210 protein-coding genes, 3 tRNA genes and 2 pseudogenes (1 of these 215 only partly in view) are annotated in these 229,984 nt (G+C 70.7%); 93 read left to right on the top strand and 122 right to left on the bottom strand.

Annotated elements, in window-relative coordinates; all coding sequences use genetic code 11:
- From ftsW to FFT09_RS15335, 5 genes are all read right to left on the bottom strand, one after another.
- On the bottom strand, positions 1-950 hold the 5' portion of the coding sequence (gene ftsW / locus FFT09_RS15355) for a putative lipid II flippase FtsW (protein ID WP_051473448.1). It extends 499 nt beyond the left edge of the window; 950 of the gene's 1,449 nt are visible here — the first part of the coding sequence; the start codon lies at positions 948-950; its stop codon lies beyond the left edge, outside the window.
- A 50-nt stretch (positions 951-1,000) separates the two neighbouring features.
- Entirely contained in the window at positions 1,001-2,380 is a 1,380-nt protein-coding gene (gene murD / locus FFT09_RS15350) for a UDP-N-acetylmuramoyl-L-alanine--D-glutamate ligase (RefSeq protein ID WP_138383076.1), read from the bottom strand.
- 8 nt (positions 2,381-2,388) lie between these two features.
- Positions 2,389-3,474, bottom strand: coding sequence for a phospho-N-acetylmuramoyl-pentapeptide-transferase (gene mraY, locus FFT09_RS15345; protein ID WP_024877145.1), 1,086 nt, complete (start codon positions 3,472-3,474; stop codon positions 2,389-2,391).
- A 70-nt stretch (positions 3,475-3,544) separates the two neighbouring features.
- Positions 3,545-5,008 (bottom strand): UDP-N-acetylmuramoyl-tripeptide--D-alanyl-D-alanine ligase, encoded by a 1,464-nt coding sequence (locus FFT09_RS15340; protein WP_081191205.1) that lies wholly within the window; start codon positions 5,006-5,008, stop codon positions 3,545-3,547.
- Positions 5,005-6,600: a UDP-N-acetylmuramoyl-L-alanyl-D-glutamate--2,6-diaminopimelate ligase gene (locus FFT09_RS15335; protein WP_208544442.1), complete on the bottom strand. Its 1,596-nt coding sequence runs from the start codon at positions 6,598-6,600 to the stop codon at positions 5,005-5,007. The genes FFT09_RS15340 and FFT09_RS15335 overlap by 4 nt, the downstream gene beginning before the upstream one ends.
- A gap of 172 nt (positions 6,601-6,772) precedes the next feature.
- On the opposite strand from FFT09_RS15335, the gene FFT09_RS15330 reads away from it, so the two are divergent.
- Positions 6,773-7,942, top strand: coding sequence for a hypothetical protein (locus tag FFT09_RS15330; protein ID WP_138383075.1), 1,170 nt, complete (start codon positions 6,773-6,775; stop codon positions 7,940-7,942).
- On the opposite strand, the gene FFT09_RS15325 is transcribed toward FFT09_RS15330, so the two are convergent.
- Genes FFT09_RS15325 through FFT09_RS15315 form a run of 3 tightly spaced genes read right to left on the bottom strand, consistent with a single transcriptional unit; the run spans position 7,915 to position 12,769 of the window.
- Positions 7,915-10,707, bottom strand: a complete 2,793-nt coding sequence (locus tag FFT09_RS15325; RefSeq protein WP_138383074.1) for a bifunctional acetate--CoA ligase family protein/GNAT family N-acetyltransferase — start codon at positions 10,705-10,707, stop codon at positions 7,915-7,917. The two genes, FFT09_RS15330 and FFT09_RS15325, sit on opposite strands and share 28 nt — an antisense overlap.
- Before the next feature lie 14 nt (positions 10,708-10,721).
- Positions 10,722-11,903 (bottom strand): acetoin utilization protein AcuC, encoded by a 1,182-nt coding sequence (locus FFT09_RS15320; protein WP_081191207.1) that lies wholly within the window; start codon positions 11,901-11,903, stop codon positions 10,722-10,724.
- An 11-nt stretch (positions 11,904-11,914) separates the two neighbouring features.
- A complete protein-coding gene (locus FFT09_RS15315) occupies positions 11,915-12,769 on the bottom strand; it encodes a sulfurtransferase (RefSeq protein WP_138383073.1) in 855 nt (284 codons plus the stop codon).
- A gap of 120 nt (positions 12,770-12,889) precedes the next feature.
- Here FFT09_RS15315 and FFT09_RS15310 point away from each other — a divergent pair, with 120 nt between their 5' ends.
- The 3 genes from FFT09_RS15310 to galE all read left to right on the top strand — a co-directional run bounded on the left by FFT09_RS15310 (position 12,890) and on the right by galE (position 15,947).
- On the top strand, positions 12,890-13,585 hold the full coding sequence (locus tag FFT09_RS15310) for an iron-dependent transcriptional repressor DtxR (RefSeq protein ID WP_024877152.1): 696 nt from the start codon (positions 12,890-12,892) through the stop codon (positions 13,583-13,585).
- Between the two features lie 53 nt (positions 13,586-13,638).
- Complete coding sequence (gene galK, locus FFT09_RS15305) at positions 13,639-14,844, top strand: galactokinase (protein WP_138383072.1); 1,206 nt, start codon at positions 13,639-13,641, stop codon at positions 14,842-14,844.
- Between the two features lie 107 nt (positions 14,845-14,951).
- Positions 14,952-15,947: a UDP-glucose 4-epimerase GalE gene (gene galE, locus FFT09_RS15300; protein ID WP_024877154.1), complete on the top strand. Its 996-nt coding sequence runs from the start codon at positions 14,952-14,954 to the stop codon at positions 15,945-15,947.
- Between the two features lie 22 nt (positions 15,948-15,969).
- Here galE and FFT09_RS15295 read toward each other — a convergent pair whose 3' ends face one another.
- Together FFT09_RS15295 and FFT09_RS15290 are read right to left on the bottom strand one after the other, a co-directional pair.
- Complete coding sequence (locus FFT09_RS15295; protein ID WP_138383071.1) at positions 15,970-17,061, bottom strand: DUF4192 domain-containing protein; 1,092 nt, start codon at positions 17,059-17,061, stop codon at positions 15,970-15,972.
- A gap of 131 nt (positions 17,062-17,192) precedes the next feature.
- Positions 17,193-18,941: a Xaa-Pro dipeptidyl-peptidase gene (locus tag FFT09_RS15290; RefSeq protein WP_244231373.1), complete on the bottom strand. Its 1,749-nt coding sequence runs from the start codon at positions 18,939-18,941 to the stop codon at positions 17,193-17,195.
- 283 nt (positions 18,942-19,224) lie between these two features.
- Between FFT09_RS15290 and FFT09_RS15285 the strand changes: the two genes are divergently transcribed.
- Positions 19,225-21,285, top strand: a complete 2,061-nt coding sequence (locus FFT09_RS15285; protein ID WP_138383069.1) for a prolyl oligopeptidase family serine peptidase — start codon at positions 19,225-19,227, stop codon at positions 21,283-21,285.
- Here FFT09_RS15285 and FFT09_RS15280 read toward each other — a convergent pair.
- The gene (locus FFT09_RS15280) at positions 21,282-22,478 is read right to left on the bottom strand and encodes an MFS transporter (protein ID WP_138383068.1); all 1,197 of its coding nucleotides are present in this window, start codon (positions 22,476-22,478) and stop codon (positions 21,282-21,284) included. The genes FFT09_RS15285 and FFT09_RS15280 overlap by 4 nt on opposite strands.
- 127 nt (positions 22,479-22,605) lie before the next feature.
- On the opposite strand from FFT09_RS15280, the gene FFT09_RS15275 reads away from it, so the two are divergent.
- Entirely contained in the window at positions 22,606-23,253 is a 648-nt protein-coding gene (locus tag FFT09_RS15275) for a dihydrofolate reductase family protein (RefSeq protein ID WP_138383067.1), read from the top strand.
- 88 nt (positions 23,254-23,341) lie between these two features.
- Here the strand turns inward: FFT09_RS15275 and FFT09_RS15270 are convergent, their stop codons facing one another.
- Positions 23,342-26,203, bottom strand: a complete 2,862-nt coding sequence (locus tag FFT09_RS15270; RefSeq protein WP_138383066.1) for a vitamin B12-dependent ribonucleotide reductase — start codon at positions 26,201-26,203, stop codon at positions 23,342-23,344.
- A 55-nt stretch (positions 26,204-26,258) separates the two neighbouring features.
- Positions 26,259-26,747, bottom strand: a complete 489-nt coding sequence (gene nrdR, locus FFT09_RS15265; protein WP_024877160.1) for a transcriptional regulator NrdR — start codon at positions 26,745-26,747, stop codon at positions 26,259-26,261.
- An 851-nt stretch (positions 26,748-27,598) separates the two neighbouring features.
- Here nrdR and lexA point away from each other — a divergent pair.
- Positions 27,599-28,369, top strand: a complete 771-nt coding sequence (gene lexA / locus FFT09_RS15260; RefSeq protein ID WP_024877161.1) for a transcriptional repressor LexA — start codon at positions 27,599-27,601, stop codon at positions 28,367-28,369.
- 35 nt (positions 28,370-28,404) lie between these two features.
- On the opposite strand, the gene FFT09_RS15255 is transcribed toward lexA, so the two are convergent.
- From FFT09_RS15255 to FFT09_RS15245, 3 genes are read right to left on the bottom strand one after another with little or no spacing between them, the layout of a single operon-like run.
- Positions 28,405-29,415, bottom strand: coding sequence for a hypothetical protein (locus FFT09_RS15255; RefSeq protein ID WP_208544423.1), 1,011 nt, complete (start codon positions 29,413-29,415; stop codon positions 28,405-28,407).
- A 23-nt stretch (positions 29,416-29,438) separates the two neighbouring features.
- Positions 29,439-30,893, bottom strand: a complete 1,455-nt coding sequence (gene hflX / locus FFT09_RS15250) for a GTPase HflX (RefSeq protein WP_138383065.1) — start codon at positions 30,891-30,893, stop codon at positions 29,439-29,441.
- A 42-nt stretch (positions 30,894-30,935) separates the two neighbouring features.
- Positions 30,936-31,436: an ArsR/SmtB family transcription factor gene (locus tag FFT09_RS15245; protein ID WP_024877164.1), complete on the bottom strand. Its 501-nt coding sequence runs from the start codon at positions 31,434-31,436 to the stop codon at positions 30,936-30,938.
- A gap of 76 nt (positions 31,437-31,512) precedes the next feature.
- On the opposite strand from FFT09_RS15245, the gene FFT09_RS15240 reads away from it, so the two are divergent.
- Positions 31,513-32,778, top strand: a complete 1,266-nt coding sequence (locus FFT09_RS15240; RefSeq protein ID WP_081191218.1) for an MFS transporter — start codon at positions 31,513-31,515, stop codon at positions 32,776-32,778.
- Here the strand turns inward: FFT09_RS15240 and dapF are convergent.
- Genes dapF through FFT09_RS15225 form a run of 3 tightly spaced genes read right to left on the bottom strand, consistent with a single transcriptional unit; the run spans position 32,767 to position 35,228 of the window.
- Positions 32,767-33,594, bottom strand: a complete 828-nt coding sequence (gene dapF / locus FFT09_RS15235; RefSeq protein ID WP_138383064.1) for a diaminopimelate epimerase — start codon at positions 33,592-33,594, stop codon at positions 32,767-32,769. The two genes, FFT09_RS15240 and dapF, sit on opposite strands and share 12 nt — an antisense overlap.
- Before the next feature lie 9 nt (positions 33,595-33,603).
- Positions 33,604-34,518, bottom strand: coding sequence for a tRNA (adenosine(37)-N6)-dimethylallyltransferase MiaA (gene miaA / locus FFT09_RS15230; protein WP_024877167.1), 915 nt, complete (start codon positions 34,516-34,518; stop codon positions 33,604-33,606).
- Positions 34,515-35,228 carry a class III extradiol ring-cleavage dioxygenase family protein gene (locus FFT09_RS15225; protein WP_081191220.1) on the bottom strand — a complete coding sequence of 238 codons (714 nt, stop codon included), beginning with the start codon at positions 35,226-35,228 and terminating at the stop codon, positions 34,515-34,517. The genes miaA and FFT09_RS15225 overlap by 4 nt, the downstream gene beginning before the upstream one ends.
- Positions 35,229-35,402: 174 nt before the next feature.
- On the opposite strand from FFT09_RS15225, the gene FFT09_RS15220 reads away from it, so the two are divergent.
- Positions 35,403-36,818 (top strand): DUF349 domain-containing protein, encoded by a 1,416-nt coding sequence (locus FFT09_RS15220; protein ID WP_138383063.1) that lies wholly within the window; start codon positions 35,403-35,405, stop codon positions 36,816-36,818.
- A 54-nt stretch (positions 36,819-36,872) separates the two neighbouring features.
- On the opposite strand, the gene FFT09_RS15215 is transcribed toward FFT09_RS15220, so the two are convergent.
- Together FFT09_RS15215 and miaB are read right to left on the bottom strand one after the other, a co-directional pair.
- Positions 36,873-37,370, bottom strand: coding sequence for an Rv2732c family membrane protein (locus FFT09_RS15215; protein ID WP_208544422.1), 498 nt, complete (start codon positions 37,368-37,370; stop codon positions 36,873-36,875).
- Positions 37,367-38,848, bottom strand: coding sequence for a tRNA (N6-isopentenyl adenosine(37)-C2)-methylthiotransferase MiaB (gene miaB / locus FFT09_RS15210; RefSeq protein ID WP_081191222.1), 1,482 nt, complete (start codon positions 38,846-38,848; stop codon positions 37,367-37,369). The genes FFT09_RS15215 and miaB overlap by 4 nt, the downstream gene beginning before the upstream one ends.
- A 253-nt stretch (positions 38,849-39,101) precedes the next feature.
- Between miaB and FFT09_RS15205 the strand changes: the two genes are divergently transcribed.
- The 4 genes from FFT09_RS15205 to FFT09_RS15190 all read left to right on the top strand — a co-directional run bounded on the left by FFT09_RS15205 (position 39,102) and on the right by FFT09_RS15190 (position 42,399).
- Positions 39,102-39,830, top strand: a complete 729-nt coding sequence (locus tag FFT09_RS15205) for an amino acid ABC transporter ATP-binding protein (RefSeq protein ID WP_176218279.1) — start codon at positions 39,102-39,104, stop codon at positions 39,828-39,830.
- 53 nt (positions 39,831-39,883) lie between these two features.
- On the top strand, positions 39,884-40,801 hold the full coding sequence (locus tag FFT09_RS15200) for a glutamate ABC transporter substrate-binding protein (protein ID WP_024877173.1): 918 nt from the start codon (positions 39,884-39,886) through the stop codon (positions 40,799-40,801).
- A gap of 93 nt (positions 40,802-40,894) precedes the next feature.
- Positions 40,895-41,542, top strand: coding sequence for an amino acid ABC transporter permease (locus FFT09_RS15195; protein ID WP_024877174.1), 648 nt, complete (start codon positions 40,895-40,897; stop codon positions 41,540-41,542).
- A complete protein-coding gene (locus tag FFT09_RS15190; RefSeq protein ID WP_081191224.1) occupies positions 41,539-42,399 on the top strand; it encodes an amino acid ABC transporter permease in 861 nt (286 codons plus the stop codon). The genes FFT09_RS15195 and FFT09_RS15190 overlap by 4 nt, the downstream gene beginning before the upstream one ends.
- A 58-nt stretch (positions 42,400-42,457) precedes the next feature.
- On the opposite strand, the gene FFT09_RS15185 is transcribed toward FFT09_RS15190, so the two are convergent.
- Genes FFT09_RS15185 through FFT09_RS15170 form a run of 4 tightly spaced genes read right to left on the bottom strand, consistent with a single transcriptional unit; the run spans position 42,458 to position 46,297 of the window.
- The gene (locus FFT09_RS15185; protein ID WP_024877176.1) at positions 42,458-43,213 is read right to left on the bottom strand and encodes a succinate dehydrogenase/fumarate reductase iron-sulfur subunit; all 756 of its coding nucleotides are present in this window, start codon (positions 43,211-43,213) and stop codon (positions 42,458-42,460) included.
- A gap of 1 nt (position 43,214) precedes the next feature.
- A complete protein-coding gene (locus FFT09_RS15180; protein ID WP_138383062.1) occupies positions 43,215-45,131 on the bottom strand; it encodes a fumarate reductase/succinate dehydrogenase flavoprotein subunit in 1,917 nt (638 codons plus the stop codon).
- A 34-nt stretch (positions 45,132-45,165) separates the two neighbouring features.
- Entirely contained in the window at positions 45,166-46,020 is an 855-nt protein-coding gene (locus FFT09_RS15175) for a hypothetical protein (RefSeq protein ID WP_081191226.1), read from the bottom strand.
- A complete protein-coding gene (locus FFT09_RS15170; RefSeq protein ID WP_024877179.1) occupies positions 46,007-46,297 on the bottom strand; it encodes a hypothetical protein in 291 nt (96 codons plus the stop codon). Before FFT09_RS15170 ends, FFT09_RS15175 begins: the two co-directional genes overlap by 14 nt.
- 278 nt (positions 46,298-46,575) lie before the next feature.
- On the opposite strand from FFT09_RS15170, the gene edd reads away from it, so the two are divergent.
- Genes edd through FFT09_RS15155 form a run of 3 tightly spaced genes read left to right on the top strand, consistent with a single transcriptional unit; the run spans position 46,576 to position 50,567 of the window.
- The gene (gene edd, locus FFT09_RS15165) at positions 46,576-48,444 is read left to right on the top strand and encodes a phosphogluconate dehydratase (RefSeq protein ID WP_138383061.1); all 1,869 of its coding nucleotides are present in this window, start codon (positions 46,576-46,578) and stop codon (positions 48,442-48,444) included.
- Positions 48,441-49,076: a bifunctional 4-hydroxy-2-oxoglutarate aldolase/2-dehydro-3-deoxy-phosphogluconate aldolase gene (eda, locus tag FFT09_RS15160; protein WP_024877181.1), complete on the top strand. Its 636-nt coding sequence runs from the start codon at positions 48,441-48,443 to the stop codon at positions 49,074-49,076. Before edd ends, eda begins: the two co-directional genes overlap by 4 nt.
- Before the next feature lie 48 nt (positions 49,077-49,124).
- Positions 49,125-50,567: a lipase maturation factor family protein gene (locus FFT09_RS15155; RefSeq protein WP_138383060.1), complete on the top strand. Its 1,443-nt coding sequence runs from the start codon at positions 49,125-49,127 to the stop codon at positions 50,565-50,567.
- 75 nt (positions 50,568-50,642) lie between these two features.
- On the opposite strand, the gene FFT09_RS15150 is transcribed toward FFT09_RS15155, so the two are convergent.
- From FFT09_RS15150 to FFT09_RS15140, 3 genes are all read right to left on the bottom strand, one after another.
- On the bottom strand, positions 50,643-51,158 hold the full coding sequence (locus FFT09_RS15150) for a regulatory protein RecX (RefSeq protein WP_024877183.1): 516 nt from the start codon (positions 51,156-51,158) through the stop codon (positions 50,643-50,645).
- Between the two features lie 14 nt (positions 51,159-51,172).
- Complete coding sequence (gene recA, locus FFT09_RS15145) at positions 51,173-52,210, bottom strand: recombinase RecA (RefSeq protein WP_024877184.1); 1,038 nt, start codon at positions 52,208-52,210, stop codon at positions 51,173-51,175.
- A 203-nt stretch (positions 52,211-52,413) separates the two neighbouring features.
- Complete coding sequence (locus FFT09_RS15140) at positions 52,414-52,608, bottom strand: DUF3046 domain-containing protein (protein ID WP_138383059.1); 195 nt, start codon at positions 52,606-52,608, stop codon at positions 52,414-52,416.
- A gap of 41 nt (positions 52,609-52,649) precedes the next feature.
- Here FFT09_RS15140 and FFT09_RS23445 point away from each other — a divergent pair, with 41 nt between their 5' ends.
- On the top strand, positions 52,650-52,772 hold the full coding sequence (locus tag FFT09_RS23445) for a hypothetical protein (protein ID WP_275528141.1): 123 nt from the start codon (positions 52,650-52,652) through the stop codon (positions 52,770-52,772).
- A gap of 7 nt (positions 52,773-52,779) precedes the next feature.
- On the opposite strand, the gene FFT09_RS15135 is transcribed toward FFT09_RS23445, so the two are convergent.
- Positions 52,780-54,750 carry an Hsp70 family protein gene (locus FFT09_RS15135; RefSeq protein ID WP_138383058.1) on the bottom strand — a complete coding sequence of 657 codons (1,971 nt, stop codon included), beginning with the start codon at positions 54,748-54,750 and terminating at the stop codon, positions 52,780-52,782.
- 131 nt (positions 54,751-54,881) lie between these two features.
- Here FFT09_RS15135 and FFT09_RS15130 point away from each other — a divergent pair, with 131 nt between their 5' ends.
- The 3 genes from FFT09_RS15130 (at position 54,882) to FFT09_RS23065 (ending at position 60,953) form a co-directional block, all read left to right on the top strand.
- Positions 54,882-59,510: an ATP-dependent helicase gene (locus tag FFT09_RS15130; RefSeq protein WP_244231372.1), complete on the top strand. Its 4,629-nt coding sequence runs from the start codon at positions 54,882-54,884 to the stop codon at positions 59,508-59,510.
- A 74-nt stretch (positions 59,511-59,584) separates the two neighbouring features.
- Positions 59,585-60,085 (top strand): peptide deformylase, encoded by a 501-nt coding sequence (gene def, locus FFT09_RS15125; RefSeq protein WP_138383056.1) that lies wholly within the window; start codon positions 59,585-59,587, stop codon positions 60,083-60,085.
- A gap of 139 nt (positions 60,086-60,224) precedes the next feature.
- Positions 60,225-60,953: a VldE C-terminal domain-containing protein gene (locus FFT09_RS23065; protein WP_208544420.1), complete on the top strand. Its 729-nt coding sequence runs from the start codon at positions 60,225-60,227 to the stop codon at positions 60,951-60,953.
- Positions 60,954-60,957: 4 nt separating this feature from the next.
- On the opposite strand, the gene FFT09_RS15115 is transcribed toward FFT09_RS23065, so the two are convergent.
- On the bottom strand, positions 60,958-61,725 hold the full coding sequence (locus FFT09_RS15115) for a maleylpyruvate isomerase family mycothiol-dependent enzyme (protein WP_081191233.1): 768 nt from the start codon (positions 61,723-61,725) through the stop codon (positions 60,958-60,960).
- Positions 61,726-62,301 carry an SAV_6107 family HEPN domain-containing protein gene (locus FFT09_RS15110; protein WP_167305384.1) on the bottom strand — a complete coding sequence of 192 codons (576 nt, stop codon included), beginning with the start codon at positions 62,299-62,301 and terminating at the stop codon, positions 61,726-61,728.
- Between the two features lie 262 nt (positions 62,302-62,563).
- On the opposite strand from FFT09_RS15110, the gene FFT09_RS15105 reads away from it, so the two are divergent.
- A complete protein-coding gene (locus tag FFT09_RS15105; RefSeq protein ID WP_138383055.1) occupies positions 62,564-63,118 on the top strand; it encodes a YbaK/EbsC family protein in 555 nt (184 codons plus the stop codon).
- Positions 63,115-63,681 (top strand): GNAT family N-acetyltransferase, encoded by a 567-nt coding sequence (locus FFT09_RS15100; RefSeq protein ID WP_081191236.1) that lies wholly within the window; start codon positions 63,115-63,117, stop codon positions 63,679-63,681. Before FFT09_RS15105 ends, FFT09_RS15100 begins: the two co-directional genes overlap by 4 nt.
- Here FFT09_RS15100 and FFT09_RS15095 read toward each other — a convergent pair.
- Together FFT09_RS15095 and FFT09_RS15090 are read right to left on the bottom strand one after the other, a co-directional pair.
- Positions 63,674-64,138 carry a DUF3237 domain-containing protein gene (locus FFT09_RS15095; protein WP_138383054.1) on the bottom strand — a complete coding sequence of 155 codons (465 nt, stop codon included), beginning with the start codon at positions 64,136-64,138 and terminating at the stop codon, positions 63,674-63,676. The genes FFT09_RS15100 and FFT09_RS15095 overlap by 8 nt on opposite strands.
- A 9-nt stretch (positions 64,139-64,147) precedes the next feature.
- Entirely contained in the window at positions 64,148-65,110 is a 963-nt protein-coding gene (locus FFT09_RS15090; RefSeq protein ID WP_081191237.1) for a DMT family transporter, read from the bottom strand.
- Positions 65,111-65,373: 263 nt separating this feature from the next.
- On the opposite strand from FFT09_RS15090, the gene FFT09_RS15085 reads away from it, so the two are divergent.
- On the top strand, positions 65,374-66,741 hold the full coding sequence (locus FFT09_RS15085; protein ID WP_176218244.1) for a sodium:proton exchanger: 1,368 nt from the start codon (positions 65,374-65,376) through the stop codon (positions 66,739-66,741).
- A 16-nt stretch (positions 66,742-66,757) separates the two neighbouring features.
- Here the strand turns inward: FFT09_RS15085 and FFT09_RS15080 are convergent, their stop codons facing one another.
- Complete coding sequence (locus tag FFT09_RS15080; protein ID WP_138383053.1) at positions 66,758-68,431, bottom strand: DUF885 domain-containing protein; 1,674 nt, start codon at positions 68,429-68,431, stop codon at positions 66,758-66,760.
- A gap of 67 nt (positions 68,432-68,498) precedes the next feature.
- Between FFT09_RS15080 and FFT09_RS15075 the strand changes: the two genes are divergently transcribed.
- The 5 genes from FFT09_RS15075 (at position 68,499) to FFT09_RS15055 (ending at position 75,881) form a co-directional block, all read left to right on the top strand.
- Entirely contained in the window at positions 68,499-69,584 is a 1,086-nt protein-coding gene (locus tag FFT09_RS15075; RefSeq protein ID WP_138383052.1) for a polyprenyl synthetase family protein, read from the top strand.
- A 44-nt stretch (positions 69,585-69,628) separates the two neighbouring features.
- Positions 69,629-71,143: a phytoene desaturase family protein gene (gene crtI / locus FFT09_RS15070; RefSeq protein ID WP_081191240.1), complete on the top strand. Its 1,515-nt coding sequence runs from the start codon at positions 69,629-69,631 to the stop codon at positions 71,141-71,143.
- Entirely contained in the window at positions 71,140-71,928 is a 789-nt protein-coding gene (locus FFT09_RS15065) for an LLM class F420-dependent oxidoreductase (RefSeq protein WP_081191241.1), read from the top strand. The genes crtI and FFT09_RS15065 overlap by 4 nt, the downstream gene beginning before the upstream one ends.
- Positions 71,929-71,996: 68 nt before the next feature.
- Positions 71,997-74,807 carry an AAA family ATPase gene (locus FFT09_RS15060; RefSeq protein WP_138383051.1) on the top strand — a complete coding sequence of 937 codons (2,811 nt, stop codon included), beginning with the start codon at positions 71,997-71,999 and terminating at the stop codon, positions 74,805-74,807.
- Between the two features lie 198 nt (positions 74,808-75,005).
- The gene (locus FFT09_RS15055; RefSeq protein ID WP_081191243.1) at positions 75,006-75,881 is read left to right on the top strand and encodes a poly(ethylene terephthalate) hydrolase family protein; all 876 of its coding nucleotides are present in this window, start codon (positions 75,006-75,008) and stop codon (positions 75,879-75,881) included.
- Between the two features lie 102 nt (positions 75,882-75,983).
- Here FFT09_RS15055 and FFT09_RS15050 read toward each other — a convergent pair whose 3' ends face one another.
- Positions 75,984-76,352 carry an Rv2175c family DNA-binding protein gene (locus FFT09_RS15050; RefSeq protein WP_081191244.1) on the bottom strand — a complete coding sequence of 123 codons (369 nt, stop codon included), beginning with the start codon at positions 76,350-76,352 and terminating at the stop codon, positions 75,984-75,986.
- Between the two features lie 114 nt (positions 76,353-76,466).
- Here FFT09_RS15050 and pknB point away from each other — a divergent pair, with 114 nt between their 5' ends.
- Together pknB and FFT09_RS15040 are read left to right on the top strand one after the other, a co-directional pair.
- Entirely contained in the window at positions 76,467-78,422 is a 1,956-nt protein-coding gene (gene pknB / locus FFT09_RS15045; protein ID WP_138383050.1) for a Stk1 family PASTA domain-containing Ser/Thr kinase, read from the top strand.
- 136 nt (positions 78,423-78,558) lie between these two features.
- Positions 78,559-79,935: a wax ester/triacylglycerol synthase family O-acyltransferase gene (locus tag FFT09_RS15040; protein ID WP_138383049.1), complete on the top strand. Its 1,377-nt coding sequence runs from the start codon at positions 78,559-78,561 to the stop codon at positions 79,933-79,935.
- A gap of 13 nt (positions 79,936-79,948) precedes the next feature.
- Here the strand turns inward: FFT09_RS15040 and FFT09_RS15035 are convergent, their stop codons facing one another.
- From FFT09_RS15035 to gltB, 3 genes are all read right to left on the bottom strand, one after another.
- A complete protein-coding gene (locus tag FFT09_RS15035; protein ID WP_024877206.1) occupies positions 79,949-81,352 on the bottom strand; it encodes a class II 3-deoxy-7-phosphoheptulonate synthase in 1,404 nt (467 codons plus the stop codon).
- 46 nt (positions 81,353-81,398) lie between these two features.
- Positions 81,399-82,907: a glutamate synthase subunit beta gene (locus FFT09_RS15030; protein WP_081192213.1), complete on the bottom strand. Its 1,509-nt coding sequence runs from the start codon at positions 82,905-82,907 to the stop codon at positions 81,399-81,401.
- Positions 82,908-83,044: 137 nt separating this feature from the next.
- On the bottom strand, positions 83,045-87,610 hold the full coding sequence (gene gltB, locus FFT09_RS15025) for a glutamate synthase large subunit (protein WP_138383048.1): 4,566 nt from the start codon (positions 87,608-87,610) through the stop codon (positions 83,045-83,047).
- A 446-nt stretch (positions 87,611-88,056) separates the two neighbouring features.
- Here gltB and FFT09_RS15020 point away from each other — a divergent pair, with 446 nt between their 5' ends.
- Genes FFT09_RS15020 through FFT09_RS15010 form a run of 3 tightly spaced genes read left to right on the top strand, consistent with a single transcriptional unit; the run spans position 88,057 to position 90,886 of the window.
- Positions 88,057-88,995, top strand: coding sequence for an ABC transporter substrate-binding protein (locus FFT09_RS15020; protein WP_138383227.1), 939 nt, complete (start codon positions 88,057-88,059; stop codon positions 88,993-88,995).
- Between the two features lie 2 nt (positions 88,996-88,997).
- Positions 88,998-90,050: a FecCD family ABC transporter permease gene (locus FFT09_RS15015; protein ID WP_138383047.1), complete on the top strand. Its 1,053-nt coding sequence runs from the start codon at positions 88,998-89,000 to the stop codon at positions 90,048-90,050.
- Positions 90,047-90,886, top strand: a complete 840-nt coding sequence (locus FFT09_RS15010; protein WP_138383046.1) for an ABC transporter ATP-binding protein — start codon at positions 90,047-90,049, stop codon at positions 90,884-90,886. The genes FFT09_RS15015 and FFT09_RS15010 overlap by 4 nt, the downstream gene beginning before the upstream one ends.
- Here the strand turns inward: FFT09_RS15010 and lgt are convergent.
- The 8 genes from lgt to hisF all read right to left on the bottom strand — a co-directional run bounded on the left by lgt (position 90,841) and on the right by hisF (position 98,323).
- On the bottom strand, positions 90,841-91,917 hold the full coding sequence (gene lgt, locus FFT09_RS15005) for a prolipoprotein diacylglyceryl transferase (protein ID WP_138383045.1): 1,077 nt from the start codon (positions 91,915-91,917) through the stop codon (positions 90,841-90,843). The genes FFT09_RS15010 and lgt overlap by 46 nt on opposite strands.
- Positions 91,918-92,018: 101 nt before the next feature.
- Positions 92,019-92,804: a tryptophan synthase subunit alpha gene (gene trpA / locus FFT09_RS15000; protein ID WP_138383044.1), complete on the bottom strand. Its 786-nt coding sequence runs from the start codon at positions 92,802-92,804 to the stop codon at positions 92,019-92,021.
- Complete coding sequence (trpB, locus tag FFT09_RS14995) at positions 92,801-94,012, bottom strand: tryptophan synthase subunit beta (protein ID WP_081192217.1); 1,212 nt, start codon at positions 94,010-94,012, stop codon at positions 92,801-92,803. The genes trpA and trpB overlap by 4 nt, the downstream gene beginning before the upstream one ends.
- 5 nt (positions 94,013-94,017) lie before the next feature.
- The gene (trpC, locus tag FFT09_RS14990) at positions 94,018-94,827 is read right to left on the bottom strand and encodes an indole-3-glycerol phosphate synthase TrpC (protein ID WP_024877215.1); all 810 of its coding nucleotides are present in this window, start codon (positions 94,825-94,827) and stop codon (positions 94,018-94,020) included.
- A gap of 157 nt (positions 94,828-94,984) precedes the next feature.
- On the bottom strand, positions 94,985-95,575 hold the full coding sequence (locus FFT09_RS14985) for a Trp biosynthesis-associated membrane protein (protein ID WP_138383043.1): 591 nt from the start codon (positions 95,573-95,575) through the stop codon (positions 94,985-94,987).
- Positions 95,568-97,121: an anthranilate synthase component I gene (locus tag FFT09_RS14980; protein WP_138383042.1), complete on the bottom strand. Its 1,554-nt coding sequence runs from the start codon at positions 97,119-97,121 to the stop codon at positions 95,568-95,570. Before FFT09_RS14980 ends, FFT09_RS14985 begins: the two co-directional genes overlap by 8 nt.
- A 69-nt stretch (positions 97,122-97,190) precedes the next feature.
- Positions 97,191-97,553, bottom strand: coding sequence for a phosphoribosyl-AMP cyclohydrolase (gene hisI / locus FFT09_RS14975; protein ID WP_138383041.1), 363 nt, complete (start codon positions 97,551-97,553; stop codon positions 97,191-97,193).
- Positions 97,550-98,323 (bottom strand): imidazole glycerol phosphate synthase subunit HisF, encoded by a 774-nt coding sequence (hisF, locus tag FFT09_RS14970; RefSeq protein WP_024877219.1) that lies wholly within the window; start codon positions 98,321-98,323, stop codon positions 97,550-97,552. The genes hisI and hisF overlap by 4 nt, the downstream gene beginning before the upstream one ends.
- Before the next feature lie 126 nt (positions 98,324-98,449).
- Between hisF and FFT09_RS14965 the strand changes: the two genes are divergently transcribed.
- On the top strand, positions 98,450-100,264 hold the full coding sequence (locus tag FFT09_RS14965) for a hypothetical protein (protein WP_138383040.1): 1,815 nt from the start codon (positions 98,450-98,452) through the stop codon (positions 100,262-100,264).
- A 64-nt stretch (positions 100,265-100,328) separates the two neighbouring features.
- Here FFT09_RS14965 and priA read toward each other — a convergent pair whose 3' ends face one another.
- The 5 genes from priA to FFT09_RS14940 form a co-directional block, all read right to left on the bottom strand.
- Positions 100,329-101,063, bottom strand: a complete 735-nt coding sequence (priA, locus tag FFT09_RS14960; RefSeq protein ID WP_138383039.1) for a bifunctional 1-(5-phosphoribosyl)-5-((5-phosphoribosylamino)methylideneamino)imidazole-4-carboxamide isomerase/phosphoribosylanthranilate isomerase PriA — start codon at positions 101,061-101,063, stop codon at positions 100,329-100,331.
- Positions 101,064-101,098: 35 nt separating this feature from the next.
- Positions 101,099-101,728 carry an imidazole glycerol phosphate synthase subunit HisH gene (gene hisH, locus FFT09_RS14955; protein ID WP_081191257.1) on the bottom strand — a complete coding sequence of 210 codons (630 nt, stop codon included), beginning with the start codon at positions 101,726-101,728 and terminating at the stop codon, positions 101,099-101,101.
- A gap of 9 nt (positions 101,729-101,737) precedes the next feature.
- On the bottom strand, positions 101,738-102,922 hold the full coding sequence (locus tag FFT09_RS14950; RefSeq protein WP_244231370.1) for an MFS transporter: 1,185 nt from the start codon (positions 102,920-102,922) through the stop codon (positions 101,738-101,740).
- A 65-nt stretch (positions 102,923-102,987) separates the two neighbouring features.
- Positions 102,988-104,004, bottom strand: coding sequence for a PHP domain-containing protein (locus tag FFT09_RS14945; RefSeq protein ID WP_138383038.1), 1,017 nt, complete (start codon positions 104,002-104,004; stop codon positions 102,988-102,990).
- Between the two features lie 3 nt (positions 104,005-104,007).
- The gene (locus FFT09_RS14940; RefSeq protein ID WP_138383037.1) at positions 104,008-104,508 is read right to left on the bottom strand and encodes a metallophosphoesterase family protein; all 501 of its coding nucleotides are present in this window, start codon (positions 104,506-104,508) and stop codon (positions 104,008-104,010) included.
- A gap of 290 nt (positions 104,509-104,798) precedes the next feature.
- Here FFT09_RS14940 and FFT09_RS14935 point away from each other — a divergent pair, with 290 nt between their 5' ends.
- Together FFT09_RS14935 and FFT09_RS14930 are read left to right on the top strand one after the other, a co-directional pair.
- Positions 104,799-106,739: a VanW family protein gene (locus tag FFT09_RS14935; RefSeq protein WP_081191259.1), complete on the top strand. Its 1,941-nt coding sequence runs from the start codon at positions 104,799-104,801 to the stop codon at positions 106,737-106,739.
- Between the two features lie 85 nt (positions 106,740-106,824).
- Positions 106,825-107,019, top strand: a complete 195-nt coding sequence (locus FFT09_RS14930; RefSeq protein ID WP_081191260.1) for a DUF5302 domain-containing protein — start codon at positions 106,825-106,827, stop codon at positions 107,017-107,019.
- 85 nt (positions 107,020-107,104) lie between these two features.
- On the opposite strand, the gene FFT09_RS14925 is transcribed toward FFT09_RS14930, so the two are convergent.
- The 6 genes from FFT09_RS14925 to FFT09_RS14900 form a co-directional block, all read right to left on the bottom strand.
- A complete protein-coding gene (locus tag FFT09_RS14925; protein WP_138383036.1) occupies positions 107,105-108,190 on the bottom strand; it encodes a Glu/Leu/Phe/Val family dehydrogenase in 1,086 nt (361 codons plus the stop codon).
- 167 nt (positions 108,191-108,357) lie between these two features.
- Complete coding sequence (locus tag FFT09_RS14920) at positions 108,358-109,020, bottom strand: enoyl-CoA hydratase-related protein (protein WP_138383035.1); 663 nt, start codon at positions 109,018-109,020, stop codon at positions 108,358-108,360.
- On the bottom strand, positions 108,939-109,934 hold the full coding sequence (locus FFT09_RS14915; RefSeq protein ID WP_138383034.1) for a lysophospholipid acyltransferase family protein: 996 nt from the start codon (positions 109,932-109,934) through the stop codon (positions 108,939-108,941). The genes FFT09_RS14920 and FFT09_RS14915 overlap by 82 nt, the downstream gene beginning before the upstream one ends.
- A complete protein-coding gene (locus FFT09_RS14910; RefSeq protein WP_081191265.1) occupies positions 109,931-110,710 on the bottom strand; it encodes a GNAT family N-acetyltransferase in 780 nt (259 codons plus the stop codon). The genes FFT09_RS14915 and FFT09_RS14910 overlap by 4 nt, the downstream gene beginning before the upstream one ends.
- Before the next feature lie 105 nt (positions 110,711-110,815).
- Positions 110,816-111,775, bottom strand: coding sequence for an electron transfer flavoprotein subunit alpha/FixB family protein (locus tag FFT09_RS14905; protein ID WP_138383033.1), 960 nt, complete (start codon positions 111,773-111,775; stop codon positions 110,816-110,818).
- Between the two features lie 33 nt (positions 111,776-111,808).
- Entirely contained in the window at positions 111,809-112,594 is a 786-nt protein-coding gene (locus tag FFT09_RS14900; RefSeq protein ID WP_138383032.1) for an electron transfer flavoprotein subunit beta/FixA family protein, read from the bottom strand.
- A gap of 227 nt (positions 112,595-112,821) precedes the next feature.
- Between FFT09_RS14900 and FFT09_RS14895 the strand changes: the two genes are divergently transcribed.
- On the top strand, positions 112,822-113,661 hold the full coding sequence (locus tag FFT09_RS14895) for a DegV family protein (RefSeq protein ID WP_081191267.1): 840 nt from the start codon (positions 112,822-112,824) through the stop codon (positions 113,659-113,661).
- 15 nt (positions 113,662-113,676) lie between these two features.
- Here the strand turns inward: FFT09_RS14895 and FFT09_RS14890 are convergent, their stop codons facing one another.
- The gene (locus tag FFT09_RS14890) at positions 113,677-114,171 is read right to left on the bottom strand and encodes an SgcJ/EcaC family oxidoreductase (RefSeq protein ID WP_081191268.1); all 495 of its coding nucleotides are present in this window, start codon (positions 114,169-114,171) and stop codon (positions 113,677-113,679) included.
- A gap of 209 nt (positions 114,172-114,380) precedes the next feature.
- Between FFT09_RS14890 and FFT09_RS14885 the strand changes: the two genes are divergently transcribed.
- Both FFT09_RS14885 and FFT09_RS14880 read left to right on the top strand, forming a co-directional pair.
- A complete protein-coding gene (locus FFT09_RS14885; RefSeq protein WP_138383031.1) occupies positions 114,381-115,157 on the top strand; it encodes a class I SAM-dependent methyltransferase in 777 nt (258 codons plus the stop codon).
- Complete coding sequence (locus tag FFT09_RS14880) at positions 115,154-116,692, top strand: 1,4-alpha-glucan branching protein domain-containing protein (protein ID WP_138383030.1); 1,539 nt, start codon at positions 115,154-115,156, stop codon at positions 116,690-116,692. Before FFT09_RS14885 ends, FFT09_RS14880 begins: the two co-directional genes overlap by 4 nt.
- Here the strand turns inward: FFT09_RS14880 and FFT09_RS14875 are convergent.
- Positions 116,667-118,412 carry a glycoside hydrolase family 2 protein gene (locus FFT09_RS14875; protein ID WP_138383029.1) on the bottom strand — a complete coding sequence of 582 codons (1,746 nt, stop codon included), beginning with the start codon at positions 118,410-118,412 and terminating at the stop codon, positions 116,667-116,669. The genes FFT09_RS14880 and FFT09_RS14875 overlap by 26 nt on opposite strands.
- 70 nt (positions 118,413-118,482) lie before the next feature.
- Between FFT09_RS14875 and FFT09_RS14870 the strand changes: the two genes are divergently transcribed.
- Positions 118,483-119,736 carry a glycosyltransferase family 4 protein gene (locus tag FFT09_RS14870; protein WP_081191272.1) on the top strand — a complete coding sequence of 418 codons (1,254 nt, stop codon included), beginning with the start codon at positions 118,483-118,485 and terminating at the stop codon, positions 119,734-119,736.
- Between the two features lie 44 nt (positions 119,737-119,780).
- Here the strand turns inward: FFT09_RS14870 and FFT09_RS14865 are convergent, their stop codons facing one another.
- The 3 genes from FFT09_RS14865 to aceA all read right to left on the bottom strand — a co-directional run bounded on the left by FFT09_RS14865 (position 119,781) and on the right by aceA (position 123,251).
- A complete protein-coding gene (locus FFT09_RS14865) occupies positions 119,781-120,176 on the bottom strand; it encodes a DUF5313 family protein (RefSeq protein WP_081191273.1) in 396 nt (131 codons plus the stop codon).
- A 114-nt stretch (positions 120,177-120,290) separates the two neighbouring features.
- Positions 120,291-121,892, bottom strand: a complete 1,602-nt coding sequence (aceB, locus tag FFT09_RS14860) for a malate synthase A (protein ID WP_138383028.1) — start codon at positions 121,890-121,892, stop codon at positions 120,291-120,293.
- A gap of 60 nt (positions 121,893-121,952) precedes the next feature.
- Positions 121,953-123,251 (bottom strand): isocitrate lyase, encoded by a 1,299-nt coding sequence (gene aceA / locus FFT09_RS14855; RefSeq protein WP_138383027.1) that lies wholly within the window; start codon positions 123,249-123,251, stop codon positions 121,953-121,955.
- 217 nt (positions 123,252-123,468) lie between these two features.
- Here aceA and FFT09_RS14850 point away from each other — a divergent pair, with 217 nt between their 5' ends.
- On the top strand, positions 123,469-124,896 hold the full coding sequence (locus FFT09_RS14850) for a short-chain fatty acyl-CoA regulator family protein (protein WP_024877246.1): 1,428 nt from the start codon (positions 123,469-123,471) through the stop codon (positions 124,894-124,896).
- A 181-nt stretch (positions 124,897-125,077) separates the two neighbouring features.
- Here FFT09_RS14850 and FFT09_RS14845 read toward each other — a convergent pair whose 3' ends face one another.
- A complete protein-coding gene (locus FFT09_RS14845) occupies positions 125,078-125,833 on the bottom strand; it encodes an acyltransferase (RefSeq protein ID WP_081191276.1) in 756 nt (251 codons plus the stop codon).
- Positions 125,834-125,884: 51 nt separating this feature from the next.
- On the opposite strand from FFT09_RS14845, the gene FFT09_RS14840 reads away from it, so the two are divergent.
- From FFT09_RS14840 to FFT09_RS14825, 4 genes are all read left to right on the top strand, one after another.
- Positions 125,885-126,847, top strand: a complete 963-nt coding sequence (locus FFT09_RS14840; RefSeq protein ID WP_138383026.1) for a nucleoside hydrolase — start codon at positions 125,885-125,887, stop codon at positions 126,845-126,847.
- An 87-nt stretch (positions 126,848-126,934) separates the two neighbouring features.
- Positions 126,935-128,086: a C40 family peptidase gene (locus FFT09_RS14835; RefSeq protein ID WP_081191278.1), complete on the top strand. Its 1,152-nt coding sequence runs from the start codon at positions 126,935-126,937 to the stop codon at positions 128,084-128,086.
- Between the two features lie 165 nt (positions 128,087-128,251).
- Positions 128,252-129,073 carry a hypothetical protein gene (locus FFT09_RS14830; protein ID WP_138383025.1) on the top strand — a complete coding sequence of 274 codons (822 nt, stop codon included), beginning with the start codon at positions 128,252-128,254 and terminating at the stop codon, positions 129,071-129,073.
- Positions 129,070-129,318 (top strand): hypothetical protein, encoded by a 249-nt coding sequence (locus tag FFT09_RS14825; protein ID WP_138383024.1) that lies wholly within the window; start codon positions 129,070-129,072, stop codon positions 129,316-129,318. Before FFT09_RS14830 ends, FFT09_RS14825 begins: the two co-directional genes overlap by 4 nt.
- A 76-nt stretch (positions 129,319-129,394) precedes the next feature.
- On the opposite strand, the gene FFT09_RS14820 is transcribed toward FFT09_RS14825, so the two are convergent.
- A complete protein-coding gene (locus tag FFT09_RS14820; protein WP_244231369.1) occupies positions 129,395-130,912 on the bottom strand; it encodes an alpha/beta hydrolase in 1,518 nt (505 codons plus the stop codon).
- A 198-nt stretch (positions 130,913-131,110) separates the two neighbouring features.
- On the opposite strand from FFT09_RS14820, the gene FFT09_RS14815 reads away from it, so the two are divergent.
- Entirely contained in the window at positions 131,111-132,292 is a 1,182-nt protein-coding gene (locus FFT09_RS14815; protein ID WP_138383023.1) for a sensor histidine kinase, read from the top strand.
- Entirely contained in the window at positions 132,293-132,970 is a 678-nt protein-coding gene (locus FFT09_RS14810) for a response regulator (protein WP_138383022.1), read from the top strand.
- Positions 132,971-132,979: 9 nt separating this feature from the next.
- Here FFT09_RS14810 and FFT09_RS14805 read toward each other — a convergent pair whose 3' ends face one another.
- Entirely contained in the window at positions 132,980-133,465 is a 486-nt protein-coding gene (locus FFT09_RS14805; RefSeq protein WP_138383021.1) for a carboxymuconolactone decarboxylase family protein, read from the bottom strand.
- Positions 133,466-133,574: 109 nt separating this feature from the next.
- On the opposite strand from FFT09_RS14805, the gene FFT09_RS14800 reads away from it, so the two are divergent.
- Positions 133,575-134,216 carry a LysE family translocator gene (locus FFT09_RS14800; RefSeq protein ID WP_138383020.1) on the top strand — a complete coding sequence of 214 codons (642 nt, stop codon included), beginning with the start codon at positions 133,575-133,577 and terminating at the stop codon, positions 134,214-134,216.
- Between the two features lie 38 nt (positions 134,217-134,254).
- Here FFT09_RS14800 and FFT09_RS23325 read toward each other — a convergent pair.
- Positions 134,255-134,571: pseudogene (locus FFT09_RS23325) on the bottom strand (helix-turn-helix domain-containing protein); the annotation flags it as partial.
- A 2-nt stretch (positions 134,572-134,573) separates the two neighbouring features.
- Positions 134,574-135,770, bottom strand: a complete 1,197-nt coding sequence (locus FFT09_RS14790) for an MFS transporter (protein ID WP_244231368.1) — start codon at positions 135,768-135,770, stop codon at positions 134,574-134,576.
- A 102-nt stretch (positions 135,771-135,872) separates the two neighbouring features.
- On the opposite strand from FFT09_RS14790, the gene FFT09_RS14785 reads away from it, so the two are divergent.
- Positions 135,873-136,331, top strand: coding sequence for a winged helix-turn-helix transcriptional regulator (locus FFT09_RS14785; protein ID WP_167305382.1), 459 nt, complete (start codon positions 135,873-135,875; stop codon positions 136,329-136,331).
- 60 nt (positions 136,332-136,391) lie between these two features.
- On the opposite strand, the gene FFT09_RS14780 is transcribed toward FFT09_RS14785, so the two are convergent.
- Positions 136,392-136,817 carry a MarR family winged helix-turn-helix transcriptional regulator gene (locus FFT09_RS14780; RefSeq protein ID WP_244231367.1) on the bottom strand — a complete coding sequence of 142 codons (426 nt, stop codon included), beginning with the start codon at positions 136,815-136,817 and terminating at the stop codon, positions 136,392-136,394.
- A 63-nt stretch (positions 136,818-136,880) separates the two neighbouring features.
- Positions 136,881-137,099, bottom strand: a complete 219-nt coding sequence (locus tag FFT09_RS14775) for a DUF2277 domain-containing protein (RefSeq protein ID WP_081191287.1) — start codon at positions 137,097-137,099, stop codon at positions 136,881-136,883.
- Positions 137,100-137,189: 90 nt separating this feature from the next.
- Here FFT09_RS14775 and FFT09_RS14770 point away from each other — a divergent pair, with 90 nt between their 5' ends.
- Positions 137,190-137,735: a hypothetical protein gene (locus FFT09_RS14770; RefSeq protein WP_138383019.1), complete on the top strand. Its 546-nt coding sequence runs from the start codon at positions 137,190-137,192 to the stop codon at positions 137,733-137,735.
- Here the strand turns inward: FFT09_RS14770 and FFT09_RS14765 are convergent.
- Entirely contained in the window at positions 137,732-138,574 is an 843-nt protein-coding gene (locus tag FFT09_RS14765; protein ID WP_138383018.1) for a helix-turn-helix domain-containing GNAT family N-acetyltransferase, read from the bottom strand. The two genes, FFT09_RS14770 and FFT09_RS14765, sit on opposite strands and share 4 nt — an antisense overlap.
- Positions 138,575-138,689: 115 nt before the next feature.
- On the opposite strand from FFT09_RS14765, the gene FFT09_RS14760 reads away from it, so the two are divergent.
- Both FFT09_RS14760 and FFT09_RS14755 read left to right on the top strand, forming a co-directional pair.
- Positions 138,690-139,658: a daunorubicin resistance protein DrrA family ABC transporter ATP-binding protein gene (locus FFT09_RS14760; protein WP_024877265.1), complete on the top strand. Its 969-nt coding sequence runs from the start codon at positions 138,690-138,692 to the stop codon at positions 139,656-139,658.
- Positions 139,655-140,497: an ABC transporter permease gene (locus tag FFT09_RS14755; protein ID WP_081191290.1), complete on the top strand. Its 843-nt coding sequence runs from the start codon at positions 139,655-139,657 to the stop codon at positions 140,495-140,497. The genes FFT09_RS14760 and FFT09_RS14755 overlap by 4 nt, the downstream gene beginning before the upstream one ends.
- Here the strand turns inward: FFT09_RS14755 and FFT09_RS14750 are convergent.
- The 6 genes from FFT09_RS14750 to glgP all read right to left on the bottom strand — a co-directional run bounded on the left by FFT09_RS14750 (position 140,475) and on the right by glgP (position 150,189).
- Positions 140,475-143,660 (bottom strand): AfsR/SARP family transcriptional regulator, encoded by a 3,186-nt coding sequence (locus FFT09_RS14750; protein WP_138383017.1) that lies wholly within the window; start codon positions 143,658-143,660, stop codon positions 140,475-140,477. The two genes, FFT09_RS14755 and FFT09_RS14750, sit on opposite strands and share 23 nt — an antisense overlap.
- Positions 143,661-143,737: 77 nt before the next feature.
- A complete protein-coding gene (locus FFT09_RS14745; RefSeq protein ID WP_081191291.1) occupies positions 143,738-144,925 on the bottom strand; it encodes a THUMP-like domain-containing protein in 1,188 nt (395 codons plus the stop codon).
- Positions 144,926-145,903, bottom strand: coding sequence for a class I SAM-dependent methyltransferase (locus FFT09_RS14740; protein WP_024877269.1), 978 nt, complete (start codon positions 145,901-145,903; stop codon positions 144,926-144,928).
- A gap of 1 nt (position 145,904) precedes the next feature.
- Positions 145,905-146,684: an enoyl-CoA hydratase/isomerase family protein gene (locus FFT09_RS14735; protein ID WP_081191292.1), complete on the bottom strand. Its 780-nt coding sequence runs from the start codon at positions 146,682-146,684 to the stop codon at positions 145,905-145,907.
- A gap of 62 nt (positions 146,685-146,746) precedes the next feature.
- Positions 146,747-147,568, bottom strand: coding sequence for an ABC transporter ATP-binding protein (locus FFT09_RS14730; RefSeq protein WP_051473446.1), 822 nt, complete (start codon positions 147,566-147,568; stop codon positions 146,747-146,749).
- 56 nt (positions 147,569-147,624) lie between these two features.
- Complete coding sequence (gene glgP / locus FFT09_RS14725; RefSeq protein WP_081191293.1) at positions 147,625-150,189, bottom strand: alpha-glucan family phosphorylase; 2,565 nt, start codon at positions 150,187-150,189, stop codon at positions 147,625-147,627.
- Positions 150,190-150,319: 130 nt separating this feature from the next.
- Here glgP and FFT09_RS14720 point away from each other — a divergent pair, with 130 nt between their 5' ends.
- Positions 150,320-151,774 carry a neutral zinc metallopeptidase gene (locus FFT09_RS14720; RefSeq protein WP_081191294.1) on the top strand — a complete coding sequence of 485 codons (1,455 nt, stop codon included), beginning with the start codon at positions 150,320-150,322 and terminating at the stop codon, positions 151,772-151,774.
- A gap of 82 nt (positions 151,775-151,856) precedes the next feature.
- On the opposite strand, the gene trxA is transcribed toward FFT09_RS14720, so the two are convergent.
- The 5 genes and pseudogenes from trxA to FFT09_RS14695 form a co-directional block, all read right to left on the bottom strand.
- On the bottom strand, positions 151,857-152,816 hold the full coding sequence (gene trxA / locus FFT09_RS14715) for a thioredoxin (protein WP_138383016.1): 960 nt from the start codon (positions 152,814-152,816) through the stop codon (positions 151,857-151,859).
- A gap of 91 nt (positions 152,817-152,907) precedes the next feature.
- A pseudogene (locus FFT09_RS14710) lies at positions 152,908-153,030 on the bottom strand (thiamine-binding protein); the annotation flags it as partial.
- Between the two features lie 34 nt (positions 153,031-153,064).
- Complete coding sequence (locus tag FFT09_RS14705) at positions 153,065-153,484, bottom strand: Imm1 family immunity protein (protein ID WP_081191296.1); 420 nt, start codon at positions 153,482-153,484, stop codon at positions 153,065-153,067.
- On the bottom strand, positions 153,481-154,212 hold the full coding sequence (locus FFT09_RS14700; protein WP_081191297.1) for a DddA-like double-stranded DNA deaminase toxin: 732 nt from the start codon (positions 154,210-154,212) through the stop codon (positions 153,481-153,483). The genes FFT09_RS14705 and FFT09_RS14700 overlap by 4 nt, the downstream gene beginning before the upstream one ends.
- A 151-nt stretch (positions 154,213-154,363) precedes the next feature.
- Positions 154,364-154,681: a thiamine-binding protein gene (locus tag FFT09_RS14695; RefSeq protein WP_081191298.1), complete on the bottom strand. Its 318-nt coding sequence runs from the start codon at positions 154,679-154,681 to the stop codon at positions 154,364-154,366.
- A gap of 68 nt (positions 154,682-154,749) precedes the next feature.
- Here FFT09_RS14695 and FFT09_RS14690 point away from each other — a divergent pair, with 68 nt between their 5' ends.
- Positions 154,750-155,250, top strand: coding sequence for a MarR family winged helix-turn-helix transcriptional regulator (locus FFT09_RS14690; RefSeq protein ID WP_024877276.1), 501 nt, complete (start codon positions 154,750-154,752; stop codon positions 155,248-155,250).
- Positions 155,251-155,262: 12 nt separating this feature from the next.
- Here FFT09_RS14690 and FFT09_RS14685 read toward each other — a convergent pair whose 3' ends face one another.
- The 3 genes from FFT09_RS14685 to FFT09_RS14675 all read right to left on the bottom strand — a co-directional run bounded on the left by FFT09_RS14685 (position 155,263) and on the right by FFT09_RS14675 (position 157,838).
- On the bottom strand, positions 155,263-155,625 hold the full coding sequence (locus FFT09_RS14685; protein ID WP_024877277.1) for a DUF3817 domain-containing protein: 363 nt from the start codon (positions 155,623-155,625) through the stop codon (positions 155,263-155,265).
- 177 nt (positions 155,626-155,802) lie between these two features.
- Positions 155,803-156,816, bottom strand: a complete 1,014-nt coding sequence (locus tag FFT09_RS14680; protein ID WP_138383222.1) for an ABC transporter permease — start codon at positions 156,814-156,816, stop codon at positions 155,803-155,805.
- Positions 156,817-156,926: 110 nt separating this feature from the next.
- Positions 156,927-157,838: an ABC transporter ATP-binding protein gene (locus FFT09_RS14675; protein WP_138383015.1), complete on the bottom strand. Its 912-nt coding sequence runs from the start codon at positions 157,836-157,838 to the stop codon at positions 156,927-156,929.
- Positions 157,839-157,942: 104 nt separating this feature from the next.
- Here FFT09_RS14675 and FFT09_RS14670 point away from each other — a divergent pair, with 104 nt between their 5' ends.
- Positions 157,943-158,983, top strand: coding sequence for a class I mannose-6-phosphate isomerase (locus tag FFT09_RS14670; protein WP_138383014.1), 1,041 nt, complete (start codon positions 157,943-157,945; stop codon positions 158,981-158,983).
- 6 nt (positions 158,984-158,989) lie between these two features.
- On the opposite strand, the gene FFT09_RS14665 is transcribed toward FFT09_RS14670, so the two are convergent.
- Both FFT09_RS14665 and FFT09_RS14660 read right to left on the bottom strand, forming a co-directional pair.
- On the bottom strand, positions 158,990-159,754 hold the full coding sequence (locus FFT09_RS14665; protein ID WP_081191301.1) for an isocitrate lyase/PEP mutase family protein: 765 nt from the start codon (positions 159,752-159,754) through the stop codon (positions 158,990-158,992).
- Positions 159,755-159,832: 78 nt separating this feature from the next.
- Positions 159,833-161,011: an acetyl-CoA C-acetyltransferase gene (locus tag FFT09_RS14660; protein WP_138383013.1), complete on the bottom strand. Its 1,179-nt coding sequence runs from the start codon at positions 161,009-161,011 to the stop codon at positions 159,833-159,835.
- A gap of 155 nt (positions 161,012-161,166) precedes the next feature.
- Here FFT09_RS14660 and mce point away from each other — a divergent pair, with 155 nt between their 5' ends.
- Positions 161,167-161,613 carry a methylmalonyl-CoA epimerase gene (mce, locus tag FFT09_RS14655; protein WP_138383012.1) on the top strand — a complete coding sequence of 149 codons (447 nt, stop codon included), beginning with the start codon at positions 161,167-161,169 and terminating at the stop codon, positions 161,611-161,613.
- A 17-nt stretch (positions 161,614-161,630) separates the two neighbouring features.
- On the opposite strand, the gene FFT09_RS14650 is transcribed toward mce, so the two are convergent.
- Positions 161,631-162,248 carry a TetR/AcrR family transcriptional regulator gene (locus tag FFT09_RS14650; protein ID WP_081191302.1) on the bottom strand — a complete coding sequence of 206 codons (618 nt, stop codon included), beginning with the start codon at positions 162,246-162,248 and terminating at the stop codon, positions 161,631-161,633.
- Between the two features lie 143 nt (positions 162,249-162,391).
- On the bottom strand, positions 162,392-162,772 hold the full coding sequence (locus tag FFT09_RS14645; protein WP_081191303.1) for an SPW repeat protein: 381 nt from the start codon (positions 162,770-162,772) through the stop codon (positions 162,392-162,394).
- 150 nt (positions 162,773-162,922) lie between these two features.
- Here FFT09_RS14645 and FFT09_RS14640 point away from each other — a divergent pair, with 150 nt between their 5' ends.
- Both FFT09_RS14640 and FFT09_RS14635 read left to right on the top strand, forming a co-directional pair.
- Positions 162,923-164,077 carry a chromosome segregation protein gene (locus FFT09_RS14640; RefSeq protein ID WP_138383011.1) on the top strand — a complete coding sequence of 385 codons (1,155 nt, stop codon included), beginning with the start codon at positions 162,923-162,925 and terminating at the stop codon, positions 164,075-164,077.
- A gap of 76 nt (positions 164,078-164,153) precedes the next feature.
- Positions 164,154-164,603, top strand: a complete 450-nt coding sequence (locus tag FFT09_RS14635) for a universal stress protein (protein WP_081191305.1) — start codon at positions 164,154-164,156, stop codon at positions 164,601-164,603.
- A gap of 5 nt (positions 164,604-164,608) precedes the next feature.
- Here the strand turns inward: FFT09_RS14635 and FFT09_RS14630 are convergent, their stop codons facing one another.
- The 4 genes from FFT09_RS14630 to FFT09_RS14615 form a co-directional block, all read right to left on the bottom strand.
- A complete protein-coding gene (locus tag FFT09_RS14630) occupies positions 164,609-166,321 on the bottom strand; it encodes a DEAD/DEAH box helicase (RefSeq protein WP_138383010.1) in 1,713 nt (570 codons plus the stop codon).
- A gap of 249 nt (positions 166,322-166,570) precedes the next feature.
- Positions 166,571-167,812 carry an aldehyde dehydrogenase family protein gene (locus FFT09_RS14625; RefSeq protein WP_081191307.1) on the bottom strand — a complete coding sequence of 414 codons (1,242 nt, stop codon included), beginning with the start codon at positions 167,810-167,812 and terminating at the stop codon, positions 166,571-166,573.
- 91 nt (positions 167,813-167,903) lie between these two features.
- Entirely contained in the window at positions 167,904-168,644 is a 741-nt protein-coding gene (locus tag FFT09_RS14620) for a M50 family metallopeptidase (protein ID WP_037335739.1), read from the bottom strand.
- Positions 168,645-168,723: 79 nt separating this feature from the next.
- Positions 168,724-169,629: a DNA-3-methyladenine glycosylase family protein gene (locus FFT09_RS14615; protein WP_244231366.1), complete on the bottom strand. Its 906-nt coding sequence runs from the start codon at positions 169,627-169,629 to the stop codon at positions 168,724-168,726.
- 458 nt (positions 169,630-170,087) lie between these two features.
- Here FFT09_RS14615 and FFT09_RS14610 point away from each other — a divergent pair, with 458 nt between their 5' ends.
- The 6 genes from FFT09_RS14610 to FFT09_RS14585 all read left to right on the top strand — a co-directional run bounded on the left by FFT09_RS14610 (position 170,088) and on the right by FFT09_RS14585 (position 174,495).
- Positions 170,088-170,906 carry a ribosomal RNA small subunit methyltransferase A gene (locus FFT09_RS14610; RefSeq protein WP_081191308.1) on the top strand — a complete coding sequence of 273 codons (819 nt, stop codon included), beginning with the start codon at positions 170,088-170,090 and terminating at the stop codon, positions 170,904-170,906.
- Positions 170,907-170,965: 59 nt separating this feature from the next.
- Positions 170,966-171,574, top strand: coding sequence for an oligoribonuclease (orn, locus tag FFT09_RS14605; protein WP_024877293.1), 609 nt, complete (start codon positions 170,966-170,968; stop codon positions 171,572-171,574).
- 71 nt (positions 171,575-171,645) lie between these two features.
- Positions 171,646-171,721: transfer RNA gene (locus FFT09_RS14600), tRNA-His, on the top strand.
- Between the two features lie 168 nt (positions 171,722-171,889).
- Entirely contained in the window at positions 171,890-172,759 is an 870-nt protein-coding gene (locus FFT09_RS14595; RefSeq protein WP_138383008.1) for a 3-hydroxybutyryl-CoA dehydrogenase, read from the top strand.
- Between the two features lies 1 nt (position 172,760).
- On the top strand, positions 172,761-173,906 hold the full coding sequence (locus FFT09_RS14590) for an acyl-CoA dehydrogenase family protein (protein WP_138383007.1): 1,146 nt from the start codon (positions 172,761-172,763) through the stop codon (positions 173,904-173,906).
- A gap of 154 nt (positions 173,907-174,060) precedes the next feature.
- The gene (locus FFT09_RS14585) at positions 174,061-174,495 is read left to right on the top strand and encodes an ester cyclase (protein ID WP_081191311.1); all 435 of its coding nucleotides are present in this window, start codon (positions 174,061-174,063) and stop codon (positions 174,493-174,495) included.
- A 40-nt stretch (positions 174,496-174,535) separates the two neighbouring features.
- Here the strand turns inward: FFT09_RS14585 and FFT09_RS14580 are convergent, their stop codons facing one another.
- Entirely contained in the window at positions 174,536-175,687 is a 1,152-nt protein-coding gene (locus FFT09_RS14580; protein WP_244231365.1) for a L,D-transpeptidase, read from the bottom strand.
- A gap of 232 nt (positions 175,688-175,919) precedes the next feature.
- On the opposite strand from FFT09_RS14580, the gene FFT09_RS14575 reads away from it, so the two are divergent.
- A tRNA-Lys gene (locus FFT09_RS14575) sits at positions 175,920-175,992 on the top strand.
- A 79-nt stretch (positions 175,993-176,071) separates the two neighbouring features.
- Here the strand turns inward: FFT09_RS14575 and FFT09_RS14570 are convergent.
- From FFT09_RS14570 to FFT09_RS14525, 11 genes are all read right to left on the bottom strand, one after another.
- Positions 176,072-177,241, bottom strand: coding sequence for a tyrosine-type recombinase/integrase (locus tag FFT09_RS14570; protein WP_138383005.1), 1,170 nt, complete (start codon positions 177,239-177,241; stop codon positions 176,072-176,074).
- On the bottom strand, positions 177,241-177,417 hold the full coding sequence (locus FFT09_RS14565) for a helix-turn-helix transcriptional regulator (protein WP_138383004.1): 177 nt from the start codon (positions 177,415-177,417) through the stop codon (positions 177,241-177,243). Before FFT09_RS14565 ends, FFT09_RS14570 begins: the two co-directional genes overlap by 1 nt.
- Entirely contained in the window at positions 177,414-178,745 is a 1,332-nt protein-coding gene (locus FFT09_RS14560) for a replication initiator (RefSeq protein ID WP_138383003.1), read from the bottom strand. Before FFT09_RS14560 ends, FFT09_RS14565 begins: the two co-directional genes overlap by 4 nt.
- Positions 178,746-178,846: 101 nt before the next feature.
- Entirely contained in the window at positions 178,847-179,773 is a 927-nt protein-coding gene (locus FFT09_RS14555) for a hypothetical protein (RefSeq protein WP_138383002.1), read from the bottom strand.
- 33 nt (positions 179,774-179,806) lie between these two features.
- The gene (locus tag FFT09_RS14550) at positions 179,807-180,043 is read right to left on the bottom strand and encodes a hypothetical protein (protein WP_138383001.1); all 237 of its coding nucleotides are present in this window, start codon (positions 180,041-180,043) and stop codon (positions 179,807-179,809) included.
- 21 nt (positions 180,044-180,064) lie between these two features.
- Complete coding sequence (locus tag FFT09_RS14545; RefSeq protein WP_138383000.1) at positions 180,065-180,292, bottom strand: hypothetical protein; 228 nt, start codon at positions 180,290-180,292, stop codon at positions 180,065-180,067.
- Complete coding sequence (locus FFT09_RS14540; protein ID WP_138382999.1) at positions 180,292-181,659, bottom strand: FtsK/SpoIIIE domain-containing protein; 1,368 nt, start codon at positions 181,657-181,659, stop codon at positions 180,292-180,294. The genes FFT09_RS14545 and FFT09_RS14540 overlap by 1 nt, the downstream gene beginning before the upstream one ends.
- A gap of 97 nt (positions 181,660-181,756) precedes the next feature.
- A complete protein-coding gene (locus tag FFT09_RS14535; protein WP_138382998.1) occupies positions 181,757-181,942 on the bottom strand; it encodes a hypothetical protein in 186 nt (61 codons plus the stop codon).
- A gap of 3 nt (positions 181,943-181,945) precedes the next feature.
- Entirely contained in the window at positions 181,946-182,218 is a 273-nt protein-coding gene (locus FFT09_RS14530) for a hypothetical protein (protein ID WP_341869014.1), read from the bottom strand.
- 20 nt (positions 182,219-182,238) lie between these two features.
- Positions 182,239-182,379, bottom strand: a complete 141-nt coding sequence (locus tag FFT09_RS22945) for a hypothetical protein (RefSeq protein ID WP_167305381.1) — start codon at positions 182,377-182,379, stop codon at positions 182,239-182,241.
- Positions 182,380-182,730: 351 nt separating this feature from the next.
- The gene (locus FFT09_RS14525; RefSeq protein WP_138382996.1) at positions 182,731-183,069 is read right to left on the bottom strand and encodes a hypothetical protein; all 339 of its coding nucleotides are present in this window, start codon (positions 183,067-183,069) and stop codon (positions 182,731-182,733) included.
- Positions 183,070-183,183: 114 nt separating this feature from the next.
- Between FFT09_RS14525 and FFT09_RS14520 the strand changes: the two genes are divergently transcribed.
- Together FFT09_RS14520 and FFT09_RS14515 are read left to right on the top strand one after the other, a co-directional pair.
- Complete coding sequence (locus FFT09_RS14520) at positions 183,184-183,540, top strand: GntR family transcriptional regulator (RefSeq protein ID WP_138382995.1); 357 nt, start codon at positions 183,184-183,186, stop codon at positions 183,538-183,540.
- 120 nt (positions 183,541-183,660) lie between these two features.
- On the top strand, positions 183,661-184,779 hold the full coding sequence (locus FFT09_RS14515; RefSeq protein WP_138382994.1) for an NsdA family TPR-like regulatory protein: 1,119 nt from the start codon (positions 183,661-183,663) through the stop codon (positions 184,777-184,779).
- Here the strand turns inward: FFT09_RS14515 and FFT09_RS14510 are convergent.
- Positions 184,774-185,409, bottom strand: a complete 636-nt coding sequence (locus tag FFT09_RS14510) for an NUDIX hydrolase (RefSeq protein WP_341869013.1) — start codon at positions 185,407-185,409, stop codon at positions 184,774-184,776. The two genes, FFT09_RS14515 and FFT09_RS14510, sit on opposite strands and share 6 nt — an antisense overlap.
- Before the next feature lie 278 nt (positions 185,410-185,687).
- Here FFT09_RS14510 and FFT09_RS14505 point away from each other — a divergent pair, with 278 nt between their 5' ends.
- Positions 185,688-186,845, top strand: a complete 1,158-nt coding sequence (locus FFT09_RS14505) for a hypothetical protein (RefSeq protein WP_138382993.1) — start codon at positions 185,688-185,690, stop codon at positions 186,843-186,845.
- Positions 186,846-187,145: 300 nt separating this feature from the next.
- On the opposite strand, the gene FFT09_RS14500 is transcribed toward FFT09_RS14505, so the two are convergent.
- Positions 187,146-188,627 carry an alpha/beta hydrolase gene (locus FFT09_RS14500; RefSeq protein ID WP_138382992.1) on the bottom strand — a complete coding sequence of 494 codons (1,482 nt, stop codon included), beginning with the start codon at positions 188,625-188,627 and terminating at the stop codon, positions 187,146-187,148.
- Between the two features lie 173 nt (positions 188,628-188,800).
- Entirely contained in the window at positions 188,801-190,099 is a 1,299-nt protein-coding gene (locus FFT09_RS14495; RefSeq protein ID WP_138383219.1) for an aspartate aminotransferase family protein, read from the bottom strand.
- Between the two features lie 84 nt (positions 190,100-190,183).
- On the opposite strand from FFT09_RS14495, the gene FFT09_RS14490 reads away from it, so the two are divergent.
- Together FFT09_RS14490 and FFT09_RS14485 are read left to right on the top strand one after the other, a co-directional pair.
- Positions 190,184-191,107, top strand: coding sequence for a LysR family transcriptional regulator (locus tag FFT09_RS14490; RefSeq protein WP_138382991.1), 924 nt, complete (start codon positions 190,184-190,186; stop codon positions 191,105-191,107).
- A 387-nt stretch (positions 191,108-191,494) separates the two neighbouring features.
- Positions 191,495-192,163: a thermonuclease family protein gene (locus tag FFT09_RS14485; RefSeq protein ID WP_167305380.1), complete on the top strand. Its 669-nt coding sequence runs from the start codon at positions 191,495-191,497 to the stop codon at positions 192,161-192,163.
- A gap of 76 nt (positions 192,164-192,239) precedes the next feature.
- Here FFT09_RS14485 and FFT09_RS14480 read toward each other — a convergent pair whose 3' ends face one another.
- On the bottom strand, positions 192,240-193,226 hold the full coding sequence (locus FFT09_RS14480) for an NAD(P)H-dependent flavin oxidoreductase (protein ID WP_138382989.1): 987 nt from the start codon (positions 193,224-193,226) through the stop codon (positions 192,240-192,242).
- Between the two features lie 217 nt (positions 193,227-193,443).
- Between FFT09_RS14480 and FFT09_RS14475 the strand changes: the two genes are divergently transcribed.
- Positions 193,444-194,256 (top strand): hypothetical protein, encoded by an 813-nt coding sequence (locus FFT09_RS14475; protein ID WP_138382988.1) that lies wholly within the window; start codon positions 193,444-193,446, stop codon positions 194,254-194,256.
- 279 nt (positions 194,257-194,535) lie between these two features.
- The gene (locus FFT09_RS14470; protein ID WP_138383218.1) at positions 194,536-195,336 is read left to right on the top strand and encodes a pentapeptide repeat-containing protein; all 801 of its coding nucleotides are present in this window, start codon (positions 194,536-194,538) and stop codon (positions 195,334-195,336) included.
- A gap of 9 nt (positions 195,337-195,345) precedes the next feature.
- Here FFT09_RS14470 and FFT09_RS14465 read toward each other — a convergent pair whose 3' ends face one another.
- On the bottom strand, positions 195,346-195,546 hold the full coding sequence (locus tag FFT09_RS14465) for a PspC domain-containing protein (protein WP_081191318.1): 201 nt from the start codon (positions 195,544-195,546) through the stop codon (positions 195,346-195,348).
- A gap of 130 nt (positions 195,547-195,676) precedes the next feature.
- Between FFT09_RS14465 and FFT09_RS14460 the strand changes: the two genes are divergently transcribed.
- The gene (locus tag FFT09_RS14460; protein ID WP_081191319.1) at positions 195,677-196,426 is read left to right on the top strand and encodes an SDR family NAD(P)-dependent oxidoreductase; all 750 of its coding nucleotides are present in this window, start codon (positions 195,677-195,679) and stop codon (positions 196,424-196,426) included.
- Between the two features lie 36 nt (positions 196,427-196,462).
- On the opposite strand, the gene FFT09_RS14455 is transcribed toward FFT09_RS14460, so the two are convergent.
- From FFT09_RS14455 to FFT09_RS14445, 3 genes are read right to left on the bottom strand one after another with little or no spacing between them, the layout of a single operon-like run.
- Positions 196,463-197,047 carry a class I SAM-dependent methyltransferase gene (locus FFT09_RS14455; RefSeq protein WP_138382987.1) on the bottom strand — a complete coding sequence of 195 codons (585 nt, stop codon included), beginning with the start codon at positions 197,045-197,047 and terminating at the stop codon, positions 196,463-196,465.
- Positions 197,037-198,230, bottom strand: coding sequence for a hypothetical protein (locus FFT09_RS14450; RefSeq protein WP_244231364.1), 1,194 nt, complete (start codon positions 198,228-198,230; stop codon positions 197,037-197,039). The genes FFT09_RS14455 and FFT09_RS14450 overlap by 11 nt, the downstream gene beginning before the upstream one ends.
- A 9-nt stretch (positions 198,231-198,239) precedes the next feature.
- Positions 198,240-199,616 carry an MFS transporter gene (locus FFT09_RS14445; RefSeq protein WP_138382986.1) on the bottom strand — a complete coding sequence of 459 codons (1,377 nt, stop codon included), beginning with the start codon at positions 199,614-199,616 and terminating at the stop codon, positions 198,240-198,242.
- A gap of 62 nt (positions 199,617-199,678) precedes the next feature.
- On the opposite strand from FFT09_RS14445, the gene FFT09_RS14440 reads away from it, so the two are divergent.
- The gene (locus FFT09_RS14440; RefSeq protein ID WP_138382985.1) at positions 199,679-200,308 is read left to right on the top strand and encodes a TetR/AcrR family transcriptional regulator; all 630 of its coding nucleotides are present in this window, start codon (positions 199,679-199,681) and stop codon (positions 200,306-200,308) included.
- Between the two features lie 74 nt (positions 200,309-200,382).
- Here FFT09_RS14440 and FFT09_RS14435 read toward each other — a convergent pair whose 3' ends face one another.
- The gene (locus FFT09_RS14435) at positions 200,383-201,711 is read right to left on the bottom strand and encodes a protein kinase domain-containing protein (protein ID WP_138382984.1); all 1,329 of its coding nucleotides are present in this window, start codon (positions 201,709-201,711) and stop codon (positions 200,383-200,385) included.
- A gap of 125 nt (positions 201,712-201,836) precedes the next feature.
- On the opposite strand from FFT09_RS14435, the gene FFT09_RS14430 reads away from it, so the two are divergent.
- A complete protein-coding gene (locus FFT09_RS14430; protein WP_081191325.1) occupies positions 201,837-202,796 on the top strand; it encodes a sensor histidine kinase in 960 nt (319 codons plus the stop codon).
- A gap of 22 nt (positions 202,797-202,818) precedes the next feature.
- On the opposite strand, the gene FFT09_RS14425 is transcribed toward FFT09_RS14430, so the two are convergent.
- Complete coding sequence (locus FFT09_RS14425; protein ID WP_024877312.1) at positions 202,819-203,535, bottom strand: GAF and ANTAR domain-containing protein; 717 nt, start codon at positions 203,533-203,535, stop codon at positions 202,819-202,821.
- A 64-nt stretch (positions 203,536-203,599) separates the two neighbouring features.
- Entirely contained in the window at positions 203,600-204,244 is a 645-nt protein-coding gene (locus FFT09_RS14420) for an endonuclease (RefSeq protein WP_138382983.1), read from the bottom strand.
- Between the two features lie 126 nt (positions 204,245-204,370).
- Here FFT09_RS14420 and FFT09_RS14415 point away from each other — a divergent pair, with 126 nt between their 5' ends.
- A complete protein-coding gene (locus tag FFT09_RS14415) occupies positions 204,371-206,221 on the top strand; it encodes an AMP-dependent synthetase/ligase (protein WP_138382982.1) in 1,851 nt (616 codons plus the stop codon).
- A gap of 9 nt (positions 206,222-206,230) precedes the next feature.
- Here the strand turns inward: FFT09_RS14415 and FFT09_RS14410 are convergent, their stop codons facing one another.
- The gene (locus FFT09_RS14410; protein WP_081191328.1) at positions 206,231-207,154 is read right to left on the bottom strand and encodes an SDR family NAD(P)-dependent oxidoreductase; all 924 of its coding nucleotides are present in this window, start codon (positions 207,152-207,154) and stop codon (positions 206,231-206,233) included.
- Positions 207,155-207,519: 365 nt separating this feature from the next.
- Between FFT09_RS14410 and FFT09_RS14405 the strand changes: the two genes are divergently transcribed.
- The 5 genes from FFT09_RS14405 to FFT09_RS14385 all read left to right on the top strand — a co-directional run bounded on the left by FFT09_RS14405 (position 207,520) and on the right by FFT09_RS14385 (position 215,375).
- Positions 207,520-208,692, top strand: coding sequence for an MFS transporter (locus FFT09_RS14405; protein ID WP_081191329.1), 1,173 nt, complete (start codon positions 207,520-207,522; stop codon positions 208,690-208,692).
- Positions 208,693-209,426: 734 nt separating this feature from the next.
- The gene (locus FFT09_RS14400) at positions 209,427-210,614 is read left to right on the top strand and encodes a GGDEF domain-containing protein (RefSeq protein ID WP_138383216.1); all 1,188 of its coding nucleotides are present in this window, start codon (positions 209,427-209,429) and stop codon (positions 210,612-210,614) included.
- An 87-nt stretch (positions 210,615-210,701) separates the two neighbouring features.
- Positions 210,702-212,900 carry a phospholipase A2 gene (locus FFT09_RS14395; protein ID WP_138382981.1) on the top strand — a complete coding sequence of 733 codons (2,199 nt, stop codon included), beginning with the start codon at positions 210,702-210,704 and terminating at the stop codon, positions 212,898-212,900.
- Positions 212,901-213,333: 433 nt separating this feature from the next.
- Positions 213,334-214,767, top strand: coding sequence for an LCP family protein (locus FFT09_RS14390; protein WP_138383215.1), 1,434 nt, complete (start codon positions 213,334-213,336; stop codon positions 214,765-214,767).
- 140 nt (positions 214,768-214,907) lie between these two features.
- A complete protein-coding gene (locus FFT09_RS14385; protein WP_081191332.1) occupies positions 214,908-215,375 on the top strand; it encodes a helix-turn-helix domain-containing protein in 468 nt (155 codons plus the stop codon).
- Here the strand turns inward: FFT09_RS14385 and FFT09_RS14380 are convergent.
- On the bottom strand, positions 215,338-216,864 hold the full coding sequence (locus tag FFT09_RS14380) for a flavin-containing monooxygenase (RefSeq protein ID WP_138382980.1): 1,527 nt from the start codon (positions 216,862-216,864) through the stop codon (positions 215,338-215,340). The two genes, FFT09_RS14385 and FFT09_RS14380, sit on opposite strands and share 38 nt — an antisense overlap.
- An 80-nt stretch (positions 216,865-216,944) precedes the next feature.
- Between FFT09_RS14380 and FFT09_RS14375 the strand changes: the two genes are divergently transcribed.
- From FFT09_RS14375 to FFT09_RS14360, 4 genes are all read left to right on the top strand, one after another.
- Entirely contained in the window at positions 216,945-217,562 is a 618-nt protein-coding gene (locus FFT09_RS14375; protein ID WP_176218247.1) for a TetR/AcrR family transcriptional regulator, read from the top strand.
- 177 nt (positions 217,563-217,739) lie between these two features.
- Entirely contained in the window at positions 217,740-218,252 is a 513-nt protein-coding gene (locus tag FFT09_RS14370) for a hypothetical protein (RefSeq protein WP_425273058.1), read from the top strand.
- A gap of 109 nt (positions 218,253-218,361) precedes the next feature.
- A complete protein-coding gene (locus FFT09_RS14365; protein ID WP_138382979.1) occupies positions 218,362-219,312 on the top strand; it encodes a hypothetical protein in 951 nt (316 codons plus the stop codon).
- Entirely contained in the window at positions 219,309-219,734 is a 426-nt protein-coding gene (locus FFT09_RS14360; protein WP_138382978.1) for a GntR family transcriptional regulator, read from the top strand. Before FFT09_RS14365 ends, FFT09_RS14360 begins: the two co-directional genes overlap by 4 nt.
- A gap of 38 nt (positions 219,735-219,772) precedes the next feature.
- Here FFT09_RS14360 and FFT09_RS14355 read toward each other — a convergent pair whose 3' ends face one another.
- Positions 219,773-219,994, bottom strand: a complete 222-nt coding sequence (locus tag FFT09_RS14355) for a DUF3618 domain-containing protein (RefSeq protein WP_024877327.1) — start codon at positions 219,992-219,994, stop codon at positions 219,773-219,775.
- 155 nt (positions 219,995-220,149) lie between these two features.
- Between FFT09_RS14355 and FFT09_RS14350 the strand changes: the two genes are divergently transcribed.
- The 5 genes from FFT09_RS14350 (at position 220,150) to FFT09_RS14330 (ending at position 223,675) form a co-directional block, all read left to right on the top strand.
- Positions 220,150-220,226 (top strand) — tRNA-Leu (locus tag FFT09_RS14350).
- 376 nt (positions 220,227-220,602) lie between these two features.
- Positions 220,603-220,839 carry a hypothetical protein gene (locus FFT09_RS14345; protein ID WP_081191336.1) on the top strand — a complete coding sequence of 79 codons (237 nt, stop codon included), beginning with the start codon at positions 220,603-220,605 and terminating at the stop codon, positions 220,837-220,839.
- Entirely contained in the window at positions 220,836-221,069 is a 234-nt protein-coding gene (locus FFT09_RS14340) for a hypothetical protein (RefSeq protein ID WP_081191337.1), read from the top strand. The genes FFT09_RS14345 and FFT09_RS14340 overlap by 4 nt, the downstream gene beginning before the upstream one ends.
- A 173-nt stretch (positions 221,070-221,242) precedes the next feature.
- Positions 221,243-221,923, top strand: coding sequence for a universal stress protein (locus FFT09_RS14335; RefSeq protein ID WP_081191338.1), 681 nt, complete (start codon positions 221,243-221,245; stop codon positions 221,921-221,923).
- Between the two features lie 78 nt (positions 221,924-222,001).
- The gene (locus FFT09_RS14330; protein ID WP_244231363.1) at positions 222,002-223,675 is read left to right on the top strand and encodes a cation:proton antiporter; all 1,674 of its coding nucleotides are present in this window, start codon (positions 222,002-222,004) and stop codon (positions 223,673-223,675) included.
- On the opposite strand, the gene FFT09_RS14325 is transcribed toward FFT09_RS14330, so the two are convergent.
- The 4 genes from FFT09_RS14325 to FFT09_RS14310 form a co-directional block, all read right to left on the bottom strand.
- Positions 223,666-224,208 (bottom strand): M23 family metallopeptidase, encoded by a 543-nt coding sequence (locus FFT09_RS14325; RefSeq protein ID WP_138382977.1) that lies wholly within the window; start codon positions 224,206-224,208, stop codon positions 223,666-223,668. The two genes, FFT09_RS14330 and FFT09_RS14325, sit on opposite strands and share 10 nt — an antisense overlap.
- A gap of 158 nt (positions 224,209-224,366) precedes the next feature.
- On the bottom strand, positions 224,367-226,451 hold the full coding sequence (locus FFT09_RS23440; protein ID WP_138382976.1) for a hypothetical protein: 2,085 nt from the start codon (positions 226,449-226,451) through the stop codon (positions 224,367-224,369).
- Between the two features lie 35 nt (positions 226,452-226,486).
- The gene (locus FFT09_RS14315) at positions 226,487-226,909 is read right to left on the bottom strand and encodes a hypothetical protein (RefSeq protein ID WP_244231360.1); all 423 of its coding nucleotides are present in this window, start codon (positions 226,907-226,909) and stop codon (positions 226,487-226,489) included.
- A gap of 15 nt (positions 226,910-226,924) precedes the next feature.
- On the bottom strand, positions 226,925-227,731 hold the full coding sequence (locus FFT09_RS14310) for an ESX secretion-associated protein EspG (protein WP_244231359.1): 807 nt from the start codon (positions 227,729-227,731) through the stop codon (positions 226,925-226,927).
- Positions 227,732-228,025: 294 nt separating this feature from the next.
- Here FFT09_RS14310 and FFT09_RS14305 point away from each other — a divergent pair, with 294 nt between their 5' ends.
- From FFT09_RS14305 to FFT09_RS22935, 3 genes are all read left to right on the top strand, one after another.
- Entirely contained in the window at positions 228,026-228,652 is a 627-nt protein-coding gene (locus FFT09_RS14305; protein ID WP_341869012.1) for a YbaB/EbfC family nucleoid-associated protein, read from the top strand.
- Positions 228,649-228,957 carry a type VII secretion target gene (locus FFT09_RS14300; protein WP_138382974.1) on the top strand — a complete coding sequence of 103 codons (309 nt, stop codon included), beginning with the start codon at positions 228,649-228,651 and terminating at the stop codon, positions 228,955-228,957. Before FFT09_RS14305 ends, FFT09_RS14300 begins: the two co-directional genes overlap by 4 nt.
- A partial coding sequence (locus FFT09_RS22935; RefSeq protein ID WP_167305379.1) for a WXG100 family type VII secretion target occupies positions 228,954-229,984 on the top strand: 1,031 nt, incomplete at its 3' end. The genes FFT09_RS14300 and FFT09_RS22935, both read left to right, overlap by 4 nt.

Raw genomic sequence — 229,984 nt, 5'->3', positions numbered from 1 at the left:
CAGAGCAGACCGAAGAGGCCCAACACCACGAGGCACCCGACGAGGCCCAGTTCCTCGCCGATGAGCGCGAAGATGAAGTCGTGCTGCACGTTGGGCAGGTACATCCATTTGGACTGCCCCTGGCCCAGACCCTTGCCGAGCAGTCCCCCGTCGGCGAGGGCGTACAGCGCCTGGTTCGCCTGCATTCCCGTGCCCAGCGGATCGGCGTCGGGGTTGAGGAACGACGTCACACGTTCGAGCCGGTAGGGCTCCACCAGCGCGAGCACGACCGCACCGATCACCGCACCGGCGATGATCATCGCGAACAGCCGTTTCGGCGCTCCGGCGAACCACAGCAGCGCCAGGAGCACCACAGCGAGGGTGATGGTGCCACCGAGGTCGGGCTGCGCCATCACCAGCGCGAACATCACCAGCGCGGCGGGAACCACGGGCACCAGCAAGTGGCGCCACTGGTGCAGCACCTCGTACTTCACCACGAGGATGTGCGCCCCCCACAGCGCCAGCGCCACCTTCGCGAGTTCCACGGGCTGCAACGACAGCGGCCCCACCACGAACCAGCCCTGCGAGCCGTTCCGGTGGGCACCCAGCGGCGTCAGCACGAGAGCGAGCATGCCCAGCGACAGGACCATCGCCGTGGCCGACAACGTGCGGACCCTGGCGAGGGGTACGCGAACGCACAGCCAGAACGCGACCGCACCGACGGCGATGAACACCAGGTGCCGCTGGAACAGCGCGTAGACACTGCTGCCGCCGTCCGGGTCGAACGACGCCACCGACGAGGCCGAGAGCACCATGACGATGCCCAGCGCTCCGAGCGTGCCGCACAGCGCGAGGATCAGGTGAAAGTCCGCGAGCGGGCGCGACAGCCACGCGGTGAGCGCGGTGCGGGTCACCACAGGGCGGCGTTGCGACCGGGCTCGGGGCCGCCGATCCGGAGTACGCCCCCCGATCCGGCGACGCCAGTCGACCGGGTCGTCGCCGCGGTCGGCGCCGGCCGCGGTCACCGCGATAGCCCGCCGACCGCCGCCGCGAACGCCTCGCCCCGCTCGGCGTAGTCGCGGAACAGGTCCATCGACGCCGCAGCGGGCGCGAGCAGGACCGAGTCGCCAGGGCGCGCCAGTGCGCGCGCCGCCGTCACCGCCGCAGTCATGGGCTCATCGTCGCCCGAAGACACCCGGTGGACCAGCACATCCGGCGCGTGTCGCGCCAGCGCCTCGGCGAAGCGGCCCGCGTCGGTGCCGAGCAGCACGACGCCACGCAGCCGGTCCGCCACGGCGGCGACCAGCTCGTCGACCGACGCGCCCTTGAGCAGCCCGCCCGCGATCCACACCACGCTGGGGTGCGCCAGCAGCGACCCCGCCGCCGCGTGCGGGTTGGTGGCCTTGGAATCGTCGACGTAACGCACACCGTCGATCTCCGAGACCTCGACCGCCCGGTGGGCACCCGGCCGGAAGCGCCGCAGCCCCTCGGCGACCGCGCCGGGCTCGACCCCGACCGCGCGCACCAGTGCGGCCGCGGCCAGCGCGTTGGCGACCCCGGGCGGGCCACCGGGGCGGACATCGGCGAGGGTGGCGAGTTCGTCGGCCGACCGCGCGGGCTCCGCCACGAAGGCGCGGTCCACCAGCAGCTCCTCCACCACGCCCAGCTCGCCGGCCCCGGGACTGCCGAGCCGGAAGCCGACCCGGCGCGCGGTCCCGGGCGCGTACTCGCCGGCCAGCGTGCGGGACCACGGATCGTCGAGGTTGGCCACGACGGTGGCCGACCCGCGGTGGATCGTGCCCTTGGCCGCCGCGTACGCGGCGATGCCGCCGTGCCAGTCGAGATGGTCCTCGGCCACGTTGAGCACCACCGACGCGGCAGGCGCCAGCGTGCTCGACCAGTGCAGCTGGAAACTCGACAGCTCCACCGCGAGTGTGGAGTGTCCCGCGAGCACCGCGTCGAGCACGGCGAAACCCACGTTGCCGCAGGCCACGGCGTCCACTCCGGCGGCACGCAGCATCGACTCCACCATGCCCACCGTGGTGGTCTTGCCGTTGGTTCCCGTCACCGCCAGCCACGTCGGCGGATCGGGGCGCGCCGCGCCGACCCGCCAGGCCAGCTCGACATCCCCGATCACCTCGACGCCCGCGTCGGCCGCGGCGGCCAGCAACGGCGCCGACGGCCGCCAGCCCGGACTGGTCACGACCAGGTCCGTCCCCTCCGGCGGCGCGGCCAGGCCGGGGACGAGCCGCACCCCGGCGAGTTCCGACAGCGCGCCGAGCCGGGTCGCGTCGGCATCGGTCACCGTCACCCGCGCGCCCATACCGGAGAGCGCGGCGGCCACCGAGCGGCCGGTGACTCCGGCACCGGCCACGCAGACGTCGGCCCCGGCGAGATCCATGATTCGGCTCACCCTCCTCCGAGACCCAGCTGTTCGCTGTAGAACAGGCCGAGACCGAACATGCAGCAGATGGCCGCCAGCAACCAGAACCGGATGATGACGGTGGTTTCCGCCCAGCCTGCCAACTCGAAGTGGTGATGGAACGGCGCCATGCGGAACAACCGCTTCCGGGTGGTCCGGAACACGGCGATCTGCAACACGACCGAGATCATCTCGACGACGAAGAGACCGCCGATGACGATCGCCAGCAACTCCGTGCGGGTCGTCATCGACAGACCCGCGACGAGTCCACCGAGCGCGAGGGAGCCCGTGTCACCCATGAAGATTTTCGCGGGTGCGGCGTTCCACCACAGAAAGCCCACGCAGGCACCGGTCGCCGCCGCCGCGACGACGGCGAGGTCGAGCGGGTCGCGGACGTTGTAGCACGCGGGCTGGAACGCCTCGACGCAGCTCAGCCTGGCCTGCCAGAACGAGATCACCACGTACGTCGCCAGCACCATCGCGCCCGCGCCACCCGCGAGTCCGTCGAGACCGTCGGTGAAGTTCACCGCGTTCGACCACGCCGACACCAGCAGGTAGCAGAACAGGACGAAGATCGGCACCGGCAGCAGGATCAGCTCGATGTCCCTGGCGTACGACAGGTTCTGCGACGCGGGAGTCAGCCCGTTGTCGTCGGGGAACTGCAGCACCAGGATGGCGAACGCGACGGCGACCAGGAGCTGGCCCACCAGCTTGGCCGTCTTGTTCAGCCCGAGATTCCGCTGCTTACGGATCTTGATGAAGTCGTCGAGGAACCCGACGATGCCCAGCCCCACGGACAGGAACAGCACGAGCAGGCCCGAGACCGTGGGACCGTCATTGCTGGTGCCGCGCCAGAAGTCGACGAGGTGGGCGACGAAGTAGCCCACCACCATCGCCACGATGATGGCGACCCCGCCCATGGTCGGTGTGCCGCGTTTCGACCGGTGCCCTTCGGGGCCTTCCTCCCTGATCTCCTGCCCGAAACCCTGTTTCGAGAAGAACCGGATCAGGTACGGCGTGAGCAGGATGGAGACGCCCAGCCCCACGGAGGCCGCGATCAAGATGCTGATCACGCTGGAATCCTCCCGAGCCGTGTGCCGCGATCGTCGTCGCCTGTGCCGTCATGCGGTGAGTCGTATCGCCTCACGCGCCTCCGTCCTCCTTCACCAGCGCGTCGGCCACCCGCCACAACTCGGCGGCCTTCGATGCCTTGACAAGAACCACGTCGTCGGGCCGCACGTGCGCGCGCAGCAGCGCGACGGCGGCGTCCGTGTCCGGTACCAGGACCGACTCCTCTCCCCATGAACCTTCGTGGCTCGCGCCGTGGTGCATGGCGGCAGCCTGCTCGCCCACCACGACGAGCCGGCTGACGTTCAGCCGGACGGCGAGCCGACCGATGTCGTCGTGCGCGGACACGCTATCGGCACCGAGTTCGCCCATGACACCGAGGACCGCCCAAGATCGTCGTTGCGCGGTCATGGAGGCCAGAGTCTTCAACGCGGCCCGCATCGACTCCGGGTTCGCGTTGTAGGAGTCGTTGAGAATCGTGACGCCGTCCTGGCGGGTGGTGACCTCCATCCTCCGCCCCGACCGGCGCGTCGCCGTGCCCAGCCGACCGGCGACGTCGGCCAGCGGAGTGCCCACCTCCAGCGCGACGGCCGCGGCGGTCAGCGCGTTGCCGACGTGGTGCTCACCGACGAGCCGCAACGTCACCTCGGCACGCTCGCCTCCGGCCACCAGGTCGAACGTCGCGTGCGCGTGCTCGTCGAGCCGCACGTTCTCCGCGCGCACGTCGGCCGTGGGCCCCTCGCCGACACCGACCACGCGCGCGCTGGTCCGCTCGGCCATCGCCGCCACGAGCGGGTCGTCCACGTTGAGGATGGCGACACCGTCCGGCGGCAGCGCCTCGACGAGTTCCCCCTTCGTCCGCGCGATGCCCTCGCGCGAGCCGAACTCGCCGACATGGGCACTGCCGACGTTGAGCACCGCGCCGATGCGGGGCGGTGCGACGGAGGCCAGCTGCGCGATGTGCCCCGGCCCGCGCGCCGACAGCTCCAGCACGAGATGCCGGGTGCGCGCGTCGGCGCGCAGGGCCGTCCACGGGTGGCCGAGCTCGTTGTTGAACGACCCCGGCGGCGCGACGGTGGGGCCGAGCGGTTCCAGCACCTGCGCGATCAGGTCCTTGGTCGAGGTCTTGCCGGACGAGCCCGTCACGCCCACCACCGTCAAGCCGGTCTCCGACAGGCGGGTCACGACATGCCGCGCCAGCGCGGCGAGCGCGGCGAGGACGGCGGCTCCGGAGCCGTCGGTGTCACCCGTGAGCGCCACCGAGCGGGCGTGTGCCTCGCCCTCCGGGAGTGGTGGCACGATCACCGACGGCGCCGGCACCTCGCGGGCCGCGAGCACTCCCGCCGCTCCGGCGTCCATCGCGGTGGCCGCGAAGTCGTGCCCGTCGGCCCGCTCGCCCGGGAGGGCGACGAACAGCCCGCCCCGGGTGAGCGCGCGCGAGTCGAACTCCACGGTCCCGGTGACCCGCTCGTGCCCCTCAGCGCGGTGCAGCCGCCCGCCCACGATTCCGGCGATCTCATCCAGCGTGAGTTCGATCATTGCGGCTCACCCAGCCTCTCCCGGATCGCGGCTTCCAGTTCGTCCCGGTCCGAGAACGGGTGGACGACACCCGCGACCTCCTGCCCGGTCTCGTGCCCCTTGCCCGCCACGAGCACCACGTCGCCCGCCTCGGCGTGGGCGACCGCGGCGGAGATGGCCTCACGACGGTCCCCGATCTCCCGGACCTCGCAGCCCTCGGACGGACCGACGGCACGCGCCCCCGCGAGCATGGCCTCCCGGATCACCGCCGGGTCCTCGCTGCGCGGGTTGTCGTCCGTGACGATCACCAGGTCGCTGCCCCGCACCGCGGCCTCGCCCATCATCGGGCGCTTGGCGGTGTCCCGGTCGCCACCGCAGCCCAGGACCGTGATGATCCGGCCTTCCGTGCGCGCCCGCAGTGCCGCGAGCGCCTGCGTCACGGCCGCGGGCTTGTGCGCGTAGTCGACGACCGCCGTGAACGGCTGACCCAGATAGACCCGCTCCATCCGGCCGGGCACCTCGACCGAGGCGAGACCGGCCACGATGTCGTCGAGGCCGACACCCACGGTGTCGAGCACGGCGGCGGCCAGCACCGCGTTGGCGACGTTGAACTCACCGGGCAACGGCAGCGTCGCCTTCGCGGCGCGCCCGTCCGGCGCGTGCAGCGTGAACGACTGCTCGCCCGTGGGCGTGAGCGCGATGTCGTCGGCACGCCAGGCCGCGTCGCTGTCGGTCTCGGTGGACACGGTGACCGTCTGCGGGGTCACCAGTGCCTGCCCCCACGCGCTGTCGAGCACGACGACCTCGTGGGTGGAGCGACCGTCGAACAGCAACGACTTGGCGGCGAAGTAGTCCTCCATGTCGCGGTGGAAATCGAGGTGGTCCTGCGACAGGTTCGTGAAGGCACCCACGGTGAAGCGGGTGCCGTTGACCCGTCCCAGCGCGAGCGCGTGGCTGGAGACCTCCATCGCCACGTGCGTGACCCCGCGTTCCACCATCGCGGCGAACAACGCCTGCAGATCCGGCGCCTCGGGGGTCGTGAACGCGCTCGCCAGCCGCTCGGTGCCGATGCGCGTCTCGACCGTGCCGATGAGTCCGGTGTGGTGCCCGGCAGCGCGCAGGCCCGACTCCACGAGGTAACTGGTCGTGGTCTTGCCCGACGTGCCGGTGATGCCCAGCACGGACAGCGTCAGCGACGGCTCGCCGTAGACCCAGGCCGCCACCGCACCGAGTACCCCGCGCGGGTCGGAGTGCACGATCACCGGCAGGCCGGAGTCCCGCACCGCGGGCCGCTCGGCCCCGTCCTCGTCGGTCAGGACGGCGACGGCGCCCGCGGCCACGGCGTCGGCGGCGAAGTCGGCGCCGTGCGCCCGGGCACCGGGCAGCGCGGCGAACAGGTCACCCGGGAGCACCTGCTGCGCCCGCAGGGTCGCACCGGTGACGACCACGGAGTCGGCGGTCACGGGGTCCGCGATCAGCCGCGCGTCCGCCCGCGCCACCAGCGTCGTCAGGGGCACCGGTTCGATCAGGTTCGGCCGGGGCGGTGCGACCGCCGCCCTCGGAGGGTCGTCCTGGCGTGACCGTCCCCGCGCGCGCGCCTCGTCGTTGTTCACAGACACGCCGGAAGGTTACCCAGCAGGCCAGCGCAGCGCTGAGCCGCCCGCTCGCCCGGGTGCCTACCTTCACGACCTGCCACTGGTCCGATCCGGGGATTGTGCCAGAGCGGGACGACAACTTTCCACCAACTGCTCGTGAACTCGGTCGATGTTCCCCTACCGTCGGTTCATGAGCCGACGTGGAACCGCCTCCGCACTGCTGGCCCTCGCCGCCGCGCTCACCACCGTCACCACGGTGCAGGCCCCGGCGGCGACCGCCGATCCGACGACACTTCCGGCCGAGCACTTCCGCCTGGCGGAGGGCCCGTACAACCCGACGATCTCGCTTCTCGACGACCTCCTGCCCACCGTGTCGTTCGGCAGCGTGCTCGACAGCGCGAACCGGTCGGCGACGAGTTGCTCACCCGGCGCCGAGCACCAGGTCACCGCGTTCTGCTGGAACTCAGGGGACAACGGCACGGCCGACTGGTACCCCCAGGGCATCAGCTCGACGGCCGACGCCTACGGCAGCGGTACCTACGAAGGCGAGACCGCACTGTTCGTGAGTTGGTACTACCGGCACAGCGATCCCGACAAGGGCGCCCGTGTGTCCTTTGTCGACTACTCGGACCCGGCCGCACCGGCCTACCGGCACGTGCTCCTCGTCGAGCCGTACGTCAACGGATCCGGGCAACCCGACTACCGGCCCGTCCCGGTCCACGCGGGCGGCATCTTCGCCTACGGGCACCTCCTCTACGTCGCCGACACCTGGGGCGGCTTCCGGGCGTTCGACCTGCGTCACCTCTGGCAGGTCTCGACCGGCGACAAGAGCCGGATCGGCAGGCAGGCGGACGGCAGCTACCACGCCTTCAACTACCGCTACGTGCTGCCGCAGGCCCACACCTTCACGGCATCCACCACCGACGGGACGGCACGCCTGCGCTTCTCGGCCGCCTCGCTCGACCGCACGAGCACCCCCGACAGCGTGGTGGTGCCCGAGTACGACGCCGATGGAACGGGCACCCGCGTGGTCCGCTTCCCCATCGACTACACCGACCGCAAGTTCCGCGAATCGGCCGACGGCTACACCCACGCCACCGAGGCGTACCGGGTCGACATCAACAGCATGCAGGGAGCCACGGCGATCGACGACACGTTCTACGTCTCGGCCAGCGCCGGGTCGGGCAGCCGGGGTTCGCTGCACACGTTCACGGCGACGAGCGGCCCCACCCGGCACGCGGGCGCGCAGCCGGTCGGGCCCGAGGACCTGTCCTACTGGGGCCCGAGTGACCAGCTGTGGGGGCTGACCGAGTATCCGGACCGGCGCTCCGTTTACGCCGTCGACCCGTCGGGATTCTGACCACCGGCCTCCCCGCGCGGAGTGCCGATCTGCCGCAGCCGTCGCGGTCCGGTGTCGGGCCGCGACGGGGACGGCCCCAGCACGACGCGCGCGTTCGTGACGAAGGCGCCCTCCGGTGAGGCCAGCACCGGGTCCAGTGCCAGCGACCGCACCTCGGGATGGTCCTCGGCCAGCGCGGCCACCCTCAGGACGAGGTCCTGCAACGCGGCGAGATCGGCGGGCTCGTCGCCCCGGTAACCCGTCAGCAGCGGCGCCGTCCTCGGCTCCCGCACGAGCGTCGCCGCGTCCACGTCCGTCACCGGCACCGCCCGGAACGCCTGGTCACCGAGCAGCGTGCTCACGACACCGGACAACCCGAACGACACGAGCGTGCCGAACGACGGGTCGTCCTGCAGCCCGATCGCGCACGACACCCCCTTCGGCGCCATCCGCTGCACGTACACGTCATCGAGCCCGGAGACCTCCCGCAGTCCCCGGTAGCCCACCCGCACCGAGTCCGCCGACGACAGGTCGAGCCGCACGCCCGCGAGATCGGGCCGGTCGCGCAACGTGTCGTCGAACGCCTTGAGCGTCACGGGGTAGCCCAGCTCGGCCGCGGCCGCCACCGCGTCGTCCTCGCCCGACACCACGCGGAACGCCACCACGCGGATGCCGTAGCAGTCGAGCAACCGCACCATGTCGTCCACCGGCACGACCACGGTGTCGTCGCCGGCCAGGTCGCGCACGATCTCCTGCGCCCGCTCCGGGTGCAGGTCTCCGGGGCGCGCCAGCGCTCCCTGCGTCCTGCGCCGCCACTCGGCGTAGCGCGCCACCCGCGCCAGTGCGTTCACGGCACGTTCCGGACTCGGGTACGACGGGATCGAACCGAACTCCACCGTGCCGCCGTCGTCGGTGACGGCCAGTTCGGCCGGCACGCCCTCGGCCGCGAGAAAGGTGGACACGATCGGCTTCTCCGGCGCCGCCGGAGCCAGTTGCGCCGCGCGCACCGTCTCGCGCAACGCTCTCGCGTAGGCCGTGCCCGGGGTGGCCACCGGCGGAACGAAGACCACCACGAGCGCGTCCACTTCGGGCGAGGACAGCGCCTGTCCCACGGCTGAGGCGAACGCGTCCGGCGACGCCTGTGAGCCCACGTCGACCGGTTCGGCACCGAGGCTCAGGCCCTGAGCGCGTGCGGTGTCGGCGGCGAGCAACGCGATCGCCGACGAGTTGCCGACGATGCCGATCCGCGAGCCCGAGGGCAACGGCTGGTTCGCGAACACGAGCGCCGTGTCGAACAACTGCGCCAGCGTGTCGACCCGCACCACACCGGCCTGCTCGAACAGGGCCTGCACGCTGGACTCGTCGATCTCGGTGGAGGTCGCCGCCAGCTGGGGTCGCACCGCGTGCCTTCCCGACTTCACCGCCACCACCGGCTTGCTGCGCGCGAGGCGCCGGGCGAGCCGGGCGAACTTGCGCGGGTTGCCGAACGACTCCAGATACAGCAGCACCACGTCGGTGCGGGGGTCGGTCTCCCAGTACTGCAGCAGGTCGTTGCCGGAGACGTCGGCACGGTTGCCAGCCGACACGAACGTGGACAGCCCCAGGCCCCTGGCCTCCGCGTCGGCGAGGATCGCGATGCCCAGCGCGCCCGACTGGCAGAAGAAACCCGTGCGCCCCCGCCCGGGCAGCTTCGGCGCCAGCGTGGCGTTCAGCCGCACGGCCGGATCGGTGTTCAACACGCCGAGCGCGTTCGGGCCGACCACCCGCATCCCGTGAGCCCTGGCTTCACCCACCAGCCGCAGTTCGGCGTGCAGCCCGTGCGGACCCGCCTCCGCGAACCCGGCAGAGACGATCACCAGGGTCTGCACACCCTTCGCGAGCGCTCCGTCGAGCACTGCCTCCACCTGGTCCGCGGGCACCGACACCACGGCCAGATCGACCGGGTCCGGGATGTCCAGCACCGAGGGGTACGCACGCACGCCGCGCACCGCGACGTGCTCGGGATTGACGGGGTACACCGGTCCCGCGAAGTCCGCGGCCAGCAAGTTCGACAGGACCGCGTAGCCGATCTTGGTGGAGTCGGTGGAGGCACCGATCACCGCCACCGACCGGGGGTGCAGCAGGTTGTGGACGCTGCGCGCCTCGGCCGCCTGCTCCCGAGCCCGCGCCACGGCGAGCGACTCCTCCGTGGGATCGATGTCGAACTCCAGGTGCAGCAGCCCCTCCTCGAAGGCCCGGCTCACCTGGTAGCCGGCGTCCCGGAACACCCGCGTCATGGCGGCGTTCTCGGCCAGCACCTCCGCCACGAACCGGCGCAACCCGCACTCCGACGCCGCCGCCGCGAGATGCTCCAGCAGGATCGAACCGAGACCCCGGCCCTGGTGCGCGTCGTCCACCACGAACGCGACCTCCGCCGACGACTCGGACAGGCGCTCGTACCGCCCCACCGCGACGATGTCGTCGCCGAGCAACGTCACGAAGGCCACCCGGTCGTGGTGATCGACCGTCGTGAAACGCCGCAGGTCACGGGCCGGGATGCGCGGATAGGCGCCGAAGTACCGCAGGTACCGCGTGCGCTCGGACAGGCGCGCGTGCAGCGCCACGATCCGGTCGGCGTCGGTGGGCACGATCGGACGCAGATGCACCGGCCGCCCGTCGGCCAGCACGACGTCCGCCTCCCAGTGCCGGGGATAGTCGAAGGGATCGCGCCCGTCGCCGTCCCCGCGGGTGGCCTCTGGCGTCTCCCCGGACCGTTCACTCCGGCGTTCGTCCCCGGACTCGGCCATCGGCTCCACCCACCTCAGTCCCTCGGATCGTCCGGGTCCAGTCCGTGCAGCGGGAACACGGCCCGGCGCGTGTCCCGCACGGCGACGTCCACCGGATCGTCCAGTCCGTCACCCCACCGCGCGAAGCCGGGACCGGCCGCTCCCGCGCCGTCGGTCATGCGCACCGGCAGCTCCGCGTTCGGCGCGAGCGAACGGACGTGGTCGGCCCAGTCGCGCGGCAACGCCGTCTCCGGCGCCACGTCGCGATCCAACACCGTGGCCAGCAGATGTGTCCACGACCGCGGCACGACCCTGATCAACTGGTAACCGCCGCCGCCCACAGCCAGCCACCTGCCCTCGGCGTGGGTGTCGGCCCACTCCCGCAACGTCCGGTAGATCTCCCGGTGCCCGTCCACCGACAACGCGAGATCGGCCAGCGGGTCCTCGTCGTGCGAGTCGACCCCGCACTGGGTCACGAGAACCTGCGGGCGGAACTCCGCCAGCAGCGACGGCACCACCGCGTGGAACGCCCGCAACCATCCCGAGTCGCCGGTCGCGGGCGGCAGCGGCAGGTTCACCGCGCTGCCCTGGGCCTGCCCCTCACCGATCTCCGCCGAGTACCCGGTGCCGGGAAAGAGGGTGAACGGGTGCTGGTGCAGCGACACCGTGAGCACGCGCGGGTCGTCGTAGAAGGCCGCCTGCACCCCGTCACCGTGATGCACGTCGGTGTCGACGTAGGCGATGCGGTCGAAACCGTGATCCAGCAGCCACGAGATCGCGACCGCGCAGTCGTTGTACACGCAGAACCCCGACGCCGCGTCCCGCCGCGCGTGGTGCAGGCCCCCCGCGATATTCACCGCGCGGTCCGCCCTGCCCTCCGCGATACAACGCGCGCCCAGCAGTGTCGACCCGACCACCAGCGACGACGCCTCGTGCATACCGGTGAACACGGGGTTGTCGGGCGGGCCGAGACCGTGCCCGACGTCCCAGCCCACCATCGGCGCCTGTTTGACCGCGGCCAGGTACTCGGCGGTGTGCGCGCGGAACAGATCCTCTTCCGCGACCGGCTCGGGCACGAGCAGCGGCACGTCGTCCAGCACCCCGAGCGCGGTGGCCAGCCGGACCGTCAGGTCGAGGCGCACGGGATTGAACGGATGGTCCTCGCCCAGGTTGTAGGCGAGCACTGCGGGATCCCACACCACGGCCGAACTCGACATGACTCGAGAGCCTAGAGCGTGGCCGGGCCGGGAGCGGGCCCGGTGGCGGCGGGACGGTCCGGGTCCGCGACCCAGTTCGACCACGAGCCCGCGTAGAGCGCGGCCGGGCGGTCGCGGCCCGAGACCTCCAGCGCGAGCACCACCGAGCACGCCGTGACGCCGGAACCGCAGTACACCCCGACCTCGGCCTGCTCACCCACGCCGAGCGCATCGAAATGCCGCGCGAGTTCCGTACCGGAGCGCCACCGGCCGTCGTCACCGGTGTGCGCCGCGAACGGCGCGTTGCGGGCACCGGGGACGTGCCCGGCCCTCGGATCGACCGGCTCGGACTCCCCGGTGTAACGCTGCGGCGCCCGCGCGTCGAGCAGCACACCGCCACGAGCCGTGCGCGCCGCGCCGTCGGCGTCCAGCACCGGCATCGCACCCGGCTCCACCACCACGTCGCCGTGCCGGGGCCGCGGGATGACCGTGCTGACCGCGCGCCGCTCCGCCGTCCAGGCAGCGAACCCACCGTCGAGCACCGCCACCCGGCGATGCCCGGCCCACCTCAGCAACCACCACGCGCGGGCCGCCACGGATCCGTCACCGTCGTCGTAGGCGACCACCACGCTCCCGGTACTCACTCCCGCCGAGCGCAGGGCGTGTTGCAGTGTCGCGGGGTCGGGCAGCGGATGCCGCCCCGCGGCACCCGGTTCACCGGCCAGGTCGTGCTCGACATCCAGGAATACGGCTCCGGGCACGTGCCCTTGTTCGTAGGAGGAACGTCCCGGCGGCCCGTTCAGCCGCCAGCGCACGTCGAGCACCGTCGGCGGGTGCTCGGTGTCCAGCAGTTCGGCCAGATCGGCGGTCGAGAGAAGCGGTCTCATGTGGCCATCCTGCCCGCGCAGCGGCATCACGGGCGGGATGGCGCGCGGGAATGCCTGATCGCCTGCCTTCGACGTCGGTACCAGCCACTACCATGATTAGGGCGAACAAAGGGGACAGGCGTGAACGATCTCATCGACACAACCGAGATGTACTTGCGCACCATCTACGAGCTCGAGGAGGAGGGGGTCGTACCGCTTCGCGCTCGTATCGCGGAGCGGTTGCATCAGAGCGGCCCCACCGTGAGCCAGACGGTGGCGCGCATGGAACGGGACGGTCTGGTGGTGGTGGCCGACGACCGGCACCTGCAGCTGACCGACCACGGCCGCGAGCTGGCTGTCGCGGTCATGCGGAAGCACCGGCTCGCCGAGCGACTGCTCGTCGACGTCATCGGGCTGGAGTGGGAGCACGTCCACAACGAGGCGTGCCGCTGGGAACACGTGATGAGCGAAGCGGTCGAACGCAAGCTCGTCGCGCTGCTCAACAACCCGACCACCTCGCCCTACGGCAACCCGATCCCGGGTCTCGACAAGCTGGACGCGGGTGAGCCCGCTCCACCCGCCGAGGCCGACCTGGTGCGGTTGGACGATGTGGCCAAATCGGGCGGCGGCCAGGTGGAGATCCGCCGGATCGCCGAGCACGTCCAGCTCGACGAGGACCTCATGGGCGAGCTGCGCTCGGTCGGGATCGTACCGGGTCGCCGCGTGAAGATCGGCAAGATCGTCAGTGGTGATCCGACGGTCGAGGTCTTCGACGAGGCCTCCTCCGCGCGTATCCCGACGACGGCACTGCACGCCGTGCTGGCCCAGACGCGGTAACACGCGGACGCTCCCGGACCCGTACGCGGACCGGGCTCTGTCGAAAGGCACCGGTGAACAACACCGCGCCCCCGGAAACGAGCGACGCCGCGCGCCTGGCCGCGGCGTCGTTCCGTGCCGTGCACGGCGAGGCACCGGAAGGAGTGTGGGCCGCCCCCGGCCGCGTCAACCTCGTCGGCGAGCACACCGACTACAGCGGTGGGTACGTCCTGCCGTTCGCGCTGCCCCACCGCACCGCTGTCGCGGCCCGGTTCCGCGACGACACCACACTCACCGTCGCGACGCTCGGCTCCGACCGCCGCATCCAGCACGCCCCGCCAATGCGGGTGCCGGACCTCACCCCCGGCACGCCGACCGGATGGGCCGCGTACGTAGCCGGTGTCGCGTGGGTGCTGCGCGAGCTGGGTATGTCCCGCGGAGCCGACCTCGTGCTCGCGGGTGACGTTCCGACCGGTGCCGGGCTGTCCTCGTCCGCCGCGCTGGAGTGCGCGACCGCGCTGGCGTTGCTCGCGGGCAACGGGCACGGGGACCCGGACGACGACGAGCGCGCCACCATCGCGGGGTGGGCGCAACGGGCGGAGAACGAGTTCGTCGGTGTCCCCACCGGTGTGCTGGACCAGACAGCCTCCCTGTGCTGCGTCGGTGGCCACGTCTTGTTCCTCGACACCGGGTCCGGCCGACGGGAGCAGGTGCCCTTCGACGCGGCCGCCACCGGTCTCACGGTGCTCGTCATCGACACCCGGGCCCGCCACCGCCACAGTGAGTCCGGTTATGCCGACCGGCGGCGGTCGATCGACCACGCCATGCGGCTGCTCGGCACCGGTTCACTCGGCGAGTTCGACCGCCCCCGTCTCCCGGACGTACTGGCGGCGCTGCCGGAGGAGTCCCGCCCGCTCGTCCGGCACGTGGTGACCGAGAACGCCAGGGTACTGAGCGTGGTCCGCCTGTTACGTCAAGGGCGCTACGCCGACATCGGCAGTGCCCTCGACGCCTCCCACGACAGCCTCAGGGACGACTTCCGGGTGTCCTCCCCCGAACTCGACCTCGCAGTCGATCTTGTACGCTCTGCCGGAGCGCTGGGCGCCCGCATGACCGGTGGAGGTTTCGGCGGTTCCGCGATCGCCCTCGTGCCCGACGATGCGCGCGCCTCGGTGGAGTCCGCGTTACGCCGGGGATTTCGCGACGCGCGGCTCCGCCCGCCCCGCCTCTTTCCCGCGGTGCCGTCCCCGGGTGCGGGACGCTGCGCCGCGACCCCCTGAGACTGTCGCGGCCCCGGACCCCGCCCTCCGCGGAGGGCGGGACGGGGTGCACACTGTCGCCTCGTAGAACCGAACCGTTCTTCCCGTTCGAGAAAGGGCCCGCACGAATGCCCAGCGACACCACGACGTCGAGCACGCCCATGAAACTGGTCGTCACCGGCGGCGCAGGCTATATCGGCAGCGTGTGTACGGCACGGCTTCTCGAAGCGGGACACGAGGTCACGGTCATCGACGATCTGTCGACCGGCCACGCCGACGCCGTTCCCGAGGGGGCCCGGTTCGTCCAGGGCGACGCCGCGGAGGTCGCGAGCACACTGCTGGCCGAGGGCTTCGACGGCGTGCTGCACTTCGCCGCGAAGAGCCTGGTCGGGGAGTCGATGCAGGACCCCGGCACCTACTGGCGCGGCAACGTACTCACCTCCCTACGGCTTCTGGACGCGATGCGGACGCACGGCGTGCCCCGGCTGGTGTTCTCGTCCACCGCGGCCACCTACGGCGAACCGGAGGTCTCGCCGATTCCCGAGACGGCGGCCACGGACCCGACCAACACCTACGGCGCGACGAAGCTGGCCATCGACCACGCGATCACAAGCTACGCGCGTGCCCACGGGCTCGCCGCCGTGAGCCTGCGGTACTTCAACGTCGCCGGTGCCTACGGCGAACTCGGTGAGCGGCACACCACCGAGACGCACCTGGTCCCGCTGATCTTGCAGGTCCCGACCGGGCACCGTGACCAGGTCCAGATCTACGGCGACGACTACCCGACCGACGACGGGACCGCCGTGCGTGACTACATCCACGTGGTGGACCTCGCGGACGCGCACCTGCTCGCGCTGGCTCATGCCACCCCGGGTGAGCACGAGATCTTCAACCTCGGCAACGGCACCGGGTTCTCGGTGCGACAGGTGATCGAGGCGTGCCGCGAGGTCACGGGTCACGCGATCCCCGCAGCGGTCGCACAGCGCCGTGCCGGCGACCCCGCGGTGCTGGTGGCGGCCAGCGACAAGGCGCAGCAACGCCTCGGCTGGAAGCCGCAGCACACCGAACTGCGGGGCATCGTGGCCGACGCCTGGGAGTTCACCCAGCAGCGGCAGGCCCGGTAGGGCGCTCCGGGCTGAGCGGGCCCTAGTTCGCGGACTGCTCCGGCGTCCCGGCCTCCCCGTGCTCCCAGATGGGCTCCACGTCGCACGTCCTGGCGAGGCCGGCGATGGTCTCGGGTGGCAACCCGTGGTCGAGTGCCTGGCTCAGCAGTTGTGCCAGCAGGTGCTCGGGGTCCGACTCGCGCGCCACCTCCAGTGCCATACCGGCGAACGCACCCTCCCCTCGTACGTAGGCCGAATACGCGAGCAGAGTCGCGGGCTGAGCACGCTCGGGGGCAGGTGTGTGCCGGGTGAGACGCAGCCACAGCCGTTCCGCGACGAGCGCGAGCGCCCCGCCTGCGGGCAACGCCGTCGCCAGGCACGCGTCCCGCACCGAGGGCACCGCGAGGGCGGCGGCGAGTTCGACCACCTCGGTGTCCGACACGGTGAACGTGCCGTCCCGGGTGCGCGCGAGCGCCGTGCGTATCGCCGCCCGGCCACGCCGGAACGCGGCTTCGTCGTCCTGCCGACCGTGCGCTGCCCTGCGGCGCAGCAGCGCGGTCCGGCGCGTGAGCACCTCCGGGTCCACCGGGTCGAGCTGGCGCGCCATGGCCGCCCGGCTGGCGTGAGTGACGAGCCCGGCATGGGTGGTGATGGCGGCCATGACCGTGCCCTGGGGATCCGGTAGGTGCCCCGAACAGCAGGCATCCTCGTAGCACCGCCAGGGTGCCCCCGCGCGAATCTCGGGCGCCCAGAGCGCGTGGACCAACGGGAGGCCGCAGCGCGCGAAGACCTCACCGACCGCGGCCACCGCGGACCCCGAGGGCGGCACGGACGCCCCCGGACGCCGCCGTCCCACGACCGCCGCCGTCACGGCGACCGAGTCCTGCGCCACCGGATCCAGTAGTCGTTGTGCCAGTGCCACCTCACCGCCGGGCTCGGGGAGATCGGCCCTGACGACGTTGCCGATGCGCTTGCCGCCCTCACCGCGATGCCCGATGAGGATCAGGGATTCGACGGGTTCGAACCCGAGCAGGTGCGGAAGCGCCGCGAGGAGCTCGCCGGGATCACGCAGGTCGACGGTGCTGCCGGTGTCGTCGTCGGTCGAGGTGAAGTCCGTCGTGGAGGAAGAAGTCATGGCTCCACGATGGACGGGACCGGCTGTGGGGTGGGGGCGGGAAGGGAATCTGTGGACGGGCCGAGCGCGATGTGGACAACCGAGGTCCCGAGCACACCGAGTTGTCGTACCGGTGTGCTAGGGACTCGCGCTCACCGGTGCGAGAACGCCTGCCACATCGACGCCGTGCCGCCGACCACCGGAACCGTCACCGTCGACCGGGTCACCTCGAGCCCGATTCCGGTACCGGGACCGGGCCGCAGCGTGAAGTCGTGATCGCTGGAGAGCAGAACGAACTCCAGCCGGTGTCCCTCGGCCAGCACGTAGTCCTGAGGCTGGAGGTCGAATGACAGCCAGTACGGCACTCCCGGCCGCAGCGGCTGCGTCCGGTCGTCGCGGTGGCGGTTCTGCGGGTCGGCCCATCCCCGGGTGATCACGTGGGAGGAACCGTCCGGGGCGCGGTCGACGAGCACACCCGTGACGTTGGCGGCGGGCCGGTCGAACTTGAGCCGCAGCCGCACCGACGGCGTGCCACTCAGCCGGACGTCCGTGCGCGCGGCCTCGGTGCCGTAGGACAGCCGGTGTGACGACGACGCCGCGTCCGCCAGTTCCTCCACGGTCTTCGTGGCGTCATCGCTGAGCCACTCGAACGTGGGCCGGCCCCGCTCGGGCCGCAGGCCGAGGCCACCACGGTCGCCGCCGCCCTCACCCAGGCGCAGGGTCGAGTCGGCCGTGCCCGGAGCGGGCCAGTCGGCCTCCTCGGTCCAGGACCCGTCCTCGCGCTGGATCGTGGCCCGGGGTTCGGTCTCGACACCGTTGTCGACGTCGTACAGGTAGTGGCTGAACCACCGGTTCAGGGTGGTGAGCCACTCGTCCCGGCGCAGCGAGTACGGGTCGGCGTGGCCCGACTGGTGCAGCCAGATCTTGCGTTCGACCCCGTGCTCGGCCAGTGCGCCGTACCACTCGGCCACCTGGCTGACGGTGACGTTCCAGTCGGACAGCCCGTGGACGGCGAGCACCGAGGCCTCGATCCGGGGGACGTCGTCGAGGTAGTTGCGCTCGTCCCAGAACTCGCTGTAGTCCCCGGTGAGGCGGTCCTGCTCCGCGGCGAGGTCGTCGATGACCGGTCGGCAGATCTCCGCGTCCTCGCGTGTGTAGACGTACTCGGCGAGCACGTCCGCGTCCTCGCCCTGGTAGCCGCCGGGAGCGACCACGGCACCGTTCTCCCGGTAGTAGTCGTACCAGCTTGAGATCGCCGCGATCGGCACGATGGTCTCCAGGCCCTCCACGCCCGTGGTGGCGACCGCGTTGGGCAGTGTGCCGTTGTACGACACGCCCATCATCGCGGTGCGCCCGGTCGACCAGTCGGCGGTGCGCGGCTGGCCGTCGGCGTCCCGGCCGGTCGCGCGCCCGTTCAACCAGTCGACCACGGACGCCGCGCCGAGCGTCTCGTTCTCCCCTCCCGTGGTGGGACATCCCGTGGACCGTCCCGTGCCGAGCGACTCGGCGTAGACGACGGCGAAGCCGCGGGCGAGGAAGTAGTCCTGGTAACGCCACGTGATCTCGGCGGCAGGCCCGCCGGGTACGTACAGCTCCCGGTCCACGTCGTGATTGGTGATCGGGTTGCCGCCCGCGAAATACGGGCTCGCCTGGTAGACGACCGGAACCCGCAGGCCGTGGTCCGTGGCACGGGGGCGCACGATCTCGGCGTGGACCACGTCCTCCGTCCCGTCGTGGTCGCTGTCCACCCCGGCGCCGACCCACACGTGCTCGCGGATCACGTCCTCGGGGTCGAACACGGGCTGCGCCTGCCCGTCGGAGAAGACCGGCTCGGGCACCGGGTCGGCGCCCGCCGTCACCGCGGCGAGCGGCAGCGCCACCACGAGGGCGGACAGGATCATCGACACACGCTTGAGCCTCACGAAGCCCCCAGATCGGACGGCGGCGACCAGAATGGTGTTGACCATTGCCGGGGCCGTGCCGCCTGTCAAGCAGAGATCGACACGATCCGACTATCGTTGGCTTCGGGCCCACCGGGAGCATGACCGCCCTCACCACTCCGGGTGAGCCGCGCGACTCCTTCGGGTCGCGCGCTCGCCGTCGGGTCACCGCGGGTGTGCTTCCGTGGGCGACCACCCGATGTCACCCGGTCGGGGTCCCTGGCTCGGCTGGCAGACTGGCGGCATGAACGAGCTTGACCCGGACGCGGTGGACGATCCGCACCGCTGGCTGGAGGACGTCACCGGAGAGAACGCGCTCGACTGGGTGCGGGGGCACAACGCCGAGGCGGTGCGCCGGTACGGCGAGGGCGAGCAGTTCACGGCGTTGCGGGACGAGCTGCGCGACGTGCTCGACGCCGACACGCGCATCCCCTACGTCCGCCGCCGCGGCGAGTACCTCTACAACTTCTGGCGCGACGCCGCCCACCCGCGCGGGTTGTGGCGGCGTACGACCGTGGACTCCTACGGCACCGACGCCCCGGAATGGGACGTCCTGCTCGACGTGGACGCGTTGGCCGAGCACGAGTCCGAGAACTGGGTCTGGCAGGGTGCGACCGTGCTGCGGCCCGGCTTCCGGCGCTGCCTCGTCGAGCTGTCGCGGGGCGGCGCCGACGCCACGGTGGTCCGGGAGTACGACCTCGAACGGCGCGAGTTCGTCACCGACGGGTTCACGCTGCCCGAGGCGAAGAGTTCGGTGTGCTGGATCGACGAGGACCGGATCTTCGTGGGCACCGACTTCGGTGAGGGCTCGCTGACCAGCTCGGGATATCCACGGCTGGTCAAGGAGTGGCGACGGGGCACCCCGCTCCCGGAGGCCGCCCTGGTGTTCGAGGGCAAACCGGACGACGTGGCCGTGCAGGCGACGCACGACCCCACCTCGGGCTTCGAGCGCGACACCGTCCGCAGGGCACTCGACTTCTACCGGTCCGAGCTGCACCTGCGCACCGAGAGCGGGTTCGTGCGCATCGAGGTCCCCGACGACGCGGTGGCGTCCCTGCACCGGGAATGGCTGCTCGTGCGGACCCGCAGCCCGTGGCTGGTCGGCGGCACCCGGTACCCGGCCGGTGCGCTGCTGGCGACGACGCTGTCGGAGTTCCTGGACGGCGAGCGGTCGATGACCGTGCTCTTCGAACCGGACGCGCACACCTCGCTCGACTACTACGCCTGGACCCGCCACCACCTGCTCGTCGGCACGCTCGCGGACGTGAGCACCACGCTGCGGGTCCTGACCCCCGGCGCCGACGGCTGGCGCTGCGAGCCGTTGCCGACCACGCGGGCGGGCGCCGTGGACCTGGTCGCCACGGACCCGCACGACAGCGACGAGTTCTTCGTCGAGGCCAGCGGGTACACCGAGCCGCCCGCACTGCTGCGCGGCGAGGTCGGGGCCGGTGCGCCGGTGCCCGTGAAGCGGACCCCGGCCTTCTTCGACGCCTCCGGGCTTGACGTGAGCCAGCACTTCGCGACCTCGGACGACGGGACCCGCATCCCGTACTTCGTGGTCGGGCCACGCGAACGAACGGGCCCAGCCCCGACACTGCTGACGGGATACGGCGGCTTCGAGGTGTCGCTGACCCCGTCGTACAGCGGAGTCGTCGGGCGAGGCTGGCTCGCCCGCGGCGGGACCTACGTGGTGGCCAACCTGCGGGGCGGCGGCGAGTACGGCCCCGAGTGGCACAGTCAGGTGGTCAAGACCAACCGGTTGAAGGTGTACGAGGACTTCGCCGCGGTCGCGCGCGACCTGGTGCGGCGGGGGGAGACGACGCCGGAAGCGCTGGGGGTCCAGGGCGGGAGCAACGGCGGCCTGCTGACCGGCGTGATGCTCACCCGGTACCCGGATCTCGTCGGTGCGGTGGTGAGCCAGGTGCCGTTGCTCGACATGCGCCGCTATCACAACCTGCTCGCGGGTGCGTCGTGGATGGCCGAGTACGGCGATCCGGACGACCCCGGCGAGTGGGAGTACCTGCGCCGCTACTCGCCTTACCACAACGTTCGCCGTGACCGCGCGTACCCGCCCACGTTGTTCGTGACGTCCACTCGCGACGATCGGGTGCATCCCGCGCACGCCAGGAAGATGATGGCGCTGATGCACGGTGACGGCCACGACGTCGCGTACTACGAGAACATCGAGGGCGGGCACGGCGCGGCTGCGGACAACGCGCAACTGGCGTTCAAGTGGGCACTGGTCTTCGCGTTCCTCTGGCAGCGGCTCGACGCCGGTGGCGCGAACGGCGGCTCGGGCGGCTAGCTTTCTGCCACGCAGAGCATGTCCGGTGCCGTGGTGGGCGGCGCGGCGGGGTCGGCGCGCCGCCCGCGTCGCAGCAGCTCGGGCAACACGGTGGCGATTCCGGCCAGTGCCAGCACGGCGCCGAGCCACAGCGGTCCGCGCAGGCCGACCGAGTCGATGGCGAGGCCGCCCGCGAACGAGCCGATCATCACTCCGAACGTGATGAACGATCCGTGGACGGTGTTGACCAGCGGACCGGCGTTGCCGGCCCGGTGGACCCGGGTCGCCATCGCGGGATTCATGGTGACGCCGACGAGCCCGATGCCGATCATGGCAGCCACCGCGAGCGGACCGACGTCGGCGTAGAGGGCGAAGCCGGTCAGAAAGACGGCGTTCAGCGCCAGTCCAGCCGCCAGGACCGCGACGTCGTGGCGATCGGCCAGCCGCCCCACCACGAAGTTCCTGACGACCGTGGCCGCGCCGTACGCGATGAGCAACAGCGGCACCGTGCCGCTGGCGAAGCCGGTGATGTCGGTCAGGATCGGGGTGAAGTAGCTGAACGCGGCGAAGGTGGCCCCGATCACCAGCGTGCTGGTGGCCAACGCCAGCCACAGAGCGCGACGCCGGAACACGTCGAGCTGATCGCCGAAGCGCTCGGCGCCTGCCGCCGCCAGGCGCGGCAGCCCGATGGCGGTGGCCACGGCCGCGACGGCGGCGAGCAGGGTGACGGCCCAGAACGCCGCTCGCCACCCGAATCGCTCTCCCACCACGGTGGACATCGGGAGCCCGAGAAGGGTGCCGAGCATGAGCCCGTTCATCACCACCGCGACGGCCCTGCCCCGCACCTCCGGCCGGGTCAGGCGTGCGGCGAGGGACACGGAGAGGCCGAAGAACGCCTGCGCCGCCGCGCCGGTGACGACGCGGGCCAGAAGCATCAGCGCGTAGTTCGGCGACAGTGCGGCGAGTACGTTGCCCGCCCCGAACACACCGAACAGAGCCATGAGTGCCGTCTTGGGCGGTACCCGCGACAGCACCGCCGTGAGCACCGGCCCGCCGAGGGCCATGGCAGCGGCGAACGCGGTGATCAGGTAGCCGGCCTGGGACACGGACACACCAAGCCCGACGGCCACGGGTGAGAGCAGACCAGCGACAGCGAACTCGCTGGTCACCATCGTGAAGATGCCTAACGAGAGCACGTAGACGGCACGAGGCACCGCGTTCCTCCATATTTTGTATCGATCAGTACATAATGAAGGAAGCGTAGCAGGAGCCACTGGACAACCACGGGAGCCTGTGATCTACCTTGTGGTTTATCAACCAATCAGTTACTAAGGAGGCGGCATGGGCCAACGCATCGTCGTGGACATCTCGATCTCACTCGATGGTTACGTCACCGCGCCGGGAGCCGACCTGCGCCACGGTGTCGGCCCTGCGGGTGAGGTTCTGCACCACTGGGCACGCGACGGCGCCACCGACCGCGACCACGCCGTCATCGACGCCGCCACCGCGCGCACGGGCTCCGTCGTCATGGGACGGCGAACGTTCGAGTTCGTGGACGGTCCGCACGGCTGGGACCACAACGTCGGCTACGGTGCCGAACGGGAGCCGGACCAAGCACCGCCGGTGTTCGTTGTCACGGGTTCGGTACCCGGCACCGTGCGGCTGCGCGACCGCTTCACCTTCGTCACCGAAGGGCTCGCAGCGGCCCTGGAACGGGCCCGCGACGCGGCGGGTGAGCGCGATGTGGTGATCATGGGCGGCGGGGCCACCGCCAGGAGCGCGCTTCTCGACGGACTCGCGGACACGCTCACCGTGCACCTCGTGCCCGCCATCCTCGGCGGAGGCACCCCGCTCTTTCCCGCGAGTGGCGAGCGGCCACCGAGCCCGCTGACCCTGACCAGGACGGACTCGGTCTCCACCCCAAACGCCGATCACCTCACCTACCGCGTCCACCGGACCGGCGGAACCTCGTCGACGCGGCAGGACTGAGGATCACCCTGCGGGAGTGTCCCGAAAGGGTTCGCCACCGGGAAGCGGTGGTGTGGCGGCAGAGTTCCCGCCGCCACACCACCGGCCCTCAGCTACACCCGGAGGTGGCTCCGCAGCCCTCGCACGCATAGCACGACCCGGCGGGACGCATCTTCGTGCCACACGTCATGCACAGCGGCGCGTCGGCCGCCTTGCCGAGCTGCAACTCCACCAGCTCGGTGGTGGTGTGCGCCTCCCGGTTCGACTCGCTCGGCGACTCCCCCGAGCCGGTTCCCTCCACAGCGGGGCGGTCGGCCGGTGCGACGCTGCTACGCAGCGCGTCCAGGTCCACATTGTCCTCGGACCCGCTGCCGTAGTCGGCCTCCACCTGGGCGGAGCGCTCGTCGGCGGTGAAGATGCCGAGCTGTGAACGCTTCTCGTAGGGCAGGTAGTCCAGCGCGAGCCTGCGGAACAGGTAGTCGAGCACGCTGCTGGCCATCCGAACGTCGGGATCGTCGGTCATACCCGCAGGCTCGAACCGCAGGTTCTGGAACTTCTGCACGTAGAACTCGAGCGGGATGCCGTACTGCAAGCCCACCGAGATCGACATGGAGAACGCGTCCATGACCCCGGCCAGGGTCGAGCCCTGCTTGCCGAGCTTCACGAAGATCTCGCCGAGCCCGTCGTCCGGATACGACCCCGCCGTCAGGTAACCCTCGGCACCGCCCACGGTGAACGAGACCGTCTGGCTCGGCCGCTTCTTCGGCAGGCGCTTGCGCACGGGCCGGTACTCGACGACCGGTTCCGGCGCCGCTTCCGACGTGGCCTTCTCCTTCTTGCCCGTCGACAGCGGCTGGCCGACCTTGCAGTTGTCGCGATAGATCGCGAGGGCCTTGAGACCCAGCTTCCAACCCTGGAAGTAGATCTCCTCCACGTCCTCGACCGACGCGGATTCGGGCATGTTGACCGTCTTCGAGATCGCGCCGGAGAGGAACGGCTGCACCGCGGCCATCATGCGCACGTGGCCCATCGGTGCGATCGAGCGCTCACCCACCGCGCAGTCGAACACCTCGTAGTGTTCGGGCCGCAGGCCGGGCGCGTCCACGACGTGTCCGTGCTCGGCGATGTAGTCGACGATCGCCTCCACCTGCTCCTCCTGGTAGCCCAGGGAGCGCAGAGCGCGGGGCACGGCGTTGTTCACGATCTGCATCGACCCGCCGCCAACGAGCTTCTTGAACTTCACCAGCGAGAAGTCCGGCTCGATCCCGGTGGTGTCGCAGTCCATCATGAAGCCGATGGTGCCGGTGGGTGCCAGCACACTGGCCTGCGCGTTGCGCCAGCCGCTCCGCGTGCCGATCTCGTTGCCACGCTCCCACTCACGGGTCGCCAGGGACCGCACCGCCGCGTCGTTGGTGTGGTAGGTCCGCACCAGTTCGTTCGCGGCCGCGTGCTTGCGCATCACCCGCTTGTGGGCCTCCGCGTTGCGGGCGTAACCCTCGTACGGGCCCACGACCCCGGCCAGCTCCGCCGAGCGGCGGTACGACACCGCCGTCATCAGCGACGTGATGGACGCGGCCAGCGCCCGACCACCCTCGGAGTCGTAGGCGTGCCCGGTGGCCATCAGCAGTGCGCCGAGGTTGGCGTAACCGATGCCGAGCTGGCGGAACTTCCGTGTGGTGTCGGCGATCGGCTCGGTCGGGAAGTCGGCGAAGCAGATCGAGATGTCCATCGCGGTGATGACCAGCTCGACCGCCTTGACGAACAGCTCACCGTCGAACGAGCCGTCCGCCCGAAGGAACTTCAGCAGGTTCAGCGACGCGAGGTTGCAGCTGGAGTTGTCCAGGTGCATGTACTCCGAGCACGGGTTCGACGCCGAGATGCGTCCCGACTCGGGGCAGGTGTGCCAGTCGTTGATGGTGTCGTCGTACTGCAGGCCAGGGTCGGCGCACTCCCACGCGGCCGTGGCCATCTTGCGGAACAGCGACTTCGCGTCGACGCGGTCGATGACCTCGCCCGACGTCCGCGACCGCAGACCGTGCTGCCCCGACGTCTCGACCGCCTGCATGAACTCATCGGAGACCCGCACCGAGTTGTTCGCGTTCTGGTACTGCACCGACGAGATGTCACCGCCGCCGAGGTCCATGTCGAACCCGCCGTCGCGAAGCACCCGAATCTTGTGCTCCTCCTTGGCCTTGGTCTCGATGAACTCGCCCACGTCGGGGTGATCGACGTCGAGCACCACCATCTTGGCGGCACGGCGGGTCGCGCCGCCGGACTTGATCGTGCCGGCCGAGGCGTCGGCACCGCGCATGAACGACACCGGACCCGAGGCCGTGCCACCCGACGAAAGCAGCTCCCGCGACGAGCGGATCCGCGAGAGGTTGAGACCGGCGCCGGACCCGCCCTTGAAGATCAGTCCCTCCTCGCGGTACCAGTTCAGGATCGACTCCATCGTGTCGTCGACCGACAGGATGAAGCACGCGCTGACCTGCTGTTTGGAGCTGGTGCCCACGTTGAACCACACCGGTGAGTTGAAGCTGAACACCTGGTTGAGCAACATCCAGGTCAGCTCGTGCTCGAAGACCCGGGCGTCCTCGGCGTCGGTGAAGTAGCCGTGCTCCGTGCCCGCCTTGACGTAGGTCCCGACAACGCGGTCGATGAGCTGCCGCAGGCTGCTCTCCCGTTCCGGGCTGCCCACGGCACCGCGGAAGTACTTGCTCGTGACGATGTTGGTCGCGTTCACCGACCAGGGCTCGGGGAACTCGACGCCACGCTGCTCGAAGTTCACCGTCCCGTCACGCCAGTTGGTCATGACGACGTCACGCTTCTCCCACCGCACCTCGTCGTAGGGATGCACGCCCTCGGTGGTGTAGACGCGCCGCACACGCATCCCCTTGCGTGAGGTCGAGCCGCCGCGCTTCCTGCTCGACTTCGACGAGGATTCCGCGCCGACCCCCACGGTTTCAGTCATGACTCCCACTCCCGCGTTCACACTGGTGACGGCTTGACACGCCGTACACGCTGACTCAGTCGCTGTGGTCCTGCCGGGCCCGTGTCACCGACGACTCGGCGATCACCTCGCGCAGGTTCTTGATCTCGGTCTCGAAGTCATCGATCGAGGAGAACGACCGGTACACGCTGGCGAACCTGAGGTACGCCACCGTGTCGAGTTCCCTGAGCGGACCGAGGATGGCGAGTCCCACCTCGTGGCTCGGAATCTCGGCGACACCGGTCGCCTTGATCGACTCCTCGACACGCTGTGCCAACTGCTGTAGCGCGTCGTCGTCGACGGGCCGCCCCTGGCAGGCGCGCCGCACACCCCGAACCACTTTGTCCCGGCTGAACTGCTCGGTCACTCCGGACCGCTTGACGACCGCGAGCACCATCGTCTCGGACGTGGTGAACCGGCGCCCGCAGGCCGAGCACGACCGGCGCCGCCGGATGGCCTGACCCTCGTCGATCTCGCGGGAGTCGACGACGCGGGAGTCGGCATGCCGACAGAACGGACACCGCACCGGTCGACCACCTCCCAGACCTCATCTTGACACCCGCGCCACCACGACCGGACACCGCCGGACTCGCAGACCGCACGTCGAGGAAACTCGCCTCAGAGTCGAGGATACCCCAACTTATGGACCAATCACAGCCATGTAACTACTACATGTGGGGGCGACTCTAGAAGGCGCCGCACCCCCACGCAAGCGCGGCCCCCACCCCACACGGGTGACAACCGACATAGCCGGAGCCCGGCACGAGACACGGCGGGATGGATGCCGCACAGCCTACGGCGCACGCCATTCCGCCCGCCCGCGGCCACCCGCGAACCCGGGAACGATCAGCCGGCGGCACCGGGCACCCCGGCCGCCCCGGGCGAGACGGGAACGGCCGACGCGAGCCCCAGCAGCACCAGACCCGCACCGACGACCATCGCGGCCACCGCGAGTGCCATCACCAGCAGCCACAGCCATTCGGGACAGCGGGCGCCTCGGCACGGACCTCGTTCGAGACCGGCAGACCTCCGCGCCGGCCACGTTCCGACCGGTGACGCGGCGGCCCGGGTCGGCGGTCGGCGCGGACCCCGTGAACCGGCCACCGAGGGAGGCCGGGCCGGAACCGGACGACCGAGGGGCACGTGAGGGGAAGACCGCCTGTCGACCATCGCCACGACAACCACACTCCCGAAGATCGAACACCAGTTCTATCGAACGCCCGTGCGAATATGTACCACCGATGTGAGCGAAAATCGAGCATCAGCGGCGTGTTCTCGAACAAACGTTTGAAATCCCCGCCGAAGCGGGCTAGCGTCGCGTGTGGAAGTGCAGACGGCACGACAACGGTCGGGCTCTTGACTGGGAGGCGTTACGCGGTGGCACGCAATACGACGGACGGCGGCACGGTGACCGAGTTCCCGCCGACGGGCAGTAACAGCGCCGACCGCGACGAGAGCCTGACTCCCCGCCAGCGGAAAGTTCTGGACGTCATCCGTCAGTGGGTGGATCAGTACGGTTACCCGCCCAGTGTCCGCGAAATCGGTGAGGCGGTCGGTCTCACGTCGACATCGTCGGTGTCGCACCAATTGAAGGCGTTGCAGCGAAAGGGCTATTTGCGGCGCGACGCGAACCGCCCGCGTGCCGTGGGTGTACTCGCCTTCGACTCGGGACGCGGAGCGGGTGACCCCGCCGGTTCGGCCGCGGACACACCGGCCGAACCGAGCGCGGCAACAGTGCCGGGCCTGTCGTCGGCGCAGGTCGCCGAACTCCCCGCACCCGCGCTGGTGCCACTCGTCGGGCGGATCGCGGCTGGCGGGCCGGTTCTCGCCGAGGAATCGATCGAGGACGTCTACCCGCTGCCCCGGGACATCGTCGGCGAGGGCGAGGTGTTTCTGCTCAGCGTCGCCGGTGATTCGATGATCGACGCGGCGATCACCGACGGAGACTGGGTCGTGGTGCGCCAGCAGCCCGATGCCGAGAACGGCGACATCGTGGCCGCGATGATCGAGGGCGAGGCCACGGTGAAAACGTTCAAACGCAAGGACGACCACATCTGGTTGATGCCGCACAACGAGGCGTACGAACCAATCCCCGGCGACGACGCCACCATACTCGGAAAGGTCGTCGCGGTTCTCCGCAGACTCTGACGACCGTATTGGGGTGCCCTTCGCCGCGCTGACGCTCAGCGGCGTCGGCGACGAATCCCGGTTATCACCACGACCACGACCACGGCAGCGACGGCCAGCCCGGGCAGGACTCCGAAACCGTCGTCCTCCGGCTCCTCGGGAGGGTTCGGCGCTGCGGCATCACCGCCGGTGTCGTCCTCGTGGCGGGCCACCAGCCCGGCCGCGGCCGGTACGACCCTGAGCGGTTCGTCGACCCCTTCACCGGCGGTCAGCAGGGCACCGTCACCGGTGAAGGCAATGGCCTCCCCCTGCGGCTCGTCCGGCAGTGGCACGCGCACCGGTTCCTGCCGCAGGGCCTCGGCGATGTCGTGTCCCACCACCGGGTACAGGTACGCGTCGGTGTAGGTGCGCAACGCCACCACGCCTCCGTCGGCCGACAGTGCGGCTCCGGTGACCGTCACCGTGCCCACCACGCCCGCCGGGCCGCCCTGCGTATCCGTCGGAGTCAGGGGCACGGTGCCGACCCGCTCCAGCGGGGTCGGGCCCGGCTCACGCAGCGGCGCGGCCGGCCGGTACACCCCCGCGTTTCCGAGCACGTTCTTCGTCACGATGTAGGGCGTGCCGTCACCTGCCATGATCAATGCCTCGGCGTCCTGGGCGCCGTCGGGATAGGTCAGCCGGTACAGCTGGGAGGTGCCGTCACGGGCGAGTGCGTGCAGGGCCACGGTCTCGCGCCGGCGGAGGTTGTCCCCGGTGTCCCCGAGCCACAGGGTGCCGTCCGGCCCGAGCGCGAGATCCTCGACGTCGTACGGGTCGGTCGGGGCGGTGAGCACGTCGCGCGTCTCGCAGTCGTTACCGAGGACGACGACCTCCACGCGGGTTCCGCCGTCGTTCACCGCATACACACCGTGGTCGTCGACCGCGAGCCCGGACAGTTCGGCGAGCGCCGGGTCACCGATCGTGCATCGGGTCTCGGGACGCGGTATCTCGGTGTCCGCGCGCACCGGCACGGGAGCCATGACCAGCGCCAGCGCGGTGACGCCCGCGCGGAGTCCGAGTGTGCGCACTCCGCTACGGTAGCGTCACCACGTCACGCCCTGGCGCCGTCGGCGACATAGTCCGCCAGCGCTGCGGCCAGGTCGGCATGCACCCGGGCGCGCAGCCGGGTTCCCTCGGGGCGGTGTTCCTCGGCCAGCACCTCGCCGTCGGCGTGGACCCTGGCCACGAGTTCACCGCGCGTGTAGGGCACCACGACATCCACCTCAGCCTCCGGGCGCGGAAGCCGCTCGGCGATCTCGGCCACGAGCGAGTCGATGCCCTGCCCGCTGTGGGCCGACACCACGACCGCCTCCGGCAGCAGGTGACGCAACCGCGCGAGGGCGACGTCACTCGCCTCGTCGGCCTTGTTCACCACGACCAGCTCGGGCGGGAGCGGGGCGTCGCGCTTCTGTCCGATCTCGGCGAGGACCTCGCGCACCGCGGAGACCTGGTCCTCCGGCGCGGGGGCCGCGCCGTCGACCACGTGCAGCAGCAGATCGGCGTCGGCCGCCTCGTCGAGTGTCGAACGGAACGCGTCCACCAGCTGGTGCGGCAGGTGACGCACGAAGCCGACCGTGTCGGTCATCGTGTACGCCCTGCCGTCCGTGGTCTCCGCCCGCCGGGTGGTCGGATCGAGGGTGGCGAACAGCGCGTCCTCGACCAGCACTCCGGCGCCGGTCACGGCGTTGAGCAGGCTCGACTTGCCTGCGTTGGTGTAGCCGACGAGCGCCACACTCGGAACCTCGTTGGCGACTCGGCGTCCACGCTTGGTCTCGCGGATGGTGTCCATCGCCGCGATGTCCTTGCGCAGCTTCGCGAGGCGCTTGTTGATCCGCCTGCGATCGGTCTCCAGCTTGGTCTCACCGGGACCACGCAGCCCCACGCCACCGTTCGCTCCGCCCGCGCGGCCACCGGCCTGCCGGGACAGCGACTGACCCCACCCGCGCAGGCGCGGGATGAGGTACTGCAACTGGGCCAGCTCGACCTGCGCCTTGCCTTCGCGTGACCGGGCGTGCTGGGCGAAGATGTCGAGGATCAGCGCCGTGCGGTCGATGACCTTGACGTGGAGCTTCTCCTCCAGTTGCCGCAACTGGCCCGGGGAGAGTTCACCGTCGCAGACCACCGTGTCGGCGCCCGTCGCGGCCACGATGTCGGCCAGCTCGCGCACCTTGCCCGACCCGATGTAGGTGGCGGGGTCGGGCCGCGACCGGCGCTGCACCACGCCTTCGAGCACCTCGGACCCGGCCGTCTCGGCCAGCCGCGCCAGCTCGGCCAGCGACTCCTCCGACTGGGCCGCGGTGCCCTGGACCCACACGCCCGCGAGGACGACCTTCTCCAGCCGCAGCCGCCGGTACTCGACCTCGGTGATGTCGGCGAGTTCGGTGGACAGCCCGGCGACCCGCCGCAGCGAGGCACGGTCGGACAGTTCCAGCTCGCCCTGCGAGAGCTGCACGTCGTCGGTCCCGGCGTCCGGGGCCTCGGGGGCACTGTGTGTCAGTTCTGTCATCGTCTCCCTATCGTCCCACGGTCCGTGGGAAAGAACGACCCTTCACCTGCTCGGATACAGGGCCACGTACAGCGCGGTCCGGTCGGCCCCGTCCTCGACCCGCTCGCGGCTGAACTCCTCGAGCAGATCCTCCAGCCGCTGCCGGAACTCGGCCAGGCGGTCATCGCGGACCTGCGCCACCAGCCGCCACTGGTCGACTGTCGCCGGGTCGGCCCCGGCCAGTTCGGCGAGGAACGCCTCCAGCATCGCCTCGCTCACGTCCGGATCGTGTGCGGTGTCCAGTCTCCATGACAATCCGGTGGAGCGATACGGAATTTCCTTCGCTCCCCTGGTTCCGCGCCGCGCGGGCTGGGCGGCGAGGAAGCCGGTGTCGACGAGCTTGCGGACGTGATGCAGCGTCGTGGCCGGATCCCGGCCGAGCCGCTGCGCCAGCTCCTTGTTCGTGAGCGCCGTCGCATAGGTCAACCGGATGATCCGCAGACGTATTCCCGAGGCGAGCGCCCGTGCCTCGGCTTCGGTCGCTCTCCGCTTTCGGTTCACCACTGCCGAATCACCACCGGCACACTGTACGCGAGCACAGTGATTGACACTTTCCAATCACTCCGGCAGTCTTCCCGGCATGACTGGGGACACGCTGTGGCGACACCGGGACTTCCGGCTGTTCTGGGCCGGTGACACGGCGAGCCAGTTCGGCACGTTCGTGGGACGGACACTGCTTCCGCTGCTGGCCGCCACCGCGCTGGCCGCCACGCCGCTGCAAATGGGGCTGCTCACGGCCGCGGAGAACGCGGCCTTCCTGTTGCTGGGGCTGCCGGCGGGAGTGTGGGTGGACCGGCTGCGGCGCAGGCCGCTGATGATCGGTGCCGACCTGTTCCGGGGCCTGCTGTTGCTCAGCGTTCCGCTCGCGTGGTGGCTCGACGTGCTGACGCTGGCCCACCTGGTGGTGGTCGCGGCGCTGGTCGGTGTCGGCACCGTGTTCTTCGACCTCTCCTACCAGTCGTACCTGCCGTCGCTGGTGGGCCGGGAGAAGCTACTGGAGGGCAACGCGAAACTGCAGGTCAGTCAGTCGGTGGCCAACGTGGCCGGCCCCGGTCTGGGTGGCACTCTCGCCGGGCTGGTGGGAGCGGCGGGCGCGATGGTGACGGTCGGCGCGAGCTATCTGGCCTCCGCCTGGTTGCTGTGGCGCGTCCGGGCCGGGGAACCACCTCCGCCGTCGCACGGGACGGCCCGGCTGCGTGCCCAGGTCGCCGAGGGGCTGCGGTTCGTGTTCGAGAACCCCGCCCTGCGCGCCGTCACACTGTGCACCGCGTCCGGAAACCTGATGGGCGGCATGTTCACCGCCGTGGAGATCCTGTTCCTCACCCGCGACGTGGGGCTGTCGGCGGGCGCCGTCGGCTGGGTGCTGGCCTGTCACGGCGTGGGCGGACTGCTCGGCGCGGTGACCGCCGGCCGCAGCGTGGCACGGCTCGGGCTGCTCCGTGCCATCTGGCTCGTCCCGCTGGTGACCTGGCCCGCCCAGCTTCTCGTGCCGTTGACCGCGCCCGGATGGCGGGTCGGGCTCGCGGCCGCGGCGTTCGTCGCGGTCGGCTACGGCGTGGTGGTCTACAACGTCGCTCAGGTCAGCTACCGCCAGGCGGTGTGCCCCGACCGTCTACTCGGGCGCATGAACGCGAGCGTGCGGTTCGTGGTGTGGGGCGTTCTCCCCCTCGGCAGCCTGCTCGGCGGAGTGCTCGGGGAGTGGCTCGGGGTGCGCGCCACGGTCTGGCTCACAGCGGCCGGGCTCGCGCTCTCGGGCCTGTGGGTGCTGCTGTCACCGTTGCGGCGGACGCCGGAGCGCGTTCGGCCGGTCGCACACCCCGGTCAGGAGGCCGCCTCAGGTGAGTGAGTCCCACCAAACGCCCTCGAGTTCACCCCGCGCGACAAAGACGGCCGGGCCCGTGAGCGTCGCGCCGCCGTCCGAGCCCACCGTCACCGCAACGCGACCACCGGGAATCTCCACAGCGGACTCACCGCTGTCGTCGCCGCGCAGGTGCAGCGTGGCCGCCACCGCCGCGACCGTGCCCGTCCCACAGGCGCGCGTCTCCCCCACGCCCCGCTCGTGGACCCGCATCCGCAGCAGCTCGGGCCCGAGCAGGTTGACGAACTCGATGTTCACGCCCTCCGGGAACACCTCACTGTCGTACCGCGGCGGTTCCCGCAGATCGAGCGCGCGGACGTCGTCGTCGAGTACCGAGACGAGGTGCGGGTTGCCGACGTCGACGGCCACACCGGAGACCTGCCTGCCGTCGACCACCGCCACGGAGGTGCCCGTGACCGTGGGCCGTCCCATCCCGACCGTGACCGAGAGATCGTCGTGAACGCGGACCGGCCGGTCTCCCGCCCTGCTGCCCACCGCGAACTCGGGACCGGCCTCCAGCCCGGACTCCACCAGGTAGCGCGCGAAGACCCGGACACCGTTGCCGCACATCTCGGCGATGGAGCCGTCCGCGTTGCGGTAGTCCATGAACCACTCGGCGGCCGAGTCGGCGTCCAGGGCGGCGGAGCGCACGACCCGCAACACACCGTCGGCTCCCAGTCCCCGCTGCCGGTCGCACAGCGCCGCGACCCGCCGCGGGGTCAGCTCCAGCGACCCGGCGGGGTCCGGCAGCAGGACGAAGTCGTTCTGCGTGCCGTGCCCCTTGAGGAACTCGATCCCAGCCATGGGACCAGCTTACGAGGACAGCCGGGACAGCACGGCGGCGACCGGATCGGGTGCCCCACCGTCGAGCCAGCGGATCCGGTCGTCACGCCGGAACCAGGAACGCTGCCTGCGCACGAACCGTCGCGTGGCCACGACCGTCGCCGACGCCGCGGCGGCCAGGTCGCCGTCACCGGCGAGGGCGTCGAGCACCTGCCGGTAGCCGAGAGCGCGGGAGGCCGTCCTTCCCTCACGCAGTCCCCGCTGTTCCAGTCGCCGTACCTCGTCGACGAGTCCGGCGGCGAACATGTGCTCGACCCTGCGCTCGACACGCTCGTCGAGTTCGGCCACCGGCCGGTCCACTCCGACGAGCACCGTGCCGTAGCGCGGGGCCCCGGGTCGGGGCAGGTTCGCCGAGAACGGTTCCCCCGTGAGCCGGATGACCTCCAGCGCCCGGACGACCCTCCGGGTGTCGGTGGGCAGGATCGTGCCCGCGGCGGCCGGGTCCAGGCCGGCGAGACGCCGGTGCAGCGACGCCGTGCCGTGGACCCGCGCCTGCTGCTCCAGCTCACCCCGCACCTCGGGGTCGGTGCCGGGGAAGCGGAGGTCGTCGACGATCGCCTGCACGTAGAGACCCGAGCCGCCGACGATCACGGGGACCTTGCCGCGAGCCAGCAGCGACTCGATCGTCGCGCGGGCGTGGATCTGGTAGTCGGCCACCGAGGCTGTCTCCGTGACGTCGAGGACGTCGAGCAGGTGGTGCGGCACGCCGTGGCGTTCGTGCTCGGTGGCCTTCGCGGTGCCGATGTCCATGCCCCGGTACAGCTGCATGGCGTCGGCGTTGACCACCTCGCCGTCCAGGGCGAGCGCGAGCGCGACACCCAGCGCGGTCTTGCCGGTCGCCGTGGGCCCCACGACGGCCACGGGTGCGGTGACGGACGCGCTCACGAGCGTGTCCAGGTGGCGACGTGGTAGGCGACGCCGAACGGTGCCGCCGAGTACGTGACCTCGCCTCGCCAGCCCGGCTCGGCGCGCGCCAGTCCCGCGAGCACCTGCCAGGCCGCACGTCCGTCCGCCTGCAGCTCGGCCGCGAGTTCCGGCGACAGGGCGAGCAGCCCGTCGGTGTCGGCCCCGGCCAGCGCGGCCCGCACCCCGGCATCGAAGGTCTCCGCGCGGGAGTCGGGCCAGCCGGGAGGCGCGGCGGGATGGCGGGTGGATCCGTCCCCGAGTACCAGTAGTGCCCGCTCGTCCGCCGTGGCCAGCGCCTGCCCCAGTTCCGCGCACTCGGCCACCGCCGCGTGCCGAGGGACGATCTCCACGCGGACCGACTCGGCACCGGCCTGCTCCCGCAACCATCCGGCGACGAGCGCGCTCAGCGGGAGGTCGGCCGGGGCCGTGCCCTGCCGCGGCGGCCGGGTCGCGGACAGCGACACGGCGACGTCGACGCCGTAGCCACGGAAACCGCCGCGCGACACGGAGTCCACGGTCTCCCGGTGCTCACCGACGCCGACGGCCAGCCAGCGCCCGCTGACCCGAGCCAGGGCGCGGGCCGCCGCCACGGCCGCCTCACGGACGGCGGCCGTGCGCACCGCCGCGCCCGCCACCAGCTCGGGCACGAGTAACGGTGGCTGAGGCACCACGACGGCACACGCGATCACGCGTTCCGAGGTTACCGGCCGCGGCACGAGAGGTACCTATCGAGGCATGGAGTACCCAGAAGCGGTGTTACCTGTTTGAATGCGGCCTACAGACCCGTACCGCAACACCCGGCCCCGCCCGCAGCGGGGCGCCCGCGACGACACCGCGGGCCGGACAGCGAGAAGGAGCCGGCCATGGCCGAGCAGAACACCACACCCGGCGGACCCGCAGTGCCCACGGAGCCCACTGAGCCCACTGAGCCCACTGAGCCCACTGAGGCCACGAATTCCACGGATCTCACGGGGCCCAGGGACACGCCCGCGGACGTCCCCACGCCACACCAGGTGCCTCACCCGTCCGGCGGTACGCACGCACCCGCTGTACCGGTGGCCGAGTCGCACCCGTCGCGGTGGGGGCGGGTCGACGACGACGGCACCGTCTACGTTCGCACGGCCGACGGTGAACGGAAGGTCGGCGTGTGGCAGGCGGGCTCGGCCGACGAGGGCCTCATGCACTACGCGCGGCGGTTCGACGACCTGCGCACCGAGGTGGAGCTGCTGCAGAGCAGGCTCGCGTCCGGAGCAGGCGATCCGAAGCAGGCCCTGTCCACCGCGACGCACCTGCGCGACACACTGCCGGAAGCCGCCGTGGTCGGTGATCTCGACGCCCTGCGCACACGGCTCGATCACGTGGTCGCCCACGCCGAGTCGGCGCTGGAGCGCGGGAAGCAGGAGCGCGAGCGCGCCAGGGCCGCCGCCGTCGCACGCAAGCAGGAACTCGCGGCGGAAGCCGAGGAGATCGCCACCTCCTCCACCCAGTGGAAGGCCGCAGGGGACCGGCTCAAGGCGATCCTGGACGAGTGGAAGACCGTCAAGGGCGTCGACCGCAAGACCGACGACGAGCTGTGGAAGCGGTTCTCCAAGGCCAGGGAGTCGTTCAGCCGCCGCCGTGGCTCCCACTTCGCCGAACTCGACAAGCAGCGTGCCGCCGCCAAGCAACGGAAAGAGGAGCTGATCGAGGAGGCGGAGTCGCTGTCCGACTCCACCGACTGGGGCCCGACGGCAGGACGTTACAAGGACCTGATGGCCGAGTGGAAAGCCGCGGGCCGCGCACCGAAGGACGCCGACGACGCCCTCTGGCAACGGTTCAGGGCCGCGCAGGACACGTTCTTCTCGCGCCGTTCGGCGGCCTTCTCGGAACGCGACGCCGAGTTCGCCGAGAACGCGGCCCGCAAGGAGGAGCTGCTCACCGAGGCCGAGAAGATCGATCCGTCGGCCAACCTCGACGCCGCGAAATCCCAGCTGCGCCGCATCCAGGCCAGCTGGGACGAGATCGGCAAGGTCCCGAGGGAACGCATGCGCGAACTGGACGGCCGGTTGAAGGCCGTGCAGGACCGGGTGCGCTCGGCCGAGGACGCCCGCTGGCGACGGACGGACCCGGAGGCCGAGGCCAGGGCGGCCCAGTTCCGCGAACGGGTGGAGCAGTTCGAGTCCCAGGCCGAGAAGGCCAGGGCCGCGGGCGACGACCGCAGGGCCAAGAAAGCCGAGGAGCAGGCCGCCCAGTGGCGCGAGTGGCTGCGCACCGCAGAAGAAGCGGTGGCCAACCGCTGACCTTCCGGGCCTGCTGACGGGTCGGGGTGGGGAGTCACGGCGGGCTCCCCACCCTCACGAACGCGACCAGGCCAGCTTCATCCACTGGAACGCCAGCAACGCCATCGCGGCGGCGGCCACGACGAGACCGATCCCCGGCCCCTCCCCCGGCACCCCGCTGATTCCGGACGACTGCTGCGACCACACGGCGAGGATGCCGTCGACGAACGCGAACCAACCGCCGATCGCGCACACCCACGTGAGCCACCACCGGCGGGTCGCCAGCGCGAGCGCCGAGCCCAGCACTCCGAATCCGATGGACGTCGCGGCGAACAGCTGCGGGATCACCCCCGCCTCGCCGAGCAGCGCCTGCCATCCCGCGTGGCCGTCCACCCAGGGCAGCACCAGCCCCACCAGCAACGCGAACACGATCAGCGCGATGACGAAGCCGCGCCGGCCGAACTCGACGGTTTTCACCGCCCTGCCGAGGGTGGCATCGACATCGGCGGCCAGCTCGCCGAGCTCCGGGTCACCGCGGTCCGTGTCGCGCCCGGGGTCGCGGTCGTCGGTCATCGGGAGCACCCTTCGGAGTCGGCGCCCACGGCCACGGGCGGACGGCCGAAGGAGGGCAACCCCAGTCCGACGCCCTGCGTTCTGGGCCGCTGGCCCGCCGCCACGTTGTCGCCCGCCCTGGTGCGGCGGTGCGATCGCACGTCACCGTCGGCCACCAGATGGTGGGGCGCGGCGTAGGTGACCGTGGTCTCGACGATGTCGCCGGGCCGGATCTCGCCGTCGACCGCGGTCCCGGTCGGGGTGAAGTGCACCAGCCGCCCGTCCCGCGCCCGGCCACTCATCCGGTGGGTCTCGGCGTCCTTGCGGCCCTCCCCCGCGGCGACCAGCAGCTCGACGGTCCGGCCGACCTGCGCCCGGTTCTCCTGCCACGCGATGTCGTTCTGCAGCGCGACGAGCCGGTCGTAGCGCTCCTGCACGACCGCCTTCGGGATCTGGTCGTCGAGTTCGGCGGCGGGGGTACCGGGCCGGGGTGAGTACTGGAAGGTGAAGGCGCTGGAGAACCGGGCGCGGCGCACGACGTCGAGGGTCTGCTGGAAGTCCTCCTCGGTCTCCCCGGGAAAGCCCACGATGATGTCGGTGGTGATGGCCGCGTCGGGCATGGCCTCCCGGACCTTGTCCACGATGGACAGGAAACGCGACGAGCGGTACGAGCGGCGCATGGCCTTGAGTACCCGGTCGGAGCCGGACTGCAACGGCATGTGCAGCTGGTGGCACACCGTCGGCGTCTCGGCCATCGCGTCGATCACGTCCTCGGTGAAGGCCGCGGGGTGCGGCGAGGTGAACCGCACCCTCTCCAGGCCCTCGACCGCCCCACACGAGCGCAGCAGCTTGCCGAACGCGTGCCGGTCGCCGAACTCGACGCCGTAGGAGTTCACGTTCTGCCCCAGCAGGGTCACTTCGAGCACGCCCTCGGCGACCAGGGCCTCCACCTCGGCCAGTACGTCCCCGGGACGGCGGTCGCGCTCCTTGCCCCGCAACGACGGCACGATGCAGAACGTGCACGTGTTGTTACAGCCCACCGAGATCGACACCCAGCCCGAGTAGGCGGACTCGCGACGCGCGGGCAGCGTCGACGGGAACGTCTCCAGCGACTCCAGGATCTCCACCTGGGCCTCGGCGTTGTGCCGGGCGCGTTCCAGCAGTACGGGAAGGGCCGCCAGGTTGTGCGTGCCGAACACCACGTCGACCCAGGGGGCCCGCTTGACGATCTCGCCCCTGTCCTTCTGCGCGAGGCACCCGCCGACCGCGATCTGCATTCCCGGCCTCGCGGTCTTGCTGGCACGCAGGTGACCGAGGTGCCCGTACAGTTTGTTGTCGGCGTTCTCGCGCACCGCACAGGTGTTGAGCACGACCAGATCCGGGTCCTCACCGTCGGTGGCGAGGGCGTATCCGGCGTCCTCCAGTTGCCCGGCGAGACGCTCGGAGTCGTGCACGTTCATCTGGCACCCGAAGGTGCGGATGGCGAATGTTCGGGTCACGTCTGCCAGGGTAGGTCAACGGCGTTTGGCCACCTCAACACGGCCGCGAGCCTCGGTCTGGTTAGAGTTCGGTAACGCCAGGGCGGGGGTGGACCCGTTCCGCCGCCACCAACACTTAAGGTTGCTCCTTGATTCGAAGCCCACGCCGGATTGCCCCGAAGGTGTTAAATCCGGGTGTTGCCCGTGACAACCCGCAACCCGCGGCTTGCCGTGTGATGGAGGTCAGATGAGCACCGCGACGCCCACACCGCCGATGATCAAGGCGGCGGCGGTGAACAAGCACTTCGGCGACCTGCACGTGCTCAAGGACATCGACTTCGAGGTGCCGTCGGGACAGGTGGTGGTCGTCCTCGGTCCGTCGGGCTCAGGCAAGTCGACGCTGTGCCGCGCCATCAACCGGCTCGAGCCGATCGACTCAGGCGAAATCTCCATCGACGGCAAACCCCTGCCCGCCGAGGGCAAGGCACTCGCGGCCCTGCGTGCCGACGTCGGCATGGTGTTCCAGCAGTTCAACCTCTTCGCTCACAAGACGATCGTCGAGAACGTCACGCTCGGACCCACGAAGGTCCGCAAGACGGGTGCCGACGAGGCCAAAACGACGGCGATGGAGTTGCTGGAGCGCGTGGGCATCGCCAACCAGGCGCAGAAGTACCCGGCGCAGCTGTCCGGTGGTCAGCAGCAGCGTGCGGCGATCGCCCGCGCTCTCGCGATGCGCCCCAAGGTGATGCTGTTCGACGAGCCGACCTCCGCCCTCGACCCCGAGATGGTGCAGGAAGTGCTCGACACCATGACCGAACTCGCCGACGACGGTATGACGATGCTCGTGGTGACCCACGAAATGGGCTTCGCCCGCAGGGCCGCCCACCGCGTCGTGTTCATGTCCGACGGAGAGATCGTCGAGGACTCCACGCCGGATGCGTTCTTCACCGCTCCCCGTTCCGAGCGGGCGAAGGACTTCCTCGGCAAGATCCTCACTCACTGACCACCACGTCGTGGCGGCGTCCGCCGCCCCAACCGGAAACAGGAGAGGTGCACATGAAGATCCGCACCCTAACGGTGGGACTGCTGGCCGCGGGCCTCGCGCTCACCGCATGCGGTAAGGAAGGAGCGCCGTCCGACGCCGGCGGCTCCGGCAACGAGGAGGGCGACGCCCCCGCCCTGAGCTACGAGGTGGCCTCCGACGTCACCGTCGAGGGCTCCCCCACCTTCGAGAAGATGCAGCAGACCGGCAACGTGGTCATGGGCGTCAAGGAGGACCAGCCCAACCTCGGCTACAAGGACCCGAGGACCGGTGAGTACAGCGGCTTCGACGTCGAGATCGGTCGCCTCATCTCGGCCGAGCTCGGCTTCGACCCCGAGTCGATCGAGTACAAGGCCGTGCCGTCGGCGGGCCGCGAGCAGGCGCTGATCAACGGTGACGTGGACTACTACGTGGGCACGTACACGATCAACGACAAGCGCAAGCAGCAGGTCAGCTTCGCGGGTCCGTACTTCGTCGCCGGGCAGGGCCTGCTGGTCGCCGCCGACGACAACGAGATCAACGGCAAGGACGACCTGGCAGGCAAGGCGGTCTGCTCGGTGAGCGGCTCCACCCCGATCCAGCGGGTGCGGGACGAGGGTCTGCACCAGCCCGGTGGCGACATCGTCGAGCTGCAGACCTACTCGCAGTGCGTGTCCGAGCTGCTCAACGGCCAGGTGGACGCCGTCACGACCGACGACGCCATCCTGCTCGGCTACGCCGCGCAGTCCCCGGACGAGCTGAAGGTCGTCGGCGAGTCGTTCTCGGACGAGCCCTACGGTGTGGGCCTGCCCAAGGAGGACGACGCCCTGCGCGAGAAGGTCAACGACATCCTCCAGGAAGCCATGGACGACGGCACCTGGCAGGAGATCTACGACGCCACGCTCGGCAAGTCGGGCAACGAGGCCGAGATGCCGGAGATCGACCGCTACTGACGCCGATGTGGCCCTCGGTGGTGACGCACTCCGTCGCCGCCGAGGGCCGCGTATGTCGGCAGCCCCACCAGTCCCCGCACCACCGAGGGAAACATGGACGTACTGCTGGACAACCTCGACCTGTACGGGCCGGGTTTTCTCAACACGATCAAACTGTTCGTCTTCTCGGCGATCGGCGCGCTGGTGCTGGGCACCATCCTGGCGATGCTGCGCGTGAGCCCGGTGCCGATCCTGCGTGCCGCGGGCGCCGCGTACGTGACGTTGTTCCGGAACACACCGCTGACCCTGCTGTTCTTCTTTTTCGTGTTCGCCTTCCCGCTGCTCGATGTCGTCGAGCTGTCGTACTTCTCGGCGGCCGTCGTGGCGCTGACGGTGTACACGGCGGCGTTCGTGTGCGAGGTCGTGCGGTCGGGCATCAACACGGTGCCCGTCGGCCAGGCCGAGGCGGCCCGCGCGGTCGGGCTCACGTTCGGTCAGACGCTGGGTCAGGTCGTGCTGCCGCAGGCGGCACGCTCGGTGGTGCCGCCCATGATGAGCACCATGATCGCGCTGCTGAAGAACACCACCATCGCGGCGGGCTTCTCGGTGGTCGAGGCCGGTGCCATCCAGAACTACCTGTCCGAGCGCGGTTACAGCGTCATGATCGGGCTGCTCTGGGTCGCGCTCGGCTTCGTTCTCCTCATCACTCCGCTGACCCTGCTGCAACGTAGCCTCGAGAAGCGCTGGAGCGTGGCCCGATGACCGCCGTCCTGTTCGACGTCCCGGGACCGAAGTCGCGAGTCCGGCACCGCCTGTACGCGGTGGGCGGTGTGCTCGCCCTGGTCGGGATCGTCTCGTACGTCATCTACCAGTTCGCCGACGCCGGCCAGTTCGACGCCGACATCTGGGAATGGGCCCTCTACGAGCAGGTCCAGCTCGAAGTGGTGGACGCGCTGGTGAACACGCTGCGCGCGTTCGGTGCCGGTGCGGTGCTCGCCCTGGCCTTCGGCGCGATCTTCGCGGCGGGCAGGCTGTCCGACCACGCGGCGATCCGGGTTCCCGCCACGCTCATCGTGGAGTTCTTCCGCGCCGTCCCGCTCGTCGTGATGATCTTCTTCTTCCACTACGGGCTGGCGCTCGGCGAGCCGTTCTACTCCGTGGTGCTGGGCCTGACGCTGTACAACGGCTCGGTGCTGGCCGAGGTGTTCCGCGCAGGCATCCTCTCGCTGCCGAAGGGACAGAGCGAGGCCGCCTACGCGATCGGCATGCGCAAGACCCAGGTCATGCGGCTCGTGCTGCTGCCCCAGGCGCTGCGGGCGATGCTGCCCGCCATCATCAGCCAGCTCGTGGTGCTGTTGAAGGACACGGCTCTGGGCTTCCTCATCACCTACGAGGAGCTGCTCCGCTACGCCCGCTACCTCGGCGGCAGCCTGGAGTTCGGCCGCCCGCTGATCCCGATCACGATCGTGGTCGGTGCGATGTACATCCTCATGTGCCTGGCGCTGACCGGCTTCGCGAAGTGGCTGGAATCGCGCAACCGGCGCAGCAAGAAGTCGCTGGCCGTGGACGTGACGGCCGAGACCGAGGAAGGCGTGCTCACCGACGGCAAGCCTGCCTGAGCCGACGACGCCACGAGGCCGCCACGTTCCTCCGGGAAGTGGCGGCCTCGTCGTCGGATCAGTCGCGGTTTCGGCGGAACAGCTTGTTGCCCAGCCACACCACCGGGTCGTAGCGGCGATCGGCGACGCGCTCCTTCATCGGGATCAGCGCGTTGTCGGTGATGTGGATGTTCTCGGGACAGACCTCCGTGCAGCACTTCGTGATGTTGCAGTACCCGAGGCCGTGTTCCGTCTGTGCCTCCTGGGTCCGGTCGGCCGCGTCGAGCGGATGCATCTCCAGCTCGGCGATGCGCATGAGGTGCCGGGGTCCGGCGAACGCGGTCTTGTTCTCCTCGTGGTCGCGGATCACGTGGCAGACGTTCTGGCAGAGGAAGCACTCGATGCACTTGCGGAACTCCTGCGAGCGTTCCACGTCGACCTGGTGCATGCGGTACTCGCCGGGCGCCAGGTCGTCCGGAGGCGTGAACGCCGGGATCTCGCGTGCCTTGACGTAGTTGTAGGACACGTCGGTGACCAGGTCGCGCACCACGGGGAAGGTCCGCATCGGTGTCACCGTGATGACTTCGTCGCGGCCGAACACCGACATCCGGGTCATGCACAGCAGTCGCGGCCTGCCGTTCACCTCGGCCGAGCAGGACCCGCACTTGCCCGCCTTACAGTTCCACCGCACCGCCAGGTCCGGAGCCTGCGTGGCCTGGAGCCGGTGGATCAGATCGAGAACCACCTCGCCCTCGTTGGCCTCCACGGTGTAGTCGCGCAGCTCCCCCGCGCCGTCGTCTCCGCGCCACACCCGCAGCGTCGCCTCGTAGCCCATGTCAGGCCGTCCTTTCCGGATGGTCGGCCAGTTCGTCGTCGGTGTAGTACTTCTCCAGCTCGGTCAGCTCGAACAGCGAGAACAGGTCGTCGCGCATCGGGACCTGCTCCTTCGCCGTGACCTCCACCCTCGGGACCGGGGCCTCGCGGTCGTCGGCCGAGCACACGAGCAGCGTGTTGCGCCAGCGCGAGTCCAACCGGGGATGGTCGTCGCGGGTGTGCCCGCCCCGGCTCTCGGTCCGCCGCAGCGCCGCCCGCGCCACACACTCGCTGACGATCAGCATGTTGCGCAGGTCCAGAGCCAGGTGCCAGCCCGGGTTGTACTGACGATGTCCCTCCACGGCGACACCGCGAATCCGTTCGCGGATCGCGTCGAGCCGTTCCAGCGCGGTCTCGATCTCCGGGGCGGTGCGGATGATGCCGACCAGTTCGTTCATGCACTGCTGGAGCTCGGTCTGGAGGGTGTACGGGTTCTCGGCCCGCAGCCCGTCGCGCGGCGGGTCGAACGGGGCGAGCGCCGCCCTCGCGGCGACCGCCACATCCACTTCGGACACCGATGGCCTGCTGTCGAGCGAGTCGACGTAGTCCGCGGCCCCGAGCCCCGCCCTGCGCCCGAAGACCAGCAGGTCCGACAGCGAGTTGCCGCCGAGCCGGTTGGACCCGTGCATGCCGCCGGAACACTCACCCGCCGCGAACAGACCGGGCACGCCGGACGACGCCGTGTCGGGGTCGACCTCGATCCCGCCCATGACGTAGTGGCAGGTGGGCCCGACCTCCATCGGCTCGGCCGTGATGTCGACGTCGGCGAGTTCGCGGAACTGGTGGTACATCGACGGCAGCCTGCGCCGGATCTCCTCGGACGACATCCGGCTGGCGATGTCGAGGAACACGCCGCCGTGCGGGGAGCCCCGGCCCTCCTTGACCTCCGTGTTGATCGCCCGGGCCACCTCGTCCCTCGGCAGCAGGTCCGGCGTGCGGCGGTTGTTGTCCGGGTCCTCGTACCAGCGGTCGGCCTCCTCCTCCGTCTCCGCGTACTGACCCTTGAAGACGTCGGGAACGTAGCGGAACATGAACCGCTCGCCTTCGGAATTGCGCAGCACTCCGCCGTCGCCCCGAACACCCTCGGTGACGAGGATGCCCTTCACACTCGGTGGCCAGACCATCCCGGTGGGGTGGAACTGCACGAACTCCATGTTGATCAGGTCGGCGCCCGCCCGCAGCGCGAGTGCGTGCCCGTCTCCGGTGTACTCCCAGGAGTTCGACGTCACCGTGAAGGACTTGCCGATGCCGCCCGTGGCCAGCACCACCGCGGGCGACTCGAACAGCACGAACCGCCCTGACTCCCGCCAGTACCCGAACGCACCCGCGACAGCGCCGTCCTGTGTCAGCAGCTCCGTGATCGTGCATTCGCCGAACACCTTGAGCTTCGCCTCGTAGTCCCCGTGCGCGGCGAAGTCCTGCTGTTGCAGTGACACGATCTTCTGCTGCATCGTGCGGATGAGTTCGAGGCCCGTGCGGTCGCCGACGTGCGCCAGCCGTGGATAGGTGTGACCACCGAAGTTGCGCTGGCTGATCCGCCCGTCGGCCGTGCGGTCGAAGAGCGCGCCGTACGTCTCCAGCTCCCACACCCGTTCGGGCGCCTCCCTGGCGTGCAGTTCCGCCATGCGCCAGTTGTTGAGGAACTTCCCGCCACGCATGGTGTCGCGGAAATGCACCTGCCAGCCGTCGTTCGGGTTCGCGTTACCCATCGAGGCCGCACACCCGCCCTCGGCCATGACGGTGTGCGCCTTGCCGAACAGTGACTTGCACACCACCGCGACGGACAGCCCACGCTGCCGCGCCTCGATCACGGCTCGCAGTCCGGCCCCACCGGCACCGATCACCACCACGTCGTAGCTGTGCCGTTCGACCTCGGTCATGAAAAGTTGGCCACCTTCAGTTGTGTCGTCCGAGTCAGTTGACGATGCGCAGGTCGGTGATCGTGCCCGTGGACACCAGCCAGACGTAGAGATCCGTGAGCACCAGCGTGCCCAGCGTGATCCACGCGAACTGCATGTGGCGGACGTTGAGTTTGCTGACCTGCGTCCAGATTCGGTACCGGATCGGGTTCTTCGAGAAGTGCTTCAGCCTGCCCCCGGTGACGTGCCTGCAGGAGTGGCACGACAGCGTGTAGCACCAGAGGAAGAACACGTTGACCAGCAACACGATGTTGCCGAGCCCGATCCCGACACCGCGCTCGCCCCCGAAGGCCAGTACCGCGTCGTAGGTGTTGATCACCGTGATGAGGACGGCGGCGTAGAAGAAGTAGCGATGCGCGTTCTGCACGATCAGCGGCAGCCGCGTCTCCCCGGTGTACCGCGCGTGCGGCTCGGCGACCCCACAGGCAGGGGGCGCGAACCACACCGAGCGGTAGTAGGCCTTGCGGTAGTAGTAGCAGGTGAGCCGGAAGCCCAGCAGGAACGGCAACGACAGGAACGCGAGCGGGATGAACCCCGGCAGTTCGCCGATCGGTGTGCCGAAGTGGCTCGACCCCGGTACGCACGACTCACTCAGGCATGGCGAGTAGAACGGCGTGAGGTAGTGGTTCTCCGCGTCCCAGTACCCCTCGCGCATGAACGAGCGCACGGTCGCGTACACCACGAACGTGGCGAGCCCCAGCGTGGTGAGCAGGGGAGGCACCCACCACCGGTCGGTCCGCAGCGTGCGCCTGTCCAGCGCCACCCGCGTGCGCGCGGGGCCGCTGCCCGGCGCCGCGCGGTCGCCGGGTTCCGTGGTCTCGCCCCGATCCGTGTGGTCAGTGCTGGTCACGTTGGTAGCCACCCACGCCCTCGTCGTCGGCGCCCTTCCACAGCGCGGGGTCGTACGGCGTGTCGGGAATCTTGACGACATCCACGGCACCCGCCGCGCCCTGGGGCGGCACCGGGGGCGCGTCCGCGAGGTCGCCGGCGTCGATGTCCAACCGGTCGACGTCGTTGACGATCCTGCGCACGGCAGGCGCCTCGCCGTAGCGTGCCCGCAACGCTCCAACACACTGTCTGAGCTGGCCGATCGCCCGGCGCAGCTCCGTCATTTCGGCACTGGACATGCTCACCCTCCGAGTTCGTTGGCCCGAGTCCGACGCCGGTACGGCCGACTCTGCCTTGGACCTGCGGATGTGACAAGTAGCACACCCCGACCGTTTGACGTGACCAAGATCACTCACACGGCGGGTCTGGATCGATTTTGTTGCACCGGACCTGGGCTGTATCGTGCCAGTTGTCACAGTGTCGCGACGTCAACGCCGCCGTCTCGCGCCCCCACTCGCCTACTGTGCGTAGTTGGCTGCGAGTGGGTCCACCCGTGTAGCGACCGGAGAACCCGCCGTTGAGCCTCCTTCATCCCGTCATCGCCGACGTCACCGCCCGCATCGCCGACCGCAGCGCCGAGAGCCGCCGGGCCTACCTCGACCGCGTCGCCGACGCCGCAGGCGAAGGCCCCACCCGGGCCGGGCTGGGCTGCAGCAACCTCGCCCACGGCTTCGCCGCCTGCTCGGGTCCGGATCTGCGCGTCGTCCGCGAGGCCCGCAAGCCGGGCATCGCGATCGTGTCGGCCTACAACGACCTGCTCTCCGCGCACCAGCCGCTGGCCGAGTTCCCGGAGTGGATCAAGAGCGCGGCCAGGGACGCGGGTGGCGTGGCCCAGTTCGCGGGCGGCGTGCCCGCCATGTGTGACGGCATCACCCAGGGCCGCTCCGGGATGGAGCTCTCGCTGTTCAGCCGCGACGTCATCGCGATGGCCACAGGAGTCGCGCTCTCGCACGAGATGTTCGACGGCACACTCCTGCTCGGGGTCTGCGACAAGATCGTGCCGGGGCTGCTCATCGGCTCACTCGCGTTCGGACACCTGCCCGCCATGCTCGTTCCGGCGGGACCGATGCCGTCCGGGCTGCCCAACAAGGAGAAGGCACGTATCCGGCAGCTCTTCGCCGAAGGCAAGGCCACCCGCGAGGACCTGCTGGACGCCGAGGCCGCCTCGTACCACTCCCCCGGCACCTGCACGTTCTACGGCACCGCGAACTCGAACCAGCTCGTGGTCGAGATGATGGGCCTGCACCTGCCCGGCGCCACGTTCGTCCATCCCGGGACACCGCTGCGCAGGGCGCTCACCGAACACGCCGCACGCCGCATCGTCGAGATCTCACACGGCGAGCAGTACACGCCGCTCGCCCGCGTCATCGACGAGCGCACGATCGTCAACGGGCTCGTCGGCCTGCTCGCCACGGGCGGCTCCGCCAACCACACGCTGCACCTCGTCGCCGTGGCCGCCGCAGCAGGCATCACGCTGACCTGGGACGACTTCGCCGAACTGTCGGCGGCCGTGCCACTGCTCGCCCACGTGTATCCCAACGGCAGCGCCGACATCAACCACTTCCACGCCGCCGGAGGCGTGCAGGTGCTCGTCGGCACCCTGCTCGACGCGGGACTGCTGCACCCCGACGTCGAGACGGTCGCCGGCAGGGGGCTCGACCGCTACCGCCAGGAGCCCGTGCTCGACGACGGTGAGCTGACCTGGCGCGACGTGCCCACCCGCAGCCTCGACGACACCGTGCTGCGTACCGCCGACAACCCGCTCGCGCCCGAGGGCGGGCTGCGCATGGTGTCCGGCAACCTCGGTCGCGGGGTCATCAAGGTCTCGGCCGTCACGCCCGACAACCGCGCCGTGCGCGCCCCCGCCCGCGTGTTCGCCACCCAGGACGAGTTCACCGCCGCCTTCCGCGCGGGCGAACTCGACCGCGACGTCGTGGTGGTCGTGCGCCACCACGGGCCGAAGGCCAAGGGAATGCCCGAACTGCACGCGCTGATCCCCGCACTCTGCGTCCTCATGGACCGCGGTCACCGCGTCGCGCTCGTCACCGACGGCCGGATGTCCGGCGCCTCGGGCAAGGTCCCCGCCGCCATCCACGTCACCCCCGAATCCGCCTCGGGCGGGCCGCTCGCGCTGGTCGAGGACGGCGACATCATCCGGCTCGACGCCGAGGCCGGTGAACTGGACCTGCTCGTGGACGCCACCACGCTGGCCGCACGGACACCGGCGACCGCACCGCCCGACGACGCCTGGTACGGCAACGGCAGGGAACTCTTCGCCACGCTGCGCGGCGCCGTGGGCCCGGCCGATCTCGGCGCGAGCGTCTTCGCTACTCCGGCGAGCACCGAACCCGACACCACCCCGGCCGAGGCGAGGGAACGCGCATGAACGCCCCCGACCTGCTCACGATCTCCCCGGTCATGCCGGTGGTGGTGCTGCACGACGCCGATCAGGCCGTACCCGTGGCCGAAGCACTCGCCGCCGGGGGCATCCGCGTGGTGGAGCTGACCCTGCGCACCGACGCCGCACTCGACGCGATCCGCCGGGTCGCCACCGAGGTCCCCGACGTGGTCGTCGGCGCGGGCACCGTCGTCACCCCCGCACAGGCACGGGAGGCAGCCGACGCGGGAGCGGCCTTCCTCGTCACGCCCGGCACCACCGACACACTGCTCGACGCCGCCGAGGGCACCGGTCTGCCGCTACTGCCGGGTGTCGCGACCGTCTCCGAAGCCCTCCGGCTCACCGAACGCGGGCTCGACACCCTCAAGTTCTTTCCCGCCGAGGCCAGCGGTGGCGCCGCCGCGCTGGCGGCCATCGGGGGGCCGTTGCCGCACCTCCGCTTCTGCCCCACCGGCGGAATCACCGCGGCCGGCGCGGGCGACTACCTCGCCCTGCCCAACGTCGGCTGCGTCGGCGGCTCCTGGCTCACCCCCCGGGACGCGCTCGCCACGCACGACTACGCGCGCATTGAGACACTGGCGAAGGAAGCCTCCACGCTGAGGCGGACACCGGCGACCTAGGCACGACGCGGCGGGCCCGCCACCCGTCGGGGAGGGCGCGCTGACGGGATGTCGTGGGACTGGCTCATCGCCGACGACTACTGGTCGTCGCGGCTGCTGTTCCAGCGCCTGCTGGCCGCCCTCTACCTGGTGGCCTTCGCCAGCGCGCTGAACCAGTTCCGCGTCCTGCTCGGGCAGCGCGGATTGTTGCCCGTGCCCGAATTCGTGCGCCGGGTACCGCTACGTCGCTCGCCCAGCCTGTTCCACCTGCACTACTCCGACCGGTCCTTCCGCGCACTCGCCTGGACCGGCATCGCGGTGTCGGGCGCGCTGCTCGTCGGCGTCGCCGACCTGCTGCCCGTGTGGGGATGCCTCCTGCTGTGGGCGCTGCCCTGGGTGCTGTACCTGTCGATCGTCAACGTCGGGCAGGTCTGGTACTCGTTCGGGTGGGAGTCGCTGCTGCTGGAAACGGGCTTTCTGGCGATCTTTCTGGGCCCGGCCCACACCGGCGTGCCGCTGCTGCCCCTGCTGCTCCTGCTGTGGGTCCTGTTCCGGGTCGAGTTCGGCGCGGGACTGATCAAGTTGCGGGGCGACCGGTGCTGGCGCGATCTCACATGCCTGTACTACCACCACGAGACCCAGCCGATGCCCGGACCGTGGAGCTGGCACTTCCACCACCTGCCGCGCTGGGCACACCGCGTCGAGGCGGGCGCGAACCACGTGGCGCAACTGGTGGTGCCGTTCGTGCTCTTCGCACCGCAACCGGCCGCGAGCGTGGCGGCGGGCGTCGTCATCGTGACGCAGGGCTGGCTCTTGCTCAGCGGCAACTTCGCCTGGCTGAACGCCCTCACCATGACACTGGCCGTCCCCGCGCTCGACGGAGCGCTGCTCGGGGTGCCGCCGCCGACCGACCTCGCCGCGCCGCCCACCTGGTACCATGCGGTCGTACTCGCGGTGACGGTGCTGATCGTGGTGCTGAGCTACTGGCCCGTCCGCAACCTGCTCGGACGTGGGCAGCTCATGAACTTCAGCTTCAACCCCCTCCATCTGGCCAACACCTACGGCGCGTTCGGCACGGTGACCCGGGACCGGTACGAGGTGATCGTCGAGGGCACCGATGCGGACGCCGTCGGCGCTGACACGGTGTGGCACGAGTTCGAGTTCAAGGGCAAGCCCGGCGACCCGTACCGCAGACCACCCCAGGTCGCGCCGTACCACCTGCGTCTGGACTGGCTGCTCTGGTTCGTGGCCCTTTCACCCCGCTACGGCGGGCGCTGGCTGCCCGCACTGGTGACCCGGCTGCTCACCGGCGACCCCGAGGTGCGCGCGCTGCTCCGGCACGACCCGTTCGCCGGAGCCGCCCCCACCCATGTGCGGGCACGGCTGTTCCACTATCGCTTCACGACTCGCGCCGAACGGGCCTCGACCCGTGCCTGGTGGGTGCGGGAACCGGTCGGCACCGTCGTCCGGGTGTGTCATCTGGGTACCGACGGCACTCCGGTACCCGGTTAACCCGTCCCGGCGGCACGTGAACTGCGGACACGACTACACAACTTGCGGACACGGCTACGCAGGCTGCGGACACGGTTACTCCGCTTCGTCCAGCAGGGTGGATTCCGCGCCCGCGTCGCGCAGTTCGTCGCGGACCACCCGGTAGGACAGGCCCTGCGAGTAGCCCTTGCGGGCGAGCAGGCCCAGCAGCCGGCGGGTGGCCTTCTGCTCGTCGACGTCGGTCATGGTGCGAAGCTTCTTGCGCACCAGCTCCCGCGCGCGAGCCTCCTCCGACTCCGGATCGACCTCGCTCGCGGCCTCGGCCGCGATCTCGGGATCGACTCCCTTGCGGGTCAGCTCCGACACCAGCGCGCGGCGGGCCAGTCCCCGGTAGGCGTGGCGGGAGCGAACCCACGACTCGGCGAAGGCCGCGTCGTCCACGAGGCCCGAGTCGTCCAGCTTGCCGAGCAGCTGCTCGCTGAGATCGTCGTCGAAACCCTTGCGCCGCAGCGCCTGCCGGAGTTCGTCCTTGCTCCGGGGACGGGCGGCCAGGAGGTCGAAGCAGACCTCCTTGGCCTTCTTCCACGCCTCGTCCGGCGGCAGCTCGGACATCGAGCCGCGCACGGTCAGAAGTCGACGGGGGCGGGTGCGCCGTCCTCGGCTTCCTGTGCCCCGATGCCGAGCTTCTCCTTGATCTTCTTCTCGATCTCGTTGCCGACGTCGGGGTTCTCGCGCAGGAACCGCCGCGCGTTCTCCTTGCCCTGGCCGAGCTGGTCGCCCTCGTAGGTGTACCAGGCACCCGACTTGCGCACGATGCCCTGATCCACACCCATGTCGATCAGCGAACCCTCGCGGGAGACACCCACGCCGTAGAGGATGTCGAACTCGGCCTGCTTGAACGGCGGCGCGACCTTGTTCTTCACGACCTTCACGCGCGTCCGGTTGCCGACCGGCTCGCCACCGTCCTTCAACGTCTCGATCCGGCGCACGTCGAGCCGCACCGAGGCGTAGAACTTCAGTGCCTTACCACCCGTCGTCGTCTCGGGCGACCCGAACATCACGCCGACTTTCTCGCGGAGCTGGTTGATGAAGATCGCCGTGGTGCCCGAGTTGTGCAGAGCACCGGTGATTTTGCGCAGCGCCTGGCTCATCAACCGTGCCTGGAGACCGACGTGGGAGTCACCCATCTCGCCCTCGATCTCGGCCCTGGGCACGAGTGCCGCGACCGAGTCGATCACCAGGATGTCGAGTGCGCCGGAGCGGATCAGCATGTCCGCGATCTCCAGCGCCTGCTCACCGGTGTCCGGCTGGGACACCAGCAGCGCGTCGGTGTCGACGCCGAGAGTCTTGGCGTACTCGGGGTCGAGCGCGTGCTCGGCGTCGATGAAGGCCGCGATCCCGCCCGCTTTCTGGGCGTTGGCCACCGCGTGCAGGGCCACCGTGGTCTTACCGGACGACTCCGGACCGTAGACCTCCACCACCCTGCCGCGGGGCAGCCCGCCGATACCCAGGGCGATGTCCAGCGCGATGGCACCCGTCGGGATGACTTCGACCGGCGGCCTGCTGTCCTCGCCGAGCCGCATGACCGACCCCTTGCCGAACTGCTTGTCGATCTGGGCAAGGGCCAGGTCGAGCGCTTTGCCCTTGTCCGGTGCTGCGGGCATGGATTCCACCTCATTGGCTGTTGGTATCGGACTGGTACCGAGTCCGTGGAAGGTCTGTTGTTGAGTCCGACGTTACGGGCCGGGTCCGACAGTCCGCGGCTCCACCGGCGCGGTTGTCCACAGGTGGGCGCGATTGTGGACAACACGATAGCCGAACACGTGTTCGAGGTCGACGCGACACTCCGGCCGGCCCCGCCCTTCGCTCAGCGGCGCTCGGCCGGCACCTCGAACTCCGCGCACACCGCCCGCCAGATCTCCTTGGCGGAGATCCCGTCCGCCAGCGCCTGCTCGACCGTGCGACCGCCCAGCCCGCCGAACACGTGGTCGGCGGCCAGCATCTCCGCCCGCGTCGTGCCGAACTCCTCGGCCATCAGCCGCCGGAACACCGTGACTCGCATCGGCACCAGCGTAGCCCCCGCGTACCCCGTAGGGTGAGCACATGGTGCTCGCCCAGGGCTTCTCCGACCTCGAGTCCACCGCGCTGACGCTGGCCTCCATCGCCGTGGTCGGCAGCGCGGTCATCGTGCTGATCATCAGCCTCCTGCGCAACCGCAGGAAGTGAGCCGGGCTCACCCGCCGGGCTGCACGGTGCGCTCGAAGTAGTCGGCCATCTCGTCGGGCGGGGTGACCTCGCCCTCGCCGGTGACGTTGACCTGGTAGACGAACCCCGCCAGCGGTCGGTCGTCGACCGTGAACACGACCACCGAGGAATTGCGGCCCGCGGAGGCGGCGTAGCGACCGGCCAGGCCGTTGCCCTCCCAGGCCGCCTGCACCTGGTCCCCGCCGCCCGTGCGGCTCAGCAGGCCGTCGGTGTACTGCTCGATGGCGTCGCGGGAGGCGGCGTGCAGATAGGTGATCTGCGCGCCCGGCAGACCGGGTGCCGAGCAGGTCACCGTGGTGCCCAGGTCCGCCTCGTTGGCGGCGGCCGCCGCCCCCGTACCGGTTCCCGGCGCGCAGCTGTTGCCGTCCGGCACGGTACCGGCGAGCTGGCGCAGACATCCGGTGAAGCCCTGCTGGTCCGGCGTGCCGGGCGAGGCGCACTGCTGTGCGGTGTGCGTGGTGGCCGATCCCGACGGCCAGAACACGAACGCCGCCACCCCGCCGAGCAGCACCACGGCCGCGACCGAGGCCACGAGCCACGCGGTGCGGCCCCGCTTCCCGCCGCCTCCAGACGACCGTGCGGGCACCGAGGGGAACTGGGCGGTGGGCGCACTCTCCCCCGCCATGCCGGAGGCGGGCGTCGCGGCTCCGGCTGGGTAGGACGGCGCCCCGGGGTGTGCGTACTGGTGGGCGGGCGCCGTCTGCTGGGCCTGCGGTACCTGTGATGGCTGTGTTGGCTGTGTTGGCTGTGGTGGCTGCCCGGCCGGGTAGGTGGCCTGGGTGGGGCCGACGACGCCCGACGGCGGCGAGAACGGGCCCGCGGCCGGGGCCGCCACGTCACCGTCGACCTGCTGCGTTCGCATGGTGAGCCCGTCGGGGCCCACATGGTGCGCGCCGAACGCCACCGCGGTCTCGGGCTGGTCGAGGCTGGACGGCACGACGCCGAGTTTCTCGGCCAGCAGACTCCCCACGAGCGGGAGTCTGCTGGACCCTCCGACGAGGTAGATCCCGGCGAGCTGTGCCGGGTTCAGACCCGCGGAGCGGACGGTGCGGGCGAGCAGCTCGACGCTGCGCAGCATCGCGGGGCGCACGAGCGCCTCCAGCTCGGCCCTGGTGACGAGCACGTCGGCGAACGGCTCGGGCATCGGGACCTCGGTCTGCGGCAGGCGGGAAAGCGCCTCCTTGGCCGCCTTCACGTCCTCCTGCAGCGCGCGGCGGGCCCTCCGGTCGGCGGTGGACTCGGGTCGCAGCAGGCGTTGCCAGCGCTGCGGGTCACTGTGGGAGACCTCCCTGCCCACGTGGACCAGCAGCGCCTGGTCGACGTCGAGCCCGCCGAGATCGGGAAGGCCGTCCTCGGCGAGCACCGTGAACCCGTTCTGGGTGGCGCCGAGGACGGCGACGTCGAACGTGCCCGCGCCCAGGTCGTAGACGGCCAGCGTCTGGCCCGGAGCGAGGGTCTTGCCCGGGAAGGAGGCGAAATGGGCGGCGGCGGCCACGGGTTCGGGAACCAGCGTGACGGCGTTGCCCATCCCGGCGAGGCGGGCCGCCGACAGCACGACGTTGCGGCGCACGGGCCCCCACTGGGCCGGATGGGTGAGGCGTACCTCCTCGGGCGGTGCGCCGCCGAGCTGGCGCACGGTCTCGTCGAGCACGCGGCGCAGGACGGCCGCCAGCGCCTCGTTGACGGGTACGACGTCGGTGCCGAGCAGCAGGGTCTGCTCGTCGACGCGACGTTTCGGGTTGGGCTCGAAGCGGGTCGGGTCGAGCCGCGCCCTGCGTTCGGCATCCCTGCCGACGACGAGGCCGCCCCCCTCCTCGGCGAACACCGCCGAGGGCATCGTGGCCGAGCCGTCGACGTCGATGACTCTGGGTTGCCTTCCGTGTGCCGAGAGTACGGCGACGGTGTTGGACGTACCGAGATCGACGGACAGAGTCCCCACCAGTTCTCCCTTGTCGAGTTCCCGAGAAGCCGCGGTGATGCTTTCACGTCGGCCGCCGCCGTGAGGACGCACCCGCCGGGTCACATCCGGCACCGGGCCGGAACGTCGGTGCCGCGCGCATCATGGAGAGCGTGCCCGAGGACGCGAACACCGACGTGCTGCGACTGTTCTCCCCCGCGACCCGGGACTGGTTCGCGGGGGCCTTCGCCGAGCCGACCGCCGCCCAGTCGGGAGCCTGGCAGGCGGCGCGAGCGGGCGAGGACGCGCTGGTCATCGCACCCACCGGGTCGGGCAAGACCCTGGCGGCGTTCCTGTGGGCGCTCGACCGGCTGGCGACGGCGCCCGCGCCGGAACGGGGGCGGCGCTGCCGCGTGCTCTACGTCTCCCCGCTCAAGGCGCTCGCGGTCGACGTCCAGCGCAACCTCCGGGCTCCGCTGGCGGGGATCTCGCAGGCATCGCGCAGGCTGGGCCAGGAGGCGCCGGACATCACGGTGGGCTCCCGCACGGGTGACACGAGCGCGGCGGAGCGCAGGTCGTTCGCGCGCACGCCGCCGGACATCCTGGTGACCACCCCGGAGTCGCTGTTTCTGGTGCTCACCTCCGCCGCGCGGGAGTCGCTGCGCGGGGTCGAGACGGTGATCGTCGACGAGGTCCACGCGGTCGCGGGCGGCAAGCGGGGCGCGCACCTCGCGCTGTCGCTCGAACGGCTCGACGACCTGCTCGACACTCCCGCCCAGCGCATCGGCCTCTCGGCGACGGTGCGGCCGGTGGACGAGGTGAGCACGTTCCTGTCCGGGGGCAGGCCCGTGACGGTCGTGCAACCCGCGTCGCCGAAGTCCGTCGAGGTGCGGGTGGAGGTGCCGGTCGAGGACATGGCCGACCTCGACCAGCGGCCGTCGGCACCGGAACCGGCCCCGCTGCCCAGCGAGGCCGATCCGGGCGAGGACATCGCGGCGACACCCCGCAGGGCGTCGATCTGGCCCGCCGTGGAGGAGCGGGTACTCGACCTGGTGAACGCCCACCGCTCCACCATCGTGTTCGCGAATTCGCGCCGGCTCGCGGAGCGGCTGACGGCGAGGCTGAACGAACTGGCGGCCGAGCGGGCGGAAGCGGAGACAACGCGGGAGCAGTACGCGTTCCCCGCCGAGGCGGTCGCGCAGTCCGGGGTCACCGCACCGGTGGCCGAGACGGCCCCTGTGGTCGCGCGGGCACACCACGGTTCGATGTCGCGCGAGCAGCGGACCCACGTCGAGGAGCAGTTGAAGTCGGGGGCGCTGCCGTGCGTGGTGGCGACGTCCTCGCTGGAGCTGGGCATCGACATGGGTGCGGTCGACCTGGTGATCCAGGTGGAGGCGCCGCCCACGGTGGCGTCGGGGCTGCAACGCGTCGGCAGGGCCGGACACCACGTGGGAGCGGTGTCGACGGGCGTGATGTTCCCGAAGTTCCGTGGCGATCTCGTGTCGTGTGCGGTCGTGGCCGAACGCATGGCCGAGGGGGCCATCGAGGCGTTGCGCTACCCGCGCAACCCGCTGGACGTGCTGGCGCAGCACCTGGTGGCGATGGTGGCGATCGAACCCCGCACGGTGGAGGAGGTGGCGGCCACGGTGCGCCGGGCGGCACCGTTCGCGGCACTTCCGGACGACGCGCTGCACGCGGTGCTCGACATGCTCGCCGGACGCTATCCGAGTGAGGAGTTCGGCGAGCTGCGCCCGCGGATCACGTGGGACCGGGTGACGGGAACGTTGGAGGGCAGGCCCGGCGCGCAGCGGCTCGCGGTCACCTCGGGCGGCACGATCCCCGATCGCGGGTTGTTCACGGTGACCACCCCGGGTGACGGCGAACGACCGGGCTCCCGGGTGGGTGAGCTGGACGAGGAGATGGTCTACGAGTCCCGGGTCGGCGACACGGTGTTGCTGGGCACGTCGTCGTGGCGGATCACCGACATCACCCACGACCGGGTCGTGGTGGTCCCCGCACCGGGCCAGCCCGCGCGGATGCCGTTCTGGCGCGGTGACGCTCCGGGCAGGCCGTTGGAGCTCGGCCGGGCGCTCGGCCGGTTCCTGCGTTCCCTGGCGACCTCCGACCGCGAGGCCGCGACGCGCAGGGCCGCCGAGGCGGGGCTCGACGACTGGGCCTGCGAGAACCTGCTCGCCTACCTGGCCGAGCAGCGCGAAGCGACCCGCCATGTGCCGAGTGACCGCACCGTGCTGCTGGAACGGTTCCGCGACGAGCTGGGCGACTGGCGGGTGGTGGTCCACTCACCGTTCGGCGCGCAGGTGAACGCGCCGTGGGCGCTGGCCGTGGCGGCACGGCTGCGCGACGGCAGGGGCGTCGACGCGCAGGTGGCGCACTCCGACGACGGGATCGTGCTGCGGCTGCCCGACGCGCTGGACGACGAGGGCCAGGAGGTGGTGATCGGAGTCGAGGACGTGGTGCTCGACCCCGACGAGGTGGAGTCGCTGATCGCCACGGAGGTGAGTGGGTCGGCCCTGTTCGCGGCCCGCTTCCGGGAGTGCGCGGCGCGGTCCCTGCTGCTGCCACGCCGCGACCCCCGCCGCAGGACACCGCTGTGGCAGCAACGGCAGCGGGCGTCCCAACTGCTCGGCGTCGCGGCGAAGTACGAGCGGTTTCCCGTGGTGCTGGAAGCCATGCGGGAGTGCCTGCGCGACGTCTACGACGTGGGCGGGCTGCGGGAGTTGATGTCCGACATCGCGGCGCGGTCGGTGCGGGTCGTGGAGGTGCGCACGCCCTCGGCCTCACCCTTCGCGCGGAGTCTGCTGTTCGGCTACGTCGGCATGTTCCTCTACGAGACGGACGCGCCACTGGCCGAGCGGCGCGCGGCGGCGTTGTCGCTGGACTCGACGCTGCTGGCGGAGCTGCTGGGCACGGAGGCGATCCGGGAGCTGCTGGACGCCGACGTCATCGCCGAGGTGGAGCGCTCGTTGCAGCGGCTCGACCCCGAACGGCATGCGCGGGGTCCTGAGGACACGGCGGACCTGCTGCGCTTTCTCGGCGATCTCTCGGCGGAGGAGGCGGCGGCCCGGGGTGTCCTGCCCGAGTGGCTGGACCGGCTGGTGGCACAGCGGCGCGCGATCGAGGTGCGGATCGCGGGTGAAAAGCGGTATCTGGCGATCGAGGACGCGGGCCGGGTCCGGGACGCGCTCGGGGTGGCGTTGCCCGTCGGGGTTCCCGAGGCGTTCACCGAGCCGGTCGCCGACCCTCTTGGCGATCTGCTGATGCGGTTCGCGCGGACGCGGGGACCGTTTCCGGCGCGGCATGCCGCCGTCCGGTTCGGGCTGGGTCCCGCGGTGGTGACCGGAGTGCTCGACCGGCTGACGAGCAGCGGCACGCTGGTGCGCGGCGAACTCCGGCCGCAGGCCGACGATCCGGGGCCGGAGTACTGCGACGCGGCGGTGCTGCGGCGCCTGCGGCGCGCGTCGCTGGCGCGGTTGCGCGCCGAGGTGGAGCCCGTGGAGAAGGCCGCGCTGGGCCGGTTCCTGCCGAGCTGGCACGGGGCGGGTGCCCGGCCGCGCCGTCACTCCGCGCCGACCGCGGACGACGTGCTGGCTGTGGTGGATCAGCTCGCGGGGGCACCGTTGCCCGCCAGCGCGCTGGAGTCGCTGGTGCTGCCGAGCAGGCTGCCGGGCTACTACCCCGCGCTGCTCGACGAGCTGACGGTGGCGGGTGAGGTGACGTGGTGCGGCTGCGGCTCGTTGTCCGGGGGTGACGGCTGGGTGGCGCTGGCCCCGACGGACGTGGCCGACCTGCTGCTGCCGGACGTGGAGGACACCGCGTCGCACGGGCCGCTGCACCGGGCAATCGTGTCCACTCTGGACAGCGGCGGCCTGTTCTTCCGGCAGCTGGTCGACCGGGTGTCGGTCCTGCTGGACGAGCCCTGCACCGACGCGGACGTCGTCGCCGCGCTGTGGGACGTGGTCTGGGCCGGACTGGTGTCGGGTGACACTCTGGCGCCGCTGCGGGCGCAGGTCACGGGGCGGGGCGCGGCGCACCGGCCACGCCGCTCGGCACCACGGGGCCGCTACGCGCGGCTGCGGGCGGGACGTCCCACCATGCCGAGTCGCTCGGGCCCGCCGACGGTGGCGGGGCGCTGGGGCCTGACCCCGTCCCGCGAGTCCGACCCGACGCGGCGCGCGCACGCACGCACGGAGTCGTTTCTGGAGCGGCACGGTGTGCTGACCCGGGGGGCGCTGGAGACCGAGCGGGTCAGCGGCGGGTTCTCCGGGATCTACAAGGTGCTGCGTGGCATGGAGGACTCGGGGCAGGTCGTGCGTGGCTACGTGGTGGAGGGGCTGGGCGCCGCCCAGTTCGCGGCGCGGGGCGCGGTCGACCGGCTGCGCGCGGTGTCGGAGGCGGGCGGCTGGCGGGCCGAGGGCGCGGCGGTGGTGCTGGCGGCGGCGGACCCGGCACAGCCCTACGGTGCCGCGTTGCCCTGGCCCGAGGTGGTGGGGGACACCCGGCACCGGCCCGCGAGGAAGGCCGGCGCGCTCACCGTCCTGGTGGACGGCTCACCCGCGCTCTACGTCGAGCGGGGTGGCCGGTCGCTGTTGTCGTTCACCACCCACGAGGCCGCTCTGCGGGCGGGCGCCGAGGCGTTGTCGGGTGCGGTCCGCGACGGCTGGCTCGGCCAGTTGCGGGTGCAGCGCGCCGACGGGGAGCAGGTGCTGACGTCGGAGCTGGCGACCGTCCTGCGCGAGGCCGGGTTCCGCGCCACGCCCAAGGGGTTGCGGCTGCGGGCGTGAGCCGGGCCGCGGAACGCGACGTGGCTAAGCTCGGCTCGGCTCGGCTCGGCGCACGCTCAGGGAGGAACACGATCATGGCCATGCGGGAGTTGCGGTACTTCGGCGACCCGGTGCTGAAGTCACCCACGGACCCGGTGACGACGTTCGGCGCCTCCACTCGCGCGCTGGTGGAGGACCTGCTCGACACGGTGGCCGCGCCCGGCAGGGCGGGGCTCGCGGCGCCGCAGATCGGTGTCGGGGTGCGCGCGTTCAGCTACGACGTGGCCGGAGAGCGCGGCTACGTGCTGAACCCGGAGATCGTCGAGACCTCCGATGAGCGCGAGGAGATCATGGAAGGCTGCCTGTCGGTCCCGGAGCTGTCGTTTCCGACCGAGCGGGCGGTGCGGGCGACGGTCAAGGGTGTGGACCTGCGCAACGAGCCGGTCACGGTGTCGGGCAGCGGACTGCTGGCGCAGTGCCTGCAGCACGAGGTCGACCACCTCGACGGCCTGCTGTATCTCGACCGGCTCACTCCGCAACGGCGCAAACAGGCACTGCGTGCCGCCAGGAGCACGGACTGGTTCTGGTCCCGATAGGACAGTCACTGTAACGACACGCCTCAACACGCTGATCGTTACCACTCTGTGTCCATCCCCACTCTCTCGTGACTTCGCCGTTGCCGGTTCTTAATCTGACCGGCGCCGCGATCACGGGAGAGCACGGGAGTACAGGGACATGGCAGGTCGACATCGAGCCGCACGCCATCGCCGACGCGCGGCGGGGTGGATCCGCCCGGCAGCGCTGGGCACGGTGGCCGCCGGAGCACTGGCGCTCACGGTCTACACCACCACCGGACTGGTCCAGGACGAGGACACGATGCCCGCCGCGCTGGCCGTCTCGTCCGACGCCACCAGGACGACGCCGAGCAGCGCGCCCACCAGCACCGCGACCTCCACCACGGCCACTTCGGCCACCTCGGAGCGTACGACCTCACCGGAACCGACCCCGTCCACCACCCCGGAACCCGAGCCGCCGGAACCGGAGCCCACGGAGGAGCCCGAGCCCACCACCGAGGAGCCCGCCGAACCACCCGCGCCCGAGCCCGCGCCGTGCGCCACGGACCTCGAGGGCACCGAGCCACACGTGGCGCAGGTCGGCCACCATGTGCTGGACCGGTTCGCCGTCGACTCCGTCGGCGGACGCGCCAGCCGGGCCAACGCCAGCGATCATCCCGCCGGACTGGCGCTGGACTTCATGGTCGACCCGGAGTCGGGCGACGCGATCGCCGAGTACCTGATCGCGAACCAGGATGACTTCGGCATCACCTACGTCATCTGGGAACAACGCATCAACAGCGGCAGTGGATGGTCGGTGATGGAGGACAGGGGCAGTCCCACGGCCAACCACCTCGACCACGTCCACGTGTCCTTCGCGGCGGGCGCCGACGTGACGGTCTCGTGCTGAGGCGCTACCGCGTGGCCAGGCGCAGCAGCGCCCACAACTGCCCGACGGCGTCCTCGTCCCCCGAGACGGAGACCGCGCCGGGCCCCTGCCGTCCCCACAACCACAGGAACACGCGAGCGGGTTCCCCTGACACCACCGCGTCCACCGGGTCGTCGCTTCCCCCGGCGGTGACGCGCCGCACGACGGTGCCCTCCGGTGTCATGTCCGCGACCCACCGGCCCGCACCGGCCGCCACACCCACCGAACCGCGCCGCGTGCCGCTGACGCCGAGCATCGGCAGCCGGTGACCGCACCACAGCCGCAGCACCTCGTCGATGCCGTCGAGTGCGATGTCGGGCGGGATCTCCGCCGAGGCGAGCCCCGCCGCCTGCTCGGCGTCGATCCGGTGCACGGTCGTCTCGTGCGCCATCCGCCTGCACCAGAACCCGACGGTGGGGTCGGCGTCCCACCACGTGGCAGCGCGGTCGGAGGCGTCCCGGCGGGCGAGCGTGCGCCGCAGCAGGTCGGCACTCTCGCGCAGGTAGCCGCGCACGGTCTGCCCCGGCGCAGGGTCACGCTGCCACCGGCGCGGGCTCTGCCCCTCGGTGAGCCAGTGATCCGCCGCCCGGTGAACGCTGCCCACATGGCGCACCACCTCGCTGAGTGTCCAACCCGGACACGTCGGCACGGCGGTGACCGGCGGTGCGGCACGCGCGGCCTCCGCCAGCAACTCCACCTCGTAGCCGATCACGTCAAGCAGCCTGCCGTGGTCGACGACGCTCGCTCCGGCCATTCAGCGCCTCCGCCGACGCGGGGCCCTGGACCGTGCCCCGCAGCCCGGTGTCCCGGGATCGCGGTGCTCACCGTGGACGACGCGGTGTCCCAGCACCACGAACTCGCCCGCTCTGGCCCGCAGCTCGTCGGCCAGCGCGGTGTCGATCCGGCGCGTGATACCCGCCTGTGCGGCCGCGTGGGTGGCCGAGTGCGCGGCGAAGTACTCGACCCACTCGCCCAGTTCGGGCGCGGTCGACGCCAGCAACCGCCACGCGCTCTCGGGCTTGGCCGCGCGACGGTGGGGCCTTCCCCGCACCACGAGTACGGCCGCGGCGGCACGCAGGGCGGCCAGGTACGACGCCTCGAACCGCGCGGCGGGCGCGGCCTCCCGACCGGCCTCGGCCAGGCCACGCCGTGCCTGCGCGAGCAGCGACACCGCGTCGGGCGGCGCGGGCGGCCGTGGCTCGAACAGCGGCGCGGCCGAGGCCACCCGATCACCGGATGCCGCGCCGGCGGCGCGGGACGGCGTCGGCCACACCGCCTCGTGGCGCGGCGCGAATCCCCGCGCGAATCCCCGCGCGAATTCCACCGTCATCGCTGCACCTCTCCTTCCATCGCGGCGGCCGGTGGGTGTCCGGTGAGCGGTGCTTCCCCCACCGCCGTTCCGGACACCCGAGGGTCGCCCGCCGAGCGCACCCCGTCAGCGACCCGCCGGACATGAAGCCCGGCCCCCGACCACCGCAGTGTCGAACGTGTGTTCGAACAAGTCCAGGCTAGCCCGCCTCCGCCGCTCGTTCAACCCCGGAACCGGGCGAGCTGCGTCGCACGCCCGGCGCAGGCGTGATCTCATGAGCGGTATGAGCGACACACCCGGCAGCTCTCCCACGCTCGAACACCCGTCCGTCGCGAAGGTGGCCGCCGCCCTCACCGCGGCGGGACAGCCGCACAGCGCCGGGCGCATCCAGTACCTGCCCCACGCCGTCCGCACCGCGGCCGAGGCCGCGGCCGCGCTGGAGATCGCGGTGGGAGCCATCGCGAACAGCCTCGTCTTCCGCATGACGACGACGGACGGCGCGCACGCACCGCTGCTGGTGCTGACCTCGGGCGCGCACCGCGCCGACACCGCCGTCCTCGCCGCGCTCACCGGCGCGCGCAACGTCGGCAGGGCCTCCCCGGAGTTCGTCCGGCAGCACACCGGGCAGGTCATCGGCGGCGTCGCACCGGTGGGTCACCCCGCCCCGATCACCACCGTGGTCGACGTGGCACTGAGCGACCACGAGACGGTGTGGGCCGCCGCAGGGCACCCGCACACCCTGTTCCCGACCACGGCCGCCGACCTGGTGGCGGCGACCGGCGGGATCGCCGCCACGGTGTCGAGCGCCGGTACGACCGGGAAAGCCGTCCCCCGATGACCGCCACCTCGGCAGGCCACCGCCGCGTCGCCCGGCTCACGGGCGAGGAGTTCCGGGCGTTGCTGCCCGACGCCCTGTCGGTCTACGTGGCGGCCATGAACTACCCGCCCCACACGGCACAGCAGCGGGCACCGATGTGGCTCACCCACGTGCTGCGCACGGGCTGGCGCAGTGTGGCCGCCTTCGACGCGGACGACACCCTCGTCGGCGTGGCGTACGGGTACCGGGGCAGCCCGGGCCAGTGGTGGTACGAGCAGGTGCGCCGGGGCGTGCTGGACCGCGAGGGCCAGGACACCGCCGAAGCCTGGCTCACCGACTACTTCGAGCTTACGGAGATCCACGTGCGCCCCGACCACCACGGGCGCGGTCTGGGCGAGGCACTGCTGCGCACCCTGCTGGACGGCGTCGACGAGCGTCACGTGCTGTTGTCCACGCCCGAGGGCCCGACGCGCGCCTGGAAGCTCTACCGCAGGCTGGGCTTCACCGACGTGCTGCGCGACTACCGGTTCGCGGGTGATCCACGGCCGTTCGCGGTGCTGGGCCGGACGTTGCCCCTCACCTGAGGGCGTACAGGTCGTAGACGACGGCGTCGGCGAACCGCGCCGCGCTCGCCACGAACACCGTGCGGTTGAGCCACGAGTACCGCTCGTCCCCGGTCTCCAGCCGGACCCCGATGCGGAAGTAGTACTCACGCGGGTCCACCGGCTCGCCGCCGAACAGGCGCCGGAGCACGTCCTCGGGACCGTGCCGCACGCCCGACGTGGCGAGATACACCAGCGCGCCGTCGTGCGTGCGCGCGGTGTACCTCGTGTCGATCGTGGTGCTGCCGTCGTCGTGGACGAGCTGCCAGTCGGCACCGCCGGAAAGGATCTCACCGCTCAGCCGGTCACCGTCGATGCGACCACCGGTGATGGGCACGACCCGCCGCACCCCGCCGTGGATGGGCCCGACCGTCAGGATCTCGTCGAGTTCCACACTCACGCGGGCCAGGCGGTCGAGTCCGAGTTCCGGTATGTCCACGGCGCGACACTAACCAGGCACGGGTTCCCGATCAACATCCCGGGCCCCGGTTGCCGGGCGCAGGGAACCGACTGCCACGGCGGCCACGAGCAGCGCGGCACCGCACCAGCCGACGACTCCGAGGTCGTCACCCAGCAGCACCGCCGCCAGCACCGCGGCCGTCAGCGGCTCCAGCAGCGCCGCCAGCGCGGCCACGACCGGACGGGAACCGCCGAGCCCGTGGAAGTAGGCGGCGTACGCCAGCGCCGTCGGCACGGCACCGAGGTACAGCGCGGTCGCCAGCACGTCCGGACCGGCCTCGAACAGCCGTCCCACTACCTCACCCGGCATCCACACGGCCAACGGCACCAGCAGCGCGCCGCCCACGAGGCAGCCGAACGCCGTCGTGCGCAACGGGTCCAGCCCGGCCACCGGCCTGCGGTTCACCAGGGTCAGGGCCGCGAATCCCGCACCGGAGGTGAGCGCGCAGGCCACCCCGCCGACGAGCTGCCCGCCGCCGGTCACGTCGCCGGGCGACCAGGTGAGCAGCCCCAGTCCCAGCACGGCGCAGGCGATCGCCATCGTGGTGACCGTGCCGGGCAGCCGCCGGTCGACGATCGCGACAGCCACGGCCACGAACACGGGCACGCTGCCGATGGTGGTCATGGTCGCGACACTGACCGAGGTAAGAGCCACCGCCCCGAAATAGCAGGCCTGGAAGACCGCCAGCAGCGCCCCGGCGGCCAGCAGGCGACGCGCCGCCTCGCCGGTGCGGGGCAGCGTTCGTAGCGCTCGCAGACGGCCCGTGCAGGCCAGCAGGAGCAGCGCGAACGCGCCGCCGAGAAGTAACCGGTACACCGCCACCGCGGACGACGACACCCCGGCACGGTCGGAGAGCACGGCACCGGCGAGGCCACCGGTGCCCCAGAGCACCCCGGCGGTGATCAGGCTGAGGGAGGCCGCGCGCGGGCGCGCGGCGGGGATCGAAGACATGGGACAGGCGCTCCATCGTCGGAAGTCGAAGAGGTCACGACAGACGACACGGGGCACGTCGGACCCACCGACGGCGGCAGGTCGGCACAGCGGCGACACGGCAACGGCCGCAACCGCTGCCGGTGAGCGTCGGATCGCCCCGCGTCAGGAGCGCGGGGGCGGGGTGGCGAGAAACACCGGATGCACGGCGCGATGCTATCCCGGGGGGCCAATACCGGGACAGCCCAGTCGGCCGTTGTTTTGATCACTCGGGGGTGGGGAACATGGTGCGGGTGCCGGACCATCCTGATCATTTGCCGCCCTACCTGCCGATCGCGGGACTCGTGACGGTGCCCGGGCTCTACATCGGGGCCGCCGACTACCTCGGTCTTGCCGCTCCGGCTCTCGCCGCACCGCTGGCCGCGCTGGTCTACGGCATCGCGATCGTGGGCGCGGCGTTCATCCTGTCCTGGGCCGCTGAGGCGGCGCAGGTGGACATCAACGGCGGGCTCGCACTCGCGCTGCTGGCGTTTCTCGCCGTCCTGCCGGAGTACGCGGTGGACTTCGTATTCACCATGAACGCCGGGCAGATCAACGCCGAACAGGGCCACTGCATGGCACAGGCCGACGGCGCCAACCCGTGCTCGCTGGCGCTGGCGAACATGACCGGTGCGAACCGGATCCTCGTGGGCGTCGGCTGGCCGCTGGTGGTGCTGGTCGCGACCATCGCCGTGCTGCGGGCGCGCCGCCGCGGCGGTGGGCAGAGCGCGTCAACGCACCTGGGCTGGGTCAAGCTGCCCCGGCGGATGTCGGTGGAGGTCTTCTTCCTCGGGGCGGCCACCGTGTACTCGCTGCACTTCCCGCTGCGGGACTCGCTGACCCTCGTGGACGCCGCCGTGCTGGTGTCGCTGTTCGTGGCGTACGCGTGGCGGCTGTCCAAGGCACCGGTGGAGGAGCCGGAACTCACGGGCACCTCGGGCTGGATCGGATCGCGGCCGAAGTCGGCCCGCCGCTGGCTCTACGGCGGCATGTTCGCCTTCGCCGCCGTGGTGATCCTCGCGACGGCGGAACACTTCGCGCACAACCTCGTCGACACGGGCACCGATCTCGGTATCGACCACTTCCTGCTCGTGCAGTGGGTGGCGCCGCTGGCCAGCGAATCGCCGGAACTGATCGTGGCATGCCTGTTCGCGTGGAAGCTGCACGCCAGCTCGTCGCTGGGGACGCTGATCTCCAGCAAGGTGAACCAGTGGACGCTGCTGGTGGGCACCATCCCGATCGTCTTCGCGATCTCCAGCGGCTCCTTCGACGGGCTGCCGATCGACCTGCACCAGCGCTTCGAGCTGATGATCACGGCGGCGCAGTCGCTGTTCGCGGTGTCGATCCTGGTGTCGCTGACCATGACGGCCCGCTGGGCGACGACACTGCTCGTGCTGTTCCTCATCCAGTTCGTCACGAGCATCGTGCTGCCCACGGAGACCGACCGCATCATCATCGCGGTGCTCAGCGCGATCTACGTCCTGCTGTCGCTGGTGCTGCTCACCCGCCGGTTCCGCGACGCGAGGCGAGTGGTCCGCGACGGGCTCGCCACCCCGTTCGACGTGCTCCAGCGGGCGGACGAGCAGGAGGCCGTCCGCCTCACCCGGGAGTGAAGCGGACGGCCACCGGTCACGAGGCCGCGAGCTGGTCCCGCAGGGTGTCGAGTCCCATGCCGCCCATGCGCAGCGCGCTGGTGTGGAACGCCTTGAGGTCGAACGCGTCGCCCTGGCGTCGGCGCGTCTCCTCACGCGCCTGCAGCCACAGCCGCTCGCCCAGCTTGTAGGCCGGGGCCTGACCCGGCCAGCCGAGGTAGCGGTCGATCTCGTCGTACACGTGGTCGGCGTCGGTGATCGTGCGGGTCAGCATGAACTCCAACCCGAGCTCGGGGGTCCAGCGCTCGCCTTCGTGGAAGCCGGTGCCACGCGGGATCTCCAGCTCCAGGTGCATCCCGGTGTCCACGATGACGCGGGCGGCCCGGAACAGGTGGGCGTCGAGCATCCCGAGCAGGTTGCCGTCGTCGGAGAGGAAGCCGAGGTCCTGCATGAGCCGCTCCGCGTAGAGCGCCCAGCCCTCGGCGTGGCCCGAGGTCATCGCGAGGATGCGCTGGAACCGGTTCAGTGACCGCTCGGCCACCGAGGTGGCGATCTGGAGGTGGTGGCCGGGAGCGCCCTCGTGGTAGACGGTGCTGACCTCACGCCAGGTGATGAACTCGTCCTTGCCCTGGGGCACCGACCACCACATGCGGCCCGGCCTGCTGAAGTCCTCGTTCGGGCCGGTGTAGTAGGCGCCCACCGGCCCGCCGGGCGGGGCGATGCGGCACTCCAGGTTCATGATCTCGTCGGAGATCTCGAAGTGCGATCCGCGCAGCGCACTCAGCGCGTCGTCGGACAAACGCTGCATCCACTCCTGGAACTCGTCCTGGCCGCGCACGTGGTAGCGCTGGTCGGCGTCGAGCACCTCGGCGGCCTCCGCGATGGTCGCGCCCGCCTTGATGCGGTCGGCGACCTCCCTGGCCTCGCGCTCGATGCGGGAGAACTCCTCCCAGCCCCACTCGTAGGCCTCACGCGGGTCGACGTCGGCACCGAGGAAGTACCGCGACCACGGCCGGTAGACCTCCTCGCCGAGTGCGTCCTTCGAGGGCGCCTCGGGGGCGAGTTCGGCCCGCAGGAACCCGGCCAGCTCGGCGTAGGACTCCTGTGCCCGCTGCGCCGCGTGCCGCAGGTCGCCCCGCAGCGACTCCGGCAGGTCCCCGACCGCCTCGGCACCGTCGACGAAGCGTTCGAAGTAGCCGGTGCCGCCGCTGAGTCCCGCCCACACCTCGGCCTGCTCCGCGACCTTGGTGAGCTGCCGCAACGCGGGGGCCCTGCCCTTCTCCGCCGCCGCCAGCAGCGAGGCGCGCACCCCGTCGAACGCGGCGGGAACCTGAGTCAGCCGGGCCGCGATCGTCTCCCAGTCCCGTGTCGTCGCGGTGGGCATGAGGTCGAACACCATGCGCACGTCCTGCGGCGGACTCGCGATCGTGTTGAGCGCCGCCTCCTGGAGCCCGGTCTCGTGGACTTCAAGCTCGCTGCCCACGCGCTCCACGAACACGGCCTTGGCGAGCCGCTCGCTGTCGTCGGCGGGCTCGGCTGCCGACATGTCGCGCAGGGCCGAGCGCAGCAGCGCCTCCCTGGCCGCGTGTCCTTCCGGGGAGTAGTCGGTGAGCTGATCGTCGTGCTTGTCCGTGCCGATCACTGTCGCCAGGACGGGGTGGGCCGCGGCGAAGTCGTCGACGAACCGGTCGGAGATCTCGTGGACGTTCATGGCAGCACGCTACCGCGCGCCCGAGACGGGCGAGCACCGCTTTTCTCTCGCCTGCGACGATGGAGCCATGCCCGACTTCGACACCGACCTGCCGTCCGAGATCGACCGTGTTCTCACCGACTTCCTGCGGCGGGCGGGGATTCCGATCCGTCAGGTCGAGCCCACGTTCGGTCCGGCGGTCGACGCCCTGAGCGACTTCGTGCTCGGGGGCGGGAAGCGGCTGCGCCCGACCTTCGCGTGGTGGGGCTGGCGCGGCGCGGGCGGCGATCCCCGCTCGGCCGAGGCGGAGGGCGTGCTGCGGGCGGTGGCGAGTCTGGAGCTGATTCAGGCGTGCGCGCTCATCCACGACGACGTCATCGACTCCTCCGACTCGCGCCGGGGGTCCCCGACCGTGCACGTGGCGTTCGCCGAGCATCACGCGCAGCGCCGCTGGCTCGGCTCGCCGGAGGCGTTCGGGCAGGCCGCCGCCGTGCTGATCGGCGATCTGGCGCTGGCCTGGGCCGAGGACATGTTCGCCGAGTCGGGCCTCGCGCCCACCACGCTCGCCGGAGCGCGGCCCGCGTGGCGCGCCATGCGCACAGAAGTCCTCGCCGGCCAGTACCTCGACGTCCACACCCAGGCCACCGGCGACGCCTCCGCCGAGGCGGCGCTGCGGGTCGACCGGCTCAAGACCGCCGCGTACACCGTGCAGCGGCCGCTGCACCTGGGCGCCGCCCTCGCCGGGGCCGCACCGGAACTGATCGACGCCCTGCTGGACTTCGGCGGCGACCTCGGTGTGGCGTTCCAGCTGCGGGACGACCTGCTCGGGGTGTTCGGCGATCCTTCGGTGACGGGCAAGCCCGCCGGGGACGACCTGCGCGAGGGCAAGCGCACGCTGCTGCTGGCGCTGGGACTGACGTACGCGGAGGAGCAGGGCCGCGACGGTGAGCGCAAGGTGATCGCCGACGCGGTCGGTGATCACCGGCTGACCGGCGCGGAGGTCGACGACGTCCGCGCCGCGCTGGTGGACGTCGGCGCGGTCGCGGAGGTCGAGCGCCGGATCGAGGAGCTGACCGGCACGGCACTGGCTTCACTGCGCAGGGCGGCGCTCGCGGAACCGGCCGAAGCCCGGCTTACGGAACTCGCCGACCGGGCAACCCGCAGAACGTCCTGACGCTCTGCGGCCGCCGCGGAGCGTCCCGAGCGAGAGGGAGTGCCGTGGACCGCGAGACGAGTGAGCACGCCGACGTCGTGGTGGTGGGCGCGGGCCTGGCCGGGCTGTCCGCGACGCTGCACCTGCTGGGCGCGGGTCGCAGCGTGACGGTGCTGGAACGGGACTCCGAGCCCGGTGGGCGGGTGGCCGACCGGGTGTTGCACGGACACCGCATCGACCTGGGCGCGAGCGTGTTCACGATGCCCGAGTTGCTCGACGAGGCGTTCGCCGCCGTCGGCGAGACCACGGCGGATCGGGTGACACTCGTCCGGCTCGACCCCGCCTACCGCGCGCACTTCGCCGACGGCAGCACCATCGCCCTGCACACCGACGCCGAGGCCATGGAGGCCGAGATCCGCGCGGTGGCCGGAGCCGCCGACGCGGAGGGTTACCGGAGACTGCGCCACTGGCTGAGCGAGCTCTACGCCGCGCAACGCGACACGTTCATCGGCGCGAACTTCGACTCGGTGCGCGACCTCGCCCGGCCCGAACTGGCCCGGCTCGCGGCACTCGGCGGCTTCGGGAGGCTGGGCGCGAAGACGGCCCGGTTCCTGCGCGACGAACGCTTGCGCAGGCTGTTCACGTTCCAGTCGCTCTACGCCGGGCTGGACCCGATGCGGGCGCTCGCGGCCTACGGCGTGATCGCCTACATGGACACCGTCGCCGGGGTGTACTACCCGAAGGGTGGCATGGGACAGCTCGCCCGGGGGATGACGGCCGCGGCGCGCTCGGCGGGAGCGACGGTGCGGCTGGGCACGGCGGCGACGCGGCTGGAGCGGACCACCGACGGCCGCGTGCGCGCCGTCCACACCGAAACGGGCGACCGCATCAGCTGTGGGGCCGTCGTGCTGGCGACCGAACTCCACACCGCCTACGCGCTGCTGGGCCGGACCCCGCGACGGCCGGTGCGGGCGCGGTACTCGCCGTCCGCCGTGGTGCTGTACGGGCACACCGCGCACCGCAGGCCCGAGCTCGACCACCACAGCCTGTTCTTCGGGGAAGCCTGGCGGGAGACGTTCACCGAAGTGGTGCGCCGGGGCCGGTTGATGAGCGATCCGTCGCTGCTGGTGACCCGCCCCACGGCCACCGACCCGGACCTGGCCCCGCCCGGCCGCGACATCGTCACCGTGCTTGCCCCCGCTCCGAACCTGCGCACCTCCCGCGTGGACTGGCCGCGCGTCACCGCCGCCTACCGCGACGAGTTGCTGTGCACGCTGGAGACCCGGGGCGTGACCGGACTCGGCGACGACCTGACACTCGAGCGGGTCGCGACGCCGCTCACCTGGGCCGCCGAAGGGCTGGGCGCGGGCACCCCGTTCTCCCTCGCGCACACACTGGGCCAGACCGGGCCGTTCCGGCCCGCGAACCGGGTCCGGGGCGCGGCGGGCGTCGTCCTCGCGGGCTGCGGCACGACCCCGGGTGTGGGTATTCCCCCGGTGCTGGTGTCGGGCAGGCTCGCCGCGGAACGGGTGCTCGCCGACCGCGCGAGCCGGCGAGCCCCACTACTGTCGGCACCATGACGACCCACACGACACGGCCCTTCCGGATCGGCCTTCAGATCCAGCCGCAACACGCCGACTACGACCGCATTCGCCGTGCCGCGGCGGAGGCCGAGGACATGGGCGTGGACATCCTGTTCAACTGGGACCACTTCTACCCGTTGAGCGGCGATCCCGAGGGCAAGCACTTCGAGTGCTGGACCATGCTCGGTGCCTGGGCCGAGGCCACCTCCCGGGTGGAGATCGGCGCGCTGGTCACCTGCAACAGCTACCGCAATCCCGAACTGCTGGCCGACATGGCGCGCACCGTGGACCACATCAGCGACGGCAGGCTGATCCTGGGCATCGGCGCGGGCTGGTTCCAGAAGGACTACGACGAGTACGGCTACGAGTTCGGCACGGCCGGTGGCAGGCTCGCCGACCTCGCCGACGCACTGCCCCGCATCGAGAAGCGGTTCGCGGCGCTGAATCCGGCGCCCACCCGCAAGATCCCGATGCTGATCGGCGGCGGTGGCGAGAGGAAGACGCTGCGGCTCGTGGCGCGGCACGGCGACATCTGGCACGGCTTCGGTGACGTCGAGGTGGCCGCCCGCAAGGTGGAGGTGCTCGACGGGCACTGCGCCGACGTGGGCCGCGATCCCGCCGAGATCGAGCGCTCGGTCGGCGTGTCCGGCTCGCCCGCCGATTCCGCCGACCAGCTGGCCGAACTCGGCATCACGCTGTTCACGGTGAGCACGGGCGGCCCGGACTACGACCTCAGCACACTGCGCGAGTGGCTGGCGTGGCGGGACAGCCGCAACGGCTGACCCGGCTGATCGGTGGGAATCCGAGCTCACGTCTTCCCGCACGGTGATCAAGGCGTAACACTGTCGAGATGCTCGCCGTGTGGGATGACACGCCCGCCCGCGCCCGGCCGGTGCGCGGACGGGACCGTGAACTCGCGACCCTGACCGAGCTGCTCGCGGTCGCCGCCCGGGGCCGCGGCGCCGGGATCGTCGTCGCCGGGGCACCCGGTTCGGGCAAGTCGGCCCTGCTCGATGCCCTCAGCGACCGGGCCGACGGTGCCCTGGTGCTGCGGGCCGAAGGCAGCGCCGCCGAGTCCGGGGTTGCCTACGCGGGACTGGAACAGCTCCTGCGCCCGCTGACGGAGCTGGCGGCGCTGCTGCCGCCGGACCGCGCGCAGGCGTTGCGCCCGGTCTGGGGCCTGCCCGCCGCCAGCGGTATCAGCGGCGACAGCGGTGTGAGTGGTGTGAGCGGCGCGCCGCTCGCGGTGCCGTCGGCCGTCGCGGCGCTGCTCGGTGCCGCCGCGCGGACGCGACCCGTCCTGTGCTGCGTCGACGCGGCCCACCTGCTCGACGACCCCTCGCTGGCCGCGCTCACGTTCGCCGCCCGTCGAGCCGGGCGCGCGGGCATGGTCCTCGTGCTGGCCGTGGAGAGCGCGGGCTCCCCTGCCGGACCCGCGCCGTGGACCGGACTGCCGCAGCTGCGGCTCGGCGGGCTGAGCGACGAGCACGCCAGGACCCTGCTGCACGACCGGCTCGGCTCGGCGCTGCCTCACGATCTCGCCGACACACTGGTGGACATCGCCGACGGCAACCCGCTGGCGCTGGTGGAACTCGCCGAGAGCCTCACACCCGATCACCTCTGTGGCCGGGCGAGCCCACCCGAGGCACCGCCGGCCGACGGCAGGCTCTGCCGCGCCCTCGCCGCCCGCGTGCGGGCGCTGTCCCCCGCCGCGCGTGACGTGGTGGCGATCGCCGCCGTAGCGGGCGACCTCGACAGCGGGCCCGCCCATCGGGCTGTCGCGCGCGACGACGGGTCGGCGCTGGCCGAGGCGGCCCGCCACGGTCTCGTCACGTCCCAGACGGACGCCGTGCGCCTCGCCCCCGACGTCGTGTCCTCGGCAGTCCGAACGGTCCTGCCGCCCCGCGACCTCACCAGGGCGCACCAACGGCTGGCTGCGGAGGCCGAGCGGGCGGGCGATCGCGACCGGGCCGTGTGGCACCGGGCGGCGACCGCCACCGCCCCCTCACCCGAGCTGGTGCGCGAGCTCGACGCCGTGGCAAGCCGGGCACGCGCGGCCGCCGCCCATGCCACGGCCGCCGCGGCGGGTGAGCGCGCCGCGGTGCTCTCGCCCCGGCCCGGCGAGCGCGCCCGGCGGCTCGTGGCCGCCGCCGCCGACCACTGGGCCTCGGGCCGTCCCCAGCGCGCCAGAACGGCACTGCGCACGGCAGTTCCGCTCGCCGACCGGGCACTCGGAGCCCGCATTAGCCGCCTGGCCGGGGAGATCGAGCTGCGGCGCGGGGATCCGACGGTGGCCGCCACCGAACTCGTGTCCACGGCCCGGATGCTGGCTCCCACCCACGGCGAACTCGCCGCCACCGCACTGATGCTGGCGGGCGAAGCCAGTTTCGTGGCGGGTGACAACGCCCGGTACTGCCACACCGCACGCGACGCGGCGGCCCTGTGCGGACCCGAATCGTGGCCGGTCGCCAGGGTCGTGCAGGAACACTTCACCGCGATGTCGGCCACGTTCCTCGGCAGGCACCGCGACGCGGCAGGCCCCCTGCGGCACCTGGTCCGGCTCGGCGAGGACACCCCCGACGCGACCGCGAAGACGCTGGCCAGCCAGGCAGCGTTCACGCTGGGCGACGCCGAACGTTCCCGCGACCTGGCCCTCGGCGCCGCCGTCGCGGCCCGCGCCCGCGGTGACGAGTCGGGGGTGCCGTGGGCGCTGGTGTACGCGGCGCTGTCGGCGCTGCTGTCCGGGCAGCTCGCCACGGCGACGACGGCGGCGCTGGAAGGACTCCAGGTGGCGCGCTCACTCGGCCAGTCCAACTCGGCCGTCGACCACGTCACCGTCCTCGCCATGCTCGCCGCGTTGCAGGGCGACCAGGACACCGCACTCGCCCGCCTGCGCACGGCGCAGTCGGAACTCGTCGAACGCGGGCTGGGCAGACCGAGCGCGCTCGCGGCGTGGGCGGCCGCCTGTGTCGACCTCGCACACGACCGGCCCGCCGAGGCGTTCGACCGGTTTCGCACCATGGCCGTCGGCCGGTCCCGCCACTGCGTGCCGCTGCGGGTCATGGCGGTCCCGCACTTCGTCGAGGCGGCGGCGCGCTGCGGCGAACGGGACACCGCGCGGCGGGCCCTGGAGACCTTCGAGGGCTGGGCCGCGACCACCGGAGGCACCGCCCGGGTCGCACTGGCACACCGTTGCCACGCGCTGCTGGCCGAGGACGACGGCGAAGCCAGGGCGCGGTTCACCGAGGCGGTCACCCTGCACCGGGAGGCCGACTCGCCCTACGACCTGGCCGTCACCCAACTGCTGTACGCCTCGCACCTGCGCCGCTCCCGCAGCCCGGGCCAGGCCAGGGACGTGCTGCGCGAGGCGGTACACCTGTTCGACGATCTGGGCGCGACGCACTGGGTGGAACGCGCCTCGCGCGAGCTGCGCGCCTGCGGCCATCCCGGCCGGGGCAGGGTGGCAGCGCCGCGCCGGGGAGCGAGTGGGTTGAGCCCTCAGCAGGAACGCATCGCCCAGCTGGTGGCCGAGGGCGCCACCAACAAGGAGATCGCGGCCCGCCTGTTCATCAGCCACCGCACGGTGGACCACCACCTGCGCAACATCTTCGCCAAGCTCGACGTGCGCTCCCGTGTCGAGCTCGCCGCGCACTTCCACTGACCGCGCCCCACGCCACCAACACCTACCGATCGGTAGCAACTGGTGATTTCACCGATGCCCCATCCGTCGCTCCGGGGCCAGAATCACCACGGTTCGTTTTCGGGCGAACACCGGTGGCAACGACGCCGCCGAAGTGAGGACTCGACGCAAAGGAGCGACGCAGTGCGAATCCGGAGCATCACCGGCCCCCGAGGCCGAATGGCGCGGGCGGCAGGCGCGATGACCGCGGCCCTCGCCGTCGCGGGCGGTCTGCTGGGAGCGGGCGTGGCGGGCGCGGACGTCACCCCAGCGCAGGAGAACCCCTACGAGCGCGGGCCCGACCCGTCGGAGGACAGCATCGAGGCGATCCGCGGATCGTTCTCGGTCGACGAGGAGCGAGTGTCGTCACTCGTCTCCGGGTTCGACGGCGGCACCATCTACTACCCCACCGACACCAGCGAGGGCACCTTCGGCGGCGTCGCCATCGCTCCCGGCTACACCGCCGACCAGGGCAGCATGGAGTGGTACGGCGAGCGGCTGGCCTCGCAGGGCTTCGTGGTGTTCACCATCGACACCAACACCCGGTTCGACCAGCCCGGCCAGCGTGGTGACCAGCTGCTGGCCGCGCTCGACTACCTCGTCGAGGACAGCGACCGCGACGTGCGGGAGGTTCTCGACGGGGACCGGCTCGCGGTGATGGGGCACTCGATGGGAGGCGGCGGCTCGCTGGAGGCCACGGCGGACCGGCCCTCGCTCAAGGCGTCGATCCCGCTCACCCCGTGGAATCTGGACAAGACCTGGGGCGAGGTCTCCGTCCCGACACTGATCATCGGTGCCGAGAACGACTCGATCGCGTCGGTGCGGACCCACTCGGAGCCGTTCTACGAGAGCCTGCCGGACTCCTTGGAGAAGGCGTACCTCGAACTGCGCGGCGCCTCGCACTTCGCTCCGAACATCTCGAACACCACGATCGCGAAGTACTCGATCTCGTGGCTCAAGCGGTTCGTGGACGAGGACACCCGCTACAGCCAGTTCCTGTGCCCGAACCCCAGCGAGTACGCCATCGAGGAGTACCGCTCGACCTGCCCGTACTGACGGGTGACCGGCGGTCACCGATGAGGTGACCGGATGCGGTGCGCGGCCACGCCTTCGCGGGTCGCGCACCGCGTCGTGCGGTGGCGGGGCAGTCCACGCCGATCAGAACGCCATCGCCTGCGCGCGCCGCTTGACCTCCGTTCCGTGGCTGGTCCGCAGCGCGTTGATCGGAGTGACCCCCGGCAGGGTGTCGTCCTCCGAGTACAGCCACCGCAGCATCTCGGTACGGCTGAAGCCCGCGTCCGAGAGCACGGTGATGGTCCCGGGCAGTCCCTTGATCACGCCGTTGGGGCCGAGGAACTCGGCCGGGATCGACAGTTCGCCACGCCTGCGCACCGCGATCAGGTGCCCTTCACGCAGAAGTTGGCGGACCTTGTTCTCCGACTGACCGAGCGTGTTCGCCACCTCCGCCACGGTCAGCACGGCGATGTCCGGGTCAAGTACGTCATCAGCGACTGGAATCGCACTCACGGTCTCCACCTTGCCATAATCGAGGGCGTCCGAGAGCAGGCCCGTTCACCTCACCACCCCCGCGAGGTGCGCGCCGCTCTCCCCACCCCGGCCCCGACCGTAGGATCGACCGCTGTGACACGCACGGAAACCAGCTTCACCGGCGCCCTCCTCGACCGGCGCTACCGCGTCGGGGACCTCCTCGCGAGGGGTGGCATGTCGGCGGTCTATCGCGGGGTCGACACCCGGCTGGACCGGCCGGTGGCCGTCAAGATCATGGACGCGCGGTTCGCCGGCGACCGGTCGTTCGTCGAACGCTTCGAGCGGGAGGCCAGGTCCGCGGCCAGGCTGCACCATCCGCACGTCGTCGCGGTTCACGACCAGGGGTTCGACACGTCGGCTGGCCCCGAGAACCCCACGGCATTCCTCGTGATGGAACTGGTCGCCGGTGGCACCCTGCGCGATCTGCTGGACCAGCGGGGCAGGCTCGACGCCGGGCTGGCCGTCACCATCACCCAGCAGGTGCTGTCGGCGCTCACCGCCGCCCACGCCGCCGGACTGGTCCACCGGGACGTCAAGCCGGAGAACGTGCTGCTCGGACGCGGCGCCGACGGCGACGGTGTCGTCAAGGTGGCTGACTTCGGCCTGGTACGCGCCGCGGCGGGGGCGGGCACCACCAGTACGAGCCTCATCCTCGGAACCGTCGGGTACCTGTCACCCGAGCAGGTCACCACCGGCGCGGCGGACCCGCGCTCCGACGTCTACTCCACCGGGATCCTGCTCTACGAGATGCTGACCGGGCAGGTCCCCTACCAGGGCGACACCGCGCTGTCCGTGGCCTATCGCCACGTCAACGACGACGTGCCCCCGCCGAGCGAGCAGGCCCCCGACGTACCACCCGCGCTCGACCAACTGGTGCTGCGCGCCACCCGGCGCGATCCCGAGGCCCGGCCCGGAGGGGCCGAGGCGTTCCTCGCCGAACTCGGCCGGGTGGCGACCGAACTGGAACTGCGGCGGTCGGCCATCCCGGTCGTCACCCGGCCCGCCACCGACAGCGCGCCCGAGACCGATTCCGAACTGACCGTGCCCGCGATGCCCGCGGTCACCGGCTCCGTCGCGGGCCCCCGGGGCACGCAGGCGCTGCCCCGGCACGCCACGGACCCGCAGGCCGAACCGCGCGACGAGACCGCGGGTTCCGGGGCCGTCGCGCGGCGGCGCGCGCCCGTGGCCGTGCTGGCGCTCGTGGCACTGCTGCTCCTGGGCGGCATCGGCACCGGGGTGTGGTGGTTCTCGTCCGGCCGCTACGTGGACGTCCCGCCGGTCGACGGCCTGAGCCGCGCGGAGGCGGAGACCACCCTGCGGCAGGCGGGGCTGACTCCCGTCGTCACCGAGGAGCGCCACAACACCACCCCGTCCGGCACGGTGATCCGCAGCGATCCCGCCGGGGGCTCGCGCGCACTGCAGGACGACGAGGTGAGCGTCGTGATCTCCCTGGGCAAACCGGTGGTGCCGGACGTGCGCGCCGGTGCCTCGGTGCCGGAGGCCGAACGCGCCGTCCGGAACGTTCAACTGGAGCCCAGGCTGAACCCCGAGGCCGACGAGTACAGCGAGTCGGTACCCGAGGGCGACGTGGTCACCCTGCGACCGAAACCGGGCAGTCAGGCCAACGTCGGCGACGCGGTGACCGTCGTGCGATCCAAGGGACCACCGCCGACACCCGTGCCCGACCTCACCGGGCAGCCGAGGGACCAGGCGTTCCAGGCGTTGCGGAACGCGGGCTTCGAACCGTACGAGGCGGGCGAGGAGTTCTCCGGAAACGCACCGGCCGGGCACGTGGTGCGCACCGAGCCCGAGGGCGGCAGCACCGTCGAGCAGGGCAATCGGGTGGGTGTCATCCTCTCGAACGCGGTGGAGGTGCCGTCGGTGGTCGGCCGTCGCACCGAACAGGCCGTGTCGATCCTGCGGGAGGCGGGCTTCGAGGTGTCGGGCGACGACTCGCGCGGGCCCATCAGCTTCGTGGTGCGGCAGGACCCGGACAGGGGCTCGCTCGTCGAACCCGGTTCGACGGTCAACCTGTCGGTGATCCCCTGATCGCGCGGTCCTGACCCGCCTGTCTCGCCCACCGCGCCGACGTGGCCGACCATGGGTTGTGGTGCGGCGGTTTCCGCACTGTCCCAGCCGGCGACGGCAGTGAACCACGTCACCGACTTCTGTGAGAGAGGCGCCGATGCCAGCCGACCGGCTCAGCGCACTGGACATCGCCTTCCTGTGTATCGACGACCCGTCGACACCCATGCACATGGGTGCCGTCGGGGTGTTCGCCACGCGGCGATGTCCCGGTGGGGAGCGGATCGCCTCGCTCGTCGCGGAGCGCGCCCGTGCGCTGCCACGCCTGCGCCTGCGGGTGCGAACCGAACTCACGGGTGGCGCGCACTGGTACAGCGATCCGGACTTCGACCCGGCCTGCCACGTCGGCACCCACGATCTCGGTGCCGACGGTGCCGTTCCCGACGGTGCCCTGCGTGCCGACCCACTCACCCAGCACGCGGCACGGTGGTTGTCCACCCCACTGGACACGCGGGCTCCGCTGTGGAACGCGCAGGTGGTGACGGGACTGCCCGAGGGCGGATTCGCACTGCTGGTGAAGCTGCACCACGCGCTGTGCGACGGCGCGGGAGCCGCCGAACTCGCGCTCGGCCTGCTCGACGACACCACCGCGCCCCGTGCGGTGGCCCCGCCTGCCTGCTCGCGGGACGGCGCCACCGAGCCGGGCCCCGACAGTGGCGTGGCACCACTCCTGCGGACGTGGTGGGACGGCACCCGCTCCACCGTCGAGCGCGTGGTCGGAACCGCCGCCGAGTCGGCGCACATCGCGGGCTCGCTGTTGCGCGCCGTCCGGCCGTATCCGCTGTCGCCGACCCTGACCACGGACTCGGCCCGCCGAGGGCTCGGGCTGGTCCGGCTCGACCTCGACGACGTCCGGCGCGTGCGCAAGGCCCACGGCGGCACCACCAACGACGTCGTGCTGGCGGTGCTCGCCGGAGCGCTGCGCGAGTGGTTGCGCCACCGCAACCGGGGTGCCGATCCGCGCGAGCTCCGCGCACTCGTCCCCGTGAGCACCCGGCGGCGTCGCGGTGCCGAGGCGGGCGGCAACGCACTGTCCGCCTACCTCTGCGAGTTGCCCGTCGGCACCGAGGACCCGCTGGAGCGACTGCACGCGGTCAGCCGGGACATGGACGGCCACAAGCGGGCCGGGACCCGGCGGGGTGCGGGCGCGCTCCCCGTGCTCGCCGAGCGGATCCCGGGCGCGGTCCACCGGCTGGCCACACGCACCGTCGCGCACACCGCCCCGGCGCTGTTCGACACCGTGGTCACCGCCGTGCCGCTGCCCGGTGTGCCGCTGTCGCTGGCCGGTGCCCCGCTGCGCGAGGCCTACCCGGTGGTCCCGCTCGCGCCGCACCAGTCCGTGGGCTTCGCCGTCTCCACGTACCGGGGCGGAGTCCACGTGGGCCTGCACCTCGGTGGCGACGCCGTGGACGACGCGGGAGCGCTGGCCGACGCCGTCACCAAGTCGATGGCGGCGTTGCGCCAGCTCTGCCCGTAAACAGGGCCCGTGATCAGGCGCGCAGCATCTCCGCCACGAGGAACGCCAGTTCCAGCGACTGCTGGGTGTTCAGCCTCGGGTCGCACGCCGTCTCGTACCGGCCCGACAGGTCGAGGTCGGAGATGTCCTGCGCCCCGCCCAGGCACTCCGTCACGTCCTCGCCGGTCAGCTCGATGTGGATGCCGCCGGGGTAGCTGCCCAGCTTGCGGTGGACCTCGAAGAAGCCCTGCACCTCGTCGACGATGCGGTCGAAGTGGCGCGTCTTGTAGCCGTTGGACGACTCGTGGGTGTTGCCGTGCATCGGGTCGCACTGCCAGATCACCTTGTGACCCGAGCTCTCGACCTTCTCGACGATCGCGGGCAGTACCTCACGCACCTTGCCGTTGCCCATCCGCGAGATCATGGTGAGCCTGCCCGGCTCGTTGCGCGGGTCGAGGCGCTCGACGTACTCCAGCGCCTGCTCGGGCGTCGTGGTCGGCCCGATCTTGACGCCGATCGGGTTGGACACGAGCTCGGCGAAGGCCAGGTGCGCGCCGTCGAGTTGCCGGGTGCGCTCCCCGATCCAGAGGAAGTGCGACGACAGGTTGTACAGCGACGGCGCGTCGTCGGCAGGGTCGTCGAGCCGCAGCATCGCCCGTTCGTAGTCGAGCAGCAACGCCTCGTGGCTCGCGAAGATCTCCGTGGTGTGCAGGGAGTTGTCGCTCACCCCGCAGGCACCCATGAACCGCAGCCCCCGGTCGATCTCCGAAGCCAGCGCCTCGTAGCGCTCCCCGGCGGGCGAGGTGCGCACGAAGTCCTTGTTCCAGTCGTGGACCTTGGTCAGATCCCCCATGCCCGCGCCGGTCAGCGCCCGCACGAGGTTCATCGCCGCGCCCGCGTTGGCGTACGCGCGGATCAGGCGGCCCGGGTCGGGCACCCGCAGCTGCGGGTCGGGCACCAGCGAGTTCACGATGTCGCCCCGGTACACGGGCAGGCCGAGCGCATCGGTGCTGTTGGAGCGCGGCTTCGCGTACTGACCCGCGATGCGCCCCACCTTCACCACCGGCAGGCTCGCCCCGTACGTGAGCACCACCGCCATCTGCAGCAGGGTGCGCAGGTTCGCCCGGATGTGGGGTTCGGTGTTGGACTCGAAGGTCTCGGCGCAGTCACCACCCTGGAGCAGGAACGCCTCACCGCGTGCGACCATGGCGAGCCGCTCGCGCAGCCGGTCCACCTCGGCGGGGACGGTGATCGGGGGCACGCTCTCCAGCACCGTCCTGACCCGCGACAGCGCGTCGGCGTCGGGCCAGTCCGGTTGCTGGGCCGCGGGCCGGGACAGCGCGTCGTCCAAGCGCTTGCGCATCTCGGCGGGCAACGGGGGCAGCGAGGGCAGGGCGTCGATGGGGACGTCAACAGTCCAGTTCACGGCATCCAGCATACGAACTCCCGCACCCTTGTCGTGTCCGGCCTGAAAGATCCGTTTGTCATACCGCCGCCAACGGCAACGCGGTCGGATGCACCGGCGCGGGCAGGTCGGACGTGCCCATCAGGTGTTCGTCCACGGCGCGCGCCACCGAGCGGCCCTCAGCGATGGCCCACACCACCAGCGAGGCGCCCCGGTGGGCGTCACCACACACGAACACGCCGGGAGCCCGCGTCTGCCAGTCCTGCCCGCAGGACACCGTGCCACGCCCGCTCAGCGTGATGCCCAGGCCGTCCAGCAACGGCATGGGCTCCACTCCCTCGAACCCGATCGCCAGCAGCACCAGGTCGGCGGGGATGCGCTCCGTTTCCTCGCCGGTCGCAGCGACCTCGCGGCGCCCCGTCTCCGGGTCCCGGCGCACCTCCACCGGATGCAGCTCGATCTCGCGCACGTGGCCCTCGTCGTCGCCGACGAACCGCCGCACCGCGACCGCGAACCGGCGCTGCCCGGCCTCCTCGTGCGCCGGGTAGGTCCGCAGCACGTACGGCCACGTCGGCCACGGTGAGCGTTCGTCGTCGCGGCGCTCCGGTGGCTGCGGGTACCGGTCGAGCTGGGTCACCGACAGCGCGCCCTGGCGGGTGGCGGTGCCGTAGCAGTCCGCTCCCGTGTCGCCGCCACCGATCACCACGACGTGCTTGCCGTGCGCGTCCACCTCGGGCGGACCGTCACCCTCACAGGACCGGTTTGCCGGAACGAGATGTTCCATCGCGAGGTGGACACCGTCGAGATCCCGCCCGGGGGTGCCGGAGTCGTCCCGCCCGCGCAGAGCCCCGACAGCCAGCACCACCGCGTCGAACCGCTCCCGGAGCTCCCCCACGGTGACGTCGACCCCGACCTCGCAGCCCGTGACGAACGACGTGCCCTCGCGGCGCAACTGCCCGAGCCTGCGATCGAGCACCCGCTTCTCCATCTTGAACTCGGGAATGCCGTAGCGCAGCAACCCACCGAGCCGGTCGTCACGCTCGAACACCGTCACGTCGTGGCCCGCCCGCGTCAACTGCTGGGCCGCCGCCAGACCGGCGGGACCCGAACCCACGACCGCCACCGTGCGGCCCGTGGCCACCGCGGCCTGCTGCGGCGGTGCGTAACCGGACTCCCAGGCGTGGTCGGCGATCGTCTCCTCGACCCGCTTGATGCTGACCGCGCCGCCCGAGGACGGTGAGATCGCCAGCACACACGCCGACTCGCACGGAGCCGGACAGAGCTTGCCGGTGAACTCGGGGAAGTTGTTCGTCGCGTGCAGCCGCTCGGCCGCACGCTCCCAGTCCCCCCGCCGCACCAGATCGTTCCATTCCGGGATCAGGTTGCCCAGCGGGCATCCGGCCGTGCCGGAGTGACAGAACGGCACCCCGCAGTCCATGCAGCGCGCCGCCTGCGTGCGCACCGCGTCGTCGCGCTCCTCGGGCTCGACGTCGGCATAGACCTCGCGCCAGTCGCGCACACGGTCGTGGCGAGGTCGCTTCGGCGGTTCCGCACGGTCGTACCGCAGGAAACCCTTCGGATCAGCCACGTACCGCCTCCAGAGATTCGCGGGACACCCGCACCCGGTCGGCACACGCAACTGCCCCACCATGCTCAGCCACGTGCTGCCTCCGAATCCCGCGGGACACCCGCACCCGGTCGGCACACGCGACTGCTCCACCATGCTCAGCCACGTGCCGCCTCCATGATCGCTTCCTCGACATTCCTCCCCCGCGCCCGAGCCGCCTTCGTCGCCTCCAGCACGCGGCGGTAGTCCGTCGGCATCACCACGGTGAAACCGGCCGACCGGCGCCGCCAGTCCCCGAGCAGGGACGCGGCCACCGTCGACTTGGTGTGTTCGAGATGCCGCTCGACGACGTCCCTGAGCCAGGCCAGCTCCTGCTCGTCCGGCGCGAGCAGGTCCACCATCGCCGTGTTGACCTGGCGCTCGTCGAGGTCGAGCACGTAGGCGACACCGCCCGACATGCCCGCGGCCAGATTGCGACCCGTCCGGCCGAGCACGACCGCGCGCCCGCCGGTCATGTACTCGAAGGCGTGGTCACCGACCCCTTCGGCGACGAGCAGCGCACCCGAGTTCCGCACGCCGAACCGCTCACCGACCTGGCCCCGCAGGAACACCTCACCCGAGGTGGCGCCGTAGGCGATGGTGTTGCCCGCGATCACCTGGTCCTCGGCCGCGAACGCGGCCTCCGCGCCGGGCCGTACGACGATCCGGCCGCCGGAGAGCCCCTTGGCGACGTAGTCGTTGGCGTCGCCGACGAGGTCCAGCGTCACTCCCGCCGGGAGGAAGGCACCCAGTGACTGCCCCGCCGACCCGGTCAGAGCCACGCTGACCGTGTCATCCGGGAGCCCGCCGCTGCCGAAGCGGCGGGTGACCTCCGCGCCCAGCAGGGTGCCGACCGTCCGGTTGACGTTGCGCACCGGCAGTTCCACGCGAACCGGCCGCGCGTCCTCCAGCGCCGCACCCGCGAGCTGGATCAGCGTGCGGTCCAGCGCCTGATCGAGCCCGTGGTCCTGCTCGCGTACCTTGCGGCGCTCGCCGGCGAACTCCGAGGGCACGCTGAAGACCGGCGAGAGGTCGAGGCCCTGGGCCTTCCAGTGCGTCACCGCCTCGTCGACGTCGAGCACCTCGGCCCTGCCGACGGCCTCGTCCAGCGAACGGAACCCGAGCGCCGCGAGGTACTCCCGCACCTCCTGCGCCACGAACCGGAAGAAGTTGATGACGTGCTCGGCCTGGCCCGTGTAGCGCTCGCGCAGGTCAGGGCTCTGCGTCGCCACTCCCACCGGGCAGGTGTCCAGGTGGCAGACGCGCATCATCACGCAGCCCGCCACCACCAGCGGCGCGGTCGCGAAGCCGTACTCCTCGGCGCCGAGCAGTGCCGCGACGATCACGTCCCGTCCCGTCTTGAAGCCGCCGTCGGCCTGCACGGTGATCCGGTCCCGCAGGTTGTTGAGCAGCAGTGTCTGCTGCGTTTCGGCCAGCCCGATCTCCCACGGGGTTCCCGCGTGCTTGAGGGAGTTCATCGGCGAGGCGCCCGTACCGCCGTCGTGGCCCGAGATCAGCACCACGTCGGCGTGGGCCTTCGACACTCCGGCCGCGACCGTGCCGACGCCGAGCGAACTCACCAGCTTGACGTGGACACGCGCCCGTTCGTTGGCGTTCTTCAGGTCGTGGATCAGCTGCGCCAGATCCTCGATGGAGTAGATGTCGTGGTGGGGCGGCGGTGAGATCAGCCCCACTCCCGGGGTGGAGTGCCGGGTGGTGGCAATCCACGGATACACCTTGTTGGGCGGCAACTGCCCGCCCTCGCCGGGCTTGGCTCCCTGCGCCATCTTGATCTGGATGTCGTCGGCGCTGACGAGGTACTCGCTGGTCACCCCGAACCGGCCACTCGCGACCTGCTTCACGGCACTGCGCCGCAACGGGTCGTGCAACCGCTCCGGGTCCTCACCGCCCTCGCCGGAGTTGGACCGGCCGCCGAGGGTGTTCATCGCGATGGCCAGCGTCTGGTGCGCCTCCATCGACAGCGAACCGTAGGACATGCCCCCGGTGTTGAACCGGCGGCAGATCGACTCGACCGACTCCACCTCGTCGATCGGCACGGGCTCGCGAACTCCCTCGCGGAAGGAGAACATCCCGCGCAGCACCCCGCCCTCGCGGTTGAGCCGGTTCACCTCGTCGACGTAGCTCCGGTACGCCTCCTCCCGCCGGGACCGGCCCGCGTGCTGGAGCAGGAACACGGTCTCGGGGGTGAACAGGTGCAGCTCACCCTCTCGCCGGTAGGCGTACTCGCCGCCGCTGTCGAGGCCGCGGTGGGCGAACTCCGTCGGGTTGTCGGGGTAGGCGTGCCGGTGGCGCAGCGCCACCTCCTCCGCGAGGACGTCGAGTCCGACACCGCCCAGCTTCGACACCGTGCCGGTGAAGTACTCGTCCAGTACCTGCTGCGACAGGCCGAGTGCCTCGAAGACCTGGGCGCCGGTGTACGCGCCCACCGTGGAGATGCCCATCTTGGACATGATCTTGAGGACGCCCTTGTTGAGCGCGGCGACGTAGTTGCGCACGGCGGCTCTCGGCTCGATGTCCGTGATCGCGCCCTGAGCCACGAGGTCCTCCAGCGACTCGAAGGCCAGGTACGGGTTCACCGCCGCCGCGCCGTACCCGAGCAGCAGCGCGACGTGGTGGACCTCGCGGGCGTCCCCCGACTCCACGACGAGCGCGACCCGCAACCGTTCCTTGGTGCGCACTAGATGGTGGTGGACGGCCGCGACCAGCAGCAGCGAGGGAATCGGCGCCATCCGATGATCGGAGTCGCGGTCCGACAGCACGAGAATGCGCGCTCCGGCGGCGATCGCCTCCGACGCCTCGCGCCGCACACGGGCGACGGCATCGGCCAGCGCCGCTCCGCCACCCTCGACATCGTACAGTCCGGAAAGGATAGTACAGGCGAATCCGGGGAGGTCGCCGTCGTCGTTGACGTGGATGAGCTTGGCCAGCTCGTCGTTGTCGATGACCGGCGAGGACAGCTGGATGTGCCTGCACGAGGCCGGCCCGGGTGCCAGCAGGTTCTGTTCGGGCCCCATCACGCGGCTCATCGACGTCACCAGCTCCTCGCGGATGGCGTCGAGCGGTGGATTGGTCACCTGAGCGAACCCCTGCTTGAAGTACTCGTACAGCAGCCGGGAACGCTGGGAGAGCACGGCCACGGGCGTGTCCGAGCCCATCGAGCTCACCGGTTCGGCACCGCTTGTCGCCATGGGGCCGAGCAGGATCTTCAACTCCTCCTCGGTGTAGCCGAAGGCGATCTGCCTGCGCGTCACGGCGGCATGGGACTGGGTGATGTGGTCGCGGTCGGGCAGGTCGCCGAGCGAGAGCAGTCCCGCGTGGACCCAGTCGCCGTACGGGGCCTGGGCCGCCAGGTCCGACTTGATCTCGTCGTCGTCGACGACCCTGCCCGCCTCGGTGTCCACGCAGAACATGCGCCCCGGATTCAGCCTGCCCTTGGCGACCACCTGCTCCGGCGGCACGTCCAGCACACCGCTCTCGCTGGCGAACACCACGCGGTCGTCGTCCGTGTGCCACCAGCGCGCGGGCCGCAGGCCGTTGCGGTCGAGCACCGCGCCGACCAGCGAGCCGTCGGTGAACGTGACGCAGGCGGGGCCGTCCCACGGTTCCATCAGGCTGGCGTGGAACCGGTAGAACGCCCGGCGGCGCTCGTCCATCGTGCCGTGGTTCTCCCACGCCTCCGGGATCATCATGAGCACCGCGTGGGGCAGGCTCCGGCCACCGAGGTGCAACAGCTCCAGCACCTCGTCGAAGGACGCCGAGTCGGAGCTCTCCGGCGAGCACACGGGGAACAACCGGCTCAGATCACCGGGCAGGAGGTCCGACTCCAGCAGCGCCTCCCTGGCCCGCATCCGGTTCCGGTTGCCCCGCACGGTGTTGATCTCCCCGTTGTGGGCGACGAACCGGAACGGGTGCGCCAGCGGCCACGACGGAAAGGTGTTGGTCGAGAACCGGCTGTGTACGAGCGCGATGGCACTCACCAGCCGCTCGTCGGCCAGGTCAGGGAAGAACAGGGGCAGCTGCACCGGCGTCAGCATTCCCTTGTACACCAGCGTGCGCGACGACAGCGACGGGAAGTACACGCCGCACCCGGCGGCCTCGCTCTCGTGCTCGGCCCGCTTGCGCAGGCAGTACGCGAGCCGGTCGAGGTCGATGCCCGCACGGCGCCGTCCCTCGGCGTCCGGGGGGTCGGCCACGAACAGCATCGCGCAGTGCGGCATCACCGACCGGGCCGTGGGGCCGACGTCCGCCGCGTCGGCGTCGGTGGGCACCTCACGCCAGCCCAGCACGGCGAGCCCCTCCTCGACCGCGATGCGTTCCACCAACTCGACCGCGCGCCGCCGCGAGGCGTTCTCGCTGGGCAGGAACGCGATTCCGGCCGCGTAGCGGTGCCGGCCCCGCTCGTCCGGCTCCGGCAGCGGTACTCCCGCCTCCGCTCGCAGCAGCTCGTCCGGCAGTTGCAGCAGGAGGCCCGCACCGTCGCCGCTCGTCGGCTCGGCGCCGGCCGCTCCACGGTGGTCGAGATTCGTCAGCGCGGTGAGACCGTCGGTGACGATGCTGTGCGACCGCAGTCCCCGGACGTGAGCGACCATGGCCACTCCGCAGGAGTCCGTCTCGGCGGCAGGGTCGTAGCAGCCCTGCCGCTCGGGGATCGCGGAGAAGATCAAAGGGACCTCCTGCGTCGTCGTCGTGCTGTGTTCGTGCTGGGCACGGGACGACAATGGCCCGTCAACGAGCGCGACTTTAACACCTGGGAAACATCCTGGACATGGGCCGAAGCGCCCATTCACCGCACGGAAGCGTCACGATCCGCGCGCCGGACTTTCATCGAATTCAGTCTCCGAGTTTACGTGACGACCGGGCTGGTACTGTCACTCCGACGTGCGCGGGAGCGAAGTCCGGTGAGATTCCGGCGCTGTGCCGCAACTGTGAGGGACCCGCTGTGACACCCCGCCCCTCTCCGGACACGGAGAGTGCGCGAGGCGCGGGCCCGAGCCAGGTCGCCTCGCCGTTCACGTGACGCCCTTACCACCTCCGGCGCAGAGGTGCGGCGTCCGCGACCGCACCACGGTCTCGGCGCGGCCCCCCGCGCCGGCCGATGAGTCGAGGTTTCATCGTGCGTGTCAGACGGTTGCTGTTCCTGCCGCTGTTGCTCGTCCTGCCGCTCACCGCCTGCGCGGAACGCGAGGACGACCCGGCCCCCGAAGCGGCGGGCAGCGGGGACTTCCCCGTGGAACTGAGCCCCGAGGGCGCGCCCTCGGTGACGCTGGAGCAGCGCCCCGAGCGCATCGTGTCGCTGTCCCCGTCCACCACCGAGACGCTGTACGCGGTGGGAGCGGGCGATCAGGTGGTCGCGGTCGACGAGATGTCCACCGCGCCCGAGCAGGCTCCGCGCACGGACCTGTCCGGGCTGACTCCCGACCCGGAGCGGATCGCGAGCCACGACCCCGACCTGGTGATCGTGGAGTCCGACACCGACGGCAAGCTCACCGAGTCGCTCGCGGGCACCGGCACGGCGACCCTCGTCCTGCCCGCGCCACAGTCGCTGGACGCGATGTACACGCAGTTCGAGCTCGTCGGAACGGCCACCGGGCACCGGCAGAACGGCGCCGACCTGGCCGAACAGACGCGCTCCGAGATCGAGAAACTGGTCGCCGACACCGGCGACGCGGGCACGGAGCTGAGCTACTACCACGAGCTGGACCCCAGCTTCTACAGCGTCACCTCGGCCACCTTCATCGGGCAGGTCTACGACCTGTTCGGGCTCACCAACATCGCCGACCAGGGTGACCCCAGCGCCCAGGGTGGCTACCCGCAGCTGTCCGCCGAGCGCGTCCTCGAGGCCGACCCCGATCTGGTGTTCCTCGCGGACACGCGGTGCTGCGGGCAGGACGCCGAGACGGTCGCGCAGCGGCCGGGCTGGGACACGCTCACCGCGGTGCGAGAGGACGGGATCGTGGAGCTGGACGACGACACGGCCTCGCGCTGGGCACCACGGATCACCGACTTCGTGGACACCGTGGCCGAGTCCGTCACGCGGGCCGCGGCCTGACCGTGCTCCGTTCGGTACGGCGCCGCCCCCGGCCGGCCACCACCCGGTTGCGGATACGCACGGTGCTGGCTGCCCTGGCCGGGTTGGTGCTGGTCTGCGGGTTCGCCGTCGTGGTGGGCTCCGGAGAGCTGGGCTGGCAGCGGGTCGTGGGCGAGATCGTCGCGCAGGTCACCGGCACCACCTCCCCGCTGTCGGAACGGGAGGCGGCCATCGTCTGGGAGCTGCGGGCTCCGAGGGTGCTGCTCGCCGGCATCGTCGGTGCGGCGCTGGCCGGGGCGGGCGCCGCGTTCCAGGGCGTGTTCCGCAACCCGCTCGCCGACCCGTACCTGCTGGGTGCGGCGGCCGGGGCCGGGATGGCCGCGACGCTGGTCATGGTGCTCGCGCCCGCGGTGACGAGCTGGCTGGTGGGGCCGGTCCCGCTCGCCGCGTTCGCGGGCGCGCTGGGCGGCGTGGGGCTGAGCTGGCTGCTCGGCCGATCGGCCGGCCACGGCACCGGCACCCTGCTGCTGGCCGGAGTCGCCGTGACGGCGTTCCTCACGGCCATCCAGACGTTCGTGCAGCAGTGGAACACCGACACGATCAAGCAGGTGTACACGTGGACACTCGGCGGCCTCAACGTCACCGGGTGGTCCGACGTGTGGCTGGCCCTGCCCTACGTCGCGGTCGCGGCGGTGGTGTTGTGTTCCTGCGCGCGCCTGCTCGACGTGCTCGCGCTCGGCGACGCCGAGGCAGCGTCGCTGGGACTGCGCCCAGGGCTGCTGCGGTTCGTGCTGCTGGGTGCCGCGTCGCTGGCCACCGCGGCGGCCGTGGCGGTGAGCGGGCTGATCGGCTTCGTGGGCATCGTGGTCCCGCACGTGGTGCGACTGCTCGCCGGGGCGAGCTACCGCGTCATCGTGCCGCTCTCGCTGCTCGGCGGCGCCGCGTTTCTCATCCTGGCCGACTACGTGGCCCGCACCGCGATGCCCGGTGAACTGCCGCTGGGCGTGGTCACCGCCTTCGCGGGCGCACCGTTCTTCGCCCTCGTCCTGCGCACCACGAAGGGACGGACCCCATGACCGCGTTGAGGCTGGCCGAGGTCAGCGTGTACTACGGCGACACCGGCGACACCCCGGTGGTGCGCGACGTCTCCACGACACTGGCTCCCGGCAGCTGGCTGGCGATCGTCGGCCCCAACGGCGCGGGCAAGTCCACGCTGTTGAAGGCCATCGCGGGCATCGTCGGCCACACCGGCCGGATCGAACTCGACGGCACCTCCACCGCAACGCTCACCCGCAGGCAGCGCGCCACGCAGCTCGGCTACGCGGCACAGAACCCGGTGCTACCGGACAGACTCACCGTCACCGACTACGTGCTGCTGGGCCGCACGCCGCACCTGAGCCCGCTGGGCAGGGAGGGCGAGGCCGACCACCGAGTCGTACGGGACACGCTGCACCGGCTGGATCTGGCAGACCTGGCCGGGCGCAGGCTCGACACCCTCTCCGGAGGCGAACAGCAGCGGGCGGTCCTCGCGCGGGTGCTGGCCCAGCGCACCCGCGTGCTGCTGCTGGACGAGCCCACCACGGGCCTGGACGTCGGCCACGCACAGGTCCTGCTCGAACGACTCGACCGGCTGCGCACCGAGGACGGCACCACCGTGGTGACCACGCTGCACGACCTGACGTTCGCCGCGCAGTACGCCGACACACTGCTGTTGCTTGACGGTGGCGAGGTGGTCGTGACGGGCCCGGGCCGGGAGGTCCTGACCCCGGACCGGCTACGGCGCCACTACGCGGCCGAGGTGGAGGTGCTCACCACCTCGGCGGGGCATCCGGTCGTGGCGCCCGTGCGCTCCGAGCGCGACCGCACTCACGACTCGCCGCGTCGCGAGCCCTCCGCGTCGGCGCCGGACTGATCCGCGTCGCGATCGGCTCGCGTCTCGGCCTCGGTCCGCTCCGCCGCCGGAACCGGAGCGGTGGAGTCCCGGTCGTCGCCCTCGGTGGTATCGGTGGTGCCGCTGGTGTCGGTGGTGTCGGCGTCCCGGTGCTCGCCCGAGTCGTCGTCGGGCTCGGTGGCGAGCGTCTCCGGGACCTCCCTCGGCCCCCGGCGAGCCGCGAGCACGAAGTAGACCACCGCACCGGCGAACACGAACATCGACGTCCACACGTTCACCCGCAGGCCGAGGATCTCGTTGGCCTGGTCGGTGCGCATCAGCTCGATCCAGAACCGGCCCGCCGTGTATCCGGCGACGTACAACGCGAACACGCGGCCGTGACCGAGCCGGAACCGGCGGTCCGCCCACACGAGCAGGAGCGCGACGCCGAGGCACCACAGCATCTCGTAGAGGAACGTCGGGTGCACCACCTGCACCGGCATGTCGGTGACCGCCACACCGTTCAGGGGGTCCGGGGCGCCGGTGGCGGGGTCGACCCGCTCGTAGATCTCCAGTCCCCACGGCAGGTCGGTCGGACCGCCGTACAGCTCCTGGTTGAAGTAGTTGCCCAGCCGTCCGATGGCCTGCGCGACCAGGATGCCGGGAGCGATCGCGTCGGCGACCGCGGGCAGCGGGATGCCCCTGCGACGGCAGGCGATCCAGGCGCCGACGCCGCCCAGCGCGATGGCACCCCAGATGCCGAGGCCGCCCTCCCAGATGTAGAGCGCCCGGATCGGGTCCCTGCCCTCACCGAAGTACAGCTGGTTGTCGGTGATGACGTGGTACAGCCTGCCGCCGACCAGCCCGAACGGGACCGCGAACACCGCGATGTCGATGATCGTGCCCTTCGAGCCGCCGCGCCGCACCCAGCGCCGCTCACCCCACCAGATGGCGAGCACGATCCCCGCGATGATGCACAGGGCGTAGGCGCGCAGGTCCAGTGGCCCGAGCTGCCAGACTCCGCGGTCCGGGCTCGGAATGTTCGCGACGAAGAGAGCCGAGGCGGTGTTCACCCCGTCACCGTAGCGCGCCGTGCCCGGGCTGATGCAGTGAAGGCCACCTTCGCTGCATCAGACGCAGTGAGGGTGGCCTTCGCGGCACCCCGCGCAGGTGATCAGTGCTGGGGGCGCCGGACTCCCTCGGCGAGTTCGGCGGTGAGCGAGCCCAGCGCGTCGGGGCCGTCGCCCGCCTTGGCCACGAGTGCCGAGCCGACGATGACGGCGTCCGCGAAACCCGCGACCTCCGCCGCCTGGTCGGCCGACCGCACTCCGAGACCCACACCCACCGGGAGGTCGGTGTGCTGCCGGGTGCGCCGCACCAGCTCGGCGGCGTTCGTGCCCACCGACTCCCTCGCGCCGGTGACACCCATCACCGCCGTGGCGTAGACGAAGCCCGTCGTGGCCTTCGTGGTCAACGCGATGCGCTCGTCGGACGACGACGGCGCCACCAGGAAGATCCGGTCGAGCCCGTGTTCGCTCGCGGCGGTCAGCCACTCCCCGCCCTCGTCCGGCGTCAGATCCGGCGTGATGAGCCCGAGGCCGCCTGCCGAGGCCAGATCGCGCGCGAACGCGTCCACGCCGTAGTGGTACACGGGGTTGTAGTAGGTCATCACCACGGCCCTGCCGCCCCGGGCCGCGACCGACTCCACCACCTCGAACAGGTGCTTGAGCCGGAAGCCGTTGCGCAGTGCGGCGTCGGCGGCGCCCTGGATGGTCGGCCCGTCCATCACGGGGTCGGAGTACGGAACCCCGATCTCCACCAGGTCGGCCCCGGCGTCGATCGTCGCGCCGAGCAACGTCTTCGACGCGGCCACGGTGGGATAGCCCGCGGGCAGATACGCCACCAGCGCGGCGCGCCGCTGCTGCCGGGTCGTCTCGAACAGCAGGCCGAGCGTGCTCACACGTCCTCCACGAGCTCGAAGTACCGGGCGGCGGTGTCCACGTCCTTGTCGCCCCTGCCCGAGAGGCTGACCAGCAGCAGCGCCTCCGGCCCGAGCTCCCGGCCGAGCCGCATCGCACCGGCCAGCGCGTGGGCCGACTCGATCGCGGGAATGATGCCCTCGGTCTTCGACAGCAGCTGGAACGCGTCCATCGCCTCCGCGTCGGTGACGGCACGGTACTCGGCGCGTCCGCTGTCCTTGAGCCACGAGTGCTCAGGGCCGACGCCGGGATAGTCCAGTCCCGCCGAGATCGAGTACGCCTCGGTGGTCTGGCCGTCCTCGTCCTGCAACAGGTAGGACAGCGCACCGTGCAACGTGCCTGGCGTTCCCTCGGTGAGCGTGGCTCCGTGCTCACCGGAGTCGAGGCCCTTGCCTCCGGGTTCGAGCCCGACCAGCCGCACGTCCGGGTCGTCGAGGAACCCGTGGAAGATGCCGATGGCGTTCGAGCCGCCACCCACACACGCGGCCACGGCGTCGGGCAGCCTGCCCGTGGCCTCGAGGATCTGGGCACGGGCCTCGTCGCCGATGACCCGGTGGAAGTTGCGCACCATCAACGGGAACGGGTGCGCACCGGCCGCCGTACCCAGCAGGTAGTGCGTGCTGTCCACATTGGTCACCCAGTCGCGCAGGGCCTCGTTGATGGCGTCCTTCAGTGTGCGCGACCCGGTGCTCACCGGCACCACCTCGGCCCCGAGCAGCCGCATCCGGGCGACGTTGAGCGCCTGCCGCTGGGTGTCGACCTCACCCATGTAGACCACGCACTCGAGGTCGAGCAGCGCGCACGCCGTGGCCGTGGCCACGCCGTGCTGACCGGCTCCGGTCTCCGCGATGACGCGGGTCTTGCCCATCCGCCGGGTGAGCAGCGCCTGCCCCAGCACGTTGTTGATCTTGTGAGAACCGGTGTGGTTGAGGTCCTCCCGCTTGAGGAACACCCGCGCACCGCCCGCGTGCTCGGCGAACCGGGGCGCCTCCGTGAGCAGCGACGGCCTGCCCGCGTAGCCCGAGAGCAGCTTGCCGAACTCCTGCGTGAACGCGGGGTCGGTCCGCGCCTTGTCGTACTCGGCCGCCAGCTCGTCCAGGGCGCCCATCAGCGCCTCGGGCAGATACCGGCCGCCGTACGGACCGAAGTGACCCCGCTCGTCCGGGTCGTGGGAGCCGTGCTCGGGCATGGCACTCACCTGCTCGGCCTCGGGCACGCCGGGTGCGATCCCGCCGTCACGAGCTTGACCAGCGACCCCTTGGGATCGCCGCTGGCGACCAGCCCCTCACCGACCAGGACCGCGTCGGCCCCGTGCCCCGCGTAGGCCATCAGGTCACCGGGGCCGCGCACGCCGGACTCCGCGATCTTGTACGTGTCCATCGGCAGGCCGGGGGCCAGCCTGCTGAAGACGTCCCGGTCCACTTCGAGCGTGTGGAGGTTGCGGGCGTTGATGCCGATCACCGACGCACCCGCTTCCAGCGCCCGGTCGGCCTCTTCGGCGTTGTGCACCTCCACCAGCGCGGTCATGCCCAGCGACTCGACCCGGTCCAGCAGCGCCACGAGCGCGTTCTGCTCCAGTGCGGCCACGATCAGCAGCACGACGTCGGCACCGTGCAACCGCGCCTCGTGGACCTGGTACGGGCTCACGACGAAGTCCTTGCGCAGCAACGGAACATCCACCGCCGCACGCACCGCGTCGAGGTCGGCCAGCGAACCGCCGAAGCGGCGACGCTCGGTGAGCACGCTGATGACTCGCGCTCCGGCGTCCTCGTAGTCCTTCGCGAGCGCCGCCGGATCGGGGATGGCCGCGAGGTCACCCTTGGAGGGGCTGCGCCGCTTCACCTCCGCGATCACGGCGATCCCGGACTCGCGCAGGGCCGACATGGCATCCCGGGGATCGGGTGCCGCCGCCGCGCGGCGTTTCAGTTCGTCGAACGGCAGTGCCGCCTCGCGCTCCGCGAGATCGGCCCGAACGTCTGCGATGATGTCGTCCAGAACGCTCACCGGGCGGCCCCACCGAGAGTCACGACACCTGTTGGTTCACTCGCAAGGTGGCTCACAAAAACCTTCCCCTTCCCGCCGGTTCGATGCTAACCCGCGTGCTGCCACGCATCGGCCTCGGGTCGTGTTTCGCCTTGTCCGCCACGCATAAACACCGGCGTCAACGATCGCGTTCCGTCGGGTCCTTCCCCTCGGACAGGGCCTTCCACAGGTCGGCGTCGGGATCCGGCGCCGCCGCGCGCCTCCGCTCGTCACCCGGTGCGGAGTATTTCGCACCCATGCGGGGCATCCGGTGCCCGCGCCAGGCGAGCAGCACCCCCGCCGAGGCCAGCAGCGCCGCGCTCGCGAGCGCGGCGGCGGGCCCCCACCAGGTCCGCGACGGCGAGCCGGGCAGGGTGTCGTACCCGGGGGCGCGCACGGCGGGCGCGGCCTCGTACGCCTCGTAGGCCGAGCCGCCGAGGACCAGCACCGTCACCCACACGGCGGCAGCGGCGAGGGCCACGCCCAGCAGTCTGCGCGCGACTCCACGCAGGGCCAGTGCGGCGGCGACGGCGGCCAGCGCGAGCAGCGCCAGCGGTCCGGGCCACGGCACCAGGTCACCGCCGGTCAGGCTCTCGCGCAGCTCACCCTCGTAACCGCTGCCGGGCGGCAGGTCCAGCCACGTCAGCGACGACGCCGCCCAGAGCCCCGCCGCGGCGAGCACGAGCAACGCCACCACGATCCACAGTGGACGCCGTTCGGAGTCAGCCACCGGGCTCGGCCGCCTTCACCGCGGCCATGCTGCCCGCCGCCGCCACGGCCGACAGCACGGTCCTCGCCTTGTTGAGCGACTCGTTGTCCTCGTAGTCGGCGTCGGAGTCGGCCACCACACCGCCACCGGCCTGCACGTAGGCCACCCCGTCGCGCATCAGCGCGGTGCGGATGGCGATGGCGGTGTCGGCGTCGCCCGCGAAGTCGAGGTAGCCGACGATGCCGCCGTAGAGCCCCCGCCGGACGGGCTCCAGTTCCTCGATCAGCTCCATCGCCCTCACCTTCGGCGCACCCGACAGCGTGCCCGCAGGGAAGCAGGCCAGCACCGCGTCGAACGCCGTGGCCCCCTCCGCCAGCTCCCCCGTCACGGTCGACACCAGGTGCATCACATGGCTGTAGCGCTCGACGGTGAAGAAGTCGACGACGCGCACACTGCCCGGACGGCAGACCCTGCCCAGGTCGTTGCGGCCGAGGTCCACGAGCATGAGGTGCTCGGCGCGTTCCTTCTCGTCCGCGAGCAGGTCCTTGGCGAGCTGGGCGTCCTCCTCCGGGTCGAGGCCCCGCCAGCGGGTTCCCGCGATGGGGTGCGTCGTCGCCCGCCCGTCACGCACCGTCACCAGCGACTCGGGACTGGACCCGACGATGTCGAACCCGTCCAGCCGCAACAGGTACATGTACGGGCTGGGGTTCGACGTGCGCAGCACCCGGTACACGTCCAGCGCGTCGGCACCCGTGGCCATCTCGAAGCGCTGCGAGGGCACCACCTGGAACGCCTCGCCCGCGTGGATGGCCTCCACCGCGCGGCGCACCGCCGCGTGGAAGTCGTCCTTGCTGCGCTGCCGGGCGAACTCGGGCGCGGGCCGGTCGAACACGGCGTTGGTGGCGGGGGCCGGCGCCGACAGCCGCTCGGCCATGACGTCGAGCCGGGCCATCGCGTCGTCGTAGGCCGCGTCCACCCGCTCCGGCGAGTCGTCCCAGTTCACCGCGTTGGCGATCAACGTGACGGTGCCCTCGTGGTGGTCGTAGGCGGCGAGGTCCGTCGCCAGCAGCATCGTCAGCTCGGGGATGTCGAGGTCCCGTTCCGCCAGTTCGGGCAGGCGCTCGATCCAGCGCACGGCGTCGTAGCCGACGTAGCCGACCAGACCGCCGGTCAGCGGCGGCAGGCCCGGCAGCGGCTCGGTGTGCAGCACGGACAACGTCTCCCGCAGCACGCTCAGCGGGTCGCCCTCGGTGGGAAGGCCCGCGATCGGCGTACCGGTCCACACGGCACGGCCGTCGCGCACGGTGAGCGCCGCCGGGCTGTTGACCCCGATGAACGACCAGCGCGACCAGGACTGCCCGTTCTCGGCCGACTCCAGCAGGAACGTGCCGGGCCGGTCACCCGCCAGCTTGCGGTACAGCGCCACCGGCGTGTCCGCGTCGGCGAGCAACCGCCGCACCACGGGAATCACGCGGCGATCGCCTGCGAGCGCCCTGAAGTCGTCTCGACCCGGGCTGACCTCGCCCAGTCCGCGGGTTCCGGCAGGGGAAGTCTGGGCAGTCACCATGCCCCTCATTGTGCCGAGCACGGGACGTCCCGGTGTCGGCGGGCTTGTCACCGCCCTCGACGGGCGTTCTCACCCGTCAGCGGGGTCGGCCAGCAACAGCCGCTCGTCCGTGTCGAAGCACGTGGTGGTGCCGGTGTGGCAGGCGGGCCCGGTCTGCTCCACGCGCACGAGCAGCGTGTCGGCGTCGCAGTCGAGCCGGACCTCGCGGACGTACTGCGTGTGCCCCGAGGTCTCGCCCTTGACCCACAGCCTGCCCTTGCTGCGGGAGAAGTAGGTCGCCCGCCGGGTCGTCAGCGTGCGGTGCAGCGCCTCGTCGTCCATCCACGCCACCATGAGCACCGCCGACGTCGTGTGCTCCACGACCACCGCGCACACCAGGCCGTCGGCATTGCGCTTGAGCCTGCGCGCGAGATCGGGGTCGAGCGCGCTCACCGGACCTCCACCCCGTCGTGGCGCAACGCCGCCTTGACGTCCCCGATCGTGAGTTCACCGAAGTGGAAGACGCTCGCGGCCAGCACCGCGTCGGCACCGGCCCGCACCGCGGGCGGAAAGTGCTCCACCGCACCCGCCCCGCCGCTCGCGATCAGGGGAACCCGGACGGCCGCGCGCACCAGTTCGAGCAGGCGCAGGTCGAAGCCCTCCTTGGTGCCGTCGGCGTCCATGGAGTTCAGCAGGATCTCGCCCACGCCGAGTTCCTCCCCGCGCGCCGCCCACTCGACGGCGTCGATGCCGGTGCCCCGGCGACCACCGTGGGTGGTGACCTCGAAGCCGGACGGGGTCGGGCTGCCTCCCTCGGGCACCCGCCGCGCATCGACCGACAGGACCACGCACTGTGCCCCGAACCGTCGGGACGCCTCGCCGAGCAGCTCCGGCCTGGCCACGGCCGCGGTGTTGATGCTCACCTTGTCGGCCCCCGCGCGCAGGAGCCGGTCCACGTCGTCCGTGCTGCGCACGCCGCCGCCCACGGTGAGCGGGATGAACACCTGCTCCGCGGTGCGGCGTACGACGTCGTAGGTCGTCTCCCGGTCACCCGACGACGCCGTGACGTCGAGGAAGGTCAGCTCGTCCGCGCCCTCACCGTCGTAGCGGTGGGCGAGTTCCACGGGATCGCCCGCGTCGCGCAGGCCCGCGAAGTTGACGCCCTTGACCACGCGGCCCGCGTCGACGTCGAGACAGGGGATCACTCTCACCGCGACGGACATGCGCTCAGCCTAACCGGGCGCGGGGCGGGTTCGGCCGGGCGAGGCCACGCACGCGCACCGCCCCGGTCGGTCACGCCCCGTGTGGCCCGAACGTGCGGCGACGAGACGGCTCTCTACAGTGTTGACATGACACTCGCCTCGGCGCGGAAGGCGCGATCCGCCCCTGAGCCGCAGTCGGCCGAGGGCGCGGACCCACCACGGGGGGACTCACGGCGCGGCAGGCTCGCCGCCCTCGCGCCTGCCGCCTCGGTGGCCGTCGGAACGGCACTGATCGGGCTGCACGCGTCGCTCTACGGACACTGGCTCATCGACGACTCCGCCATCACCTTCGCCTACGCGCGCAGTGTCACGGAGGGGCTCGGACCGGTCGTCCAGCCCGGAGCCGCCGCAGTCGAGGGGTACTCGAACCCGACCTGGTTGCTGCTGCTGATGCTCGGCAGGGTGGTGGGGCTGTTCGACCACGGCATGATCTTCGGTGTCCCGGACTACGTGCTCTTCCCCAAGGCGCTGGCACTGCTCTGCTGCGCCGGCATCCTGGCTCTGAGCTACGTCGCGGCGCGCCGGGTGTTCGCCAGGGCATGGGTGGTACCCCTCGCGCTCGGCGCCGTGCTCGCCGCCGTTCCCTCGTTCGTGATCTGGAGCTTCTCGGGGCTGGAGAACCCGCTGTACGGGCTGGTGCTCACCGCGCAGGCCGTGCTGTTGTTCCGCGCCGTGCTGGACAACCGGCTGCTCACCACGAAGATCGCCGTAGGCGCGGGTGTGCTGGCCGCGCTGGCGGCACTGACCCGCCCCGAGGGGCTGATCTACGCGGGCACGTATCCACTGCTGTTGCTCACCCAGGTGCGACGGACGACGTGGCTGCCCAGCCTTCGCCGCTGCGTCGAGTCGACGCTGGCCTTCGCCGTGCCCGTGGGCGGGTACTTTCTCTGGCGCTTCATGACGTTCGGCCAGTGGCTGTCCAGCCCGTCGATCGCGAAGGCGCAGGACCTGCCCACGGTCAGCGACCTGACCCGGCCCGGCGAGCTGGTCAGCTACGCGGGCGCCTTGGCGGTGCTGCTGGTGGTCGCCGTGCTCGCGGTGGCCCTCTCCAGGGCGCCGTGGTGGCGGCCCGGGCTGCTCGCGGTGCTGGTGCCACTCGGGCTCGCGGTGCTCGCCTACGCGGTGCTGGAACCCGACTGGATGGAGCAGTACCGCTTCGCGACCCCGATCTGGGTGCTCGGGTCGCTCGCGGCGGTCCTCGCGGTGGTCGAGGTGCTGCGCACGGCGAGCGTGCGCGCCCGCGCGTGGCTGGTGACGGCGCTGGTCGCGGCGCTGCTGCCGACCTCGGCCGCGTTCGCCGAGTCGTCCGAGGAGTTCCAGGCGCAGCCCAACATCACCGCCTGCTACGTCGCCGACCGCTTCGGGCGGGTGTTCAACGGCTACGCCGACGTCCTCGGCCTTGAGGAGGCGTCGTTGCTGCTGCCCGACCTCGGTGGGGCGGCCATGACCAGCAGGCTCACGCTGATCGACATGGCGGGCCTGACCCACGCGGGCTTCGCGGAGATGGCGCGAGACGGAGATCGCCGGGCGCAGGTGGACTACGTCTACGGGCAGGCCAAGCCGACGTTCGTCCACGTGCGTGAGCCGTGGAGCAGTGGCACGGGCCTGGGCTGGGACCCGAGGCTCAAACGCGACTACTACCCCATCCACTTCGACGTCTACCAGGGCGCGCCACACGGCGACTGGGTACGCAAGTCGGTGGTGCGCACACCGGAACTGCTCGCCGAGGTGCGCGACTACGCCGACCGCGAGGCGGCCTGGGTGGAGGACCGGGCGGGGGTGTCCCCGCTGCGCGAATGCGGCCCCACTCTGCGGCCGGGCCAGACCGGCCTGTCGGAACCGCCCCCGGGCGACCAGCGCAGTGACCAGCTTCCCGCGCGCCCGGAGGCCGCCGCCCGCTGACGGGTGGTGCCGCGAAGGCCACCTTCACCGCGTCCCGTGCGGCGAGGGTGGCCTTCGCGGCACCTCAGCCCGAGACGGCGGCCAGCGCCTGGGGCAGCGTGAACGCTCCCGCGTACAGGGCTTTGCCGACGATCGCGCCCTCCACGCCGTCGCGCTCCAGCGTCGCCAGTGCCCGCAGGTCGTCGAGGCTCGACACGCCGCCCGAGGCGATCACGGCGGCGTCGGTCCGCACCGTGACCTCCCGCAGCAAGTCGACGTTCGGGCCCCGCAGCGTGCCGTCCTTGCTGACGTCGGTGACCACGTAACGCTCGGCGCCGTCCCGGTCGAGCCGTTCCAGCGTCTCCCACAGCCCGCCACCGTCACGAGTCCAGCCGCGAGCGGCGAGGCGGTGGCCGTCCTCGGTGATGCGCACGTCGAGCCCGATGGCGACGCGGTCACCGTGGGTGGAGACCACCCGCGCGCTCCACTCGGGGTCCTCCAGCGCGGCCGTGCCGAGGTTCACCCGGCGCGCGCCGGTGGCGAGCGCGGCGGCCAGCGACTCGTCGTCCCGGATGCCGCCGGACAGTTCCACGTCGACGTCGAGCTTGCCGACGACCTCGGCCAGCAGGTCACGGTTCGAGCCCTTGCCGAACGCGGCGTCGAGGTCCACCAGATGGATCCACTCGGCGCCGTCGCGCTGCCACGACATCGCCGCCTCCAGCGGCGATCCGTAGGAGGTCTCGGTGCCCGCCTCGCCCTGTACCAGCCGTACGGCCTGCCCGTCGGCCACGTCCACGGCCGGAAGAAGTGTGAAACTCACCGGCCCACTATAGGAAGCCGGGGACTCACAGCAGCTCAGAGGGTCCGAACCCAGTTGCGCAGGAGGTGCGCACCCGCGTCACCGGACTTCTCCGGGTGGAACTGCGTGGCCCACAGCGGGCCGTTCTCGACGGCGGCGACGAAGTCCTCGCCGTGGTGTGCGGTCGTCACCAGCGGGTCCGCGCCGGGCAGTTCGGAGCGCAGCTGCCAGCGCCGCACGGCGTAGGTGTGCACGAAGTAGAACCGCGTGTCGCCGGGCAGGCCCGCGAACAGCTGTGAGTCCTCGGGCGCGCTGACCGTGTTCCACCCCATGTGGGGCAGCACGTCGGCGTCGAGCCGCTCCACGGTGCCGGGCCACTGACCGACGCCCTTGGCCTCGGCCCCGTGCTCGACGCCGCGTTCGAACAGGACCTGCATGCCGACGCAGATGCCCAGCACCGGCCTTCCCCCCGCGAGCCGCATGTCGATCACGCGGTCGCCGCCCACGGAGAGCAACCCGTCGACGCAGGTGGCGAAGGCCCCCACTCCGGGCACGACGAGGCCGTCGGCCTCCAGCGCCGCCCGATGGTCCGCGGTGACCTGCACATCGGCGCCGGTGCGCAGCAGGGCGCGTTCGGCGGAACGGAGGTTGCCGGAACCGTAGTCAAGGATGACGACTGAAGCCACGCGCCCAGCCTAACCGCTGCCCGCGACCGCGCGGCCCGCCTTCCACGCCACCGGGAGCAGCGCCAGCGCCGCCACACCCAGCATTCCGAACGCGGCGCCCGCGGTGGTCGCGGAGATCACCGCGCCGACCGCGACGGCTCCCAGCCCCTGCCCGGCGTCGAAGGCGACGTTCCACGCGACGCTGGCCTGCGCCGCGGGGGTGCGAGCGAACATCACGACCAGGGCGTCGTTCTGGACGACCCCGAAACCGGCGCCGAAGAGGGCCACCGCCACCACCACGACCACGTCGAGGCCGTCGCGCTCGGCGAGGAAGGCGAACACCAGCAGCCCGATCGCCCCGGCCGCGAGCGCGGGCAGCAGCATCCGTCCGGGTCCCGCGATCCGGTCACCGAAGTGGCCCGCGATCCAGCGGGCGAGCATCGCCGCCGCCGGGGCCACGAGCAGCGCCACGGCCGCCACGGTGGGGGACAGCACGATCGGCAGGAACGTCGCCAGCGCGCCGTAGCCGGTGGAGACGGCGAGCATCGGCAGCCAGGGCCGCCAGGTGGCCGACACCACCTCGGCGATGCCGCCCAGCCCCTCGCCGGGCTCGGCCGTGCGCTGGTGTGTCCGGGGCAGCCCGAGCAACGGCACGATCGCCAGCACCGGGAGCACCGTCGCGAGCACGAAGACGGGACCGAACCCCCAGTTCTCCGCGATGGCCGTTCCGGCGGGAAGGCCGATGAGCTGCGGCACACCGACCGCCAGGCCGTAGAGACCCGAGCCACGGCCCAGCGCACCCTTCGGCAGCAGTTCCGCGATGAGGGCGCTGCCGCACACGGTGTTGAGCCCGAAGCCGAGGCCGCGGACGAACGACAGCGCGAGGATCGCCCCGGGTGACGGGAACACCGCCAGCAGCGCCGAGGGCAGCCCGATCAGCGCCGCGCCCAGCACGAGTCCCGCCCGGTAGCCGTACCGGCGCACGAAGGCGGGGACGCCCACCTGGGCGAGCACGGTGCTGGCCATGAAGATCCCGGTCGCCGCGCCCGCCGTGAACGCGCCCGCTCCCTGCCGTACCGCCCACAACGGCACCACAGGGAGCAGTAGTGAGAATCCGGAGAACGTGCCCGCCGAGGCGAGCAGCATCAGGACGAAGGAGCGGTGGCGCAGCGGCGAGACCGGCTCGGCGGCACCGTCGGAACCGGAACGGGGCAAGGACACCACCCCATTTCTAGTACGCCCGTACCTTTCCTGTCGACCGGCCTGCCCGCGTGGAGATCTCAGTCACCGTGCGCCCACGCGAGCAGGCGCTCGGCGGGCAGTGTGTTGACGACGTCCTCGGCACGCACCCCGCACTCCAGCGCGCGGGCGCACCCGTAGGACTGCCAGCCCAGCTGCCCGGGCGCGTGCGCGTCGGTGTCGATGGCGAACCGGCATCCCAGTTCCCGCGCGCGGGACAGCAACCGGCGCGGCGGGTCGAGCCGTTCGGGCCGCGAGTTGATCTCCACGGCGACGTCGTGCTCCCGGCACGCGGTGAACACGGCGTCGGCGTCGAACTCCGACTCGGGTCTCCCCCGGCCCGTCACCAGGCGCCCCGTGCAGTGGCCGAGGACGTCGACCCTCGGGTTCGACACGGCGGCCACCATGCGCTCGGTCATCCGCCGCCGTTCCATCCTCAGGTGCGAGTGCACGCTCGCCACCACGATGTCGAGCTCGTTGAGCAGCTCCGGCTCCTGGTCGAGACCGCCGTCCTCCAGGATGTCCACCTCGATGCCCGTGAGCACCCGGAACGATGTGCCGTCGCGCTCGTAGGACGCGTTGAGGCCCGCGACCACGTCGAGTTGCTCACGCAGCCGGTCGGCGCTCAGTCCGCGAGCGACCGTCAGCCGGGGCGAGTGGTCGGTGAGCACGAGGTACTCGTGCCCGAGTGCCCGGGCGGCCTCGGCCATCTCCTCGATCGGACTGCCGCCGTCGGACCAGTCCGAGTGCGAATGGCAGTCGCCCCGCAGCGCGGTGAGCAGCGCACCACCGTCCGGAAGGTTCTCCGCGCCGCCCGCGACCTCGGTGAGGTACGCGGGCTCGCGCCCCGCGAGAACCTCCGCGATGACCCCCGCCGTGGTCTTGCCGATGCCGCTCAGCTCGGTCAGGGTGCCGTCCGCGGCCCGGCGTTCGAGCTCGGCGCGGCTGAGGTCGTCCACCACGCCCGCCGCCCTGCGAAACGCACGGACCCGGTAGGTCGGCGCGCCCGCGCGTTCGAGGTGCAGGGCGATCTGCCGCAGGACTCCGACGGGGTTCACCACTCACCTCCGGGGCAGCGCGTGCAGGCGGAGGTCGTGCAGGCGCGCGGCGGCCACCTCCATCGTGAGGTAGGTCGCGGCCGGTTGCCTGCGCCGGTCGGTCGGCGAACCGGGATTGAGCAACCGCAGCCCGTTCTCCGTCTCCGAGTCCCACGGGATGTGACTGTGACCGAAGATCAGTAGGTCGGTGTCGGGAAAGAGCCGGCCACAGCGCCGTTCGCGGCCCCGGGCCTGCCCTGTCTCGTGGACGACGGCCACGTGGAGACCGTCCAGCTCCACGCGGGCCACCTCGGGCAACCGCCGCCGCAGCGCCGGGCCGTCGTTGTTGCCGTGGACCGCGACGAGCCGCCCCGCCACGGCCTCAATCCGGTCGAGCAGCCTCTCCCCGACCCAGTCACCCGCGTGGATCGTCACGTCGGCCTCGGCGATCTCCCGCCACACGGGCGCGGGGAGGTCGCGTGCCCGGTCGGGCACGTGGGTGTCGGACAGGACCAGCACGCGCACAAAAGCCTCCCTGCGGTGCGTTTCCGGCATTTGGTTCAGCTCGACGGCGCCGGAAGCGATCTCCGGCCGGATACCCGGCGCACGGCGATCGCAATGAAATCAAACTGGTACCTCACCCACCGCGCGTCAATTCCGGCCCCCCACGGGCATTTGGACCGACAGCCACCGCCATGACCTGCGACGATGCGACCTTGGTCACTCGAGGGGGGTTCGTGGCACGGCGACGGCGGCCACCCGTATCTTGGCCTGCGGAGTCCTGGCCTGTCGACGCCGGACGTGGAGGGGTTGCCTTGCAGCAGGATCGCCAGTGGCCCGAATCGCACAGCGACCAGACGGACATACTTCCGCGAGTCACTGAGCAACAGGGTCCGCCGGACCCGAACGCCACCGCACGCACTCAGTATTTCGGCGCACAGGATGCGCCTACTGAACAGTACGACGCGGCGACGCAGCAGTTCGCACCCGCGGGAGCCTTCGGTGGTGCCGGTGGAAACCCACCACCAGGTCCTCCGAACGGACCACAGGACTCCGCCGGGCAGCCTCGCTGGCGCAGGCCCGCGATCGTCGCCGCGGCCGTGTTCGGCTTCCTCGTCCTGCTGTACGGATTCGACCTGCTGGTGACCAACGGTGACATTCCCCGCGGCGTGAGCGTGGCGGGCGTCGAGGTCGGCGGCATGAGCCACTCGGAGGCCGAGGACGAGCTGCGCGAACAGATCGAGCCGAGGCTCAACGAGCCCGTCGCGTACACGGCGGGCGAGGTGTCGGGCGAGCTCGACCCCAAGCAGGCGGGCCTCGCGCTCGACTGGAACGCGACGCTGGAGCAGGCGGGCGACCAGCCGCTCAATCCGTTCACCCGGATCGGCTCGTTCTTCAGCACGACCGAGCTGGGCGTGGTCACCCAGGCCGAGCCGAACCAGTTCGACAACGCCATGAAGGCACTGCGCAAGGACATCGACCAGGAGCCGGTCGAGGGCAACATCGCCTTCGAGAACGCGCAGGCCAAGCCGGTCGAGCCGAAGCAGGGTCAGCAGCTGGAGGGCGACCAGGCCCGCGACACGATCCTCACCCACTGGGCGTCGGGCGAGCAGCTCTCGCTGCCGGTCGCGTCGACCCCGGTGACGGTGCCGATGGAAGAGGTGCAGCGGACGCTGCGCGAGGTGGCTCAGCCCGCCATGTCCGGGCCCGTCGTGGTCCGCGGCGAGGGCGCCGACGGCACGCTCGAACCGGCGGAGATCGCCGAGGGCCTGTCGTTCGAGGCCAAGAACGGCTCGCTGGTCCCCAAGATCGATCAGAAGAAGATCATCGCGGGAGTCGAGCCCGAGCTCGCCGAGACGGAGCAGAAGGGCAAGGACGCCACGATCGTCTTCGAGGGTGGCAAGCCGGCGGTGCAGCCGTCCGAGGACGGCAACCAGATCAAGTGGGACGAGACGCTGAAGCCGCTGCTCGACGTGCTCAAGCAGCCCGAAGGCCGGGAGCTGACCGCGACCTACGAGAAGCAGCCCGCCGAGATCACCACCGAGGAGGCCGAGGGGCTGGGCATCAAGGAGGTCATCGGCGAGTTCCGCACGGAGAACTTCGCCGCCGACTCCGGTGTCAACATCCGCGTCGTGGCCGAGGAAGTCAACGGGGCCATCGTGAAGCCAGGTGAGACGTTCAGCCTCAACCAGCACACCGGCCCCCGCACCAAGGAACAGGGCTACGTCGAGGCCGGCATCATCAAGGACGGCGCTCCGGGCAAGGCCGTCGGCGGCGGGATCTCCCAGTTCGCCACCACGCTGTACAACGCGTACTACTTCGCGGGCATGAAGGACGCGGGTCACCAAGAGCACAGCTACTACATCAGCCGGTACCCCGAGGGCCGCGAGGCCACGGTGTTCCAGAACCCCGACGGCTCCAGCGTGATCGACCTGGCGTTCACCAACGACAGCGAGCACGGGGTGGCGATCCAGACGGAGTGGACGCCGTCGAGCATCACGGTGCGGCTGTGGGGCACCAAGCGCTACGAGGTCGAGTCCGTGACCGGCGACCGCTCGAATCCGGTTCCGCCGCAGCCGAAGGACGGTCCCGACGAGAACTGCCAGCCGAGCGACGGCGCCCCGGGCTTCACCGTGACCGACACGCGCGTGATCAAGGACGCCTCGACGGGCCAGGAAGTGCGCCGCGAGGAGCGGACCGTCAAGTACAACCCGCAGCCGAAGATCGTCTGCAAGGACAAGAAGAAGGACGACTGAGGGCAGTCGTAATTCGGTGGCCTCCGCGAGTCGCGCCTGCCACGCTGGATGGTGTCAGCGCCCGCACGACTCGCGGAGGTTTCCCATGTCAGACCCGACATCAGAGCAGCGAGGCGAGGGCGAGCAGGACGACGCCGTGAAGCGCCGGTTCCGCGAGGCGCTCGCCCGCAAGCAGGCCAACGCCAAGAAGGGCGAGTCCCACGCCGACCGGGGCGCCACCGCCGCGCACCCGCACGGCCCGCTCTCGCACAAGCGGGACTTCCGCCGCAAGAGCGGCTGAGTTCGCGCAGTCAGGAACCGTTCGCACGAGATAGGACAGCGGGCGTGCACTCGAATGTGCACGCCCGCTGTCGCGAAGCATCGACTTACCGCACGGACGTCGGCCCCACGATCGACCGCAGTCGGGACACCTCGGCCATGCGCCGCTCGGCGAGCCGGTCGGCCGCGGTCACGGGCGGCACGCCCTCGTCCTCGGCCAGGGCATACACGCGCTTCGTCGTCGCGAACAGGTCGCTGACCTTGCGCTTGGCGCGCTCGAAGTCGAAACCGCGCAGCTCGTCGCTGACCTGGATGACTCCGCCGGAGTTGACCAGGTAGTCGGGAGCGAAGAGGATGCCCCGCTCGTCCAGCAACTTCTCCACGCCGGGGTGGGCGAGCTGGTTGTTCGCGGCACCGCACACGATCTCGGCGCGCAACCTCGCCACCATGTCGTCGTCGAGTGCCCCGCCCAGCGCGCACGGAGCGTAGATGTCGAGATCGGCGGTCTCCAGTTCGGCTGTGCTCGCCACAGCGGTCACCGAGGGATGCGCCGCACGCACCCGGTCGATCGCGGCGTCGGCGACGTCGGTGACGACCACCTCCGCGCCCGCTTCGACCAGGTGACCCACCAGGATGCGCCCGACCTTGCCGACACCCGCGACGCCGACGCGCCTGCCGCGCAAGTCGGTGCTGCCCCACCGGTGCTCGGCCGAGGCCAGCATGCCCTGGAAGACCCCGAACGCGGTGAGCACGGACGAGTCCCCGGCGCCGCCCTCGTCGGGAGAGCGCCCGGTGACGAACCGGCTCTCCCTGGCGACCACGTCCATGTCGGCCACGTAGGTGCCCACGTCACAGGCGGTGATGTAGCGCCCACCGAGCGATTCGACGAACCGGCCGTACGCGCGCAGCAGCGGCTCGCTCTTGACGGTCGCGGGATCGCCGATGATGACGGCCTTGCCGCCGCCGAGATCCAGCCCGGCGAGCGCGTTCTTGTAGGACATGCCCTGCGACAGCGCCAGCACGTCCTCCAGCGCGTCCTGCTCCGATGCGTACGGATAGAAGCGGGTTCCGCCCAGTGAGGGGCCCAGCGCGGTGCTGTGTATCGCGATGATCGCTTTGAGCCCCGTCTGCTGGTCCTGGCAGTAGACCACCTGTTCGTGGCCGCTTTCGCGGCCGAATACACCCTCGGTCACGGTCGTGACTCCCTTGTCGTTGCCGTTCGCGCGGCTTGTGACTCGCGCGGTGCCGGTGTTCGGTTGTGGGCGCGACGCGGGGAAAGGTCGTTTCCGGCGGCCGACGCCGCCTGCGAATCTAGCCCACTGCCGACCCCTCGGGAAACGGCCACGACGGGGACACGCTCTCAGGACGTCGGCATCTCCAGCGCGGCGACGGCGGCGGTGAACATCGTCGACTTGATGGCGCCGAGGGTGCCCCGGTCCTTGCCTGCCAGCTCGCGCACCCGCGCGGTGGCCACCTCCACCAGGTCGTCCGCCGGAGCCACGGCGTCCACCAGGCCGAGCTCGACCGCCTCGGGACCGCCGAAGCGGCGCCCCGTGGTCATCGAGGCCACCGCTGCCGCCGGCGTCAGTTTGTCCTGGATGAGCGCGGCCATTCCCGGCGTGAACGGGATGTTGATGTCGGCCTCCGGGAAGCAGAAGAAGCCCCGGTCGGTCCGCATCACGCGGAAGTCGTGGGCCATCGCGAGCATGGCGCCCGCGCCGAAGGCGTGCCCGTTGACGGCGGCCACCGTGGGGACCGGCAGCGTAAGCATGCGTCCGAGCAGCGCGTGGACCTCGCCAACGTACTGCTGGGTGCGCTCGGCGTTGGCCGACAGCCAGGCCAGGTCCAGCCCGTTGGAGTAGAACTTTCCGAGACCGGTGGTGACCAGCGCCGAAGGGCCGTCGTGCTCGCAGACGGTGTCCAGCATCGTGTGGACACTCGTCAGCCACTCCGGAGAGAACCGGTTCTCGTCGTCTCCGAATTCGAGCACGAACACGGGGTCGTGGTGGTGCAGCGCGGGCACGGCGGTCCTTCCTCCAGTGACAGGGAACTGGCGCCGACACTAACAGAGCGCTTACTCACCTGATCCCGCTCGGGCGCCGTGCTCACCAGCGTCGTGGTGCCCAGCGCGGCCTGCACCGAAGCCTGCGCCAGCGCGGCCAGCTCACCGCGATCGGCGGCCCTGCCCGGCGCGATCTCCGGGCACACGAACACCTCCAGCACCAGCCCGCGCAGGCGCACCGTCCGGCGCACCGACTCCACCAGCGACTCCGTACCCACGAAGGCGGGCCGTGTGGTCTCGCGTCCCGACGCCAGGCGATAGCGCAGCGCGACCGGCCGCACGGGCACACCCGCGTCGATCGCGGCCTGGAAGAAGGCGGGCCGGAAGCGGCCCGACGCGGACCCGCACCAGGTGGTGCCCTCCGGTGTCACCGAGAGCAACGCACCCGAGCGCAACACCCGCGACACGTCGGCGACCGCGGCCGGCAACGTGGACGGGCGGTCGCGGTCGAGGAACACGCTGCCGGACCGGGCCACCAGCGGGCCCAGCACCGGCCAGCTGGCGATCTCGCGCTTCGCGAGCGCCCGCATCGGGCGCACCGCGCTCAGGCCCACGATGTCGAGCCACGAGATGTGGTTGGACACCACCAGCGCTCCCCTGCCCGCACCGTCGAGGTCGCCGCGCACGACGAGCCGGACCCCACACGCGGCGAGTAACGCCCGGAAGACGGTTCGCGCCACGCGGTCGCGCCACGAGCCGCGCAGCACCGCCACCGACCCGGCGACGAGCAGGACGCCCAGGAGAACCGCCACGAGCGCCACCGTGCGAGCCGCCCGCACGGGCAGCGCGACGTCGGTCTCGTGCGACGTCAGGCACGCGGGGCCGCACGGGGAGACCGGCCGCCAGTGCGGAGCCGAGGTCGGCTCGGCGCTCACGCCGCATCGCCCAGGAAGAACCGGAGGTACCGCGCGTCGATGCGCTGCACGTCCAGCAGGACGAGGAAGTCGGCGACGTCGAACTCCGGGTCGTGCGCGGGCGGCCCGCACACCAGCGCGCCGAGCCGCAGGTAGCCCCGCAGCAGCGGAGGCACGGCGGGGCGCGGGAACGCACCCGGCTCGACGCCGTCGACACCGCGCCAGGGGCTCAACGGCCGGACCCGGCGCTGAGCGGGTGCGTAGTGACGGGTGCGCACGGTGTCCCACACGGCGGCGGCCCTGGCCCCACCGTCGGACAGGGGCACCGACGCGCATCCGGTCAGATAGCGGTGCCCGGACAGCATCATGTACCGCGCGATGCCCGTCCACACCAGACCGATCACGGCGCCGGACCGGTGGTCGGGATGGACGCACGACCGGCCCGTCTCCACGAGCGAGGGCCGTAGCGCGTCGAACGCGGAGGTGTCGAACTCCGAGTCGCAGTAGAGGCCACCCGCCTCGGCTGCGAGGGAGGGCGGCAGCATCCGGTAGGTGCCCACGACCTCGCCGGTGGCGTCGTGGCGCACGACGAGGTGGTCGCAGTACTCGTCGAAGTGGTCGACGTCGAGGCCGGGTTCGCGGGTTCGCAGGCGGGCGTTCAACTCACCCGCGAACACGTGGTGGCGGAGTCGCTGGGCCGCGCGCACCTCGGCGCCGTCCCGCGCGACGAGCAGGGAGTATCGGGAGGTTTCGGTACTCGTCCGGTCGGTGCTGGCCAGAAGCTGTGACCGCGTCATGGCAGTCGATGGTCACGGCGGCGGACGACGGCCGAGGATGCCCGCCGTGACTCCCGGGTGCATATCCGGTGAACTCACTGGATATGCACCCGGGACGGGCGGCGATCAGCCCTTGCGCTTGGCGACCTCGTCGGTGAGTTGCGGCGCGACCGCGAACAGGTCGCCCACCACACCGAAGTCGGCGATCTCGAAGATCGGCGCCTCGGCGTCCTTGTTCACCGCGACGATGGTCTTCGACGTCTGCATGCCCGCGCGGTGCTGGATGGCACCGGAGATGCCGAGCGCGACGTAGAGCTGCGGGGACACGGTCTTGCCGGTCTGGCCGACCTGGAACTGGGCCGGGTAGTAGCCGGAGTCCACCGCGGCGCGGGAGGCGCCCACCGCCGCGCCGAGCGAGTCGGCGAGCTTCTCCACGACGTCGAACTTCTCCGCCGAACCGACACCACGGCCACCGGAGACGACGATCGACGCCTCGGTCAGCTCGGGGCGGTCGCCGCCGACGACCGGGTCGACGCCGGTGACCTTCGCCGAGGTGGCGGGGTCCACGGCGGGCAGCGACACGGTCTCCTCCGCCGCCGCGCCCTCGGCCTGCTCGGCCTCGACGGCGCCCGGACGCACGGAGACCACCGGAACGCCACGGGTGGACTTCGCCTTCACCGAGAACGCCCCACCGAAGATCGACTGGTCGACGGTGCCATCGGCGTTCACGCCCACGGCGTCGACGAGCCAGCCGGAGCCGGTCCGCACGGCCAGCCGCCCGGACACCTCCTTGCCCTCCGAGCTGGCGGCGACGAGCACCGCGGCGGGCGGCGCCTGCTCCACGAGCGCGGCCAGCGCGTCCACCTTGGGCGTCACCAGGTACGAGGCGGCGTCGTCGGACTCCGCCACGTACACCTTCGCGGCGCCGTAGGCGGCCAGCGACTCCTTGGCCTTCGCCGCGGTGCCGGGCGAGCCGACCACGACGGCCGACGGCTCGCCGAGCGCGCGGGCCGCCGTCAGCAGTTCGTAGGTGACCTTCTTGACCTCACCGTCGACGTGGTCGACGAGGACGAGTACTTCAGCCATGAGTTCGTTTCCTTGTCTGTCGTCGTGCGGCGGTCAGATGAGCTTCTGCGACACCAGGTACTCGGCGACCTTGGCTCCGCCGTCACCCTCGTCGCCGACCTTCTGCCCCGCGGTCCTCGGCGGCTTGGGAGCCGCCTCCACCACGACGGACGAGGCGTTCGCGAGGCCGACCTCACCCGCGTCGACGCCGAGGTCCGCGACCGTGAGCGTGTTCACGGGCTTCTTCTTGGCGGCCATGATGCCCTTGAACGACGGGTAGCGCGGCTCGTTGATCTTCTCGGTCACGCTGATCACGGCGGGCAGGTTGGCCTGGAGGTGAGTGATGCCGTCCTCCGTCTCCCGGTCGACCGTGATGGCGCCGCCCTCGACGCTCACCTGGCGGGCGTGGGTGAGCTGCGGCATCCCGAGCAGCTCGGCCAGCACGGCGGGGACGGCACCGCCCCGGCCGTCGGACGCCTCGTTGCCCGCGATGACCAGGTCGACGTTCTCCACCGTGCGCACGGCGGCGGCCAGCACCTTGGCGGTGGCGATCAGGTCCGATCCGCGCAGGGCCTCGTCGGAGACGTGGACGGCCTTGTCGGCGCCCATGGACAGCGCCTTGCGGATCGCGTCGGTGGCGCGGTCGGGACCGACACACAGGACGGTCACCTCGCCCTCGCCCGCTTCCTTGATCTTGAGCGCCTCCTCGACGGCGCGCTCGTTGATCTCGTCGATCACCGCGTCGGCGGACTCGCGGTCAAGGGTGTGGTCGTTCTCGTTGAGCTTTCGCTCCGAGTAGGTGTCAGGCACCTGCTTGACCAGGACAACGATGTTGGTCATGGGTCTCCTTCGGCGCACACGCAAGGCGTTACTGGCCGGTAGATTACGGCGTTTCCCACACGCTACGCCTGCCGAGGTGACCGCGTTCACCCGGATTCCCCATTAACCAGGACGATCGTCCCATTACTTGGCCCGACGCGCCCGTGAACACGGAACGAAACGACCATTGAGCCGAAAGTCGCAATGCGCTGCTTCTAATGGGTGCGCGAAGGGGTTAACCTGCCGACGTGCCAGTAGCAGTGATCACCGACTCGACCGCCTGCCTGCCCGAACAAGTGGCCGCACAGTGGGGTGTCACGACCGTTCAGCTGCAGATCCGGGCGAACGGCAGGGTCGACGACGAAAACCGGTTCGAGCGGACCGAACTCGTCGAGACGTTGCGCGCGGGAAACACCGTGAGCACCAGCCCACCCGATCCCGGCGCGTTCTTCTGGACCTACCAGGACGCGGTGAGCGCCGGTGCCGACGCGATCGTCAGCCTGCACATCTCGCGCAAACTGTCGGCGACCGCGGACGCCGCCCGCGAGGCCGCCCAACAGGTACGGGTGCCCGTGTACGTGCTGGACAGCACGACCACCAGCATGAGCCTCGGATTCGCGGCACTGTCCGCCGCGCGCGCCGCCGCGGCAGGAGCGGGACCGCAGCGGGTCATGCAGATCGCCGACCGCCGCTACCGCGCCAGCAGTGAGCTGCTGTACGTCGACACCCTGGAGTACCTGCGCCGGGGAGGGCGCATCGGAGCCGCCTCGGCGCTGCTCGGCAGCGCGATGGCGATCAAGCCGCTGCTGACGGTGCGGGACGGCGAAGTGGCACCACTGAGCAAGGTCCCGGGCAGCAAACGGGCGATCGCGAAGCTCACCGACCTGGCGGTAGCACGGGCGGGTGAGCGACCCGTGGACATCGCCGTTGCGTGCGTGACGCCGTCCGATCGTGAACTAACGGTGGTGCAGCGGCTCAGGGAACGTGTTCCCCGGCTCAACGACATCATGCTCGTCCACGCCAGCACGGTGATCACCGCGCACGTCGGCCCGGGCGCGCTCGGCATCACCGTCGCGCCCGTGCCCTGAGCGCTACGCCGGTACTCACCCCGCGGCGAGGGTCTCGGGGTCGAGCACCTTGGTGTTCTGAGCCGCCCCGATACGCCACGCGCCCTCGTCCTTGACCAGCACGTACAGCGGCGTTCCCGGCACCGCGTCCGGGTGCTCGGCCACCAGCGCCGCGGGGTCATCGTGGTCGAGGAACACGTCAGCCAGCGGCTTACCATCCCGCGTCACCGGCCGCTGCCGGATCTTGACCGCGGCGACGTCGGGGCGCAGGAACAGGATGGACTCGGCCTCGTAGGTCGCGGTCACGTCATGGTCGATCGTGCCGGGCAGCACAGCACGGGTGAAGGGCCCGATCTCGTCGAGCCCGCTCAGTTGCCTACCGTGCGCGGTGGTCCAGATCGTGTCCGGCCGGAACGCGGCCAGGAACGCGTCGGGCAGCGCGTTCTGCTGGGCGTGCTGCACGCCCGCCACGAGATCGACGATGGCGTCGACGTCCTCCTGCGGGACCGGGACACCGGCGATGCGGGGCATGGCAATCTCCTGGGGTGAGGTGGGCCCTGCCGAGGTCTCGGCCGGGATTGCTTCCACTCTCCAATCTCCAGTGCGCTGGAGGTCAACTCCCCGGCTCGCACAGGTTCTCGCGACCGTGCCCGCCCGCGTCGGCTACCGTGCCACGGGGTGCCGTGAGCGGTCGTTCACGGCATGGCGGACCACTCGACGAGCGGCAGGAGAACGCGCCTGTGTCACGGGTCATCGCGCAGCGGGCCATCGCGCTGCACCTCACCGGCGAGCGCACGGTGCCGGACGTCGCCGAGGAGAACTACTGGTTCCGCAGGCACGAGGCCGCCTACCTCGCGCTGGAGCCGTTCTGCCGGGACGCCGTGGTGCTGGAGGCAGGCTGCGGTGAGGGCTACGGCGCCGCGCTGCTGGCCCGCTCCGCCGATCGGGTGATCGCGCTCGACTACGACGCACCGACGACCAGCCACGTGGCGCGGCGGTACTCCGCGCCACACGCGGTGCGGGGGAACCTGGCGTTCCTGCCGCTGCGGACCGCGTCGGTCGACGTGATCGCCAACCTCCAGGTCATCGAGCACCTGTGGGACCAGGAGGCGTTTCTCGCCGAATGCCGCCGGGTGCTGCGTCCCGGCGGGCGGCTGCTGGTGACCACGCCGAACCGGTTGACCTTCACGCCGGACTCCGACACGCCACTCAATCCGTTTCACACCAGGGAACTCGCTCCGTCCGAACTCGACACTCTGCTCCACGGCGCGGGCTTCGCCGTGGAGAGCCTGCGCGGCCTCCGGCACGGCACCGCGCTGGCGGTGCTGGACCGCCGCCATGGTGGCTCGCTGATCGACGCGCAGCTCGCGGTGGTGCTGGGCAGCCTGCCGGGGCAGGCCGAGTGGCCACCGGAGTTGCTCGCCGACATCGAGTCGATCACCGCTGAGGACTTCGATCTCCACGACGACCACCTCGACGCGACCCTGGACCTCGTGGCCGTGGCGGTGCGACCGTGACCGGGGCGACGGCGGGGACGGAGACCGAGGGCACCTTCTGCCTGGTGCTGCACAGCCATCTGCCGTGGCTGCCGCACCACGGCAGGTGGCCCGTCGGCGAGGAGTGGCTGTACCAGGCGTGGGCGCACTCGTACGTGCCGGTGGTCGACCTGTTGCGGCGCTTCGCCGACGAGGGCCGCCACGACGTGCTGACGCTCGGCGTCACCCCGGTGCTGGCCGCCCAGCTCGACGATCCCTACACGCTGCGCGCGTTCCACGACTGGCTCGGAGACTGGACCCTGCGCGCGCAGCACGCGGCGGGGCTGTGGCGGGGAAACGACCTGCTGTCCGACCTCGCCGCCGCGGAACACCGTGCGGCGCACCACGTGCTCGCCGAGGCGGAGACCCACTGGCGGCACGGGTTCTCCCCGGTACTGCGGTCCCTGGTGGACTCGGGCGTGGTGGAGCTGCTGGGCGGTCCGGCCGCCCACCCCTTTCAGCCGCTGCTCGACCCGGCGGTGCGCTCGTTCGCCCTGCGCACCGGCCTGACCGACACGGCACTGCGGATCGGTCACCGCCCCGAAGGGATCTGGGCCCCCGAGTGCGGTTACGCGCCCGGCATGGAGCACGGCTACGCCGACGCGGGTGTCGCGCGCTTCCTCGTCGACGGGCCGTCGCTGCGCGGTGACACCGCCACCGCCCGCACCGTGGGGTCCTCCGACGTCGTGTGCTTCGGCCGCGACCTCGACGTGACGTACCGGGTGTGGTCGCCGAAGGCCGGATATCCGGGACACGACGCCTACCGCGACTTCCACACGTGGGACCACGAGGTCGGCCTCAAACCGTCGCGGGTGACGGGAAAGCACATCGCGCCGCCCGACAAGGCACCGTACGATCCGGCGCTGGCCGCCGACGCCCTGCGGCTGCACGTCAAGGACTTCGTCGAGACGGTCGTCCGCAGGCTGCGGTCGCTGCGGGAGCGCGACGGCCGCCCGGGGCTCGTCGTGGCCGCCTACGACACCGAACTGTTCGGCCACTGGTGGCACGAAGGTCCACAGTGGCTCGAAGCGGTGCTGCGCGCCCTGCCGGAAGCCGGAGTCAGGGTGACGACGTTGCGCGGTGCGCTCAACGCGGGCCACCTCGGCGGTCCCGTCGAGCTGCCCGCCTCGTCCTGGGGTTCGGGCAAGGACTGGCGGGTCTGGGACGGCGAGCAGGTCGCCGACCTGGTGGAGACGAACGCCGCGCTGCAACGACGGCTACTTCGCCTCGGCCATCCCGGGGGCGCGCGCGACGCGGTGGCCGACCAGGCCGTGACCGAGGCGATGCTGGCCCTGTCGAGCGACTGGGCGTTCATGGTGACGAAGGACTCGGCGGCCGACTACGCACGTCGCCGCGCGCACGACCACGTCGAGCGCTTCGACCGGCTGGCCGCCGCGCTGCACGACGGCCGGACCGGCGACGCGACGGCACTGGCCGGGGCCTACCGCGGCACCGACCGGCCGTTCGGGCACCTCGACGCCCGCGACCTGCTCACTCGGGCGAGCCCGCGGCGGTGACGGCCCGGTTGCGCTCGGCCACCTCGACGACCGCGACCTTCGTCACCCTGCGGTCGTAGGTGAGCAGTCCGTTCACCTCGTTCTCCACATCGGTGAGCTGGGTGTACACGGCGCCGGAGAGCCCCGCACGCGCCAGCGTCTCCAGTTCCTCGCTCAGTTCGACGTAGCGCGCGGTGAGCCGGTCGCGGTCGGCGGCCATCTCGTACGCCATCGGCTCGCCCGGCCAGACGTGTCCCTCGACGACGAGACCGACCCCGCCGAACTCGCCGTCGACGACAGCCCGGCCGCCGGTCACCTCGGGCTGGCCGGGGCCGACGTAGGTGTGGTCGTCGTAGACGTCGCCCGCGCCCGTGTCGGGATGCGAGTGGCAGCAGTTCACGCCGCTGGCGGCCACCACGAGTCTGGTCGGGTCGGCGGCCTTGACCTCCGCGGTGATCCGCGCCGTGTCGTACTCGCCCCATCCCTCGTTGAACACCACCCACAGCGCCAGTGACGGGACGTTGCGCAGCTGGTGGAGCATGTCCCGCAACTCGGCCTCGAACCGGCGGCGCGCGGTGGCCACCGGGGCGGGCTGCGGGCCCGGAGGGTTGTCCAGCACGACCGGCAGCGACGGCATGTCTTGCCACACGAGCAGTCCCAGCCGGTCGGCCCAGTGGTACCAGCGCAGTGGTTCCACCTTCACGTGTTTGCGGACGCTGTTGAAGCCGAGTGCCTTGGTGCGTTCCAGGTCGTAGCGCAGCGCCTCGTCGGTGGGAGCGGTGTAGCCGCCGTCGGGCCAGTAACCCTGATCGAGCGGCGCGTTCAAGAACACGGGCCGGTCGTTGAGCAGGATGCGCGGCGGACCGTCCCCGTCGGCACGCAGGCCGACGGTGCGCAGCGCGACATAGCTCGCCACCTCGTCGAGCACCGCCCCGTCGGGGTCGAGCACGCGCACGGCGAGGTCGTAGAGGTGCGGGTCGTCGGGACTCCACGGGCGCGGATCGGGCACCTCGACCCGCAACGGCGTGCCCGCCCGGCCGCGGATGGCCGCGACCTGCTCGCCGCCTGTCGTGACCGAGACGTCCACGCGCGCGTCCGTGTCGTGGCCGAGCCCGGCGACGTGGGCGGTGACGTCGGCGCCACGCAGGTCCACCGCGAGGTCGAGGTCGGTCACATGCACCGTGGGCACGGCTTCGAGCCACACGGTCTGCCAGATTCCCGAGCAGCCGGTGTAGAGGATGCCGCCGGGCTGGTTGGCCTGCTTGCCGACGGGAAACGTGCCACGGTTGCCCTCGTCGTCGGCCCTGACCAGAATCTCCTGGTCCGCGTCGGGCCGCAGCACGTCGGTGATGTCCACACTGAACGCGGTGTAGCCGCCCTCGTGCCGGGCCAGCCGCTGGTGGTTCACCCACACGGTGGCGATCTGGTCCACGGCACCGAAGTGCAGCAGGACCCTGCCGTCGCGCCAGTCCGACGGCACGTCCACGGTCCGCCGGTACCACATGGCCTCGTCGCGGCGGCCGATTCCCGACAGCCGCGACTCCGGTGCGTAAGGCACGAGAATGCGCTCACCACGGCGAACGGTGCCTTCGGCGTCGCGGCCCACGTAGTCCCAGAGGCCGTTGAGGGTGCGCCAGCGGGGGCGGGTGAGCTGCGGGCGGGGGTGTTCGGGCAGGGCGTTGTCCGGGTTCACCTGGTAGGTCCACGGCGTGTACGGCAGCGAGGTCACGTGTCCGCTCATCGACTCCGATGCTGGCACAGGTGGGGGACTGGGCGCCCCCCACAGCGCAACCGGTGAGTAACCTCGCCGTATGCGCGTGCTGATGCTGTCGTGGGAGTACCCGCCGGTGGTGGTCGGGGGGCTCGCCCGGCACGTCCACGCGCTGGCCCGGCACCTGGCGAGCGCGGGGCACGAGGTCGTGGTGCTCTGCCGCCACGCCGCGGGCACCGACGCGGAAACCCATCCCACCACCGACGAGGTCGTCGACGGGGTGCGCCTCATCCGGGTCGCCGAGGACCCACTGCACGTGACGTTCGAACGCGACCTGGTGGCGTGGACGCTCGCGATGGGGCACGCGATGGTCCGCGCCGGAACCGAGCTGTTCCGGGCCTGGCGCCCCGAGGTCGTACACGCGCACGACTGGCTCGTCACCCACCCGGCCATCGCACTGGCCGAGGCGGCGCGCGCACCGCTGGTGGGCACCATCCACGCCACAGAGGCGGGACGGCACTCGGGCTGGCTGTCGCACCCGTTGAACCAGCAGATTCACTCGGCGGAGTGGTGGCTGGCCAACCGGGTCGACGCGCTGATCACCTGTTCGGAGGCGATGCGCCGCGAGGTGGCGCACCTGTTCGAGGTGCCCTGCGAGGCCGTCACGGTCATCCACAACGGCATCGAGGAACGCACCTGGCGGGTGGCGGACGCCCAGGTCGCGCGGGCACGCACGCGGCACGGCGGCCACGACGCCCCGCTGCTGCTGTACTTCGGCAGGCTGGAGTGGGAGAAGGGCGTGCAGGACCTGCTGGCGGCGCTGCCGCTGATCCGCCACAGTCATCCCGGCACACGTTTGGTGGTCGCGGGAGCGGGGCGCCATCGCGACGAGCTCGTGGACCAGACCGCCCGGCTGTCGCTGGACGGTGCGGTGGACTTCGTGGGCCACCTGCCCGACACCGAACTGCGTGCGGTGCTGTCGGCGGCCGACGCCGTGGTCCTGCCCAGCCGCTACGAACCGTTCGGCATCGTCGCGCTCGAAGCCGCCGCCGCGAAAGCCCCCCTCGTGGCGTCCACGGCGGGCGGCCTCGCCGAACTCGTCGTGGACGGCCAGACCGGGCTCGCGTTCCCACCCGGTGACGTCGACGGCATCGTGCGCACGGTGAACGCGGTGCTCGCGGACGGCGACGCGGCGTCCCACCGGGCGCGCGCCGCCCGGTCACGGCTGGCCACCGACTTCGACTGGACGCGGATCGCCGAGGAGACCGTGCGCGTGTACCGCAGGACACGGCCCGCGCCGCCGCACACCCCGGGGCGACCCAAGATCGCCACGGGCAACGCGTTCGAGCCCTGAGGCCCGCTGAGAACACCGGCCTTTACGGCTCTACCCCGCACCATTCATTCGGTCCCCGCGCGGTAGCGCGCCACGTAGCGCGCCCGCACGTCGGCTTCGGCCTCCGCCCTCGCGGCCTGCCGGGTCGCCCTCGCGGTGCCGTGCGGGAAGCCGTGCTTGACGACCCGGTGCTCGCACGCCTCGTCGGCGTAGGCGAACGAGTAGAAGTAGCCCACCAGCGCGGCCATCAGGCAGAGCAGCAGCCGCAGCCACAACGGCCCCGGAAGCAGCAGCCACACCACCGTGAGCGGACCCACCAGCACCGTGCTGCGCCCGGCGTGCCGCCACAGGTACCACCGGCTCGACACGTCGTGCAGCACCCACTGCCGGAACTCGGACGGCAGCCTGCCGCCCGCGGCGTACCAGAGCCACTGGATCGGATTGGGTCGTCGACGTGCCACCGCTCCACCGTAGGACGCGCGGACAACACCGCGGAGGCCGGATGACGTGGGTTCCGGCCTCCGCGGTGGGCGACCTCCACGGCGCTGGTCCGGCAGCCGGGCGGTCCGCTCGGGTCAGGACGTGGTCAGGTACCGGGCGTAGGCACCCGTGGTGAGGAAGCTGGGCAGCTTCTCCCCCAGCGCCGTCTCGACGAAGATCTCCCGGGCGTCGGCGAGACGGTTGCCGTCGCCGACCTCGGCCCGGGAAGCCTCGAACTCCTCGTCCAGCCATTCCACGACGCGCTCTCGCGTGATGGCCGTGCCGTCGGGCAACTTCGTCCCGTGGCGGAGCCACTGCCACACCTGGCAGCGCGCGATCTCCGCCGTGGCGGCGTCCTCCATCAGGCCGAACAGGGCCGCCGCCCCGGTGCCCCGCAGCCACGAGTCGACGTAGCGCAACGCCACCGAGATGTTCGAGCGAACGCCCTGCTCGGTCACCTCGCCACCGGCGCCGGCCACATCGAGCAGGTCCTGCGCCGTCACCGTGACGTCCTCCCGCAGCTTGCCGAGCTGGTTCGGCCAGCCGCCGAGCACCTCGTCGAACACCTCGCGGCACACCGGCACCAGACCGGGGTGGGCGACCCACGAACCGTCGAAACCGTCGCCCGCCTCGCGCTGCTTGTCCTCGCGCACCTTCTCCAGCGCCGTCGCGTTCACCTCCGGATCACGGCTCGGGATGAACGCCGCCATCCCACCGATCGCGTGGGCGCCGCGCCGGTGGCACGTGCGGACCAGCAGTTCGGTGTAAGCGCGCATGAACGGCACCGTCATCGTCACCTGCGCCCGGTCCGGCAGCACGAAGTCCGCACCGTGGGAGGCGAAGGTCTTGATGAGGCTGAAGATGTAGTCCCACCGGCCCGCGTTCAGCCCGGCGGCATGCTCACGCAGCTCGTAGAGGATCTCGTCCATCTCGAACGCCGCCGTGATCGTCTCGATCAGCACCGTGGCCCGGATGGTGCCCCTCGGGATTCCGAGCTCGTCCTGCGCGAACCGGAACACGTCGTTCCACAGCCGCGCCTCGTGGTGGCTCTCCAGCTTCGGCAGGTAGAAGTACGGCCCGCTGCCCCTGGCCAGCAACTGGCGTGCGTTGTGGAACAGGTACAGGCCGAAGTCGACGAGACTGGCCGACACGGGACGACCGTCGATACGAATGTGCTTCTCCACCAGGTGCCAGCCACGCGGCCGCGCCACGATCGTGGCGGGCTCGTCGCCGATCGCGTACCGCTTGCCCCGGTCGGTGAAGTCGATGTCGCGCCGGATCGCGTCGTAGAGGTTGCGCTGCCCCGCGACCACGTTGTGCCACGTGGGCGCGGTGGCGTCCTCGAAATCCGCGAGCCAGACCTTCGCGCCCGAGTTCAGCGCGTTGACCGTCATCTTGCGGTCGGTCGGGCCGGTGATCTCCACCCGCCGGTCCTCCAGACCGGGCGCGGGCGGGGCCACCTGCCACGACTCGTCGGCGCGGATGCCCCGGGTCTCGGGCAGGAACCCGAGCGACTCCTCACCGGAGTCCAGCCGCTCCCGGCGCCTGCGCCGGGCGTCGAGCAACTCCCTGCGCCTGCCCGCGAAGGCGTCGTCCAGCTTCGCCACGAACTCCAGCGCCGCCGGAGGCAGGATCTCGTCGGTCCGGTCGAGTGCGGGACCGGTCACCTGGAGCCGGTCGATTCGCGTGTCAGCCATGTCTCGTCCCCTTCGAGCCGTACGGGTGGCACGGCCGGTCGCGCCGACCGTGCCACCTCCTCAGAACTGGGCCTCTTCGGTGGAGCCCGTCAGCGCCGTCGTGGAGCTCTCCGGGTTCAGCGCTGTGCTCACCTGGTCGAACCAGCCGGTGCCCACCTCGCGCTGGTGCTTGGTGGCGGTGTAGCCGCGCTCCTCGGCGGCGAACTCGCGCTCCTGGAGATCGACGTAGGCCGACATGCCGTCGGAGGCGTACCCGTGCGCGAGGTCGAACATCGAGTAGTTCAGGGCGTGGAAGCCCGCGAGCGTGATGAACTGGAACTTGTAGCCCATCTGCCCCAGCTCACGCTGGAACTTGGCGATCGTGGCGTCGTCCAGGTGCTTGCGCCAGTTGAACGACGGCGAGCAGTTGTAGGCCAGCATCTGGTTCGGGTGCTTCTCCTTGATCGCCTCGGCGAACTTGCGCGCGACGGCGAGGTCCGGCGTGGAGGTCTCCATCCACAGCAGGTCGGCGTACTCGGCGTAGGCGAGGCCGCGCTCGATGCACGGCTCGATGCCGTTACGCACCTCGTAGAAGCCCTCGGACGTCCGGTTGCCGGTCAGGAACTGGCGGTCACGCTCGTCGACGTCGCTGGTGAGCAGCGTGGCCGCCTGAGCGTCGGTGCGGGCGACCACGAGCGACGGGACGTTCAGCACGTCGGAGGCGAGCCGCGCGGCGTTGAGCGTGCGCTCGTGCTGCTTGGTCGGGATGAGCACCTTGCCGCCGAGGTGACCGCACTTCTTCTCGGACGCCAGCTGGTCCTCCCAGTGGACCCCGGCGGCACCGGCCGCGATCATGCCCTTCATCAGCTCGAACGCGTTGAGCGGGCCACCGAAGCCCGCCTCCGCGTCGGCGACGATCGGGGCGAACCAGTCGATGTCGGTGTTGCCCTCGGCCCAGGTGATCTGGTCGGCGCGGCCCAGCGCGTTGTTGATGCGGCGCACGACGGCGGGCACCGAGTTGGCCGGGTACAGGCTCTGGTCGGGGTAGGTCTGCCCCGAGAGGTTGGCGTCGGCCGCGACCTGCCAGCCCGAGAGGTAGATGGCCTTGAGACCCGCGCGGACCTGCTGCACCGCCTGGTTACCGGTCAGCGCGCCGAGCGAGTGGATGTAGTCCTCGGTGTGGAGCAGGTCCCACAGCTTCTCGGCGCCGCGCCGGGCCAGCGTGTGCTCCTCGACGACGCTGCCCTTCAGCTTCACGACGTCGGCGGCGGAGTACGACCGCTTCACATCCCGCCAGCGCGGGTTGTTCTTCCACTCCTGCTCCAGGGCGGCCGCATCCTGCTGCAAGCGGTTCGACTGCGTTCCTGTCGTCGCTGTCATGGCTCTCACTCCAACTTTGCCAACGTTGCGATCACTCGCCTGTTAACGACGACCATGACATGTGCAGCGGAAACGAGAACAGATCTCCAACTTGCCAAGTTGTGCGAATTTTCCGTAGCATCTTGTGAACGTTGCGAACGTGCAGGTTCACAACGCCGTGGAATCCGGGATCTTGACCGTTCCCGGACAGGAATTCCTCCGCGAAGGATTCGATTCAGTGGACAAGACTTTCGCCGGCGCACGGCTGCGCCACCTCCGCGAGAGCCGGTCGATGAGCCAGGCCGACCTCGCCCGGCTGCTGGAGATCTCGCCGAGCTACCTCAACCAGATCGAGCACAACACCCGCCCGCTGACCGTTCCGGTGCTGCTGCGCATCACCGAGGCGTTCGGGGTCGACGCCGAGTTCTTCGCAGACAACGACACCTCCCGGCTGGTCGCCGACGTGCGCGAGGCCCTGCTCGACGAGTCCCTCGGCGCCGCCGTCTCACCCGGAGAGATCAACGACCTGGCGAAGAACCTGCCGTCCGTGGCCGAGGCGCTGGTCAAGCTGCACCGCAGCTACCGCAACGCCGTCGAGACCACCGTCGCACTGGTCGCCGAGGACGGGCGCGGCGCCCACGGCAGCCCCGCACTGCCGCTGCCCCACGAGGAGGTGCGGGACTTCTTCTACGAACGCGAGAACTACGTCGCCGAGCTCGACGAACGGGCCGAGAAGATGTACTCGGAGCTCGGGCTGCGCCGCGACGAGATCCGCAACGGCCTGCGCGACCGCCTCGCGGACCGCTACGGCGTCACCGTCACCAGCGAAGGGCTCGACCTCGCCGCCGGTGAGCAACACCGCTACGAGACGGACGGGAAGGTGCTGCGCATGGCACCCACCCTGCGGATCGGCCAGCAGGCGTTCCGGATGGCGTCGCAGATCGCGCTGCTGGAGTACGACGACCTCATCACCGAGTTGGCCGACTCGTGGGCGTTCTCCGGACCGCCCGCCCGCTCGCTCGCCAGGGTCGGGCTCGCCAACTACTTCGCGGGCGCGCTGATCCTGCCCTACCGCGCCTTCCACAGCGCGGCGGAGCGGTTCCGCTACGACATCGAGCTGCTCTGCGACCACTTCGGGGTGGGGTTCGAGACCGTCTGCCACCGCCTCTCCACGCTGCAACGCCCGAAACTGCGGGGCATCCCGTTCTCGTTCGTGCGGGTGGACCGCGCGGGCAACATGTCCAAGCGGCAGTCGGCGGCCGGGTTCCACTTCTCGCGCGTCGGCGGGGCATGCCCGCTCTGGATCGTGTACGAGGCGTTCACCCGGCCGGGCAAGGTGATGACCCAGGTGGCGACCCTGCCCGACGGCAAGAGCTACTTCTGGATCGCCCGCACCATCTCCCGCAACATCGGTGGCTACGGCAGCCCCGGCAAGATGTTCTCCGTGGGGCTGGGCTGCGAACTCCGGCACGCGCGCCGGCTGGTCTACTCGTCGGGCCTCGACCTCGACGACCAGACCGCCGCCACTCCAATCGGCATGGGGTGCAAGGTCTGCGAGCGCCCGGCCTGCCCGCAGCGAGCGTTCCCCACGATCGGCAAACGCCTCACGGTGGACGAGAACACGAGCACGTTCGTCCCGTACCCGGCGGTCCCCCGCCCGGAGTGACGCCGTGTCCGCAGGCCACGTAGCCGTGTCCGCAGGATAGGAAGTCGTGTCCGCACTTCCCGTAGCCGTGTCCGCAAGTTAGGGAGCCGTGACCGCAGGTTAGGGAGCCGTGACCGCAGGTTAGGGAGCCGTGACTGCATCGCACGGTGCGGACACGACTACACAGGCTGCGGACACGGTGTCAGGGCTCGCCCAGGGTCTTCTTCAGGGCCTGGTCGGCCTTGCGGGCCATGTCGGCCACGGCCTCGCGGCGGGCGGCGTCGGCCTCGTAGTCGGACCTGCGGTCCCGCACCACCCGCGCCGGTGAGCCCACGGCGATGCCGTAGTCGGCGATGTCACCGCGCACGACGGCATGTGCTCCCAGGACACAGCCCCGCCCGACGCGAGTGCCGCGCAGGACCGACACCTTGGTCCCCACCCAGGTGTCCGGGCCGATCCGCACGGGGGCCTTGACGATGCCCTGGTCCTTGATCGGCAGTGTGATGTCGGTGGTGACGTGGTCGAAGTCGCAGATGTACACCCAGTCGGCGATGAGGGTCGCGCTCCCGATCTCGACGTCGAGGTAGGAGTTCACGACGTTCTGCCTGCCGAAGACGACCTTGTCACCGATCCGCAGGGAGCCCTCGTGGCAGCGGATGGCGTTGCCGTCGCCGATGTGGACCCAGCGGCCGATCTCCATGCGGCCGTACCCGGGGCGGCAGTGCAGTTCGACGTCCCGGCCGAGGAACACCATGCCGCGCAACACGACGTGCGGGTTGGCGAGCCGGAACTTCAGCAACCGCCAGTAACGCACGAGGTACCACGGAGTGAAAGCACGGTGGCGCCACACCCACCGCAGAGAGTCGGCCGTGAGAAACCGCGCCTGCCGGGGGTCGCGCCGGGCCCTGCGCCAGCCCTGCATCCGGGACAGCACGGGTGAACCCCACATGGACGTCATGGGGGGACCGTAACGTGTCGGGGGACGGCCACGGACGAGGGAGTGACGCGCGTGAGCACCAAGTTGATCATCGACACCGATCCGGGGGTCGACGACGCGTTCGCGCTGGCACTGGCCGCGCACAGTGACGACGTCGACCTGCTCGGGGTGACGTCGGTCTTCGGCAACGTGGGACTCGCGGCGACCACGCGCAACGCGCGCCGGGTGCTGGCTCTGTGCAAGCGCGGCGACGTGCCGGTGGCCGAGGGCGCCGCGCGACCGCTGGTGCACCCGCATCCCCACGTGGCGAAGTACGCGCACGGCGCCGACGGGTTGTCCGGTCGCGCCGCGGCGTTGCCCGAGCCGGAACGCGACGTCGAGAACGGGGGCGCGGTGCGGCTGCTGGCCGACCTGCTGGAGTCCTCCGCCGAACCGGTGACCATCGCGGCCATCGGGCCGCTCACCAACGTCGCGACCCTGCTCGCTGCCCGTCCCGACCTGCACGATCGCATCGACCGTGTGGTGATCATGGGCGGTGCGCTGCTGCACGGGAACACGAGCGCGGCGGCGGAGTTCAACATCTGGAGCGACCCGGAAGCCGCCGCGCGCGTCTTGGGCGGTGGCGAGGTGCCGTGCGTGCTCGTGCCGATGGATCTCACCTACCGCTGCGCGGTGAGCACCGAGTGGCTGGACGCCCTGGCCTCGTCCGGTCCGGTCGGCGCTGCACTGAACGCGCTGACGCCCGACTACCTCGCGCACTACCGCAAGGCGCTCGGCTGGGACGGGATGGTGATCCACGACGCGGTGGCGGTCGCGGAGGCGATCCGCCCCGGAATCCTGACCGCCGAGGCGTTGCCGGTGTCGGTGGAGACGTCGTTCGGACCGGCCCGGGGCGCGACGGTGGTGGACCAGCGCCGACCCGAGTTGCGGGCCGAGACGGAGGTGCCGGGCGGCGGCAGCACGGCACGGGTCGCCGTGGACACCGACCTGGACGCGCTACGGGTGTTCCTGCTGGACAGGCTCACGCTGCGCTGAGAAACCCCTCGGTCGGGGGCATCGCGTCCTCCCCCGAGACGGGGATCGTCTCACCCACCGTGGCCGGTTGATGCTTATCCTGTGCCCATGAGTGCTGGCGGCGGACCGCGGACCCGGAGGCTGTTGATCGCGGTGGTGTCGGCGGTGGTGGCCGTCGCGGTGCTGGTGGTGGTCCTGCAAGTCGTGCCGCGCGAACCCGACCCCACGTCGGCCGCCGCCGAGGCGCCCGACACGACGTCATCCGCGATCGCCCCGCCACCCTCGACGGCGGCACCCGAGTCGAGCACACCCCCGGCCACCTCGGTGCCGCAGCAGCAGGGAATGCGGTTCGAGGAGTGGGTGGACGACGTGGCCGACTGGCTCGACATCCCCCGCCGCGCCATGTACGCGTACGCGACAGCGACGGTGACGCTCGCGGACGAGCGGCCGGACTGTCACCTGTCGTGGGTCACCCTCGCGGGAGTGGGCAGGACGGCCAGTGACCACGGCCGGGTCGCCGGAGCGAAGGTCACCGAGGACGGAAGCCTGTCGAAGCCCCTCGACACGGTGGAGGTGCGCGACTTCGCCGACGAGGTGGTGTCGGCGCCGGATGCCGCGGGGCCGATGCAGCTCACACCCGCCGTCTGGGACAAGTTCAAGGCGGGTACCACCGAGGAGCTTCCCGACATCCAGGATCTCGACGACGCGGCTCTGACCGCGGGACGGGCGATGTGCGCGCAGGGACGCGACCTGTCGGACGGCGACGGCTGGCTCGGAGGTGTGGCCGCGCTGCAGGACGAGCCCTTGTTCCTGCACCGGGTGCTCGCCACGGCGAACGTGTACGGCACCGTCGGTGAGAGCCGCGACAAGCCGGACCCCGCGGTGCTGGACGCCGTCACCTTCGCCATCGACAAGATCGGCCTGCCCTACGTGTGGGGCGGCAACGGCACGGAACACGGTCATGCCGGATTCGACTGCTCGGGACTCACCACGGCCGCGTACGCCGAGGCGGGCATCTCGCTCATGCGCACGGCACACACGCAGTACCACAGCGTCCCGCTGGTCCCGTCCGGCGACGAGCCCCAGCTCGGTGACCTGATCTTCTTCGGCGATCCCGGCACCAAGATCCACCACGTCGGCCTCTACATCGGCAACGACCAGATGATCGACGCCCCGACGTTCGGCCAGGCCGTCCAGGTACACAACTACCGCAAACCCGGCGACAACTACGCCGGTGCGGGCCGGCCCGCGAACCTGTGAGGTAGGCGCCGCACCCGGCCGCGACGCGACCCAGGCCCGCCTCAACCCTGGCAGGCCTCGAGCCCACGGTGGGCTTGGTTTACGTGATTGTTCGGCAAATGCCACAAGGGCGATCGCTGAACAGCTACCGTCGGGTTCGTTCGGCGTCTCGTGCCTCGGAGGTCCATGTTCGGCTACGTGACCACTCCCGCGCTCGAGTTCAGTTCGACCAACATGGTCGTGGCTTTGACTCTGCTGGTCGCCTGTTGGGCGGTGATCGGTCTGGTGGCCGGGTACGTCGCCCTGATGCTCACACCCCTGCTGGCAACTCGCTTCGATGCCGCCTCGACGAAGGAAATCGTGGTTCTGGCCGTCCGGGTGCTGCTGCATCTGGCGGGCTGGGTGCTGCTCCTGTTGGCGTTCTTCCGCTCAGACTGGGACGCTTCGATACTCGGCAACGCCTGGGCCGACACCGTGTTGAAGGCCATCGCCACGTTGCCCGCGGCGGTAGCGTCAGCGCTGCTGACAGCACTGGTCGTGGTCCTGCTGCCAAGGAGCTCGGGCAGCGGACGGCTGTGGCTCGGAATCGCCAACGTGTTGGCCTGCCTGGTGTTGACCGCGCTGAGCTTCGGCGGCGTGTTCTCCCTGACGATCAGGTTCGGTTTCTCACCAGACGGCAGCAGCCTCCCCAAGTTCATCTACATGGCCGGGTACGCCCCGCTGCTATTGGTTTCGGCCCTGTTCCTTGTCGTTGCGGTGGGGACCCGGTTCGGGGCGTCCTGGACCCACCGGCGCGCCGGCGGCGTCAGCACGGTGTTGTTCACCGTCGGCCTGGTGACCACCTATGTCCTGCTCCAGCGGTACGGTCCGGTCACGATCCCGGTGACCGAGGAACCGGTGACGACTGAGATAGTCGAGGCCGAGCTGGGTCTGTTCGGGGCTGTCGCGTTGTTCGCGGCCGGGGTGCTGGGCCTCGTGGCCCCGACCGAGTCCGGAGACGCGCAATGAGCGTGGTCGAGGCGGTGTGGGCCGTCGCCAAGGTGCTCATCACGATCGTGCTGATCATCGTCGTGTGCTTCCTCGGAGCCCTGGCGGCGGTGGCCGCTGCCACCGCGGCGATCGCGGCGTTCCCACTGGCCTGGTTCATCAGCCTGCTCTGGGGTGTGGCGTTCATCGACGCCCTGGCCTGGACCTGGTCGTTGCTGTCGCTGCTGGTCCTGCTGGGTCTGCTGGCGGCGTCCAGCCGGCGATGAGCCGGGTGGGTGGGACGACACGAGCCGTCCCACCCACCCGATCACTCCCCCGCCCCCCGGCGACGCGGCTCGTCGCTCAGCGAGTCGCCTGACACCGCACGTCCTTCTTGGGCATCGTGCCGTCCACCAGGAAGTTCGTGGTGACGTTCAACGCGCAGGGGTTGTCGTCCAGTACGTACACCCCGTGCCCGCTCCCGTCGACGCTCACCAGCCGCGACCGCTCGCCGAACTTCTCGTTCACCAGCTCGCCGCCGCGCAGCGGTGTCACCGGGTCGCGCTGGTTCTGCACGACCAGGACGTTGGCCGGGCCCGCGTCGTTGATCTCCACGGGCGGCTCGGACGGACCGAGCTGCCAGTAGGCGCAGGGCAGGACGTTGGCGGCGGCCGCGCCGTAGAGCGGGTGCCTCTCGCGGTCCTCGGCGACGGCGCGCTGGTAGGTACGGACGTCCTCGGGCCATTCGACGTCGTTGCAGGTCACCGCGAGAAAGACCGACCAGGCGTTGTCGTTCGGCGACAACTCACCGCCCGTGGACTGGTTCTTTCCGGGCAGATCACCCGAGGGTGCCGTACCCGGGGAGTCGCGCAGTGACTGCCAGGTCTGCGCCATCAGCCCGTACATCGACTCCTTGTACAGCGATGCGAAGGTCGCGAGGCGGAAGATCGCGCCGTTGATCCCGTCCACCGGCTTCTCGTCGAGCTGCTCGGCGAGGGTGAAGTAGGTCTGCCGCACCTCCTTCGGCGTGCGGCCCAGACCGTAGCTGTCGTGCCGCGCGGCGACCCACTTCGCGAAGTCGGGGAACGTCTCCTCCATGCCGCTGCCGTACCGGCGCATCCCCTCGTGATCCAGATGCGTGTCACCGATGTTGCTGTCGAGCACGACCCGGTCTGAGGTCTCGGGGAACATCGAGGCGTAGGCGGCGCCGAGCCCGCTGCCGTAGGAGTATCCGAGGAAACTCGCCTTGTCCTCGCCCAGCGCGGCGCGGATGCGGTCCAGGTCGCGGGCCATGTTCGCCGTCGACAGGTGGGCCAGCCGTCCCGCGTCGTCGCTGGCCGCGCACTGCTCGGCCACCGCCTTGGCGATCTTCGCCTGCCCGGCGACGGCCTCGTCGTCGACCGCGTACGGCGGGATGTTGCCGAAGTACGGCTGGTCGTTGGTGAAGCCACAGCTGACCGGCGCCGAGTGCCCGACCCCCCGGGTGTCCATGCCGATGAGGTCGTAGCTGTCCAGGACGCTGGCCGGAATGCCCTGCTTCGACAACAGCTGTGGCTGGTCCAGTCCCGTACCGCCGGGGCCACCGGGGTTCAGCAGCAGCACGCCGCGCCGCTTGTCCGGGTTCTGGCTGGCCAGCCGCGAAATCATGATATCGATCCGCTCGCCCCCGGGATCGCTGTAGTCCAGCGGTACCGGCACAGTGGCGCACTGCAACGGCGCCGGGGTGTCCGGCACGTCGTCGGGGCACTCACCCCACTCCAGCTGCGCCCCGGCCTCGTCGTCCCGTTCCGCGGCCACGATGGGCACCCCCACCAGTGTCCCGGTGAGACCGAGTACGGCCAGCAGAGTCACTGCCCGGCCGACACTCCGTTTCCGATCCATGTCCACCACTCTCGTCGTTGTCCGTTCCGTGGCTGTTCCGGTACGCGACGAGTCTGGCCGCCGCGCGCCGCCCGCACATCGGACCGGAGGCTCGAATCGCTTCCGACCACGGTCGGACGCGCGACTCCGACCTGGGCCGGGGACAGGACAGCCTCAGGGCTGCTGTGCTGGCCACCCACACCCGCGATAATGGCCCCGATGAACGAGGACATCGCGCCACGGCTTCGGGGGTGGCAACAGGTCTGGCGGCTGCTGGCGGCCGCGGCGCTGGGCATACCCTTCTGGCTCTCCACCGGTGTCCTGCTGCCTCGGGGATGCGTGCCCGACACGTGTACCTGGTTCGCCATCGGTGATCCGCTGCTGGCCCTCGGCTGCCTGACCGCACTGGTGTGGCGGCGGCGATTCCCGTTCGTCATCGCCCTGACGGTGGCCATCGCGTCGGCCGCGTCCACACTCGCCACCGGCGCGGGTTTTCTGGCACTGTGCTCGCTCGCCACCCGTCGCCGTCCGCTTGAGATCGGAATCGTGTCGCTGGCCTATGTGACCGCCTCACAGTTCGGCAACCAGCTCTATCCGATCCAGGACCCGCCCGACGTGCTGTGGGCCGATCTCGGAGTCCCGGTGCTGAGCGCGGGAACCGCGGTGGCGATCGGCATCGCGGTCGGCGCACGGCGCGTCGAGGTCCGATCCCTACGGGACCGGGCGGACAGTGCGGAGCGGGAACAGGCCGCACGAGCCACCCAGGCACGGACGCTGGAGCGCAACCGGATCGCCCGCGAGATGCACGACGTGCTCGCGCACCGTATCTCCCTGGTCGCGATGCAGGCGGGCGTGCTGGACCACCGTCGCGACCTCCCGGTGGAGGAGAACCGCGAACTGGTTCGCGGCATCGCGGAGGCTTCTCACCAGGCACTGGAGGAACTCCGCGACGTGCTCGGCGTCCTGCGCACCGAGCCGGGCCGCGTGGAGCCGCCACAACCGTCCCTCGACCGGATTCCCGGCCTGGTGGCCGAATCCCGTGCCTCCGGGCTGGACGTCACGCTCACCAACACGGTGCAGGGTGACCCTTCCGACGTCGTCGGACGAACCTGCTACCGGATCGTCCAAGAGGGACTCACCAACGCCGCGAAGCACGCTCCGGGCGCCTCCGTCCACGTCACCCTCCACGGAGCACAGGGCGACGATCTGCGCATCAGTGTTCGCAACTCCGCGGCCACCACCGTCACCCGGCCGCCGACGTCAGGCTTCGGCCTGCTCGGCCTCACCGAACGCCTCGCCCTCGCGGGCGGCAGACTCGACCACCATCCGACGCGCGACAACGGATACCTGCTCACCGCACAACTACCCTGGCCACACCACAGCAACGAAAAGAGGAGCTGAGTGGGAAGCGAGCGAGAGCCGGTGCGGGTCGTCATCGTCGACGACGACCAACTCGTGCGGATGGCGCTCCGGCTCGTCATCGACGGCGAACCGGATCTGACCCTCGTGGCGGAGGCGCCCGACGGGGACACCGCGATCGCTGTGATCGGCGAGCAGCGGCCGGACGTCGTGCTGATGGACGTGCGCATGCCCGGACGGGACGGACTCGACACGACCCGGGAACTGCTCTCCCGGCCGGAGCCGCCCCGGGTGCTCATGCTGACCACCTTCGACTCCGACGACCTGGTGCTCGGCGCGTTGCGTGCCGGGGCACTCGGATTCGTTCTCAAGGACACCCCGCCGTCGCGGATCGTCGACGCGGTGCGCACCGTCGCGGAGGGAAACCCCGTGCTCTCCCCGGTGGCCACGGCGAAGGTCATCGCCGCGGCCACCGGGCCCCAGTCCGCCGAGTCCCGCCGCTCGTCCCAGGACGCCGCCCGGCACCGGTTGTCCGCCCTGACCGACCGCGAACTCGACACCGCTCGCGCCATCGCGGAGGGGCTGGGCAACCCGGAGATCGCCGAACGGCTGCACATCAGCGTCGCGACCGTCAAGGCGCACACCGGAAACCTCTTCGCCAAGCTGGCGGTCGAGAACCGGGTCCAGATCGCACTGCTGGTCCGCGACGCGGAGGGGTGAGCAGCCGGCTCAGCTCGTCGCGGCGGCGAACATGCCCGGCTCGTAGGACCCGCCCCGCTGGTGCACGATGACGGCGAGCCGGTTGGCCGCGTTGATCAGCGCGACCAGGGCGACCAGCGCGGCGATCTGGTCGTCGTCGTAGTGTTCGCGGGCGCGCGCCCAGGTCTCGTCGGACACGCCGTGGTGGGCGTCGGCGAGCCGGGTGCCCTCCTCGGCGAGGGCCAGGGCGGCCCGCTCGGGCTCGGTGAACACGGTGGCCTCGCGCCAGGCGGCCACCAGGTTGAGGCGGACCGGGTCCTCACCGGCGGCCACAGCCTCCTTGGTGTGCATGTCGATGCACCACCCGCAGCCGTTGATCTGGCTGGCGCGCAGCGACACCAGTTCCTGTGTGGATCTCGGCAACGGTGACTGCTGAACCACCTGGCCCGCGTTGGCGAAGCGCTGCGCGAACTTGGCCCCGAGCGCGTTGTCGAACAGGTTGATCCGGGCATCCATGATGTCGTCCTCCCGTAGCACGTTGGCTTGACGAACAGGAGACGTCGGCGGGCGGGATTGTGTGACAGGTCGGTGGACGGGCGGCTCCCCGGCTGCTTGTCTGGACCGCATGGTGTCTGCCGACCGCCTGCTCGCCTTCGCGGCCCTGTCGTTCCTGTTGATCGTGGTGCCGGGCCCCAGCGTGGTGTTCGTGATCGGGAGAGCGCTGGCGCACGGGCGCCGCGCGGCGTTGCTGACCGTGGTGGGGAACACCTTCGGCGCCTACGTGCTCGTCGTGGCCGTCGCGTTCGGGATCGGCTCCATCGTGGAACGCTCGGTGCTTGCCTTCACCCTCCTCAAGCTGGCGGGTGCCACCTACCTGGTGTACCTGGGCGTCAAGGCGTGGCGGCAGCGTGGTGCGTTGCACGCAACGGTCACCGGCGACGGGATCGTGGCGCACGGCGGCTCCCGCACGATGTGGGAGGGATTCGTGTTCGGCGTGAGCAACCCGAAGACCGTCGTGTTCTTCGCCGCCGTGCTGCCCCAGTTCGTGGACCCCGCCCAGGGGCACAGCGCGGTGCAGATGCTGCTGCTCGGGCTGGTCTTCAACGTCATCGCGATCGCGTCGGACAGCGTGTGGGGTCTGGCCGCGGCCGCCGCACGGAGCTGGTTCGCCCGCTCGCCGAGGCGGCTTTCCCTGGTCGGCGGGTTCGGCGGGCTCACGATGATCGCCCTCGGCGTCACCACGGCCGTGACCGGGCGCAAGGACTGAAGTCCGCCACAAATGTAGCGTCGGCAGTCGGGATGCTGGAGGCTGCGGCGGCTGATCGTGACACCCTTTGCACGCAGTTCGACGGCGATGCGAGCCGACGACCATTTGCGGCTGCGGCGGCTGACTCTCGATCTTGGTCACGATCACCGGAGAGGTGGTGGCCGGTTGGGTGTGCGGTGCGGAGGATCGTTCGGCGAGACCAACCGCGCCGAATTGGCGGTAGCGGTTAACCCAATTCGACGCACATGCACGTTAGATCCCCATCTCCTGCGACGTGTGCGATTGGTCTGGTCTTGCAGCGCTCGATCAATCGTCGGCGTCCCTCGATCGACAGCGGCGCATTCGGATGAGTCATCCTCAGCCTGCTTCCGGCGTGGTATCCATGCGACCTGATCCGAGGCTGGCGGCGTCACGTCGCACTCTCGTGACCGTGGGTCGGCTGAGTGCCCAGGTGAGCAGTCCGCAGAGTGCGAAGCTTGCGCCGAGGACGACACATCCTGTCCACCCTGAAGTGGAGTAGATCTTGGTGGTGGCGGTCGCGCCGAGGGCGGAGCCGAGCGAGTAGAAAATCATGTATCCGCCGATGGCGCTGCTGGTCTTGTCCGAGTAGGCGGCGGTGAGAAGTGACTGGTTGCTGACGTGTGCGGCCTGGATCGCGAAGTCCAGGACGATGACGCCGATGACGACTAGCCAGAGTGACCATGCGGCCTGCCCGGATGCGATCCAGGACAGTGCCAGCAGCGCGAGTGCGGTACCGGTCACGGGGTTGGCTCTGCCGGTGTCCGCCCATCGGCCTGCCCGTGCAGCTCCCAGTGCGCCAGCGAGCCCGGCTATTCCGAACAGGCCGATCTGGGTCGTGCTCAGCTGCCACGGTTCGGCAGCCAGTGGTAGCGCGAGTCCGCTCCAGAGCGTGCCAAAGGAAGCGAAGAGGAAGAACGCGATCAGTCCGCGCGAGATGAACAGCGGCTCGCGGAAGAGGTGCCCGAGCGAGGTCAGCACGTCGCCGTAGGTCCGACGACTCGACCGGTGGTCTGCTGGCAGCTGCTTCAACACCGCGATCGAGAGCGCAACCAGGAACAGCATGAGCGCGACATAGACACTTCGCCATCCCCACAGGTCAGCGAGGCCCCCCGCCAGGACGCGCGCCCCGAGGATTCCGATGATGACTCCGGAGGTGACGATTCCGAGCGTACGACCACGCTCCGTAGGCGTCGAGAGGTCGGCGGACATTGCGACGGTGGTCTGTACGACGACGGCGAACAGACCCGTCGTGGCGAGACCGACGAGCAACAGCCACAGAGTCGGAGAGACCGCGGCCACCAGCATGCCGACTGCGGCGAGGAGGAGTTGACCCCCGACGAGCTTGCGCCGGTCCAGCATGTCTCCCAACGGGACCAGGACAGCCAAGCCGACCAGGTAGCCGATCTGTCCAGCTGCCACGATCCACCCGAGGTCAGACTCGGGCACTCCCAGGTCTCGCCCGATCTGCGCGAGTACGGGCTGGGCGACGTAGATCGTCGCGACCGCGGCCGAGCAGACCATCGCGAGCAGCATTCTTCGGCCATGCGTGAGTCCCACACCATCTCCAATTAGTAGCAATTTGCAACTCATTGGAGTATGGCAGGATGGTTTTAATCTGCAACTCCTCGGGGAGGCGTGGTGAACTCAGCCGTGCACGTTGACGACGTGTCCTGGACCGACCCCACATGTCCAGTCGCGCGGACGCTCGACCTCGTCGGAGACCGGTGGAGCCTGCTGATCATTCGCGACGCGATGGACAGCGCGCGGTCGTTTACCGACTTCCAGCAACGCACCGGGGCCGCGCGCAACATCCTCACCAACAGGCTTCGCCGCCTCGTCGATCACGGCATCCTCAAGCGGGAGACGGCAGCATCCGGACGCCGCCAGATCTATGTACTCACCGACGCAGGCCGCGACCTCTTCACAGTCATCGTCGCCATGCGTCAGTGGGGCGAGCGGCACGCGTTCGCCGATGGGGAAGCGCACTCTGCTCTCGTAGACGAGAGCGGCCACCGGCTACCCCAACTACGCCCGACCGACGCTCACGGCGACCGCGTCGACGTCGACTCAACCGAGGTCATACGAAACAACTAACCGGGTCACTCGTGAAGCGACGTGTAGGCCGGACGTCAACAACCTACCGTCCCGCAACAACTAGCCCACCAGCTTGCGCAACAACGCGTGCAGCGACTCCCGTTCACCCGGTTCCAGCGTGATCAGCGGCGACCCGTTGCCGAGCAGATCCAGCACGACCGTTCGCAGCCGGGCACCGTCGCCGGTGAGCACCACCTGCTTGGACCGGCGGTCCGTCGGATGCGGACGGCGTTCGACGAGTCGTTGCTCCTCAAGGCGGTCGATGACGAAGGTGGCGTTGGACGGCTCGCAGGACATGCGGCTCGCGAGTTCCCGCGCGGTGAGCGGGCCGGTCAGCTCGCGCAGCGCGACCACCTGGGAGGCCGTGAGCCCGACCTGCTCGGCGACCCGGCGCACGTGGGCGTCGAGTCGCTGGGTGAACTGGTGCGCGAGCCAGCACACGTCACGCGACAACTCGATCATCGACACCTCGTGCTCGTGCGCCATGCGCGGCAGTGTAACCAGGCCCCGTTCGCACGGTGACAGTTGAAGTTCGAACTGTCCGCGACGTCACGCGCTCCGGCTGCCACGCACGGTCAGCGAGGACAGCAGCTCGGCGGTGGCGGCCTCGACCTTGCCCACCGCCCGCTCGAACGCCTCGGCGTTGTGTGCGGCGGGTCGCTGGAAACCGGAGACCTTGCGCACGTACTGCACGGCGGCCGCACGGATGTCGGTATCGGTGACGCTCTCGGCGAAGGGCGGGCGCAGGGTCTTGATGTTTCGGCACATACCCCCAGTGTCCCGCCGCCTCCGACATTCCGCGCCGGACATGACATGATCGTCTCCCACTCGGACGAACCGGACGAAAGGCGACACGTCATGCCACGGTGGCCCTCGCGGACCTCCACCCGCATCTCCCTGGGACTGCTGGCCGCAGCGGTGCCCGCGTCGGTCGCGCTCGCGGTCTGGCCGGACGGCGACACGTCGAGGCACGACAGTAACGACGCCACTCCGGCACGCAGTGAGGCAGCACCGCAGCGGGCCGCTACCGGCAGCGTGGCCGACGAGGTCCGGGCGCTGGAGGCCCGCACCGCACCGAGCACCTCGCCTGCCGGGTCACCGCCGGCCGAGTCCGCCGAGCCCGCCGAGCCAGCACAACCAGCGCCACCGGCCGAGCCCGCGGCCCCGCCGCCCTCGGCCGAGCAGGCTCCGGCGGCGCCTGACGCGGCCGCGGCACAGGCCGAAAGCGGAACCGGCCTGACCCGCGAGGAGATGGTGATCTCCCGCGTGATGGAGCCCGTGCCCCGGCCGCCGAAGGAGAAGAACATCACGGACGACATCCAGGAGCAGCTCGACGAGGCGGAGAACGGTCCGCCCATCGACCTCGGCGTCCTCGAACCCGACTACGGCACGCCGCAGCCCTAACCGTCCTGCCTGCGGCGTTCGAGCAGCACCGTGTCGTGCCACACGCCGTCGCGCCGGGCGATGCGCTCGCGCACGCCCACGGTGCGGTAGCCCGCGGTGTGATGCAGGGCGATGCTCGCGCGGTTGCCCGCGATGACCGAGGCCTCCAACGTCCACAGCCCGGCGCTGTCGGCCTCGGTCACCTGCCGGTGGAGCAGCGCCCTGCCCACGCCGCGGCCCCGGGCGTCCTCGGTCACGTAGACGGCGCTCTCGGCGACCCCCGAGTAGCACGGGCGCGCGGACACCGGCCGCAGCGCCGAGAAGCCCACGACCCGGCCGTCGACCTCGGCTACCCAGCGGTGGCCGGCAAGCCAGCGGGAGGCGAGCTCGTCCACGAGGGGAACCTCGGTCTCGAACGTCGCGATCCCGGTGGCGAGTCCCTCACCGTAGGCGCGCCGCACGGCGGGCCAGTCGTCGTCGCGCAACGCGCGCACCTCGACGTCCCGAGGGACGTCCTCGGGGCAGCACGGGCGGGGTGCGAGCACGCCCATCACCACGTCGGCGGCATGCGGCAGGCCGGTGCAGCACGCCTCGTTCACCAGCACGCGCGTGGCCGTGCCCTCGCGGTGCAGCGCGAGGAAACCGACCTCGGCCAGTTTCTTGACGTGGTGGGAACACGTGGACTGGCTGGTACCGAGCCGTTCGGTCAGCTCACCCACGGTGAGCCCGCCCGGGGAGGTGGCCACGGTGTGCAGCAGCCGCACCCGCGTCGGCTCGGCCAGGCACGCGAACCACTCCGCGTAGGTGCCGGCGGCGCCCTCGGACAGGGACGGGGCGCGGGAGACACCGTCAATCGTCATGCCCCCATTATCGAGCCTTGTCGATGCGTCGGCGGTGTGAGGCGCACAACCATCCGCTGGCCGGTGAAACCACGGTGACACCGTCGTGACACCGGCCGGGCTCACGCTGCACGGCATGACCAGCACAACGACATCGACCGCGATCGCGGTCCGGGGACTGCGCAAACGGTTCGGCGAGAAGGTGGTGCTCGACGGCGTCGATCTCGACGTCCCCGAGCGCTCCGTCGTCGCTCTCCTCGGCCCCAACGGCGCGGGCAAGACCACCATCGTGCGCATCCTCGCGACCCTGCTCCACGCCGACGGCGGCTCCGCCACGGTGGCAGGCCACGAGCTCGCCACGGACCCACGCGCGGTGCGCGGCGCCATCGGGGTGACCGGCCAGTTCGCCGCCGTGGACAACCTGCTCACCGGCGAGGAGAACCTGCTGCTCATGGGCAGGCTCCAGCACCTCGGCCGGACCCAACGGGCACGTCGTGCCACCGAGTTGCTCGACCGGTTCGACCTCGCCGAGGCGGCACGCAAACCCGCCGCGACCTACTCCGGCGGCATGCGCAGGCGCCTCGATCTGGCCATGAGCCTGGTGGGCGAGCCCCGGGTCCTGTTCCTCGACGAACCCACCACCGGGCTCGATCCGCGCAGCAGGCGGACGCTGTGGGAGATCGTGCGCGACCTGGTGTCGGGAGGTGTGACGGTCCTGCTGACCACGCAGTACCTGGAGGAGGCTGATCAGCTCGCCGACCGGATCGCGGTACTCGACCACGGCAGCATCGTGGCCGAGGGCACGCCCCGGGAGTTGAAACGCCGGGTTCCGGGAGGCCACGTCAACCTCACCTTCGCCGACAGGGCAGCACTTCACGGTGCTGCGCACGCGCTCGGCAGGCCGGTACCGGACGTCCGCGACGACGACTCCGCGTTCGCGCTGCGGGTGCCCGGAACTCCGGGTGTCCGCGGGCTGAAAGAGCTGCTCTCCACCCTGGACGCGGCCGGGGTGGAACCCGACGAACTGTCCGTACACCACCCCGACCTCGATGACGTCTTCCTGTCCCTCACGGGCGATTCCGACCGGACGGAGGCCACGGCATGACCACTCCGACGAAGACACTGACGACGCTCACGACGCCGACGACCCGGCCGCCACGCAGCGCCCACGCGCTGGCGGACTCGGTCACGATGCTGCGCCGCAACCTCAAGCACATGGTGCGCTACCCCAGCATGACGATCATGGTGATCGGGATGCCGGTGCTGTTCCTCCTGCTGTTCGTGTACGTGTTCGGCGAGACTCTGGGCGCCGGGCTGGGTGCGGCCGGGGCGGGCCGCGACGCCTACGTCGACTACCTCACGCCGGGCATCCTGCTCATGGGCATCGGCGCCTCGGCTCAGGGCACGGCGATCTTCGTGGCGATGGACATGACCGAGGGCATCGTGGCGCGGTTCAAGACCATGCCGATAGCCCGGTCGGCCATCCTCGCCGGGCACGTCCTCGGTAGCACGCTGCAGACCGTGGTCGGGCTCGTGGTGGTCGTGGGTGTCGCCCTGCTCGTCGGGTTCCGCCCCACCACGGGGGCACTCGACTGGCTGCTGGCGGCCTGCGTGCTGACGCTGATCGCCTTCGCGATCACCTCGCTGGCGGTGGCGATGGGCATGGCCACCAGGACGGTCGAGGCCGCGAGCAACCTGCCGTTGCCGCTGGTCCTCCTGCCGTTCCTGGGCAGCGGCTTCGTGCCGACCGAGTCGATGCCGTCGGGGCTGGCGTTCTTCGCGGAGTACCAGCCGTTCACACCGTTCATCGACACGGTGCGCGGCCTGCTGCTGGGCACACCCGTCGGGGGCAGTGCGGCGCAGGCTCTCGCCTGGTGCGCAGGGATCACGTTGGTCGGGCACCTGTGGGCCCGCCGACTGTTCAACCGCGAACGTCCGCACTGACCGGTCGTTGCCGTAGTGCGGCCAGCGCCTCGGTGCGCAGCGCGTGGTGATCCAACCCGCCGAAGTGGGCGAGGGCCTGTTCGTACGCCACCGGGTCCGCCCGCCGCGCCTCGGCGCGGGCCGCGTCCTCGTCCATGGTGGGCTGGAACTGCCGCGTGTAGCCGAAGGCCAGTGCCAGCGCCACCAGGCTGGCACCCGACCGTGCGGCGCCGGGCTCACCCAGCCGGCGCGCACGGTCGAGGTCCACCATGGCCACCGCGAGCACCAGGGCACCGCACAGCGGCGCACCCGTGAGGTACTCCGGCTCGTACCGGTGGGTGCGCCGCAGCAACTCGTCCAGTGCCTGCGGTGTCCGCTCCACGAGGTCGGCCACGAGCGCCAGCCTGCCGTGGCGTGCGTGCGCCACCACCGCGACCGCCCTGAACTCCAGCGACCAGGGTTCGGCTCCGGGTTCGACCCTGGCTCCGGGAAGCGTTTCGAGCGACATGGCCTCGGCGGCCTCCCGCCACAGCGCGAGCCCGCCGTCGACGTCCCCGCGGAGCAACGCGAGCTCGCCCCGGACCGCGAGCGCGTGCGCCCGGTCGCCGAAGGCGTCCTCCGGGACCGTGCGCAGTTCGCGTTCGGCCCAGGCGACGTCGCGGGTCTGCAACGCCGCGAGCGCCGTCGCGCCCTGAATGCCGATCGAGTCGAGCAGGGACACCAGCTCCGCGTCCACCTCGCGGGCGGCGGCCAGCTGGCGCAACGCCTCGCGCCCCTCGCCCAGGGTCAGGTGGATCTCCGCAAGCCGCGCCCGCGCCAGCACCCGCAACCATCGCGTGTCGGCCCCCTCGACAGCCCGCACCAGCCCGGTGGCCGCGGCGATCGCACCGGTCAGATCGCCCTCGTGCTCCCGCACATAGCTCGCGAACGCATGGGCGACCGCCGACAGCAGCGGCCGCTCGCTGGCGCACAACTCGGCCAGGCGATCGTCTTCCACCACGCTCAGATCGGCGCACACGACGGCCAGCGCCCGCACCAGCGTGTCCGGGGGCGCAGGCGGCAGGCGCCGCAGGACGAGAAGCGAACGCAGCACCTGCGTGTCGTGCAGCGTCAGGCGGTACACGACACAGAGCACGGCGAGCGTGCGGGTGGCCTCCACGTACTCCGGGGCGGGCCGGTAGTGCGACAGCAGCCAGGCCGTGTCCCCGGGAAGCCGGGACAGGCGCTGGTAGTTCGATTCCAGTGTCCACAATGCCGCCAGCGCCGCGCCGGTGACGGCCACCGTCGAGCCGTCGGCCGCGTCGAGGCCGATTCGCAGGGCCCGCAGGAGGTTGTCCTGCTCGGATCTCAAGCCGAGCAGCGCGGTGGCGGGCCGATCGCCCAGCGGTTCCCGGTAGTGCGCCAGCGCGTACTCCCTGGCCCACGACACGAACCGCGCGCGGGCGAGTTCCGCCTCGCCGGTCGCGGCGCACTCCGCGGCGCTGTACTCGCGCACCGTCTCCAGCATGTGAAACCGGACGTCCGTGGCCGTGTCCACAACCTTGATCATGGAGTGGTCCGCGAGACGTTCGAGCACGGCCAGCGTCGCGGCGTCGTCGGCGGCCAGCACGTGCTGCGCGGCCCCGGCCGTGAAACCCGAGGGAAACGCCGACAGCAACCGCATGGCGCGGCGTTCGCCGGGCGCCAGCAGGTTCCAGCTCCACTCCACCACCGAGTGCAACGTGCGGTGCCGCCGTGGCGTGTCACGGGTGCGGGTCCGCAACACGGCGAAGCGGTCGTCGAGCCGCCTGGCGAGCTGCGCCACGGACAGCACCCGTACCCGGGCCGCCGCCAGCTCGATGGCGAGCGGGAGACCGTCGAGCTGGTCGCACACCTGCTCGACGAGAGCCTGCGGCAACTCGGCTCCCGGCCGGGCGGCGCTCGCGCGTTGCCGGAACAGCTCCGCGGCGGTCGCGGTGTCGAGTTCCCGCAACGGGTGGACGGCCTCCGACGTGAGCCCCAGCGGTGTGCGGCTCGTGGTCAGCACCCGGACGTCGGTGGTCACCGCGACGAGCACGCGCACCAGGTCGGCGACCCCGTCGACGACGTGCTCGCAGTTGTCGAGCACGAGCAGCACCGGCCCCCGGCCGAGCGAGGCCGCGACCCGCCGCGCGAGGTCGGCCTCACCCTGTGCCGTACCGAGCAACGCGGAGCGCCTCGGCTCCACGACCCCGAGCGCGGCGGCCACCTCCGGAAGCACCTCGGTGTCGGCGGACAACCCCGCCAGCCCGACGACATGGACCACGCGGTGTTCGGGGTCACGGCCCACGGCGTGGGCCAGCCGGGTCTTGCCGATGCCCCCGGGCCCCACGACCGACGTCACCCGCGAACGGCGAAGGCACGCCAGCACGGCCGTGATGTCGTCCTGCCTGCCGAGCAGCGGGTTGGGTTCGTGCTCGACCCCGTGCCGCGCCGCGGGCACGGACTGCCACAACAACTGCCGGTGCAGCTCCGTCAGCGCGGGACCGGGTTCGGTGCCCCACTCCGTACGCAGCATCCGCCGGTATCGCTCGTACCGGGCCAGCGCCGACGCGGCACCGGTGGTCGCGGACTCCGCCCGCAGGACCTCGATGAGAACCTCCTCGTCGAGCGGGTCACGCGCGACGAGGACGGCCAGGACGGCGGCGGCCTCCGCGGAGCGGCCCAGCCGGGACAGCGCGAGCCCGCGATGCCGCACCAGGACGGCACGGACGTCCTCGCTGCCCCGGCGGAGTGCGGCCAGCGGACCGCTCCCGAGCCCGTCGGCGACGGGCTCGGAGCCCGGCCACCACGACAGTCCCGCCTCGGCCGCGGCCAGTGCCTCGGTGTGCTCACCGGCGCGGGCGTGCCGGGCCGCCCGCGCCGCCCACTCCCGCACGGCGGAGGCGTCGATCTCGGCAGGCTCCAGGGTGAGCCGGTACCCCGTGCCGGTGCGCACGATCGTGTCGGCCCCCAGTTGCCTGCGTGCCCGGGACACGAGGAGCTGCACCGCCTTGACAGGGTGTTCGGGCGAGCGCTCCGGCCAGAGTTCGTCGACGATCCTGCCGACGCCGCACCCGGCGCGCGGGTCTTCGGCCAACAGTGCCAGGAGATCGTGTAGCCGGGCACCGGCGATCTCCCGGCCACGGAAGGACACGTGGTCGAGGAGCGTCAACGCGACGGGCACACGCCGCAGCCTAGGCCCTGCCGCCGCGTCGCCGGGTGCGTCCGGTGGGGTTCGTGCGCGGTTGGGGTGCCGCGTACTCAGCCCGGGCGGCCGGGCACCCGCTCCGAACGGCACAGGAACGCCGTCGGCGCTCGCCCGATGCGGGTGAGGACCACGCTGGCCTCACCGCCGCCCTTCGGCTTGAGCCTGCGGCGCAGGGCGTCGGGGTCCACGTCGAGCCCCCGCACCAGGATCTCCAGCCTGCCGACGTCGTGGCGCCGCAACAGGGTCCGCAGTGCCTTCTCGCTGTAGTGGCCGGAGTCGAGCACGCGGAACGCGCGCACCCCGGGCGGTGGTGTGTCGCCCGTGAGGTAGGCGATCCGGGGGTCGAGCTGCCACAGGCCGTGCCGGGCCGCGTAGTGGCGGACCAGGCCCGCCCGCACCACCGCGCCGTCCGGGTCCACGATCCACTCCCCCGCCGCGCCGGAACCGACCTCGTCGGGCTCCGCGTCGGTGATCGACCAGCCCGGGCCGCCGGAGGACAGCACCGTGGCCCGCCGCGACACGCCGACCTGCCCGGCGCTGCGCAGCGCCGCCTCCCGAACCCGGCCGTCCAGGGAGATGACCTCGACCTCGCGTGCCCACGGCGCGGCGGCAGGGTCGAGACCGGGAGCGCACTTCACCACCAGCTCCCGGCCCGCGTACACCGAGGCGAGGTCGTCGAGTGCCGGCACGAAGTCCTCGGGACGCCACCGCCGCCGCCCCGCCGAGTCGCGCCGCGCGGGGTCGGCGACGATCACCGCGTCCCGCGTCACGGGGCGCAGCGCGTCGGCCCGCACGAGCGCGGGCGCGACCCCGGCGACGGCGCAGTTGTGCTCCGCCATCGCGAGCCGCACGGCGTCCAGGTCGGAACCGACACACCGGCGCGCCGTCGTCGCGAGCGCCACGAGGTCGGCCCCCACCGAGCAGGTCACGTCGTGGACGTCCCGCCCGGCGAGGCCGCGCGCGCGGTGCGCCGCCACCGGTGAGGCGCTGGCCTGTTGCAGTGCGTCCTCGGTGAACAGCCACCCGCTCCCGCCGTCCACTTTGGGTTCGGCTTTGCTTCGCAGCAGCAGGGTTTCCAGCACCGCGGCCGCATAGCGCTCACCGACCGTGCGGCGGACCGTGGCGACGTCGGCCAGCCTGCCGGCCGGCGTGAGCCGTAGCCCGCCGCAGTCCGCCAGCGCCCGCGCGCCCTCCCGCGAACGCAGGAACGCGACGTCGTCGAGCGAGAACGCGTACGGCACCTACAGTTCCGAGGGTGCGGCCGGCTTCGTTCCGGTGATCATGACGTTGTAGAACAGCTCCCTCGGCAGCACCCGCGACAACCACTTCCGGTCCACAGCGGACAGCCGCAGCCAGGCGTGGTAGGCGAACAGCCGCCACCGCAGCGTCAGCTTCTCCTGCGGCACCGCCGCCTCGAAGGTGCGGACCGGCCAGCCCACCAGCGCCGCGCTGAACTCGTCGGTCACCGCCCGCACGTCGACCGCTCCCGCACCGAGTGCCGTGCGTTCGAGTTCGGAGGGGTCGAAGGTGTGCAGGTCGACGACCGCCTCCAGCGCCGCGGCCCGCGACGACTCGTCGAGCTCGGCCTGCGGCCTGCGCCAGCTCCGCAGCGGGGGCAGCTTCGTCAGCGTGGTGGTCAGCCACCAGGTGAGCCTGCCGAGGCCCCGGGCGTAGAAGTCGCCGACCTTCGTGGGCTCGCCCGCGAAGACGAACCGGCCTCCCGGTTTGAGCACGCGCAGGACCTCGCGCATCGCGGCCCGCACGTCCGGGATGTGGTGCAGCACCGCGTGGCCGACCACCAGATCGAAGCTGTCGTCGTCGTACGGGATGCGCTCGGCGTCGGCCACGCGCCCGTCGACGTCCAGCCCCAGCGACTCCGCGTTGCGCAGCGCGACCTCCACCATCCCCGGGGAGAGGTCGGTGACCGAACCCTTGCTGATCACCCCGCCCTGCATGAGGTTGAGCAGGAAAAAGCCGGTGCCACTGCCCAGTTCCATCGCCGTCGGGTACGGCCGGTCCCGTTCTCCCGCGACCGCGGTGAACACGTCGGTGGCGTAGTCGATGCAGCGCTCGTCGTACGAAATCGACCACTTCTCGTCGTAGGTGCCCGCCTCCCAGTCGTGGTAGAGCACGTTGGCGAGCTTGGGGTCGCGGTACGCGGCCTGGACCTCGTCGGCGGTGGCGTGCGGGTTCGGAGCCGGGTCCGAGACGTGCGTCACGTCACTTCCCCTCGAACGTGGCCTTGCCCGGCCCGTTCTCGATGAACGAGCGCATCCCGTTGGCCTGGTCCTCGGTCGCCCACAGGCCGGTGAACAGCTGCGTCTCCAGCGCAAGGCCGCTGCGCAGGTCCACATTGAGGCCACCGTCGATGGCGGCCTTGGCCGCGCGCAGCGCCACGGCGGGGCCGTCGGCGAACTGCGCGGCCCAGCGGTGGGCGGCGGCGTACACGTCGTCGGGCGCCACGACCTCGTCGGCGAGGCCGAGAGCCAGCGCCTCCTCCGCCTTGACGAAGCGACCGGTGAAGACGAGGTCCTTGGCCCGGCTCGGACCGATCAACCGGGCGAGCCGCTGGGTGCCGCCCGCGCCGGGGATGATGCCGAGCTGGATCTCGGGCTGACCCACCTTGACGTTGTCGCCCACCACCCTGCGGTCGGCCGTCAGCGCCAGTTCGAGGCCACCGCCGAGGGCGTAGCCGGTGACGGCGGCCACCGTGGGCTTGGGCAGTTCGGCGATCGTGGTCAGAGAGGCCGACAGCTCGGCACCGAAGCGCTGCATCTCCACGTACGACCGCGCGGCCATCTCCTTGATGTCGGCGCCGCCCGCGAAACTCTTCTGCCCGCCGTAGAGGATGACCGCACGAACGTCGTCGCGCTCGCCCGCCTCTCGCGCGGCCTCGGCCAGCTCGGCCTGCACCTGGTGGTTCAGGGCGTTGACCGGCGGCCGGTCCAGCCGGATCGTGCCGACACCGCCGTCGACCTCGAGACGTACGAACTCGCCCACGCCATCCTCCTTCAACTCCAGCGACTTCCGCCTACCCGAAGGCTACCCGCCAGTAACGGTGGTCAGCGACGTCGGGCGAAGAACCTGTCCCCCGAGCGTTCCAGCACCAGCTCCTGCCCGAAAGCCTCGGACAGGTTCCCGCTGGTCAGGACGTCGTCCAGCAGACCGGCCGCGACCGTGCGCCCCTCCGCGAGCAGCAGCACGTGCGTGAAGCCGGGCGGGATCTCCTCGACGTGGTGGGTCACCAGCACCATCGCCGGAGCCTCGGCGTCCAGGGCCAGGGTCGACAGCCTCGCGACCAGGTCCTCCCTGCCCCCGAGGTCGAGTCCGGCCGCGGGTTCGTCGAGCAGCAGCATCTCGGGATCGGTCATCAGCGAGCGCGCGATGAGCGTCCGCTTACGCTCCCCCTCCGACAGGGTCCCGTAGCTGCGGTCGCCGAGGTGCCCGATGCCCAGTGCCGTGAGCAGTTCGTCGGCCCTGCCGGTGTCCAGCTCGTCGTAGGACTCGCGCCACCGGCCCAGCACGGCGTACCCGGCGCTGACCACGACGTCTCGCACCTTCTCCTCGGGTGGGATCCGGCCGTTGACCGCGGCGGAGGTGAAGCCGATGCGCGTGCGCAACTCGAACACGTCGACCCGGCCGAGCCGGTCTCCGAGCACGTGAACGGCACCCGTCGTGGGGTGCAGTTCGGCGGCGGCGAGCTTGAGCAGTGTGGTCTTGCCCGCGCCGTTCGGCCCGAGCACCACCCACCGCTCGTCCAGCTCCACCGACCAGTCGAGGTCGGCGAGCAGCTTGTTGCCTCCCCTCCTGACCCCCACACCGGACATGTGGATCACGAGATCGGCAAGGTTCTCCGGGTCCGCCACGTCATTCACGAAGGTCATTGTCACCGACCGGCCCGACGGCGTGAGCACGACCCCGCGCCCCGGTGCGCGCCGCCTCAGGCGAGTACGACCCTGCCGAGTTCGGCCGGGCTCGCCAGCAGGGGATGCCGGGGCAGCACCCGCACCGTGTAGCCGAGCGCACCCGCGCACGGCAGGCGCAGCGTCGCGGCGAACTCCCCGCGACCGAGCGGCGTCATCGGCACCGTCACCACGTCGTCGAGGTCGTCGGTGTCGCCGACCCGCCCCACCACGGCCTGCACCGTGACCTCCGAGGCCGCCAGCTCGGCGAGATCGATGCGGGCGGTGACCCGCGCGGCGGCACCCACCACGGCGACATCGGCGACGTCACCGCCCTCCACCGTCAGGTCCGTGGCGACCACGCGCACCAGCGGCCAGCAGGCGTCCACCCGCGCCCGGTAGGCCGCCAGCGAACGCGACGCCGCGTAGTCACCGGCCACGGCGGCCGAGACGGTCGTCGCGGCGGGCCCGTAGAACGAGTTCACGTACTCCCGCACCATGCGCGACGCCTGCACCCTCGGCCCCAGCGTGCGCAGCGTGTGCCAGATCATCGACAGCCAGCCGCGCGGCACACCGTCGCCGTCCCGGTCGTAGAACAGCGGGGCGATCTGCTGACCCAGCAGGTCGTAGAGCGCCGAGGCCTCCAGGTCGTCGCGCAGCAGCGGATCGGTCACCCCGTCGGCGGTGGGGATGGCCCAGCCGTTGCTGCCGTCGTAGTACTCGTCCCACCAGCCGTCCCGGATCGACAGGTTCAGGCAGCCGTTCAGCGCGGCCTTCATCCCGGAGGTGCCGCACGCCTCCAGCGGGCGGGTCGGGTTGTTGAGCCACACGTCGCACCCCCGGTACAGGTACCGGGCCATCGACATGCCGTAGTCGGGCAGGAACACCATCCGCTCCCGGATGGCCGGGTCGTCGACGAACCGCACGATCTGCTGGATCAGCTCCTTGCCGCCCTCGTCGGCGGGGTGCGACTTGCCCGCGACCACGATCTGGATCGGCCGCTCGTCGTCGAGCAGCAACGCCCGCAACCGCTCTGGATCACGCAGCATCAGCGTCAGCCGCTTGTAGGTGGGCACCCTGCGGGCGAAGCCCACCGTGAGCACGTCGGGGTCGAAGATCCGCTCGGTCCAGCCCAGTTCCAGCGCCGAGGCGCCTCGCTGCAACCAGGCGTCCCGAGCCCGGCGGCGGACCTCGGCCACCAGGTTGCCGCGCAACTCGCGGCGCAGTGCCCACAACTGCTCGTCGGTGACGCCGGGGTCGATGCCCGAGCCGTCGCCGTCGTGCCCCCACTCCTCGTCGTTTCCGCCGAGCAGGGCGCTCATCTCCCGCGCCACCCACGTCGGCCCGTGGACCCCGTTCGTGACGGCGGCGATCGGCACCTCCTCGGTGTCGAAGCCGGGCCAGAGCCCGGCGAACATGCGCCGCGACACCCTGCCGTGCAGGGCCGAGACCCCGTTGGCGCGTTGCGCCAGCCGCAGCCCCATGTGCGCCACGTTGAACCGGGTCGGATCGTCCTCCGCGCCGAGCGCGAGCACCCGTTCCACGTCCACCCCCGGCAGCAGCCGCCCGTCACCGAAGTAGTGCTTCACCAGGTCGACGCCGAACCGGTCGAGGCCGGCAGGGACCGGTGTGTGCGTGGTGAACACCGTCCCGGCCCGCACGGCGGGCAGCGCCTCGTCGAAACTCAGCTCGCCTTCGGCCAGCACCTCGCGCACCCGTTCGAGGCCGAGGAACCCGGCGTGCCCCTCGTTGGTGTGGCACACCTCGGGCTGGGCGTGGCCGGTCAGCTCGCAGTAACGCCGCACGGCCCGCATGCCGCCGATCCCGGCCAGGATCTCCTGCCGGATGCGGTGATCGTCATCGCCGCCGTAGAGACGGTCGGTGACCCCGCGAAGATCGTCGTCGTTGCCGTCGACATCGGTGTCGAGCAGCAGCAGCGGCACCCGGCCCACCCGGGCCAGCCAGATCTGCGCCAGCAGGTCGCGACCGCCGGGCATCGCCACCCGCACGTGAACCGGCTCGCCCGACGGCTCGGTGAGCAGTTCCAGCGGCAGCCCGCCGGGATCGATCACCGGGTAGTGCTCCTCCTGCCAGCCGTCGAGCGACAGCGACTGCCGGAAGTAACCCGCCCGGTACAGCGGCCCCACTCCGATGACCGGCACTCCGAGGTCGGAGGCGGCCTTGAGGTGGTCACCGGCCAGCACGCCCAAGCCGCCCGAGTAGTTCGGCAACGCCTCGTGAACCCCGAACTCCAGCGAGAAGTACGCCACGGCGGAGGGAAACCGCTCGCCCTCGTCCGCCCGCTCGACGCGGCGCTGGAACCACCGCGGCTCGGTGAGGTAACGGCGCAGGTCCTCACTGGCCTTCCTCGCCGTGGCCAGAAACGCGGCGTCGGCCGCCAACTCGTCCAACCGCGACGCCGGTACCTCGGCCAGCATGCGCAGCGGGTCCCTGATCCGCCGGAACAGGGTGTCGTCCATCGAGGCGAACACCTCGCGCGTGGGCGGATGCCACGTCCACCGCAGGTTGGTGGCGAGTTCCGTCAGCCCCGTCAACTCCTCGGGCACCCGCGCGCGCACGGTGAACCGGCGGACAGCTTTCATGAAGATCGACCATAACGCCGCGCACCACGGCGGCGCGCGGCACTCACTCACTCGCCGGGTCGCCGGTGTTCACAGCCGGATTACCGCGGAACGGCACGGGGGCCACGCGCGGTCCGCTACTGTGCCCGCCATGACACGTTCGGGGGGACACGGAGCGCGGCGCACCGTGCTGACCATCGCCGTCACCGTCGTGACGCTGGCCGCCACGGCCTGCTCCACCGAGATCGACGGTGAGGTGCGCAGTGAGGGCGACATCGCGGGCCTGCCCGTCACGCACTTCGAAAGCGGCCTGAAGAACAACGCGCCCACTCCGAAACTGACCGTGGACAACCTGTCCGACAGCGACGACGATCGCCTCGCGGTCGCCGCCATCGCCGACGTGTCGGCGTACTGGACGCAGCAGTTCCCCCGCCATTTCGACCAGAACTTCGAGCCGGTGGAGAAACTGCTGTCCTACGACTCGACGGGCGAGGAGATCGAGGTCTGCGGGGCGACCACGGCCGCCGCCGCGATGAACGCGTTCTACTGCCCGCCCGAGGATCTCGTCGCGTGGGACCGGGGACAGCTGCTGCCGCTGCTGCGCCAGCGATTCGGCCCGATGGCCGTGGTGACCGTCCTCGGCCACGAGTTCGGTCACGCGGTGCAGTACCGGCTCGGGGACAAGGCCGGAATCGACGAGCAGACCTCGACCATCGTCAAGGAACAGCAGGCCGACTGCTTCACGGGCTCCTACTTCCGCTGGATCGCCGAAGGCCGCAGCCAGCACTTCACCGTGTCCACCTCGGAGGGGCTCAACCAGGTGATGGCGTCGCTGTTCTTCATCCGCGACGAGCCGGGCCAGTCCCACGCGGCGCAGGGAGCGCACGGCACGGCCTTCGACCGCACCTACGCCTTCCAGCTCGGCTTCGAGTCCGACGCGGCGACGTGCGCGGCGATCGACCAGGCCGACGTCGACTCCCGGATCACCGAGCGGCCCTTCGACCCCAACGACGCGGGCATGGGCGACATCAGCATCGACGACCGGACGATGGGGCTGCTGCAGCAGAGCCTCGACGAGTCGTTCGCCGGCGCGGGTGTGCCGGGCCCGAAGATCGTCAATGAGGGCGGCTCCTGTCCCGGCGGGGTCTCCACGCCCCCGGCGTCCTACTGCCAGGACACCAACACGGTCACCATCGACATGGCGGCGCTGGCCGAGCTCGGGCAACCGATCGACCGGGAGGCCGAGTTCAGCGGCCAGGAGTCCGCGGCGGGCGGCCTCGGCGACTTCGCCGCCTTCGCCGAGGTCGTGTCCCGCTACGTGCAGGGCATCCAGGCCGGGCTGGACGTGCCGGTGGACAACGCCAACGCGGGCCTGCGCACGGCGTGTCTGGTGGGTGCCTGGACCGCCGCGATCGACGTGGACGGCGCGGTCCTGCGCCCCTCGCCGGGTGACCTGGACGAGGCCATCGCGGAACTGCTCCAGCCCCGCAGCCTCATCTCGGCCGACATCAACGGCCACCCCGCACCCAACGGGTTCGCCCGGATCGAGGCGCTGCGGCACGGGTACTTCGACGGATCGTCGGTGTGCAGCAGCGACTACCCTTGAGTGCCGTGGCCCGACGGCTGCGGTGAGCACCGCCGGGCCACGGCCTCCGCACGACTCAGAACGCTCAGAACGCTCAGAACGCTCAGAACAGCGCGCTGGCGAGGTCGCGCCGGGCCTTGGCGACCCGCTCGTCGGCGGGGTCGAACAGGTCGAACAGCCCCACCAGGTGTTCCCGCACCCGGTCGCGGTCGGTCCCGGCGGTACGACGGATCGCGGACACGAGCCTGGTGAAACCGCGCTCCACGTCACCGTCGGCCACCTCGGCGTCGGCCGCCGCCAGTGCGGCGTCGAGGTCATCCGGGTCCGCGTCGGCCCTCGCCACCGCCGAAGGGTCGGTGCGGGCGGCCCGCTCGGCGAAGCGCACCTGCACCAGCGCGGCCTTCGCCTGCTCGTTGCCCGGCTCGCTGTCGAGAATGCGCTGGTAGGCAGCCGCCGCGGCGGCGAAGTCGCCCTGCTCGAACGCGTCCTCCGCCTCGGTGAACCGAGGATCGTCGGGCTCCTCGACCTCCTCGCTCTCCTGCGGCGCCGGTGCGCCGGGGAGCTTGTCCTTCAACGCGTCGAGCAGCTGGGTCAGCCACTGCCGGATCTGATTTTCCGGCAGTGCTCCGGAGAACGCGTCGACGGGCTGGCCACCCGCGATAGCGACGACCGTCGGGATCGACTGGACACCGAAAAGCTGCGAGATGCGCGGGTTGGCGTCGACGTCCACCTTCGCGAGCACCCACGAACCGCCGCTCTCGCTCGCGAGCCGTTCGAGCACCGGGCTGAGCTGCTTGCACGGGCCGCACCATTCGGCCCACAGATCCACGACGACCAGCTGCCGCAGCGACCGCTCCACGACCTCGGCCTGGAACGTGTCCTCGGTCACATCGATGACGGCCCCGTTGGCCGCGCCGCCTGCCTGCTGTCCACCCGGGCCGCCCGAGGCGGGAGGTCGTGCCGCCGCTTCGGCCCGCGCCTTCACGGCCGAGAGGTCGACGGCCCCGGAGAGCGCGGCGGAGGCCGCTGGTGAGTTGTTTCCTGATCCGCGTGGCTGTGTCACGTTTCCATCCTGGCATGGACTGCTCACGGCGTCATGGCTGGTCCAGGGCCTGTCGCGCACCCCACGACCGAGGGCGCCGACGAGCACGGGCTCAGTCGCCGGACAGGCGCCGCTCCACCCGCTCCACCTTCGCGCTCAGCTGCCCCTCGTACCCGGGCCGGATGTCCGCCTTGAGCACCAGGCTCACCCTCGGCGAGCCCTCGCCCGCCGCCTCTCGCCACCGCACAGGAGCGGCGGTCATCGACGAGTCACCGAGCCGTCCACTCGATGTTGGTGGGCCGTTTCGTGGTGCGAAGGAACTCGACGAGCGCTGCCGTGAACTGTTCCAGAACCAGCCCCGACCCTGCGGGGAACTCCTCGTCGTCGAACTCACATCCGGCCGCTTCCGGATCGCCGAGCGGGTAAGCCTTTGCGTGGTCCGAGTCCTGGTGGCTGAGGTAGCCGAACCCGTCGACGATGGCGGCGAACACGTCGTGATCGGTGAAGCCCTGCTCGGCATCCCAGAACGGGCGGTCGTTGTGGACTACGCGGATGGAGTCGGCGTAGGGATCCGCAGCCGCAACCCGTTGGACGAACGCCACCACGTCCTCCGGCGTTTCGAGAGTCGCGTTCATTCCCTCATAGCTGCCGTCCTCGCGGATCACGGCCCAGCCCGCGGTGATGCTCATTCCTCGACCTCTCGCCCGACGTAGGTCCTGCCTGTGGGACTTGTCCCGTCTTTGACTGTCAGTGTCCACCCCGCAGGGAGGAACCGTGGTAGCTGTCTGTGGCACGTCTCCATCCACTGCCGATCCTTCGGGGTAGTCCCGCATACCGGTCTGTTGATCTCGATTTCGGCATGGGGGAGGTCCTGATCGATCATGCGTGAAACGAACTGTGTTTCGACATGGCGGGCGATCGCCGGCTCGGCGTGCGGAATGCCTCTGGCAAGCCCCAGATTCACGGCTCGGGTGCGGGTCGCTGCGTAGTATTCGCCGCCTCGTCCGCTCTCCAGGACCACGGCGTTGCCATCGCCGTCTATCCACCGTCCGTGTGTTTTTCCTGGGCGCGGGGGTCGAGGCGGAACCGAACGTGCATGGCTGTCCGGTTCAGCGGCCGGGTACCGGGGGCGAGTACGTGAGGCGGGCGCGGAGATCGCCCCGACGCTGAGCCCGTAAGTCCTGACCTGCTCAGCGCAGCGATCAAGCAAACCCTGTACCTGCTCGACCTGATCGGGGACCATGCCATGCTGCGCCAGGGCCCGTTGCGCCTCGCCATCGCTGGTTCCGTCCAGCACCGCCAGATTGGCGCGGCTTTCCTGGACGGTCACCCGGGCCGTTTCAAGATGTTGGGTTGCTTCGCCGAGTCTGGCCAGCACGTCGCCGAGTGCTTTGGCCAGGTGCTCTATGGCGGACATGCGTGGTCAGGCATTCAGTGTCCAGTGCTCGTGCCGTTCCTGGGCGGACGCCCAAGATCCGGTCTCCAGTGTTCGTCGGCCGTCGTGGCGGCGTCGTGGGCCGACTCGAGCGTCGGTTCGCCCCACGGCCGCCCCGTCTGCGAGCACGGGCTCAGTCGCCGGACAGGCGCCGCTCCACCCGCTCCACCTTCGCGCTCAGCTGCCCCTCGTACCCGGGCCGGATGTCCGCCTTGAGCACCAGGCTCACCCTCGGCGAGCCCTCGCCCGCCGCCTCCACGGCGCGTTTCACGACGTCCATCACCTCGTCCCACTCGCCCTCGACATTGGTGAACATCGCATTGGTCTCGTGGGGCAGCCCCGACTCCCGCACCACCCGGACCGCACGGGCCACCGCCTCGCTCACCCCGCCGTCGGCGCCGTCGGCGGGGTCACCACCGCCGGCCGGGCTCACGCTGAACGCCACGATCATCGACCTGCCTCCTCACTGTCGGCTCCCCGCCCCCAGCCTGCCGAACGGCACTGCTAACTTCGAGGCCCATGAGGGATCCGTTGCCGTTCGACCCGATCGCGCGCGCCGCGCAATTGTGGGAGGAGCGTATCGGGCCCTCCACGACCATGTCGGCCGTGACGGGACTCATGCGGGTCCAGCAGATCATTCAGTCCGCCGTCGACGCCGCGCTCAAGCCGCACGGCCTCACGTTCGCGCGGTTCGAGGCGCTCACCCTGCTGACGTTCTCCCGCCACTGCAGGCTGCCGATGCGAGTCATGGGTGAGCGGCTTCAGCTACACCCCACGAGCGTCACCAACATCGTGGACCGGTTGGAGAAGGACGGGCTCGTCAAGCGCCTGCCGCACCCGACCGACCGCAGGACGACCCTCGTCGAGATCACCGACGAGGGCAGGGCCCGCCGCGAGGTGGCCACCGACGCCGTCAACCGGATCGATTTCGGCCTCACCGGGCTCACCCGGCGGCAGACGGAACAGCTCACCGACCTGCTGACGAAGGTGCGCAGGGCGGCAGGGGACTTCACCGACTGACGAGCACCGCCGTCAGACGTTCGCGACGGCCTCGCGCGCGAACAGCCCAGTACCGCCGTGGCGCAGCCGCTCGGGGCCGTCGAGCTTGCCCCGGCGCAGCGCCCACTTCTCGAACCACCAGGTCGCCAGCGGCGGGATCGCGGCGAGCAGCGCCGTCACCACCGTGCCGAATCCCCAACCCAGTGGGCGGGCGACGGCCAGCGTCGTGACGAGGTAGACGACGAACAGGACGCCGTGCACCATGCCCAGCACCGGCACCCCGCCCTCGCCGAGCTCCACGACGTACTTCAGGAACATGCCGACCAGCAGCCCCGTCCACGAGAAGGCCTCGGCGATCGCGACGACACGGAACAAGACGGCAGCCTTGTTCGACACGGAATCCTCCCTGGATAGCCGACCGCCACGGCCCGCGGCGGTCGCACAGTACTCACCAACCACGTCAACCACGCTGTCGGACGTCGTGGTACCAGTGTGAGCCGTGATGCCGGTCACCGGAGGACCGGGGCCGTCCGCGCAGGTCACCGGCGCGCGCCGGGTCATAGCCGCTCGCCGCTACGGTTCCCAGCGGAACAGCTTCGCCGCCAGGGCTCCGACCACGACGGTGAAACCGAGCAGCACCAGCATGGGCACGACCAGCGCCTCCACGCCCTGACCGCGCACCATCACCGCCAGCATGCCGTCGTTGAGATGGCGCATCGGCAGCACGAACGAGACCTGCTGCAACCACGACGGAGCGAGGTCCATGGGGAAGAACGCGCCCGAGAGGAATGCCATCGGCAGGGTCACCACGTTGCTCACCGTGCTCGCCGACTCCTCGGTGCGGCACCACGCCCCGACGAGCATGCCGATCGCGAAGAACGACAGGGTTCCCATCAACAGCAACGGGATCGCGAGCCACCACTGACCCGTGAGTTGCAGCCCGAAGACCGGCAGCGAGGCCACCGCGACGAAGATTAGTGCCTGGGCCGCCGCCATCCCGAGTGTCACGAACAGCCGGGAGTTGAGCACGGTCGTGGGCCGGACCGGCGCCAGCCGCAACCTGCGCAGGACCTGGTTGCGACGCCAGTTCACCAGCGTGATCGCGGCACCGAAGACGGCACCCATCGCCACCGCCCACGTCATGATGCCCGGCGCCATGTACTGGATCGGTTCGAGTGAGGCGTCCTCGACCTGCTGCGCGTCCAGCGCGAAGCGCGGTTGCTGCCCCGTCTCGGCGATGTTGACCCGGTTGACGATTCCATCGACGATGCCGACGACCGTGCTGGCACTGTCCTGCTCACCCGCGCTGAAGCGCACCTGGACCGTGTCGCCGTCCTGCGAGACGTAGGCGGGCAGCTCACCCTCGCGCACCTGCTGCTCCGCCCGGTCCGCGTCCTCGACGCGCACCAGCTCCATCGCCTGCGACTCCTCCAGCGCCGCGATGACGGGCCCGTCGCCCACGACACCGATCTCGGGCTGGGCGGCCGTCCGGTCGCCGAACAGCAGGCCGAAGATCACCAGGAACATCAGGGGGAACAGGAACGCGAAGAACAGCGTGACCTTCTCGCGCACCACGCTCTTGAGCATCGCGACCGACAGCGCACGAAACGGCGTCGTCGCGGCACCGTCGCGGCGCCCACGACCACGCCCACGCGCGCTCGATGCCGGACGGTCGGTCGACGTCTGGTCGGTGGCGGTCACGCGCGGTACTCCCTGCCGGTCAGGTGGAGGAAGACATCCTCCAGCGTTGCCGTACGCACTGTCAGTCCGGCCACGGCATCACGCTCGGCGAGCGCGGCGAGCAACGGCGCGGGAGTGCGCGTCGTGATCGTCACCGTGACGCCGTCGGTCTCGGCCCCGTCGGCGCCGGGCAACGACTTCGCCGTCTGGAGAGACAGCACGGCGGTGTCGAGCGTGACGTGGGTGGCCGCCTCGAGGCCGCGCACCAGCCTGGCCGGCGCGTCCATCGCGAGGATGCGGCCATGATCCATGATCGCCACCCGGTCGCACAGGACCTCGGCCTCGTCGAGGTAGTGGGTGGTGTAGACGATGGTCTTACCCCGGCTCTTGATCTCGCGGAGCACGTCCCAGAGGTTGCGGCGGGCCTGCGGGTCGAGCGCCGCCGTCGGCTCGTCCAGGAACACGAGATCGGGGTCGTGGACGAGCGCACACGCGATCGACAACCGTTGCCGCTGCCCGCCGGAGAGCTTCTTCTCCGGCGCGTCGGCCTTGTCCGCGAGCCCCACCAGCTCCAGCATCTCGTCGGCGCGGGCCTGCCCGACCCCGTAGAGCGCCGCGAACGTCGTCACCTGCTCCCGTGCCGTGAGCCGGTCGAAGAACGACGACGCCTGCAACTGCACACCGATGCGCGGCAGCAGCGCCGGATCGCGCGGCCACGGCGACGTCCCGAACACCCGGACCATGCCGTCGTCCGGCTCCTGCAGCCCTTCCGCGATCTCCAACGTCGTGGTCTTTCCCGCGCCGTTCGGGCCGAGAATGCCGACGAACTCACCTTCGGCGACGTCGAAGCTCACGCCGTCGACCGCGCGCACGTCGCCGTAGTGCTTGCGGACGCCGGACACGGCGAGAGCAGGGGAGGGTGGGGACATGACGACACACTACTGAGGACGTTCACCGCCGCGCTCGCGTTTCGGTGAAGTGACCGAATCGTAAGCGCGACCAACCGCCATGTGACCCGGTACATTGCGCGGCCATGAGCGCACCGTCGGTCCCCCTGTGCCTGCCCGCGAACCAGCCCGCGCAGTTCTACCGGGGCGGCGCGGCCATCGCCGCCCTGCGCGGCGCGAATGACGAGCCCGGCGTCCCCGATCGGTTCGGGCCGGAGGACTGGGTGGCCTCCACGACCGCGCTGTTCGGCCGTGATGCCGAGGGACTGTCCCGCCTACCCGGCGGGCCCCTGCTGCGCGACGCCGTCGAGGCCGACCCGGTCGGCTGGCTGGGACGCGGGCACGTCGACGCCTTCGGCACCTCCACGGCGCTGCTCGTCAAACTGCTCGACGCGGGGCAGCGACTGCCCGTTCATTTCCACCCGGACAACGATTTCGCCCGACACCACTTCGACTCGCACTTCGGCAAGACCGAGGCCTGGATCGTCATCGGCACGACCGGCGAACACCCCACGGTGTACGCGGGATTCCGCGAGGCGCTGACCGCGAAGACCGTCCGGGAGTGGGTGAGCGAGCAGGACGCACCGACGATGCTGGACGCGCTGAACGCGGTGCCGGTGTCGCCCGGCGACACCGTGCACATCCCGGCCGGGCTGCCGCACGCGATCGGTGAGGGCGTCTTCGTGGTGGAGTTGCAGCAACCCACCGACTTCTCACTGACCCTGGAGTGGCGCGACTTCCTCGGCGACGAGGCGAGGGGTCACCTCGGGCTCGGCTTCGAGACGGCCCTGCGGGCGCTCGACCGCACCGCGTGGGACGAGGCGCGCCTGTCCACCCTGCTGCGTCATCCGGCCGCCGCGCCGGAACCCGTGGTCGACCTGCTCGCGCCCGGCGCGCGGCCCTACTTCCGCGCCGACCGCCTGCGACCGGGCACGCCGCTGGCGCTCGACCCGTCGTTCGCCGTCCTCGTGGTCGTTGAGGGCGAGGGCACGCTGCGTTCCGGTGACGGCTCCGCGTGGGCGATGTCCACAGGAGACACCTGGCTGGTCCCGCACGCGGCGGGCGAACTCGAACTCGCCGGAGCCGTCACCGTCCTCCGTTGCAGGCCGCCCGCCACGGGGTCCTGACGGGAATCAGAACACCGGCTCGTGCGCGGCGAGATCGTCGAGGAACCGTGTCAGCGCATTCCTCGCCACGGTCCACATCCCGCCGCCCAGCGATATCCTCGCCACGCCGAGACCCGCGAGTTCCGTCAGGCCCGGCCCTCCGGGCAGCATGGTGACGTTCACCGGTGCCGGATCAAGTTCGCGCACCAGCGTGGCGATCACCTGCGGATCCGTCGCATGGATCGGGTACACCGCGTCGGCGCCCGCGTCGAGGTAGCACCGGGCCCGACTTGTGGCGTCGGGTAGCGCCGCCCGCTGATCATCGGTGCCGCAGGCGAGAAACGAGTCGATCCTCGCGTTGAGCACAAAGCCGTCGCCCACGGAATCCCGCAGGCTCGCCAGCAGCGCCGCCTGTTCATCGGCAGGCCGCCGGGCACCACGCCGAGGATCGGTGTCCTCGATGTTGCACCCCACCGCCCCTGTCTCCAGCAGCCGTGTCGCCAGTTCACGAGGCGGCAGCCCGTACCCGGACTCGGCGTCGACCGTCACCGGAACGTCCACCGCGGCCGAGATACGAGCCGCGGCGGCGAACATCGCCTCGGCGGGCGCTCGCTCGCCGTCCGCGTGGCCGAGGCTGTGGGCGAGGGCGACCGAACTGGTCGCCACGACCGGGAAACCGGCCGCGACCACGAGCCGCGCGGTGTCGGCGTCCCACACGTTCGGAAGCACGAGCGGATCACCCGGCACGTGCAGGGCGCGGAGGCGATGGGCGGCAGCGCTGGGTTCGACCACATCGCCGACGGTACTCAGACCGGTGTGCCTGGTGCAGAGCCACTTCCGGTCCGAACCGGCGTGCCACCCGTGGTGGACTCAGACCGTCAGCAGCAACGCGTCGCCCTGACCGCCGCCGCCGCACAACGCCGCCGCGCCACGGCCGCCGCCCCGGCGCCGCAGTTCGTGGACCAGATGCACCACGAGACGGGCACCGGAGGCACCGATCGGGTGGCCCAACGCGATCGCACCGCCGTTGACGTTGACCTTCTCGTCGTCGAGCCCCAGCGTGCGCGCGGACACGAGACCCACGGCCGCGAACGCCTCGTTGATCTCCACGAGATCCAGTGCTCCGGCGTCCCACTCCGCCTTGCGCAGCGCGGCCGTGATCGCGTTGGACGGCTGCTCGTGCAGGCTCGCGTCGGGACCCGCCACGACGCCGTGCGCGCCGATCTGGGCCATCGGGGCGATCCCCAGTTCCTCGGCCTTGGCCCGGCTCGCGACCACCACGGCGGCGGCGCCGTCCGAGATCTGTGAGGCGGAGCCCGCCGTGATGGTGCCGTCGGACGCGAAGGCCGGGCGCAGGCGCGCCAGCCCATCGGCGGTCGTGTCGGCCCGCACGCCCTCGTCGGTGGCGAACACCAGGGGATCACCCTTGCGCTGCGGGATGTGCACTCCCACGATCTCGTCGTCGAACAGCCCGTTCGCCGCCGCCTTCGCCGCGCGCTGGTGCGACCTCGCCGCGAAGGCGTCCTGTTCCTCGCGCTTCAGGCCGTAACGGGCGTTGTACCGTTCGGTGGACTCGCCCATCGCCACCTGGTCGAAGGCGCAGAACAGGCCGTCGTGGGCCATGTGGTCCACCAGCGCCGTGTCGCCGTACTTCGTCCCGGTACGCGAGCTCGGGAGCAGGTGCGGTGCCTGCGACATCGACTCCTGGCCACCGGCGACGACGAGGTCGAACTCACCCGCGCGGATCAGCTGGTCGGCCAGCGCGATGGCGTCGAGACCCGAGAGGCAGACCTTGTTGATCGTCAGTGCGGGCACCTCCATCGGGATGCCCGCGGCCACGGCGGCCTGCCGCGCCGGGATCTGGCCCGCACCCGCGGTGAGCACCTGGCCCATGATCGTGTACTCGACGGCGTCGGCGGGGACTCCCGACCGCTCCAGCGCCGCACGGATGGCCACGCCCCCGAGCTTGGCGCCGGAAAAGTCCTTCAACGAACCGAGAAGTCGGCCGACGGGCGTACGGGCGGCGCCCAGGATCACGGAACCGGACACAACGGGCCTCCTGCGAGTCATCGACGTCGACGCTGCCGGGCGGCGGCAGAGCGCAAGTGCGGATGCGTCGACGATACCGCGACAGCGGCCGGGGACGGCCGAGGGCGATCGACATCACCCGCCACAGTCGCGGGTCTCGACTATCCTCGGTGTCGATGCAGCAGGCACTCCGCCCTTTCGTCACCGCCGTCGACCACGTGGGGATCGCGGTGGTGGACCTTGACGCCGCGATCGCCTTCCACAGCGAGACCTTCGGGCTGGAGGTCGCACACGTCGAGGTCAACGAGGACCAGGGTGTGCGCGAGGCCATGCTGCGGGCACCCGGCGACTCGTCCGCCGGAACCGCCGTGCAGCTGCTGGCACCCCTCAACGCCGAGTCGACGATCGCCACCTTCCTCGACCGTAAGGGCCCCGGCCTGCAGCAACTCGCCTACCGGGTGACCGACGTCGAGGCCGCCGCCGACGCGCTGCGTGCCCAGGGCCTGCGCCTGCTCTACCCGCAGGCGCGGCGCGGGACGGCGGAGAGCAAAGTCAACTTCGTCCACCCGAAGGACGCGGGTGGCGTGCTCGTGGAACTGGTGGAGCCCGCCCCCGGTCACTGACGTCGCCGCCCGGCGTGTCACGGTGCCCGCGCCGGAGCCACCCTTACCGTGCCCGATCGTCCGGTCAGCGCCGAGGCGATGAACGTCAACTCGGCGCGGATCTCGTCCGGCGCGTCGGAGTGACGGGCCACGGAATGGCGGTAGCTCACCGCGAGCGCGACCAACGCCGCCGCACTCTCCACGTCGGTGAGCGCGAGCGTGCCCGCGCCCGCCGCCGCGAGGATCACGGACTTCACCTGCCCCACGAGCACGTCGTAGCGGCTGCGCAGCGCGTCGCGTACCGCGTTGTGCGTGTCGGCCTCCCGCCAGAGCAGGTGTGACAACATCCGCGACGCCGACAACCGGCGGTCGAGCTCGGTGACCAGCCGGTGCAGACTTTCCGCGATGTCCCCCCGCACCACCACGCGGGTGGGGTCCACCCGCTCGTCCGGCAGCCGCTCGACCAACGCGGTCAACAGGTCGGACTTGCGCCGGAAGTAGTAGTGGACCAGCCCCTTCGGCACCTCGGCCGCCTCCGCGATCCGCGAGGTCGGAGTGCCCTGGAAGCCGGACTCCGCGAACAGCCGTTCGGCCGCGAGCAGGATCCGCTCGCGGGCCGAGGCGTGGCCTCCGTCGTCGCCCTGCTGTCGAGACATCGTCGTCCCCTCGTCCACCTCACGCCGCCACGCCGGTGACCCCCGGTCGCGCGCCCACGCCTGACTGTGCCGTGTCCATCATGCGGGGGCGCGCAACCACAGGGGCGCGCACGGGTGGCCGGGAACGACCGGCAAGCGCGCCGTCAGTGCTGGCCCGCGGTGCGGTGTGCGGCGTTGGCCACGGGAAGCGCCGCGACGCCGGCCACCACGGTCAGCCCGCCGATGATCCACGAGGCCCACGAGGCTCCCGTGAACTCGGTGTAGCTCATGACCCACGGCGAGATGAAGACGAGCGCACCGAGCACCACCTGCACCGCCTCCCCGTAGACGAGGCTCGGCATCGCCAGCGACACGAGCCCGTCGAGTGCGATCAGTGCGCCGAGCACCACCATCGTCCACGTGGCCGCGGTGTTGGTGTCGAACCAGATCGGGGACAGCGCCAGCACCACACCAAAGACGAGTTCGGCGAAGTCGTGCGGCCGGCTCCACGACCGCGTCGACGTCCGACCAGGAATTCGAGCCATCGAAGTCCACCTCCCGGTGACCACGAACCGCCTCGTCGCGGCTCGTACTCATATCGTGCTCTTGGTTGGCCAGCCGGTCAAACATCGCGCCACTCGCTCTTCTGGACTCTCCGACACGTGCGCCGCGACCACGCCCGCTAGGGTGGGCCCATGAGCCTTGGCGAGGAACGGGAGCTCGTGCCGCTGGGAGCCGGCTTCGACTTCGAGAAGCGCGGCTACAGCCGAGCGCAGGTCGACGAACACCTGGAACGGCTCGACGCCGATATCAAGATGCTCATGTCGGATCGGGACGCGGCCATCTCACAGGCCGACGACCTGGCCAGGCAGCTCGAATCCGCGCGGATCGAGATCGACGACCTGCGCGGCCAGGTGGAACGGCTCGCGCAGCCGCCGACCACCATCGAGGGTCTGTCCGAGCGGCTGCAGCGGATGCTCCGCCTCGCCCAGGAGGAGGCCAGCGACACCAAGGCGCGGGCCGATGCCGAGGCGAGCCACATCAGGGCCAAGGCCGAGTCCGACGCCAGCGCCATGCGCGCCCGCTACGAGCAGTTGCTCGCCGAGCTGGCCGAGCGCCGCAAGCGCATGGAGGCCGAGCACGTCAAGGTCATGGAGGAGGCGCGCGCCGAGGGCGAGCGCATCACCGCCGAGGCCACGGCGGAGCGCGAGCGGCTCGACGACGAGGCGGAGCAGCGCCGGGTGCGGGTCGAAGAGGACTTCGAGATCGCGATGTCCCAGCGGCGCACCGAGGCGATGCGCGTGCTGGCCGAGCAGGAGGCCGCCAGCAAGGCCGAGGCCGAGCGGCGCGTCACGGAGGCCACCGACGAGGCCGCGAGCATCCGGGCCGAGGTCGCCGACGAGAAGGCCGAGGCCGAGGCCGAGATCGAGCGGCTGCGCCGCGAATCCGTCGAGGACGCCAACCGGCGCAAGCAGAACTCGATCAGCGAGGCGAACGCGCGCGTCGCGGAGGCCTCCGACGAGGCCAAGCGCCGTGTGCGGGAGGCCACCGAGGAAGCCAACCGGCGCACCACGGAGGCCACGACACGCGTGGAGCAGCTGCGCACGCTGCGCTCCCGCATCGCCGAGCAGGTCCACTCCGCTCGCGCGATGCTGGCGGAGGCCGAGGCCGCACTCGGCTCGGCCGCCGAGCGCTCCGGCGACTCCGGGGCTTCCGGTGACTCCGAGCGTGACGGCGCGAGCGGCGGCACCAGCGACACGGCGGACGCGGACCCCCACAACGGCGACGGCGCGTCGCAGCCGACCGTGCGTGTGCGGGCGGTCACGTCACCGAAACCGACTCGCGAGTAGGTAACTGCTGCGCGGGGACGACGGACCCGCTACTGTCGGCCTCCAGACCCGGTACGTCACCCCACTGGAGGACCGGATGGCCGCCTACAAGACCGTCGTCGTCGGCACCGACGGGTCGGATTCCTCACTGGCCGCCGTGGAGCGCGCGGCGAGGGTCGCCGCCGACTCCACCGCCACGCTCGTCATCGCGTGCGCCTACTTCCCCGCCGGGAAGGACAGGGTCGACAAGGCGCAGGACGTGCTCGGTGACGAGGCGTACCAGGTGGTGGGCTCGGCCCCCGCCGAGGAGACGTTGCGCACCGCCCGGGAGCGCGCCACCAAGGCCGGCGCCACGACGATCGAGACGACCGCCGTGGTCGGCGAGCCGGTGGACGCGCTCCGTACCGTCGCCCGCGACTCCCGAGCCGACCTGCTCGTGGTCGGCAACAGAGGCCTCAACACGCTGGCGGGCCGCATCCTGGGGTCGGTGCCGTCAGAGGTGGCGCGGAAGTCCGGCCTGGACGTGCTGATCGTCCACACCACCTGAGCCGATCACTGACGTGCCGGGCGGCGCTCCCGCCGGACGATCACTTTCCGGCCCTTGATGCTGCTGTCCCGCAGCGCCGTGATGACGTCCTCGGCGGCGCCGTCGGGCACGTCCACGAGAGAGAACTTGTCGGCGATCTCGATGGCACCGACGTCCTTGCCCCGTAGCGGCGACTCGCCCGCGATGGCCCCCACCAGGTCCTGCGGTCGCACCCCGGCCCTGCGGCCAAGGCTGACGAACAGCCGGGTCATGCCGTCCACCGAGCGCTTGCCGCGCTTGGGCGTGCCCTGCGTACCTGGGCCACGCCGCGAGCGGTCACCGTCGTGCGGGCGGAGTACGGCCTCGGGAATCTCCACCTCGTCGGCCTGGCCGCCATCCGGCTCGTGGGCGAGTTTCACCGCGGCCAGTGCGATCTCGCGGAGGTCGAACTCCTCGGTCAGCGGTTCCACCACGGCCCGGTAGTGCTCGAGGTCGCCGTCCCCCGCCAGCACCTCGCGCAGGGCGTTGCGAGTCAGTTCGAGCCGGCGCGCCCGCAGATCGGCGACCGTGGGCAGCTTCCGGACCGAGATCGGCTGTCCCGTGACCCGCTCGATCGTCTTGATCATGCGGTTCTCCCTCGGCTCGGCGAGAGTCAGCGCACTACCCTGCCTGCCCGCCCTGCCGACGCGGCCGATGCGGTGTACGTAGATCTCGGGCGCGCTCGGGACGTCGTAGTTGACGACGTGGGTGAGCTGGTCGATGTCCAGCCCCCGCGCGGCCACGTCGGTCGCCACCACGAGATCGGCCGTACCGGCGCGCAACCGGCCGACGACCCGGTCGCGCTGGTGCTGGTCCATGCCACCGTGCAGCGCCTCGGCACGGTAACCGCGCCCGTTCATCGTCTCGGTCAGGCGGTCGACCTCGTCCCGAGTACGGCAGAAGACGACGGTGGCCTCCGGTGCCTCGATGTCGAGCACCCGGCCGAGCGCCGCGGCCTTGTGCCCGCGCGGCACGACGTACGCGGTCTGGCTGACCGCGGCGGCGTCACCGCTCAGCGATTCGGCACGGGTGAGCGCGATGCGGCGAGGGTCGCGCAGGTAGCGGCGCACGAGCCCGGCGATCTTCGGCGGCATGGTGGCGGAGAAGAGCATCGTCTGCCGGTCGTCGGGTGTCCGGCCGAGGATCTCGTCGATGTCCTCGGCGAATCCCATGTCGAGCATCTCGTCGGCCTCGTCGAGCACGACGGTGCGCAGGTCCGACAGCACCAGCGAACCGCGCGAGAGGTGGTCCAGCGCGCGACCGGGCGTGGCGACGACCACATCGACGCCCTGATCGAGGTCCCGCAGCTGCCTGCCCATCGGCTGCCCGCCGTAGACGGGGACGACCCGGATACCCAGGTGCTGCCCGTACCGGTACATGGCCTCGCACACCTGCGCGGCGAGTTCCCGGGTGGGCACCAGCACCAGGGCACGCGGCTTGCCACCGCGCGGCCCGTCGCCGATCCGGTGCAGCACCGGCAGCGAGAACGCGGCCGTCTTTCCCGTCCCGGTCGCGGCCTGCCCGACAACGTCGGCGCCGTCGAGTACCGGCGGGATGGCCGCCCGCTGGATCGGAGTGGGTTCCTCATACCCCAGCTCCGCCAGCGCACGCAGCAGCTCGGGACGCAGTCCCAGCGCGGCGAAGTCGGCGGCGGGCTCGATGTCGTTCGGGGTTTCGGTTTCCGCCATAAGGGCGACCATCAACAGCTCCTGCTTCGGGGTTGAGCTTCTCGGTGAACGCCACGGCCGTGGCTCACCCAGGCAGGGGCGACCGCTCACGGTACTCGTCGAGCTGGTGATCGATCGCCGTGGTGACGGCGCAGCTTTCGGGCACACGACTGCCGGACGCAGTTCCCTGATCGTGCCCTTCGTACAGGGTACACCGGGCACCCACACCGCCCCGCCCCCGTGGCGCAGCCCCCCCGGGACGCAGCACTCGGCCGCGACGGCTCAGCGGCCTTCGGGGAGCACCGCGTACTGCCGGACATACAGGTCGGAGTAGGTCACCGGGCCACGCGGGCCGGGCACCTTGTCGAGGTTGATCCCGGTCTCGGGCACGCCGAGCAGCTTGAACCCGTCGAGCAGTCGCGTCGGCGCGTTCCAGAACACTCCCGTGCCCTGGTAGCCGTCGAAGAACGCGTTCGCCGTGGCGGCGTCCTCGGTGGCGATACCCGCCGCGAGTCCGGACGTCTCCTCGTTCGCGATCCGCACCGCCTCGGCGACGCCACTCACCGGCGCCACCGTCACCGTGGCCTCCCGGTCGGCGTCGAGCGACCACTCGTAGCCGAGGGCGTGCTCGTGCGGCGGCAGGGAGGGCGTCACCCCGGCTTCCGCGAGGGTGTCCGCCAGCGTCGGCCACCATGCGTCGTAGATCGCCGAATGCACCAGCAGCAGGTTCAGCCGGTTGCACACCCCCAGGCGGTCGAGGCTGTTCACCAGCAGCGAGCGCACGGTGTCGCGATCGGCGTGCTCATCGACGTAGAGCACGCCCCCGCCGTCCGCGTGGGCGAGCGTGCGGACTCCGTGCTGGGCCGCCGTCAGCGCCAGCGACCTCGTGCTCTCCCCACTGCCCCGCAGGATCACCAGAGGCACCGCAGCGGGCAGGCGCACCAGCGCGGCCGCGGCCTCGCGCTCCGGCCTCGGGACGAGCTGCACCACCTCGGGATCGAGACCCGCCTGCGCCAGTGCGGGCCGGATCACCACGTCGAGCAGGCGTCGCGCTGAACCCAGCGCCGCCGAGCCGGTACGAAGAACCCCCGCGTTGCGCGACTTCACCAGCTGCGACGCCACATCGACCGTCACGTTGGGCCGGGCCTCGTAGTTGGCTCCGATGACACCGACCGGGCGGCGGCGTTCGACCAGCCGCAGCCCACCATCCAACGTGGACACCGGGATGGTGCGTTCGGGATGCGGGCACGCCGCGAGCAAGCGCAGTTGCTCCGCCATGCCCGTCAGGCGGTCCTCAGTGATGGTGAGCCGGTCGAGCAGGCCCGCACTCATACCGTCGGCCCTGGCCTCGGCGATATCGCGAGCGTTCGCCTCCAGGACCTCACCCCGGTGCTCGCGCAGGCGGACGGCCATGCCTTCCAGCGCGGCGTCGATGACCGTGTCCGATGCGCCGGCCAGCGACGGAGCGGCGCCCTTCGCCGCCTTGGCGCACTCCTCGACAGCCTTCGCCACCTCGTCCGTCACCACACGTCCTCCCGCCGATCGCCGCTGGGCGGCAGCGCCCTGTTCCGACCCCATCAGTGTGCCGCACCGGGTGCGGACACCACCCGGCTGGTCAGGCCCCCACGTCGGTGAACACGTCGGGAGCCACCGCGGGCTCGACCAGCAGCATTCCGCCGACCACCACGCACGTCACCGCCAACACGCCCAGTACGAGCAGCCAGAGAAAGGCGGGCAGCCCGGTCAGCCGGGCCAACTGGTCGATGTCGGAGTCCCGCGCCGCGCCCCGGCGCCGTTTCACCTGCAACTCGAACAGCGGCCGGACGGCACCGAACAGCAGGAACCATGTGATCAGGTAGACGAACGCCGCCTGCACCCCGGGCCCGGCGAACAGTGCCACGCCGCCGAGCACCAGCGCCGACAGGACCACCGAGAAGATGCCGTAGGCGTTGCGCACCATGACCAGAACACCGAGCAACAACACCGCGGCGACGCCCAGGACCGCACTGAGTCGCTCCCCCGAGACCAGCCAGGCGAACGCCACGCCGAGAACGGCAGGCGCCGGGTAGCCCGCGAGCGCGGTCAGCACCATGCCCGGGCCGGTGGGTTTGCCCTTCGACACGGTGACGCCTGAGGTGTCGGAGTGCAGCGTGATGCCCTGAAGCCTGCGGCCCGCCAGCAACGCGAAGAGCGCGTGGCCCGCCTCGTGCACGATCGTGACCACGTTGCGCGCGAACCGCCACGGCCTGCTGAGCGCGACCACCGCCAGGGCGACCGCTCCGGTGACCAGGGCGATCGTGCTCGCGGCTTCGACATCGAGATCGAACGCACGTAACACGATGCCGTTCTCGTTCATCCCGTCCACGACGCCACCTCATCACAGTCGGCACCGCGTTCTGCCACCCCCGCCTCACCGACACAGGGGCGCCGCCGCGCTACTGTTCGTCGCTGACCACCTCGCGGCAGAAGAAGGCTCCCCAAGCCCGGTAAGGCCGCCATCGTCGCACCGCCGCCTCGACACCGGCGGCGTCCGTGTCGTAGTCGCGGGCCAGCGCGGCGACGAGGTGCCGCTCCGACACCGGAAACAGATCGGGATGCCCTGCCCCACGGCTGACGACCAGTTCCGCGGAGAAGGGGCCGAAACCCGCCAGCCGTCGCACCTCGTCCACTGCGGCGTCGGCGGGCAATGAACGCAACCACGTGGCGTCCAGTCCGCCGTCGAGCGCGGCCTCGGCCACGGCGGCCAACCGGCGACGCTTGACCGCCGACAGGCCGTACGAGTCGTCGAGCGTGCCGAGGTCCTGCGGAGCGGGTAGGCAGGGCAGCCATCGGCCCCTCACCTCGCGGCCACGGCCTCGCCGTTCGGCGATCCGGCGCACGAGGGCGTCGGCCTGCTCCACGCGCAAACGATGACACACGACCGCCCACACGGCGGCCTCGTACGGCGAGCAGAACAACACCGGCCGCAGCCCGGGCCTGCTGCCCAGGCGACGAGCGAGCACGGGATCGTCGGCGGCGACGGCGGCGAACCCTCGGCCGGCCACGTCGAGGGAGAGCACCCGGCGCACCTGATTCACCACGGCTGTCATGGCCTCCTCCGGGGCGGTCACGTCGACCCGGAGCCGGTGCGCGGCCGGCTGGCTCACGAGCGCACCGGCGTAGCACCAGCGGCGTTCGACCGCGAAGGAGAGCGAGACCGTGGCGGGTTCCGGGCCGGCCGCGACGCCGCCACGGCGCGGCATCGCGGCGAGGTGGGCCGCGTAGTCGGCGAGGTCGGGGAAATCACTGCCCTCCACTTCGATCTCGGCCCGCTCCTGCCTGACGAGCTGCGCGATACCCATATCTTCTCCCCCTTTTTCCCACACTGCACCATGTCTACACAGTCCACTGTGGTTCCGAACTGGTTCTGCTTCCACCCGGTTCGGGCCACCCCGCTGACGCTAGGCGAGCGCCCGGGGCTGGGAAAGGCCAGACCGAACCGAACGGAACCGAGCACATCGCGAATTCCATCGGCCGGGTGAAACGCCGCTCGCAGCCCGCATTCGACGAAAACCCGTTGCGCCCGTTGCTAGCGTGAGCGCATGGGTTCATTGGGTATCTTCGCCCGGCTGCGGCTGTCCTGACGGCAGCGGCTGCGGCGTTCTCTTCTGCGGCGTGGGCACTGCCCCGCCGCCATTCCGGCTGATTTCGGCGTCCGCCCGCACCACTCGGTGCCGGGTTAGCGGTCGCTGCGCCATGACGTCCCCGCGCGTTGCCGTCGCGCGCTCTGTTGACCCGACGTCCATGACGGAGTTCCCGCATGCCCCAGCACCGGCGGCCGTCCCGCCACACCCCCGCTGCCAACCCCTCCGGGGTTCACTTTCTGGTTTCCGACGACGTCCTGCGTGCGATGATCCGGACCTGCGCACCCGGCCCCGGTGACCTCGTCGTCGATGTCGGCGCCGGTCCCGGCGTCGTGACCGCCGCCGTGGCGCGCACCGGAGCGAGAGTGATCGCCGTCGAGCGCGACCCCGACTTCGTGCGCACACTCCGCACTCGCTTCCGCGACCGGCCTCGAGTGCGGGTGGTCGGCGGCGACCTGCGCACGGTGCCCTTGCCGCGCCGCGACTTCCTCGTGGTGGCCAACCCTCCCTACGCCGTGTCGACCGCCTTGCTGCGACGACTGCTCGGCCGGGGCCGGCCCGCTCTGCGATGCGCCGCGCTCACCGTGGAGTGGGGCCTGGCGAGACGTGTCACCGCGCCACTGCCTCGCTCGCGGGAGGTGGCCCAGTGGGCCTGCCGATTCGACCTGACACTCGTGCGCAGGGTGCCGGCCCGCTGCTTCCGTCCAACGCCCACAGTGGACTCGGCGGTTCTCGCGATACGGCGGCGCCCGATGAGCCGCTCCGCCGAGGCGCTGGCGACCGACCTGCTCGATGCCGCATGGCACGAACCGTCCCGCTCGGTGCGCGCGTTGTTGCGACGATCCGATGTCCGCGGTGAGCCCCGCCTGCTGCGGCGATGCGGAATCGAGCCGGGCAGCAGGGCGGCCACCGTGCCGCCCGGCGCGTGGGCCGCCCTCGCCGTCGAGACGATCTCACCGTCGGCGCGTCGTGAACGTCAGGGTGACGGCGTATGACAGCATGGAAAACGGAGTGTGGCACGGGACACCAACACTGCTCGGGTTAGGGTTGACCGGTGAACGACCGTCTTGTCTGGATCGATTGTGAGATGACGGGGCTCGACCTCGTCAAGGACGCTCTCATCGAGATCGCCGTGCTCGTCACGGACTCGGAGCTGAACGTGCTGGGCGACGGCGTCGACCTCGTGATCCACGCCGATGACGACGCGCTGGCGAACATGCCCGACGTCGTGCGCGACATGCACGCGCGCTCGGGGCTCACCGAGGAGGTCCGCCGCTCCACCATGACGCTCGAGGAGGCGGAGCGGCAGGCGCTCGCCTACCTCCGCGAGTACGTGCCCGAGCCGCAGACCGCCCCGCTCGCCGGTAACTCGATCGCCACCGACCGTGGCTTTCTCGCCAGGGACATGCCCGCACTGGACGCGCACCTGCACTACCGGATGGTGGACGTCTCGTCGGTGAAGGAGCTGGTCCGCCGCTGGTACCCGCGGGTCTACTACGCGAAGCCGGAGAAGGGTCTCGCTCACCGGGCGCTCGCCGACATCAGGGAGTCGATCGGCGAGCTGCGGTACTACCGCCGGACCGCGTTCGTCCCGCTGCCCGGCCCGACCAGCGACGAGGCCAGGACCGTCGCGGACGAGGTGCTGCGTCACCGCGACGGGTAACCCCGTGCGACGCGCGCCGGAAGGCACGCTATGATGATCGGGCACGAGGCGCTCACGGGCGCCTCCGCATGGTGGGTGTAGCTCAGTCGGTAGAGCACCTGGTTGTGGTCCAGGGGGCCGCGGGTTCAAGTCCCGTCACTCACCCCATGCTGAGAACCCGGAGGGCGCATGTCGCCTCCGGGTTCTCGTTTTTCCGGCCCGGCACTTCGTTCGCCGACGTTTTCCCTTGAGAGCAGGATCGCAGCCGCGCCTGGTGGTATTAGTAGGACCTCCTACTAAACTCCCCGGTAACGAGACCAGCCAGGAAGGATCGTCATGGGTGACATCACGCGGATCGGCGTGATCGGCGCGGGGCTGATGGGGTCCGGCATCGCGGAGGTGACCGCGAAGGCCGGGATCGACGTGGTCGTCGTCGAGGCCGACGCCACCGCCGCCGACGCGGGCCGCACACGGATCGAGAAGTCGCTGCGCCGGGGCGTCGACAAGGGCAAGCTCTCCGCCGAGGACGCCGACGCCGCGCTCGCGCGACTGACGGTCACCACCGAGTTGGACGCGTGCGCCGACCGCGAACTGGTGATCGAAGCGGTCGCCGAGAACGAGGCCGTGAAGCTGGACGTGTTCGGCAGGCTGGACAGCATCGTGCGCGACCCGGACGCCATTCTCGCGTCCAACACGTCGTCGCTGCCGATCGCGCGGCTCGCGATGGCCACCCGGCGCCCCGACCGGGTCGTCGGGCTGCACTTCTTCAACCCCGTCCCGGTGCAGAAGCTCGTCGAGGTCATCCCGTCGCTGGTCACCGCCGACGACACGACGGCGCGGGCCACCGCCTTCGCCACCGACGTCCTGGGCAAGACGGTCGTGCGTGCGTCCGACCGGGCGGGCTTCGTCGTCAACGCCCTGCTGATCCCGTACCTGCTGTCGGCGATCCGGATGCTCGAGGCCGGGCACGCCAGTGCCGAGGACATCGACAACGGCATGGTGCTCGGCTGCGCCCACCCGATGGGACCGCTGCGGCTGGCGGACCTCGTCGGCCTCGACACCACGAAGGCCGTCGCGGACTCGATGTACGAGGAGTACAAGGAACCCCTGTACGCCGCGCCGCCGCTGCTGCTGCGCATGGTCGACGCGGGGCACTACGGCAGGAAGTCGGGCCGCGGCTTCTACGACTACACCCGGGGAGAGTGACATGTACCAGCTGTCGGAAGAGCACGAGGAACTCCGGGCCGCGGTACGCGCGCTGGCCGAGAAGGAGATCGCACCGCACGCCGCCGAGGTCGACGAGCAGGAGCGCTACCCCGTCGAGGCGGCGCGGGCGCTGACGGCGGCGGGCTTCAACGCCCTGCACATCCCGGAGGCCTACTCCGGGCAGGGTGCCGACGCGGTGGCGGCCTGCCTGGTCATCGAGGAGGTCGCCCGGGTCGACGCCTCGGCGTCACTGATCCCCGCGGTGAACAAGCTCGGCACCCAGCCGATCCTGCTGTCGGCGTCGGAGGAGCTGAAGAAGCAGGTACTGCCGTCCATCGCCACGGGCGAGGCGTCGGCGTCGTACGCCCTGTCCGAGCGCGAGGCGGGTTCCGACACCGCGGCGATGCGCACCCGGGCCGCGCGCGACGGTGAGCACTGGGTGCTCAACGGCACCAAATGCTGGATCACCAACGCGGGCGAGTCCAGCTGGTACACCGTCATGGCCGTCACCGATCCGAAGGCCGAGAAGAAGGCGCGCGGCATCTCGGCCTTCGTCGTCCACGCCGACGACCCCGGGTTCTCCGTCGGCCCCAAGGAACGCAAGCTCGGGATCAAGGGCTCCCCCACTCGGGAGATCTACTTCGAGGACTGCACGATCCCCGCCGACCGCATCATCGGTGAACCGGGCACGGGCCTCAAGACGGCGCTGGCCACCCTCGACCACACCCGGCCGACGATCGGTGCGCAGGCGCTGGGGATCGCGCAGGGCGCGCTCGACGCGACCGTCGACTACGTCAAGGAGCGCCAGCAGTTCGGTCAGGCCGTCGGCCAGTTCCAGGGCGTGCAGTTCATGCTCGCCGACATGGCGATGAAGATCGAGGCCGCGCGGCACATGGTGTACGCGTCGGCCGCCGCGACCGAACGCGGTGACAAGCGTGCCGGATTCCTCGCGAGCGCGGCCAAGACCTACGCCTCCGACGTCGCGATGGAGGTCACCACCGACGCCGTGCAACTGTTCGGTGGCGCAGGCTACACCCGCGACTTCCCCGTCGAACGCATGATGCGCGACGCGAAGATCACCCAGATCTACGAGGGCACCAACCAGATCCAGCGCATGGTGATGGCGCGCCACCTGCTCAAGGGCTGAGCCGCACGCCGCACGGTGGGAAGCACTCCGCCCCCACCGTGCGGCGATGCGGACGTGAGGCGAACGGCCCTACTGAGCACCGTCCTTCGAGCGTTCGCTGGAACGCGGGCCATCCGGTCCCACCGGCCAGCAAGAACCGAAGGAGGTGTCGTCAGTGACACCCGAGGAACGCAAGGACCTCGTCCGCCGGACCATTACCGCGATCATCAACGAGGGCGACGTCGACGCATGCGCGGACATGTACGCATCGCGCTGCACTTTCCACTACCCCAACTTCCCCGTCGAGGGTGTCGACGGCTACCGGCAGTTCATGCGCGACATGCGCCAGGCCAACCCCGACCTGCACTGCGACATCCACGACATCCTCGTGGACGGTGACCTGCTCGCCGCACGGTGGACGATGGGCGGTACCGCACACGGCGAGTTCCGTGGCATCCCCGGCACCGGCAAGTCCTGGGTGATGAGCGGCATGCAGTTGCTCAAGTGGGACGACGACCGGGTCGTCGAGGAATGGGGCAGTTTCGACCTGTTCGGCCAGCTCCAGCAGCTCGGGGTAGTCCCGGAACTCGCGGAGGAGCAGCAGCGGTGACCTTTCGGGGTCGCGTCCGGTTCCGGGCGCGATGCCCCCGTCACGCCTGCCATTCCTCCCAGGACAACTGCCACACGCTCCACCCATCGGTCGGCTCCAGTTCGGGACCGCCACTGCCCATGACCCTGAAGACGTCGCCGCGCTTCGACTTGTCCATCAACCACGCGGCGTCGGCGAGGGAGAGGTTGATGCAGCCGTGGCTGACGTTGGTGTGGCCCTGGTCGCCGACCGACCACGGGGCGGAGTGGTAGAAGATCCCGCTGTGCGACAGCCGCACGGCGTAGTCGACGTAGAGCCGGTAGCCCTCCGCGTTGTCGATCGGAACGCCGTAGGTGCTGGAGTCCATGGTGTAGCCGTTGTGCTCGCTCATGACGGTGTACGTGCCGTGTGGTGTGGGGCTCGACGGCTTGCCCATGGAGATCGGCATCGTGCGCTCGTCCTCGTCGCCGACCGACACCGTGAGTTCGTGGGTCTCGCCGTCGGCGACCGCGACGACCTTTTCACCGATGTCGAACTCGACCGACTTGTCCTGCGCGCCGTACGTGCCGTCGCCGAGGTCCTTGCCGTAGATCTCGGCGTCGATCGAGACCTCCGTCCCGGCCTGCCAGTACGTCTTGGGCCGCCAGATGACACTGCTGTCGCCGAACCAGCGGAAGTCTCCCTCTGTCTCCGGCTCGGCGGTGACGGCGAGCGCCTCCTCGGCGGCGTCTCGGTCGGGCACCGCCCCGGTGAAGGTGAAGATCAGCGGCATCCCGACGCCCACGGTCTCGTCGTCCCACACGTTGACCGAGACACCGACCGTGCGCTGCGGCGTCGCGGTGGTGAAGGTCGACTCCTCGGTGACGGTCTCGCCGTCCTCCCCCTCCGCCTCGACGGTCAGTGTGTAGGTCTTGCCGTATCCGAGCGGTTCGGTCGTGGTCCAGAAGGTGCCGGTCGACCGCAGGTCGTCCTTCACGTGGGTGCCGTGTGTTCCGATCAGCGAAGCCTCGGTGATGGTTCCGTGCTCGGCGCGCACCGTCACCGACTGCCCCGGTTCCACCCCGTCCTGGTCGTCGGACACCGACAGGGCGAGCAGGACCGGTCTCGGCTGCGACGTGGACGAGGACGGCGAGGCGCTGGGCGCTTCGCTCTCGGCAGCGGTCGACGTACATCCGGCAGCGAGCAGTCCCGCCATCAGAAGTGTGACCCCCATTCCACCCGGCCGTGTCGCGCGATCCCGTCCGCGTGCCACAAGTACCACCCGTTCCGTCATGCATTCCCCGAACGAGTGGCGAGTGTGCCGTACTCATCGCGCTGCGTACCCGGACTTCACCAACTTGTGTCCTTCGCTCAACCGGGGGGCCGTGTCATCGCACCGTCGCCACCGTGCTACTGTTTCTCCCGTCGCCGCGAGAGACCGACCGAGGCCGGTCTAGGTACGGTGAGCGCCATTAGCTCAAGTGGCAGAGCAGCTGACTCTTAATCAGCGGGTTCGGGGTTCGAGTCCCTGATGGCGCACAGCAACCCCAGGTCACACGGCCTGGGGTTTTTTCGTGCCTTCTCCGAACCAACCGGAACCCAACCCTTTGAAAACTGACTACGTACCCAGTTCATCGTGAAGGGCGTCCGCCGTAGCCGTATTCGCCAGCTTCCGGGCAACGTACACGTCTTGCGTGAGCGAGGGACGCGCATGGCCGAGCTGATCGGCGATCTGACGAGGCGTGAACCGTGCCTCATCGAGGATCGTGGCGCAGGTCTTGCGGAACACGTGCGAGGTGACCCAGCCGAAGCCGTCCGTCCCGCGAGCGGTCCGCAGATCACGTCGGGTATTGCTGGGATCGCGCCAACCCCCGACAGCATCCGGGAAGACCGGCGCAGCGACACCGAGGACCTGCTCCCCGGTGGGAGACGCCGCGTACCGCTCACGGAGCATCTCGACAGCGAACGCAGGAAGCGGGAGCGTACGCCTGCCGCTGTCGGTTTTCGGCGGGAGGCGACGCAGCCCCTCACCGCGGACTCGAACCAAGGTCCACTCGATGTCCACCGTCCGAGCGCCGAGGTCGATCTCGTCCCAGGACACCGCCAGGGCCTCACCGATGCGCACTCCGGTCGCCAGCATGAAGCGCGTCAGGTCCGGCAAGTCCTTGCGAACCGCGAACGCATCGGCCTCGAGCTGCGCCAGCCACCGCACACGTTCATCCGCCGACAACGCACGGACCCGACGTTGCCCGCCCGAGCTGATCTTCTTGGTCTCGCGCGTGGGGTTCATCGCCGTAGCTCCATGACGAGCCGCGAGCCCCATGACGCCAGACACGACGCTGCGCACCACCTTGGCGGTCGCCGCGCTACGCCGTTTCCGCACAGCCTGAAGAAGCGCATCAACGCGCGGGGTCGTGACCTCCCGTATCCGCAGCTCCCCCAGCGCAGGAGTGACGTAGTTGCGGAGCTGGCGCTCATACAGATCAGCCGAGCTCGGTGACATGTCCCCCGCGTCCACAGCCGACCTGACCTCACTCAGCCAGAGGTCCGCAGCCGCGGAGAACTTCGTCTCGCCCACGATGAGGCCACCCGAAGACTGCGTAGACCGATCGCGAAACGCCTCCCGAAGCCGATTCCTCGCAGCCGTCTCCGTGTGGCCTGAACGCTCGACCAGCCTGGTCACGCCGTCGAAATCCCGGTACTTGGCCTTGGCCACGAAACCGCCGCCGGGCTTGCCGGTCACCTTGATCTTGCCGTGGGTACCCACAGGCAGCGGTGGACGCGCCATCAGGCGGCCCCTTGCTGCTCGACCCAGGCGTGAACGTCTTGGGGTCGGTAGCGGACGTATTTGCCGATGCGGCGGCCTTGTGGCCCGTAGCCCTTGGTGCGCCACTGGTACAAGGTGTTGACGGGCACGCCGAGGTGGTCGGCGAGGTCGTTGATCGTCCAGAGTTTGGTGCTCATTGTGGGTTCTCCTGTCGGTATTTGTGCTGTCGTTGGGTGCGGAGTCGTTCGGCGATGCCGAGGGCCAGTTCGCGTTCGGCGTCGTCGCGGTAGCCAGCGCCGGTGAACTGCCAGTCGTTGACCACCAGCACCGCGTCCGGGTCGAGGTCGAGGCGGTCGAGGGCTTCGGCCAGGCGGAACGCGCGCCGGTCCTCGCGGATGGCTTTGAAGGTGGTGGAGTAGGCGCGGGATTTGGTGAGGAAGTGGCCGCGGAAGCCGAGCATGTGTGCCCACCGCCGCAGGTTCAGATCCTCGTAGGCGTCGAGGCCGCCGAGGTCCCAGCAGGTGCGGATCATGCGCCGGTGGTGCTCGGTGATGCGCAGGTGCTCGATGTCGAGTTCGGAGCGGATCGGGCGGTCGGCGCCGTCGACGGTGCCGGTGCCCTTGGTGGCGTATTTGGCGATGTAGCCCGCCAGCGCCCGTTCACCGATCCCGTCCGCGTCCTCGCTGTCGTCGTGTTCGACGGGGCGGGTGTCGAGCTGGGCGCCCCACGACAGCGACAGCCGGGCACCGTCCGGGCGTGTGGTCGTCACGACCGCAGCACCGGCAGCGGCGGTGATCGCGTCGGTCAGTAAGGCCGAGGTGGCCCAGGACGGAGCCCGTTCGGTCGGCCCGTCGGGGCCGTCGAGGCGCACCAGGGCGTGAAAGTGGATCAGCCCGCGTCGCTGGTACTCGGCCACCTTGCCGTACGACAGGCGTGCGTGACCGGGGAAGTCCCGCACCCGCAGGCCCGCGCGTTGGGCGAGTTCTCGGCGCAGGCGCACGGTGAAGCGGTGCCAGAGCTTTCCGGCGTGTGCCTGCCACAGCACCGCGGCTTCGTAGTCGTAGGTGTCGGGATCGAGCGGGGTGCCGATGCGCGGGTCGTCCTCCCGGTGGTGGGTCTGGCCGCAGCCGCAGGGCACCACCCGGCCTCGCCGAGAGACCCGACGGGTGTGGACCTTGCCGAACGAGGGTGCCGTCAGCGTGACGAACACCCGGGGATGCTCGGTTACCCGCTCTGGGACGCCCTTGGAGCCGCCGCACAGGCCCGCGCGCACGAGGTGGAAGGCATCGGCCGCGTAGCGGTCGGAGCAGGCCGGACAGACGGTCTCGCGGCGGTTGCCGCAGGGGGCGAAGATGCTGCCCCCGTAGTGGTGGATCACCGCCCCGGTGTCGGCGTCGTGGAGCTGGTGGGCGCCGACGAGCCGGATCGGGCGAGCGCAGCCGTTCACCGCGTGGACTTTGTCGCGCCAGGTCTTGTAGTCGGCCGCCCGTAGTCGAGCGGATAGGCGATCTTCCAGCGTCAACACGACGCGGTCCCTCCCCATAGGCATGAAAAGGGGCGAGGCGACACATCGGCCGTGGAAGTCGATGCGCGCCCCGCCCCTTGAATTGCGGACTGGAAGCGAGGTCAGGTGTGGACGGGGTGGCCGTTGACGGTGGTGTTCAGCTCGTCCACGAGCGCGGTCACCATCGCCTCCGGCAGCGCCACCCGTTGCGTGATGGCCTGCGCGGTCACCGGACGCCCTTCCTGATGAGCTGAGGCCGCGAGCGCGGTCACGGTGTCCCGCAGCGATCCGGGGAGCTTGCCGAGCACGGCCGGAGCCTTGCGAGGCGAGGCCGGTTCAGGCCGGGGCTCAGGCTTGGCCGGTTCCGGCGCAGGAGCCGCAGGCGCGGCAGGGGCAGGCGGTTCGGGCTGCGCTGGTTCCGGTTCTTCCGGGGTGGTGTGGTTGGTGTCGTGTTTGTCGGCCTGGGCGTAGACGTTGAGCACGATCTCGCGTTGCCGGGCCTGGATGACCGGGATGACTTCGGCGATGCCGTAGACGATGACCGGGATGATCGCGTGCACGGCCAGCGAGCCGAGATTGAACCGCTCCCACCGACCTTGCGCCAGGGGCTCGAGTTGCGGGAGGACGTTCATCGCCAGCGTTGAGGACAGCAGCACGTGTTTGAGCCGCGACCACCACCGATGATCCGGGGCAACGCCGTGGGCGAGGATCACTGATTCGAAGTTGAGCAGGGTGATCAGCAGCCCGGCGAACATCGGCTCGACCGTCCACGCCGCCCACCACAACGTATCGGCCGGTGTGGTGCCCGCCGACAGGAACGCATGGACCCCTTCGGTGGTGTAGACGAGGCCGAGGGCGAGGAAGAACCACAGCCCGAGCAGCGTCCGCCGCCCACGCCGTTCCATCTCGACGGCCTGTAGATCGGGATCGCGGACCAGGCCCCGCAGCCGCCGAGCTTCGGAAATGCGCTGGCCGAGCTTGCGCACCCGCCGTGTCCGCCCAGCCTGCCCCGTCGTCTCCCCTGGTCCGGTCTGGTCCTGTGCGGACACTGCACGGCCTCCTTTCGAATTGAGCCTGATGTTTTACGAGCGTGTTCGTCTTCCGCGATGTCCGGTTTCCCGGCTTCCGAACTCGCGGGCACCGAACTCACGCAGCACCAGCACACCGGCCCCGGCAGCGAGCAGCACGAGGCACAGCACCGTCACGAACAGCTCGGAGGCGCCCTGCGCGTGGTAGATCAGCGCCAGCACACCGACAGCGGGAAGCCCGTACTTGCAAGCCAGGCCAAGCCGCCAGAAACGAAATCCCAAACGCCACATGATGTCTTCCTCCCCAGTTGTTCACGCACCGATACGGCGGACGTAGTCGAGCGCGTGATGAATGGCGCGGAGCGCGTCGAGCGCGGCCCCGTATTCCGGGTCGTCGTGAGTCTTTTCGTCACCGGCGCAGAGCCCGAGACGGTCTTCGACGTCCTGGCACACCCAGTAGCACCAGTTCCCCGCGGCTTCGGCTCTGGCCGCTTCCAGCAGGCGCACGATTTCGGCGTGTGCGTCTTCGCGTTGGTTCATCAGCTCACCGCCCGCAGGTGGCCGCCGCCGTGGTTGGGTGGTGTGTTGACGAAGTTGACGAGTTCGGTGATCTCGTCGTCGGAGACGTAGGCGGAGCGGATGCGCAGTGGGGTTCGTGTGCGTTGCCGCACCGCGTAGCCGACCCCCGCCGTGTCCGGGGTGTTGGGGATCTCGTCGGCCAGGGCGCCCCGGAGTCGTGCGCCGTCGCCGAGGGTCATGTCGACGTGGGAGGCCGAGGTGACCCGCAGGCACACGCGGACGGTGAACAGCTCCCGCACCGGGACCGTGTCCTTGGTCGGTTCCTGCACCAGCCCGAGCATGGAATGCCCGGTGGCGCGGCCTTGGGAGCCGACCAGCGCCAGCGACTTCTTCAGCTCCCGCGCCGAGGCCCCGTCGCCGTAGGCCAGCAGCGCCCCCATCTCGTCGGCGATCAGCACGTTCAGCGGTGTCTCGCGGGACACGGTGATCTTGCGCGTGCCCTGCGAGGACAGCTCCCGCTGGGTGGCCTGCATGTCCGCGACGTACTCGCCCACCAGCTCAGTGCAGGCGTCCGTGGCGGTGGCGTAGCGGTGCGCGATCGGCGCCAGCGCGGCGAACTCCATCTGCTTCGGATCGCAGATCCACAACCGCACCAGCCCATCCCGCAGCGCCGGGGCCATGCCCCGCAGCAGACTCGCCGGGATCGAGTTCTTACCCACCCCGGTCGCCCCCGCCACAAACACGTGCTGCCCCAACGGGCCGAGGCGGAACTCGTCGCCGTACTCGTCCTCACCGACGTAGATATCGGTGAAGCTCACCGCCTCGGTTTCTTCCGGCATCTCCGGGGCGTCGATGACCTCGGTGAACGGTTCCGAGCGTTGCACGATCAGCGCGATCACCATCGGCTTGACCCGCTCCACCGCGACCCGCTCGGCCTTCAACGCCTCCGTCAGCTCCGGGAGCTTGGCCTCGAAGTGCCGCAGATGCTGGCCCTTGACCAGCTTGACGAACAACGTCTCCACGTGCGGAGACGCCGAACGCACCCGCAGCAACCGAGGAAGCAACTCCTCCCCGGTCTTGCGGTTCGTGCTCGCCAACTCACAAGCCCGCAGAACGTTGTTCCACCTGGCGCCGACGTAGCGCACCCAGCGACGCCGCCACGCCCGCAAATACGGCCCCACGTGCCGGTCAAAGGTGTCCGGATGCGCCCGATACCACCCCGCCAAACCCAGCGCCGCCGCACCCGCGACACCACCCGTGGCGGTCCAACCCAACTCAACACCCGAGGCGGTGACCGCGCCCGGCCCGAGCACGCTGCCCGGATGCCGCGCCAACCACAACCCCGCCTGAAACTCCCGGCCCCGCCGCCGGTTCGACGTCCTCGACATACCTCGATCCCTTCCCATACGAGAAAGGGCCGGCCTTCGCCCCCTGCCGCAGCGAGGAGAGAAGGCCGGCCCATGCCGATCAGTTCGTGAAAAGCGGTCAGTCCCGCAGCGCCCCGCGCGAGTCCGACAGCGCCACCGTCAACGTCGCCACCGCCCGCGCAGTCGCATCATGAGCGCCCTTGAAGCCCTCGCGCCGCACCGGCATCCCGCTCATCGAGTCCTTGAGCTGCCGCATCGCGGCATCCACGTTTTCCAACGCCCGATCCAGTTGGTGCTTCGACATCGCTCACACCCTCCAATCCCGCGACACGAGTTCGGCCTCGTACTTCTTCGCCTTCGCCCGCAACCGGCCCAGCTCATCGACAGCCTTGCGCCGATAGCCCTTCAACTCGTCGCGCGAGGCCACCGACCACGACCCGTCATCGGCCTTGCCGTCCTCAATCCGGTCGATGAACGTGTCCAGCTCATCCAGCGAATCAAGCACCATGTCCATCGCCGACACGAACGTTCCGTATTTCTGCTGCGCGCGTCGATTCAACGCCTCGATCTGCACACCCACACCCCATTCCTATCCGTTGATTACTGGAAACGCGTCCGCAGAAGCGAGCGCGCAACAAGGTTGATTTCGAACACGACCAGCGCGGCCCCGACCAGCGGAACCGCCACCGTCAACGCAGCGGTCAACACCACCAGCACCGCACCCACCAGCAGGCGATCCATCACCGGACCCCCGCCCTACCTGGGTTGACGCCGTAGGGGTCGATCATGCACAACCCGCCGCCGACCATTCCGACCACCACCTTCCCGAACATCGTCGTCATCGTTCTCGTCATCCATCGGCAACACCAATTCACGCGCCACACGCATCCCTCCCAGAAAATTTGGTGGCAAAACATCAAGACCCCCGGAGAAAACCACTCGCCGGGGGCCAAGATGCGCCGCCACAACGGCACAAAAAGGCATGGAACGGCCCACTCTGGAATTCTCAAACAACAGATAAGCGCCCCTGCCCGACTCGAACGGGCCACCAACCCCAACCATGGGAAGGGCAAAAAACGCGACAGGCGCCCGTCAGTCGCCCAGCGGCTTCACACCAGCCGCACTGAACGCGATCCCCGACACCGTCTCCCCCTGCGAGTTCTTGAACGAGTACGGCGACACACGCGCCTGCACCAACTCGACAAGGTCACCCTCATCCAGACCCTCCCCCGGGTCCGCATCCAAAGTGACCCGAAGCTCCTCCCCCTTGTCGCCCTTGCGCTTCGCGAACACCGAGACCACGAACTTCGACGCACCCTCCTTGTCGGTCACCACCACGTCGCGCCCCGACTCGTCCTTGCGCGTCTTCATCGCCGGAGGCTCCGTCACCATCAGCCGATAGCCCGCCAGGTTCACCGGAATGTTCCTCATCGTTTCTTTCTCCTTCCTTCGATGCATACCAATCTATATCAGTATGTATCGGCTAGTCACTACTCCAACCGAGTGATGTAGATCGGATTAGGTCGCGCGAGCTAGGCTCGTGCCATGTCGAGCGCGATGACAGGGATGGCGGCTTACCAGCGAGTGGCCGAGGCCATTCGGCAGGACATCAGAACCGGTCGCCTGAAGGCCAGGGACAAGCTGCCCAGTAACCGAGGGGTCGCGGACCTGTACGACGTGTCACTGGGAACCGCGCAGAAGGCGTTGAAAGCGCTAGAGGACGAAGGGTGGGTGCTCGCCACCCCCTCCGTCGGTGTCTTCGTCAGCGACTCCATGCCGGAGGAGCACGATCGGCACTCGGACGTGAACGACGTTCGGGGCGAGTTGGCGAAGCTCCGTGCGGCTATCGAGACGCTGACGGCCCGTGTCGACTCGCTTGAGGCCCGCAGCGACCAGAGTTGATCGTTTGCCATCACTGTCATGCCTCAAGGACACACGACACGAAGACGTGAGAACAGGTGAGCCGGGGATGAGTCGGGGGTGAGTCACCCCTGTTTTCCCTGGTGAGGCAATGGGGGATTCGTGACTGCCGACGAGCTGACACCCATAGCGCAGGCGAGACTGAACCGGGACTGGAGCAAGGCCGAGGTCTGCCGTCGCCTGCACGATGCACGGCTCAAGCGGGGGATGCGCCCGCCCACTGCTGCCAGCTTGAAGCGGATGTACGTCGAATGGGAGCGCGGCACCACGCAGGTCACCGACTGGCGCGACGAGTTCTGTGACGTCTTCCAATTGACCGCGGCCGAACTCGGGTTCGTCGAACTCGCGACCGATCCCATGACGTCGGCCGCGGTCGATCCGTTGGAGCTTCGCTCAATTAGCAACGAGCTCGTGCTGTTGCTGGAACAGCAGACCGACCACTACCGCAGTCTTGACCGGCAGCTCGGGGCCGCCCTGATCCCGCAGACCTCAGCGCACACACAGACCATGGCGGAACTGCTACAGCAGTCACTACCCGGGACCGGCCGTCCAGCTTTGGCCCGTGCCCTCGCGGAAGCCGCCGCACTGGCCGGGTGGCAGTCGCTCGACTCCGGCAATACCCGCGAAGCATGGCGCATGCACGAACTCGCGAAGTCCGCAGCGCGGGAGGGTGAAGACCCCGCCGTTCTCGCGCACGTCAGCGCTCAGCAGGCATACGCCCTGCTCGACTCCGGCCGACAGGCCGACGCTGCACAGCTCGCCGAGCATGCCCGGCTCACCGCCGGATCGAGAGTTCCGCAACGCCTTCGAGCATGGCTCAGCGCAGCGGAAGCCGAGTTCCGGTCAGCCGTAGGCGATGCTCCCGCGACCCAACGGCTTCTTGACGAGGCAGCCGATCTCATGCCGACCGGGGACGCGGATCCCGAACTGCCCTTCCTCTTCCTGAACTCGGCGCACCTCGCACGTTGGCGAGGCAACTGCCTTGCCCGTCTCGGATCGATCGAGGCCGTACACGACCTCAGCTCCGCACTTTCAGGCATCCCAGAAGGGACGTTCGCCCGCGCCGAGGCTGGTCTACGAGTCGACCTCGCCCAAGCACTGCTCACGCGCGGCGATCTTCCCGAAGCCGCACAGCACATCGCCCGCGCCGAGCAACTGGCGAACCAGACCGGTTCCGCTCGACAACGCGCGAGAATCGCCCAGCTCCGCGATCGGCTATGACCCGCCGTCGAGCGCGAGAACGTACAGCAGGGCGACGAGCGCACCCGAATTGAGCACCTGCCCGGCCCGGACCAGCTCCGGAACCTCAGCGTAGGGAACCCAGCGGAAACGGCCCTCATCCAGCTCCGTTGGATTGCCGACCCGTTCAACGCCGTCCACCGCGTAGACGTAGTGCGGGTTCCGCAGCATGCCCACAGCGGGTTCAAAGGTCACCAGGTGCCGCGTGCTTCGAGGTCGGTAGCCGGTTTCCTCTTCGACCTCGCGCGCCACCGTGACGGCAGGGTCCTCACCCTGTTCCACGATCCCGCCGGGAAGCTCCCAGTTCCAGACCTCAGGGGCGAACCGATGGCGCCAGCTCAACAGCACATGCTCACGAGCGTCGTCGAACACGACAGCCATCGCCGCAGGCGGGAACTCGACCGTGTGGTGTTCGAACCGCTCGCCCGACGGGACCGAGATGTCCGCCAGGCCCACCGTCACCCAGTCACTCCGATAGACCGATCGCTCACCGTGAACTACCCACCGGGCCGCATCATCCTCGTCTGCCACCCGTCGATCGTATGAGCCCACAAGCTCCACATCCATCCCTCCGGAACTCAGCGTGTCGGCACCCCAGGTGCTTGTGTTCAAACTTTCTTCTCTTGTTCAAGGGCGGCCCCGCCGGGGCCGCCTGCCTGCTGTTCTCTGGGTCCGCGCCAGCGGGCCGCCGGGCGTGCGGCTGACGCCGGTCCCGACGCCCCGCACGCGGACCCGAGGCGGAAGGCAGGCGGCCGGGAACCACGGCGAGGCCGCCGAACAGAAGAAGAGATGCCCTCGCCGGGCGGGCAGGCTCCGGGATGGCCAGGAGAAGTGCCGGCGGTTCCGGTTGGCAGGTGGGCTGCTTGGTGGTCCTCCCGTCGCCTGACCTGATGGCTATCACACCGCGCCGGAGCCGCAAGCCTGGCAACGAAAGCCGCCGGTATCGAGGAAGGTTGCGGCCCCGCCACGGCGTGATCGAGACGCCATCAGGCGACGGGATGACCACCAAGCAACTCTCGAGAGTCCGCGCTCAGCAATTTGTAGCAATGCTACGATCTCCTCGAAATTTTTTCACCGGAAGGAATCAAGTGGACCACATAAGGCGAAATTTTGAGTTCGAAGACCTGGCACAACAGGCCTTATTGCAGATAATGAACCCGTCGACCATCATGCGAAATTATCAGATCAACTCTAAAAGCGAAGTAGATTTTTTTCTAGAATTCGAAAACGGAAGAACTGCGGTCGTAGATGTTAAAACTGTCACACCGGGCACTCGAAGTCGATTGCATCAGCTAGCAGATCAGCTTCATTTTATTTCATACAAAGCTCAGGAGCTGCAAGGAAACAAGGTTCCACCCGAGCGAATTCTCGTGATCCCGGGAGTGCTCTCTCTTGCGAACAGAGAGTTCCTTTTATCGCAAGAAATTAGAGTAATAGATGGCAATGACATAAGAAACGCGGGCGTCAATCTTCAACCTGAACCCTACAAGGAAGAATTCTCGAAAAGGGAATCGGAATACGAAGTCGCACAATCCCTACAGCGACGACTCTCGGGTATCGAGCCCGGCAAGAGCACGTGGAGCGAGTACCAGTCCACCTGTAAAGACATACTGGAATTCCTACTTTGCCCACCTTTAAAAGCACCTATAGCGGAAAGTGCAAACAAGTCGGGCGTTAATCGGCGAGACATTATTTTTCCAAACTACGCAACGGGCGGGTTCTGGGCCTACATGCGCTCATTTTACGAGGCTCATTACATAGTCGTAGACGCCAAGAACTACGCGGGACAGATCAAAAAACAAGACATACTCCAGCTAGCAAACTACTTGTCGCCACATGGTTCGGGACTGTTCGGGATGATCGTTACCCAGGGCGCCAAAAGCGACAGCGCCGAAGTAACTATCCGAGAACAATGGTATATGCATAAGAAAATGATTATCATCCTGGATAATGACGACCTTGGTCAGATGTTGACAATGAAAGCAGCACTCGAAGACCCTTCCACTCAGATTCGACAAAAGATCGAAGATTTTCGACTAGCATTCTAAATAGGGGTGATCTTGACCCCGTGGAGTTCCCCGGATCAGGCCTCTCGGATGGCAAGCGCGACCATCCACGTGCAGGCAGGGAGCCAACCGTAACCCAATCCAAAGGACCGCAAACGACGGCACGCCAAGGTGGCCCACGGTCGACATCTATGCAGGTAGCGGGAGTGGTTGACGAATGTCGGGCAACATCACAAAGGGGCGCCTGCTAATCAGCGGGTTCGGGGTTCGAGTCCCTGATGGCGCACAGCAACCCCAGGTCACACGGCCTGGGGTTTTTCGCTGTCCACGACTTTTCTTTTATTAGGCCGGTTCGGCTTCGCAGGCGACGTCACGGTTCGGGCGCTCGCCGGTCACCAGGAAGTCCGTCGCGAGGTCGTTCAGGCACTGGTTGTCCAGCTGAAGATAAGCCAGATGCCCGCCCTGGTCGGCCGTGACCATCCTGGCCCGGTCGCCGAAGGCTTCGCGTAGTTGCCGGGCCCCGGCCAGCGGCGTGGCCGGATCGCGCCGGTTCTGCACGATCAGCACGTTCGCCGGGCCCTCGTCGGTGATGTCCACCTGAGGCTCGGCCGGTTCCGACGGCCAGAACGCACACGGCGTGATGTTGGCTCCTGCCGCGCCGAACATCGGATGGCGAAGCCGGTCCACCGCGACATGGAACTGGTAGGTCCAGACGTTCTCGGGCCAATCGGAGTCGTTGCAGATCACGTGGAGCTGGCTGGCCACGTAGTTGTCCGAGGGAATTCCGGAGGCGGGCGCGGCCTGGTCCTTCGTACCGGCCGACGCAGGCACCGGTTCACCGGTGTCGAGCGCGCGCCAGGTCTCGGCCAGCGCGGGTAGATTCCGGTCGAAGTAGAGGTTGGCGAACGTGACATGGCGGAAAGCCTGGCCGTCGTAACCGTCGGGCCTCGGCTCCGCGTCCAGCTTCGCGGCGATCTCGAAGTACTTCTTTCGCACCTGGCGAGGTGTCTCGCCGAGACCGTACTCGGGCCGTGCGGCGGCGAACGCCGCGAAATCGGGGAAACGGTCCTCCACACCCCGGCCGAGCATCCGCGAGTGCGAATGATCCCACCCGTGGGGCCCGGTCGCGCTGTCGAGCAGGAAGCGGTCGCTGCGCTCCGGGAACATCGACGTGTAGACGGAACCGAGATAGGTGCCGTAGGAGATGCCGAAGTACGACACCGTCTCCTCCCCCAGCGCTTCGCGGACCCGATCCATGTCGCGCGCCGTGTTGGCGGTGGTCACGTGCGGCAGCAGCGACGCCGTCTCCGACGATCCGCATTTCTCGGCGACCGCGGCCACCCGCTCGGCCTCGTCGGCGACATCGGCCGGATTACGAGCGAACAGGGGAATGTTGGTCGGGTGCTCCGCCAGTGTCAGATCGCATGTCACCGGCGTGCTGTGCGCCACCCCGCGTGGGTCGATGCCGATGATGTCGTACTTGTCCAGCACCGCCTCCGGCACGCTGAGGTCATCGCGCAGGATGGCCGGAAATTCGAGACCCGCACCCCCCGGTCCGCCGGTGTTGGTGAACAGCACTCCTCTGCGCTCGTCCGGGTCGGCACTCGCCAGCCTCGACACGGCGATCTCGATCGTTTCCCCACCAGGATCGCGATAGTCCAGTGGAACGTCGAGCGTCGAGCACTCCAGACCGGGTCGCGCGACGTCTGCCGGGCACTCACCCCAGCGCAGCGTGCTCGATGATGCGGTGGCCGCCGAAGCCACCACTGGCGTCAACGGTGCCACCACGGCGGCGGCGACAAGCGCGAGGACGGGTTTGCGCACGGTTCCTCCCGGACCACAACGGACGGATGTCGTGAGTCGCTCGGTGCCGACCACGGCCGCCCGAGCGACGCCTTCGATCTCAGCACCGTCGGTCCGCCCCCGGCAGTGTCACCACGTCACCGATCTCCCGTGACATCCTTCGTTCGGAATGGATGACGCGGTGGCACTGGACGTCAGCCCGTCACATCGGACAGTGCACGTCCAAGGATGTCCACTCCTCGCTCGATCTCGCCGTCGGTGGCGGTCAGTGGTGGCGCGATCCGGAATGTTCCGCCCATCCCCGGCAACTGCACGATGTTCATGTGCAGGCCCAGTTCCGCGCAACGCCGGGTGACGGCGGCACCGAGTTTGTCCGCGTCCGATCTCGCGGCCCCGGCCTCCGGGACCAGTTCCAACCCGACCAGAAGACCGCGGCCACGGACGTCACCGATGACCGGATGCCGGACCGCGAGATCCCGCAGGCCGTCCCGCAGCAGGGAACCCAGCTCGCGCGCACGCAGATCGAGGCGCTCGCGGGTCAGGACGTCCAGCACCGTGTTGCCGACCGCGGCAGGGAGCGGGTCGTTGACGTGCGTGGTGAAGAACAGGAACCCGCGTTCGTGGGCCCGTTGCTCGATGTCGGCACTCGTCAGCACCGCCGCCAGCGGCAGCCCCGCGCCCAGAGTTTTCGACAGGACGAGGATGTCCGGCACGACGCCGTCGCGCTCGAAGGCGTACCAGTCTCCGGTACGGCACAGCCCCGTCTGTGCCTCGTCCAGGATCAGCAGCATGCCACGCTCGTGACACTTGTCGCGCAGCGCGGCGAGGTAGCCGGGCGGAAGGTCGATCACTCCGCCCGAACTCAGCACCGGCTCGACCAGACAGGCCGCCAGGCTGCCCACCGACTGGGCGTCGATGAGATCGAATCCGAGATCGAGTTGACGGCGCCAGTCGAGGTTTCCGTCGCCGTCGACGATGTCCGGCCGGAACGCGTCGGGAACCGGCAACGCGAAGTTGCCCGGGACCGACGGCCCGTACCCGGCCCGTCCCGCGCTGTAGGTGGCACTGGCGGCGGCCTGCGTCATGCCGTGCCACGATCGGGCGAACGAGACGACCTCGTGTCCGCCGGTGACGAGTTTGGCCATCCGCAGGGCGGCCTCGTTGGCCTCCGCGCCGGTGGTCAGCAGGAGCGCCTTCTCCAGCGGCTCGGGCAGCGTCGCCGCCAGTCGCCGGGCGAGATCGAGGACCGGGCGGCTCACCATCCCGCTGTAGAGGTGATCGAGCCTGCCGACCTGCTCGCGGACGGTCGCCACGATCTCGGGGTGTGTGTGCCCGAGAATCGCGCTCATCTGTCCCGAGGTGAAGTCAAGGAGTTCGCGCCCGTCCTCGGTGAACACCGAACTGCCTTCGGCACGGTCGATGATCCCGGGACTGAAGGCGCCGCGGCCGGCGTAACGGACCAGGAAGCGTTCGGGTGCGGTGTCATCCAGCATGCCCTCGACGCTACGAACGAACGTCACCGTGCGTCCATCGCACATTCGCCACGACGCTGTTCGACAAAGCCGCACAATGGGCGGATGCTGAATCCGTGGCGCCTGCGCCTGCTCGGCCTGCTCGACAGCCTCGGCACCGTTCGCGCCGTGGCCGAGACACTGCACCTGAGCCCGTCGACGGTGTCGCAGCAACTGGCTGTGCTGGAGACGGAGACCCGCAGCCGGCTCCTGGAACGGTCGGGACGCCGGGTGCGCCTGACACGATCAGGTGTCGTCCTGGCTCGCCGGGGGCGCCAGATTCTGGACCTGATGACCGAGACGGAGGCCGAGCTGCGGGCGCTCAACGACGAGCCGATCGGGATCGTCCGGCTCGGGGTGTTCCAGAGCGCGATCCACCCGCTCGCTGTTCCGGCCACCACCCAGCTCGCCCACGCGGAGCCGCACCTGCAGGTGGAGCTGGTCGAGGCCGAACCGCACGAGAGTGGGGCGGCCCTGCGAACCGGGGAGCTGGACGTGATCGTGACGACCACCGACTACGTCGAGTTCCCGTGGGGGCGGGACCTGGAGATCATCCCGTTGGGGTCGGACCCGGTGGTCCTCGTGCTTCCGCGGGGCCACCCACTCGCGCGACGCAGAGTGGTGGACCTCGCGGCCTGCGCCGAGGAGCCGTGGGCCTGCGACCGGCCGGGCTCCTACATGGCCGACCTCACGCTGAGGCTGTGCCGGGAGTCCGGCTTCGAACCGCGGGTGGTGTGCCGGTTCGGCAACTACCTGTTGCTGCTGCAGCACGTCGAGGCGGGCAGGTCGGTCGCACTGCTGCCCGCGCTCGCCGCCGGTTCCGGCCACTCGGTCGTGACCCGGGAGCTCGCCACACCGGTACACCGCAACGTCACCATCGTGGTCCGCCGCGGAACGGCGCCCCGCGCGGCGGTGGACGCGGTCGTCGGGGCCTTGCAGGACCATGCGGACATCCCGGCACTGTCGGCCCCCGGCCGGGGTGAGGAGTAACCCGGCAGCCGTGTCCGCAGCCTGCGTAGCCGTGTCCGCATCGCGCGGTGCGGACACCGCTACCTGAGCTGCGGACACGGTGGCGGTGTTGCACAGGACACGCCGTTCGCGACTTCTTCCGCACGCGGCCGATCGAAGTGGCCGCGTGGACTCGGGAGGTACGGCATGTCTTCCGCCACTCCACCGCTTCGAGCGGCACGGCTCGCTCGATCGGCGCGCACCCTGATGCTGTGCTGGCCTGCCGCCGTTCTCGGCGCCGCGTGTGTCGGAGGCGGCCCGACGCCGACGTCCGGGCCAACCGAAACCGACCTCCCGCCTCCTGGGCCGACGTCGAGTACGGCATCGTTCCCACCGCCCGAAGCCCCGCCCGTTCCGCCAGGCGTGCCCGTGGGCTCTCAGCCTGCGAAGGTCGAGCACGTGGTCGACGGCGACACGCTCGAACTGACCGCCGTCGCACCAGGCCCGGCACTTCGGGCAGGCACGGTCGACGTGCGTCTTGTCGGGGTCGACACCCCGGAGACGACCGAGTGCTTCGGACCCGAGGCCACCGCATCGCTCGGGCGGCTCGCTCCTGTGGGCAGCACCGTGTGGACGACTCGCGACCAGGAGCTGACCGACCGGTACGGACGGCACCTCGCGTACCTGTGGAACGACGCGGGCGTGTTCGTGAACGGCACGCTGGTCGAGTCAGGGCACGCCGAAGCCCTGACCGTCCTTCCCAACCAAGCTCACCGGAGCGAATTCGAGGCTGCCGAGTCGCGGGCCCGGAGCGCCGGTGCCGGGTTGTGGAGCGCCTGCGCTGCCCGAGAGCCCTCGACGTCGACGTCGACCACACCCCAGGACTCTGCCCCCGTCGTTCCTCCACCACCGGAGCCGGTGGCACCCGAGGTGCCCTCGGAGCCGCCCGCGACCTCGGAACCCGCGCCGGCACCGGACCCGGCGGTGCCGGGACCTGACCTCGACTGCGCCGACCTGCCGGAGAACAACATCCCGCTGCCCCACGGCGACCCGCACGGCCTCGACGCCGACGGGGACGGCCTCGGCTGCGACGAATGATCCGCCCTGCCGTCGACTCAATCTGCGAACACGGCTACCGGAACTGCGGACACGGCTACGGGGACTGCGGACACGGCTACCGGAGCTGCGGACACGGCAGCGCCGGGGTCAGTCGGTCGCGCACGAGCGCGTCCGACTCCGTCACGATGCGTTCGATCAGGTCCGCGACCGTCGGGACGTCGTGGATCAGCCCCTGCACGGTGCCCGCGGTCCAGATGCCGTCGTCGAGGTCACCGGTCCGCAGCACCTCCCGCCCGCGCACACCCGCGACGAGCTCACGCACGTCCGCGAACTCGCCGCCCTCGTCCAGGATGCGCACGACCTCCTTGCTCACCGCGTTGCTCGCGACGCGCGCGGTGTTCCGCAGCGGCCGGAAGATCAGCTCGGTGTCGAGTTCGGTGGCGTCCACGAGCCTGCGCTTGACGTTGTCGTGCACGGGTGCCTCGCGCGTCGCGAGAAAGCGGGTGCCCATGTTGATGCCGTCGGCGCCGAGGGCCAGAGCCGCGACGAGCCCCCGCGCGTCCGCGAACCCACCCGAGGCGACGATCGGCACGCTGACCCGGTCCGCTGTCGCGGGAATGAGCACCAGCCCTCCGATGTCGTCCTCACCGGGGTGGCCCGCGCACTCGAACCCGTCGATGGACACGCCGTCCACGCCCAGTTCCTGCGCCTTGACGGCGTGGCGGACGCTCGTGCACTTGTGCAGCACCTTGACGCCGGCCGCGCGGAACGCGGGCAGGTGTTCGGCCGGGTTGGCGCCCGCCGTCTCGACCACGGGGACGCCGGCGTCGATGACGACGTCCCGGTACTCGGCGTACGGCGGCGGGTTGATGGCGGGCAGGATCGTCAGGTTCACACCGAACGGCCGGTCCGTCAGCTCGCGGCAGCGCGCGATCTCGTCGGCGAGCGCCTCCGGTGTGGGCTGGGTGAGCGCGGTGAGGAATCCGAGTCCCCCGGCGTTCGCGACTGCCGACACGAGTTCGGCACGCCCCACCCACTGCATGCCGCCCTGCACGATCGGATGGTCGACGCCGAAGACGTCGCAGAACTTGGTGTGCACCATGTGTGCGGTCCTCCTGGCTTGACCCGGCGTCGTGTTACCGGAGAGTAAGTGAGGTCGGCGGGCGGGAGATACGGCTCGGTGACCGACGTCATGGCGAGGTCCCGCGCGGCGCGGGCACGGCTGTCCGGGTGACTTGCTTGCCGGAGACCGCACGGTTCCGCGATCGTGGAGTTTCCCGGATTATTCCAATCGGGAGTGGGGGAACGGGAGTTCGGTGATGCAGACGTGCGACCTGGAGTCGATCACCCTCACGCGCAGGGCGACGCCGGCCAGGACGAAAGCGGTGAGCCTGCCGGAGGCTGCGGCGTGGTTCGCCGGAGAACGCCATTCCGACCGGCCGGAAAGCGTGTCGGGAGTACTGATCGCCACCGCGACGGTGCTGGGTGACCGGCTGCCGTTCGCGAAACGCCAGCGGCTGAAGCGCTTCGTCCCCGCACTGGTCGGCACGGCCGACGACGGCAAGGACCGGATGCGCTCGATGCTGGCCATGGACTGGCTGGTCCGCGTCTACACCCCGGCGTGGCTGCGGCTCGTCCCGTCACTGGCGCTCGCGGCGGCCAGCCTGACCGAGCACACACCCGTGCGCGCGATCGCCGAAGCCGCCGACGCGATCGAGGCACCGCTGACCGCCGTACACCGGGTCGCGTGGAACGCCCACCTCGGCCGTGCCGCCGCCCCGAACGCCGTGCGCACCGACGTGGCCTCGGCGCTGGCGCGCGCCCTGTCCACCCACGCGGGTGACGCGGCGGTGGCCGCCACACTCAGCATCGCGGAACCGTTTCTGCCGGTGTGCGGGAGGTTGCGCCTGGCGGCGGAGCAGGCCCTGCTCATCGCGGCGCTCACGAGCGGGCACGCGACGGCCACCGTGCCCGAAGCGCGGATCGCGACGTTGGTGGCACCGACCGGCGACGCACTCGAGGACGCGGTGGTCGGGCTCTTCGGCAGGCTGATCGACGGCTCCGCGCCCACCGTGCGGGGGTGGCTCGACGCCGACCCGGTCGAGGCCATTCGCCGCCTCGGCCCCGGGTGAACCCCACACCTGGGCGACACACCCGGTGCGGAAGAATCGCCTAAGAGCCTCTAACACATTGGCGTTCGATCAGGGAGCGGCGGCCAGGCGGTCCCCTACCGGGGTGGCGAGCGTCCCCGGCGGGGGCCCAGGCTCGCAAGGCGGAGGGGCGTCCGCGTACTGGAAGTACGTGGGCGATCCTCCAACGCGGCGAGGCGCTGTCTGGGCGTCGCGAGCCGAACAGACCAATGTGTTAGGGGCTCTAAGGCACCACTGGCCGACGGTGAGGACGTGATGGGGATGCCGGGCAGCTCGCCCGCGATGGCGTTGCGGGCCGACTGTTCCCGGTGCGCGGGTCTGTGCTGCGTGGCGCTGCCGTTCTCGGCCGCCGCGGGTTTCCCGTCCGACAAGGACGCGGGCACGCCCTGCACGCACCTCGACGAGACGTTCCGCTGCCGGGTTCACGCCGAGTTGCGGCCGAGGGGGTTCGTCGGGTGCGCCGTGTTCGACTGCTTCGGCGCGGGCCAGCGCATCACCGCGGCGGCCGGCGACGACGTGTCCTGGCGCGACGACCCGGAACTGGCGCGCCGCACGTTCGCGGCGTTCGGCGTGGCCCGTCATCTGCACGAAGTGCTGTGGTACCTCGCCGAGGGCCGGACACTGACGGACGACCCGCGGCTACGGGCACGGTTGCTGTCCGAGTACGAGCGGATCGACGCACTCGCGGGCGCCGATGCCGACGCGGTCGCCGCCACCGACGTGGCCGCCGCGCGGCAGGCCGTCGGCCCGCTCCTGGCCGAGGTCAGCGATCTCGTGCGCGGGCGGGGCCACGACCGTCGCGGTGCCGACCTCGCCGGAGCCCGGCTGCGTGACGCCTCGCTGCGCGGCACGACGTTTCGCGGCGCGCTGCTCATCGCCGCCGATCTGCGGGGCGCCAACCTGCGCGTCTGCGACTTCCTGGGTGCCGACCTGCGCGATGCCGACCTGCGGAGCGCCGATCTCACCGGGGCGTTCTTCCTCACACAGCCGCAGGTGAACGCGGCGCGCGGCGATGCGGCGACCCTGCTCCCCCCTGCGGTGGCGCATCCCGCCCACTGGTGAGCGCGGGCTTCACGCCTCTTCGGGCAGCACCAGCCACAACGCCACGTAGAGCAGGAACTGCGGTCCGGGCAGCACGCAGGACAGGATGAACGCCAGGCGCACATTGCGGCGTTTCCAGCCGTAACGGCGGGCGATGCCCGCGCAGACGCCACCCAGCACGCGGTTGTCGCGTGCGCGGGTCAGGGTCCTGGTGGTCGCGGTGTTCTCCATGTCTCCAGTGTCGATCGTGTGGTGGGCTCCCGCATCGGGAGAAACCCCGAGAACGACCACCAATCGCACCCCGAATCCCCTCGGAAAGCCGCTAGCGTGGCCGGGACTCACCACCGACGAGGGGCAGACGATGACGGACACGACGAGGGTCGCGCTGGTCACGGGAGCGTCGCGGGGGCTGGGGGCCGCGATCGCCACCACGCTGGCGGAGGACGGCTTCGCGGTCGCGATCAACTTCGCGCGCGACAAGGACTCGGCGGACGCGCTGCGGGAGCGCATCGCCGCGGCGGGCGGGCGGGCGGAGGTGTTCCGCGCGGATGTCACCGACGAGGCGGAGGTCGACCGGCTGCACGACGCCGTGGTCGAGGAGTTCGGGCGGATCGACGTGCTCGTGCTCAACGCGACGGGGCCGCAACCGCTGCTCGGGCTGGCGGAACTGAGCTGGCGCGACATGCTCGACCAGCTGGAGTTCTTCGTCAAGAGCCCGCTGCTGCTGGCGCAGCGGGTGATCGGCGGGATGCGGGAGCGGCGCTGGGGGCGAATCGTCCACGTGGGCTCCGAGGTGGTCGAACTCGGCGTTCCCGACTCCAGCGCCTACGTGGCGGCGAAGGGCGCCCAGCTCGGGCTGACCCGGTCGTGGGCGCGGGAACTGGGCGGCGACGGCATCACCGTCAACCTGGTCGCGCCGGGCTGGATCCCGACCGATCGCCATCACGACTCGACGGACCAGGACAAGGCGGACTACGCCGCCGGAGTCCCGCTGGGCCACCAGGGCACCGCGGAGGACGTGGCGGGCGCGGTGGCCTACCTCGCGTCCGAGCGGGCGGGCTACGTCACCGGGCAGCGCATCGCGGTCAACGGCGGCAACACGCTGACCTGACCGGCTGCTGACCGGCCGCCCCGCATCCGGTCGCCGTCACGGGGTCGCACGCGCGAGCACGCTCGTCGTCCCGTGCGGCCCCCGCCGTTGCGCCAGCACCTCCCACCCGGGGCCCAGCGCCGCGCCGAGCGCGCCGTGGCGCACGCGGTACGGCCGCGGCTGTGCTCCGGCCTCCTCGCTGTCGGCGAGTGCCTCCCAGGCGAGCAGCCCGCCGGGCAGCACGGCCTGCCTGGCGGTGCGGAACACGTCGGGATCCCAGAACCGCGTGCTCAGCACCAGCGCGCACGTGGCTCGCCGCGGCACGAAGGTCCTGAGATCGGCCCGCACGCACGCCAGCTGCCCGGCCGGGCGCCGCTGCCGAGCCCGGCAGGCCAGCTGCGCCAATGCCACGTCGGAGACGTCCACCGCCAGCACGTGCCTGCCCCGCTCGGCCAGGGCGAGCGCACTGCCGGACCGGCCGCACGCCAGCTCCAGCACCGGCCCGGGTGGCAGCCCCGCAGCCCAGGCGGCATCGGCCAGCGGATGGGGTTCGAACGACGGCGTCGCCCGCCGGTAGCGGGCGTTCCACCGCAGGCGATCCTCGGCGGCCGACTCCGGGGGACGCGACGGCTCACCGTCCATCGGACTCCGACGAGTCGTCGCCGGACTCCTTCGCGAGCCGCCTGCGCTCGCGCTCGCGCTTGCTGTAGGCGGCACGCATCACGGCGTCCTCGCTCTCCAGGCTCGACCCGAGAGCACCGGCGACCGTGCCCATCGAACTCGACAGCCACGCGAGCTGCAGGTAGTCGGAGACACCGGAGGAATGACCCAGTGACTGCGCGAGATAGCCCGACTCGATCACCGCGACCGCCCCTGCGAGGGTCACCGCGAACAGCACCACGTATGACGCCGTGACACCGACGGCCATCGACGCCACGGTGGCCATGTTGTAGAGCAGCGCCTTCTCCTTGGGCGACGACGATCGCGGCTCCCACAGCTTGTTGTAGCCGATCAGCCACACGATCATCGCCACGACCGCCAACACGTTGATCACCACGAGCCGGGTGACGCTCAGCGCGTCGGCGAGCAGCCAGATACTGCTGTAGAAGATGCCGAACGCCGCCGCCGCGAACCCGGCGGCCAGCGCGGTGGACAGTTCGGGCACCAGCCGCCACGGCTTGTTGTCCCGCACCATTCCGGCCAGCAGCCGCAGGCGGCCCCGCCAGCCGATGAGAGACAGGCTCACCTCGATCTCGGCGTCCGGGTTGTCCATCCAGCGCACGGGCGCGGACCGGCCGCCCGCCCTGCGCCGATCGCGGCCTGCCCGGTACCCCAGCGCCTCGGCGCGCCCCAGCTCGCCGACCAGATAGAGCAGCGTGTCCCGCAGCCGCCTGCGCAGCGCCACCGCACCCAACGCGGGCAGGGAGGCGAGCGCCACCCCGTGCCGCACACTCATGTCCGCGACCACGGGCTGGGAACCCAGCGACCGGGGAAGGTCGGTGACGCACACGAGCAGGTCCCAGCCGAGCTGCGGGCGCATGTGCTCCGCCAACTGGATGATCGGCACCTGGCCGTTCTCGTCGAGTTCCACCGGCTCGGTGCGGGTCCGCACCTCCCAATCGACCTCGTCGGTGATGTGGGAGGACAACTCCTGCCGGAAGTCGTCGACGAACTTCGCGACCGTGTCGCTCGGCAGTCCGGGGTCGCAGAGCAACCCGACCACGACCACCGACCGCTCACCACGGTCGTCCCGGTCGCGGTCGTCGCTGTCCGGCGTGCTGTCCTCCGACGGCGCCATCTGCGCCTGCTCCTCTGTCTCGCTCACGCGGGCCGGTTACCCACTGGCATCATCCGTTACGCGACCGAGTGACTCGTGCCGCCCGGTGTGGCCCGCCCCGTTCGGCAACGCCATCGCGGCCAACGCGGTGACCAGCATCGACCCGGCCAGGAGGTGAAACGCCAGCCCGAGATCGGCACCCGCCACCGTCACCCACGCGGCGAGGCCGAGTGCCCCACCTACCTGTTTCGTCGTGTTCAGCAGTCCGGAGGCCGCGCCCGCGTCCTCGTGGCGCACTCCGGAGGTGGCCACGGCGGTGAGCGGCGTGTTGAGCAGGCCGCCACCCACCGCGATCAGCACCGCGGGACCGAGCATCGCCTCCGCATAGGTCATACCCGGTCCGACCCCGGCCTGCCAGCCGAACCCCACCGCGGCCACACTCGCACCGGCCACGATCAGCGTGCGAGCGGCCACATGCCGCATCAGCCACGGCGTCAGCCTGACTCCCACGGCGATCGTGAGCAGTGCGTGGGGCACGAACCCGAGGCCGGTCTCCAGCGGTGACAGACGCAGGACGTCCTGCATCGCGAACGTGAGGAAGTACCACATCGGGTTCAGGCACGCGCCAGCGAGCAGCAACACGACGTTGCCGCGCGCGACCGACCTCGTCGCGAGCAGCCGTGGGGGCAACAGCGGCACCCGCGCGTACCGGCGTTCGACGACGGCGAACACCGCGAGCGCTGCGACGGCGACGCCGAGCGCGGCAAGCGTGGGCGGCGAGTTCCACCCGTGCGTGCCCGCGCGCACGATGCCGAACGTGAGCGCCACCAGCCCGACCGTGGCCAGCAACGTCCCGCGCACATCGACGGGGTCCCGTCGTCGCGGCGGCGCGTCCGGCGGCAACGCCCGCACCGCGAGCAGCACGGCGACCACGCCAAGGGGGACGTTGCCGAGGAACACCCAGCGCCACGACAGGTACTCCGTGAGCACCCCGCCGATCAGGTTCCCCGTTGTTCCACCTGCCAGCCCGACCGCGGTCCAGACCGCCAGCGCGCGATGGCGCCGGGTCCCCTCGGGCACGGTCGTGGTGAGGATCGTGAGCGTGACCGGCGCGAGGACCGCCGCCCCGAGCCCCTGGCCCGCCCGTGCGGCGACGACGACCCCGGCTTCGGGAGCGAGTCCGCCGACCAGACTCGCCACGGTGAACACCGTCGCACCGGTCAGGAACGCGCGGCGGTGACCGACGAGGTCGGCGACCCGGCCGCCTGCCAGCAGCAGACCCGCGAAGGCGAGCACGTAGGCGTTGACGATCCACAGCGCACCCGCCGCACCGAGCTCGAACTGAGCCTCCATCGAGGGCAGCGCGACGGTGACGATCGAGACGTCGAGAACGACGAGGAACTGGGCGGCGCAGGCCAGGACGAGTACGAGCATGACACCTCTTCCTGATACAGACGTATCATATACGCTTGTACCACAACGAGAGGTGGTGCCGGGTGCCCCGGACTGTGGATCATGGAGAACGTCGGGCCGCGCTCGTCGAGGCGCTACTGCGGGTCGTCGAACGTCAGGGTCTCGCCGCGGCGACGATGCGGGCGGTCGCCGCGGAGGCCGGAATGTCGCTACGGCTGGTGCAGTACTACTTCGACACCAAGGCCGCACTGCTGAACGCGGCGCTCGAGCACCTCGAACGGCGCAGCCACGACCGGTGGAACGCGCGACTGGCCTCGCTGCCCGCGCGACCGACCGCGCGCGACCACGTGGAGCAGTTCCTCGCCGAGGCACTGCCCACCGACGGCGAGAGCCGGATCTTTCACCTCGTCTGGACCTCCTACGCGGTCCTCGCGATGACCGACAGCGAGCTGGCGCACCGCCCTTTCCTCGCCGGTCCCGAACGGCTGGAGCGGCGGCTCGCGGACACGCTGGAACGTGCTCGCGACACCGGTGAACTCGTGCGGCACCTCGACCCCGCGCGGGAGGCCGCCCTGCTCGTCAACCTCGGGCACGGGCTCGGGACCAGCGTGCTCGTCGGCAGGCTCGGCGCCGAGGAGGCACTCGCGGTGCTGAGTCACCACCTCGACCAGGTGCTGCCCCGCCACGACCTGCCGTGTCCGCAGGTTATGTAGTCGTGTTTGCCTCGCACGGTGCGGACACGGCTACGCAGACTGCGGACACGGCTACCTGGGCTGCGGACACGGTGTCAGTTCGCCACGCAGGTCAGCACCTGGTCCCCCGGGGCCACGGGGGACGTCGTCCCCTCCGGCGCGCGGGCCACGAAGCCGAAGGTGGCCGTCGCGCCGCGCTCGACAGCGGCGTTCCACCCCGCGTCCCCGACGCGGACCGTGTCGCCGTGGCTCGCCGGGGTGCCGTTCCACACGTCGCTGAGTTCGTGCTCGGCGGGCAGCGGCCAGGTGACCTCCCAGCCGACGATCGCCGCCTCGTCCGGTGTGATCCGCACCTCACCCTGGTAGCCGCCGGGCCACCGGTTGGTCACGGTGAGCTGCGCGGCACACCCCGACGCCGCCGGTGCGGCGACGGCGCTGCCCTGCGACCGGTTGGTGTTCAGCGCCGCACCGATGACCATTCCGACGGCGACCAGCACCACCGCGACGGCTCCCGTCGCCGCGGCACGGGAGGGGACCCGTCGCCGGACCGGCGCTGTGAGCAGCAGTGTTCGGCGCCGGGGCCCGGGCACCGTGGCGGCTCGGCCCTCGGCCACGGCGGCGAGCGCGTCGTGAACCTGTCGCATCGTGGGCCGGTCGCGCGGGTCGCGGCGGAGCATCGCCAGCAACAGGTCGGTGAGCGGCCCCGCCCGGCGCGGAGGGTCGGGCTCGGAGTGAGCGATCCGAACAAGGAGCGCGATCGTGTTTGCGGCGTCGCCGAACGGGGGAACTCCTTCCACCGCCAGATACAACGTCGCGCCGAGCGAGAAGACGTCCGACGACGGTTCCGCCTGACCGCCATCGGCGACTTCGGGTGAGAGATAGGCAGGTGTACCCGCGATGACACCGCGGCCGGTGACCGTGCCCTCCCCGTCGGCTCGGGAGATGCCGAAGTCCGCGATCTTGGCGATGCCGTCGTCGGTGACCAGAATGTTGCCCGGCTTGACGTCGCGGTGCACGATGCCGTCCTCGTGTGCCGCCGCCAGCGCCGACGCCACCTGGGCGCCGATGGCGGCCACCTGCCCGGCGGGCAGCGGCCCACGCTCGGTGATCCACGTCGACAGGCTGCGCGAAGGAAGGAACTCCATGATCAGGCAGGGAGTCCGCTCGTGAGTGACGACGTCATGCACGGTGACGGCATGCGGATGCCGCAGCCGGGCCGCGACCCGGCCCTCCCGCATGGCCCTGGCCAGGGCCGCTTCCTGGGCCGCGGTGTCGTCCCCGCCCGGGTCGAGCCGGAGTTCCTTGAGCGCCACCTGCCGGTCGAGCACCTCGTCGAAGGCACGCCACACGATGCCCATGGCTCCCTGGCCGATGCGCGAGCACAGCCGGTACCGTCCCGCGACCAGTTCTCCCTCGCCGCTCACGACAGCCCTCCCCTGCCCCGGCTCACACCTCGGACGGCACAGCTACCGATGGTAGGCCGTCGACGACGTTTCGGCTCGGTGCCAACACGCGTCGCGCCGGGAACGATCCGAGCGGGCGCGTCGTGATGAGCCCACACGACACGACGATGCCGGGTGGCCACCACCACACGGCCGCCGTCCATCACAGCGACGAGGAGTTCCTCGCGATCGTGGTGCCCTTCCTGCGGGACGGGGTCACCGGCGGGGAGGTCACGCTGGCGGCGTTGCGCCCGCGACGTGCGGCCCTGCTGCGGCGCGCCCTGCCGGTGACCACGCCGGTGACCTTCCTCGACCAGGCCGACGCGTACGCCACCCCGGCCGCCACGGTGCGCCACTACCGCGATCTGCTCACCCAGCACGTCAAGGACGGCGCCGACCGGGTGCGGCTGGTGGGCGAACTCGACGATCCCGGTCACAGCACGATCTGGTCTCCGTGGGCGCGTTACGAGGCCGCCATCAACGAACTCTTCGACGACCTCCCGCTGTGGAGTCTGTGCCTCTACGACGGGCGGGTCGTACCGGCGGCGGTGCTCGACGACGTCCGGCGCACCCATCCGTGGCTCGTGGCTCCCGGCGGCGGCCAGATCCGCAGCCCCGGCTTCACCGACCCGCGCACCTTCCTCGCCGAGCACGAGCCCGATCTGACCGCCGAAGGGGTTCCGTCGGGGCCCGCGACGGTGACCCTGCACGACCCTCGCCCGGACCGGGCCAGGGAGGCGGCGCAGCGGTGCGCCAGCGAAGCGGATCTCGACCTCCCGCGCGCGGAGGGCCTGGTTCTGGCGGTGAGCGAGACGGTGAGCAACGCGCTCCACCACGGCCTCGCGCCGGTCAGGGTCCGGCTGTGGGCCGAGCCCGGCCGGGTCGTGGTCACCGTCACCGACGGCGGTGCCGGCCCGGCCGACCCGTTCACCGGCCTCGTCCCGGCCCGACGTGACCGGACCGAGGGCGGGCTGGGGCTGTGGATCACGCACCAGGTGTGCGACCGGGTGCTGACGCGGCGCCACGACAAGGGCTACACGGTCGCCCTCGTGGTCGGCACGGCATGAGCCGCACGGTCGGCCCCGTTGCTCACGTTCGCCGCGACGACCCGTCGACGAGCCAGCTCGCCACGTCGCGGAGCTTGACGTTGGCGTGCTGCGAGGCGGCCACGAGCAACTCGAACGCGCGGTCGGCGTCGACACCGTGCCGTTCCATCAGAATGCCCTTGGCCATCCCGATGACGTCGCGGGTCCGCAGCGCCACCTGCAACTGCTCGATGCCCTTCGACCCGGCCAGCGCCACGGCGGCATGGGCGGCGAAGAGCTCGCAGATGCGTTCGGCGTCCTCGTCGAAGGCGTTCGCGCGGCGGGCGTACAGGTTGAGCGCGCCGATGGTGGTGCTGTCGGTGAACAGCCGGAAGCCGATGATCGAGAGCATGCCAGCCTCGGCGGCCTTCGCGCCGAAACGGGGCCACCTCGGGTCGGTGGAGATGTCGTCGACGCGGTAGGCGGGCCTCTCGAAGACGGCGTCCACGCACGGCCCCTCGCCGAGCCGGTGCTGCCAGTCGTCCAGGTACGCCACCACGTCGCTGGACGGCGCGACGGAACGCATCTTGCCCTGGTCGAGCAGTGAGACACCCGCCTCGTCGGTGCCGGGCACGGTGCCGGCCGCCGCCGCGACAATGTGCGCGACGGTGGTATCGACGTCGTCCTCGGGCTCCAGGGTCCGCGCGATCTTGCTCAGCACCGCGGTGAGATCGTTCACCGGTTCACCCGGTCCGGCGACATGCACTACCTGATCGGTCACGTCACCAGAATGGCACAACCGTGGCCGAAGCGACCCCACCCGAAACGGGGCAGCGACCGAAATCTCAGCTCAGCCGCTCGGCGAGCCGCCGGTCCAGCCGAACCCGAACCAGCGCGGCGGAGAACCGGGCAAGGTCGTCACCCCGCACCAGCGAGGACAGCGTGCTCACGTCGGTGGGCAGCCCGGCCCGCTCCGCGCCCTCACGGGCCTTGCGGTCGAGGAACGGGCGCAGCCACGGCCACACCGCCTGGGCCTCCCGGCAGAAGATGTCCGCCCCCACCGGTCCCAGGCCCGGCACCTCGCGCAGCAGGCGCCGCAGCCTCGCCACGTCGCCGTCGGCCTGTTTCGCCATGCGCCGCAGGTCACCGCCGTAGGTGTCGGCGACGACCCGCGCGCCCTGCTCCAGCGTCGACGCGGTGCTCTCGTCGTAGCGCACGTAGTGGCCGCGGCCGAGCGCGTCCACCCGGTTCTGCCACGAGGCGGCCAGCATCCGCTCGGGCGTGCGGTAGCCCGCCCGGAACAGCTCCTTCGCGGCGGCGACGGCGATGTCGGACTTGATCCGCGCCGAGAGCAGGACCGACAGCACGAGCAGGCGGTACAGCGCCGACGGCGAGTCGGCGAGGGTGATGCCCGCCTCGTCGGCGTACGTGCGCCCCGCGACGTCGAGCACCTGTTCGGCCGTGCCGCCCGCGTCCTGCCGTCCGCTCATGCCCCAGCAGTACCCGGCGCGCCCGCGGTGACACCCCGCCGGATGACGCCGGATCACATCAGGCCTGCACAAAAGTGACCCAGGTTACATAGGGTGGTGGGCCCACGGAGACGAGGAGGGACAGCGTTGAGCACCCAGCCCACCGTCGCGGCCGAGGTCGAGGGCCGGACCATCGCCGCACTGCTGCGCCGCAACGCCACCGAGCACGCCGGACTGCCGGCACTGACGTCGCTGGACGATCCCGACAGTCCCACGCTGACCTGGGCCGAGCTACGCGAACATGTCGCCGCCGTCGCGCGGGGACTGTCCGACCTCGGCCTCCGCTCCGGGCAACGCATGCTCATCATGGCGCCGAGCCGTCCCGAACACCTCATCGCCGACCTCGCCGCCGCCAACCTCGGCGCCGTGCCGTGTACCGCGTACTCGACGCTGAGCAGCGAACAGATCCGCTACGTCGCCAACCACAGCGCCGCGCCCGTCGCGGTGCTGGCCGGGCAGGCGGAGTTACGGCGGTGGCGCCCGGTGCTCGACGACCTGACGAACCTGCGCCACATCGTCGTGCTCGATCCGGACGATGCCGCCGAGGCCGGCGAGCGGTCCGTCGAGTTCGTCGACTTCATCGACTACTCCGCCCTGCGCGACCGCGGGGCCGCCCTGCACGCGGCCCGCCCGGAGACGTTCGAGCGCCTCACCGACGCGGTCAGGCCGGACGATCCGCTGTCGATGATCTACACCTCGGGCACGACCGGTGTCCCGAAGGGCGTCGTGCTGTCCCACCGCAACGCCATCCACGAGGCCGTCGCCGTCCACGCGTTGCACGACTCGCCCCCGCACCTGTCCAACATCGCGTACCTGCCGCTCGCCCACATCGCCGAACGCGAACTCTCCCTCTACATGCCGGTGGTGCGGGCGGGCCACGTCCACACGCTCGCCGACCCGTCCGGGATCGCCGCCGCGCTCGCGCGGGTCCGGCCCGACACGTTCTTCGGTGTGCCCCGGGTGTGGGAGAAGCTGGTGGCGGGGCTGAAGAACATGCTCGCCGGAGTTGACCAACAGCGCAGGGAGACATTGCTGGCCGCCAACGCCCTGCTGCGCGAGGGTTACCGGTTGCGCAGCGCCGGGCGTGAGGTGCCGGACGAACTGGCCCGGCGCATCGCCGAGGCCGACCGCACCGTGCTCGCGCCGGTACGGGAACTGCTGGGCCTGGACCGGCTGGTGTTCGCGTCCAGCGGCGCCGCCGCTCTGCCGGAGGAAGTGCTGCACTTCGCCGCAGGCCTCGGCATCGAGATCCACGAGGTGTGGGGGCTGTCGGAGACCACCGGCGCGGCCACCACCAACCACGCCGGAGCCTTCCGAGCCGGCACGGTGGGGCGGCCGATCGCCGACGTGGAGGTCGCGGTGGCCGACGACGGCGAGCTGCTCGTCCGCGGTCCCATCGTGTTCCTCGGATACCTCCGGGAGGACGGGACGATCGACTCTCCTGCCGACGCCGAGGGCTGGTTCGCCACCGGCGACATCGGCTCGATCGACGAGGACGGCTTCGTGACGATCACCGACCGCAAGAAGGAACTCATCATCACCGCCGGGGGCAAGAACATCGCGCCGACGAGGATCGAGGGGCTGCTGAAGGAACACCCGCTGATCGGTCAGGCAGTGGCCATCGGGGACGACCGGCCCTACGTCACCGCGCTGATCGTGCTCGACGACGAGATCGCACCGGGCTGGGCTGCGGCACGCGGCGTCGAGACATCGGACCTTCCCTCGCTGGCCGAACACCCCGCCGTGCGCGCGGAGATCGACCGCGCCGTGGACGCGGCCAACGAGCGGCTGTCGCGGGCCGAGCAGGTCAAGCGATACCGCGTGCTCACCGAGGCGTGGACGCCCGACAGCGGTGAGCTGACCCCGACACTCAAGCTCAAGCGCCGGGTCATCAGCAGCCGCTACCGCGCGGACATCGACGCGCTCTACCGGACGTAGCGGCCGTGCTCACGCGCTGCGGTCATGGCCGGGCCGCGCGATCCGGCCGCCCGCCGCGCTCTCGGTCCATTCCCGCATCGTCGGTGGCACTCGTTTCTCCAGTCCGTAGGGCTCCAGCTGCGCGGCGAAGACCTCGGCGAACGCGCGCCGCACACTCGTGGTGTCCCAGACCGGCCTGCGCAGCACGGGCTCCTTGACGTAGGGCTGCCCGACGATGTGCAGGTCCGAACCGTTGCAGCGGACCAGCTGTCCGGTGATGCCGTGCGCGTCGTCGCCGAGCAGGAACACCACGAGCGGGGCGATCCGCGAGGGCGTGCGGTCGGGCGGGCAGTTGCGCAGGGAACGCTCCGAAGCCCAGACCATCCGGGTGTGGGCCAGTGGGCACACCGCGTTCACGCGGATGCCGACCTCTTCCATGTCGAGCGCCCACGAGTACGTCAACGACGCCACGGCACCCTTGCTCGCGGAGTAGGTCGCGAGTCTGCGCTGACCGAACGACGCGCCCGACGAGATGTTGACGATGGAACCGCCACCGTGTCGCACCATCGCCCTCGCGGCGGCCGTGCCGACGTAGATGACGCCGAGCACGTTCGTCTCGACCAGCCGGCGCACGTCGGCGGGGTCGTCCTGCCAGGACACGGCCTCGTAGTTCAGGCCCGCGTTGTTGACCAGGCCGTGGACGCCGCCGAACTCCGAGACAGCCAGCTCGACCAGCGCCGACGCCTGTCCCGGGTCGGCCACGTCGTGTCCGCTGGCCACCACCCTGCCGCCGTGCGCGGCGATGTTCGCGGCCGTCCGTTCGGCCAGCTCGGCGTCGACGTCGTTGACCACCACCGCGGCCCCGGCCTGCGCCGCGTGCGTGGCGAACGCCTCCCCCAGTCCGCGTCCGGCTCCTGTCACCACCACGGCCTTGCCTTCGAGTTGTCCACTCATGTGCCTCGTCTCCCCACGCGGCTCGATCGTCGTCCGAACCCGCTCGTGCCCGGACACCGTCAGTGTCGGCCCGGGTGGCCCGCCGTCCGCGGGCACGCGCGCCGAGCGGTGGCAGCACTGCGCCGAACGAGTGATCCGCGATCGGCCGCGGGATACACGCGGCGGTTCGGTGGGACTCATCGAACTGCCGTGACGTGGCACGACGGGCGGCACGGCACTCCGGCTCGGGTTAGTCCGATCCGGGTAACGTCCGATCTTCGGCTCCACGCCTTCGCGAAGAAAACTAACGTTGGCGCCGACGTCGCAAAACGTAACCGATTCGGCACAGGGTGACGAGGTTGGTAGCTACCACGACAGCGGCCCGGATGAGTGACGCTCTTCGCAACCGCGAGTTCCGGGCGCTGTGGATCGCGGAGGCCCAGTCCGTCCTCGGCGACCACCTCACGACAGTGGCGCTGTCCATCATGGTGTACAACCGCACGGGCTCCGCGCTGTGGGCCGCCGTGGTGTACGCCCTGACGTTCCTTCCCGCTCTCGCAGGCGGTCTCGGGCTCGCCCAGATCGCGGACCGCTACCCGCGCAAGGCCGTGCTGGTGATCTCGTCCGCCACGCAGGCACTTCTGGTCGGCGGCATGGCGATCCCCGGTATGCCGCTCGCGCCGCTGTGTGCGCTGGTGGTGCTGGCCCGGCTCGCAGGTGCCCCGGCCAACGCGGCACAGAACGCCCTGACCAGGGAGATCTTCACCGACGAGCTGTATCTGCGCAGCCAGGACCTGCGTGGCATCACCGCCAACATCGCGATGCTCGCGGGATTCGGTGGCGGAGGACTGCTCGTGACGTCGCTGGGGCCGTCGTGGGCACTGGCCCTCGACGCCGCGAGTTTCGTCGTCGCCGCCGCGCTCGTCCAGCTGTGCGTGCGGGCACGTCCGGCCGCGGGCGATCCCGGCGACGGCTGGTTCACGGCCGTCCGGTGGGTCTGGGGCCAGCGGCGACTACGGGTGCTGCTGGCGCTGTCGTGGCTGGTGGGGCTCGCGGTGATCCCCGAAGGGCTGGCCGCACCGCTGGCCGACCAGATCGGAGCCTCCCCGCAGGCCGTCGGCTGGCTGCTCGCCGCCGATCCGGTGGGGTTCATCCTCGGGACGTTCGTGTTGTCGCGGTTCGTTTCGGCCGAGAACCGCAGGCGCGTGATGGGCCTGCTCGCCACGGCCGCGGCAGCCGTTCTCGTCGGCTTCGCCCTCACTCCGACACTGCCGTTCGCCCTGTTGCTGCTGATGCTCGCGGGGGCCGCCGGGGCTTACATCATCACCGTCGGGGCCACGTTCATCACCTGGGTGCCCAACGAACTCCGCGGTGGGGCGGGCGGTGTCTACCGCACGGGCCTGCGCGTCGCACAGGGCGTGGGCGTGGCGCTGGGCGGCGTGGTCGCGGACCTCGTCGGGTCCGCGACAACCACGATCGCGCTCGCCGGAGCGGCCGGGGTGGTCCTCACGATCCCGGTCGCCGTGTCCTGGTCACGGGTGCGGCGGACCACACCGTGACCGTCCGGGCTTCGCCGAGGACGATCACCTGATCGTGCCCGGCCACTCACGGCGTGAGGTCGGCGAAAATGGCTATCCGACAACGAGCACGAAGACAAGGACTAGAAATCACGGTCGGTCATGGCGAACACCTCCTGGGTGGTCAAGACATGGTGCCGTCGCGTAACAGGGACCGGGTGTGCGCGAGCCCGAGGGCTCGGCTCAGAAGTCGCGGTCGGACACGGTGCACCTCCCCAGGACATCAGTGCCGTCGGCCTGTCAGTTCTAGGTCAGAAATCGCGGTCGGACAAGGGAGAACACCTCCACTCACGGCCAAGTTCGTACCGAGTTCGAATACCGGCCGACGGGACGGCGATCCGTGCTGCCCCCAGGCTACAGTCGGACGGGTTCGCGTACGCCATTCTTCGGTGCGGTGAGATGATACCGGTCACCAACGCTGCTTCGTCCCGCCGTGGATCTCCCCAATCCGGCTTCGGAGGCCGGTTCGGAGGGGCCCCCACGACCGACACACGCGAGAGGATTGGCGAGTGCCGCTCATTCCCCAGGATCGGCCGTCGCCAGAAATCGTTACTTCCCATTCCTCACCGGGCACGGACACGGATGCCATGACCGGGCAGTCGCCGCCGCACGCGCCGGGAAACCGGCACCGGCCCGCGTCGCGCCGCGCGGCACTGTGGCCGCGGCACTGGGCGCTGTGGACGCGGCCCCGCCGCTTCGTCGTCTTCCTGCTGACCATGGAAGTGCTGTCGATCGCGGGGTTCACCGCCGCGTTCGCGCGGTCCCCGCTGCCGGTGGGGCAGGACTGGCTCACGTTCGCGATCCTCGGCGCGGGCGCCACCGCCCACATCCAGTTCACACACCGGCAGGAGGAACGTCGGCGCAACCGCACCCAGACCGTGCTCATCGACCTCACGGCGGTGTGGGTGTTTCCGGCCACACTGGTGCTTCCGGCCACGCTCGCCGTGCTCCTCGTCGTCGTGATCCGCGTGCAGCGCTGGTTCACCGCGCGCAGGCCCGCCCACAACTTCGTGTACTCGTCGATCTCCCACGGGCTGGCCGCCGCGCTCGCGAACCTGGCCTACAACTCGATGGGCCCCCAGGACTGGCAGACACTCACCGTGCCGGGGTCACTGCGCGAGTTCGGACTCATCCTCGTCACGGCACTGGTGTACGAGGTCGTGCAGGTCTGCTACGTCGGCGGAATCCTCGTGCTCGGCTCGCACGCCCCCACACTGCGCACGGTGCTCGGCGGCAAGGCCGACAACCTGCTGGAGGCCGTCACCATCGGGCTCGGCGCCGTCACCGCCGTGCTCGTGGTCGTCCTGCCGCCCTCGGTGGCGATCATGGCGGTCGTGACGGTGGTCTTCAACCGGCTCGCCGAGCTGGACCAGTTACAGGACGCGGTGGTGACCGACCCGAAGACCGGGCTGCTCAACATGCGTGGCTGGACGGAGTCCGCCGACCGCGCGCTCAACCGTGTCCGCAGAGCGGGCAGCACACTCGCGGTGCTCATGGTCGACCTGGACCACTTCAAGTGGATCAACGACACCTACGGGCACCCGGCAGGCGACGACGTGCTCGCCGCCATCGCGAGCACGCTGTCCGGGGTCACCCGGCCCGCCGACGTCGTGGGCCGGTTCGGCGGCGAGGAGTTCCTGCTACTGCTGCCCGACGCCGACACCGCCGCCGCCGAACTCGCCGCCGAACGTGTCCGGACCACCGTCGCCGCTCTGCGCATTCCCACCACCGACAAGCGGGGTGCGCAGGCGACCATCAGCGGGCGCACGGCCTCTATCGGCGTCGCCGTCTTTCCCCGGCACGCCGACGATCTCGACGGCCTGTTGCAGGCCGCCGACACCGCGGTCTACGAGGCGAAGGAGGCGGGACGCAACCGCGTCCGGTTCGCGCCCGTACCGCGGTGACGGCCCGCACCGGTCGGGGGCCGGTCCAAACCCCGAAGGGAAACCCCTGATAGCGATCCGGTGCGCCTCGCTGCCACCCTGTGAGGCATGCCAGCCAGCCGGATACCGCGTCCGCGCCGACGGCTGCCGCGTGGCCGCGTCGCCCGGCTCCTGCTACTGGTGCTCGTGGTCGCGGGGTTCGGCGTCATAGCGTCCCGCCCCGAGGCCGAACCTCCACCGCATCCCGGCAGCGGTGACGTGACGGGGTCGGCCACGGGGTCCAACCCCGCGGCGGAACGCGCCGTGGAGGCGCTGCTCGATCCGCGGCGCTCCGCCGAGGCCCTCGCGCTGCTGCCCCCCGACTTCGCGGCCATCACCAGGGTCGAGGCGGCGACCGAGCGCGCCCTCGACGGCACGATCAGGGCCGTCCACGTCGGCGGCGGCTGTTCCGCCCCCTGGGGCGACGACAGCACGCGGTGGAACTTCGGCACACCGTGCCGGTCCCATGATCTCGGTTACGACCTCCTGCGCTACGCCGAGCGGAAGGGCGAGCCACTGGCGCCCGAACTGCGGGAGTCGCTGGATCACCGGTTGTCCGCGGACATGGCCGCCACGTGCGACGCCAACCCGCTCGGCACACACTCCCTGTGCCGGTCGGTCGCCTCCGTGTACACGGCGGGGCTCGTGGCGAACTCGTGGTACCAGCGGTGGGGGCCACCCGTCGGGGAGCCGCTCCTGCCGCTGCTGGCCGGTGTCACGGCCATCGGCGTCCTCTCGTGGCACCGGCTGCGCGACCGCCCCGCTCCCCAGCGGTGGGCCCTGCCCCGGCTCGACCTCGGGCGCTGGCGGCGCTCACTGCCCCCGGCGACACCATGGACGCTGCTCGGTGTCGCCGCACTGGTGACACTGATCCTCGGTGAGTCCGCGGTCCGGCTCGCCACCTGGGCCGGGATCGACGGCGCATGGCTCTGGCCGCTGACGTGGGCGGCGCAGACCACGGTGGTGTTCTTCTTCGCAGCGGGGCACGCCAACGCGAGCACGTGGACCCAGACCCGGCTACGCGGCGGCGGGGTCCGCACCTACCTCTCCCACCGTGGCAGCGCGCTGCTACGGCTGACCCTCGTGTTCGCGGTCGCGGCCAGCACCGTCCCGCTGGCGCTGGAACTGCTGCGGATACCTCCCGCCACCGGTGAGGCGGTGGTGCGGACCGCACTGCACCCGCTGTGGCTGCTCGGATTCCACGTGCTCACCGTGGTCCTCACGCCCGCGATGCTGACGCTGCACCGCAGGGCTCCGGCCGCGGTCCCACTCGCGCTGATACTGGCGCTGGCGGCGGCCGAGTGGCTGAGCACCCGGACCGCCGCCTCGTGGCCGCATCACGCGGGAACACTCACGCTGGCCCTGTTGGCCCAGCAGGCCGCGTTCGCCCACCGGGAGGGTCTGGTCCCCTCCCGGAGCAGGATGGCTCTAGCGGGGGTGAGCGCGCTGGCAGCGCTCGGTCTCGGCGTCGCCACCGGTACGCTGCCTGCCACGGTGCTGGGGGTGGACGACGCTCCGCCCGCGCTCTCGGGCCCGACCACGGCAGTGCTGCTGCTCGGGGTGGTGCATCTCGCGGCTCTGGGACTGCTCCGGCGACGGCTGGTCCCGATCGTCCACCGGCCCTCGGTGCTGCGTCAGGCCGGGCTGGCGGCGCGCGCACCGATGACGCTCTACCTGCTGTATCTCGCCGCCCTGTTGTTGCTGCTCGCGGCGGTGTACCTGCCGCGACGACTCGAGCAGGGGCTCGGCTGGAGCAGTGAGGTCCAGCCCCGGTTGTTGCTCGCGATCGCGCTGCTGACCGCGCCCGCCGTGCTCGTGTTCGCCTGGTTCGAACGGCAACGATGGCACCAGCCACCACCACCCGTGTGGACGACGGCGCCGGGCGTACTCGGCCGGGCGCTGTCCCACGCCGCGACGGCGGCCGGATTCGGGTTCGCCGTGCTCGGCGTGTTCGGCTTCGCGCTGACCACGTTGGACGCCGAGCCACCCTGGCTGCGGGGCGTGCTGCTCGACCCGGTGCAGAGCGTGGTGCATCTGCTGCTCGGGATGTCCCTGCTGCACAGCGTGCGCACCGCGACCACGCACAGTCCCCTGACCTGGCTGCTCACGGCACTGGCCTGTGTGCCTCCGCTGCTGTCGGTGACCTCCGAGCCGTCGCCCGACACGCTCGGGCTGTTCGTTCACGCGGGAGCGTGCGTGCTCGGCGGCGCCGCCTTGGGGGCCACGACCGTGTCGGCGCTCGTGTCACCCGGAAGGGGGGCGCGGTAGCGGAGGGCCGAACGAACGGGGTGGTGTCCGTGTCCTTTCCGCGCGGTGTGGCACTCTACGACAACCGCAGCCCGTTCCCGCGCGTCTTCCCGGCGAGGACGTGCAGGTGTGACCTCAGCAGCGACGGAAAGGAGCTGCCGGCGTGGACCGACCGCCCGGAGACGACGCGCGCCGCCCCCGCCCGCCGCGCCGGCGCCCGGAGCGCGGTACGGAGGGCTCCCCCGGCGGTCCACCCCGCGGCAACCCCGCCCGGCGGCCCGCTCCCCCGCGCGAGCAGGGAGCCCGGCCACGCGGCGGCGCCTCCCGGCCACCGGCCGCCGCACGCGGCGAGCGGGAGGAACGTGCCCGGCCGCGTGCCGCGACCGGCAAGGCGGCGGCCTCGGGCGGCGGCTCCCGACGCGGGGGACGGTTCGGCGCGCGGATCGCCGTGACGATGGTCTCGGTGCTGGTCCTGATGGTCACCGGCTACGCCTGGGCCGCCATGCAGGGCCTGGTGAACGGGCTGACCACGGCCGACGTCATCGGTAGGGACCCCGGCGAACTACCCGAGGACGGTGCGCGCGACATCCTGCTGGTCGGCATGGACAGCCGGGTGGACGCCCAGGGCAATCCGCTGCCGAAGGAGATGCTGGCGAAGCTCAACGCCGGGGCGGCCGACGGTGTGCTGAACACCGACACGCTGATCATGCTGCACGTGCCCAACGACGGCAGCAAGGCGGTCGCGGTGTCGCTGCCCCGCGACACCTATGTCGACATTCCCGGCTTCGGGCAGCACAAGCTCAACTCCGCCTACGCCCGTGGCAAGGCCGCGGCGAGGCAGGATCTCCAGGCCGGCGGAGTCGCCGACGAGCGGGAACTGGAGGTCCAGAGCAACCAGGAGGGGGCCAAGACCCTCATCTCGACCGTCGAGGGCCTCACGGGCCAGACCATCGACAACTACGCCTCCATCAACCTGCTGGGCTTCTACGACATCACCAACGCCATCGGCGGTGTCGACGTCTGCCTCAAACAGGCCACCAGCGATCCGATGTCGGGCGCGGACTTCGAGAAGGGCAAGCAGACGATCACGGGCGTGGACGCGCTGGCGTTCGTGCGGCAACGGCACGGCCTGCTGCGCGGTGATCTCGACCGTGTCGTGCGCCAGCAGGTGTTCCTCGCGGGCCTGGCCAACAAGGTGTTGTCGGCCGGCACGCTCGCCGATCCGGCCAAGCTGAACCGGCTGTCCGACGCCATCGGCAAATCGATCGTGGTGAACCAGGGCTGGGACATCATGTCCTTCGCGCAGCAGCTGCGGGGGCTGTCGGGCGGTCAGATCCAGTTCCGCACCATTCCCATCGTGAACCCGGAGTACGACACCCCGGGCGACGGTGTCGCGGTGCAGGTGAATCCGGCCGAGGTGCAGCAGTTCGTCGCGAAGCTCACCGGCAAGAAGATCAGCACGGCGCCCTCGGCACCGCCGCCCGGTGACATCGTCGTCGACGTCTACAACACCTCCGACGTCCAGGGGCTCGCGGGCACCGTGTCCGAGTCTCTGGTGTCGCAGGGCTTCGGCCAGGGCGAGGTCGCCAACGAGACGCCGAGGCAGGCCAGCGTGGTGCAGTCGGCACCGGGCGAACGCGCTTCGGCCGACAGCGTGGCGCAGGCGCTGGGCGGCGAGGTCGCCGTGGAGGAGAGCGCCGCGGTGACCTCGGGCCATGTGCGGGTCCTGCTGGCGCCGGACTACGAGCAGACCGGCGGTGCCACCGGCCAGGGAGGAACCGGCGGCGGCAACGCGCCGGGCGCGGCACCGGCACCCGCTGCCCGACAGGGCGCGGACGGTTCGGCCGATGAGCCGATTACCGCGGACGGCGTCACCTGCGTCAACTGAGCCACCTGGCACAGTTGACTACTCCGTTCGGAGTATCCACGCCGGATTCATGGGGATTTCTCCGGCTCGCCGCGTAAGCGAAGGGCCCCTCGCCCATTCACTTGTCGTAGAAGACGACACCGCACGGGCAGGGGAGACCAGTGTTGATCGATACCGACATCTACCAGAGAGTGCTCGGCGAGGAACTGCGCAGACTGCGCACCCAGCGCGGCTGGACGCGCAAGGAGCTGGGCGAGCGGCTGCAGAGCGGCCTCTCCTTGCAGACCCTGGCCACCTACGAGCTGGGCACGCGGCAGTGCTCCGTGGTCCGGCTGGCCGAGCTGTGCCTGGCCATGGACGAGTTGCCACAGAATCTGCTGGCGCGCGTCCACGGCAGGCTGTTCGCCCGCGAGGCCGACCAGGTGCGGGTGGACCTGGCCGACGTCGTGGCGGACGAGCAGCCCGAACTGCTGCCGTTGCGTCGCTGGGCGCGCGGCAGGCTCGCGGCGGGCGGCGCCTCCGACGTCCGGTTTGACCGGACGACCCTGGATCAGCTCGCGTCGCTGTGCGACCTGCGGACGGAGGAACTGCTCACGCGGCTGAGGAACCTGTCCGCGGCCGCGTTGTAGGCTCCGGCCGCGCTGCCGCGCGCCGCGAGAGCCGGAAGTCCGACGGGTCGAGCTTGCGCGTGCGCATCCAGTACCGCCAGGTGAAACCCGGCCAGATCGTGCGGTTGACGCCCTGCGAGTCGAGATACCAGCTCGTGCAGCCACCCCGGGTCCAGATGCCGTTGGCCAGCTTGCGTTGCAGGTCGGCGTTGAACTGTGCCTGGGTGTCGGGACGGACCTCGATGGCGTCGGCCCCGTGCCGCTCGGCGTAGCGGATGGCGTCGGCGATGTAGCGGATCTGCTGTTCGATCATGAAGACCACGGAGTTGTGGCCGAGCCCCGTGTTGGGGCCGAGCAGGAAGAACAGGTTCGGGTAGCCGCTCACGGTGATGCCGAGATGGGTCTGCATCCCCTGCGCAGACCACTGGCGCCCGAGGTGGGCGCCCTGCGCACCGACGATGTCGAGCTCGTCGAAGGCGTCGGTGACGCGGAACCCGGTGCCGTAGATGATGACGTCGACGTCGCGCCGCACCCCCGCCTTGTCGACGATGCCCGTCTCGGTGACCTCGGCGACGCCGTCGGTCACCACCTCCACGTCCGGCCGCGCGAGCGCGGGGTAGTAGTCGTTCGAGACGAGCACCCGCTTGCAGCCGAGCACGTAGTCGGGCGTGAGCTTGGCGCGAAGGTCGGGGTCGGCGACGGACTTCTCGATGTTGCGCCGCGCGATCTTCTGGGCGAACCGCATGATGCGCGGGTCGCCGTTGAAGCCCACCGCGCGCAGTTCCAGCATCCAGTAGAGCAGGTCACGGTAGAGGCGCTGGGCGAGCGGCACCCGCGCGAACAGCCGCCGAGCCCACGAGGGCATGGTGTGGTCGGGCTTGGGCATGACCCACGGCGGGGTGCGCTGGAAGACGTGCAGCCGATCGACCTCATCCGCGATCGCGGGGATGAACTGGATCGCGCTCGCCCCCGTCCCGATCACGGCGACACGCTTGCCGCGCAGGTCGTAGTCGTGGTCCCACTCCGCGGAGTGAAACGCCGCGCCCTGGAAGCGTTCGATCCCGGGCAGCTGGGGAATCCGGGGAATGTGCAGCGCCCCCACCCCGCACACGAGATGGCGCGCGACGAACTCGTCACCCCGGGCCGTCGTGACATGCCAGCGCTGTTCGTCGGCATCCCAGCGGGCACCCGTCATCTCCTGACCGAACCGGATGAATCGGTAGAGTCCGTAGCCGCTCGCCACACCACGCAGGTACTGGAAGATCTCCGGTTGCGGCGAGAAGGAGCGCGACCAGTGCGGGTTCTGTTCGAAGGAGAACGAGTACATGTGGGACTGGATGTCGCACGCGCACCCGGGATAGGTGTTGTCCCGCCACGTGCCGCCGACCTCGCCCGCCTTCTCCAGCACGACGAAGTCGTCGCGGCCTTCCCTGCGCAGCTGGATCGCCATGCCGAGCCCGGAGAACCCGGTACCCACGACAACGACACCCGTCTCGGTGCGCTCACCCATGTCCGTGCCTCCATGCGACGGTTCGTGTTACCCGGCGTCCACCTTACCGAGAGTAGGTTACTGGGAGTAGAATAGCGATCGTGAGCGCGACTGCAAAGACCCCCGCGCGCCGTCGGCGGATGCCGCGCGCAGAACGCGAACGCCAGATGATCGGCGTCGCCGAGGCCGTGTTCGCCGAGCGCGGCTACTCGGCCGCGTCGATGGACGAGATCGCGGAGCGCGTGGGCGTGTCGAAACCCATGCTCTACGAGTACTTCTCCTCCAAGGAGGGCCTGCTCCTCGCGTGCATCCAGTCGGCGCGGGCCGCGCTGCGCGAGGCCACCCAGGAGGCGGTGCTGGGCGCCACCTCCGCCGAGGACGCGCTGCGCAAGGGCCTGCTGGCGTTCTTCGCCTTCATCCGGGACCGCAGGCAGGCCTGGTCACTGCTGCGCCACGAGATGACGCTCATCGGCACCTCGGCCGCCGACGAACTCGAAGCGACCCGGCAGCAGCAGACGGACCTCATCGCCACGCTGATGGGTGGCTACCTCGCCACCGAGGACGCCGGACTGCTCCAGGCCATGGCGGAGTTCGTGGTCGGGGGCTGCGAGCGGCTGGCCATCTGGTGCGAACAGAACGAGCAGGTGACCCCCGAAGCAGCTACGGACTACGCCATGAAGATCCTGTGGGGCGGCATGCGTCACCTTGCGCAACAATGATCAACGGTCTGGCATCATGCATTCACCCATTGCGGTAATGAACTGAGAGGGTTATCACGCTAGGTAGCCTTTTCGCCCGAGTCGTGTTGCTGGGTGGTCTCCCCCGTTACAGACTTGCGGCATCAGCACAGACGGGGCGGCACCCTGCTGAAGACCGCCGTCTCGTCACGAGAGGGGATGAGCCAGGTGGTGCAGACAATCACCGCGCAGTACGTGCGGCGCGACGAGGACTGGGCGGTCACCGTGTCCGGCCTCGGCCGGACGCTGAACGGACGGGCCTCGGGCATCATCGCCGCCAGGGACCGTGCCGACCAGTTCGCCGAGCAGCTTTCCCCGGAGGGCGCCCAGCCCACGGTGGTTCACCTGCTCAACGGCAGCGCGTACGAGTTCACCTCCACGTACATGACCGCGCGGCTGACCCGCGCCGAAGACGCGGAGACCACCGCGGCCCCCACGGCTGACACCGGGGCCGCCACGGACGAGCAGTCACCCGCGCACGACGAACAAGCGGACGGCGACGAGACCGCCCCGCCACAGTCGGCACAGTCGGCACAGGCCACCCCGGACAAGGCCGACGAGACCGACGAGGCGCCGGAGGAAGCCAAGAGCGCCGAGCCGGCGGCCACAACCGCCGTGCCACGCAAGCACCTCCCCAGCCGGGTCACGCCCGCCTACGCGCAGGCGGGCTGACAAGCCACGACGTCCGGCCCAACCCGCCGAACCAGTCGTGTATCAGGCAATTGATACACGATGAACCCTCCTCGTGTATCGTCCAGTTGATACACGAGGAGGGTGGGGCATGCCGGGTCCGGGACTGTTTCTCATCGCCGTGGTGATCGTCGTGACGGTCGCCGCCGGGTGGGCACTGCGGCGAGGACGCCAGGGCGGCGCGGCGGTCGCCGACCCGATGGTGCGCAGCGCGGCCGTCGCGGCGCGACGGCGAGTGCTCGGGGCCACGGGCTGCGCGCTGGCGGTGCTCGTGCTCGCGGGCTATGTCGCCACGCTCCGGCCGGAGTGGCTGGGGCTTCCACTCGCGGTCGGTCCTGCGATCGCCACCGCCACCGGTCTCCTGCTCTACGCGGCGACTCCGCCCGAGCGTCTGCGTGCGGAGTCGAACCGGCGCGTCGCCTCGCTCGAACCTCGTGCGCCGTGGAGCTTCGCGTCGCGGCGCACCCTCGGGCTTCTGGTGCTGGTCGCGGTGGCACAGGTGAGCCTGCTGATCGGGACCGGCCTCACGTCGAGCCCCGACGACGCGGGCAGGTACCGCGTCGTGACCTACTCGTCGGGCGGTGTCAGCTCGACGGCGAGCCCCTATCCGGGCTGGTTCTACGGTGTACCGCTCATGATCGTGACCGTGCTGCTCGCGGTGGCCACCCTCGTCGCGTTCTGGCGCATCGCCGCCACTCCCTCGTTGCCGGTGGAGGGCCTGGCGACACCGGATCGGCGGCGGCGCGTCGACACCACCCGGATCATCGCCGGGCTCGGCCTCGGCGGGCTGCTCCTGCAACTCGGTGGCACGAGCGCGGCGGCCGGTTCGGCGCTCGGAAACGTGCTGGACCAGCCCGGCGCGCCGGGCGAATGGCGACTCGTCGCGGCTGCCCTGTTCTGGCTGGGCCTCCTCTGCGCGGTGGCCGGCATCGTCAGCGTCACGGTGGCGGTGTCCCGCGGAGTCGCGCTGAAGGCGGACCTCGCCACCGGACCGGTGAGCACCGGAGGGCGCACCGCCGCACTGCCCGGAGCGGCCGAATGATCGTCGTCGACCAGGACGATCCGCTCCCGCCCTTCGAGCAGATCCGCACGCAGCTCGCCGACAGGATCCGCGCGGGACAGCTCACCGAGGGACAGCGGCTTCCTTCGATCCGGCAGCTGGCCAGTGACCTGCGCCTGGCGCCGGGGACGGTCGCCCGCGCCTACGGCGAACTCGAAGCGGCGGGACTGGTCGAGTCGAGCCGGGTCGGCGGGACGCGGGTCCGTGCCGGGCAGGCCGCCGACGCCGCACTGCGCGACGCCGCGCGCGAGTTCGTGGCCGTGGCCCGGCGGCACGGAATGAGCCTGCCGGAAGTCCTGGGGGCGATCCGGGCGGAATGGTCCGGCACCGAGCCCGGGCCGGCGGCCGTGCCGCGGTCCGGCCCGCGCCCCGCGAGCGTTCCGGGCGTGGAGGGTGGCGGGTAGGGACGCCGCCGAGCACTCGGCGTCCCCTGTGCCGGGACTCAGCGCAGCAGTTTGCGCACCAGCAGCACGCCGATCAGCACGCCCGCACCGATGAGCGGGTACTTCACCTTCGGCTCGTCGAACTTCGACTGGACAGTGCTGCGGGCCGAGTCGGCGAGCTGCTTCGGGTTCGCCTTCTCACCGATGCGGTCCAGGGTTCCCGCGAGGGCGTCCCTGGCCTTCTCGATGTCGCGTTCGATCGTCTCGGGGTCGCGCGCCACGTGTCCTCCCTGAAAAACCACAGTTCGCAGTGCTGTCACGGTAGATCACCGGGCGCCCGACCGCCTCACCGGCCACGCGGTCGCCCGGCGGTGACAAGGCCGCCGGGGTCACCGCCGACCCGGCGCCCGGCCGGAGGCGTTAGGCTGCACGCGTCGGGCCCGTAGCCCAATTGGCAGAGGCACACGGTTTAGGTCCGTGCCAGTGTGGGTTCGAGTCCCACCGGGCCCACCAGAAGCGGATGACGTGCGCAAAACGGACCGGCCGTCACACCGGCAGTCGCAGAGCGCAGAGCGCGCAGGCTCGCGTGAAACGGTATGGCCCTGCACCGCGCACACACCCAGTCACCACCACTCCACTCGACCGTGGAGGGCTGCGCCACCGTCGGGGGATACCTCACCCCGCGCCTGATCGACATGCTGGCCCGCGCATATCCCGTAGGACAGGAGGCGATCATGAACGACTCGCGGTGCCCGGTGTGCGATCTGATCGTGAGCGTGCCGCCGGGCGGTTCGGTGCCGATCCACCGCGCCCCCGGCGAGCAAGGCTCCTGCGCGGGTACCGGGCAGTCGTCGACGCCAAGATGAACGACGGGGAGTGACGTGGCAGCATGACCGGCGTGCAGCTTTCCGACCTCGACGAGTTGATCATGCGCGTCATCACCGAGTCCGATCACCCGGAAATCACCGCCGTGGAAGTGGTGCCGACCCCCGGACGGCCGGACAACCACACGCGAGTGCGCGTGGACTTCGCCGACGGCGCGTCGGTGTACGTAATGGTCGGCGAGGTACGCCGTGGCGGACGTGCCACCGAGGCGTTCACGGTCCCGCGGGAGGTGATGGCGTGAAGGTCGAGGGCTTCAAGGACTGGCTCGCCGAGCAGCTCCAGAATCGCGGCGTCGACGTGTCCCGCTACGACGTCGCCTCAGGCCTGTCGGATCTGGCCGTGCGCGGCGAGGGTGCCGAGTACCGGCTGCGGATCGTGCGCACGTCGCCACCCGGGGGCGAGCGGCCCGACGACGCCAATACGGTCCAGCGACCGGCTGGGACCGCGATCGAAGTACGGCGACCGGACTGAGGCATCCACGACGACACGTTCAAGCGGTCGCAGGGCGCGCCGGATCAAGTCGGCCCTGCGGTCGCCGCCGCGCGAGGCCATCGGGCCTCGGTGTCGGCCGGAGTCGAAAGTCCCACGTCCCCGGCGTCGTTGGCCGGTAGTGCCGGGCACGACCTTCACAGCAGGGTGAGGCCATGGACCCCACCGTCGCCGTGGTCTTCGTGGCAGTCTGGGTCGCCGTCGGGCTGATCACCGGCGGGTGGATGGTGCGCCGGGGGCACGATCCCCGGTGGCTGCTGATCGCCGTGGCACTGGGCCCGATCTTCGTTCCGGTTGCCCTCGAACGGGTAGAGCGACGGCCCCGTCTCGCCGGAGCGGGACCGGACGGGATTCCCGCGCCCCGGGGACAGACGCCGGGAGGCCCACGGGTGCTGGTCGGCACGGACGGCTCGCCGGAGGCGGAACAGGCGCTGAGGACCGCCGTCGGCCTGCTCGGCGCGCACTGCGGTGTCCTGGTGCTGGCCGAGGTGGTCTCCTACGACGCGACCGAGGCCGACACCCGCGCGGCGCTCGAGGCCGCACGCCCTCGCCTCGCCACCACGGCGACGGAGCTCGCCGACGAGATCCCGTTGCGCTTCGAGGTCCTGGCCGGGCCACCCGGTCCGGCGTTGCGCCGGTTCGCCGAGGACCAGGACATGGACCTCGTCGTGGTCGGACGGCGTGGTCGCGGACTGTCGGCCAGGCTGCTCGGCAGCGTGTCGGCGGATCTCGTGCAGCACTCACCCGTTCCCGTGCTCGTCGTGGAACCCGCCGCGCGGCCCGCTCCGTCCGACACGCCGCGGCGGCAACGCTCCGCGCCGCCCCCCGCTCGCTGATCGCTCCCTCCGCCGCGCCGTGCCGAGCCGAGGTAGGGCGCGCACCATCGGGAGTCTCCCCCAGCGAAGGGACCGACCGTGGAGCTGCACGCGTTCCCCACCATCGCGATCATCCTCGCCATGGCCGCCGCGGCCGGGCTGCTGGCCACCCGGCTACGCCAGCCGCTGATCGTCGCGTTCCTGGGCGTGGGTATCGCCGTCGGCCCGGTCGGGACCGGCTGGGTCGTCGCCGACGGCACCATCGAGCTGCTGGCCAGGATGGGGATCGCCATCCTGTTGTTCCTCGTCGGGCTGCGCCTGGACCTGCATCTGGTGCGCAGCACCGGGCCGGTGGCCCTGGCCACCGGGCTCGGACAGGTGCTGTTCACGTCGGTGTTCGGCTTCCTGATCGCGCTCGCGCTCGGGATGGACACCGTGACCGCGCTGTACGTCGCGGTGGCGCTGACGTTCTCGTCCACGATCATCATCGTCAAGCTGCTGTCCGACAAGCGGGAGCTCGACGAGTTGCACGGCCGCATCGCGGTGGGCTTTCTCATCGTGCAGGACATCGTCGTGGTCCTCGTCATGATCGCGCTGACGGCCGTCGGCCAGCCCACGGGGGACAATCTGGCGCTGGGGATCGGCTCGATGGTGCTCAAGGGGCTCGGGCTGCTCGTCGGCATCGGGCTGCTGATGCGCTACGTGCTGCCCCGCCTGCTACACCACGTCGCCCGCTCGCAGGAACTGTTGGTGCTCTTCGGCGTCGCCTACGCGGTGTCGATCGCCGCGCTGAGCGAGTGGCTCGGATTCAGTTCCGAGGTCGGGGCGTTTCTGGCCGGGGTGTCGCTGGCACCCACGGCCTACCGGGACGCACTGGGGGCCAGGCTGGTCAGCCTGCGCGACTTCCTGCTGCTGTTCTTCTTCCTCGACCTGGGCTCTCGCCTGGAGTTCGGCAACGCCGCCCAGCAGATCTCCGAGGCCGCCGTGTTCTCCGTCTTCGTGCTCGTCGGCAACCCGTTGATCGTCGTGCTGATCATGGCCGCGCTGCGATATCCCGTTCGCGTAGGGTTCCTCGCCGGGCTGACCGTGGCCCAGATCTCCGAGTTCTCCCTCATTCTGGCCGCGCTCGGCCTGAGCCTGGGCCACATCACCAACGCGACGGTCAGCCTGATCACCGTGGTCGGCCTGATCACCATCGGGGGCTCGACCTACCTGATCATGTACTCGCACCAGATCTACGAGCGACTCGACCGGCTGCTGTCGAGGATGGACCGCACACACACCCGCCACCCCGAACCCGCGGACGCGGCAGGCGACGTGGACGTGATCCTGTACGGGCTGGGGCGCTTCGGCAGTCACCTCGTCAGCAGGCTCAGCGACACGGGGCATCGCATCCTCGCCGTCGACTTCGACCCGCACCGGGTCGCCAACACCGAACACGGCGGGGTGACCGCCGTGTTCGGCACCGCCGAGGACGTCCACCTGCTGGAGGGACTGCCGCTGTCCCGGGTCCCGTACGTGATCAGCGCTATCCCCACGCGAGAGATCAACATGACGCTGCTGCACAACCTGCGCCACCACCGCTACGCGGGCACGGTGGTCCTCACCGCGCACACCCTGCACGACGCGGACCAGCTCCGCGACGCGGGCGCGGACGTGGTGATCGAACCGTTCGCCACCGCCGCGAGCGCGACCTCCGACGCACTGCACGACCTGCTCACCGCCGACCGGAACGGCCGACGGGAGCAGGATCACGGTGACGATCAGGCGTAGGAGTTGACGCTCACCGGCCATGAGCCGGTGGGAGGCACCCAGCCCTGGAGCGTCGCGGAAATGCCGACCCTGGTGTTGCAGTCGACGACCTGGAAGTGCAGGTGCGGCGCGGTGGAGTTGCCGGTGCTGCCCGACCAGCCGACGACCCGGCCCTGGGGCACCCAGGTGCCCGCGTTGTAGATCGCGCGGTTGAGATGCGCGTAGTGGGTACATTGCCCGTTCGGATGCTGGATGAGCACCTCGATGCCGTTGGCCGCGTACGGCGACCAGTCGGAGTAGATGATCGTTCCGGACTGCGCGGCCGAGACCTCGTAGTTGGCGGGCAGGCCGAAGTCCCAGGCGTACTCGTTGTACGGCCCGACGTGGGAGTAGGTGCCCTCGGGACCCTGCGTGACCTGGTACGCCTCCCCCGCGGGATAGGGCAGCTCGTAGTAGTCCGCGGCCGAGGCGGCCGGTGCCGCCACGACGGTCGCGGCGGCCACCGCGGTGAGCACGCCGAGTCGGCGCAGCAGGGTTGTCGCTGTGGTTCGCATGGCTCTCCCGGTGGTCGTGGTGCAGGCGCCCGGTCCGACGTCGCCTGTATCGAAACAGGACACTTCGGTCGGCACCACCGACTTCGGTCGGTTGACGGTCCACCAGAGGGGGCCCAGTCGCCGCCCGGACGTGCTGACGCGGTCCGGGCGGCGAGCCGCTACTTCCAGTCCTTGTTGGTCCAGTCCCCGATCACGGGCGGGGCGATGATCTCTTCGCTCGCGAACAGGTTCTCGTCGTCGGTGAGGTACCCGGCGACCCGGTGTTCCTTGTCCTCCTCCGGCTGGCGGGCACCGCCTGCGGGCATCCCGCCCGCCATCGGCATTCCACCTCCACCGCGCGCGCCGGCACCGGGCATCGGTTGCCCGACGCGGCCGGCCTCGGTACCCGGACCGCGCACCGCGCCGGAGTGCTGGCCCGCACCTCCCGTGGCGCCAGATGAGCCAGCGGCTCCGCCACCGGCGCCTCCCGCACCCGCACCTCCACCGGGGACACCGCCGCCCGGGACACCTCCACCCGGGATGCCGCTTCCCGGAACGCCGCCGCCGGGCAGCGAGCCGGGAAGCCCGCCGCCTCCACCGCCGAACGAGGGCCGCGACGGCGTGCTCGGGATGTTCGACGATCCCGGCAGTGATCCGGGAGGCCCGAACGAGGGGTTGACTCCCGGGCCCCCGCCCGGGCGGGGCGTCAGGCCGTCGCCGGTGAAGTTGCTCGACCCGGGCAGTGTGTTCGGCAGACTCGACGGAATCCGATTGGTGCCCCCAGTCTGCGACGTGTCCGGGATGCTGAACGATGAGGCCGTGGTCTGGGAGTCGCCGTCGTAGCCGGGAAGATCGTAGTCGGGAACGTCGGATCCGGGCAGGTCGTAGTCGGGGCGGTCGTAACGCGGCAGCTCGTGGTCGGGCACTCCGATGCCGCCACCGCCCGGAACGCCACCGCCCGGGACTCCCCCGCCGAGACCGGCGGCGATGCCGCCCGGCGGCTGGCCGCCGTAGCCACCCGGGACGTCGACGCCGGGCTGGCCACCGAAGTCCGGGATCTCCGTGTTCCCCGGCGCCCCTGGCGCGGAAAGCGCCGACACGGTGCCGGTGCCGCCGTTCTCGCCGAAGTTCGCGCCGCCGCCATATCCGCCGGCATCGCCGAAGCCGCCCTCATCGCCAGAGCTGCCATAACCGCCATAACCGCCGGAGCCCGCGCCGACGCCGCCATCGGCCATCGCGTACTCGCCCGGCACCTGCGCCCGGTCGCCGGTCCCCATCGGGGTGCCCCGCTGAGCCGCGGTGAGGCCGTCCTGCCCTGGCTCGCCGTCCGCGCGCTGCGCGAGCGGCAGTCCCGCGCTCGCGGCGCCCCCGCCGTCGGCGGTCATGCGTTGCCCGGCGTTCGCGGCTGTCGTCTGCGCGAGTGGTGGCGGCGGGGTGAACAGCGGCATGTCGGTGGCGCCGCCGATCGTGTCGTCGTACTGCTTCATCAGCCGTGCCGCCTGCTCGCGGGCGGCCTGCTGCTCCTGCTGCTTGGCCACGGCCTGGGTCGCCGCCTGCGCGTACACGACGGGGTCGGTGATGCTGGCCAGCGTTGCGTTGGCCTGCGTGGCGGAGAACTCCACCGGCGGGTTGGCCGCCATCTGCTTCTGTGTCTCGTTCAGCGTCTGCGAGTGGATCTGCTGCTGCCTGCCCGTGAGCACCGCGCCCTGCGCCGTGCCTCCCAGCCAGCGCGCGACCTCGGCGAGGTGCTGTCGCGCAGCGTCGCCGCCCTCACCTGCCCAGTCCCCCATGCTGTCCTCGATGGCCTCCGCCACCGCCCGCTGGTGCAGCGACAGGTCGTTGCCCAGCCGCACCCACTCCTCGGACGTCTCCGCGACGGCGGCCGAGTCGGCGTTGGTGCCGAGCACCTCCACCATCTGCTCGTGGGAGGCGTTGTCCCACACGGTGTGCGGTGCCTCGCCCCGGTCGCGCAGCTGGAGTCCCTCGTCCAGCCCCTGCCGCGCGTCGGAGACGCGATCGGTGTAGACGTGCTGGACGAGCTCGTCCCTCTGCTCGTCCGAGAGGAAGAGCCGAAGGAACGGGTTGTTCTCCACGTCCTCGGTGGCCTCGGCGCGGATCTCGTGGCCGGATTCCGCGCCGTCGGTGACCGGTCCCGCGTAGAACGGCGACGACGAGTCGAGGGTCACGTCGTAGTGGGGGCTGTCCGGGTCGTAGTCCGGACTCGTGGGGTCGGACACCGCTGTCGTGTCGGCCGATGTGGACACAGCGAACACCTCGTTCTCGGCGAGCGGAAGGACGGTCAGGCGGGCGACAGGCCGTCGAGCCGGCCCTGGTGGGCGTTCTCGACCTCGGCGTAGCCGCGTTTGGCCGCGCGGATGGCTTCGATGTACTGCGGAAGTTCCTGGCGGGCGCGCTGCAACTGCGTGAGCAGACCCGACTCGTCGGCGGCGGTCGAGACCGTCCGCTGGGCCACCCACTGCGCGGTCGCGGTGGTGCTCAGAGGCGGCGCGGTTCCCAGCTTCTCCAGCGTCGCCCACCGCTGTTCCAGGGCGTCGACGATCTCCTGGAGCGCCTGGATCATGCGGTCACCAGTGGTCTCGTCCACCGCGAAACCGCGCCCGTTCGCCAGTTCCTTCAGTTCCACACCGCTCAGCATCCGCTGCGGCGCGGTCACCGTGGTCCGGCTCGTCAGTGCCGTTGCCTCGACCGTTTCGTCACTCATCATCCTTCTCCGGGCTCAGTACGCGCGGGACAGCGCGTCGCGGACGGCGCGGGCCACATCCGCCTGGCCCGCGGGCTCGTAGGTGGCCACGCACTCGTCCTGGTTCTGCTGGGTGCTGATCAGGTAGCGGCCGTCCTCGGTGTCCAGCCAGCTCAGGGTCTGCGGGGCCGCGCGGTGCCCGCTGACGGTGACGTAGCCGCCCCCCAGACGTGGTCCGGCCAGCGCTTCCCGCAGTCGCTCCTCCGCGCTCGGCTCCCTGCCCCGGCGCGCGGGCCGCGGCGCCGCGACCGTACTCGCCACCGCCAGGCTGCCGAAGGCGTGTGTTTCCTCTTCGTCCAGTGCCTGCTCGGCCGCCTTGCGCGCCTCCCATGCCGTGGCGTGGGAGCTCACCGTGCCGCGCACCGTCAACGGCCCACCGGGCGCGGCCGGCATGGTCGGCAGCACACCGGCGACGACGTCGACAAGATCGTCGTCGGAGAACAGGGAGAACAGCAGGTCGTCGGACTGCCCGTGCTGCGTGACGCCGAGCGCCTGCGCGCCGTCGGTGAGCGACAGCGCCGCGATGTTCTCGCCGAACCCGTCGATTCCGGTGACGGCGACGCCGACGCGGTGCCGGGCGAACAGACCGAACGCCGCCCGCACCGCCGGATGGACCGACGACGTGGTGGCGAGTCCGCGCTCCACCAGCGCCTTACCCACGGCGGAGGTCAGTTTCACCAGCCGATCAGGGTCAGTGGTGGTGTTGCGCAAGCGCAGTGGGAACCGGCGGACGTCGGCACCGAGGGCCTGCCCGGTGACGCTCGCCTCCACGCTGCTCAGCACGAATTCGAATCGCTCATGCACGTCGCCGGAAGCCGCCTTTCCGGGAAAGCCAGGGTGGTCGCAGGGTCAAGGGATCACAAGGTGACCGCCTCGTCGCGGACGCCCACCAGTGGATCACACATGACGAACGCGCCACAATCCGCGTCGCCGTTTCCGCTCATCTGAGCAGGGTTTTCGGCCGAATCGGACCCACGCTGGACCGCCTCGGGACCTGCCGCTAGATTGAGTGCCCCCGTGGCGTGATCGCCGTCGCGTGCGGTCGACTCGTCGTCCTTATCTCATCGTCGCGCGGACATGGCCGTTCAGCACATTTCCGCGTGCCCGAAATTGCTTCGAGGAGTGGGAGTGCAACCGAACGTCCAATCTGGGGAAGACTTTCAGTATATTCTCGACAAACAAATCCGCGAGATGCGCCAGAAGGCGGAGGCGCTCTCGGAGGCGTTCTCGGAAGCCGCGACGACGGTGACCTCCCGCGACGGCTCGGTGACCGTGACGGTCGAGCCGAACGGGGCGCTGCGCAACCTCGAACTCGGCCACCGGGCCTGCGACCTCGGCCCCGCCCGGCTCACCGCCGCCATCATGGAAGCGGTGCGGGACGCGCAACAGCGCACCGCGCGGTCCGTCGCGGACTCCTTCGCGCTGATCAACGGCGACGGCGAGACCGCGGATCTGGTCCGCTCGTTCCTCCCCTCCGAGGAGGCGACCGAGGAAGAGGCGGCGCAGGAGAAGTTCGCCGCGGACATGGCGGCCGAGCCGGAGCCGCGCCCCTCGGCCCCGCCACCGCCGGTGGCGCCGCAGGCTCCTCCCCCCGCACCGCCAGCACCGCCCGCGCCACCAGCGCCGCCCGCGACACCGAAGCCGCCCACCCGCCGCCGTCCCACGAGCGACGTCGACGACGATGACGAGATGAGGCCCTGGTGAGCGGCGGATTTCAGGTTGAAAGCGACTACCTGACGGACTTCGGAAAGCACCTCGACACCCTGGAGGACAACGTCAGGTCCACGGCCGAGTTGGTCGGCGGCTGCGTGGCCGACGTCGGCCTGTTCGGCCTGGTCGGCCAGATCTTCGGTATCGGCGCTACCGCGCACTGCGCGAAGGCGAGGAATCAGCTCAACACCTACGCCGACGACATTTCCCAGTGCGCCGACGACATTCGGCAGGCGGCCAAGGCGTACGAATCCGGTGACGACGAGGCGGAACTCAACATCTCGGAGTACCAGCTATGAGCCAGGAATACAAATCGAACGACCTCGGATTCCACGAATTTGAGTCCAATGAGGACTGGCGAGCCGGAGCGGGTTTCTTCGATTCCGCGCTGGCGCTCGACGAGGCGGTCAAGAAGGAAGACGACGTCGCCATCGGGATCGGTTCCGCGGGAATGGCGCTGGAATCGTTGGGCATGGTGCTCGATCCACTGGGCAGCGTACTGGCCGCGGGGATCGGCTGGATCATCGAACACTGCGACCCGCTCCGATGGCCGCTGGATCTGATGATGGGTGATCCGAACGGCATTCGTGCCGCCAAGGACGCCATCGACGCCGAGAAGGAGAAGCTGGAGCAGTGGTCTGGCGACCACAAGCGGGCCGTCGAAACGCTCATGGAGGGCTGGTCGGGCGAGACGGCCGACCTTTTCAAGAGCAAGATGGACGCCGTCGCCAAGGAACTGTCCTCGCTCGGTGACTACGTCGAGACCGCGGCCAAGCAGATGGAGATCGCGGGCGGCATCGTCGGGGCCTTCCGCGGGATCGTGCGCGACATCATCGCGATGACCCTCGCCGCCATCGTGAAGGGTGCGCTGATCGCCGCGGCTCTCGCGCCCGTCACGTTCGGCGCGTCCATCGCGGCGTTCATCGCGACGACCATCGGCATGGTGGCGACGGCGCTCGGCAAGGTCGGCGCGAAGATCGCGCAGCTGACCGGGAAGCTCACCGATCTCAACTCGTCGCTGTCGTCGCTCGGGAAGGCGGGTGACGACTTCGTCGACTCCAGCGCCAACGCGACGGGCGGTGGGCGGCCTTCCGGCAGCGGCGGCAACGGCGGTGGCGGCAGTAACGGCGGTGGCGGCGGCAACGGGGGCGGTGGCAACCGGCCGTCCGGTGACGGCGCGGGCGACCCCCCGAGCGGTGGAGGATCACCGGACGGCGAGGCGCCGAGCAGCAATGGCGGGGGCAACGACACCCCCGGAGACAACGCCGGGCCCAACAACACCCCCGGAGACAACGCCGGGCCCAACAACACCCCCGGAGACAACGC

Source organism: Saccharomonospora piscinae (genome assembly GCF_005862235.1).
Classification (GTDB): domain Bacteria; phylum Actinomycetota; class Actinomycetes; order Mycobacteriales; family Pseudonocardiaceae; genus Saccharomonospora; species Saccharomonospora piscinae.
Note: the sequence above shows the minus strand (reverse complement) of the source record. Positions and strands in the feature narration are given on the sequence as shown.

Coding starts and splice junctions, on each gene's coding strand:
- murD (WP_138383076.1), bottom strand. CDS start 2,380: ATGGATCTCGCCGGGGCCGACGTCTGCGTGGCCGGTGCCGGAGTCACC.
- FFT09_RS15340 (WP_081191205.1), bottom strand. CDS start 5,008: ATGATCGAACTCACGCTGGATGAGATCGCCGGAATCGTGGGCGGGCGG.
- FFT09_RS15330 (WP_138383075.1), top strand. CDS start 6,773: ATGAGCCGACGTGGAACCGCCTCCGCACTGCTGGCCCTCGCCGCCGCG.
- FFT09_RS15325 (WP_138383074.1), bottom strand. CDS start 10,707: ATGGCCGAGTCCGGGGACGAACGCCGGAGTGAACGGTCCGGGGAGACG.
- FFT09_RS15320 (WP_081191207.1), bottom strand. CDS start 11,903: ATGTCGAGTTCGGCCGTGGTGTGGGATCCCGCAGTGCTCGCCTACAAC.
- FFT09_RS15315 (WP_138383073.1), bottom strand. CDS start 12,769: ATGAGACCGCTTCTCTCGACCGCCGATCTGGCCGAACTGCTGGACACC.
- galE (WP_024877154.1), top strand. CDS start 14,952: ATGCCCAGCGACACCACGACGTCGAGCACGCCCATGAAACTGGTCGTC.
- FFT09_RS15295 (WP_138383071.1), bottom strand. CDS start 17,061: ATGACTTCTTCCTCCACGACGGACTTCACCTCGACCGACGACGACACC.
- FFT09_RS15290 (WP_244231373.1), bottom strand. CDS start 18,941: ATGATCCTGTCCGCCCTCGTGGTGGCGCTGCCGCTCGCCGCGGTGACG.
- FFT09_RS15285 (WP_138383069.1), top strand. CDS start 19,225: ATGAACGAGCTTGACCCGGACGCGGTGGACGATCCGCACCGCTGGCTG.
- FFT09_RS15275 (WP_138383067.1), top strand. CDS start 22,606: ATGGGCCAACGCATCGTCGTGGACATCTCGATCTCACTCGATGGTTAC.
- FFT09_RS15270 (WP_138383066.1), bottom strand. CDS start 26,203: ATGACTGAAACCGTGGGGGTCGGCGCGGAATCCTCGTCGAAGTCGAGC.
- hflX (WP_138383065.1), bottom strand. CDS start 30,893: ATGACAGAACTGACACACAGTGCCCCCGAGGCCCCGGACGCCGGGACC.
- FFT09_RS15240 (WP_081191218.1), top strand. CDS start 31,513: ATGACTGGGGACACGCTGTGGCGACACCGGGACTTCCGGCTGTTCTGG.
- dapF (WP_138383064.1), bottom strand. CDS start 33,594: ATGGCTGGGATCGAGTTCCTCAAGGGGCACGGCACGCAGAACGACTTC.
- FFT09_RS15220 (WP_138383063.1), top strand. CDS start 35,403: ATGGCCGAGCAGAACACCACACCCGGCGGACCCGCAGTGCCCACGGAG.
- FFT09_RS15215 (WP_208544422.1), bottom strand. CDS start 37,370: ATGACCGACGACCGCGACCCCGGGCGCGACACGGACCGCGGTGACCCG.
- FFT09_RS15205 (WP_176218279.1), top strand. CDS start 39,102: ATGATCAAGGCGGCGGCGGTGAACAAGCACTTCGGCGACCTGCACGTG.
- FFT09_RS15200 (WP_024877173.1), top strand. CDS start 39,884: ATGAAGATCCGCACCCTAACGGTGGGACTGCTGGCCGCGGGCCTCGCG.
- FFT09_RS15195 (WP_024877174.1), top strand. CDS start 40,895: ATGGACGTACTGCTGGACAACCTCGACCTGTACGGGCCGGGTTTTCTC.
- FFT09_RS15190 (WP_081191224.1), top strand. CDS start 41,539: ATGACCGCCGTCCTGTTCGACGTCCCGGGACCGAAGTCGCGAGTCCGG.
- FFT09_RS15185 (WP_024877176.1), bottom strand. CDS start 43,213: ATGGGCTACGAGGCGACGCTGCGGGTGTGGCGCGGAGACGACGGCGCG.
- FFT09_RS15180 (WP_138383062.1), bottom strand. CDS start 45,131: ATGACCGAGGTCGAACGGCACAGCTACGACGTGGTGGTGATCGGTGCC.
- FFT09_RS15170 (WP_024877179.1), bottom strand. CDS start 46,297: ATGTCCAGTGCCGAAATGACGGAGCTGCGCCGGGCGATCGGCCAGCTC.
- eda (WP_024877181.1), top strand. CDS start 48,441: ATGAACGCCCCCGACCTGCTCACGATCTCCCCGGTCATGCCGGTGGTG.
- FFT09_RS15155 (WP_138383060.1), top strand. CDS start 49,125: ATGTCGTGGGACTGGCTCATCGCCGACGACTACTGGTCGTCGCGGCTG.
- FFT09_RS15150 (WP_024877183.1), bottom strand. CDS start 51,158: ATGTCCGAGCTGCCGCCGGACGAGGCGTGGAAGAAGGCCAAGGAGGTC.
- recA (WP_024877184.1), bottom strand. CDS start 52,210: ATGCCCGCAGCACCGGACAAGGGCAAAGCGCTCGACCTGGCCCTTGCC.
- FFT09_RS15140 (WP_138383059.1), bottom strand. CDS start 52,608: ATGCGAGTCACGGTGTTCCGGCGGCTGATGGCCGAGGAGTTCGGCACG.
- FFT09_RS23445 (WP_275528141.1), top strand. CDS start 52,650: ATGGTGCTCGCCCAGGGCTTCTCCGACCTCGAGTCCACCGCGCTGACG.
- def (WP_138383056.1), top strand. CDS start 59,585: ATGGCCATGCGGGAGTTGCGGTACTTCGGCGACCCGGTGCTGAAGTCA.
- FFT09_RS23065 (WP_208544420.1), top strand. CDS start 60,225: ATGGCAGGTCGACATCGAGCCGCACGCCATCGCCGACGCGCGGCGGGG.
- FFT09_RS15115 (WP_081191233.1), bottom strand. CDS start 61,725: ATGGCCGGAGCGAGCGTCGTCGACCACGGCAGGCTGCTTGACGTGATC.
- FFT09_RS15110 (WP_167305384.1), bottom strand. CDS start 62,301: ATGACGGTGGAATTCGCGCGGGGATTCGCGCGGGGATTCGCGCCGCGC.
- FFT09_RS15105 (WP_138383055.1), top strand. CDS start 62,564: ATGAGCGACACACCCGGCAGCTCTCCCACGCTCGAACACCCGTCCGTC.
- FFT09_RS15100 (WP_081191236.1), top strand. CDS start 63,115: ATGACCGCCACCTCGGCAGGCCACCGCCGCGTCGCCCGGCTCACGGGC.
- FFT09_RS15090 (WP_081191237.1), bottom strand. CDS start 65,110: ATGTCTTCGATCCCCGCCGCGCGCCCGCGCGCGGCCTCCCTCAGCCTG.
- FFT09_RS15085 (WP_176218244.1), top strand. CDS start 65,374: ATGGTGCGGGTGCCGGACCATCCTGATCATTTGCCGCCCTACCTGCCG.
- FFT09_RS15080 (WP_138383053.1), bottom strand. CDS start 68,431: ATGAACGTCCACGAGATCTCCGACCGGTTCGTCGACGACTTCGCCGCG.
- FFT09_RS15075 (WP_138383052.1), top strand. CDS start 68,499: ATGCCCGACTTCGACACCGACCTGCCGTCCGAGATCGACCGTGTTCTC.
- FFT09_RS15065 (WP_081191241.1), top strand. CDS start 71,140: ATGACGACCCACACGACACGGCCCTTCCGGATCGGCCTTCAGATCCAG.
- FFT09_RS15060 (WP_138383051.1), top strand. CDS start 71,997: ATGCTCGCCGTGTGGGATGACACGCCCGCCCGCGCCCGGCCGGTGCGC.
- FFT09_RS15055 (WP_081191243.1), top strand. CDS start 75,006: ATGGCGCGGGCGGCAGGCGCGATGACCGCGGCCCTCGCCGTCGCGGGC.
- FFT09_RS15040 (WP_138383049.1), top strand. CDS start 78,559: ATGCCAGCCGACCGGCTCAGCGCACTGGACATCGCCTTCCTGTGTATC.
- FFT09_RS15035 (WP_024877206.1), bottom strand. CDS start 81,352: ATGCTGGATGCCGTGAACTGGACTGTTGACGTCCCCATCGACGCCCTG.
- FFT09_RS15010 (WP_138383046.1), top strand. CDS start 90,047: ATGACCGCGTTGAGGCTGGCCGAGGTCAGCGTGTACTACGGCGACACC.
- trpB (WP_081192217.1), bottom strand. CDS start 94,012: ATGCCCGAGCACGGCTCCCACGACCCGGACGAGCGGGGTCACTTCGGT.
- FFT09_RS14980 (WP_138383042.1), bottom strand. CDS start 97,121: ATGGTGACTGCCCAGACTTCCCCTGCCGGAACCCGCGGACTGGGCGAG.
- hisF (WP_024877219.1), bottom strand. CDS start 98,323: ATGTCCGTCGCGGTGAGAGTGATCCCCTGTCTCGACGTCGACGCGGGC.
- FFT09_RS14965 (WP_138383040.1), top strand. CDS start 98,450: ATGACACTCGCCTCGGCGCGGAAGGCGCGATCCGCCCCTGAGCCGCAG.
- FFT09_RS14930 (WP_081191260.1), top strand. CDS start 106,825: ATGTCAGACCCGACATCAGAGCAGCGAGGCGAGGGCGAGCAGGACGAC.
- FFT09_RS14910 (WP_081191265.1), bottom strand. CDS start 110,710: ATGACGCGGTCACAGCTTCTGGCCAGCACCGACCGGACGAGTACCGAA.
- FFT09_RS14905 (WP_138383033.1), bottom strand. CDS start 111,775: ATGGCTGAAGTACTCGTCCTCGTCGACCACGTCGACGGTGAGGTCAAG.
- FFT09_RS14900 (WP_138383032.1), bottom strand. CDS start 112,594: ATGACCAACATCGTTGTCCTGGTCAAGCAGGTGCCTGACACCTACTCG.
- FFT09_RS14890 (WP_081191268.1), bottom strand. CDS start 114,171: ATGCCCCGCATCGCCGGTGTCCCGGTCCCGCAGGAGGACGTCGACGCC.
- FFT09_RS14875 (WP_138383029.1), bottom strand. CDS start 118,412: ATGAGCGGACACGTGACCTCGCTGCCGTACACGCCGTGGACCTACCAG.
- FFT09_RS14870 (WP_081191272.1), top strand. CDS start 118,483: ATGCGCGTGCTGATGCTGTCGTGGGAGTACCCGCCGGTGGTGGTCGGG.
- aceB (WP_138383028.1), bottom strand. CDS start 121,892: ATGGCTGACACGCGAATCGACCGGCTCCAGGTGACCGGTCCCGCACTC.
- aceA (WP_138383027.1), bottom strand. CDS start 123,251: ATGACAGCGACGACAGGAACGCAGTCGAACCGCTTGCAGCAGGATGCG.
- FFT09_RS14845 (WP_081191276.1), bottom strand. CDS start 125,833: ATGACGTCCATGTGGGGTTCACCCGTGCTGTCCCGGATGCAGGGCTGG.
- FFT09_RS14835 (WP_081191278.1), top strand. CDS start 126,935: ATGAGTGCTGGCGGCGGACCGCGGACCCGGAGGCTGTTGATCGCGGTG.
- FFT09_RS14830 (WP_138383025.1), top strand. CDS start 128,252: ATGTTCGGCTACGTGACCACTCCCGCGCTCGAGTTCAGTTCGACCAAC.
- FFT09_RS14825 (WP_138383024.1), top strand. CDS start 129,070: ATGAGCGTGGTCGAGGCGGTGTGGGCCGTCGCCAAGGTGCTCATCACG.
- FFT09_RS14820 (WP_244231369.1), bottom strand. CDS start 130,912: ATGGATCGGAAACGGAGTGTCGGCCGGGCAGTGACTCTGCTGGCCGTA.
- FFT09_RS14815 (WP_138383023.1), top strand. CDS start 131,111: ATGAACGAGGACATCGCGCCACGGCTTCGGGGGTGGCAACAGGTCTGG.
- FFT09_RS14805 (WP_138383021.1), bottom strand. CDS start 133,465: ATGGATGCCCGGATCAACCTGTTCGACAACGCGCTCGGGGCCAAGTTC.
- FFT09_RS14800 (WP_138383020.1), top strand. CDS start 133,575: ATGGTGTCTGCCGACCGCCTGCTCGCCTTCGCGGCCCTGTCGTTCCTG.
- FFT09_RS14790 (WP_244231368.1), bottom strand. CDS start 135,770: ATGCTGCTCGCGATGGTCTGCTCGGCCGCGGTCGCGACGATCTACGTC.
- FFT09_RS14780 (WP_244231367.1), bottom strand. CDS start 136,817: ATGGCGCACGAGCACGAGGTGTCGATGATCGAGTTGTCGCGTGACGTG.
- FFT09_RS14775 (WP_081191287.1), bottom strand. CDS start 137,099: ATGTGCCGAAACATCAAGACCCTGCGCCCGCCCTTCGCCGAGAGCGTC.
- FFT09_RS14770 (WP_138383019.1), top strand. CDS start 137,190: ATGCCACGGTGGCCCTCGCGGACCTCCACCCGCATCTCCCTGGGACTG.
- FFT09_RS14765 (WP_138383018.1), bottom strand. CDS start 138,574: ATGACGATTGACGGTGTCTCCCGCGCCCCGTCCCTGTCCGAGGGCGCC.
- FFT09_RS14760 (WP_024877265.1), top strand. CDS start 138,690: ATGACCAGCACAACGACATCGACCGCGATCGCGGTCCGGGGACTGCGC.
- FFT09_RS14755 (WP_081191290.1), top strand. CDS start 139,655: ATGACCACTCCGACGAAGACACTGACGACGCTCACGACGCCGACGACC.
- FFT09_RS14730 (WP_051473446.1), bottom strand. CDS start 147,568: ATGACCTTCGTGAATGACGTGGCGGACCCGGAGAACCTTGCCGATCTC.
- glgP (WP_081191293.1), bottom strand. CDS start 150,189: ATGAAAGCTGTCCGCCGGTTCACCGTGCGCGCGCGGGTGCCCGAGGAG.
- FFT09_RS14720 (WP_081191294.1), top strand. CDS start 150,320: ATGACACGTTCGGGGGGACACGGAGCGCGGCGCACCGTGCTGACCATC.
- FFT09_RS14705 (WP_081191296.1), bottom strand. CDS start 153,484: ATGAGCATCACCGCGGGCTGGGCCGTGATCCGCGAGGACGGCAGCTAT.
- FFT09_RS14700 (WP_081191297.1), bottom strand. CDS start 154,212: ATGTCCGCCATAGAGCACCTGGCCAAAGCACTCGGCGACGTGCTGGCC.
- FFT09_RS14695 (WP_081191298.1), bottom strand. CDS start 154,681: ATGATCGTGGCGTTCAGCGTGAGCCCGGCCGGCGGTGGTGACCCCGCC.
- FFT09_RS14690 (WP_024877276.1), top strand. CDS start 154,750: ATGAGGGATCCGTTGCCGTTCGACCCGATCGCGCGCGCCGCGCAATTG.
- FFT09_RS14680 (WP_138383222.1), bottom strand. CDS start 156,816: ATGCTCAAGAGCGTGGTGCGCGAGAAGGTCACGCTGTTCTTCGCGTTC.
- FFT09_RS14675 (WP_138383015.1), bottom strand. CDS start 157,838: ATGTCCCCACCCTCCCCTGCTCTCGCCGTGTCCGGCGTCCGCAAGCAC.
- FFT09_RS14670 (WP_138383014.1), top strand. CDS start 157,943: ATGAGCGCACCGTCGGTCCCCCTGTGCCTGCCCGCGAACCAGCCCGCG.
- mce (WP_138383012.1), top strand. CDS start 161,167: ATGCAGCAGGCACTCCGCCCTTTCGTCACCGCCGTCGACCACGTGGGG.
- FFT09_RS14650 (WP_081191302.1), bottom strand. CDS start 162,248: ATGTCTCGACAGCAGGGCGACGACGGAGGCCACGCCTCGGCCCGCGAG.
- FFT09_RS14645 (WP_081191303.1), bottom strand. CDS start 162,772: ATGGCTCGAATTCCTGGTCGGACGTCGACGCGGTCGTGGAGCCGGCCG.
- FFT09_RS14640 (WP_138383011.1), top strand. CDS start 162,923: ATGAGCCTTGGCGAGGAACGGGAGCTCGTGCCGCTGGGAGCCGGCTTC.
- FFT09_RS14635 (WP_081191305.1), top strand. CDS start 164,154: ATGGCCGCCTACAAGACCGTCGTCGTCGGCACCGACGGGTCGGATTCC.
- FFT09_RS14630 (WP_138383010.1), bottom strand. CDS start 166,321: ATGGTCGCCCTTATGGCGGAAACCGAAACCCCGAACGACATCGAGCCC.
- FFT09_RS14620 (WP_037335739.1), bottom strand. CDS start 168,644: ATGAACGAGAACGGCATCGTGTTACGTGCGTTCGATCTCGATGTCGAA.
- FFT09_RS14615 (WP_244231366.1), bottom strand. CDS start 169,629: ATGGGTATCGCGCAGCTCGTCAGGCAGGAGCGGGCCGAGATCGAAGTG.
- FFT09_RS14610 (WP_081191308.1), top strand. CDS start 170,088: ATGCCCCAGCACCGGCGGCCGTCCCGCCACACCCCCGCTGCCAACCCC.
- FFT09_RS14595 (WP_138383008.1), top strand. CDS start 171,890: ATGGGTGACATCACGCGGATCGGCGTGATCGGCGCGGGGCTGATGGGG.
- FFT09_RS14590 (WP_138383007.1), top strand. CDS start 172,761: ATGTACCAGCTGTCGGAAGAGCACGAGGAACTCCGGGCCGCGGTACGC.
- FFT09_RS14580 (WP_244231365.1), bottom strand. CDS start 175,687: ATGGGGGTCACACTTCTGATGGCGGGACTGCTCGCTGCCGGATGTACG.
- FFT09_RS14570 (WP_138383005.1), bottom strand. CDS start 177,241: ATGGCGCGTCCACCGCTGCCTGTGGGTACCCACGGCAAGATCAAGGTG.
- FFT09_RS14565 (WP_138383004.1), bottom strand. CDS start 177,417: ATGAGCACCAAACTCTGGACGATCAACGACCTCGCCGACCACCTCGGC.
- FFT09_RS14550 (WP_138383001.1), bottom strand. CDS start 180,043: ATGTGGCGTTTGGGATTTCGTTTCTGGCGGCTTGGCCTGGCTTGCAAG.
- FFT09_RS14545 (WP_138383000.1), bottom strand. CDS start 180,292: ATGAACCAACGCGAAGACGCACACGCCGAAATCGTGCGCCTGCTGGAA.
- FFT09_RS14540 (WP_138382999.1), bottom strand. CDS start 181,659: ATGTCGAGGACGTCGAACCGGCGGCGGGGCCGGGAGTTTCAGGCGGGG.
- FFT09_RS14535 (WP_138382998.1), bottom strand. CDS start 181,942: ATGTCGAAGCACCAACTGGATCGGGCGTTGGAAAACGTGGATGCCGCG.
- FFT09_RS22945 (WP_167305381.1), bottom strand. CDS start 182,379: ATGGATCGCCTGCTGGTGGGTGCGGTGCTGGTGGTGTTGACCGCTGCG.
- FFT09_RS14525 (WP_138382996.1), bottom strand. CDS start 183,069: ATGAGGAACATTCCGGTGAACCTGGCGGGCTATCGGCTGATGGTGACG.
- FFT09_RS14520 (WP_138382995.1), top strand. CDS start 183,184: ATGTCGAGCGCGATGACAGGGATGGCGGCTTACCAGCGAGTGGCCGAG.
- FFT09_RS14505 (WP_138382993.1), top strand. CDS start 185,688: ATGGCTATCACACCGCGCCGGAGCCGCAAGCCTGGCAACGAAAGCCGC.
- FFT09_RS14495 (WP_138383219.1), bottom strand. CDS start 190,099: ATGCTGGATGACACCGCACCCGAACGCTTCCTGGTCCGTTACGCCGGC.
- FFT09_RS14490 (WP_138382991.1), top strand. CDS start 190,184: ATGCTGAATCCGTGGCGCCTGCGCCTGCTCGGCCTGCTCGACAGCCTC.
- FFT09_RS14480 (WP_138382989.1), bottom strand. CDS start 193,226: ATGGTGCACACCAAGTTCTGCGACGTCTTCGGCGTCGACCATCCGATC.
- FFT09_RS14475 (WP_138382988.1), top strand. CDS start 193,444: ATGCAGACGTGCGACCTGGAGTCGATCACCCTCACGCGCAGGGCGACG.
- FFT09_RS14470 (WP_138383218.1), top strand. CDS start 194,536: ATGCCGGGCAGCTCGCCCGCGATGGCGTTGCGGGCCGACTGTTCCCGG.
- FFT09_RS14465 (WP_081191318.1), bottom strand. CDS start 195,546: ATGGAGAACACCGCGACCACCAGGACCCTGACCCGCGCACGCGACAAC.
- FFT09_RS14460 (WP_081191319.1), top strand. CDS start 195,677: ATGACGGACACGACGAGGGTCGCGCTGGTCACGGGAGCGTCGCGGGGG.
- FFT09_RS14455 (WP_138382987.1), bottom strand. CDS start 197,047: ATGGACGGTGAGCCGTCGCGTCCCCCGGAGTCGGCCGCCGAGGATCGC.
- FFT09_RS14445 (WP_138382986.1), bottom strand. CDS start 199,616: ATGCTCGTACTCGTCCTGGCCTGCGCCGCCCAGTTCCTCGTCGTTCTC.
- FFT09_RS14430 (WP_081191325.1), top strand. CDS start 201,837: ATGAGCCCACACGACACGACGATGCCGGGTGGCCACCACCACACGGCC.
- FFT09_RS14420 (WP_138382983.1), bottom strand. CDS start 204,244: ATGAGCGGACGGCAGGACGCGGGCGGCACGGCCGAACAGGTGCTCGAC.
- FFT09_RS14410 (WP_081191328.1), bottom strand. CDS start 207,154: ATGAGTGGACAACTCGAAGGCAAGGCCGTGGTGGTGACAGGAGCCGGA.
- FFT09_RS14405 (WP_081191329.1), top strand. CDS start 207,520: ATGAGTGACGCTCTTCGCAACCGCGAGTTCCGGGCGCTGTGGATCGCG.
- FFT09_RS14400 (WP_138383216.1), top strand. CDS start 209,427: ATGGAAGTGCTGTCGATCGCGGGGTTCACCGCCGCGTTCGCGCGGTCC.
- FFT09_RS14395 (WP_138382981.1), top strand. CDS start 210,702: ATGCCAGCCAGCCGGATACCGCGTCCGCGCCGACGGCTGCCGCGTGGC.
- FFT09_RS14390 (WP_138383215.1), top strand. CDS start 213,334: ATGGTCTCGGTGCTGGTCCTGATGGTCACCGGCTACGCCTGGGCCGCC.
- FFT09_RS14380 (WP_138382980.1), bottom strand. CDS start 216,864: ATGGGTGAGCGCACCGAGACGGGTGTCGTTGTCGTGGGTACCGGGTTC.
- FFT09_RS14370 (WP_425273058.1), top strand. CDS start 217,740: ATGAGCCAGGTGGTGCAGACAATCACCGCGCAGTACGTGCGGCGCGAC.
- FFT09_RS14365 (WP_138382979.1), top strand. CDS start 218,362: ATGCCGGGTCCGGGACTGTTTCTCATCGCCGTGGTGATCGTCGTGACG.
- FFT09_RS14360 (WP_138382978.1), top strand. CDS start 219,309: ATGATCGTCGTCGACCAGGACGATCCGCTCCCGCCCTTCGAGCAGATC.
- FFT09_RS14345 (WP_081191336.1), top strand. CDS start 220,603: ATGACCGGCGTGCAGCTTTCCGACCTCGACGAGTTGATCATGCGCGTC.
- FFT09_RS14335 (WP_081191338.1), top strand. CDS start 221,243: ATGGACCCCACCGTCGCCGTGGTCTTCGTGGCAGTCTGGGTCGCCGTC.
- FFT09_RS14325 (WP_138382977.1), bottom strand. CDS start 224,208: ATGCGAACCACAGCGACAACCCTGCTGCGCCGACTCGGCGTGCTCACC.
- FFT09_RS14315 (WP_244231360.1), bottom strand. CDS start 226,909: ATGAGTGACGAAACGGTCGAGGCAACGGCACTGACGAGCCGGACCACG.
- FFT09_RS14305 (WP_341869012.1), top strand. CDS start 228,026: ATGGCCGTTCAGCACATTTCCGCGTGCCCGAAATTGCTTCGAGGAGTG.